Here is a 230686-nt window from a genome sequence, read left to right as displayed (position 1 = left end):
GATGTCGTGGTCGCTTTGCGCCTGCTCCCATGCGTCGTCCAGGTTGGCGTTGTAGAGCCAGTACTGGTTGTTGTTCTCTGCGGGATCGGAGATCTGGGCGAAGGGGTCGTTGACCGAAGAGGCCGCCAGCGTGCTCACGCCGGATCGGGACGTGCCCGCGCTGTTCGCAGCATCCTCCTCGATGATGTCGACAAGGTGGTACACGTAGTTATATTGGACATCCGCCACGCCCTCGATGTCGCGCGCTTGGGCGAGGGCCTCCTCGTCGCTCAGGTCGCCTGTGGTATCCGCGGTGAGCACCACCTGGCCGCCCTGGCTCTCAAACGAGTCGCTGACCTCAAATCCTGCTTGACCCAGCTGGGCGACGACCTCGGATTCGGCAAGCAGGTTCACGTCGTCACCGCCCAGCGAGCGGGCCTGCGCGGAGGCCGCGCTGTCGAGCGTGATGAGGATGCCGTCGGTTGCAGCTGCCGCGTCCGCTGCCGTCGCCCCGGCGATGATGGGGGCGAGGCTCAGCCCGGCCACCAGGGCGCACGAGAGGGCGCACGCGCGCCATGCGCTATGGAAACGCTTCATAGACCGTCCTTTCTGCAAGGGTTGGTTTATTGTACCGCGCCCGTTCGGACGACAAGAACGCTCCCAATATCAATTTGCTTTTTCGTGCGGTGCGCGGGAGCCGCGTACAAGAGCTCCTGCGTCTGGATACAATAGAGGCACGTGTACATCGATCGCATGGGCATCGCGCGGCGGTGCGGCGAAAGGATATTCATGGCTCACGATACCAAGACTTGGCGCTGCGGAAAGTACGAGATCAAGTTCGACCGTCCCCGCATCATGGGGGTGCTGAACGTCACGCCGGATTCATTTAGCGACGGCGACGAGAGCAACCTCGATGTGGATTCCGCCGTGGCACGCGGTGTGGCCATGCTCGACGCCGGAGCCGACATCATCGACGTAGGCGGCGAGTCCACGCGGCCCGGCTTCACGCCGGTGTCGGCCGACGAGGAGGCCAAGCGCGTGCTGCCCGTCATCCGTGCGCTGGCCCAGCGCGGGGCCATCGTGTCCATCGACACCCGCCATGTGGAGGTCGCCAAGGCCGCCGTGCGCGTGGGCGCCTCCATCGTGAACGACGTGACGGGCTTCACCGATCCCAAGATGATCGAGTTCGTGAAGAGCACCAAGTGCGGCGTGGTCATCGCGCATGCGGGTGAGGTCACCGAACCGGCGCGCGCCCACAAGGCGGTGCAGCTGGACACCTCCGCCGCGGCGTTTGTGGCCGAGAAGGCCCGCGCCGCCGCGGCCGCAGCTGCTGCGGGCGCCACCGCGAACAAGAAGCGCGGCCGCGGCATGGGCGGCTCGCGCCTGATCGGCGGCCTGGTGCAGCCCCAGCTTCCGTTTGCCGACATCCCGAACGGCTCGGCTGCGGTTGCCGGCGATACCCCGGCTGCCGAGCCGGCTGCATCTGCGGCCGAGGAGACGGCGCCCGCCGAGGCCGTCGCCGCCCAGCTCACCGGCGCCTCCATCGAGGCCGATGCCGTCAAGACCGCTCCCGACGGCGCTGCCTCCGAGACCACGGAGCCCGAGGACAAGCTTGCCGCCGTCATGGCGCGCGCGAGCCGCCGCGAGGAGGCGTACGTGAGCACCTCGCAGCTGCGCCGCTTCACGCTGCCCGACTCCGCTCCCATCATGCGCCGTGTCATGGGCTTCCTGTCCGACCAGGCCCGTGCGCTCATTCACGCCGGCGTGGCGCGCGAGCGCATCTGCATCGACCCGGGTGCGGGCTTCGGCAAGAACACGAACGAGGACATCATCATCCAGCGCGAGACCGCCAAGATGGCCTCCTTGGGCTATCCGCTGATGTGCGCCGTGTCGCGCAAACGCTTCGTGGGCGCCGTTTCCGGCGTGGTCGAGGCCGCCGACCGCGACGCCGCGACGTTCGGCGTGTGCCTGGGAGCCATCCAGGCCGGCGCCAACGTGGTGCGCGTGCACGATGTCGCCGGCTTCGCGCAGTTCCTGAACGGTTACTGGGCGGTCGCCCGCCCTCAGCCGCGGCGCGCCTTCGTGGCCCTCGGCTCCAACCTGGGCCGGCGCATGGACAACATCCGCGCCGCCAAGGACCTTATCGCCGAGATCCCGCTCACCTGCGTGTCCAACTGCTCGCGCATCTATGAGAGCGAGCCCGCCTACGAGGAGCGCCAGGAGCCCTTCGCGAACGCCGTGATCGAGATCCGCACCGAGCTCGCGCCGCTCATCCTGCTCGACGAGCTCATGAAGGTCGAGGGCAAGCTCGGCCGCAACCGCACCGCGAGCGCCAAACCCAACGGGCCGCGCACGCTCGATTGCGACCTGCTGTGGATGGAGGGCGAGATCCACGGCGGCGACAAGCTGCGCTTGCCGCATCCCAAGCTGGGCGAGCGCGACTTCGTGCTCGTGCCGCTCGAGGACCTGGTCCACGACCCGGCGCGCTTCTTCCGCTACGAGGGCGTCGACGTCAAGGAGCCCGAGGAGCGCGTCGGTCACGTGACGCAGGAGCTGGGGACGCTGTAATGGCAGATGAGATGCTTTCCGGCAACGAGGCGCCGCTGGTGTTCGAGGCGTCCGTGCCCTCCACAAACGATGTCGCCATCGACGCTGCGCTCGGCGGCGCCCCGCACGGCTGGGCCGTGTGCGCCGACGAGCAGACTGCCGGTCGCGGCAGGCGCGGGCACGCGTGGGCGTCGCCTGCGGGCAGCCTCTATATGTCCGTGGTGCTGAGGCCCCAGGTCCCCATGCAGCATTTCATCGCGCTGCCGGCGGTATGCGCCATGGGCGTCATCGACGCGCTGCACGGCTTGGGTCTTGCGGGTAACGTCGGCATCAAATGGCCGAACGACATCGTGGCCCGCGTGGATGCCGACGACCGCACGCCGACCGCGTTCGACAACAAGCTCGCGGGCATCCTTGTCGAGGCCCGCGCCAGCGAGGCCGGTCCCTTTGCCGTGGTGGGCATGGGGGTCAACATGCATCCCGTCGAGATCGAGGTCCCGGCAGAAGGCAACGTGCCGAAGGCGCCGCGCGCCCTGATGCCGGTGTCGCTGGACGAGCTTCTGGGGGAAGCGGCCGGCACGGTTGAGGTGCCCGATGTGGCCCGGCGCCTGCGCGACGCCGTGATCGCGCGCGTCGACACGTGGGCGGCCCTCGTGTATGAGGGCCGGGCGTCGGTCGGCCCGCTGGCCCCGATTCTTTCCGAGTATTTCGACCTGGTGCCAATGCTCGGCCATCAGGTCGCCGTGCTGTCTCCCAACGGGCGCCTCATGAACACCGGCGTGTTCGCGGGGCTCGACGTATGGGGCCGCGCCTGCGTGATGACGCCGGGCGGCGAGCAGACCTATCCTGCCGAGGCGGTCAGCCTGCGCGCGCTGTAGCGTGCTGATGGGTTGATTGGGGACGGGTTCGTTTCAACCCATGCCTGATGTCGTGGCGGTTTCTGCGGGAAGCTCGGACGAAATATGCATATCAATTCTCGCTCAATATAGAAACGCGAGGTAAACAGCCATATCGTTTTGGTCGTTATGCAAGACGATAGGGCTGTTCCCGCAGAATCCGTCGCGACGTTTTCTGCGGGAAGACGCAGCGGCGGCCCAGTAGCTACTCCGTCATCCGCCGGTAGATCTCCTGGATGCCGCGAAGCGTCAGGGTCGGATCCACCGCATCGAACGCGTCGGTCGACCGGGCGACGACGCTCGCGAGGCCGCCGGTTGCGATGACATAGGCGTCGGGCGCCTCGAGTTCGGCTTTGATGCGGGCGACGAGCCCTTCGGCCATGGCGGCCGCTCCCACCACGATGCCGTTCTGCACGGCCTCGATGGTGTTGCTGCCGATGGCGTGCGCGGGCGCTTCGAGCGGCACGCTGGCAAGCTGCGCCGCGCGGGCCACGAGTGCGTCCATGGAGATGCGGATGCCCGGCGCGATGGCGCCTCCGATGTAGCTGCCCGAGGCGTCGACCACATCTATATTAGTAGCGGTGCCGAAATCGACCACGATGGCGGGCGAGCCGTAGAACGCGGCGGCGGCCACGGCGTTGGCGACGCGGTCGGCGCCGACCTCGGCGGGGTTGTCCGCCTTGATGGCGGTGACGCGCGCCGTGTCGCGCCCGACGGCCAAAAACGCCGCGCCGAGCTGACGGGCCACGCCCTCCCATTCGCGCGTGAGCTGAGGCACCACGCCGGCGAACGCGATGGTGCCCACGCAGGACAGATCGAGCCCGTACATGCGGAAATACCCCTGCAGGCGCACGTTGATCTCGTCTTTGGTGAAGGTGCGGTCGGTGGGCATGCGCCAGGAGTAGATGAGCTCCTCGCCGTCGAACAGCCCGAGTGCGGTCTGCGTATTGCCCATATCAACTGCCAGAACCATGATTTTGCTCTTTCAATCGCCCGTTGCATGCCGAACGCGCCCGATCGCGCCATGCGCCCATTGTATACTTGACCGATGGCAAAACACGATATCGTTGCGCACAGATTCCCCGGAGGAATGCTGTGCTTGGAGTGCACATGAACAAGAAAGCAAAGCGCCGCCTGGTGGTCGTGGGCGGCATCGTGATCATCGCCATGCTCGTGATCGTCGCTATCGCAGGCAGCGGCGGGGCGGCCTCGTCGCTGTCCATCGGCGACGTGCTCGGCGGCGGGTACGAGGGCAAGAAAGTCCAGGTATCCGGTTCGGTGGTGGCCGACTCCATCTCAAACGAGGGCTCGACGGCGGTGTTCGAGATCGCGCCCGAGGAGGGCGACGCGTCCGAGGAGCTGCAGGTGAGCTATGACGGCGCCCTTCCCGCGACGTTCGGCGCCGGCGTGGTGGCCATCTGCACGGGCACGGTGCAAGACGGCGTGCTCAACGCGACCGAGATGGTGACCAAGTGCCCCTCCAAGTACGAGAGCGCGGAGGGCTCGCTGACCGTGAAGGGCCTGCTCGACCAGGGCGATGCCATGGTGGGCAAGGACACCAAGATCTGCGGCTACGTGCGCGGAGACATCCAAGCGGTCGATGCCGACTATCGCTTCACGATCGAGTCCCAGGGCGCCACGCTCAACGTGCGCTACGACGGCGGTCTGGACGACGCCATCGTCGACGGCACGGCCGTGGTCGTATCCGGCGCGCTCGGTGAGGACGGCACGTTCACGGCAAGCGAGCAACCGGCCATCGACGAGGCGGTATCCGAATAACGCTTTTTGGCGCGCAGCGCTGCGGGTCTTGTGCCACGTGGCAGGGGCGTGACGCCGCGGCATCGGTGCGTGCCATGACGGGCAAGGGGAACAGGGGGCATCCCATATGATTGCAATGGCTGGCAATGCGCTGCAGGTCCTGGCGCTCGCGGTGGCGCTTGCGGCGGCCGTCTGCCTTATCGGAGGCGTGAAGCTGCGGCGCGAGGGCCTCGTGAACACGGGCTATCTGTTGGTGTTCGCCAACGCGCTCATGCTGACCGGCTGCATCGCCATCATCCTCGCGTGCATGCTGTCCGAAAACTACAGCCTGGCATACGTGGTGTCCAACTATCCGGTGACCGACAGCCCCTTGAAGCCGCTGTACGAGGTGTCGGCGGTCTGGGCCGGCCGCCAAGGCTCGCTGCTTCTGTGGACCTGGCTCATCTCGGTCTACGCTGCGGTAGTCGCCTGGAAGCGCATGCATGCGACCGACGACCTCTCCTCGGTGGCGCTCGGCGTGACCGAGGTCATCGTCGCGCTGTTCACGGCGACGCTCGTGCTGTCCGAATCCAACAACCCCTTCATGCCGACGGCCGCCGAGTACCTGAATGCCGACGGCACGCTGGTGAGCCCGGCGAGTGGCATGAATCCGCTGCTCATGCACTGGGCCATGATCTTGCACCCGCCGGCGACCTTTATCGGGTACGCGGGCGTCACGCTGCCGTTCGCCTACGCGATGGCGGCCCTCATCTGCGGCGACCTGTCCGCGCGCTGGGTCGAGCTGTGCGACAGGCTCGCCGTGTTCGCGTTCATCTTCCTCACCATCGGCATGGCGCTCGGCGCGGTGTGGGCCTACGTGGTCCTCGGTTGGGGAGGCTTTTGGGCGTGGGACGCCGTGGAGAACGCGAGCCTGTTCTCGTGGCTGACGTCGGTGGCGATGATCCACAGCTTCACGATGTATCGCAAGCATGGCTGCTTCAAGAAATGGAGCATGTTCGCGGCGACCATCACGTTCATCTTCGTGGTGCTCGGCACGTTCATCACCCGCTCGGGCCTGGTTCAGTCGGTGCACGCCTTTGCCGAGGACCCCGTGTCCACGTATTTCTTCCTCGGCATCATGGTGCTCGCGGGTCTCGCGTTTCTGATCGGCCTGGTGTATCGCCATGGCACGTATGAGGATGACGACCAGATCGAGTCCATGGTGTCCAAGAACGGGTCGTACTACCTGACGAACATCGTGATGATCGTGGGCGCGGTGCTGTGCGCCTACCTTACGATCTCGAGCTCGCTGCCGAGCTTTCTGCCGCTCGGCGGGCAGGTGATCCCCGCGGGCGTGTACAACGCGGTCGCCCGTCCGGTGGGAACGCTGTTCTGCCTGCTCATGGCGGTGTGTCCCATGCTCGGGTGGCGCAAGACCGACGGCGCGTCGTTCGCGAGGAACATGCGGGTGCCCGCGATTGCCGGCGCGGTGATCTTCTGCGGCTTCATGGTCCTGTTCGTAACGAAGTTCGTGCCCGTCTACAACGAGGTCGTCGCCGCGGGCGGCGACCAGGCGGCCGCATACACCGAGCAGGGTCCCGCCCTGTATTACTTCGCGTGGACGATTCTGGGCTTCTTCACGGCATCGCTGCTGTTCACGAGCTCGCTGTACCTGCTTGGTCGGGGCATGTCGGCCCGCGTTCGCAACAAGGGCGAGGCGGCGCCCCTGGCGCTCGTGAACCTGTTCCGTCATTCGCCGGCGCAGGCGGGCGGCTATCTGGCGCATCTGGGCGTGGCCATCGCCCTGGCGGGCCTTGTGGGTTCGACCATGTACGTGACCGAGCGGACCTTCGATGTGTCCGCGACGCCGAACGAGACCGTCGAGGTGGGCGACTACGTTCTGACGTTCGACGGCGGCACCGAGGATTCGTTCGACGCGACCGACAACATGATCCGCGCGGTCGGGATGACCGTGTACGACCGGTCGGGTCGCGAGCTGGGGCATATCGCCCCGTCCATGGAGGTCTCCGCGGCCACCAGCCAGCAGACGCTCAACGCGGCGGTGATCACGACGCCGCTCGAGGACCTGTTCGTCGCGTTCCAGGGCGTGAATGCCGACGGGTCGCTTTCCATCCACGTGAAGATCAATCCGCTCATCCTTCTCAACTGGATCGGCGCCGGCGTGGCGGTTGCGGGCATCGCACTCGCATGTCTGCCGCGTCGCGCAACGCCGCTGCTTGCCGCCGATGAACGCGCACGCGAGGAGGCTCGTCGTGGGTAGGGGGGAGGCGCCCCTGCCGGGTGCCGGTTTGGCCGTCGAGGCGCATGGCCTGGTCAAGCAGTTCGGCAACCGCCGCGGCCTGGACGGGGTCGATCTCGAGGTGCCCGCCGGCGCGTTCCTGTCGGTGTTCGGCCCCAACGGCGCGGGCAAGACCACGCTGCTGCGTATGCTCGCCCTGCTTTCGCGCCCGACGCGCGGCTCGCTGCGCCTGCTGGGCGTCGACGCCCTGGAGGACGCCGACGCGCTCCGATCGCGTGTGGGGCTCATCTCGCACACCTCGATGCTTTATGGCGACCTGACGGCGCGCGAGAACCTCGAGTTCTTCAGTTCCCTGTACGGGGCGCCCGACCGCGCGCGTATCGACGAGCTGCTGCGCCTGGTGGAGCTCGATCACCGCCGCAACGACTGCGTGCGCACGTTTTCCCGCGGCATGCAGCAGCGCCTGTCGATCGCCCGCGCACTCATCAACGATCCCGAGCTGGTGCTGCTCGATGAGCCCTATTCCGGCCTGGACCCCCACGCCGCCGAGCTCTTCGACGGGCTCATCGCCCGCGTTCGCGTGGGGCGCACGTTCATCATGGTGAGCCATGATTTGGACCGGGGGTTCGAGCTGTGCACCCACGCGCTGATCCTGGCGCGCGGCCAGGTCGTCGTGTTCGCCGAGAAAGAGCAGGTCGACGCCTCTGCGTTCAAGGATCTGTACCGGGCGACCGTCGGGATGGGGGTGGCCTAGATGAAGCGTTCCCATGTATCGCGGCCGCCTTCGGGGTTCTCGCAGTTTCGCGCGCTGCTCATGAAGGACATCCGGCAGGAGCTGCGCACCCGCGAGATGCTGACGTCCATGGTCGTCTACGCGCTGCTCGTGCTGACGATTTACGGTGCGGCGCTTTCGCAGGTGGCGGACGGCCTGCAGGTGGTGTCGTTTGCCGGCGGGCTGCTGTGGGCCCTCATCGTGTTCACGAGCCTTCTGGGCCTCAACCGGAGTTTTTCGCATGAGACCGAGTCGGGGTGCCTCGAGGGCATCCTGCTGGCGCCTGTCGACCGCTCCGTGATCTTTTTGGCCAAGGCGATGTCGAACCTTCTGTTTCTGGCTGTGGTCGAGATCATCGTGATCCCGCTGTTCTTCCTGTTCTTCCTGTCCGGCGCGGATGTGGCGGCGACGACACCCATGATCGCGCTGCCGCTCGCCGTGGGCACCGTCGGCGTGGCGGGCGTGGGCACGCTTCTGTCCACCATTGCCATCGATACGCGCGGGCGCGACGTGCTGCTGGCGATCCTGTTCATTCCCGTGATCTTTCCGCTGCTCTACGCGTGCGTCTCGGCGACCACGACCGCGTTTTTGGGCGTCGAGGGCACGTTCGGCGCCTATTGGACCTCTTGTGCGCTGGCTGCGGCCTACGACGTGATCATGATCGCAGCCGCCTGGGGCCTCTACGAATTCGTCCTAGACGCCTAACAACGCACCAAAGATGCGTCCCCCCTATGCACTTTTGCATATGGGGGACGTACCTGTTATTTGCATATCGAGGACACCCCTTGGGCATGTTCCAGAGGTTGGGAGCGTCAGGATATATCTTTTGCATATATTTCTTGCATGCGAATGACACTTATTCGGTGTGCAAGCGTGCATGCGGAAGGTACGTCCCCAATTTGCATTTTCTAGGGGTTGCCGCAGGGGCCTTCTGCAAAAGCGTGCGATTCGCCGCCGTCACGGGCGGGCGCGCGGGCAAATGGGCTACTATAGGGCGTGCATGTTCATGGCGGATAACTCCAGGTAGGGGGAGGGGCCGTTGAATACAGGAAAGGGGACGACCGGGGCGTTCGGGCGTGCGCTCGAACGTTGGACGCCCGTGCTGCTTGCGGCGGGCGTGCTTCTGACCGTCGTCGACGTCGTGTGGACGTTCACCTTGGCGCCGCTGGTGCAGGGTGCGCAACTGTCCGAACCGGTCATCATTGCGGGGACGCAGGTCACCACCAAGCTGCTGCTGTCGCAGAAGATCTTCTATCTGCACGTGCCGGTGGCCGTCGCGTCGTTTGCCGCCATGGCGTTCGCGGCGTTTTTCGCTATCCGCTTTTTGATGACCAGGGACCGCGCCTTCGACGTGCGCTCCAAGACGGCCATGGAGATCACCCTCGTGTTCATCGTCGCCACGATGATCTCGGGCGATCTGTGGACCTATTTCGAATGGGGCGTCTGGTGGACCTGGGAGCCGCGCCTGACGACGTATTTCATCCTGATGCTGCTGGTCATCGGCTACTTTATCCTGCGCAACGCCTTTGATGATCCAGAGCGTCGTGCGCGGTTCAGCGCGGTGTTCGGCGTGGTGGCATTTATCGATGCGCCGATCTCGTTTTTGATTACGCGTCTGGTCCCCACCTCGATCCACCCGGTGGTGTTTCGCACCGATAGCGGGTTGCCGCCCATGATGCTCATCCCGTTTCTTCTCGGGCTGTTCGGGATGCTGATGGTCGCGTTCGCGCTCTACCGCATCGCGGTGCGCATCAACATGGACGCTTTGGAAGTCGAGGAGCTCAAGCAGCAGCTTGAGGAGCAGGACGCCTGGGCGCAGCGCGCCCGGGCCGATGAGGCGCTCGAGCGCCTGCGCGCGCATGCCGAGGCGGCGGTTCGAACCGATGGACCTGAGGAGGGCTAACGATGGATCCGATTTTGTCTGAAGTCTATTCGACGGTGCTGCCCGCGGCGCCATATGTCATCGGCGCGTACGTGGGTATCTGGCTGGTGCTCGCCGTGTTCGTGTTCGTGCTGTTCCGTCGCGCCAAGCACACGAGCCAAGATGTCGAGGCGCTCAAGGAGGCGCTCGACGCGCGCAAGAACTGATGGGTTCGTCGGGGACGGGTTCGTTCCAACCTATGGGTCCGTTGGAGACGGGTCCCGAAGAGCGCCGACTGGATAACCGCCTGCCGCTACGAGGTGTGATTCTGGCTAAAGTTGCCCGACTCTTTGCAGGTCATGCTCATACCTAACAATTAGTCTGCTACCATGCAGAATAGTCTGAATACTGTGCATGCCGGACGCTGGTGCGCCTGACAGCTGCTTGAAGTCGGAAGGTGTTTGCATGGATGCTCGCCAACGGGGGACGGTCATGGCACTGGGCTTTTGCGGCCTGGTGTCGGCGGCGGACAACTGGTTCGTATCCCCGGCTCTCCCGTCTATCGCCAACACGCTCGGCGTGCTCCCGTCGGTGGCGACGATCATCTTGACGGCGTATCTCATCCCGTATGGCTGCCTGCAGCCTGTGTGCGGCGCGCTGGGCGACAAGGTCGGACGTCTGCGCATGCTGCGCATCATCGTGTGCGGCCTGACGTTCTCGACCGTGCTGTGCTCGATGGCGTCGTCGCTGGAGATGCTGATCGTGGCGCGCGTCATAACCGGCTGTTTTGCCGCGGGGATCATCGCCGTGTCGCAGGTGCTGGCGGGAGATGCGGTTTCCGCTGAGGACCGCCCGCGTGCGATTGCGCTGCTCATGGGGATCACGTACGCGGGGCAGGGTCTGTCCGCGGGACTGGGCGGCGCCATCACGGGGCTTGTCGGGTGGCGTGTGGCATTTATGAGCTTTGCGGTGCTGGGAGTGATCGCGCTGCTGGGACTGAGCAGGCTGCATGAATCCGCCGACGATCGTGCGGCGCGTGCCGCCGGCGCACAGGGCGCCGGTCTTGTCGACATGGTTCGCCTTAGCGGGCATCTGGTGCTCGGTGTCGGTCGCAAGGTGTACGGCACCGCGCTGGCAACCGGCGTGGTTTTCCTGGGCGTCTACGGGTTCTTCGGAACGTTTCTTGCCGAGCGCTGCGGGCTCGATGCGATGCAGGCCGGTCTTCTGATGATGGGCTATGGCTTCGCATGCCTGGTGGGCAGCACGCTGACGGGACGACTGGCCGGGCGCATCGGTGTCGCCCGGACGCTCGCCTTGGGCGAAATCGCGGGCCTCTGCTCGATCGCGCTGCTGCTTGCCGCGCAGGCGACGGCGTCGTGGGTGCCGGCGCTCGTGGCCGCGGTGCTGCTGGGCGCGGGCTACATCATGGTGCAGCCGACGCTCGCCACGCGCGCGCTCGGGCTGGATGCCCAGCATGCGGGCCTGTGCACCGGCTTTACGGGCTTCGGCATGTTCGTGGGCGGCGGCATCGGCAGCACGCTCGGCCGCATGCTGCTCGGAGCAGGGGGCTATGGCTTGCTTTGGATTGCCGCGGCGATCGCGCTCGTTGTGCAGCTGATCGTGAGCCTGCGTCTGTACGCGGGAGAATAGGGCGTGCTGGTATCAAATATGCAGGCCATGTGGAGATACGGGCGGACTGCCACATTCCACTTGCCGAACGGGAGGCGCATTCGTAATATATTTTCTTGCGCTGAGGCGCAACCAGACATTGCGGGGTGGAGCAGTCTGGTAGCTCGCCGGGCTCATAACCCGGAGGTCGTAGGTTCAAATCCTGCCCCCGCGACCAAGAACTTCAAGGTCATCGGTTCAATCCGGTGACCTTTTTTCGTGGTTGGGACAAGCTGTTTTGCCCGTTGGGACAGAATTGGGACATGGGTTCCGGAATCCTGAAAGTTTGGGGCCTGTCCCCAAACTTTCATAGCAAGCCTGGGAATGTGTGGCGAAGGGGTCAGTACCAAAAACACGACTTTTGAGAGGGTTATCAACTAAGCAACGAAGCGTAGCTTATCCGAATGGATAAGCAAGTGGTTCTACCTGCTGCGATGCGGCCCGTAGTGCATAAAAACGGCTCGCCTCAGCTTCCGATAAACCCATCAATATAGTGAGATATCTCAAAAGTCGCGTTTTTGGTCCCGAGGCATCTGCGACGGGAGGGAAAGCCGAAAGCCCTATACATGAAAGCCCGGGACAGGCCCCAAACTTTCATTAGGGGTGGCAGCGCCCGCAGGGATCGTACCCAAGGGCGATGGCTTCGTCTCGGGTGCCGGTGAACTCCTGCTTGTTGTGGTCGGCCATCTGGTCCACCGATGAGCATGACGGCAGGTGGAACTTGCCGGTATTGGTGTTGAGGACGTACGTGGCGCTCGGGCTTTCCGGTCCTGCGGCGCCGGCGTCCTGTGTCGGCGTCTGCTCCTGCACGGGTTCTGCCGGCGCCGCCTTGACGGTCGTCGAGCTGTAGCCGACGGCCGATGCGCCCGTATAGTCAATCTGGTACCCATTCGCCGCATTGAACACGAAAACGCGCTGGTCGATCGACGCGTCATCGGAGCGCATGTCGATCCAAAGACCGCGGCAGATGGGTTCTGACCCCTCGTATGCGGGCGTGACCGCGTAGTACAGCCAGCCGTTCGGATGGCTGTCGAGGTAATCGCGTGCCCGGGACTCGCAGTACGCCATGCCGCCCCGATTATCGCACTGGCCGACGTTCATGCATCGCGTGCCGGCGACGATGTTCTCCCGGGCGGCGTTTCCGCCGAGGGAGTGGGCGAGCAGATGCGAGCGGTTCCACAGGTATCCCTTGTAATCTTGCTCGGTGATGCCGGGAACCACGGCGATCTGATTGTCCTGTGGCCAGCCGACGGGGTCATCGTCCACGGCGTCGTCATCGTCGCGAGTGTCGTCACGGGCGACAGCGCGCTGGGCGCCCGTGATGCAGGCGACAACGCCGGTGGCGCGACCCAAACGATCGAGCGGCAGGTAGGCCACGGTTCCAGGTACGACTGCGGGATCATAGGCGGCCGCACCGGTGACGGTGTAGTAGTCGGGGTACTGCGCTGCATTCCACGTAAGGTATGCGACGCCCTGTGGCTGCGGTTGCTCTTCTTGAGGCTGCTCGGAAGCAGGTTCGGGCAAGGGTTCTTGCGGTTCAGGGCCCGATTCGGAGACCTCGGGCGGTTGCTCGACAGCGTCAGGCTCCTCGACTACCTCCGCGCCGTCAGACTCATCGACAGGCGTTTCCTCAGGCTCAGCTACCTGCGCGCTTTCATACGTAATCTCAGGAGCGGCATCTTTGTCCGAGTCGCCACAGCCGGTAAGCGCAAGCGCCAGGGCAAGCGCAAGCATGGCTATGAGTCGGGCGCGCAACATGGGGCTCTCCTGAGGAGTGACGTCTTACCGAAAGCTTACACCCCAGGTTGTATATCGTGGCGCGCGGGTCCTTTTCGGAACGCGAACGGTCGATCGGCTGCCGGCCAAGGTTCTCGCGCGCTGTGCCGGAGGCAACCTAAAACAGCGGCAACTCGCCGGTCAGCGGATCGACCTGCTCGGGGTAGAGCGGCTCCAGAGCCAGGCAGGTGTAGGTGGGCTCGCCGTGGAACTCGGTGTAGCCGGCGTCGCGCACGAGCGCCGAGATGAAGCCGGCCTCGCGGGCGCGACGGTCGAGATCGAGCAGCTCCTCCTCGGAGTCGACGTACACGCACACCTTCGCGACGCCCGCAGAAAACCACGCCTCGAGCGGCGATATAGCGGCCGCCGGCGCACCGATCTCGCCTGTCGTGGCGTCGAACACGGCATCTTCCATAGCCATGGGCGTCGGCGCGAGCTCGATCCATTCGTCGCCCGCAACGCGGATGTCGTCGAGCCGCCCATCGCGCACGAGCGCCAGCAGCACTGCCTCCACGCAGGCATGACCCGCCTGAGCAGCAATCTTGCCTTTGCGCATCTTGAGGTCGCGGCGCATCACGATCATCTGCTTCGCTTTGTACATAGCGGGTCTCCTCGGGACTCGATCTTGCGCGCGGCGGCTGCCGCGCAGGGTCGCATTCTAGCGCATCTGCTCGACGAGCGCGTCAATTCTGGATAAGTCAGATTGCGCCTCCGGTTCTGCAATCGCTCGAGGCCAGAATATATCCGGCAAGGGATGAAGGGCCCCGCTTCTGCCGGCCGTTCATCCTCCAGGGTGTTCAACCGGCGCGACGCGCATGATACCCTGAGGGATGACCTTATGTTTTATCGTACGAGGGGAGGCAGGCGGACTTTTGGCCCTAAAGGGCTGGGCGACGGTTCCGTCTGAGGGAAATGCGTAGCGCTGCATATCGAATCGCCATGGCTTTCATCACGGTGTGGATGGGTGCGCTCCTATCCGCCCGCGCCCAGAGCGCCCCGCAAGCGGATGGCTCAACTGCTCCCGGCGCGGGTTCCGCGCAGCCATCGCCGACGGCGGCCGCCTCTGCTGTCGCCGACTACGCGCAGTCCGCCAACTGGGCGTATCTCGAGACCGATGCGCCTGCGACCGACGCCAACGTCGACATCTTTTTCGTTTGTCCTTCGGCATACGATGCTCAGGACGGTGCCCTCAACATGCCGCTCGACAAGGAGGAAACCAAGGACCGCTTCCTCGGCGCGGTCAACATGGAGAAGGGCGTCTACGATCAGGACGCCGCCGAGAGCGACAATCGCTTCTTCGCGCCGTACTACCAGCAGATCAGCTTCCAGGTGTACGAGATGCCCGAGGCCGAGCGCGAGCCGTATCTCCAGATCGCCTACGCGGATGTCGAGGCAGCCTTCGAGTACTACCTGGCGCACTACAACGACGGCCGTCCCTTCATCTTGGCAGGCTTCTCGCAGGGTGCCGATATACTCCTGCGCCTTATGAAGGAGCATTTCGACGATCCGGCGCTCCAGGAGCAGCTCGTCGCCTGCTACGCCATCGGCTGGCGCATAACGCAGGACGACATCGACGCATATCCGCAGCTCAAGATGGCGCAGAGCGAGAGCGACACGGGCACGATCATCTCGTTCAACAGCGAGTCGCCCGAAACAACCGGCTCGCTGCTTGTGCCCGAGGGTGTGAAGACATTCGCCATCAACCCGCTCAACTGGAAAACGGACAGCACCCCGGCCGACAGGAGCGAGAACAAGGGAGCGTGCTTCACCGACCGCACCGGGGCGATCACCGAGGAGATTTCCGAGCTCACCGGCGGCTTCATCGACGAAGTCCGCGGCACGCTCAAGGTGACCGACGTCACGTCCGACGAGTACACGCCAGGCCTATCCATCTTCCAGGACGGCGTGTTCCACCGCTTCGACTTCCAGTTCTTCTACCGCAACCTGCAGGAGAACGTGGCAGTGCGCACCGAGGCCTACATGGAGGAGCGAGCCACTCTGGCCGAAGCGGCGTAAATCCTGCGTGCGGCCATCCGCGCTCCAATCTCGCGATTCGTGCCGACGTTTTCGCGCGCGGCGGCATATCCGCTACCCTGTGAAGCGGTTCAGCTGTTGCTGTGTTGTCGCGCGAAAGGAGCGGGGCAGCTGCAGGCCTGCTATCGCGGGGTCCGTGGTCGCCCAAACGGATATGTGCATGAATGTTCGTCGTCTGGCATCGACCCTAATCGTCCTCTGCCTGGGGCTTGCTCTTTGCGGATGCGCGCAGGAGCAAAGCGACCCGCAGGCCTCCGGCTCGGCAACCGCGTCGGCCGTGGGCCCCGCGTCGCCAGAGACGCCCGCAGCCCCCGCCGCTACCGACTACGCGCAAACCGCGAGCTGGGCGTACCTCGAAACGGACGCTCCGGCAACCGACACTAACGCCGACGTCTTCTTCATCTGTCCCTCCGTCTACGGCGGTACAGACGACGCCTGCAACATGTCGCTTGCCGACGAGGAAACCAAGGAGAGCTTCGTCGGGGCCATCAACATGGAGAAAGGCATCTACGACCAGGACGGCACTCCCGAGGACAACCGGTTCTTCGCGCCGTACTACCAGCAGATTGGCCTGAATGTCTACGAGCTGCCCGAGGCCGAGCGCGAGCCGTATCTCAAGATCGCTTACGCCGACGTCAAAGCCGCCTTCGAGCACTACCTGGCGCACTACAACGACGGCCGGCCTATCATCCTGGCCGGTTTCTCGCAGGGCGCCGACCTGTGCATCCGCCTCATGAAAGACCTGTTCGACGACCCGGTGCTGCAGGAGCAGCTCGTCGCCTGCTACGCCATCGGCTGGCGCGTCACGGCCGACGAGGTCGAGCAGCGTCCGCAGCTCAAGATGGCGCAGGGCGAGAGTGACGCCGGCGTGATCGTGTCCTTTAACAGCGAGTCGCCCGACACGGACGATTCCCTGGTCGTGCCCGAGGGCGAAAAGACCCTCGCCATCAACCCGCTCAATTGGAAGACCGACGATACCCCGGCCGACAGCAGCGAAAACGAGGGTGCGTGCTTCACGGATTACAGCGGTAGCATCACGAGCGAAATCCCCGAGCTCACCGGCGCCTACATCGATGACGCCCGCGGCACGCTCAAGGCGCCCGATGTCACGCCCGATGACTACCCGGCCGGCCTCTCCATCTTCGAGGACGGCGTCTACCACCTGTACGACTACCAGTTCTTCTACCGCAACCTGCAGGAGAACGTGCAGGTGCGCCTCGATACCTATCTGGACGAGGCGGCCTAAGACGCCCCGGGGCGAGCCGGACGGACTTACGCCGCCAGCCGCCGACCCCCTATGCGCTCACATCCGGGCACACGGCGCCCACGATATCGAGCGGCGTATCGAGCGTCCACGTGGGGCTGTCGATGCCCTCCGCTGACACGCTGCCCCAGGTCGCATAGGCAAAATCCATGCCCGCATTGCGCGCCGCTTCGTAATCGGAGCGCGCATCGCCAACGTACAGGGCGTCGCCCGGCGCGATGTCCAGCTGGTCTGCGCACATGAGCAGGGGAGCCGGATCGGGCTTGTGGCGGTCGGTGTCATCGGCGAGCACGGCGGCGGCCATGTAGCGGTCGAGGCCTTTCGCCGCCATGTCCAGCTCGTACTGGCGCCGCGTCTTTGCCGACACGACGGCTTGCACCACACCGCGCTCCTGCAGCGCCGCGAACACGCGATCGAAGCCCTCGTAGAGCGTGGCGCCTTCTTCGTATTCGTTGACGTAGTGCACCCAGCGTGCGTAGGTGCCCTGCGGGTCGGCCACGCCGAGCTCCTCCATGACCTTCATGCCCGGATAGGCGGCAAATCGCAGCACCTGCTCGAAGGCCCAGTCCTCGCCGGTCTCCTCCTTGATGATGCGCATCAGGGGATACATATTCATGTTCAGCGTGTTCAGCCCGGTGCCGTCGATATCGTAGATGACGGCGCGGTAGCGGTTCACGGGCGCCTCCGAGTGAAAGTTTGGGACCTGTCCCCTAACTTTCATGGTCTCATGGTGCGTGTGGGGCAGCACGGTGGTTTTACTGTCGGCTGTGTCAATCTCGGGGCTAGGACGTCTTGATGCGTTAACCGATGACATGTCACCGATTGCCAGAAAATGATGTCCTAATATGCCTGCGGAAACATACCTGTCACACAATTTCAGTACGCTTTTATGCACGCGTCGGTCTCGGCGCAAAGGGAAAGGGCCTGCAGCGTGAAACTGCAGGTAAATCGGTATACAAATTGGAGGGATTATGGCTGCAACCGAGAAAGCTGCGGCAGCGGCAACGCCTTCGGGTGGCGCCAAAACCAAGAAGCGCAAATTCAAGGTTCCGCACACCTTCGTGATCATCACCGTCATCATCCTGGCGGTCACGGCGCTGACGTGGATCGTCCCGGCCGGTCAGTACGTGCGCTACGAGGACCCCGTGAGCGGCCAGATGCTGGTCGACCCCGAGCAATTCTCGTATATCGAGCAGACGCCGGTCAACCCGCTGCTCATCCCGCTCTACATCGTCGACGCCATGTGCAGCCGCATCGACCTGATGCTGCTCATCATGTTCTCGGGCGGCGCGTTCATCTTCATCACGAAGTCCGGTGCGCTCCAGTCGCTCGTCGCAAAGGTCGCGAAGGCGTTCCAGAACCGCCTGTTCCTGTTCATTCCCATCATGACCACCGTGTTCGCGCTTATCTGCACAACGCAGGGCGTCAACCAGTTCATCGCGTTCGCGCCGATCGTCGTCATGATCGCGATGGCGATGGGCCTGGACTCCATCACGGGCGTGGCAATCATCCTGCTCGGAGGCTCTGTGGGCTTCTCCACCGGTACGTTCAACCCGTCGACGACCCTCATCGCGCAGGAGATCGCGGGCCTCGCGCCGTACTCCGGCCTGTGGTACCGCGCCATCAACCTCGTGGTGTTCCTGGTCGTCGTCAACGTCTACCTCGTGCACTATGCGAACAAGATCCGCAAGGACCCCACGAAGAGCCCCATGTACGAGCTCGATAAGGACAACGAGTTCAAGCACCTCGACATCGAGTCGTTTGGCTCGATGACGCTCCGCAAGACGCTCATCATCCTCGCGCTCGTGGCTGCGCTCGCCGCCATGGTCGTCGGCAGCGTGAGCTTCGGTTGGGATACCCCCGAGCTCGCCGCGGTGTTCCTCGCGCTCGCTGTCGTCGAGGGCTTCCTTGCGGGCGAGACCCCCTCGTCGCTGTCCTCCGAGTTCCTGACCGGCTGCAAGGGCATGCTCTCCGCCGCCATGGTCATCGGTCTGGCGACGTCCATCTCCTCGATCATGACTGCCGGCAACATCACCGACACGGTCATCCATTTCATGGCCGGCGTCATGGAGGGCACGCCTTCCTTCCTCATCGGTCCGGTCATGTTTATGGCAAACGTGCTCGTCAGCTTCGTCATCGTGTCCGGTTCCGGCATGGCCTCGGCCGTCATCCCGATTACCGCTCCGCTCGGCGACCTGCTCGGTCTCACGCGCCAGTCCACCGTCCTCGCGTTTAACTTCTCCGACGGCTTCTCGAACTACGTGCAGCCGCACTCCACGGCCCTCATGGGCATGCTCGGCGCGGTCAACATTCCGTACGACCGCTGGATGGCCTTCATGTGGAAGCTGTATCTCATCATCCTTGCGGTCAGCTGCGTGATGATGGTGATCGCCCAGGCCATCGGCTACGTGTAATGAAAGTTTGGGGACAGGTCCCAAACTTTCACCGTTGACATCGGAAAGGAGTTTCACATGGCTATCACCAAAGACGAGCTGTTCTCGTATGTGGACGACCAGCGCGATGGCCTTGTTGCCATGGCCGATCATATCTTCGACAACCCCGAGTGCGACGGTAAGGAGTACGAGGCTTCCGCGCTGATTTCCGGCGAGCTCGAGCGCCACGGCTTTACTGTGGAGCGCGGGATCGGCGGGTTCGAGACGGCCTTCCGCGCGGTTTACACCGTGGGCGAGGGCGGGCCTTCGATCGGCCTTCTGTGCGAGTACGACGCGCTGATCGGCCTGGGGCACGGCTGCGGCCACCACATGCAGGGCCCCGCAATCCTAGGCGCCGCGTTTGCGGTCCAGCGCGCGCTGACCGATGCCGCGCAGCCCTATAGGCTCGTGGTGTACGGCACGCCTGCCGAGGAGACGCAGGGCGCCAAGGCGACCATGATCAAGAACGGCTGCTTCCACGACATCGACGTGGCACTCATGATGCACGGCTCGCCCACGACCTGCACCGATGTGCGCTGCCTGGCCGACCAGACCTTCGTGGCGCGCTTCCATGGCCACCGTGCGCATGCCGCGCTGGCCCCCGACCAGGGACGCAGCGCCTTCGACGCGCTGCTCGTGGCCTTCAACGGCATCGAGTTCTTGCGCGAGCACGTGAGCGACGACACGCGCATGCACTACACGGTGAGCAAGCTGCCCGGGCCGTCCAACGTGGTTCCCGCCGAGGCGGAGGGCGTGTTCTCGCTGCGTTCGTTCTCGAAGGAGAACCTCGAGGGCGTCGTCGCGCGCTTCAAGGACATCGTGAAGGGCGCCGCGCTCATTGCGGGCGTCGATTACGACGTCGAGCTCAAGCACGACTTCTATAACAAGATTCCCGTGCTCAAGCTGAACGAGCTGCTGATGGAGAACGCCAAGCTCGCGGGTGCGCCGCGCCTGTCCGCCCCGCGTGAGAAGACCGGCTCGACCGACTTCGGCAACGTCATGTACGAGGTTCCGGGTTCGTGCATCCGCGTGGCGTTCGTGCCGGTGGGCACCTCGTCGCACTCGCAGGAGTTCATCGACGCGGGCAAGACCGAGGATGCGCACAACGCCGTGATCTACGGCGCCAAGGCGATTGCCGGTACCGCCTATGACCTCGTGACCACGCCCGAGCTCATGGACGCCGTGCGCGAGGAGTTCGCCCAGAACAAGAAGACGAACGCATAGGGATCGCCGCTGCATTCGATGCGCGAACCGCCCGGTCTCGGCCCTCCGCCGAGACCGGGCGGTACATATTCTGGGATGCAAATTCGGGGGCGGTGCAGCCCTCCGGGGCGAGGCCCGTGCAAATTCGGGGACAGGTCCCAAACTTTCATTGCCGGTAGGTTCAAGCTTGGAGCAAGGGAGCCTAACAATGAAAGTTTTGGACCTGTCCCCGAATTTGCACCGTCCCCGGAATCGCACCTTACAGCTGGGCGCGGGCCTCTTCTACGTAGAGCTGGGCGTTTGCCAGGTTGTGCTCGCGCTCCTCGGGGGTGACGGCGCGGGCAGTGCGTGCCGGGCTGCCGACGACGAGCGTTCCCGCCGGGATGTGCTTGCCCTGCGTGACGAGGGCACCCGCACCCACGATGCAGCCCTCACCGATGGCGGCGCCGTTCAGGATGATGGCACCATTGATGTTCGAGCCCGCGCGCTTGAGATCCGCATAGGCCTTCTTTAGCTCATCGGCGTCAACGTTGATCGTCAACGCGCCTTTCGGGTCGCTTAGCGCGCGGGAGCGCATATAGGCGGACATGCCGATGCCCGCCTTGCGGGCGCGGGATTTGATGCGCTGATACTCGCGTTGCGTCACGCGGACGTCAATCCTGAGCACCCGTCCGCGTGTGCTGGCTTGGTAGTTGGTTTCGTTGTGCATGGTCGTAGTCCTTGGTCGTTGTGGCAGAGCCTGTGGCAATTTCTGTGGCAACGCATTGGCTACCGCGGATTACCACAGGCTCCCTAGAACTACTTCCCGCTACCATTTTCGCAGGTAGATGCTACCTAGATTTTCCTCTGCTGCCATGGAATTCTACGTTCAAGGGCACTCATAACCCGGAGGTCGTAGGTTCAAATCCTGCCCCCGCGACCAAGAACTTGCAGCTCGGAGGTCATATGACCTCCGAGCTTTTTTCGTTCCAATAGACCTGGATATACATCAGGATGTACGTATACGACTTCGGCAGCCGTCGGGCACGCTACCCGACGGCCGCCGATCGGATCAGCCGCGTAGTCCGACCGTGCATTCAACTTCGCTCACGTCTCAAGTTTCACGAGTCTGCACCGGAACACGTCTTATACGAGCGCCGCAGCGTTGCTGCCGAGGAGCGCCTTCCCAACCTATTCCAGCAGCCAATCAACGAGGTTGCGCTGCTCAATGCCGTTATGGTCCGTCACACCGATGCGGTCCAGGGTGAGCAGCGTCTTGGGGTAGGCGTCCCCCAGCAGCTCGAGTGGACGCAGTTCGCGACGCAGCGTCGCCTCGTCCAGTACGGACAGCGCGACCTGATAGTAATGCGGCTTGCCCTCGCGCTCGGCAACGAAGTCGATCTCCAAATCTCCCACGCGCCCCACGCGCGCCGTGTGGTAGCGCCGCAGCAGCTCTAGGTACACGACGTTTTCCACACGGTGTCCGAGGTCGCTGCCGTCGCGTCCGAGCAGCAGATGCCTGAAGCCCAGGTCGCCGAGGTAGTATTTGCCCCCCTGCTGCAGCAGGCGCCGACCCTTGGCATCATAGGGGTCGGCCTTGAAGACGAGGTAGCACTCCATGAGCGCGTCGAGGTACCCGCCGACGGTGGTCGGGGAGACTTTTGAGCCGTTGGCCGTCAGCGTGTCCGCAATCGTTTTAAGCGAGAAGCGATTTCCCACGTTATCGGCGAGAAAGGCGAGAAGCGCGCGCAGGACTGGCATGCTGATGCGGGGGTGCCGCGTCGCCACGTCTTTGACGAGGATGGTGTTGAGCACGCCGTCAAGGTATTCAGACACGTCCTCGGTGGGCAGGAGGGAGGCGTACGGCATGCCCCCCAGCGAGAGATAGCGGTTGAGCAGCTCGGTATCGTCCGCGCCGTCCGCAAGGGCTGCACGGGCGTCACGATACTCCGCGAACGAGAGCGGCAGGAGCCGGAACTCAACATAACGGCCGGTAAGCAGCGTGGCAAGCTCGCTCGAGAGCAGATCGGAGTTCGAGCCGGTGATGTAAACGTCGCAGTCTTCGCGTGCGTACAGCGCGTCGATTGCTCGCTCGAAGCCCTTGATGCGCTGGGGCTCGTCGATAAACACGTAGCAGCTTGGGGAGCTGATGCGGGCGACGGCGTAATCATAGAGCTCCTGTGGCGTGGTGGGGGCGGCAAAGCCCATGCGCTCAAGATCGATCGAGACGATCGACCCCTCGTTCACGCCGGACTCGACAAGGGCTTGCTGGGCCAGCTTGAGCGCGGTTGACTTACCGCAGCGCCTCAGGCCGGTCACCACTTTGATGACGTCACGGTCCTTCCAGCGGAGGAGCCATTCGGTTGCCTGGGGGCGCGGGACGATAATCGGCTGGTTTGTCATGGGCGAGTCCAATCTGTCCAACCAAATAGATAAACAAAGAAGACATCTTAATTGTATCCATCTATCTAGATGAATATCTGTTTATTGGTAAATCTATCCAATAAACTGGATGTATTGAGGCGTGGAATCAGCCATGCGGCACATCGCACATCGCCTACGTGCATTGCTCTGACATGCTTCCAGGGGAGCAACGCGGAGCTCGCTGAGCTGGCCGGTGGATCTGCTCGATCTAGTCCCGGCGGTGTTGCAATGAACGATAGCGCAGCCATAACGGTCCAACGTGTCCTCCAAGGACGCTCCGGCCGTAACAATCAGAAGTAGAACAGGTCCTCGAACTTCTTGTCCAGAGCGATGCAGATGACCAGGGCGAGTTTTGCCGTCGGGCTGAACTGGCCCGTCTCTATGGAGCTGATCGTGTTGCGGGATACACCTACCATCTCGGCGAGCTGCGTCTGCGAGAGCCCCCGTTCGGCACGCGCCTCCTTCAGGCGGTTCTTCAGAACCAATGACTCTTTCATGGGCGCATCAGTTTCCGGTCGCGTAGAGCCACAACCATCCCAGGGAGACGACGGCGTACAGGATTGCCACCAGCAAGGTTTTCCCCGCCCTGGTGACGCTCCATCTGTACGCATTCGCCGCCGCGAGATAGCCGAAGCCTATCGCGAGCAGGTCATAGGGGTCTCCGCCTGTGTTGGCGGTTCGGATGAAGAAGACGGCGACAAGGACGGTCCCCATGCCGATTGCTCCCCAGACGCTTGCCTGATCCGCGATGCGGCGGTCGCGCTCGTCGAGGAGCAGGTTGTCCTTGCGGCTGTGGGACAGGATCTCTTCCCGGTCCATGCTGTCTCCCATTATTGCCAAGTTTTCTTGTCAGAACTCAGTATGGCATTGCCAAGAAAACTTGGCAACGAGAGGTTTTGGAACGGGCCCGATTTTGCCCATCCCGCGCGCGGGTCCCGCTCAGTACAGCGGCAGCTCCCCGGTGAGCGGATCGACCTGCTCCGGATAGAGCGGTTCGAGCGCGAGGCACGTATAGGTCGGTTCCCCGTGGAACTCCGTGTAGCCGGCATCGCGCACGAGCGCCGAGATGAAGCCGGCTTCTTGCGCGCGGCGGTGCAGGTCGAGAAGCTCTTCCTCCGAATCGACGTACACGCAGACCTTGGCGACTCCCTCGGAGAACCATGCCTCGAGGGGAGATAGGGCAGCATCGGCGCTGATCACGCCGGTTTCGACATCGAACGTGGCGTCTTCCAGGGCGATGGGTGTCGGCGTGAGCGTGATCCAGTCATCCCCCGACACGCGGATATCGTCAAGGCGCTCATCGCGCACGAGGGCCAGCAGCACGGCCTCTACGCAGGCGTGGCCCGCCTGCGCCGCTATCTTGCCCTTGCGCATCTTCAGGTCGCGGCGCATCACGATCATCTGCTTTGCCTTGTACACGGCGCCTCCGTTCGTTGCGATTGTTCGATCGCCCTATTGTACCCGCGTTGCGGTACGGCCTTGCCCAGGTGCATGTCCGCGCGGTCGGGTATAGTTTGTGGGGATCGAACCGGAAGGGGGCGTGCCATGGATGCCGATCGCATTGTCGAGGGTCTGCGTGCGGAGGCCGCGCTGTCGTCGACGTACGGCAGGGGGTTGCAGCTGGCAAAAGGCGGTGCGGTTGGCAAGTTCGAGCTGGTAGCTGGATCGCTTGGGTCGACGGTTTCGCTGACCGGCCGTGTCGAGGGCTCCCATGGGGAGCGCTACCGCACCGATGTCCAGCTCGATGCGGACTCGGGGGATATGCTCGACTACTCCTGCACCTGTCCGGCGGCTGAGAACTATGACGGCATGTGCAAGCATGAGATCGCCCTCGTGCTCGATTATCTTGCCCGCAACGGGGTCGGTCCCGCCTACGCGTCGCGCCTTGGGCGCAAAGCTTCCGCTCCCGCATCCCGTCGAGCGCGACAGGTGCCGACGAGTCCTCAGATCGTCCGTCTGCTGAACGAGCAGTCGACTCGCCTCATGTCCGGGACGCGGCGTGCTCGATCGGAATTCGGACGCGCGCCGCGCGGCGCAACCGCTCCCGTCGAGCTGCTGCCCACCATCCTGCCTGCCCGCGACAGCATCTATTCGTCGAACGAGCAGACCTGGTGCATCAAGCTGCGCGTGCGCAGCGGAAGCGCCACGTATGTCGTCATGAACATCTCTGCGCTCGTGGATGCATGGCGCAGCGGCTCCACGGTGACCTATGGCAAGAACCTGTCGTTCGCGCATACGCCCGAGGCGTTCACGGAGCGCGCCCGGGAGCTGCTGAAGCTCGTATCGCGTGTCGCCGCGAGCCAGCGGGCGCTGTTCCTTTCGCGCTGGAAGTACCAAGAGGCGGGGAGCGGCACCGAGATCAAGGAGCTGCCGATGGCCGCAGCCGACCTGATCGAGATGCTCGACCTGCTCGACGGCGCAACGGTCGTGTTTGAGCCGAACGATGGCCCGTACGGGTCGCGCGGAGCATCGCGCACGCTTCGTGTGCAGCCGGGCGATCCGATGATCCACACGCGTTTGGAGCTTGCGCCCGATGGCGGATGCAGCTTGAAGGCGCCCAAATCGGTCTTTCCGTTCGCGGTGGGCGACAGGATGTACCTGCTGGACGAGGAGCATGCGTGGCGCTGTTCACCAGAGTACGCGGAGCGTGCGGGAGCGTTTCTTACGCAGATCCTGCCGTGTCAGATCGAGCTCCATGTCGCCCAGCACGATCTGCCGGCATTCTGCCGCGACATCCTGCCCGCCCTGCGCGCTGCGACGGATCTGGAGGCGCCGGCCGAGCTGGATGCGCTCGTTCCCCCGGAGCCCATCTTCACGTTCAAGGTGGGCCTGGATGACGGCCGCATCACCTGCGATGCAACCGTCGCCTATGGTGCCTGGGAGGCGTCGCTGTATGGCGAGGCCCAGCGTCAGGCCGCGCATATCCGCTGGGTGCCGCCGGCATCGACCGTGCGCGCGGCCGAGCCCGTTCGCGACCGCGCCGCCGAATACCGCGTCATGGATGCGGTCGAGGCGATCTTCCCGGGCGGCATCATCGAGGCCGGCGACCTGCCCGGATTCGATGAAGACGATGACGAGCTGCTCTATAACCTGCTGACGGAGGGGCTGCATGAGCTCGACGAGCTGGGCGAGGTGCTTCTTTCGGAACGCCTGCGGTCCATCCACGTGCAGGACAGCCCGAATCTGACGGTGCGCGCCACGGTGACAAGCGGGCTGCTCGACGTCGCCGTCAACACGAGCGGGCTGTCGGCTCCCGATCTTGTGGCCTATCTCGCCTCGTACAAGCGAAAGCAGAAGTTCGTGCGCCTCAAAAACGGCGACATCATGCGCCTGGGCGAAGGCGTGGCGGCCGTGGGCGAGCTTGCCGACGGGCTGGGGGTGGACGCAACCGACCTCGCGGCGGGCGTGAGCGACCTGCCCGTCAACCGAGCGCTGTTTGTCGACGGTCTGCTCAGGCGCGCGCCGGGCCTGCGCCTGTCGCGCAACGACGAGTTCCGCGCCCTGATTCGCGACTTCGACACGTTCGCCGACGCCGATTTCGAGGTGCCGGCGAGCCTTTCCGGCGTGCTGCGCCCCTATCAGCAGGACGGTTTCCGCTGGCTCGAGATGCTCGAGCGCTTCGGCTTCGGCGGGATTCTCGCCGACGACATGGGACTCGGCAAGACGCTGCAGGTCATCGCCCATATCCTTGCGCGCAAGGAGGCGGGGGAGAAGGCGGATGTTCCGGCGGATAAGGCCGATAGCGCCACGACGCTCGTGGTGTGCCCCGCATCGCTGGTGTACAACTGGACCAGCGAGCTCGAGCGGTTCGCGCCGGCGCTCGACGTCATCGCGGTGCTGGGCTCCAAGGCGGCGCGCCGCAAGTTTATCGCCGCGGCGCGCGATCACGATGTGTTGGTGACCTCGTACGACCTGATGCGGCGCGATGTCGACCTGTATGAGCAGGAGGCGTTCGCCCGCGTCATCCTCGATGAGGCCCAATACATCAAGAATCCGGCGACGCAGGTCGCTCGTGCCGCCAAGCGCCTGCCGTCCCGTGTGCGCTTTGCGCTGACGGGCACGCCGATCGAGAACCGAACGGCCGAGCTCTGGAGCATCTTCGATTTCCTCATGCCCGGTGTGCTCGGCTCGCGCGATGCGTTTTCCAAGGTGTACGAGGGGCCGGTCGAGGGCGGGGACGAGCGTGCGACGGAGCGCCTGCGCTGCCTGGTCGCTCCGTTCATCCTGCGTCGCCTCAAGACCGACGTGCTGTGCGACCTTCCGCAAAAGACCGAAAACATCCTGGTCGCGCGCATGGCCGGTGAACAGCTCAAGCTCTACCAAGCGAATCAAGACCGTCTGGCGCGGCAGATCTCCCATGAGCTGCCGGCGGAGTTCGGGAGAAAGAAGCTGCAGGTGCTCTCCGAGCTCACGCGCCTGCGCCAGATCTGCTGCGACCCGTCGCTTGCCTACGAGGACTACGCGGGCGGCAGCGCCAAGCTGGACATGTGCCTCGAGCTGGTGTCGAGCGCCATCGACGGCGGGCATCGGGTGCTGCTGTTCTCCCAGTTCACCTCGATGCTCGACATCATCGCCACCCGGTTGGCGCAGGCGAAGGTCCCCTGCTTTGTTCTGACGGGGTCGACCAGCAAGGAAGAGCGCCGCCGTCTGGTCGCGCGGTTCCAAGCGGGCGAGGCGCCGGTCTTTCTCATCTCGCTGCGCGCGGGCGGCGTCGGCCTGAACCTCACGGCTGCGGACGTCGTGATCCACTACGACCCGTGGTGGAACCTGGCGGCGCAAAACCAGGCGACCGACCGCGCGTATCGTATCGGCCAGGAGCGCAACGTGTCGGTCTACAAGCTTATCTGTGCGGACACGATCGAGGAGCGCATCGTCGCCATGCAGGAGTCCAAGCGCGAGCTTGCCGAAGGCCTGCTTTCGGGCGAGGGCGTGCGCTCGACATCGCTCAGCCGCGACGATATCCTGGCGCTGCTGAACGGATAACATGAAACGGTTCGGGACGGGGTCATCTTTGTTCATTCCGGCATGAGGGGGCGGTCCATGAAGGGGATTAGCAGGCGATCATCGAGCCTTCGCTTGAAGCTCCCTGCGGTGTCCATGGCGCTGGTGGGCGCGTGCCTGTTCGCGGCCGGCTGCGGCACGTCCGCGCCCGTCGTGACCGACTACGCGGAGAGCGGCAACTGGGCGTATCTGGAGACCGATGTTGCGGGAAGGGATGCGGACGTCTTTTTCGTCTGCCCGTCGGTCTATGCGGGCGAAGACGACGCGAACAACATGCCGCTTGACGACGAGGAGACCAAGGAGAGCTTCGTCGGCGCCATCAACATGGAAAAGGGCATCTACGACCAGGATGGCACCGAAGAAGACAACCGGTTCTTTGCGCCGTACTATCGGCAAATCGGGCTCAACGTCTACGAATTGCCCGAGGAAGAGCGCGAGCCCTATCTGGAGATCGCCTACCGGGACGTCGAGGCGGCGTTCGAGTATTATCTCGAGCACTACAACGATGGCAGGCCCATCATCTTGGCGGGCTTCTCGCAGGGTGCCGACATGTGCATCCGCCTCATGAAGGACCGCTTTGACGAGAAGGGGCTGCAAGACCAGCTTGTTGCCTGCTACGCCATCGGCTGGCGCGTAACTGCCGATGAGGCGGATGAGTACCCGCAGCTCGAGATGGCGCAGGGCGAGGACGATACCGGCGTGATCGTATCGTTCAACAGCGAATCCCCGGAGACGGACGGTTCGCTGCTGGTTCCCGAGGGGACCAAGACGTTTGCCATCAACCCGTTGAACTGGAAAACGGACGGCACGCCCGCCGACAGGAGCTTGAACGAGGGCGCGTGCTTCACGGACTACAGTGGGGAGATCACGAGCGAGATCGATCAGCTGACCGGCGCCTATATCGACGAGGAGCGCGGCGCGCTCAAGGTGCCCGATGTGTCCGAGGACGAGTATCCTGCCGGCCTCTCGATCTTCGAGGACGGTGTCTACCACCTGTACGACTATCAGTTCTTCTACCGCAACCTGCAGGAAAACGTCGAGGACCGCCTCGACGCCTATCTGGAGGATCAGGCCGAGGTCGATTAGGGGACCGGTGCATATCGGGGGACGTACCTTCCGCATGCAAGGGGCGCGCTTTCGGCGCGCCCCTTGCATGCGGAAGGTACGTCCCCCGATATGCGCTGTGGCGGGCGGATCAGCGCCCTTCGTCATCCCGCAGGAGGCGCGCCTCCTCGGCATAGCGGCGGGCGCCGCGGATATTGGCTTCCTGCTCCTGTTCGGTGAGCTTGCGGACGACGCGCGCCGGGCTTCCGAACGCCAGGAAGCCGTCGGGGATGACGGTGTCCTGCGTGACGAGCGCGCCCGCTCCGATGGTGCATCCCGCCCCGACCTGCGCGCCGTTGAGCACGATGGCACCCATGCCGACGAGCGTGCCGTCACCGATGGTGCAGCCGTGGATGATCGCCCCGTGTCCGACGGTCACGTCGCGCCCGATGACCACGGGCTTGCCGCGATCTTCGTGGACGACGCATCCGTCCTGGATGTTGCTGCCAGCACCGACGACGATGCGGTCGCAGTCGGCGCGCAGCACGGCGTTGTGCCAGATGCTCACATCGCGCTCCAGCGTCACGTCGCCGGTGATGACAGCTCCCTCGGCGACGAATGCGCTAGGATGGATAACAGGGGGTTCGGCAAGATCGGTCATGGTTCCTCCTCGACGGATATGGTACCTCATGGCAGGAGGGGAGCGCGCATGAAGGGGACGCGTGCGATTGCGATCACGTTGGCGTCGCTTGCGCTGCTGACCGGCTGCTCCGGCAGCGACGTCGCCGGGTCTGCAGCAACCGATGCGCCCGCCATCGAACAGCAGAGCTCTGCTGCCGAGAAGGAGGTGCTCGAGGCCCTTCGCTCAGAGGTTCGCGACGCCACCGACGACAAGATGTTCTCAGAACGCGACCGGGATGCCTCCTTTGCGGCGGACGAGGTCGTCGATATCGTGCTGGACGGCGCGGGGGCGACGTGCTCGGACGAGGCGGTCGACACGTCCGGATCGGTCATCACGATTCGGGAGGCGGGGACCTATCGTGTTTCCGGGATGCTGCAGGACGGCTCGATCGTCGTCGACGTGCCCGAGGACGCCAAGGTGCACCTTGTGCTCGACGGCGCACGGGTGACAAGTTCGAGCTCGGCCGCTCTGCTCGTGCTTGAGGCTGACAAGGTGTACGTCACGCTCGAGCAGGGCAGCGAGAGCATGCTTGTGAGCGAGGGCGCCTTCCAGGCCGTCGACGACGTGAACGTGGACGGTGCGGTCTTCTCGCGCCGCGACCTCACGTTCAACGGGTCGGGCGCGCTCACGGTGAGCTCGCCCGCGGGGCACGGCATCGTATGCAACCGCGACCTCGCCTTCTGCGGCGGCAGCTTCGCGGTGACCGCATCCCGGCATGGCGTGAAGGCGCGCAAGAGCGTGCGCGTGGGCGAGGGGACCGAGCTGGCGGTATCTTCCGGCAAGGACGGCATCCATGTGAAGGACGAGGACGATCCCGAGACCGGGTTCGCCTACCTTTCCGGCGGGTCGGTGGTGCTCTCTGCGGGCGATGACGGTATCAGCACCGAATCGAATCTGCTGGTGACGGGCGGTGCGCTTGCCGTCGATGCCGAGCGCGACGCACTGCACACCAATGCGTCGATCGCCGTGACCGGAGGGGAGCTGGAGCTCTCCTCGGAGGGCTTGGCCTTCCATGCCGATATCGCCCTGCTGCTCGAGGGCGGGGATATCGATACCGATGGATGTGCAGGCGAGACGGATGCCCCGCTCGTGGCGCGCGGCTGAGCGAAGGCGGCGCGGGCGGCCGCTTTACAGCTGCCCGCCGCCCAGGAACTCGCCGAAGGCGTACATGGGGCACTCGCTTGCCGGCGTGCCGGGCTTGCGGGCGCCGAAGCAGATGCCGTCGCCCACGTAGAACGCCACGTGACCGGGGAAGAAGACGACGTCGCCGTAGTGCAGGTCGTCCTCGTCGGTCACAAAGCGGGTCGCATGCTCCCTGAAGTAGTCGAGCTGGCTGTTCGAGCCGTGCGGCAGGGTGTAGCCCAGACGGCTGTAGACGTAATAGACCAGGCCGGAGCAGTCGAAACCCTCCTCGGGCGAGTCGCCGCCGTATGCGTACGGGAAGCCCTCGTACTGCAGCGCGAGCTCGACCGCAGCGGTGCCGACCGCGCTGGTATCGTCTCCAACGGAGCCGTCGATGATGTCGTCATCCGCGGGCGCGTTCTCGAAATCGTCCAGAATCCCGTTGAACACGACGAGCATCTTGGCGGCTTCGGCGCGGCTCGCGCTCGCCGTCGGCATCAGCTGCGCGCTGCCGCCCAGGATGCCGGAGTCGACGGCCCATACCATGCTCTGGAGCGCCCAGCTGTTGATCGAGCCGCGGTCGGAATACGCATTCAGGCAGGATGCGTCGCCGCTCAGGGAGGTCCCGGTGACGCTGGTCATGAAGTTGCCGAGCATGCACGCGAGCTCCTCGCGGGAGACGGCGGCCTCGGGGCGCACGTAGCCTCGGGTTCCGCTGATGACGCCGGCCTCGTAGGCCCAGTTGATGGGGGCGGTGTACCACTGTCCGTCGGCGAGGTCGACGAACGGGGTCTCGTTGATATCGGGGAACTCGCCTGCGGACACGCCGGCGATGCGCATGAGCATCGTGGCGACCTCGGCGCGCGTGACCTGGTCGTCAGGGCGCAGGTACCCGTTGTCTCCCTTGATGATGCCCTGCTCGACGGCATCGTCGATCACACCGGAGATTTCGGCCCAATGGCCTGCGGGAACGTCGATAAACGAGCTGGCCCACGCGGGCTGGGCGAAGGCGCCGCCGAGAGCGAGGGCAAAAGCCGCAGATGCCGCGACGGCACCGGCGCGCTGGCACAGAGATGTCACAAGTGCTCCTTTCATTTGGAAGCAACTCTACCACGGACGCGCAAACGCCGCAGCATCTCCGAGCCGATTCCATGGATGGGTGAGGCCCGGCCGCGCCGCCCGCGCCGGTCGCCGCGAAGGCAGCGGCCTAGCGCCAAAGCCCCTTGCGCTTGAAGATGTAGGCCGCGACCAGGCAGGCCGCAACGGCCAGCAGCGTCGGGAACAGCCACGAGTCCACAAAGGGGAGGCCCTCGAACGGCAGGCCCACGTTCATGCCGTAGAAGCCGAAGACGATGTTGGGGATGGCCATCACGATGGTGATGACCGTCAGCACCTTCATGACGATGTTCAGGTTGTTGGAGATCACGCTCGCGTAGGCATCCATGGTGCCCGACAGGATGTTGCTGTAGATGTTGCACATCTCCTGGGCCTGATGGACCTCGATCATGACGTCCTCCATGAGGTCCTGATCCTCCTCATAGAGGGTGATCATGTGGCCGTGCATGATCTTGTTAAGCGTGACCTCGGCGGATTTGAGCGATGTGGAGAAGTAGACGAGCGACTTCTCGAGCGACAGCATCTGCAGCAGCTCCTCGTTGCGCATGGAGCCGTAGAGGTGCTGTTCGGTTTTGGTCGACAGGCGGTCGATGCGGCGCAGGCACACCAGGTAGCTCTGCGAGATGCGCAGCAGCATCTGCAGCAAAAAGCGCGTGCGCATGCGGGTGTTGACCTGACGGACGCGACCGGAGGCCATATCCTGCACGATCGGGCTTTCCTGCAGGCTGACCGTCACGATGATGTTCTGGTTGCGCAGAAAGATGATCGAGATGGGCAGCGTGGTGTACTGCAGCATCGAGGGATCCTGCATGTCCTCGACGTCTTCGGCGCTCGGGTAGTCGACGATGACGAGGGTCTGGTTGACGTCCTCGTCGTAGTCGATGTGCGAGGTCTCCTCCTCGTCGAGGGCGGAGCGCACGAATTCCGGCACGATGCCGACGGTGCTCTCGAGCCATGAAGCCTCGTCGGGTGAGGGATTGACGACGTTGACCCAGCACCCGGGTTCCGGGGAATCGATTTTCGTTGTGATGCCATCAAGTCCGGTCATGAAGCACTCGACCATGGATGCCCCCTTCCGTTGCGGTAACTTGAGGAACTGTTGAGCAATCTCTTTCGTGACAGCCGCTCTTGTGCGAGCGCTTGCGCGTTCGGGCTGCACGGGCGCAGCCTTGCCGCATCGTTGTCCGTATCCGTCTCATCACGGCGCCGCCGGGCGCGAAAGAAATTGGTCAGCGTTTCCCGGCCACGTTTTGGCCGCGCTCACGATACCGCAAGGGCTCTGCCAAATCGCGGTGGAAGTCAAAGTATCAGGAAGGCCTTACGTTTTCTTCACGCCGAGAAGACAACTGCCGACGCGTCCGCCCCGGTGCAAATTGGGGACGTACCTTCCGCATGCACTCTTGCACGCTATGGCGTGCAAGAGTGCATGCGGAAGGTACGTCCCCAATTTGCACCGGGGCGGCCCTGTGGGGCCGCCCGCTCATACGCGCTATGCGACACCGCTTTCCAGGAAGTTCATGACAAACGCGGCGATCTGTGCGCGGCTCACACTCGCCTGCGGCTGCAGGTCGCGCTGGCCGTCCTCGGTCTCGACGCCGTTCATGACGCCGTGCTCGACCGCCCAGGCGACGCCGCTTTCCGCCCAGTCGGAAACCCGGTCGGCCCCGAGCATGCCCTCGATCGCCCCCACATCCCCGGGCTCGGCGGAGAGCGCGTTGGCCAGAATGCAGGCGAACTGCTCGCGGGTGAGCGAGTCGCCCACGCCGAAGGTGCCGTTGCCGTAGCCGTTCATGATCTTGTTCTTGACGGCCCAGTTGACGGCGTCGCTGTAGTACGTGCCCTGCACGACGTCGTCCAGGTCGGCGGCTTCGACCTTGGCGCCGTTGCCGAGCCAGTTGTACATGACGCACGCCGCCTGCTCGCGCGTGACGGTGGCTTCGGGGTCGAACAGGCCCGTATCGTCGTAGCCGTGCATGTAGCCGTGCTCCTTGGCGTACTCGACCGCCTCGAAGTACCACGCGTCGGCGGGGATGTCGGCAAACGGCGGCTCGACTGCGGTGCCATAGGCCTTGTACGGCAGATTGTCGAAGGCCCACAGCGCGAGCTCCTCCTCGGTGAGGAAATCGGCGATCGCATCGTTCCAGTCGAGTACCTCCTCGCTGTCAAAAACAAAGCTCTCCCCCCGGTTGATGACGCTTTGCCCATAGACGGGCGCCATCGCCTCGATCTGCACGGTGACGTAGTCGTCGATCTCGTCCTGGATGGCCTGTGCGTTTTCCTGCGCCCAGGCCTGATAATCCTCATCTGTCGCGCCCTCATGCTCGTCGAAATAGCGCTCGGAGATGCTCTCGGCGGCCTTGTCCGCGAGCGCATGCGTCTCGTTTTCCTGGGCGTAGAGGCTGGCGACCTGTGCGTCGCGCTGCTGCTTGCTGGCTTGAGCCTGCAGGGGGACGTAGTAGGTCGCGTCGTCGTTGCAGTATTCGGTCACGACGACCGAGAAGCGCTCGCCGGTCGCCATGCGCGTTTTGTCGTGGTCCGACTCGGGGATCTCGATGAGGTGGTGGCCGCCGTACTCATAGGTGTCGCTCAGTGTAACCAGCAGCTCGCCGTCGGTGGGGCCGGTCGCCCCCTCGTTCAGGCGATACAGCTGGTAGGTGACCGTGGTGTTGGGCTTGACGGTCTCGCAGGACAGCCGGTCGATGACCTGAGGGGCCTCTGCGGCAAAGATGTTCGCGCCGCTGAGCCTTTCGGTGGCGCTGTATGCGCCCTGCTTGCATGTCGGGAGGTAGTCGTACTGGTTGGTGTAGGACGGCTCGAGCCCGTCGGTACCCAGATGCTCGGCGTCGAGAACGAACGCCTCGGGCATAGTGAGCGTCTGATCGTAATAGGAGAGGTAGAAGTAGCCGTCGTCGCCCCAGCTGGCTTGGTTCGGAAACTCGCTGCTCTCGGCGCCCCAGCTGTTCTTGACGATCCATGCGCCGTCGGCAGGCGGGCGATGCGACGGGTCGACCTCGCCGGTCTCGGGGTCGGGGGTGCCGAAGTTCTCGGCCGCATAGGTGTCATCCCAGCCCACGATGGTGACCGCGTGGTTCGCCGGCGCATATTCGTAGCCGTAGTTGGCCCAGGTCGTGGCGTTCATGAAGCCGTCGGCGGCAAGCTCGTCGCCGGTGTGCGACTGGTCGGCGCAGAGGGCGATCGAGACCGCGTGGCCCTCCGTAAGCTGCTCTTTGATGGCGCGGGTGGCGCGTTCGTCGTACGAATAGGTTCCGTCTTCGTCAAAGGTGGCGGGGCACGGGAGCATGAAGGACTCCTCGAGCTGCGCGCCGGTCTGCAGGCGAAGGCTCTCGTCGAGCGCCCAGGTGCCGGAGGCGGCGTACATCTTCCCCGATGGATGCAGGATGCCCTCGTCGTTTTGATAGGGAGCGAGCGACTCGGAGATAGGGCCGATGCCTGACGAATAGAGCGAGGTGGCATATGCGCTGAGGCCGCCATAGAGGAGGGGAGCGCTTTGCGGCTGGTAACCGAGGATGTCCTCCATGGTTTCGTCATCGGGAAGATCGCCATTTTCGAGCAGCACGTTGTGCATGCCCTCGCCGCCCTGGTCGTTGTAGAGGCGGTCGCCTTCCTCGCCGTCGGGCAGGGCCGTGGTCGAGAAATATGCGAGCTGCCGTTCCGACAGGTCGAGGCCGGTTCGCTCGTACGTGGTGTTGAGATCGGAGAGCAGGCTGGTCTCGGCGGCCGCGACGGCGGCGAATCCCCAGCACGTGCTCCAGACGCCCTGGTTCTTGACGGGCGTCACGACGCCGCGATCGCGCAGGTCGAACGAGGCGGGCAGCTCGTCTGCGGCGAGCAGGTCGACGCCGGTGGTGTCGGATGCGAAGTTGAGCGCGCTGTTGTGGCTGTCCAGCGGGCTCGCCTCGAGGGCGCTTGCGACGGGCGCCGCGGCGAGCGAGAAGCCGACGGTGAGCGAGAGCGCGACGGCGCTGCGGCGAATGAGCGAGGTGCAGCGCTGCTTCCAGAATCCTTCGGGACGCTTCATGGAACATCCTTCCTCGGTTGGGTGGTGCGGTGCGATTGGCTATTCAGAAGCAAGTATGAAGGATGCCGGGGCGTGCCGCCGTGCGTGTGGAAACAGACGGGCGGATTTTGGGAATGAAAGGGGCGCTGCCTCTCCAGATTGCCATCGGACACGGTCGGATGGGCGTGATGCCGCAGCCGGCCGGGCGGCGGGGCGCCTCACCTCGACGAGCGCGTCCCGTTCATTCATGAATGAAGAGGGGTGTCAAACAATCGAATCCTGCGGAAATGCCGAAACGGCCCTCGTTCATTCATGAATGAACGGTCCTTGGGCTTAGGGAACCACTGATCAATTCATTCCGCGCCGTGTCGTCAGCTCTTCTGGGGGTCGAGGCCGCCCGTGACGCGCAGCGCCATCTCGCGGCGCACGATGCTGTAACGGCGCTCGGGGATGGGGATCTGCGTGCCGTCCGAGAGCTCGAGCGTGAACTTGCGGATGCCGCTTACCTGGGCGGCGTTGACGACGAAGCTGCGGTGGACGCGGAAGAACGTACCCGGGAGCTGGGGCTGGATGTCGTTGAGCAGGACGTTCAGCGTGATCGTGTCGCCGTCGGCAAGGTGCAGCGTGCTGCGCTTGCCGTCGGCTTCGATATAGAGGACCTGCGTCGGGTCCACATAGCGGGTCGCCTTGCTCGTTCCGAGCGCGACGCGGGTGGGCAGGTTGCCCGCGCGCTGGCCCGCCTGCAGGATGCCGCGCACGTACGCGTAGGTCTCCATGCTGACCTGCAGCGGGAACACGTCTTCACCCACCAGCTCGTTCCATTCGTTGGAGGAGTGGACGTGGTATGCCTTCCAGATGCCGTCGACCAGCGAGCAGCAGACGGTGATGCGCTGTTTGGCCGCGAGTAGAATGGGCTCGCGCGCCCCGGTGAACAGGCGGTACGTGCCGTATACCGTGGCGTCCGTCGCGTCGGCGCTGGGACGGCCGACGAAGCCGAAGCGCGCGTTGCGCAGGAAGATCGAGGGCGCGGTCTCGACCTCGGGCAGCTGGCGGAGCATGTCGTCTCGGCCGTTGAAGACCATGTTGCCCGCGCCGATGAAGATGCAGTCGCTCGTCGCACGGTCGAGCAGGGGCTGGTAGTCCTTGGCGTAATAGGACGCGATGACGCGCTCGACGATTGCGGGGAGCTGCTCGAGGGGCTCACGCTGGAGCGCGCCTGTGCTGCTTGCGGGCGCAGCGTCGCCAGGCGTGCGATGCGACGCGTCATATGACGACGTATGTGCTGCCATGAGATACCCCCGACGGTCGTCTGGCTCCATGCGGCATCAGGGTATACCCGAGCCGATTGCCATATTATACGCGCGCCGTGTTCCCGCATGGTTAAGCGGAGTGAAAGCTCGCGATGGGAGAGTGAATGCCTCTCACGGCGAGAGAAAGGCCGCATAGGGTCCCTTTCGGACGGGATATTTATTCCCAAAATCGCGCCTTCTGCTCTTTTTGTCGGATGTGCGGGAGCATTTTTACGTATCCTTGTGAAGGAGAACATGGGATACATATCGGGCGCCCGTGCGCCCTATGCAGGAGGGACCGCCATGGATGCAAGCTCGTTGTCGCACGACGCAACGCATGCCGCCGCGGACGCTCCTGCCGACACGTCCCTTGCGCATGATCGCTGCCGCCTGAAAGCGGTGATGGCCAACGAGGAGATCGCGCAGGATGTGCTGGTCGCCGTGCTCGATCGCGTGGACGGTGTCCCGCTCAAGGTCAAAAACGACATCCGCATCGCCGTGGAGGAGCTGTTCGTCAACGTCGCCTCCTATGCGTACGCGTCGGTCGGCGATATCGAGCTGTCCGTGACTGTCGACGGCGATGCGCGCGCGGTCACGGTGACGCTTACCGACTGGGGCGTCCCGTTCGACCCGTTCAGTTATGCGGCGGCGCGGCCCTTGAAGGCGGACAGCGTCGAGGAGGCACCGATCGGAGGCCTTGGCATCGTGATGGTGAAAGGCCTTATGGACGAGTGCTTCTACCGGCGCGTCGATGGCGCGAACGAGGTGCGTATCGTGAAGCACTGGGCGGCGCCCGAGCCCGAGAGGGTGCCTGCGGCGCCCGCATGGAACGGTTCGGGGATCGACGATTTGGACAAGATCCAGGGCGAGCTCGACGATGACGACCTGACGGCCATCGCGGGCGGCATGGTCGTGATGGAGCCTCGCAGCTGGCTGTAGCAGGGTGGATCGAAGCGGCCTTGCGGCTCGCTTCGCGCGGCTCATTCACGCTCGCGCGAGTGGGCAAATGACCCGTCTCATAGAAGTATCAGGCGTTCATGCTGCCGTGGGCGTAGCGGTGCCAGGTGGGGTCGATGCTGACGGCGCCCGCGTCGCGCAGCGAATCGAGGATGCCTCGGGGCAGCGAGGCGCCTTCTGCCGCGCATGCTTCGGCGAGATCCTCGTCAGACGCCTCGATGCGTACCGTGCCGGCCACGAGGCGGACGCGAACCTGCTTCAAGCCGCGGCCGTGCAGCGCGTCCTCGCATGCGCGGACAAGCTCGATCTTGCCCGTATCGAGCGGCTCCCCGCAGGGGATGCGCGTCGCCAGGCAGGCGCCCGCCGGCATGTTCCACACCTCGAACCCCCAGCGTTTGAGCATCTCGCGCTCCTCGGCTTTGTGCCAGCCGGTCTCCATGAGCGGCGAGCGCACGTCGAGCTCTGCCAGCGCGCGCATGCCGGGGCGGAAGTCGCCCGCATCGTCGGCATTGCTGCCGTCGACGACGACATCAAAGCCGCGCTCGCGCGCCGTGGCGACGATTCTCCGGAAGCCGGCGCGCTTGCAGTGATAGCAGCGGTCCTTGGGGTTGGCGGCGACCTCGGGGACGGACAGCGGGTCGATGGCGATCTCAAAGACGGGCAGGCCGAATCGCCGGGCGTCGCGCTCGTAGGCCGCGCGCTCGGGTGTGCCCATGAAGGGGTTCACCAGATGGATGAGCGCGGCGCGATCGGGCAGGTGCCGAGCGCAGACGGCGGCGAGAAACGCGCTGTCGACGCCGCCCGAGTAGCCCACGGAAACGCGGCCGTAGGAGTCGAGCAGGGCGACAAGCTGGTCAAGTTGAGATTCCACGGGTCCTCCTCGTCGTTGTCCGCGGCATGTCATGCCCGTCTTCATGCCGGCCCATGCGCGCCGTGCTACAGGAAGGTGCCGAGGTTCAGGCCGATGGCGTCTGACACCTGGAACGGTGTCGCCCCGACGGTGCTCGCGCGCGTCAGCATGAAGGGCTTCACCAGGGCCTGATGGTTTTCGGCCATCAGCTCGGCGTAGGCCTCGCCTGATTTCGCCGCCTGGATCTGCTCGATCAGGAAATGCACGCCGCGACGTCCCAGCTCGTAGCCCGTGGGCGCGCAGGTGGTGAGCGGGACGCTGCCGCTCCATGCCAGAGGGTTGCCGTCGCAGCCGGCCACCGCGATGTCTTCGGGCACCGCGAGCCCCGCCGCCTCGATGCCCTCGATGGCGCCGCAGGCGAGCACGTCGGACAGGCCGATGATGAAATCGGGGCGCTCGGCGGCCGGCAGCGCGGCGAGCTTCTGCCCCAGCTCGTAGCCATCGAGCGCAAGGTCGACGTTGCCGCTGTCGAGCACGGTGAGGGCGACATCGGGATAGCGCTCCATGATGGAGCAGATGCCGTTGAGGCGGCGCCGGTCCTGCGGCGACTCCGCGCGGCCGAGCACGGCGACGCGTTGCGCGCCCAGGCCGATGGCGTGATCGGCGAGCAGAGCTCCCTGCTCGCGATGGTCGGCGGCGACGAAGAAGCCGGGCTCATCGCTGATGGCGTCGAGGAAGACCACGGGGATTCGCCCCGGCTGGACGGCGGGAAGGGCCGCATCCGAGGAGGGCGCCTGCACGAGCACGCCGGACATCTGCGTGCCCATGAAGTAGCGCGTGTAGCGCGACTCGAGCGCCTCGTCGTTGTCGGCGTTGGCGATAAGCAGGCCGTAGCCCTGCCGGTTCGCCTCGACGCTCGCGCCGCTCGCGATCTGCAGGCTCAGGCCGTGGCTGAGGCGCGGCAGCACCAGCCCGAACGTGGGGTTTCTGCCGCCTGCAAGCAGGCGCGCGCTCTGGTTGGGGGCGTAGCCCAGGTGCCTGATGGCGTCGTTGACCGCTTTGAGCGTTTCGGGCCGCACCTTTTCGGGATGGTTGAGGGCGTTGGATACCGTGCCGAGCGCGACGCCCGCCTCGCGGGCCACATCGCCGATCGTCACCTTTGCCATCTGAGCCTCTTTTCGTTTCATAGTGCCGAGAGCAGTGTATCACGACCGGTATTGAAGCGCTTTAATGGGTTGTTTGGGGACGGGTTCGTTCCAACCCATCGGCAGCCGCGTAGGCGGCCGATGGGTTGGAACGAACCCGTCCCCAAACAACCCATTACGTTACTGGTATGTTACATAAGGTACCAGTTGGCAAGAGACGGGCGCGCGTCCCATACAATGAGCTGTCAGGCGTGATAAACCCCCTCGGGAGGCGTTGGTCGGCTTTTCCACGCGACGCGCGGCGCGCCCCCTCGGGATGAACCGAAAGGATTCGGCTATGTGCGGAATTGTCGGCTACACCGGTCTCGATACGGCGAAAGACGTCCTCATCACCGGCCTGAAGCGATTGGAGTACCGCGGCTACGATTCGGCGGGCGTGGCGCTCGAGCGCGCAGAGGGCGACGGCTGCGTGGTGGACATCGTGCGGCGCGTCGGCAAGGTCGCGGGCCTCGAGTCGGAGCTTGCGCAAAGGGATGACGCATCTACCTGCGGTATCGGCCACACACGGTGGGCCACGCACGGCGTCCCGTCGGTCGCCAACGCGCATCCCCACGCGAGCTGCGACGGGCGCATCGCGGTGGTACACAACGGCATCATCGAGAATTTCGCCGAGCTGCGCGCCGACCTCGAGGCGCGCGGGCACGTGTTCTCGAGCCAGACCGATACGGAGGTGTTCGCGCACCTGATCGAGGAGGCCTACGCAACGACGCACGACCTCGCCGCGGCGGTGCGGGCGGCGTGCGTGCACGTGGTGGGTGCCTATGGCCTGGCGGCGGTGTGCGCCGATGAGCCCGGCGTCATCATGGTGGCGCGAAAGGACAGCCCCATCGTGGTCGGGCGCGGGGAGCGGGGCAGCTACGTGGCGTCCGATGTCATCGCGCTCATCGACGCGACGCGCGACGTGGTGGTGCTCGAGGACGGCCAGTTCGCGCGGCTTGCGCCCGAGGGCATCGAGTACACCGACGCCGAGGGGCGGCGGATCGAGCCTGCGGTCACCCATATCGACTGGGATATCGATATGGCCGAAAAGGGCGGGTATCCCGACTTCATGCTCAAGGAGATCTACGAGCAGCCGCGCGTGGTGCGCGACACCTTGGTGGGCCGCCTCGCACCCAACGGCGAACTGGATATCGACGAGCTGGGCCTGTCGTTCGAGGAGCTCAATGTGATCGACCGCATCTACGTGATCGCGTGCGGTACGAGCTACCACGCGGGCCTCATCGCCAAGAACCTGATCGAGAGCTGGGCGCGCATCCCGTGCGAGGTCGAGGCGGCGAGCGAGTTCCGCTACCGAGACCCCATCATCACGCCGTCGACGCTCGTGGTCGCGGTCTCGCAGTCGGGCGAGACGGCCGACACGCTCGCCGCCATCCGCGACGCGCGCATCAAGGGCGCCAAAGTGTTCGGCATCACGAACGTGATCGGCAGCCCGGTGGCGCGAGAATCCGACGGCGTCATCTACACCAAGGCCAACAAGGAGATCGCGGTCGCCTCGACCAAGAGCTTCATCGGTCAGATCGTGAGCCTGACGCTGCTGGCGCTGCTGCTCGGGCAGGCGAAGGGCCGTCTGACGACCGGGCAGGTCCGCATGCTGTTCCACGAGTTGGGCGACACCTCTGCGCAGATCCAGCGCATCTTCGACACGCAGCTCGACGCCATCCACGAGGCGGCGTGCGCATGCCAGGGCGCGCAGTCCGCGCTGTTCGTCGGGCGCGGCATGGGCGCGGCCATCAGCTACGAGGGCGCGCTCAAGCTCAAAGAGGTGAGCTACCTGCACGCCGAGGCCTATGCGGCGGGCGAGATGAAGCACGGGCCGATCGCCCTGATCGAGCCGGGCTTCCCGGTGATCGCGGTGACGACCAAGAGCCCGACGTACGACAAAGTCGTATCGAATCTGAAGGAATGCGAGGCCCGCGGCGCGCGCATCATCGCGCTGGCGACCGAGGGCGACGAGGACATCAAGCGGATTGCCGACCATGTGATCTACATCCCGCCCGTCCGCGACGCGTTCTCGGCGATCACGGCGAGCGTGCCGCTGCAGCTGCTCGCCCGCGAGGTCGCCCTCATGCGCGGCTGCAACGTCGATCAACCGCGCAACCTCGCCAAGAGCGTCACCGTGGAGTGACGCGGCCAGCAGGCAGTGCAAATCGGGGGCGTACCTTCCGCGTGCATACATGCACGCGGAAGGTACGTCCCCGATTTGCACAGGGGCCCGTGGCCTTATAGCAGGGAGCGGACGCTCTCGCGCTCGATGAAGGTCGTGCTCATGTGGGTGACGCAGGTGTAGGCCTTGGGGTGCTCGACCTGCTCGATGAGCTTGCGCACCGCGATGCGGCCGAGGTCGGTGCGGGGGATGTGCACCGAGGTCAGCCCCGGGTGCACGATGCTGGCGAACTCGACGTCGTCGAAGCCGACCATGGAGATGTCGCCGGGGATGTCGTAGCCGCATTCGGCAAGCGCCTTCATGGCGCCGACGGCCAGCGCGTCGTTCTCGGCGAAAAACGCCGTGGGCAGCTCGGGATCCGTCTTGAGCCAGGCGAGCATGTCGCGGTAGGCGCTTTCCATCTTGTCGGTGCCGAGCGACACGCGGAACTTGTCCTGCGGCACCGCGCCGACCTCGGCGAGCGCGCGCTCGTAGCCGCGCTCGCGCAGCGGGAAGTTGCGGATGCGCAGCTTGCCGGCGAGATAGCCGATCTGGCGGTGCCCCATGCGCACGAGGTAGCGCACGGCGCGGTAGGCCGACCCCTCGTTGGAGAACAGGATCGACTCGATGAAATGGTTGTCGCTCTGGCCGTCGACGAGCACAAGCGGCACGGGGCAGTGGGCGAACAGGTCGTAGTCGTTTTGCGTCATCTCGGTGCCGAGCAGGATGATGCCGGAGGTCGGGTCGCCCATGATCTTGGCGAGCTCGTGCTCGCGCGCCGCGCAGTCGGCGAGCTCGACGGTGGTGTAGGAGACGGTCAGGCCGTGGTTGCGCGCCTCCTCCTCGACGCCGTTGACCACGGCGACGCGAAACGAGCCCTCGTCGAGCATGCGTCCGGAGTTGCGGCCCATGACGAACTGGACCTGGCGGAGCTTCGTGGTGCGGCGGTACCCGAGGTCGGCCGCCACGCGCTTGATCTCCGAGGCGGTCTGGTCGCTCACGCCGCGCTTGTTGTTCAGGGCGTTGGAGACGGTGGCGGGGGAGTAACCCGTCCGGCGGCTGATCTCGCGAACGCTTATCTTCGAGGACGGCATGGGGCCTCCCGAGAACAAAACATTTACTAAACACTTGGCAGTGTACTCCCAAACTAAGCCAAACAGTTCGAAAGCCGTTTAGCTTCCTGTGAACGGTAGGTAAACAGTTTTGCCGGTAATCGGATGGCGCGAGCGGTGCAATCCATCGCTGATGCTTTCGGAGGTGCTCAACAAATGACCTTCTTAAAGTGGCAAATTTCAAATGCCGTTCGCCAACGGATTGCTACCGTTCACAGGTTGGACCACCACAATAAACGGTCATCGTCATATAAATGTTTTGTCGATGTTTGGTGAACTGTTTGGTTAATGTTTATTAAGCGTTCGTTCAGCAAACATCCTCACCGATCGGGCGGAGACGCCCATTAGGCATACAGGCTGCAAGGCCTAAAGTTTTCCGGCGTGCGGGAGAGCGCGCTGGGGTGTATGGAAGGGGTATTCCATGAAAGAGGTTTCGAGGCGCGACTTCGTCAAGTTGAGCGCAGCTACGGCCGGTCTCGGTCTGACTGCGGGCGCGCTTGCGGGCTGCGACAACGGCGCTGCCGGCGGTTCCGGCTCCAGCGCTGGCGGCTCGGGCGAGAACATCAAGATCGGCGTCTCCATCTGGAGCTCCACGGACGCTCTGGGCTCCCTGTCCAAGAACATCCTCGACAAGGCCGCGGGCATCCTCGGCGTCGAGCTGTCCTACGTCGACCAGGGCCATGTCTCCGAGCAGGTCACCGCTTCCATCGAGACCCTCTGCGCCGCCGGCTGCCAGGGCATCATCGTCTGCAACTCCGCTGACTCCGAGATGCAGGCCGCTATCTCCACCTGCGATCAGAACATGGTCTACCTGGCCCAGTTCTACCGCATCATCAGCCAGGATAACAGCCCCGAGGTCTACGCTACCGCTGAGAACTCCCAGTACTACGTCGGCGCTGTCCACGAGGACGAGGTCGGCAACGGCGAGAAGCTCGTCGAGCTGCTGACCATGGACAACCCCGACGCCTACGAGGGCATCCAGAAGGGCGCCCGCAACATCTGCCTCGAGGCCTGGACCGTCGGCGACGCCACCTTCCAGCAGCGCTGGATCGGCTACCAGAACGGTGTCGACAAGTGGAACGAGGAGCATCCCGATGATCCCGTTACCATGACCGAGCCGGTGTACGCCAACACCTCCTCCTCCGAGGGCGCCAAGGTCACGCAGCAGTTCGTGAACAACAACCCTGACATGGACGCCCTGATCGTCGCCGGTGGCGGCGGCGACCCGCTGGTCGGCTCCATCGGCCAGCTCGCCAACATGAACCTCACCGGCACCATCCGCGTCGCCTCCACCGACTTCCTCGAGGACCTCAAGGAGCAGCTCGAGACCGGCGGTATGTACTGCGAGTCCGGCGGCCACTTCTGCGACCCGCTGTACGCGCTGCTGCTCGTCTACAACGCGATCCGCGGCAAGGAGGACTACGTCCCCGTCCAGGGCGAGTTCGGTAAGGACATCCAGTTCCCGTACGTCTTCGTGTCCTCTGTGGCCGAGTACGAGAACTACGAGAAGTACTTCGTCGACGACGACCCGTACAACGACGACGAAATCGCCGAGCTTGCCGATATGAGCTACGACGATCTGGCCAACGCCGCCACGTCGCTGTCCATCGACGACGTTATGGAGCGCCACGGCGCATAGCACCCATTCGTGCCATCTTCCTGAAACGGGGGGCAAGTACCCTTGCCGGGGCTTGTCCCCTGTTTTTCGGGTTGTCAACACCGAGTTCAACACCATTGGAAGGAGAGGTGTATGGACGCAATCAAGAAACTCCAGCAGAGTCAGTGGTTTGGCGTGGGCTTCCTCGTCATCCTCACGCTTCTTTGCTGGGCCATCTTCAAGGTGCTGCGCCCCGAGACGTTCGGCTCGCCCGAGCAGATCATGACCTATCTGCAGAGCGCGCTGATTTACGCCGTCGGCGGTTGCGGTATGTACTTCATCGTCACCCAGGGCCTGTGGGACTTCTCGATCGGCTCCGTCCTCGTGCTGTCCTGCCTGCTGTCCATCGGCTTCAGCCAGATGTTCGGCGTCGTGGGCCTCGTCGTCGCCCCGGTCCTGTGCGGCATCCTGCTGGGCTTCTTCAACGGCCTTGCCTACACGGTCCTGCGCATCCCGTCTCTGATCGTCACCACGGGCCTCTCGCTGATCTACGAGAGCTTCTCCGTGTTCGCCTCCAACTGGGCCGGCACCCGTCTGAGCTCTGAGTTCAACATGTTCGGCTCCTACCCCTACAACGTCATCCTGGCGCTCATCGCGTTTTTGCTGTGCGGCTTCATCCTGAAGTACACGAAGGTCGGCACCTACATCAACGCCATCGGCACCAACGAGCTCACCGCCAAGAACATGGGCGTGGACGTCGACAAGTACAAGTTCATCGCGTTCATCCTGTGCTCTGGCTTCGTGGGCGTCATGGCCGTTCTGTATATCGGCTACGGCACCGCCCAGACGCCCATGACCAACATGCTCTCCCAGTCCCTGAACTTCACGCCGCTCATGGGCGCATTCTTCGGTCTGGCCTTCAAGAAGTACGGCCATCCTGTCGTCGCCATCGTCATCGGCGAGCTCATCATCTCCATGATGTTCGCCGGCTTCGTTGCCCTCGGCATGCCCACGACCATCAACAACGTCGTCACCGGCGCCACGCTGCTGATCGTCGTTACCCTGACCGTCAAGCGCATCAAGGGCGCTGTCGTTAAGTAAAGGAGGGAACCACCATGGCAGAGAGCAAGCTGCTGCTTCACGCAGAGAAGATCGATAAGAAGTTCGGCCCCACGCACGCCGTCAAAGAGGTGTCCCTCGATTTCTACGCGGGCGAGATCCACGCCCTGATCGGCGAGAACGGCTCCGGTAAGTCCACGTTCACCAACATGCTGACGGGCATCCTGCCCATCGGCAGCGGCACGTTCACCCTGGACGGCGAGCAGATCGCCCCGAAGAACCAGGTCGACGGCAACCACCACGGCGTGGCCGTCATCGTCCAGGAGCTCGGCACCCTGAACGGCCTGACCGTGGCCGAGAACCTGTTCCTCGGCGACGAGGGCCGCTTCATGAAGTACGGCATCAAGAACACCGCCGCCATGAACAAGAAGGCCCAGGAGCTGCTCGACGGCTTCGGCCTGTCCAAGGTCCGCGCCACCGCGCCGATCGAGAACTACAACTTCGAGGAGCGCAAGATCATCGAGATCTTGAAGTCCACGTGGTTCGACCCGAAGATCCTGGTCGTTGACGAGACCACCACGGCCCTGTCCCAGGACGGCCGCGAGAAGCTGTTCGAGGTCATGCGCGACGTGCGCGCCAAGGGCCACTGCGTCATCTTCATCTCGCACGACATGGCCGAGGTCCTGGAGATGTCCGACCGCATCTCCATCCTGCGCGACGGTGACTACATCACCACCATCAACGCGTCCGACGTGGACGAGGACCGTCTGAAGACCCTCATGGTCGGCCGCGAGATGGGCGATAACTACTATCGTACCGACTACCCGAACTATGTGACCGAGCCCCAGGGCGAGATCGCGATCATGATGCAGAACGTCTCCGTCCCCGGCTCGCTCGACAACGTGTCGCTCGAGCTGCACAAGGGCGAGATCTTGGGCATCGGCGGTCTGTCCGAGTGCGGCATGCACGAGGTCGGCAAGGCCATGTTCGGTGCGTCGTATGACCGCGAGGGCATCGTCCAGCTGGGCGACGGCACCCCGATCAACGACATCAACGCCGCCATCAACAACTCCATCGCCTACGCCTCCAAGGACCGCGACAACGAGAGCCTGCTCATCAACGACACCATCCAGGACAACATCACGCTGCCCTCGATGCGCGACATGGGCCTCATCCTGAAGCAGAAGGACCTGAAGGCGTTCGCCAAGAAGTACGCGGACATCATGTCCACCAAGATGGTCGGCGTCGACCAGTACGTCTCGGCGCTGTCCGGCGGCAACAAGCAGAAGGTCGTCTTGGCCCGCTGGCTGGGCAAGCAGTCCAACATCCTGCTGCTCGACTCCCCGACCCGCGGCATCGACATCGGCGTCAAGGCCGACATCTACCAGCTGCTGGCCGAGATGCGCAACCAGGGCAAGGCGATCCTCATCATCTCCGAGGAGATCATGGAGCTCATCGGTATGTGCGACCGCATTCTGGTCATGAAGGACGGCAAGATCAACGGGCAGCTGTTCCGCAGCCCCGAGCTTACCGAGCAAGACATCATCGCGAAGATGATTTAAGGAGGCGAAACAGATGGCTTCTACAAATACGAAGGCTGCGGCCGAGGTCCAGGAGAAGAAATTCGACTGGCATCAGATCAAGAGCTACTTGCCCATCATCAGCTTCGTGGCGATCGTTGCGATCTTCGCCATCCTGACGGGCGGTGCGCTGATCACGCCGCGTAACATCACGCTGATTATCTCCGGCGGCTTCACCTTGATGATTGCCACCGTGGGCGTGTACATGATCATGTCCATGGGCTGCCTGGACTTCTCTCAGGGCTCCATGATGGGCCTGTCCTGCGCCGTGGTCTGCTTCCTGTCGCAGTACAACCCGATCCTCGCCATCGTCGGCGGCATGGCCACCGGCGCGCTGATCGGCCTCATCAACGCCCTGTTCCACGTCAAGGGCCAGGTTCAGTCCTTCGTCGTCACGATGTGCATGATGTTCCTGCTTCGCGGCGTCATCGCCTACATCACCACGTCGAGCCCGGTGTACGCCGCCACCTATCTGACGGCGCTCGCCACCAACACGCCGCTTTTGATCGGCATCGTCGTCGCGGTGCTCGTCATCGCCTACCTGGTGCTGCACTTCACCGCCCTCGGCTCCAACCTCAAGGCCATTGGCGCCTCTGAGTCCGGCGCCCGCTTCGCCGGCATCAACGTCCAGCGCACCAAGATCATCATCTACGTGGTCGCTGGCGCCATCACCGGCTTCGCCGCGCTCATCAACGCCATCCGCATCGGTTCGGTCACCTCGCAGGCCGGCAACATGCTCGAGACCCAGATCCTCATCGCTCTGGTTCTGGGCGGCATGCCCATCAACGGCGGCGCCCGCTCCCGCTTCTCCAGCGTGGTCACCGGCGTCCTGTCCTACCTCGTGCTCCAGCGCGGCCTCGTGATGCTGGGCTTCACCACCGAGATCCAGCAGCTGATCCTCGGTATCGTGTTCGTCATCATGGTCGCCGTCTTCTCCGAGCGTGCGGCTAACCAGGTCATCAAATAGCGACTCGCGGGGGCCGGGCGCACCGGTCCCCGCTTACCGCGTTGGATGCGAACCTGGCATCATCCCGTTTTGTCTATAAGGTTCTAGAGCAAGGAGAAAAACGCTATGCTCGAGATCAAGAAGTACAAGTTCTATTTCTGCCCGTGCACCCAGGACCTGTACGGCGACGAGGTGCTCCAGCATGTCGCCGAGCACTCCGCTGAGGTCGTGGCTGCGCTCAACGCTTCCGACAAGGTTCCCTTCGAGGTCGTGCTCAAGCCCAATCTGCTGACCGCCGACGTCATCCAGGCCACCTTCAACGAGGCCAACATGGATCCCGAGTGCGCCGGCATCATCACCTGGGCCCACACCTTCTCGCCCTCCAAGAACTACATCGCCGGTCTGCGCGATCTCCGCAAGCCGCTGTGCCAGTTCGCGACGCAGTACAACGAGGAGATCCCTTACGACACCATCGATATGGACTTCATGAACGAGAATCAGGCCGCCCATGGCGAGCGTGAGCTCGGTCACATCTTTGCCCGTATGCGCTGGAACCACAAGGTCATCTTCGGGTACTGGAAGGACGAGGCCGCCCTGGCCGAGCTGGGCCAGTGGCAGCGCGTCGCGGTCGGCATCAACGAGAGCCGCAACATCCGCGTGTGCCGCTTCGCCGACACCATGCGCAACGTCGCGGTGACCGACGGCGACAAGATCGAGGCCCAGCAGGTCTTCGGCTGGACCGTCGACGCATGGCCCATCAACGACCTGGTGCCCTATGTCGAGGCCGTCACCCCCGACGAGGTCAAGGCTCTCACCGACGAGTACTACGACACCTACGAGCTGGTGCTCGACGGCCGTGACCCGGAGGAGTTCCGTCGTCACGTCGAGGTCCAGGCCCAGCAGGAGATCGGTATCGAGCGCTTCCTGGTCGACCACAACTACAACGCCTTCTCCGATCACTTCGGTGACCTGGGCGGCCTGAAGCAGCTCCCGTCGCTCGCCATCCAGCGCCTCATGCAGAAGGGCTACGGCTTCGGCCCCGAGGGCGACTGGAAGACCCCGGCTATGGTTCGCCTCATGAAGGTCATGACCGCCGGCGACCCCAACGCCAAGGGCTCCGCCCTCATGGAGGACTACACCTACAACCTGGTCCCGGGCAAGGAGGGCATCCTCGAGTCCCACATGTCCGAGGTCGACCCGTCCGTGGCCGAGGGCAAGATCGCGATCCGCGCCACGCCGCTGTCCATGGGCGACCGTGAGGATCCGGCTCGCCTGATCTTCACCGCCAAGACCGGCCCCGCCATCGCCACCTCCCTCATCGACCTGGGCAACCGCTTCCGCCTGATCATCCAGGACGTCGACTGCAAGAAGGTCGAGAAGCCCATGCCGATGCTGCCCACCGGCACCGTGTTCTGGACTCCGCGCCCCAACCTCAAGGTTGGCACCGAGGCCTGGATCTACGCCGGCGGCGCGCATCACACCGCGTTCTCCTATGACCTCACCGCCGACCAGATGGTCGACTGGGCCGACGCCATGGGCATCGAGGCCGTCGTCATCGACGCCAACACCAACATCCGCGACTTCAAGCGCGACCTCAAGCTCGGCGAGGTGTACTACCGCTAATCGCAAGCGCGTACCGCCCGACAACTTGGGACCAGGTACAAACTTGTCAGGTATCACCGGCCGCGTCCCGCCCCGTCGGGGCGCGGCCTTCTTCTTTAAAAGGAGAGGCTCATGGCCATGACGAAAGAACAGATTGTTGCCGATATCGAGTCCGGTGCGACTGCGTTGGGCATCGAGTACGGCTCGACCCGCATCAAGGCGGTGCTTGTGGCGTCCGACAACGAGCCGATCGCCATCGGCGCCTTCGACTGGGAGAATTCCCTGGTCGACGGCTATTGGACCTATAGCGAGGACGAGATCTTCGCGGGTCTGGCCGCCGCCTACGCCGCGTGCAAGGCCAATGTTGCCGAGAAGTACGGCGTGACGCTCAAGAAGGTCGGCGCGCTGGGCATCTCCGCCATGATGCACGGTTATCTGCCGTTCGACGCCGAGGGCAACCTGCTGGTGCCGTTCCGCACCTGGCGCAACACCACCACGACCCAGGCCGCCCACGAGCTGTCCGAGCTCTTCGCGTTCCACACCCCGGAGCGCTGGAGCGTCTCCCACATCTACCAGGCCGTGCTCGGCGGCGAGGAGCATGTGGACAAGATCGACTTCTTCACCACGCTCGCCGGCTTTGCGCACTGGCGCCTCACGGGTGAGAAGGTGCTCTCCATCGGCGATGCGTCCGGCATGTTCCCCATCGACTCCACCACGCACGATTACGACGCCGCCATGCTCGCTAAGTTCGACGAACTCGTGGCATCCAAGGGCGTTGCCTGGAAGGTCGAGGACCTGCTGCCCAAGATCATGGTCGCGGGCGAGTGCGCCGGCCATCTGACCGCCGAGGGCGCCAAGCTGCTCGACGTCGACGGCGACCTGGAGCCCGGCTGCCCCGTCTGCCCGCCCGAGGGCGATGCCGGCACCGGCATGATCGCCACCAACTCCATCGCCCCGCGCACCGGCAACGTGTCGGCCGGCACCTCGGTGTTCTCCATGATCGTGCTCGAGCATGCGCTCAAGGACGCCACGATTCCCGAGATCGACCTCGTGACCACCCCGGTGGGCGACCCCGTCGCCATGGTGCACTGCAACAACTGCACCTCCGACATCAACGGCTGGGTCAACCTGCTGTGCGACTTCGCGTCGCTCATGGGCGCCGACGTGAACAAGGGCGATGCCTTCGTGAAACTCTTCAACGCTGCGCTCGACGGCGACAAGGACGCGGGCGGTCTCGTGTCCATCCCGTTCATCTCCGGCGAAACCGTCATGGGCGTCCAGACCGGCTACCCGATGGTCCTGCGCGGCCAGAACTCCAAGTTCAGCATCGCCAACTTCATGCGCATGAACATCATGGCCGCCTTCGGCGCGCTTGCCGCGGGCAACGAGGTGCTGCGTGCCGAGGGCGTCAAGATCGACAAGCTCTACGGTCACGGCGGCATCTTCAAGACCCCGAAGGTCGCCCAGAGCCTGCTCGCCGCGGCCCTTGAGGCGCCGGTGACCGTCATGGCCACCGCCGGCGAGGGCGGCGCCTGGGGCCAGGCCGTCGCCGCCGCCTACATGGCGTGGCATGAGGAGGGCGAGTCGCTCGCCGACTACCTCAACAACAAGGTCTTCGCCGACATGGAGGGCACGACGCTCGAGCCCGATCCTGCCGACGTCGAGGGCTACCGCGCGTTCCTCGCCACCTTCAAGAAGGCCAACGAGGCCGAGAAGGCTGCTGAGCGCGCCTTCGCGTAACCGTTTTTCGCCACCCCTTCTAGCGGTCGCCGGGCGGGACGCACCGAGCGCCCGGCGACCGTCCTTCCGGGATGCGGAACGATCCGCATCCTTTGCGAGAAAGGATATTCGCTCATGATGCTCAAGGAGCTTCGCGAGAAGGTCTATGAGGCCAACATGGACCTTCCCAAGCATGGTCTGGTCGTCTTCACCTGGGGCAACGCCTCCGAGTTCGACCGCGAGAGCGGCCTGTTCGTGATCAAGCCCTCCGGCGTTGACTACGACAAGCTTTCGCCCGAGTCCATGGTCGTGTGCGATCTGGACGGCAAGGTCGTCGAGGGCGACCTCAACCCGTCTTCCGACACGCCCACCCACGCGTACCTGTATCGCGAGTGGGGCGACAAGATCGGCGGCGTCGTGCACACGCACTCCGCGTGGGCGGTGTCGTGGGCGCAGGCCGGCCGTGACATCCCGGCGTACGGCACGACCCACGCCGACTACTTCTACGGTCCCATCCCCTGCATGCGCGGTCTGACCGAAGAGGAGATCGAGGAGGCCTACGAGCTCAACACCGGCAAGGTGATCGTCGAGGGCTTCGCCGAGCGCGATATCGACCCGATCGCCGTGCCCGCGGTGCTCGTGCGCAACCACGGCCCCTTCACCTGGGGCAAGGACGCCGATGCAGCCGTGTACCACGCGGTCGTGCTCGACGAGGTTGCCAAGATGGCCGCCCGCACCGAGATGCTGCAGGACGGCGTGGCTCCCGCCCCGCAGTATCTGCAGGACAAGCACTACCTGCGCAAGCACGGCCCCAACGCCTACTACGGCCAGGGCGGCGCTCACTAACACATACGCTAGATATGAGGGCCCCGCACGGGGCCCTCGGCATGTCGGTGGGGTGGGCCTCGCGCGCGGCGCTCTCCACGACACCCGCGCGCCGATGACACAGAACGGACCGTTTGGCACGCTAAAGGGGGTTCATAAAACCAGTTAGCGTGCCAAACGGTCCGCTCTGTGTCATCGGGGCCTACTTATGCACTTCGCCGGGTCGCACGCATCTCCATCGCCTCCGGTCTGGGCAGACCGGCAAGATACCGCAGCTCGCGGGCGTGCCGGGTTTCCTGCTGCACTTCACGCCAAGAGGTAGACCGTTTGGTTGCTTGCCCCCTCGGTGCGGATCAAGCCCTCGGCGACCATCGCGCTCAGCAGACGCTTCGCCTTCGTGCTGCCGACCCCGAGAGCCTCCTGTATCTCGATACGCTTGGATGGGCCGTGCATTTCGATGTAGCGCAGCACCCGCTGACGCTCTCCTGAAGGGGTTGCAAGGGTAGCGGGGCCGCTCGCTGTGGCCGAATCGGCAAAGGCGGATGCGGTCCCAAGCGGCACGACCAGCTTCGTGCAGTCAGGGTCGTACGAGACGTGCATGGTCGGCGGTTCCGCCTGCGCTTGGCGGCAGGCGCGCTGTATGGCATCAAGGCCGCTGCCTGCGCGCTCGCATGCTGCCAGAAGGCTGAACATCTTCATGAGCGTCGGGTTGCGCGTGTCGGAGATGCCTCCCTGCAGGGCGACTTCGACGGGCACGCGCATGTCGCCCGGGTTGGAGAATTCCACGCGGTTACGGTACTTCTGAACAACGATCGGCCTTCGACCCAGGTAGTCGGCGTGAATGAGCGTATTGACGAGCCCTTCGCGCAGGGCGTCGTGCATGGGCGTGCTCTCGATGCGCAGCTGGTTGCCATCGAGTCCGAATGGCTTTTTGAGGTCTGCCGTGAGGCGGTTCGAAACCTTGAGCCAAAACTCGAAGACGTTCCCGCTCCAATCTCCGCTGTTGCTTACGAGGCGATCACTCCACCGCGCGGCGCCTTCTTCGTATACCTCCCGCATGTGGGGAGCCCGGACGCGTCCGGACGCGTCCGGACGCGTCCGGACGCGCTGCGGGAGCATGTCTACCTGTGCTGTTCGCTACGCTTCAAGTCGGACGCCGAGCTCGCGGCAGAGGATGCGGGCGGTCTCGGTTGCCGCGAGGGCGCAGTGCGCTTGGCATTGGGCGATGCGCTCCGGGCTCGTCCACTCCATGCCGCGCGTGAGGATGCGGCAGCAGGGCGTATGCTTGCCGGTTCCTGCGCAAAACGCGTCGTGCAGCTCGGCGGCAACCGGTTTGGTGCGCTCCTTGGTTTCCAGCATGAGGCCCAGAAACGCCACGCCGCCGGCGAGCGCGCCGCAGATGCAGCCGGAGCCTCCGACGCCTTTGCCCATGCCGGCGCCCATAGAGACCACGGAACGCGGGAAGTCCGGCTCAAAGGCATCCCACAGCGCGGCGATGACCGATTCGCCGCAGTTCATGTGGTTCGGCCCGGGACGATTGTTTGCTTTCGCCGCCGACTCGACGGCGCTGATGCTCACGCAGTCGCGCATGGGGTTCTCCTATCTCGATGGATGGCAGGGCAGTGATAATGCTGCCACAACAATACTCCATCTGCCGCCGGGGACCTGTCACGCGGCGGGGTGGTGCTCAAGCCGTCGTCGAAGCATGGGCCTGCCAGGTGCGGGCTAAGGCGCGGTAGCGAGCCGCGAACAGGCTGCCGCGCTGCCAGATGAGCTCGAAGTGGTGCTCGATAGACACGTCGGCAGGCGTGACGTCGGCAAGCTCGCGGTGAGCAAGCTCGCTCTCCACGGCGGCGCGGTATAAAAACGAGATGCCCGCTCCGGCTCGAACGCACGCCTTGATGGCGGGGATGCTCGCCAGCTCGATGATGCCGGCAAAGTCGCGTACGGACAGGTTGCGCACGGCGAGATACCGCTCGAGGATCTCTCGCGTGCCCGATCCGGGCTCACGCAGGATGATCCGTTGCCCCAGCAGGTCCTCAAGGCGCGTGGCGTCGAGTGCGTGCCGGGCGATCGCGACATAGGGCTCGCATGAAAAGACGACATGGTCAAAGCGCGCGCGATCGAACGAGCCTTCCACCAGCGCGAAGTCGATGGCGCCGGCTTCGATCTGGTTCAGTAGCTCCGCGGTGTTCTCCACCTGCATAAGTATCTGGTCGTCGGGGCGACAGGCCAGATGTTTTGCCAGGATGCGCGGCGCCACGTAGTCTGCGACGGTGCGCGTGCATCCGAAGCGCAAGGGTGCGCGCACGGCGGCGTTTTCGTTAAGCGAGCTGAGTTCGCGCTGCAGCCGCTCCTCGTCGTTGGCCATGGCGCCAAGCGCACAGAACAGCTCGTCGCCGGCAGGCGTCGGCTCGATGCCTCGCCCGGCTTTTGCAAAGAGCGCACATCCGTATTGCTGTTCGAGCTGGCGGATGTGTTGGGACACGGCGGGCTGCGAGATATGCAGCTCCTCGGCGGCGCGGGTGTAGCTGCGCTGCCGGCAGACTTCCAAAAACGTGTAGGCGCGGTAGTCGAGCATCGAGGCCTCCGGTTCGCTCCATCGGGTTCTCAACTCATCAGAAAATCAAATAGATAGATAAGCAACCAGCTAGAAATAATTATAGCTCCAGGGCGTAGCATGTCATCGAAGCAACGATGCAGATGAAAGGATGCGGCATGGAGCTGGTGAAAGACCTTAAGGGGACGTGGAAGGGCGTGCTGTTCTGCTTGGCGATCGCGCTGCCCGCGTGGCTGCTCGGCAAACAGTTCGAGGTGATCGGCGGCCCGGTGTTCGCCATCCTGATCGGCATGGTGCTGGCGCTCGTGGTGCCTGCGCGTGCCGGTGAGCCGCTGCAGAAGGGCGTCAAGTTTACGTCGAAAAAGGTGCTCCAGTATGCCGTCATCCTGCTCGGTTTCGGCCTGAACCTCGCACAGATCGCGCAGGTGGGCGCCACGTCGCTGCCGATCATCGTCTCCACGATCGCCACGTCGCTCATCGTGTCCTTCGTGCTCTGCCGTGCGCTGAACATCCCCGGCAAGATCTCCACGCTGGTCGGCGTGGGCTCGTCTATCTGCGGAGGGTCGGCCATCGCCGCCACCGCGCCGGTCATCGATGCCGATGACGAGGAGATCGCCCAGGCCATCAGCGTCATTTTCCTGTTCAACGTCATCGCGGCGCTCGTGTTCCCCACGCTCGGCGGGATGCTCGGTCTCACCAACGAGGGCTTCGGCCTGTTCGCGGGAACGGCGGTCAACGACACCTCCTCGGTGACGGCGGCTGCGGCAGCATGGGACGGCATGCACCCCGGCGCCAACACGCTCGACGCGGCGACGATCGTCAAGCTGACCCGTACGCTGGCCATCATCCCCATCACGCTTGCGCTTGCGTTCTGGCAGGTGCGCCGCGCCAAGCGCGCTGCAGCCGCAGGCGAGGGGGACGGCCAGGCCGCGGGCACGTTCGACCTCAAGAAGATCTTCCCGTTCTTCATCGTCTTTTTCGTGCTGGCGAGCGTTATCACCACGGTGTTCGCATTGCCTGCGACGGTGACCGCGCCCATCAAGGAGCTCTCGAAGTTCTTCATCATCATGGCGATGGCGGCGATTGGCTTCAACACGAACATCGTCAAGCTCGTGCGTACGGGCGGGAAACCGATTCTGATGGGTCTTGTCTGCTGGATCGCCATCGCGTGCGTGTCGCTCGGCATGCAGCACGTTCTGGGCATCTGGTAGCTGAAGAGCTCGCAGGGGCGCATGTCCCGCACGACAACAAAGCCTATTTTGCGCGGGGGTGGTCTCAGGGCCACCCCCGTTTCCTCGTGTGGACCGAATCCAGCCCAACCGGTGTTCCGAGCCTCCTGCCGACCCCCGCACTTTTTCATGAATAAGTGTAGGTTCGGTTTGGCGTTTCCCCAGGAAAGGGCTGTTCGACCACGAGGTTTTTCATGAATTAGGGGAGCCCTTTCGATGAGGGGCGGCGGGGCGGGAGCGGGTGCGGACGGCTCGACGGCACCGGGCGACGATACCGCCTCCTCACAAGACGTCGGGAGAGGTATCGAGAGGGCGCGGCACGGATCGGTCAGTGTCTCCAGAAAGCTCTATGCCGTGGAGTGCGGCATAATCTAGGCAAAAGCTTTTGAGCACAGGGAAGTCGGCAACCACCGTGTTCCAGATGGCTGCGCGATCGAGCTTGCCATAGTCGTGGGCGAAGATATTACGCATGCCGTGAATGGCACGCCATGGAATAGTCGGGTGCTCGCGCCTCGTTTCGTCAGACATGTTGCCAGCCTCCTCAGTGGCGCGGAATACGCACATGAAGATCGCGTCGACATTGATGCGCCCTTGTAGCGATTCATCTGATACGAAGCGCTCTTTGGTGAGTTTGAGTGCAGCGACACGTTCCTCCGTTTCGTTTAGGACGTGCCAAAGCTCAGCAACACGGCTGTCATCCGTGTTACGTGCGCTCATAGATTGTCACCCCGTCTCGTTCGATTGCGCGGGCAAAGTCATCGTTTCCCAGGTCGTGTCGAGAAACGATGTCAACAGATTTCCCTGTGGCCTCTTGTACGTCTTGGAGGAATTCGGAAAGGTCGAATAGCGTCAGCGCTCCTTCGTCGTAAGCAATGCGCAGGTCGATGTCGCTGTCGGGTCGCGCTTCCCCGCGCGCATACGAGCCAAAAAGCACAACGTCGGAAATGCCTGGCACGCGCATGGCGGCTTGGGCGACAGCGACGGCTATCTCGTTGCGCGAGAGAACGCGCTGTGCGGGTTGCGCCGCCACGCGGGTGCGCAGGGGATCGGTGCTGATTTCGAACGGGATGCGCCGCTCACGAAGGGTTTGCCTAGCGAACAGATTGATGGCGGTGGAGACGCTCATGCCAACCTCTTCGCAAAATGCTGCAAAGGCGGCTTTGGTATCGCTGTCCATGCGTACACTGAGAACTGATTGCGACATATGATCACCTCTGTATGACATTGTATAGCAAATCGAATACATATACGATGATCAATCCGAAACGATGCATTGGGTGGGGTCAGCGCAAAGGGTGCGGTTGCACATGAGGAGGGCGGGTCTGCGTTGGGCTCTGCCATCAGGCTCTGCACGTCGAATGCCGCATGCGAACGGGAGATAGCCACCGTGAGGGGGATGCTCGAGGAGGCCCTCAAGTAGCGCCCGCGGCCCCGGATCCCTTCGGGCGGATGGCGGGTTGGCCGCGTTGCTGCCGCGCGGGCGCAATCGTGCTCCATGGTGGCCGAAGATTCCCGAACATGCCCTCTGAGCTGGGCATGGCAACCGCAGGGCGCCTTATGGTTGCCATGCTGGAGGCCAAAATGCAGCCCTCCGGTTGGTAGAATGGGGCCGATGGCGCCCGCATACTGGAGGTGCCGGCAAGACATAACGGCATCAACCAGAAAGGCCCCGCCATGAGCTTTCGCGACAACCTCCAGCACCTGCGCGCCTCGCGCAACATGACCCAAGAGCAGCTCGCCATGCTGCTCGGGGTGTCCCGCCAGTCGGTCACCAAGTGGGAAGCCGAGAAAAGCTATCCCGAGATGGACAAGCTTCTCAAGATGTGCCAGATCTTCGACTGCACGCTCGACGATCTGGTGCAAGGCGACCTCACTTCGCGCGCTCCCGAGCCCGAGGTGACCGTGCCCGCCGGTCCGCCGACCGACGTGTGCGGCTACGACGAGCATCAGCGCATGATGGCCTGGAAGGTCCCTACGGGTATCGCGGCGATTCTTCTGGGCATCGCGATCGGGCTGTTCTTCGAAGGCGCGGTCGAGCTGGCTTCGGTCGGGGCACGCGACGGGCTGTTCGTCATCATCGTGCTCGCCGGCGTCCTGGCAGGCCTCGCGTTCCTTATTCCCGCCGGTATGGAGCACGCCGCATTCCAGCGTGCGCACCCGTACGTGGAGGACTTCTATACCGAAGACGACCGTTTGGCTGCTCGGAAGGCGTTCTCGGGCGGTCTGATTGCGGGTATCGCCTTCATCTTTGCGGGCATCGGCTGCCTCATCATGCTCGAGAAGACGGCGGAGAACATCGCGCTGTTCTTCCTCATGTTCTTTATCGCCCTGGGCGTCTGGAACATCACGCACTACGGAATGCTGCTCGGCCGCATCGACGTGGCGGAGTACAACCGGTCCGTGGGCGAAGAGCTTGAGGTCGAGGAGATCGTCGCCGTTGAGCTCGACGATGCGCGCCGCGAGGCGTTGCTTGCCACCAAGCGCGCCGACCGCAAGATCGGTGCGATCTGCGGTGCCATCATGATCGTGGCCACCATCGTCGGCCTGGGCCTGCTGTTCGCACCGGTGCTCACGTCGGCGAATCCGGACGAATTCGAGCCGCTGGGCACCTCGGCTGCGTGGTTTTGGGTCACCTGGCCCGTCGGCGGCATGATCTGCGGCATCGTCACCCTGCTCATGCGCGCGTTCGGGAAGGACGAGTAGGGTTCGGGCAGGCGGGTGATCGGGGTCGCTCGCGCCGTCTCCCCTACGTTCCCAAAAGGTGGCGAACCGCGGCGATGGGATGGTGCAGCAGCATGCGTGGGCTTGCGAAGCGCATCACCGCGCGGATCTGCTCGCGCATGGCGGGCGGGTAGCAGTGCGTGGCGCACCGGTTGCACGAAGTCTTGGTTGCCATGTGGGGGCACAGCTCGGTACGGCGCGCGGCGAAGGCGTCGAGCTTTGCGCAGGCGGGGCAGACCGGCTCGCCGCAGTATGCGGTCTCGGTGCGCGCGGCGTCTTGGTGGTGTGCACGGCAGGAAAGGGCGATCATCTGCGAAACGACGCGCTTCTCTCGCTCGCGGCGGCGCGCGACGGCGGGGCTATCAGGTGCTTTGGGCATGCGGGCTCCTCATGCGGTCGGGTGCTATGCTTGCGCGGTCTCGTCCCACTGGGCGCGCAGCAGCGCGTCCTCCTCGGGCGAGATGGTGCGGATCTTGGTGAGAAGCGCGATGCCCATGCCGCACACCACGCAGATGAGAACGAGGCGGGCGGGCAGGGCGTCCACCAGCGCGAAGCTGATCAGGCAGGTCGCGGACGTGACGGCAAACATCGACACCTTCTTGCGTGCCGTCATCCCGCCGGACTCGCGAAACGGGACCACGTAGCTGCGGTAGAGGCGCGTGGTGCGCAGCCACGCCTCGAAGCGCGGACTGCTTTTGGCGAACAGCGCCGAGGCGAGCAGCACGAGCGGCGTGGTGGGCAGCAGAGGAATCACGACGCCGATGGCGCCGAGGCCGAGGACCAGCCAGGCGAGGCAGAACAGAATCTTGTTGATCATGGGAGTCCAATCTTTACGGTTGGGGTCAGACGGGGTGTCGGGATGTGCCCGTGTATCAGCTCACACGGCCGCGCTCGAGCGACACGACGCTATCGGCGATCGCCATGGTGCTTTCCCGATGGCTGACGACAACGACGGTGCGCTCGCCGTGCTGCTCGCGAAGGACGCGCAGGATGGCGGCCTCATTCAGGCTGTCAAGATTGGAGGTCGGCTCATCGAGCAGCAGGATCGGTGCGCGCCGTAGCAGCGCGCGGGCAAGACCGATGCGCTGCCTCTCGCCTGCGGACAGTCGGTCGCCCAGCTCGCCGGCGCGTGTGGCGTAGCCCTCGGGCAGCTGGGCGATGGTGTCGTGGATGCATGCGGCACGCGCGGCCGCCATGACCTCCTCGTCGGTCGCGTCGAGCCGTCCGATGCGGATGTTGTCGGCCAGGCTCTCGTTGAACAGATGGGTCTGCTGCTCCACAAGGGCCTCGGTTTCGCGCAGCGCATGCGTCGAGGCGTCGCGCACGTCGACGCCGCCGATTTTGACGGCGCCCGTATCGACGTCGTAAAAACGCATCATGAGGGAGAGCAGGGTCGATTTGCCCGAGCCGCTTTTTCCGGAAATGCCCACGATGGAGCCGGGTTCGACGGCAAGGGAGACGTCGGCGAGCACCGGGTCGCCAGCGTGGGCGAACGACACCCGGTCGATCTCGGCGCTTGCGTCGGAGGGCGCCGCGCCGTGTGCGATTGCCTCGACGACCGGCTGCTCGTCCAGAAGCTCCAGCACGCGTTCGCCGGCGGCGAAGGTCTGCTGGAGCCCGGTGCCCAGGCTCGCGAGCGCCAGCACCGGGCCGAATGAGCTCATAAGGCGCACGACGCCGATCATCAGTTGGTCGAGAGTAATCTGGCCCATCTGGTGCAGGTATACGCCCGCGCCGACCAGGGCGAGGTCGAAAGCCCACACGATGATGGCCATGACCGCCTGGTTGGCGCCGGCGCGATCCTTGAGGCGGGACTCGTGGTCGGCAAGCGAGCTGCTGCGGCGGAAGAACTCCTCGCCTCGCGCCCGGGCGACGCGGTACTGCATGGCTTCGCCCAGGCCGCGCAGGGTGTCGAGCAGATAGGCGTCAAGGTCGCCCAGCTCGTGGCGAAACGCGCGCCCGGCTTGCCCGGATGCTCGGTTGGCCGCCAGGGGCACCGCGATGCCCACGAAGGCGAAGGCGACGGCCGCGAGCAGGCCGAACAGGGGATGGATGGCGGCCTCGACCGCCACGACGGCGCAGCTCACGCCCAGCGCGATGGCGATTGGCGAGATGGTGTGCGCGTAGAAGACCTCGAGCAGCTCGATGTCGCCCGTGATAAGGGAGATGAGGTCGCCCCGGTTGCGGCCCGAGAGCTTCGCGGGCGCCAGACGGCGCAGTGCGGCGAACACGCGGTGGCGGATGCGTGCGAGCAGCTTGAAGGCGATGTAATGGTTCGCCATCTGCTCCAGGTAATGCAGGATGCCGCGTGCGACGGCGCAGACGACAAGGACCCCGAGCAGCTGCGCTGCGTTCGGAAGGCCGTCCAAACCCGCCGCGGACAGGGCGGCGGTCGTGCCGAGGGTGGGAACGGCGATAGCGGCGAGGTGCCCGGCAACGCCCGCTCCGACGGCAAGCGCCATGATGCCCCAAAGGGGGCCGACCAGGCCGATCAGGCGTCTCATAACGGTCAGACGGCTCATGCGACGTTCCTTTCCAGCTCATGCTGGGCGCGCCAGAACGCGGCGTAGGCGCCATGCGCGGCCACGAGCTCCGAGTGTGTGCCCTGTTCGGCCACGCTCCCGCCGTCGAGCAGATAGATCATGTCGGCGTGAACGAGGTTCGCCAGACGATGGCTGACCACCACGACGGTGCGCTCCCCTGCGATCTCGCGTATGACCTCGGCGATGGCCGCTTCGGAGTCCGCGTCGATATTGGAGCTCGCCTCGTCGAAGATGAGGGTCTCGGCGCTCGTCAGCAGCGCGCGGGCAATGCACAGCCGCTGGCGCTGTCCGCCGGAGAGGTTGCGCGCGCCCTCGGTGATCGGCATGTCGAGCCCGCCGTTTTCGCGCACGAACGCGTCGATGCGCGCCTGGGCGAGTGCGCGCTCGAGCTGCTCGTCGGTGGCATGCGGGTTGCCCATAAGGAGGTTTTCGCGCAGGGTGCCGCTAAACAGGTAGCCGGAGGTGGGGACCACGACCACGTGGCGTGCCAGGCTCTCACGCTCGATATCGCGCACGTCGACCCCGCCGATCCTCGCGGTGCCCGTATAGCCGGTGAGCCTGCCGGAAATGATGGAGGCGAGCGTTGACTTACCCGATCCCGAGGTGCCGGCGACGCCCACCAGCGAGCCGGGTTCGATGGCGAGCGCGACGTCGTGGAGGACCTCGCGCTCTGGCGTGTAGGCGAAGCTGAGCCCTTGGATCTCGATGCGGTTGCGCCGTTCGGGGAGCTCGCGCGCGCCCGGGGACGGTTCGGGCGCGTCGAGGATCGCGAAGATGCGGTCCGCTGCCGCCGAGCCGTTCATGGCGGTGTGGAAGTAGCTGCCGAGCGTGCGCATGGGGATGAAGAACTCGCTCGACAGGATGATGATGGCAAGGCAGGCGGGCAGGCCGATGCGTCCGTCGGCGAGTGCCGAGACGGCGAGCGCGATGCCGAGGGCTGCACCGCCGTATGCGACGAGGTCCATGACGATGATCGAGTTGAGCTGCATGGTGAGCACGCGCATGGTCACGCGGCGAAACGTCTCGGCCTCCGCATCCATCTGCTCGGCCTTGTGCGCGTCGGCCTCGTAGACCTTGAGGGTGGTGAGGCCCTGGAGATTTTCCAAAAAGCTGTCGCCCAACTCGGCATACTGGTCCCAGTACGAGGCGAGCAGGCGCTTGGCGATGGTCTGGACCGCCGCGATGGCGAGCGGGATGAGCGGGACGCAGGCGATGAGGCCCACGGCGACCGGAAGCGAGATGGGTGCGATAACGGCGAACAGCGTAAGCGGTGCAAGCAGCGCATACAGCAACTGCGGCAGGTAGAGGCCGAAGTAGGTTTCAATCTGCTCGACGCCCTCGCCCGCCACCTGCACGACCTCGGAGGTGGACGTCTGCTGCGCGTATGCGGGACCGAGCGCGAGCATCTTGTCGAACAGCGCGCGGCGCAACGTGTCCTTCACGCTGCGTGCGGACAGGTGGCTCATATGGGCCGCGGCGCGCGTGGCAGCGAATCGGATGGTGAGACATACGAGCGCGGCGCATGCGCCGATGGCCATATGGTGAGCGGCGAGGCTCTTCGCGATGACGAGGTGAAAGAGGTAGGCGATGCCGCCGATGAGCGCGATGTTCGCCACGAGGGCGATCCATTGGAATGCAACCTGCGCGAGCATATAGCGCATCGCACGGTTGCCGAGCCGAACGAGGCGGCCGTTGACCATGGCAGTCCCTTCCGGTGTTCGTGAGTCAAGTTAGCTAAGAATAACATAGCCTCAGTTATCTTTTGTGAGTTCATTTGTGACTCTGGCGGTCCGCGCGCCAGGGTTTGGGGCTGGACTCCAGGGGAAACGAGTGGTCGGCGTGGACGGGGTGTCCGGATGCGATCTGCCGGCTGAGTCCGGGCCGGCAGGTGACCGGGGTCGCCTGCGTGAGCGTGCCGCCGCCATCGCGGCAGGGGGTCGTCCCGTTTCGCCTTGCGCGGGGTGCCGGCGAAGCGCCCAAAACGGCCGCTGCTCCAAAGTTATGCACCGCCTACCTATTTCATCGCATAGATATGGACAACTACGGGTTTACTAGGTACCAGTAAGGCAAATCGCGCCGCATGAGGCGCCCGACAGCTAGGAGGCCATGATGGGACTGAAAGCTGACGAGACGATATCCCTGAGCTTCGAGGAGCTCCTCGGCTACCTGCGTTCGAAGACTCGCGTGTTTATGGACGTTGACGACGGACAGTACTACATCACGCACACCGACGGCTATTGGCGCGTGCAGGACTGCTCGCAGCTGAACGACAAGGGCCGCTTCACCGATTGTTCTGAGCTGGTCACAACGCTTTCCGAGCTCGCCGAGCTTCCGTGGCACGATGGCAAGAGCCTGCACGACCTGTGCGATTCCGCGGCGTTCCACGAGTCGATTCAAGAGGGCTGGGAACAGTAGAGCCCCTCGAAGCCTTTCCCCGAACACCCGCCTGCGCCTGCGCGCAAGCGGGTGTTTTTTATGGCTGTCCGGCGGCTGGTCCAGATGGGTCTGCAAGAAATGTCCAGAGCTTCTCCTGTTGACGTTTATCCGAAATCGGACTAGTATGGCTTGCCGATTTGAGGACGGAGGGATGACGTGGAACAGGATCGTCCATGCGCGGAGGAGCCGAACGACCCGCGCGAACTCGATTGCATGTACAAGGAGGCGGACCGCGTCTACTATCTGTTCGCCCGGGACTGCGGCCTGTCGACATGCGCGTACTGGATGCTGTACGACGTGGAGCGCGCGGGCGGCACGGTCGAGATGCGCGTGCTGTCCGACTCCTGGGCCTACAGCAAGCAGACCATCAACTCCGCGATTAAGGCCATGGAGGCGAAGGGCCTGATCGAGCTGGGCTTCGTCGAGGGAAGCCGGCGCAACAAGACCGTCTCGCTGACCGAGGCGGGCGAGGCGTTCGCGGACCGGTATATCCGGCCCGCCCAGCAGGCGGAGCGCCGTGCGTTCTGCTCGCTCACGCCGCAGGAGCGCCGGGCGCTGCTCGATCATGCGCGCGCCTACACGAACGCATTGGTAGCAGAGATGAACCGTATCAGGGCCACGGCCGCTGAGCGCAACGGGAAGGGAGAGGATGCATGAGGCTGCTGCTCAGGTTCTTACGACCGCACAAGAAGCTCGTGGCGATCACGCTGCTGGTCGTGCTGCTCGACAACACGGGCACGCTGCTCGTTCCCACCATGCTGGCGAATATGGTGAACACGGGCATCGCGACTGGCGATTTCAACCACATCGTGCAGGGCGGTGCGCTCATGCTCGGCGCGTCGATGCTGGCGAGCGGCGGCGCGATCACCGGCACGTATCTTGCGGCGCGCCTGGCGTCAAACGTCGCCCGCGATATCAGGGACGCCATCTACGAGCGCTCGCTGGCGTTTTCGAACAGCGACTTCGAGCACTTCGGCACCGGTTCCATGATCACACGCTCGCTGAACGACATGAATGTGGTCCAGCAGTCGATCATCGCCACGATCCAGATGGTGCTCCCGCTGCCGTTTTTGTGCATCGTCGGCATCTTCATGGCATGCCTGATCGATTGGCAGATGGGCATGCTGCTCGCCGCCGTGACGGCCGTCGTCATGGTCATCGCCGTGGTGACCATCGTGAACGCGGCGCCGATCTTCATGCGCCTGCAGAAGCTGATCGACCGGATGAACGTGGTGCTGCGCGAGAGCATCATCGGCGTGCGCGTCATCCGCGCCTTCACCAAGGAGCGCCACGAGGAGCGCCGCCTGGACGAGGTGTTCTCCGACTACGCGAGCTCAGCCATCAAGGTGAACATGATGTTCGCGGGCGTGGACGCGGCGAGCTTCTTTCTGATGAACATCGCCGAGGTCGCCGTGCTGTGGCTGGGCGGTAACCGCGTGGGCGCGCATGCGATGGAGATCGCGAGCATCTCGGCGGTGCTCGAGTACGCCATGCTCATCCTGTTCTACATCATGGCGGCGCAGATGGTGGCCCTTACGCTGCCGCGCGCCAAGGCGTGCCTGGATCGCGCCTCGGAGGTCATCGACCTCGTGCCGGAGATCCGAGACGGCACGGACGCCGCGGGCGCCGTCAAGGGCGCTGCCGCGGACGCGCGCGGAAACGAGGCGGTGGCGGCGTTCGACCACGCGACGTTCAAGTTCTCGGATGCCGACGAGGACACGCTGCACGACCTCACTTTCACGTGCCGCCGCGGGCAGACCACGGCGATCATCGGTTCGACCGGCTCGGGAAAGTCGACGGTGGCTAAGCTGCTGCTGCGCTTCCATGACGTGACGGACGGCTCGGTGAGCTTCTGCGGTGCCGACGTGCGCGCCATGACGCAGGAATCCCTGCGCGACCGCATCGCGTACGTACCGCAAAAGGCGTGGCTGTTCTCGGGAACCGTGGCGAGCAGCCTGCGGTTCGGCAACGAGGGCGCCACCGAGGACGAGATGCGCCATGCGCTCGAGGTCGCCCAGGCGGGCTTCGTGGACGAGCTGCCCGACGGGCTCCAAGCGCGCGTGGCGCAGGGCGGCACGAACTTCTCGGGAGGCCAGCGCCAGCGCCTTTCGATCGCGCGTGCGCTCATGAAGCACGCCGACCTGTACATTTTCGACGACAGCTTCTCGGCGCTCGACTTCAAGACCGACGCGGCGCTGCGCCGGGCGCTCGTCGACGAGACGCGTGACGCGGCGGTGCTCATCATCGCGCAGCGCATCTCGACCATCTTGCACGCCGACCAGATCGTCGTGCTCAAAGACGGCGTCGTCGTGGGTCTTGGGGCCCATGAGGAGCTCATGCGCGATTGCGCGGTGTACCGGGCGATCGCGGATTCTCAGATGAAGGGAGGTGCGGGCGATGACCAGCGCTAAGCATAGGGATGACGAACGCGAGCGTACGGAGCGCGACGTCGAGCTCGAGGAACGCGCCCTCGACGGCGCCGACGACGAGCCGCAGGCGCCGCGCGACACCTGGGGCACCATCCGCCGCCTGTGGAGCGAGTCGCGCGGGCAGCAGTGGCGCTTTGCGATCGTGATCGTGTGCGTCGTGCTCTACACGGTGTTCAGCGTCGCCGCGCCCGCGTTTTCGGCCGATGTCATCGACACGCTGTGGACCGAGATCCAGGCGTCGTTCGCCCAGGGTCGCGACTTCGTGGTGACCTGGGACCGCGGTGGCCGGCAGATTGCCGTCTACCTGGGCGTATGGACCATCGCGTTCGTGGTCTACTCGATCCAGACGTTCACCATGGCCGGCTTTGCCGAGCGCCTGAACCTGATGCTGCGCAACCGTATCGCGCGCAAGCTGAACCGTCTGCCGCTCTCGTTCTACGACAGCCGCAAGCCCGGCGAGGTCGTGAGCCGCGCCACCAACGACCTGGACAAGATGTCCGAGGTCCTGCAAACCGGTCTGTTGCGCCTGCTGATGGCGATCGGCAGCGTGATCGGCGCCGTGACCATGATGTTCGTCTACAGCCCGATGCTCGCCTGCGTGTTCCTGGTGTTCTCGGCGCTGTCCATCGTGCTGACCCGCCTCGCGGCGCGTCGCACGCTGCTTCTTGCCGCCGAGCGCCAGAAGTGGGTGGGGCATCTCACCGCGGCGGTCGAGGAGGCCTACAGCGGCCGCGTCATCATCCGCGCGTTCAACCGCGAGGGCGCGAGCTCTGCCGACATGCGCGCGCTGACGCAGAAGCTCGCCGACGCGAGCCGACGGGCCGACTTCCTCACCAATGCGGCGGCGCCCGCCATTCGCTTCGTGGGACGCGTGTCGCAGGTGGTCATCGCGGTGCTCGGCTGCGGCATGCTCGTGGCAGGAAGGCTCACGCTCGGCACGTTCCAGGCGTTTTTCCAGTACATCATGCAGGCATCCGAGCCGCTCACGCAGATGTCCATGACCGTCAACACGCTGCAGAGCGCGCTGGCGAGCGTGGAGCGCGTGTTCGACATCCTGGATGAGCAGGAGGTCGAGCCCGACCCGACGCCGGAGCTCGCGGCCCACGTCGAGCAGCCCGTGTGCGGCCGCGTGGCCTTCGAGCACGTGCGCTTCGGCTACGATCCCGAGCGCCCGCTCATGCGCGACGTGTCGTTCTCGGTCGAGCCGGGCCAGAAGATCGCCATCGTGGGCGCGACGGGCGCGGGCAAGACGACCCTCATCAACCTGCTCATGCGGTTCTACGAGGTCGATGGCGGGCGCATCACGCTCGACGGCGTCGACACGCACGCCATGACGCGCGAGGAGCTGCGCCAGAACTTCGGCATGGTGCTGCAGGACGCGTGGCTGTTCGACGGGACCATCGAGGAGAACATCGCCTACGGCAAGCCCGGCGCCACCCATGAGGAGGTCGTGGCGGCGGCGCGCATGGCGCACGTGGACTTCTTTGTGCGCACGATGCCGCGCGGCTACGAGACGCGCGTCGCCAACGACGCCGAGAACATCAGCCAGGGGCAGCGGCAGCTGCTCACCATCGCCCGCGCGATCCTGGCGGATCCGAAGATCCTCATCCTGGACGAGGCGACATCGAGCGTGGACACGCGCACCGAGCACGCGATCGTGCATGCCATGGAGGCGCTCATGCACGGGCGCACGAGCTTTGTGATCGCGCACCGCCTGTCCACCATCGTGGACGCGGACCTCATCTTGGTCATGGAGCACGGAACCATCATCGAGCAGGGGACGCACGCCGAGCTGCTGGCGGCGGACGGCGCCTACGCGGCGCTGTACAACTCCCAGTTCATGTAGGGCGGAAGAACCGAAGCAAAAGAGCACCACCCTTTTGGGTGGTGCTCTTTTTGGATGGGATCATGTGGGGGCGCGGGCCTGCCTACCCGCGCGGGAGCCCGCGCAGCCACGACACGTAGGCCGCGGCACTCCTCTCAAGCTCCTCGTCGGTCAGGCCGTTCTCGGTGCCGAACAGGGTGAACGGCTCGGGCTCGCACGTGGCGCCCACATAGTTCGCGGTGGCGCGGAAGGGGACGATGACCTCTGAGGGCGTGAAGCCGACGGTGCCCTCGGCGCAGTAGTTGGCCTCGATGTCGCCTGCGGACATGGCGACGGCGAAATGCTTGCCGGCCAAGGCGCGTCCCGGCTCGCCCGGTGCCGCGGTCTCGCCGCCATATGCCCAGCCGAAGCCGTAGACCTCATCGGTCCAGGTGCGCAGAAGGGCCGGCGCGCTGTACCAGTACACGGGGAACTGGAACACGACGGTGCCATGTTCCTCCAGGGCGGCCCGCTCGGTGGCGACGGCAACCTCGTCCAGGGTGCCGCCCGGGTAGAGCGCGTACAGGTCGCGCACCTCGAATTCGTCCGCGTGCCGTGCGAGCTCTTCGACCCAGCGCTTGTGCACGCGGCTTGCCCCCGCGAGATCGGGGTGCGCGACGATGACGAGTATGGGTGCGGCCATGGCGGCTCCTTCGGGCTAGTCGTTGTCCTTGAGCACGAACTTGCCCTCATCGGGCGGGCGCAGGTTGGTGATGCCGGAGTAGTCGACGTTGGCCGACGACGGCTTCATCTCGCCGGGGGCGAACCAGTCGAGCGCGCAGTCGATCCATGCGTTCCAAAACGGCCACTCGTGGCTGCCGATCTCGGGCTCCCAGTACGTGACGTCGAAGTCGGCGTCCTGCAGAAGCTCCACGACCTCGCGGTTGTTCTCGCACAGGTTGTCGTGCTCGCCGCATGCGCCGTAGAACTTGGGCTTGGGCAGGTCGGGGTCGTTCTTGAAGCGGTCGATCATGGCGACGTAGTCCTTCTCGCTGCCGATGACCGTGTCGAGGTCGCCGAACCAGCGCTCGTAGTACCTGCGCTTGCGCGGCGAGTGGGATTCGACCGCCTCGATGATGCGGTCGCGCATGAAGGCGCCGGACAGTGCGATGATGCTGCCGAAGCGATCGGGTCGCTGCAGGCCGTTGATCAGGGCGGTGTAGGCACCGATGGAGATGCCAGCGAGCGCGGTGTCCTCGCGTTTGCGCGACAGCGGGAACAGGCGGCGGGTCACATCGACGAGCTCCTCGCTGATGAACTTGCCGTGCCATTCGTTGATCTCGGGTTTGTTCAGGTACAGGCCGTCTTCGCCCGACGGCATGATGACGACTACGTCGCGGGCCTCGGCGGTCTCGACGACATGCGTCTTGTCGATCCAGTCGTAATCGCGACCGAACAGGCCGTGCAGCAGATAGACCGTGCGGTACGGGCCCTGGCGGCGTTTGGCGAGCTTGGGGCCGTCCATCTTGTCGACGGGTATGACGGCGGTCAGGATGACGTTGCGCTGAAGGTAGTTGGAATAAAAATCGACTTTGAGCAATGCCATTGCAGATCTCTCCTTCACGTGCAGCTCGTGGAGCCGAACTTATTCTGTTATACCCGACGCGCCTTTTGCAGGGCGCGTCGATTCGGTAAAACTAGTCCCTCGGCAGCCAATCGAGCGCCTGGGGAAGTGCCTGGTTCCAGAAGTCCCAGTCGTGGCCGCCGGCGAACTCGCGCTGCTCGACCTCGATGCCCGTGCCGCGCAGGCGGGCCGCCAGCACGCGGTTGGGCTGCGCGAGCGGATCGGAGGATCCCCAGGCCATGAAGACGCGCGGGCGCGGGCGATCGCAGTAGACCACGTCGGCGGCGAGGCGCGCGGGATCCTTGTCGGAGTCGATGACGCGGTTGAGGTCGCCGAACGTCGACTCGAGGAAGGGGCGGGACAGGAAGAACGGCTCGTCGCGGATGAGCGCGTCGAAGTTGTCGATGATCATGGCGCTGGACAGGGCGATGATGGCGCCGAAGTTCTCGGCGTACTTGAAGCCGTTGCGCAGCGCGCCGTACGCGCCCATGGAGATGCCGCCGATGAACATGTCCTCGCGGCGCTCGGATAGCGGGAACATGCGGCGGACGACGTGCGGCAGCTCGAGGCCCACGAAGCGCCCGAAGTAGTTGTGCGTCTCGGGGTTGTCGACGTAGAACGCGTTGTAGCCCGAGGGCATGACGACGGCGAGCTGGTGGTCGGCCGCCCACTTGGTGATACGGGTCTCCGAGATGATGTCGGTATGGTTTCCATTGATGCCGTGCAGCAGGATGAGCGTGCGGAACGGCGCCTTGTGCGGCGGGTAGGGAGCGGCGTCCCAGTTGTGCGGGTCGCGGCGCAGGCTGGCGTCGACCGCCCACGCGTCGTTTGGGTTATCAAACGGCAAGATCACGTTCAGCGTGGTCGTGCGCATGAGCGAAGAGGAATAGTAATCGACACTGATGCTCGCCATGGGGCCTCCTTTGCGCGTCGGGCGGGCCGACGGAGATTGCATGATACCTCTGCGAAGTATACGCCAACGCGCCGGTCGCCCGTGGCGAGCGGCCCCTCGGCACGGGCGCTGATGGGTTGTAATGAACCCGTCCCCAATCAACCCATCCCCGAGCGCTCAAAAAACGTGTATATCGAGTTTGGTGCGATTTTTCGGTGCCCTCTGCCCACATGCGCTACACCCCTCGGCATTTGCCCAGTTGTTTCCTGCGAAAATGCTGAGGGGTGTAGCGATGGTGGGGAATTGGGCCTCAAAAATCGCACCAAACTCAGCCTACCGTCTCTGTGGGTTTTGCCCGAAACGGATTTTTATGCAGTATCGGCACGGGAATATGCACGTTGCTCCCGTCCTGTCGATTTCAGCGCGCGGAGACCGGGGATGCCAGCTGCCAGTTCTGTCCCAGCGGGACCTTGTGCCAGCTGCCGTCGGCGCGCGGGACGTCGAACGTGCGGTAGCCGCACTCGTGCGCAAACGCCTGGGCCTCGAGTATGCCCCAGCACACATGGCTCTGGCGGTGCGCATCGGATCCGAAGGTGATGGGCACCTCGGCGCGGCAGAACTTCTCGAGCAGCCGGCGGGTGGGGTAGTAGTCGAGCACGCGCTTGCGCTTACCGCCTGTGGAGACCTCGATGCGCCGGCCGGTGTCGTGGGCGCACTCGACCATGCGGTCCCACAGCGGGGTCAGGTCCATCGTGGGCGCGTAGCCCTCGTTGGCAAAGCGCATGGCAAGGTCGGGATGGGCCATGACGTCGAACTCGAGCGGGCTTTCGCACGCGTGGCACCAGTCGTCCACGTAGCGGCGCCACACCTCGTCGGGTCCGAGCTCATCCCACAGGTGGAGATCGTCTTTGTTGTCGATCCAGCCGCAGCCGGTGCCGGGGGTTCCCGCCGGCTCGACGCTGCCCTCGGGCACCATGCCGGTCGATCCCGCGCCGATGTCGCCGGGGTCTCCGATCCAGTGCACGCTGCCCAGGCGGATCACCGCCCCTTCGCTCCAGCGCCGCACGTTGTCCTCACAGCCGCGGTACCAATCGCATTCGAAGCCGTAGACCAGCTCCATGTTCGGGGCGATCTGCGCGGCGAGCTCGCGCGTCTCCTCAAAGGCGCGGCGGCGTGCGGGCAGGTCGGCCTCGCTCACCATGGCGTCGCCCTCCGGGTCCATGGATGCGGGAAGGGTGAGGTGGTCGGTGAAGGCGAGCACGCGGCAGTCGTTCGCCGCGGCGGCGGTCATCACCTCCGTGAACGTCGACTCCCCGTCGGAGAAGTGGGTGTGCGTGTGGCAATCGACGATCGGGATACGCGACATGGCGCCTTCGGCTCCTTTCCGCAGCGGACGCGCCCGGACGGACAGGGGGCGGGCAGCATCCGCATTGTATGGCTTTCGATGGGGGCGTGGGGCTCTAGTCACAGACGGGTAACCGAAACCTGACAGATTTCTTACAACCCGTGGGCGATGTGCCCGTACCCTATGCCACATCGCTCTGTTCGTCAACAGTGCACGCCTGTGACCTGCTGGTTTTCCGTTTACGGGCGATTTTCGTCCGTTCGCGGAGGGTGGATTTGACCTTTGTGCTGCACAAGCATCGAAGCTTTGGTTAGCGCGGAAGGGGCTCCGCGCTGCAGAAGCGATCGGCCGCGCGCAGACACAGCGGCGTCTCGGGGTCCGCGCCCCGCGACACCGGTGCACGCAGCGGATCGAGACCGACGAGCGCACACGCGCTCACGAGTACTGAAAAGAGTGATTGTCGTGTCCAAGCATTACAAGCCTAAGAACTCTCTCATGTCTCCGCGCTTCTCCGGCGTCAAGACCTTCATGCGCATGGAGCTCGTCGAGGACGAGTCCGTGCTCGACGATGTCGACTTCGCCGTCCTCGGTATCCCCTTCGACACCTGCGCGACCTTCCGCGTCGGCTGCCGCCAGGGACCGGCTTCCATCCGTGAGATGTCCGCTCTTGCCGCCAAGCCGTACAGCGGCCCGCTGGGCGTCGACATCTTCGAGGAGTGCTCCGGTGTCGATTACGGCGATCTGGGCTCCGTCCCCGGTTACGTCGAGGACTCCTTCGACGTCATCAAGAAGGGCATGCTGCCCATCTTCCAGAAGGGCGTCATCCCCGTCGCCATGGGTGGCGACCACTCCGTGACCCTGCCCGAGCTGCGCGCTTGCGCTGAGGTCAACGGCCCTGTCGCCCTCATCCACTTCGATGCTCACTATGACACCATCGACAAGTACTTCGGCAAGGACTACACCCACGGCACCCCGTTCTATCACGCCGCCAAGGAGGGCCTGGTCGACACCTCCAAGTCCATCCAGGTCGGCATCCGCGAGGGCCTGTACGGCCCCGAGGACCTCACCCGTTCCTCCGATCTGGGCTATGCCGCCATCAAGGCCGACGAGCACCACAAGATCGGTAACGAGGCCGTCATCGAGCGCATCATCGAGCGCGTGGGCGACGCCAAGGCCTTCCTGACCTTCGACATCGACTACCTCGATCCCGCTTGCGCCCCCGGCACCGGCACCCCGGTCCCCGGCGGCTTCACCACCGCGGACGCCCTCGAGATCATCCGTGGCCTCAAGGACCTGAACATCATCGGCTACGACATCGTCGAGGTCGCCCCGATGTTCGATCCCTCCGGCATCACTTCCATCGCCGCGGCCGGCATCATGCAGGAGTTCCTCTCCCACATCGCCTACCGCAAGAAGAAGGCCCGCGCCTAAATCACGAGCAGCATACGATCCCTCGTATCCAATCTGCCCTCTCCTTTCTAAAGAGAACCTCCCAGCGCAACCGGGAGGTTCTTTTCTTATATATACAGGGGGTCGCTCGCGCTTGCCGCCGGGGGCGGGTGCATCTACGAGGAAGATGCGTCTTCGTCGGGCTTCTTGGCGAGCTTGATGGGCACCTGGATCTCCAGCAGGGTCTCCTCCGGATCGTCGGTCACGGTCTTGTCGATCTTGTAGATCTGGAAGATGTTGCCTGCGATGTCGAGGTTGTACAGGTCGAGGTAGCGCTTGAGCAGCTCAAACGACTCGTTGTACTCCTCCAGCCCGGTCCCGCGGTAGAACATGCACAGGTACTCGTTGGCGGGCACCGTGACCATGTGGTCTTTCTCGATGCTGTCGGGCTGCACGAACAGCATGGGCACGCAGGGGATGTAGCTTTCGCTGGGATACAGGATGCGCTGGTCGCAGTACACGCCGATGCAGTCGCTCGCCAGCACGGGTGCGACGTCGGTGAGGTACTGCTCGAGCTTGGTGAAGGCGAAGGCGTGCTCGCGCGGGCCGCCCGCGGGCTCGCCGAACGTGATGAGGTAGCGCTTGGGGATGTGGCACTTGAAGGGCACCCCGATGGCCGGCAGGTGGCGCACGTCGTCGAGGAAGTGCAGCTTGCGCGCGAGCACCTGCGACAGCAGCATCTTCTCCTCGATCTCGCGGATGAGCAGGCGCTGGCGCTCCTTGAGGATGCGCAGCGATTTCTCGAGGTTGCGGCCGTCGAAGTACTCCTTGATCTCGTCGACGGAAAGGCCCAGGGAGCGGAGCTCCTTGATGGTGCCCAGGCGCTCGTACTGGCGGATGGAGTAGTAGCGGTAGCGGGTCTGCGGGTCGACGTAATCGGGTTTGATCAGGCCGACGCGGTCGTAGTGGCGCAGCGTCTCGCTCGTCACTTTGCGCAGGCGGGCGAGCTCGGTGATGGAGAGCAGGTCGTTTTTCATGGGTGACCTCTTTCGCGGCAGCAGGGTGCGTCGCTTACGCGACACGAGGAATGAACCGCGCCCGAAGGCGTGGCGCCAGGTGCCGTCCGTGCCTGCGGCTCTGAAATGGTCCTCAGTATACCCAAAAACGAGCAAAAAAAGTTGACAAATGTCGTTGACCTTGGTGCAGCACAAAGGGACAGAATAAGGTCACGCACACGGGCCTTAGCGGTCCGGTGCAGGCGATTCACTCGTCTTTACGTGTTCAAGGCCCCTCTTGAACAGGTATGAGATCCGGCGACGCGGAAAACGCCGGGTCCTTTGAAACCACCGTGTCAACATGGCGCGGGCCTGGCCGATCACGGGCCTGCGCCGCCATTCCAAGAGGGGGACCTGATGTCCGAAATCACCGCTCGCAACAAGTCCGTGTTCGGCGACGTCATCGCCAACGACGAAATCAACGACTTCCTGCGTCTTGTGAACATCACCCGCGACATCTTCAAGCAGGGGCTGGCCGTGCTCGAGATCATGCCCGGCGGCCTGACCAACAAGAATTTCCGCGCCGTGCTCGAGGACGGTACCCAGATCGCCATCCGTCTCGCCGGCAAGGGTACCGCCAACTACATCAACCGCCCGGGCGAGAAGCAGAACGCCGGCCAGATGGCCTTCCAGGGCATCGCTCCCGAGATCTTCTACTATGACGAGAAGACCGGCTCCCAGATCGTCGAGTACATCGATGCTCCCACCATGCACCCCGCCGACTTCCAGACCCGCACCGAGGTCATGGAGAAGGCCGGCCGCGTCATGAACCGCTATCACAACTCCGGTTCCACCTTCGCCTCCACCTTCGACCCGATCGCCAAGGTCAAGGAGTACGTCTCCATCCTCGAGGAGCACAACTACGACAAGCGCTATGAGGGCTGGGACCGCATGTCCGACGCCCTGCGCCGCATCGGCGAGGCCTACGCCAAGCATCCCGCGCCGCAGGCTCCCTGCCACTGCGACACCCTCGCCGAGAACTTCATGCTCCAGGAGGACGGCACCATGCGCGTCATCGACTGGGAGTACTCCGGCATGACCGACCCCTACTATGACTGCGCCTGCGTCTGCGTCGAGAACCCGCTGAACGAGGAGTGCGAGAAGATCTACTTCGGCGCCTACTGCGGCGGCGAGCCCACCGAGGAGCAGAAGGCCCGTCTGCTGATCAACAAGTTCCTGGTCACCACCCACTGGTCCACCTGGTCGCTCGTCCAGATCTGCTACGGCAAGGACGCCGACTTCTACTGGGAGTACGGTCGCGTCCGCGCCGTCCAGGCCTGCAGCTTCCTCGACGACCCCAAGTTCGAGGACTACCTCAAGCTCATCTCCGAGTAACCGCTCGCAGGGAAGAGAAAGAGGTTACCTCGCATGGAAATCATCGGAACCATCGTCACGTGGATCATGATGATCTGCTGCGTGATCGGCGGCATCTCCTACGCCATCGACGACCAGTCCGAGCTCGGCCAGGCCTTCCTCGGCGGTCTCAACATCATGGCCAGCATGTTCATCCCTATCTGCGGCCTCATGGCGGCGGTGCCCTTCGTCTCTCAGTTCGTCTTGAACGTGATCGGGCCCGTGTTCGGCCTCATCGGCGCCGACCCGGTCGTGGCCTCCGCCTTCGTGTTCCCGCCTGACTGCGGCTCCTTCGCCCTCGCGACGGAGATCGGCCAGACTCCGGATCTGTATCCGCTGGTCATCGCCACCGGCTTCATGTGCGCCTCCACCGTGGCGTTCAACATCCCCATTGGCCTGCAGTCCCTTGAGAAGCGCGATCACAAGTTCCTCGCGCTCGGCACCCTGTCTGGCTTCCTGTCCGTTCCGTTCGGCATCCTGATCTCCTGCCTGATCGTGTGCTTCACGCATCCGTCCATCGCCACGGTGTTCGCCTCCGGCGCCGCGACGGACTACGTGGTCAACCTCACGCTCGGCATGATCGCCGTGAACATGATCCCGCTGGTCATCATCTGCGTGCTCATGGCCATCGGCCTGAAGCTCGCCCCCGAGGGCATGATGAAGGGCTTCGCCATCTTCGGCAAGGTACTCACCGGCGCCCTGACCGCCGTGGTGGTCTGCGTGATCGTGGAGCACTACACCGGCATCTTCTCGAGCACCATCGGCTGGGGCTTCGACCCGATCCTCGCCGACGAGGAGAACACGAGCCGCGCCGTCGAGATTCTGGGCACCATCGCGATGATGCTCACCGGCGCCCTGCCCATGGTCACCCTCATCCAGAAGTACCTGGGCAAGCCGCTCGCCAAGCTCGGCCGTCTGGCCGGTCTGGACGCCAACGGCTCTGTGGGCCTCGTGGCCTGCCTGCCCAACGGCCTCGCCCTGTTCCCCTTCATCGCCAAGATGCGCGATGAGGACAAGGTCGTGGTGTTCGCGTTCCTCGCCTGCGCCGGCTACTGCCTGGGCGACTTTTTGGCCTTCAACGTGAACTTCCAGCCCAACCTGCTGATCCCGATCTTGGTTGGACAGGTCTGCGGCGGCATCATCGGCATCATCTTCGCCCGGCTGCTCGCGGTCCCCGAGGTCAAGCGCATGCGCGAGCGCGGCGAGCTCGACGAGCCTGCGGTCGCCGAGGCCTAAACCATCTGCGGAAATGGGCGACAGGCGCCGCGCCGGCCGCCCTTCCCGCATCACCCATCTGTTACCGGAATCGATAAGAGGAAGGAGGCTGCCATGGACGCGAGCACGATCACGAGCGTGGGCATCGACATCGGTACGTCCACCACGAGCATGGTCGTGAGCCGTCTCGCCGTGGCCAACACGGCGTCGGGCTTCACGGCTCCGCACGTCGCCATCACGGGCGCCGAGATCGTCTACCGCTCCGAGATCTACCCCACGCCGCAGGCGTCGGGCAACCGGATCGACGTGGCGGCCGTCGCCTCGCTGATCGAGCGGGAATACGAGCGCGCCGGCATCACGCCGGCCGACGTGCAGACCGGTGCGGTCATCATCACGGGCGAGTCCTCCCGCAAGGAGAACGCCGAGCTCGTGACCGAGAGCATGTCCGAGCTCGCCGGCGAGTTCGTGGTGGCCTCCGCCGGTCCCGACCTGGAGTCCATCATCGCCGCCAAGGGCGCCGGCGCCCAGGACTACTCGCGTGAGTTCGCCTGCACCGTCGCCAACGTCGATGTGGGGGGCGGCACCTCCAACATCGCGGTGTTCCACTGCGGAGACCTGGTCTCCAAGGCGTGCTGGGACATCGGCGGGCGCCTGGTGCGCGTGGACGCCGACGGTCGCATGACCTACGTGAGCCCGCGCATCGCCGCGGTCGCGCGGAGCCTGGGCATCGAGCTCGTCGTCGGCGAGCGCGCCGACGCGGGCACCATCCGCCGCGTGACCGACCGCATGGCCGGCCTGCTGGCCGAAGCGCTCGGCCTCGGCCCGCGCACGCCCCTGTGCGACGAGATCCGCACGCCCGAGGGAAGCGACCTCGCCGCGGGCGAGCCCATCGACTGCGTGTCGTTTTCCGGCGGCGTGTCCGAGGCGATCTACCGGCCGCACACGGACTGGTTCCGCTACGGCGACATCGGTCCCATCCTGGCGGCGAGCCTGCGCGAGGGGCTGATTCCGCGCGCGGCGAAGCTCATCGAGCCGCGCGAGACGATCCGCGCGACCGTGGTGGGCGCCGGCTCCTACACCACGACGGTGAGCGGCTCGACCATCGAGTTCACCGACGAGGGCCTGTTCCCCATGAAGAATCTCCCGGCGTTTTTCGCCACGGAGGATGCCGAGCGCGCCGCGCTCGAGGGGGATGGCGATAAGCTCGCGCGCCAGGCGGCCTGGTATCTCGGCGAGTCCGCGGCGAGCAACCTCGTGTTCTGCATCAACCGCGTGAAGCGTCCCGGATACGCGACTGTCTGCCGCCTGGCCGACGCCCTCGTGCGCGCAAGCTCCGCGATCCCCGAGGGCGAGCCGCTGCTCGTGCTCGTGGAGGACGACTTCGCCAAGGTGCTCGGACAGGCGCTCCGCAGGCGCCTGCCGGACCGCCGCCTGATCTGCATCGACAGCATCCAGGCGATTCCCGGCGACTATCTGGACCTGGGGCGCCCGCTTATGGGCGGCCTGGCGATCCCGGTCGTCGTCAAGACGTTGATTTTCGGATAAGGAAGGAGAAAGTCAGTGATCCTCAAGACTACCCTGGCGGGGCGCACCTACGCGTTCAAGGACGTGAAGGACGTCATGGCCAAGGCAAACGAGCAGAAGAGCGGCGACGTGCTTGCCGGCTTGGCGGCCGAGACCGACTCCGAGCGCATCGCGGCCAAAGAAGTGCTCGCCAACATGCTCATGAGCGATCTGCGCGAGCACCCCGCCGTCGACTACGACATCGACGACGTGACGCGCATGGATCAGGACGGTGTGGACACCGCCCAGTACAATCGCATCAAGAACATGACGGTGGGCGAGTTCCGCGAGTGGCTGCTCAGCTACGACACCACCGAGGCGGACATCAAGGGCGCCACGCGTGGCATGACCGCCGAGATGGTGGCCGGCGTCGCCAAGATCATGAGCAACCTCGATCTGGTGTACGCCGCCCACAAGATCCACGTCGAGAGCGAGTGCAACACGGTCGCCGGCCGTCGCGGCACGTTCTCGACCCGTCTGCAGCCCAACCACCCCACCGACGACGTGGAGGGCATCACGGCCTCGCTGTACGAGGGCCTGTCCTACGGCTGCGGCGACATGCTGATCGGCCTGAACCCGGTCAACGACACCTCCGCCTCCTGCAAGGCGATCCTCGAGCGCTTCGATGACGTCAAGCGCCGCTGGCAGATCCCGACGCAGATCTGCGTGCTCGCCCACATCACCGCCCAGATGGAGGCCGTGCGCCAGGGTGCGCCGACCGACCTCATCTTCCAGTCCATCGCCGGCTCCCAGAAGGGCAACGAGTCCTTCGGCTTCACCACCGAGACCATCCGCGAGGCCCAGGCGCTGCTGCGCGAGAAGGGCACGGCCAAGGGCCCGAACGTGATGTACTTCGAGACCGGCCAGGGCTCCGAGCTCTCGTCGGACTCCCACTTTGGCGCCGACCAGGTGACCATGGAGGCCCGCTGCTACGCCTACGCCAAGCAGTTCCAGCCGTTCATGGTCAACACCGTCGTCGGCTTCATCGGACCGGAGTACCTCTACGACTCCAAGCAGGTCATGCGCGCGGGCCTGGAGGACCACTTCATGGCCAAGCTGTCCGGCATCCCCATGGGCTGCGACTGCTGCTACACCAACCACATGATGGCCGACCAGAACGACCTCGAGACGCTGACCCTGTCGCTGGCCGCCGCCGGCTGCAACTACGTCATCGGCGTTCCCGCGACCGACGACGTCATGCTCAACTACCAGTCCAACGCCTACCACGACGCCGCCGCGGTCCGCGAGGTGCTCGGCCTGCATCCCATCGCCGAGTTCGAGCGCTGGTGCGAGCGGGTCGGGATCATGGAGAACGGCCGCCTGACCGACCGCGCCGGCGACCCGTCGATCTTCACGGAGAGGAGTGGTCTGTAATGGTGGACGAGAAGCTGGTCGCCTCGATTACGCGCGCCGTCCTGGAGCAGATCGGCTCCGCCGGCGTCACGGGCGCCTGCTGCGCCCCGGTCGCTCACCGCGGCGACGCCGGCTCGCTCGTGCAGAACGGCGAGCTCATCGACCTGCGCACGCAGGAGAACAAGACCGCCATCACGCTCGAGCACGCCCAGAACATGGACATGGTCGAGCAGATGCGCAAGACGACGCCCGCCCGCATCGGCGTGGGCAGCGCCGGCCCGCGCCTGCGCACCCGCACCTACCTCACGCTGCGCGCCGATCATGCCGGCGCCCGTGACGCGGTCTTCCGCGACGTCGACGAGGACCTGCTCGCCCGCATGGGCCTGTTCACGGTCCAGACGCTGTGCTCCGACCGCAACGAACACCTGACCCGTCCCGACCTGGGCCGTCAGCTGTCCGAGGAGACCAAGCGCGAGCTGCGCTCCAAGTGCCAGATGTCCCCGCAGGTCCAGGTGTACGTGGCCGACGGCCTGTCCAGCCAGGCCATCGACGCCAACATCGAGGACTTTCTGCCCGCCCTCATGGACGGCCTGCAGGATCTGGGCATCCAGACCGGAACCCCGTTCTTCATGCGCTACGGTCGCGTGCCGGCTATGGACGTGGTGTCCGAGACGCTCGACGCCGAGGTCACCATGGTGCTCGTGGGCGAGCGCCCCGGCCTGGTCACGGCCAACTCCATGAGCGCCTACATCGCCTACCGCGCCAAGGTGGGCATGCCCGAGGGCCGTCGCACCGTGGTGTCCAACATCCACTCCGGCGGCATCCCGGCTCCCGAGGCCGGCGCCCACGTGGCCCAGCTCATCAAGACCATTCTCGAGGCCCGCACGAGCGGCGTCGATCTGCAGCGGTAGGGGAGGCATCATGCGCGGAGACAAGATTCCCGTTTCCATCCTGAGCGTTCAGTACATCCCCAACGCCGACCCGGCCCTGCTCAAGAAGCTGCGCGTCGCCCGCGCCTACTCGAGTCTGGGCATCATCACGACCGACTGCGACGACGTGTCCTACTGCGCGCTTGACGAGGCCACCAAGAAGGCCGACGTGCGCGTGGCGTACGCCCGCAGCATGTACGCCGGCGCCGGCAACGCGTCCACCAAGCTGGCGGGCGAGTTCATCGGCATCCTGGCGGGCGTCAACCCCGAGGAGGTCCGTTCGGGCATGGAGGCGGCCATCGCCTACATCGAGGACGGCGTGGCGTTCAACAGCGCCAACGACGACGACTCCATCGTCTACTTCGCCCAGACCATCTCGTCTGTGGGCAGTTACCTGGCCAAGCAGGCGACCGTCGACCAGGGCACGGCGCTGGCCTACCTGATCGCCCCGCCGTGCGAGGGCGTGCGCGCCCTCGACGACGCGCTCAAGGCCGCCGACGTGACCCTCAAGAGCTTCTACGGGCCCCCGACCGAGACCAATTTCGCCGGCGGCCTGCTCGCGGGCGACCAGGCGGCATGCAAGGCCGCCTGCGACGCCTTCGCCGATGCGGTCTGCCGTATCGCCGACAACCCGCGCGAGGCGTAAGAGCACCGCGCACGGGCACCCACCCATTTGTTGAAAGGAGCTGACACACGACATGGCACTCGATCGCGATCTGCAGTCCATCCAGGAGGTCCGCGACCTGATCCGCGCCGCGAAGAAGGCGCAGGAGGAGTTCGCTACCTGGAGCCAGGAGCGTGTTGACGCGCTGCTGAAGGTCATCTGCGACGCCTGTGTCGACGCGGCCGAGCCTCTGGCCAAGATGGCCGTCGAGGAGACCGGCTTCGGCATCTGGCAGGACAAGGTGGTCAAGAACCTCCTCGGTTCCAAGATCACCTACGAGTACATCAAGGACATGAAGACGATTGGCGTCATCAACGAGGACCGCGAGAACAAGATCCTCGAGATCGCCGTTCCCATGGGCATCGTCGCCGCGATCATCCCGTCGACGAACCCCACCTCCACGGTGATGTACAAGTCGCTCATCTCGCTCAAGGCGGGCAACGCCATCATCGTGAGCCCCCATCCGGGCGCCAAGAAGTGCACGACCGCCGCGGTGCGCATCGTGCAGGAGGCCGCCGCGAAGGCCGGCGCGCCCGCAGGCCTCATCGGGGTCATCGAGACCACGACCATGCAGGCCACCAACGAGCTCATGTCCAACAAGGACACGGGCATCATCCTGGCCACCGGCGGCTCGGCCATGGTGCACGCCGCGTACAGCTCGGGCAACCCCGCGCTGGGCGTGGGCCCGGGCAACGGTCCCTCGTTCATCGAGCGCTCCGCCGACATCCCGCTGGCCGTCAAGCGCATCATGGACTCCAAGACCTTCGATAACGGCACGATCTGCGCGTCCGAGCAGTCCATCGTGACCGAGGAGTGCATCGCCGACAAGGTCCGCGCCGAGGTGAAGCGCCAGGGCGGCTACTTCATGGACGAGGAGCAGTCCAAGCGCGTCGAGAAGTTCATCATGCGCGCCAACAACACCATGAACCCGGCGATCGTGGGCAAGAGCGCCCAGGTCATCGCGCGCATGGCGGGCATCACCATCCCCGAGGGCACCCGCGTGCTCGTCTCCGAGCAGACCGAGGTGGGCAAGACCCATCCGTACTCCCGCGAGAAGCTCTGCCCGATCCTCGCGTTCTTCGTCGAGAAGGACTGGGAGGGCGCGTGCAAGAAGAGCATCGAGATCCTCCAGAACGAGGGCGCCGGCCACACCATGACGATCCACTCCCAGAACGAGGACGTCATCCGCGAGTTCGCGCTCAAGAAGCCGGTCAGCCGCCTGCTCGTCAACACCCCCGGTTCGCTGGGCGGCGTCGGCGCGAGCACCGGCCTGGCTCCGGCCCTCACCCTCGGCTGCGGCGCGGTGGGCGGATCTGCCACCTCCGACAACATCTCGCCGAGGAATCTCTACAACATCCGCCGCGTGGCCTGGGGCTTGAAGGAGCTCGAGCAGCTGCGCGCCGAGGTCGGGCAGCCCTGCGCTCCCGCGGCCGGCGCCTCCTGCGCAGCCACCTGCTCCACGGTGTCCACCGCGGACGTCGAGCGGATCACCCGCGAGGTTCTGGCCGCCGTTCTGAAGGCCAACTAGCGCATCGCGCGTCCGGGCGCCTGACGGGCGCCTGGGCAAGCGCCCGAAACCGGGGCGCACGCACATTCGGTTCTCATCCCGCCGGGTAGGCCGACGGGTTAGAAACAGGAGGTAGAACAATGGCTAACATGCAGGCACTGGGCATGGTCGAGACGAAGGGCCTCGTGGGCTCCATCGAGGCCGCGGACGCGATGGTCAAGGCGGCCAACGTCACGCTGGTCGGCAAGGAGCACGTGGGCGGCGGTCTGGTGACCGTCATGGTCCGCGGCGACGTGGGGGCCGTCAAGGCCGCCACCGACGCGGGCGCCGCTGCCGCCACCAAGGTCGGCGAGCTCGTCTCCGTGCACGTCATCCCGCGTCCCCACACCGAGGTCGAGGGCATCCTTCCGCACGTCGAAAGCGCCGCTACCGAGTAGCAACCGCTCACCTTTTCCCGGACGCCCGCCTGCGCGGGTGCGCGCGGGCGCCCGGACGTCACCGTAACGCACACTTCGCCTCCCCGTAGGGAGGATCACACCGAAAGGAAACATCATGGCTAACATGCAGGCACTGGGCATGGTCGAGACGAAGGGCCTCGTGGGCTCCATCGAGGCCGCGGACGCGATGGTCAAGGCGGCCAACGTCACGCTGGTCGGCAAGGAGCACGTGGGCGGCGGTCTGGTGACCGTCATGGTCCGCGGCGACGTGGGGGCCGTCAAGGCCGCCACCGACGCGGGCGCCGCTGCCGCCACCAAGGTCGGCGAGCTCGTCTCCGTGCACGTCATCCCGCGCCCCCACACCGAGGTCGAGGGCATCCTTCCGCACGTCGGCTAGGCGAGCGGTCGCTATCAGGTAAGCGAGGCGGGAAATGGTCAGGGAAGTCATACAGGAGGATACGGTGCGCCAACTGTTCCTCAGGCGCGGCGAAACCGAGATCCACGTCTCCCGTGACGCATACGTGACCGATCAGGCGCGCAGCTACATCCGCGAGAACGGCATCCGCCTCATCGTCGACGGAGTTCCGCCGGCATCGACGGGCACCACCCGTCCGGCCGGCGGCGCGCTGCCGGAAAACGACGCCATCCGTCCTGCCAAGGAGATGGCCCAGGGTCGCTTCGTGACCCTGGACGGCCGCAGGCTTTCCGAGAAGCCCGAGCACATGACGCATCTTCACGCCAACGTGCTCGTGCCCAAGACCCACCCCCGCATCGCGCTTCGCGGCAGGTTGGACGACCTTGAGGCCGACATCCTGAACCTGCAGCTGCGCGCGCTGGAGGAGGGCAACGGGAAGCTCGTGGACGCCCTGCAGCAGACCTTGGACTTCGCCCGGAAGATCCTCGGTGCCGAGGTGGCCGAAAAGCCGCTCGAGGACACGGAGCTTCTGGGCATGGACGAGGCCGCGCAGCGGCGCGTGTCGCACAACCCCAAGAAGTACTTGGGTATCGGTCACCTCATGCCCGACGTGCACATGGGGGCTCTCGCCCTGGGCCTCAACAAGCTGCGCACCGAGACGCGCGAGGTCGAGCTCGCGTGCGTGGCCGCGTTCGAGCGACCCGACGGTTCTTCGGAGCGCACGGACCTCGTGCGCGCCCTCAACCGTCTGAGCAGCACGTTCTACATCATGATGCTCGGCGTCATCGCCGAGCGGACCGCGAAGGAAAGCTGAGTCATGAACGAGCAAGAACTCTACCGCATCGTCGCCGGCGTGGTGAACGGCATGCTTGCCGCCTCGCCCGCGCCTGCGGCCGCGGCCGGCGACCGCATCCCGGTCGAGATCTCGGCCAAGCACGTGCACCTGTCGCAGGAGCACGTCGAGGCCCTGTTCGGCCCGGGCTACACGCTGACGCCCAAGCGCGACCTGTCGCAGCCGGGGCAGTTCCTCTGCGAAGAGCGCGTGACCGTCATCGGCCCCAAGGGCACGTTCAAGAACGTGGCCGTACTGGGCCCGGTGCGTTCCCGCACCCAGGTTGAGCTCTCCGCGACCGACGCCCGCACGCTCGGCGTCAAGGCGCCCCTGCGCCTGTCGGGCGACCTGGCGGGCTGTCCGGGCGTGTTCATCCAGGCCGGCGACGCCATGGTGCGCGCCGACGAGTCGGTGATGGTCGCCCAGAATCACATCCACATGACGCCCGCTGACGCGCAGCGCCTGGGCGTCCACGACGGCGAGGTCGTCTCGGTCCGCATGGACACCGAGCGCCCGCTGACGTTCGACCACGTGCTCGTGCGCGCGACCGACACCTCGGCGCTCGCCATGCACATCGATTTCGACGAGGCGAACGCCTGCCAGCTGGCGGGCAGCGGCTTCGGCACCATCGTGCGCCATGGCGCCGGCGCCCCGTGCGCTCCCGTCGCACCGGCGAGCGCGCCCCAGGCACCGCGCCCGTCCGGCCTGATGGCCGCGGTTGCGGCACCGGCGCCCGCGACGGCCTGCGTGCCCGTTTCGGGTCTTCTGACCGCCGCCGAGGCCCAGTCCATCGCCTCCTCCGGGGCGACCGAGATCAGCCTCGAGCCCGGCGCCGTGGTGACCCCTCTCGCCCGCGACGTGCTGCGCGACAAGCGCATCGCCATTCGTTCGGCGGCTAAGGAGTAGCCATGCTTATCGGCAACGTGATCGGCAACGTTTGGGCCACTAAGAAAGAAAGCACCCTCTCCGGTGCCAAGCTCATGATCGTCCGCGAGATCGACGCGGCGGGCAACGGGACGAACAACACCTTCGTCGCCGCCGACGTCGTGGGCGCGGGCATCGGCGAGACGGTCCTGACCGTCTCGGGTTCCACGGCGCGGCGCGCCTTCGGCGGGGACGACGTGGCGGTCGACGCCACCATCGTCGGCATCGTCGACAGCCTCGACGTGGAGTAAGGAGGAACCGTGTCCGCATCCGTCACGATCGGCATACTCGAGACGCGCTCCATCGCCCGTGGAGCCGAGGCGACCGACGCCATGCTCAAGGCGGCGGAGGTCGAGCTCATTCGCGCCGGGGTCATCTGCCCCGGCAAGTATCTGACGATCGTGTCGGGTGAGGTCGCGGCCGTCACGGCCTCCGTCGAGGCGGGGGCCGATCGCGCCGGCCGTGCGTGCGCGGGCACCTGCGTGCTCGCGCGCCTTGACGAGCGCGTCGCGCGCGCCATTCGCGGCACGCGCTTTACGACCGAGGTCAACGCGGCGGGCATCGTCGAGTGCAGCACCGTCGAGACGTGCGTGCACGCTGCGGACACGGCGGTCAAGGCCGCCGACGTCGAGCTCGTTCGCCTGCGTCTGGGCGACGGCATCGGCGGCAAGGGCTACCTCGTGCTCACCGGCGACGTGGCGGCGGTGTCCGCCTCCGTCGAGGCGGCGTCGGCCGTCGCCGCAGACGCCTCGCGCCTTATCGACGCCGTGGTGATCCCGCGGCCCGACGAGGCGCTGTTCCAAAGCTTGTAACCAAGATGCGCGGGCGCGCCCGCGAGCAGGATAGATCGGATATGCACATGGAAGACAAGCAGCGCATCATTCAAGAGTTCGTCCCGGGCAAGCAGGTCACGCTTGCGCACGTGATCGCCAACCCCGTGGCCGACCTCGCCAAGAAGCTCGGCATCGTCGGAGGCATCCAGGGCGCCATCGGCATTCTGACCATCACCCCGTCCGAGGCCGCCATCATCGCCGGCGACGTCGCCAGCAAGGCGTCCGGCGTCGAGCTTGCCTTCGTGGACCGCTTCAGCGGCTCGGTCGTCATCACCGGCGACGTCGAGAGCGTACAGGCGGCGCTCGAGGCCGTCATTCACATGCTGTGCGACACGCTGCGGTTCTCTTCGGCTCCGATCACGCGTTCGTAAAGATAGGGAGGGTCGATCGTGAAGACCATCATGCTCGTCGGCAAGACCGGCGCAGGCAAGACGAGTTTCACCCAGGCGATGCAGGGCGAGGATCTCGTTTACAAAAAGACTCAGGCCGTGAACATCGTCAACAACGCGATCGACACGCCGGGCGAGTTCGTCGAGAACCGCGCCTTGTACCGCGCCCTCATCACGAGCGGCGCCGACGCCGAGGTCATCGTGCTCGTGCAGGACTGCACGGACGACACGTGCATGTTCGCCCCGGGCTTCGCCACGATGTTCGGCAAGCCGACCGTGGGCCTGGTGAGCAAGGTCGATATCGCGGAGAACGACGAGGCCATCGAGCAGGCGCGCGAGAAGCTCGAGCTGGCCGGATGCGACCGGATCTTCTATATCAGCAACAAAGATCGCCGCGGCGTCGACGACGTCAAGGCGTATATCGGTCTTTCGGAGGAGTAGACGATGGACACGTTCGTTTTGGGGGCGCAGATCGCAAGCGGTGCGGGCGCGCTGGACAAGCTGCTCGAGCTGTCGTGCGACCGCGCAGCGGTCGTGTGCGACCCGTTCATGGCCAAGTCCGGTGCATCGCATCAGGTGACCGACCGCCTGGATAAGATCGGTTGTGCCTGGGAGCTGTTCGACCGCGTGGTGCCCGATCCCACGGTCGACGTGGTGAGCGCCTGCGTGTCGCTGTTCATGGAGGTGCGCCCTACCTGCGTGGTCGCGCTCGGCGGCGGTTCGGCCATCGATACCGCCAAGGCGGCGAGCTACATCTACACGCGCACGGCGAAGGTCGACCGCCCGCTGTTCGTGGCCGTGCCCACCACCAGCGGCACCGGCTCCGAGGTGACGAGCTTCTCGGTCATCTCCGATCCCGAGGCGGGCGTCAAGTACCCGATCGTCTCCGACGAGCTGCTTCCCGACCATGCGATCCTGGATCCCGAGCTCACGCGCACCGTGCCGCCCGTGGTGACGGCGGATACCGGACTTGACGTGCTGACCCATGCGCTCGAGGCCTACGTCGCGACCGACGCGACCGATATGTCCGACGCGCTCGCCGAGAAGGCTGCCGCGGTGGTGTTCGAGTGCCTGGAGCACGTCGTGGAGCACGGGGACGATATCGTGGCGCGCGAGCGCATGCACAACGCCTCGTGCATGGCGGGCGTGGCCTTCAACAACGCCGGCCTCGGCCTGTGCCATGCCATGGCGCACGCGCTGGGCGCCCAGGTCCACCTGCCGCACGGCCGCTGCAACGCGCTGCTGCTGCCGCATATCATCCGCTTCAACGCGAAGGATCCCGCGGTGTGCGCCCGCTATGCCCGCGTCGCCGCGCGCGTGGGATGCTGCTGCCATACCGACGTCGTGGCGGTCGAGGGGCTCGTTCGCAAGATCGAGCAGCTCATGCGCGCCGTGCATGTCGCGCCGGTCATCGAGGACGAGGAGCGCCGCGCGCTCGCTCGCGAGAAGATCGACGTCATGGTCGCCAACGCGCAGAAGGACCGCTGCATGCCCACCAACCCGGTGACGGCCACCCCCGAGCAGATCGCGGAGCTGTACCGCTCCATCTGCTAGCCCGTCGCGGTCGGGCGCCGCATCTGCTGTGGGAGACGGGTACGCTTGGCGTGCCACCGGTATGAGGTGTCTCTGTGCGACGTGCTTTGGCATGCCAAACGCACCCGTTCCCCACAGCAGATGCGGCGTTATTCGGCACGAAGGCGCTCGATCGGCCTCCCTTAGATCAGCCGGCTCGCGGATGCCGCCAGCATGGCGCGAAGTCCCCGCGGCGGCGCGGGCCAACAGGATAGAAAGGTGATTTCCATGGACATGAGCCAGGACGTTTTGCAGTCGCTCGTCGAGAACGTCGTCCGCGCGACGCTCGAGGCGTGCGCATCGAATACGGGCTACAAGCACGTCGATCCGAGCGGCATCATCGGCATCAAGACCTCGCAGGTCGCTCTCGAGCCGTTCGAGGGCCGCTCCGACGTGCTGCTCGCCGACGTGACCACGCTGGAAGAGGCGCCCCGTATGGGCTGCGGCATCATGGAGCTCAAGGACGGCGCCTCGTTCGAGTGGACGCTTACCTACGATGAGTACGACATCGTGCTCGAGGGCACGCTGGAGATCGAGATCGACGGCCGCATCGTGTCCGCCGCCCCCGGCGAGATCATCTACATCCCCAAGGGCAGCCACATCCACTTCCAGACGCCCGATCACGCCAAGTACGTGTACACCGTCTTCCCTGCCGACTGGCAGTAGGGCGCTGCCGCCGCGGGCATGCTGCGCGCTCGCGGCGGACGCCGTCCAAAGGCTTTGCTCGAGGCCCCCTGCCGGGGTCGAGTCGCTTGCGTGCCCAAGCGGCTCGGCTCCGGCAGGGGGCCTTGCCATGCGCCTGCGGTTTTCCCGCCGGCTTGCAGCGTCACGTATCCGCGCCGCCGCAACGTCGTGGTTTCCTGTAGTTTCTGTCGGCGGTATTCGCTTTTCGGTGGATGGACCTGCGCGCGGACGGCGCTTTGAGTACCATCAGCCGGGTTCTATGTATTTCCAGCCGAATCCGGCTCGACCGGGTTTCCACGGCGCAGCATGACGAAAGAGGCCCCTATGCAAGAGGCGTTTTTTTCCTTTATCAGCAGCTTCGGATACCTCGCGGTGTTCGGGCTCATCTTCCTGGAGAACATCTTTCCTCCCATTCCGAGCGAGCTCATCTTGCCCCTGTCGGGCTTTCTGGTCATCCAGACGAGCATGGAGCTTCCGCTGGTGATTGTCGCCGCGACGGTCGGTTCGGTGACGGGCGCGTTCGTGCTCTATGGAATCGGACGGCTGCTGTCCCAGGACCGCCTCGAATCGTTCTTCGACACCCGGCCCATGCGCCTGCTCGGCTTCAAGTCCGATGACGTGTCCAAGGCGATCGGCTGGTTCGACCGGCGCGGACAGATCACGGTGCTGCTGTGCCGCTGCATTCCCGTGGTGCGCAGCCTGATCTCGATCCCAGCGGGCACCGCCAAGATGAACATGGTGCGCTTTTCGCTATACACGCTGCTGGGCTCCGCCGTGTGGAACACCGTTCTGTGCAGCCTGGGCTACGCTGCCGGCGGCGCATGGGAGACCGTGACCGCCCAGGTCGAGGGCTTCTCCGACATCGTCAAGGTCGTGTTGATCGTCATCATCGTTGTCGTGGTGGCGTTCTGGATCGTCAAGCGCGTCATCCCGAACCTGCGCGAGAACAAGAACCAGTAGGGCGGATGCTCCGTTCTGTGCGCCCGGCGCCCCTTGGACCCCCGCTTATTCATGAATGAGCGGGGGTCTTTTCAGCATTTGCCCAGGATTCGCTGTTTGACGTTCCTACTTTTTCATGAATGAGCGGGGTGGGGACCCCTTTGTACCGCGCCCCTCTCTCAGGGCAGACGAGCCGATCAGCGCTTCCCTAGGCGGTGAGCTTGCGGACCAGATCAGTGAGCTCGGCTACCTGCTGCTCGAGCTCGCAGATGCGACGCGCGTTTTCCGCGATGCCCTCGCGGTTCATGATCGACGCCTCCTGAACCGGGTCGGGCAGGCTTTCGCGATGCTTCTTGGCATCGAAGTTCTCCGCCATGACGCGGCAGCCGTTGCGCCGCACCACGCGGCCGGGCACGCCGACCACCGTCGAGTCGGAGGGTACGTCCTTGACGACGACGGAGTTCCCCCCGATGCGCACGTTGTCTCCGATGGTGATGTTGCCGAGCACCTTCGCGCCGCTGCCCACGGTGACGTTGTTGCCGAGGGTGGGGTGGCGCTTGCCGTTCTCGTTGCCGGTGCCGCCGAGCGTGACCCCCTGGTAGAGCGTGCAGTCGTCGCCCACGATGGTCGTCTCGCCGATCACGACGCCCATGGCGTGGTCGATGAACAGACGCCGCCCCAGCTGCGCTGCGGGATGAATCTCCACGCCCGTGAAGAAGCGCGTGATCTGCGACAGGATGCGCGCGATGCTGCGCAGGCCGTGGGTCCACAGCCAGTGCTCAGGCGTGTGCATCCACTTGGCGTGCAGGCCGGGGTACGACAGGAAGATGACCAGTCCGTTTTGCGCGGCGGGATCGTTGTTCTTGACGCTTGCGATATCCTCTTTGATGGTCGTGATGAAGCCCACGTCGGCTCCCCTCTGTTGGCGAATGGGTTAAGTATAGCGAATCGCTAGGAATAAACTGCCAAGCTGAGCGGATTTCATGGCGTGCGGGCTGCGAGCTGTCGCGGAATCGGCGTTTGGGCGCGGCCGTCAAAACGGAAAAGGGACCTTTGGGTACAAAAGTTCCGGGTCGTTGAGTAGAGCCTCTAGATAGCAAAATAAAAGATATAGAAATACAACTAAAGTAACGTATCTCTGTGAGGCTACTCGGGCAGTCGGGTTTCATGTACCCAAAAGTCCCTACTTTGTTTTTGGGAACATATAAAAGATATAGTGATACTAATAATGTATAAAATATAGCCTATAATGCCACGATTTCCGGCATAACACCAGCGCACATGCGGTTTTCCGCAGCCTGAGCCTGCCAAAGGCCGCTTTGCGCGCGAATCTTCGGCAGCGACGTTTACAGCTTGGAAACTTTACGCCACACTCCACCGCAGGGGAGTAGAATCGTGCAAATACATTTCGCGCACTGCGTGCAAATAGAAAACCAGTAAAGGAGACCGCCATGGCAGTGGAGAAGAAGGATATCGATTGGGGCAACCTCGGTTTCGCCTATCGTCCCACGGATTACAGCTATGTCTGCAACTACAAGGACGGCGCCTGGGAGGAGGGCGGTCTCACGACTGACCACAGCCTGACGCTCTCCGAGTGCGCGGGCATTTTCCATTACTGCCAGGAGGTCTTTGAGGGCCTGAAGGCCTACACCACCAAGGACGGGAAGATCGTCTGCTTCCGTCCCGACCTCAACGCCTCGCGCATGGCGGACTCCGCGCGCCGTATCGTGATGCCGCCGTTCCCCGAGGACAAGTTCCTCGAGGCCGTGAAGATGGTCGTCAAGGCCAACGAGGCCTGGGTACCGCCGTTCGGCTCGGGCGCGACCCTCTACATCCGTCCGTTCATGGTGGCGACCGGTGAGGTCATCGGCGTGAAGCCGGCCGACGAGTACCAGTTCCGCATCCTTGTGACCCCGGTGGGCCCGTACTACTCGGGCGGCGTCAAGCCGGTGGCAGTCAAGGTCCCCGAGTACGACCGCGCCGCACCGCACGGCACCGGCGCCATCAAGGCGGGCCTGAACTACGCCATGTCCCTGTATCCGAGCGTCCAGGCGCACGCCGAGGGATTCGCCGACAACATGTTCCTCGATCCTCAGACCCACACCTACGTCGAGGAGTCCGGTGGCGCCAACTTCCTGTTCGTGGACAAGGACGGCACGCTGGTGGTGCCCCAGTCCGCGACGAACTCCATCCTGCCGTCGATCACCCGCCGCTCGCTGGTCTATGTGGCCGAGAACATGCTGGGCATGAAGGTCGTCGAGCGTCCGGTCGAGTTCGCCGAGGTCCAGGCCGGCGCGTTTGTCGAGTGCGGCATGTGCGGCACCGCTGCCGTCATCAGCCCGGTGGGCAAGGTCGTCAACGGTGACGAGGAGATCGTGTTCGCGAGCGGCATGGAGGAGGTCGGCCCCGTGATGAAGAAGCTGCGCGAGACGCTGACCAGCATCCAGGACGGCGAGATCGAGGGCCCCGAGGGCTGGGTCGTGGAGATCTGCTAGGGAAACACCGATTGATGCATTCCGTGTCGCCTGCGAGGGGCGACCGGTGCGTGTCTAGTCGACTGAGGACCCGCCTGCGCAAAACGCGCGGGCGGGTCTTTTTCTCCAGCGGCGCGCCCCGGCGGCAGGGTGGAAAACCTTGCAACTTTCTTGTCGCTTGCCCGGGGGAATCTTGGAGGCTGCTTCGTATCGTGTATGTCAAGATGGGAGCACGATGAAGGGAGCGCCATGTTTGCCATCGAGACAGCCGGTCTTGGTAAGAGCTTTCGGCACAAACGGGTGCTCGACGGCCTTAACGTTCACGTGGGCCAAGGGGAGATCTACGGGTTCATCGGTAAAAACGGTGCGGGCAAGTCGACGACCATGAAGCTGATCGCCGGGCTCATGCCGGCAGATGCCGGCGAGATCCGCGTGCTGGGAGACCTGCTTGTCCCCTGCGAGCCCCATCCCCGCGTCGGCGCGCTCATCGAGCAGCCCGGCATGTACGCCAACCTTTCGGCGCTCGACAACCTCATGGCCAAGGCGCTCGTGCTCGGTCTTGTCGACGCGCGCCGTACATGCGAGGAGCTTCTCGAGGTCGTGGGGCTTGCCGATGCGGGCAACGAGAAGACCAAGCGGTTTTCGCTCGGCATGAGGCAGCGCCTGGGCATCGCGCTCGCCTTGCTGGGAAGTCCCGACGTGCTGCTGCTCGACGAGCCACTCAACGGCCTCGATCCCGAGATCGCACGCGACATCCGCAGCCTCATCGTCCGCATGAACCGCGAGCGCGGCGTCACGGTGTTCATCAGCTCGCACGCGCTCGATCAGCTCGAGCGGATCTGCACGGTCTACGGCGTGCTGCGTGACGGCGGCCTTGCGGCCGAATTGACGGCGGACGAGGTCGATCAGGCGTGCGCACGCTGCCTGATCGTGCGCACGGGCGAGGCCCCTCGCGCCCTGGCGGCGCTCACCGAGCGCTTCCCCCGGGCCCATCTGGTCGCGTTGCCGGACGATGAGCTCCGCATCGACGGGGACATCGATGCGGAGGAGGTCGGTCGCGCGCTTGCGGAGGAGGGCATCGCGATCCGCGAGCTGCGGCGCTCCGAGGGCGACCGCGAGGCGTTCTTCGTCGGTCTCATGGGCGGGCACGACGGCCCGGCGTCCGAATGACGACGCGGCGCGATGCTGCTCCATCCATGTGGTTTCACGCGAAAAAGGGGTGATCGGGATGCTCAACATGCTACGCGCGATCCTGTTTCGTCTTCGGAAAAGCGGGGCGCTGATAGCGGCGCCGCTTGCCGCGGTCGCGGTGTTCGCCATCTTTGGCGCCGCGGAGCTCGAGATGGGCTTTTGGAACGGCAGGTGGGCGTCGGGCGAGACCTACGACCCCACGTTTTTGGGGCTCGCGGGTCGGGTCGCATTCGGAAGCGTGCCGTTGCTGCCCTGCATGGCCGGCATCTGGTGCGTGCAGCTTTTCACGGATGACATCGCGGGCCTGCCGTCGGGCGCCGCGATGAAAAACGTGGTCGTCAGGCCGCGCGCGCGGCTCCACTACCTTGGCGCGCAGCTGCTCACCATGCTGACAAGCTGCGTCGTGTCGACCGTGCTGCTGCTCGCCGTGTGCGCCTGGCTGCCCGGCGCATGGGGCGTCGAGACACCTCCGGTGGACGCCGCGTCCGTGGCGGCATGGGCGGCGCTTGCCGCGCTAACGGGCTTCTGCTTCTGCTCGATCTCGCTGTGCGCCTGCATGTTCGCGCGAAGCTCGCGCATCGCCTGGGTGCTCGCGTTCGCCATCTGCTACGGTATCGTCGGGAAATTGCTGATGCTTCCGCTCGCGCTCTTCACGATGGGTGGCGGCGCTTCTGCTGCGTTGGAGATGAGCTCGATGCTGCCCTCGACGCACGCGTACGTGCTGGGCGAGGGCCTCGGGTACTTCTCCTACCCGGGCGCCATGCTCAAGATCGTGTTCTACCCGCTGCTCTGGTCGGTGATCGCCGTGCTGGTCGCCTACGCGCGCCTGCGGCGCCGTTCGTTCTAGGGAAGGTGGTGCCCGTCTGTTCACCCGCTTGCGGGCTCGGTGCCGAGGAGGCCGGCGGCATTCCCGGGGTCCTTCATTCATGAACGAAGGAGACCGTTTACGGCGTTTGCGCAGGATTTTTATATCTAACCCACCGCTTCATTCATGAACGAAGCGACAGAACGAGACGGCAAGACGGGCGAGGTGGCAGCGCGGGTGCAGGGGAACGAATCGATCGTCGTTATAAGGAGGTGGGCTCATGACAGCCGATGTGGGATCGCTGGCGCTGATCGCCGGGCTCGTCGCGGCCCTGCTCATCGCCCTGGTGGTGATGGTCCGCCGGGATCGCGAGCTTGTGCGCATCGCGGAGGAGCTTGACCTGCGGGCGCCGGACAGCAACGCGCGCATCGCGCTCGAGGTGCGCAGCGCGGGGCTCGAGGGGCTTGTGCGCGCTCTCAACAGGGAGCTCGACCGTGAGCGGGACCGCCGCATCGCCGACCGCGCCGCGCAAGCGTCGTTTCAGCAGGACCTCGCCTCGCTGTCGCACGATATCCGCACGCCGCTGGCGGGGGCGCAAGGCTACCTGCAGCTGGCGCAGCGCACGGCGGAGCAGGCCGAGCGCGAGCGCTACACCGAAGCCGCGGTCGAACGCCTGTCTTCCATGCGCACGCTGGTAGACGGGCTGTTCGAGTACGCGAAGGCGGCGGATCCCGCGTTGGCGCTGAACGTGGAGCCCGTGGCGCTTCTGCCGGTCCTGTCCGATGTCCTCGTCTCGTTCTACCCGCAGTTCACCGCGCGCGGATGGGAGCCGTCGATCGTCTGCGAAGACGAGGACGTCCAGGTACTCGCGGAGACGTCGTCGTTGACGCGCGTGCTGACGAACCTCGTCAACAACGCGCTGCGCTACGGAGCGGGCGCGCCCTCGATCGAGATCGCGTCGATGGGAGGACGGGTGAGCCTGAGCATCTCCAACCCCGTGGAACAGCTGGATGCGATCGATGCCGGGCGTCTGTTCGACCGGTTCTACAAAAGCGATGCCGCGCGGACGGGCGAGGGGAGCGGTCTTGGACTTGCCATCGTCGCGCGCTTGCTGGATGCTATGGGCGGTGAGGCGCACGGCGAGGTCGCGGACGGCGGCCTGACCGTGCGCATCAGCCTACCTCGTGCCTGATCGCCGAGGCATCCTGGGCGCATGCGTCCGCATGCGCCGGAGCAGTCGTGGAGGATGAGATGAAAGCCCTGGTCATCGAGGACGACGCCGCGCTCAACGAGATCGTCTGCGCGTGTCTTGCCGGCGCGGGCCACACCTGCGTGCCCGCGTTCTCGGGCAGCGAGGCGCGCATGCTGCTCGAAGGGCCGTCGTGTCAGACGTTCGACCTGGTCATCACCGACCTCATGCTTCCGGGGTGCCCGGGCGAGGATCTGGTGCCGCTCGTTCGACAGCGCTTGGGCAACGTGCCGGTGATCGTCATCTCGGCAAAAAGCGCCGTGGACGACCGCATCGCGCTTCTACGGTGCGGGGCCGATGACTATCTCGTCAAACCGTTCGATCTCGACGAGCTGCTCGCCCGCATCGATGCGCAGTTCCGCGTACGGGGGATCGCCGCCTCCGGATCGCCGGGTGCGCCCGCCGCGTGCGAGGTCGGGGAGGCGGCGCTCGCGTTCGGGGCCTGGCGTCTCGATCCCGCGACGCGTCGCTTCTATGCGGCGGATACGCCTGTGCGCCTCACGCGGACCGAGTTCGACCTGCTCGCCCTGCTGATGGCACATCCCGACCGCGTGTTCACCAAGCGCGATCTGTACCTCGCCACCTGCCACGACGAGCGGCTGCTCGACGACATCGCCGCGGGCTCCGCGCGCGTGAGCTCTTCCGACGAGAAGACCGTCGCCACCCACATGGGCAACCTGCGGGCCAAGCTCAAATCGAGCGGAACCGACGGGTACCTCGAAACGGTATGGGGTATCGGTTTCAAGCTGCGCCGGCCATGATGAAATGATGGGCCTGGCTGCATTAATTCATTGACCCCGTTGATGTGGGGATTGTTCCCGGGAATAATAAAGGTACCTCTGTTGCGCTCTGACGCAAACGTACCCTAATCACGCTCTCCCCGCCGGGAGCGCACAAGCAAGGAGGAACCATGGAGTCACGGCACCGCGCCGTTGCTGCCGGCCTGACGCTCACGCTTGCGCTGGGCGCCTGGACCATGCCCGCCAGCGCATTTGCGGACACGACGATCCCGCAGGGCGCTTCCGAGACCGCCTCGTCTTCCGGTGGCGACACGGGAAAGGCCGGTCCGCTGCCCGAGCCGGGCGATTACGATCGCGCACTCGATTACGAAGAGGATCCCCAGGAAAGCGGCTCGGTCTCGCTGCTGTCGACCGAGGAGGGCCTTGCGCGCCTGACCCCGCTGACGCTTTCCAGCGAGATGAAGTATTTTGCCGAAAACGAGAGCGGCAGCAACTACAATCAGGGATTCAGCTATGGCGACGGCTATAACGCCATGGGGTTCTACCAATTCGACCGCCGCTACTCGCTGCTTCCGTTCATCAAAGCGTGCTACGAGTACAACCCGACGAAATACGCGATGTTCGCACCGGTGATCGAGCGGGGCGACGAGCTGACGGGCGGGGCCATCTACGACCGTGAGACCAAGCAGCTCACCGAGATCGGCCAGCTTGCCGAGAACGCCTGGCACGCTGCGTACCGTGCGGATTCGACCGAGTTCTCCGCGCTGCAGGATGCCTATGCCTACCAGGAGTATTACCTGCCGGTGCAGCGGATTCTTAAGAACAACTTCGGCGTCGACATCTCGGGGCGCGCGGATTGCGTCAAAGGCCTGGCCTGGGGCCTGTGCAACCTGTTCGGCTCGGGCGGCTGCCAGCGCTTCTTCAGGCTCGCCAACCTTTCGGACGACATGACCGACCGGGAGTTCGTGAACGCCCTGTGCGACGCCGTGGTCAACAACGTGGACGACTACGCGTACGGCGCGAGCTACAAGGCGCGCTACGAGCGCGAGCGGGCGACCTGTCTCGAATACATCGCCGAGGACGAGGCCCTGTCGGGCGATACGGGCTCCGACGAATCCGACGAGCTGCCGTTTTTCGACGTCGACCGCGCATGGTACTACGACGACATCGTCTATGTATATAAGAACGGGTACATGAGCGGCCTCGCGGACCCCGTGCTGCGCTTCGCTCCCAACGAGGCCATCGTGCGCCAGGACGTGGCATGCGTGCTCTACAACATCTTCGGGAACGGGGAAAAGGCCCCTGCCTGCAGTTTTGCCGATGTCGATCAGAGCAAGTACTATGCCGACGCCATTAACTGGGCGGTGTACCACGGCTACATGAACGGCATCGGGGACCCTGCGACCGGCACGTACGTGCGCTTCGGCGTGAACGAGCCCCTGCCGCGCGAGCAGCTTGCAAGCGTTGCCGCGAACATCGCGCGCAAGACGGGCGATTCGCTGGATACAAGCAAGTACCACAGTATGCTCGATTGGGCGACGACGAGCCCGTGGGCGACGGAAAACGTGATCTGGGCGCTCAACAAGGGCGTCATCGACGGCGTGTCGCTTGTCGAGGGCCGCTACGTGGCGCCGCACAACAATACGACGCGCGCCGAGATGGCCGCCATCGTGAGGCGTTGCATCGAGAAGGGAATCATTCCGACGGCATCGTAGCGCGCGGCAGGCGTCGATGCCTGCCGCCGCCGAGTCGGCGGAAATAAATCTGACACACGGGGAAATAATCCTTGCCGAGAATACTCCACCATAGTAAAGTGAACAGCGTTGCGAGATACTTGAGGGAAGGTTGCACCATGAAGAGATCCCGTCTGTTCACCATGCTTGCCGCGACCATGGCGCTCGTGTGCGCGTTCGCGCTCGCCGCGTGCGGCGGCAGCCCTGCTTCCGACGAGCCGGCCGACTCCGGTTCGGCTGCGGCATCGGGCGCCGACAACTCCGCTGACATCACTGAGCTCATCGTCGGCTTCGACCAGGCCTATCCGCCCTACGGCTTCGTGGGCGATGACGGCGAGTTCACCGGCTTCGACCTCGACCTTGCTGCCGAGGTCTCCCAGCGCTGCGGCTGGGAGGTCACCTACGAGCCCATCGACTGGGACGCCAAGGACACGCTGCTTGATTCCGGCGCCATCTCCTGCATCTGGAACGGCTTCACCATGGAGGGACGCGAGGACGACTACACCTTCTCCGAGCCCTACATGCTCAACGGCCAGGTTGTGGTCGTGAAGGCTGACAGCGGCATCGAGAGCTTCGATGACCTTGCGGGCAAGACGGTCATCACCCAGGTCGACTCCGCCGCGCTCGACGTGCTCGAGGGCGACCAGGCCGACCTTGCCGCGACGTTCGCCTCGCTCGAGCAGATCGGCGAGTACAACACGGCCTTCATGCAGCTCGAGTCCGGCGCCGTCGACGCGGTGGCGTGCGACCTGTCCATCGCCGAGTACCAGATGGCCGCCAACCCCGACGCCTACGCGCAGCTGCCCGACATGCTGTCCGAGGAGCACTACGCCGTCGGCTTCAAGAAGGGTAACCAGCAGCTCGCCGACAAGGTGACCGAGACCCTGCGCGAGATGGACGTGGACGGCACCATCGAGGAGCTGTGCAACAAGTACGCCGAGTACGGCATCAGCTACGATAACTGGGTGCTCGAGTAGCGCAGGACCGTGAAATTTTAGGGACTGTCCCTAAAATTTCGAATGCGGTGGGAAAACGGGGCTTCCTCGTTTTCCCACCATTTTGCTTGAAGGGATGCAGATGGATATTGCAACCATGGTCGGGATGCTGCTGGAGGGTTTCGGCACGACCATCCAGATCTTCGTGCTCACCTTGGTGGGGTCTATTCCGCTGGCGGTTCCCATCGCGCTGGCACGCATGAGCCGCTTCGCCCCGCTGCGGGCGCTGGCGCGCGTCTACATCTCCGTGCTGCGCGGCACGCCGCTCATGCTGCAGATGTTCGCCATCTACTTCGCCCCGTACTACGTGTTCGGCATCGAGCTGACCACCGATTCCAAATGGCAGGCGTGCATCGTGGCGTTCATCGTCAACTACGCGGCCTATTTCGCCGAGATCTACCGCAGCGGCATCCAGTCCATCCCGCGCGGCCAGTACGAGGCGGCCGAGGTGCTGGGATATTCGCGGATGCAGACGTTCGTGCGCATCGTGCTGCCGCAGGTCGTCAAGCGCATCCTTCCCGCCATGGGCAACGAGATCATCACGCTCGTGAAGGACACGTCGCTCGCGTTCGCGATCGGCGTGGCGGAGATGTTCTCCACGGCCAAGGCGCTGGTGGCCTCGCAGGTGAGCATGGTTCCCTTCGCCATCTCTGCTGCGTTCTACTGGGTGTTCAACTTCCTCGTCGAGATCGTGATCGGGTTCGTCGAGAAGAAGCTGAACTACTACCACGACTAGGAAATCCGTTCCGCTCCGCTTGGCCATGGAGGACGGGTGTGCATGGCAGGGCGGCGCGAGCCGATAGCAGGGAAAGGAGCGTACCGTGGCTGATGCGGTGTTCTCGATGGAGCATGTGAGCAAGGCGTTCGGCGACAACGTCGTGTTGCGCGACATCTCGCTGGCGGTCGAGCCGGGCGAGGTGGTGGCGATCATCGGCCCGTCGGGCGGCGGCAAGTCGACGATGCTGCGCTGCGCGACGACGCTTGAGCAGATCGACGCGGGCACGCTGTCCTATGGCGACCTCGTCGTGGCGTCGACCGACGCGGACGGGCAGGTGAGCTACGTGCGCGGCGACACGATGCGTCGCGCCAAGAGCCGCTTCGGACTGGTCTTCCAGAGCTATAACCTGTTTCCACACATGACGGTGCTGCGCAATATCATGGACGCGCCGATCGTGGTGCAAAAGCGCGACCGCTCCGAGGTGGAGCAACAGGCGCGCTCCCTGATCGCCAAAATGGGCCTCACCGGCTGCGAGGACAAGGTTCCCTGCCAGCTGTCGGGAGGCCAGCAGCAGCGCGCGAGCATCGCGCGCGCTCTGGCGCTCAACCCCGACATCCTGTTTTTCGACGAGCCGACCAGCGCGCTCGATCCCGAGCTCACCGGAGAGGTGCTCAAGGTCATCAGGCAGCTGGCGGCGGAAGACATCACCATGATCATCGTGACGCACGAGATGGCGTTCGCGCGCGATGTGGCCGACCGCGTCGTCTTCATGGATGGCGGCATGATCGTCGAGGAGGGAGCCCCCGCAGAGGTGTTCGGCAACCCCCGGCAGGAGCGCACGCGCGCATTCTTGGCCCGCTACAGCGGCTAGCAAGCACGACTAGGGGTCGTTTGGGGACGGGTTCGTTCCAACCCATCTATGATCACGGCGTGCAAACGAAAATGGGTTGGAACGAACCCGTCCCCAAACGACCCATCGGCGCGCTTCGCTAATCGTCCACTTTGGTCAGGTTGATGGCCTCGCGTATCTTGCGCAGCGATTCGGCCGTTCCCTGCACGCGGAACATGAGCGCCGTGTAGAGCGTGTCGATGATGGCGAGCTGCGCGAAACGGCACGAAAGCGACTCGGGGCGGTATCCCGTTTCGTCCGAGGTCGAGACGAAGGTGACGTCGGCATATTCGGAGATGTGCTGCGAGGGGTAGCTCGTGATGAGGATGACGCGCGCGCGGGCCTCGTGGGCGATGCGGGCGATCTCGATCATCTCGCGCGTGGCGCCCGTGTGCGAGATGACGATGGCGCAGTCGTCGGGCGTCAGCTGCGCGGCCTGCATGAGCTGCATGTGCGTGTCGGTGACGAAATGGCAGGGGATGGGCGAGCGCAGGAACTTCTGGTAGGCGTCGAGCGCGATGATGCCCGATTCGCCGCAGCCGTACAGGGAGATACGCGAGGCGCCCAGCATAAAATCGATCGCTTGCTCCAGGTCGTGCTCGTTGAGCAGCGACAAGGTGTCGTGAAGGGATTTCGCGCTGGAATGGAAGATCTTCTGCGCCACGACGATCGGGGCGTCCTCGGGCGTCACGTTCTCGTGGATGGAGATCTGCGGATCGAACTCCTCGGCGAGCAGATCGGTGCGGAAATCGCGAAAGCCCCGATAGCCGAGCTTCTTGGTGAACTTGAACACCGTGGAGTCGGCCACGCCGAGCTGTGCCGCCATCTCGTTGATGGTCATGCGGGAGGCGAATCGGGGGTCCTCGAGCACGAAGTTCGCGATGCTCTGCTCCTTGGTCGAGAGCGAGGGCATGAGGGACTTGATCTTGAGGAGAACAGTGTTGCGTGCCATTGATGGTCCAGACTGGTCAGCGGTTCATATTGCTATATCAATATGAGCTTATGCCACAAGTGTACTCAAATATTCTTGCGACCAGAGGGCTCTCGAAGAAAAAAATTATTTTTCAGCCTATATAACAAAAGGTCAACCGGCTGAACGGTGGTAAACGGTCTGTATACGGCAAAAATCACTTTGTCCGTTTTGGAAACGTCACAAGAGCATCACATCAACAGGTAAATGACATAACAAGCCTAGCAATTAAAAAATAGCCTATTACCTGCATAAAGTATGCCACGATTAAGAAAAGACCCCGCGCAATGAGCGTGTAGCACAAAACACTTCGTAAAAACGTCTAAATTCGGCAGGCGATAAGGCAAAGACCGTTCGCCAAAAAGAAAAATAATTTCTTCAAGTACAACAGAAAAACACATAGACTTTTGGTCAAAGGGGCGAAAAGCCCAAGGTTTGTCTTAACGAGGGGCCTCGTTGGGGCAACGGGGAGGGATGGAGAAGACGCACTCCACCATCTTCCGGAAAAGAGGAGAGAAAGGAAAGGCATTATGACAATTGTGCAAGCATTGCTGATTGCCCTCTTCGTGGCGGCAGTCGAATCTCGCGCGCTTGGTTATGCTACCCTCACCATGCGTTTCTCGCCGTTGATGGCGGGCTTCTGGGTCGGTCTGATCTTGGGCGACATGACCCAGGCCATGATCGTCACCGCTACGATCCAGCTCATCTACATGGGCGTTGTCGCCCCTGGCGGCGCTATGCCCTCCGAGCCGGCCGTGGCGTCCGCAATCGCGGTTTCGGTCGCCGTCATCGGTGACCTGGACGCCGAGGCAGCTGTCGCCATCGCCGTGCCTGTCGGCCTCATGGGCAGCTACCTGTACCAGCTCCGCTTCTTCCTGAACACCATCGCCGTGAACAAGATGGACCAGTGCGCCGTGCGCGCCGATTCCCGTGGCCTTGCCATCTGGATCGCCGTCGTGCCGACCATCTTCTCCTTCCTGCTGTTCGTCCCGACGATCACCATCGCCCTGTACCTGGGCGCCCCGGTCATCTCTGACGTCATGAACGCCATCAGCAACGGCCCCGTGCTGCACGCGCTCGACGTCGTCTCCGGCGGTCTCGCCGCCCTCGGTATCGCCATCACCATGCACGTCATCGGCAGCCGCAAGCTGCTCGTGTTCTTCTTCCTGGCGTACTTCCTGGTTGTCATCACCACCCAGGCCGGCCTGAGCATCACCATGATCACCTGGGCCATCTTCGGCGTCATCATCGCCTTCTGCTACAACATGTTCACCGCGAAGGCCGAAGCGTAAATCCGCTCGCGCCCTATAGATATCAGAAAGGAAGGGAACATACTCATGAGCGAAGTCGAGAAGCTTTCCCAGGATTATCACGATTACCTCGATGAGGACGGCATGATCCATGCCGATCCCCGTTTGATGCTCGGCGAGGCCAACAAGCCCGATGAGATCACCAAGGGCGATGTCATGAAGGTTTGGTTCCGCTGGTGGTGGTGCAACGAGGTGCCCCACACCTTCGACCGCATGATTGCCCCTTCGCTGTGCTTCGGCCTCATGCCCGTTTTGAAGAAGCTCTACAAGAACCCGGTGTTTCTGGGCGAGGCCTACCAGCGTCACCTGCAGTTCTTCAACACCCAGGCTGTCTGGGGCGGCGGCATCATCTCCGGTATCACCATGTCGCTCGAGGAGGAGCGCGCCAAGGCGCTCAACGCCGGTGAGGACGCCCTCGACGCCTCGATGATCCAGAACACCAAGATCGGCCTGATGGGCCCGCTGGCTGGCGTCGGCGACTCCATCGACTCCGGTACCGTTCAGTACATCTTCATCTCCCTGTTCCTGGGTCTGGCCCAGGAGGGCAATCCGTTGGGCGCCGTGCTGCCGTTCATCTGCTTCGCCACCGCGACGTTCATCTACGGCTACCTGTTCACCCGCATGGGCTACACCATGGGCCGTCGCGCCGCGCTCGAGGTCATGAAGGGCGGCCGCATCAAGTCCATCATCGACGCGCTCGGCGTGCTCGGTCTGTTCATGATGGGCTGCATGGCTGCAAGCTACGTCAAGCTGACCACCCCGATCGCGGCCGACCTGTCCGGTAAGCCGTTCGTCCTTCAGGACACCCTCGACGGCATCCTTCCCGGCATCCTGCCGCTGTGCGCCGTTATGGCCCTGTTCTTCTTCTTCCAGAAGAAGGGCATGAAGGTCACGCAGGCCATGCTCGGCTTCACCGCGATCCTGATCGTCCTCGCGGTCATCGGCATTCTCTAATCGGATTTAGAGCAGTAAGGAGAGCAAGCGCATGAACAAGGTTCTCATCATCACGCACGGCCTGTTTGGCATCGAGCTCAAGAAGAGCGCCGAGATGATCATGGGCGAGCAGGAGAACGTGGACGCCCTGGGGCTCGTTCCCGGCCAGTCCGTCGATGACCTGCGCGAGCAGGCGTTCGCGATCGTCGAGAAGAACGACGAGGCAGGCGCGCACACCATCATCATGTGCGACCTCATGGGCGGCAGCCCCTCCAACGTGGCGCTGGCGTGCGTGGGCAAGGTCGATTGCGACGTCATCCTCGGCGTGAACATGCCGATGCTCATCGAGACCATCCAGCAGCTCGATATGGTCGAGGACGGCCACGAGCTCGCCGGCATCGCCCTGGAGGCCGGCAAGATGGGCGCTCGCCTCATCAACCGTTCCAACCTCAAGGGCTAATCGTCCCAATTGGGGTACATACCTTGTAATGGGGCGTGTACCCCTCCTGTTCATCCACTAGGGATTGGAGAAACTACCATGTCCGAGATCACCCTCGCGCGCATCGACGATCGTCTGGTTCACGGCCAGGTCATGCAGGTCTGGACCAAGGGCAAGGGAACCAACTCTGCCTACGTCATCGATGACGCCACCGCCAACGACGAGTTCATGAAGGAGATCTACGAGTCCACCCAGTCCACCGGCGGCCTCAAGATCAAGGTGTTCTCCGCCCAGGGTCTTGTTGACCAGTGGAACGCCAACCAGTTCGGTGACGACAAGGTCGCCCTGATCTTCAAGTCCCTCGCATACGCCAAGGTCGCTGTCGACGGCGGCGTGCCCATCAAGGAGCTCAACGTCGGCGGCATCGCCATCAAGCCGGGTTCCACCAAGGTCATCGAGTCCGTCGGCCTGACCGATGCCGACGCCGACATCGCCAAGGCCATCGGCGACGCGGGCGTGACGGTCTACTTCCAGAAGATCCCGTCTTCTGAGAACGTCTCCCTCGCCTCCGCTCTCGCCAAGTGCGGCAAGTAGCCCCACCCGTTGTACACCTGCGATTAGATAGGATGCGCGACTTAGATGGATTATCGCATCGCAATCGTTAACTCCTCGTCGTTCGGCAGGCGTTTCCCCGATCAGATGGAGCGCCTCGAGAAGATCGGCACCGTCGAGCGCGTCCGCGTTGCGGGCGATGCCCACGGCGCGGAGCTCGCCGAGGCCCTCAAGGACTTCAACATCATCATCTCCTCGGTGACGCCGTTTTTCGACGCTGAGTTCTTCGAGCACAAGACCGACCTGCTGCTGCTTTCCCGCCACGGCATCGGCTACAACAACGTCGATGTGGCGGCCTGCAACGCAACGGGCTGCATCCTGACCACCGTGCCGCCACTCGTCGAGCGCGACGCCGTGGCCGAGGGCGCCGTCGCCCTGCTGCTCGACTGCATGCGTCATGTGAGCGATTCTCATGTGGCCGCCAACGAGGGCCGTTGGGCGGAGCGCGCCTCCTTTGTGGGCAACGGCGTGTCCGGCAAGACGCTCGGCATCATCGGCTGCGGCAACATCGGCACTCGCGTCGTGGAGATCCTGGCCCGCGGCTATGACCTCAAGGTTCTGGCCTGCGACCCGGTTCAGCGCGACGAGTGGGCGGACGGCCTGCGCGCCCAGGGCGTCGACTTCGAGTACACCGACCTGGATACCGTGGTCTCCAACTGCGACATCCTGACGCTCAACGCCGACCTCAACCCCACGTCGTTCCACATCCTGGACGCCGATGCCCTCTCCAAGATGAAGAAGGGCGTCTACGTGGTGGACAACGCCCGCGCTGACCTCATCGACCAGCCCGCCATGCTGGCTGCGCTCGAGGACGGCACGGTCAAGGGCCTCGCGATGGACGTCATGCACGACGAGCCGCCTCGTCCGGACGACCCGTACTTCAACCATCCCAAGGTTCTCGTATGCCCGCACATCTCCGCGTATACGGAGGAGTGCCTGCGCGGCATGGGCGAGAAGTGCGTCGGCGATGTCGAGCGCTTCGTCGCCGGTGAGGAACCGGTTAACGAGATTCGAGCCTAGCGCTCGCGTCCGATCCCAGGCCTGCACCTCTCCGCGCACCCGCAGGAGGGTGCAGGCCTACTTTTTTGTCGATTTCACCTCTTTCGATGCAAAGGAGCCGGGGCTGTGGGTCCGTTTCAGGCAGTACTTTTCGACATGGACGGTCTCATCTTCGATAGCGAGCGCTTGTGCTACAAGGCGTACCTGCGCGCGGCGCGCGCCTTCGGCTTCCAGATGAATCCCGCCCTCTACATGAGTCTTTGCGGCAGGATCGAGCATGAGGTCGTCGCCGGGCTGCGCCACGCCTTCGGCGAGGACAAGGACGTCGCCACGTGGCGCGAATACATCAAAAAGCAGAAGACGGCCGTGCGCATGGAGCAAAACGGCCGCGTGGGAAAGAAGAAGGGCCTGCTGGAGCTGTTGAGCTACCTGCAGGAGCGCCAGATCCCCTATGCGCTCGCAAGCTCTTCGGTCCGTCCGCTGATTGACGAGTACATGAAGGCCGAGTATCTCACGCACGCCTTCCCCTACATCATGGACGGCACGCAGGTTGAAAACGGCAAGCCCGACCCCGAGATCTTCCTCAAGGCGGCCGCGCTCATCGACGCCGACCCTGCGCACACGCTCGTGCTCGAGGACAGCCATGCGGGCGTGCTCGCTGCCAACGCTGGCGGCTTCACGTCGGGCTTCGTCTTCGACGACCTGACGAATATGGATTCGGTCACCGAGGGCTACCCGATTCTCGATCAGCCCGAAGGCAACCGCGAGACCATCCGCCGCGACGCGGTGCTCTCGTTCGACAGCCTGGCCGACGTCGTGGGATTCCTTGAAGTCCTGCGCTAAGTATGGAAACAAAGCGAGGTTACCCCTATGGACAAGCTCGTTGTATATAACGACCTGCGCAGGCTGTTCGCCATCAGCCTGTCGTATGTGGTCATCGCCGTGTGCATCCTGTGGCTCGGGTTCACGCAGGGCAGCGGCGCCGTCGTGTGGCCGATCGTCTCGGTGCTGGTGGCGGCGTGCTTTCTGGCCGGCGTGGCGTTCAACGTCCGCAAGATGACCAACCGCAATCCGCTGTTCGAGTACACCCTCGACGGCGTGACGGACATGACCAAGCCCGACGACATCATCTACCTGCCGTGGTCGCAGGTGCTCAACGTCAATCTCAAGGCCGCGAGCAACAACGACCTGATGCTCGAGGTCATGGGCTACAAGACCGCCGATCAGTTCGAGACGGTGACGCCCGAGATGAAGCAGCAGATGGAGGCCAACCACTCCGACCGCGTCTACTTCGTGCTGCAGCTGTCCGGCCTGTGGGTTCGTCAGTCGCGCATGAAGGGCGCCTACGAATGGATCTGCGACCATGTGGCCGAGGCGTATCCCGCCATCGCGTTCTCGCGGTTCGAGGATCCGCTGTCCAAGCTTGGCAAGAAATCCGACCAGTAGGCCAATAGGAAAACGGGAGCTCTGTGATCTATGGATAAGCGCGCGCTGCGCATGGCGGCATCGGACGACGTCGCCACGGTTATCGACGCGGTGAGCGCGGGCGAGAAGGTCTGCGTGCGCACCAAGAGCGGCGAGGTCGCCTGCATGCTGACCGCGCGCGAGGACATCCCGCGCTTCCACAAGATCTGCCTTATCGAGCGCGACGCGGGCGACACGGTCACCAAGTACGGCCAGATCATCGGGCGCGTGACGTCGCCGATCGGTCGCGGCTCGTATGTGCATATCCATAACATCGAAAGCATCAAGACGGGGGTGGGCGCATGAGGGGGTACCGAAGACCCGATGGCAGCATTGGCATCCGCAACCATGTGATGGTGCTCTCGACATGCGGCTGCGCCAACATGGTCGCGCGGCGCATCGCCGATGCGGTGCCCGGGGCCGTGGCGGTCGAGAATTCCAAGGGCTGCGGTCAGGTGGGCAGCGGCATCGAGATCATGCGCCGCTGCCTTGCGAACCTCGCGCTCAACCCGAACGTGTTCGGCACGCTCATCGTCGGTCTGGGGTGCGAGTCGACCAAGCCCTACGAGCTTGCCGAGGTCGTGCGCTCGCGCTCGGATAAGCCGCTCGAGGTCATGACAATCCAGGACTGCGGCGGCTCCGCTGCCGCGATCGAGCACGGCGTCGAGTTGGCGCGCGGCCTTACGGAGCGCGCGGCGGGTGCCGAGCGCTGCGAGATGGGCCTGGGCGACCTGGTGCTCGGCACCAACTGCGGAGGCTCCGATGCCACGAGCGGCCTTGCGGCGAATCCCGTGGCGGGCGTGGTGAGCGACGCGGTCGTCGCTGCCGGGGGCACCGTGATGCTCGGCGAGACGACCGAGCTCATCGGCACCGAGGACCTGCTCGCCGCGCGCGCCGCGAGCCCGGACGTGGCGGATGATATCTACCGGATCGTCTGCGGGCTGGAACGCAGCTTTGCCGAGGCGGGCGTCGACGTGCGCGGCGCGAACCCCTCTCCCGGGAACATGGCCGGCGGGCTCTCGACGCTCGAGGAGAAGGCGCTGGGCGGCATCTCCAAGGGCGGAACCTCCCCGATCATGGAGGTCGTCCCGTACGGTGCGCGACCCGGCAGGCGCGGCCTGGTGATCATGGACACGCCAGGCTACGACATCGAGTCGGTGTCGGGCATGACGGCGGGCGGCGCCCAGGTGCTGATCTTCACCACCGGGCGCGGCACGCCGATCGGCAACCCGCTCATACCGATCATCAAGGTGACGGGCAACGTCGAGTGCGCGGCGCGCATGGCGGACAACATCGACTTCGACGCGTCGGGCGCCGTGGAGGGCGCATCGACGATCGACGAGCTGGGTTCTTCGCTGCTCGAGCTGCTCGAGCGCGTCTGCGACGGCGAGCAGCCCGCAGCGGAGCGCTTCGGGTTCAACGATTTCTCGATCTTCCATAACCAGGAGGTCTGGTGCACCTGCCTGCCGTGAGGCGCGCGGTGCCGCATGCGGCCCCTGTTTGCATAGATGAATCAGGCAGATCGACAAGAGAAGGGAAGCAAGATGTCGACTGAGTACATGAAGCAGAACGGATTCTACGAGCAGGTCGAGAAGACGGGTGTCGTGCCCGTCGTGGTGCTTGAGAAGGTCGAGGACGCCGTTCCCATGGCCAACGCGCTGGTCGCCGGCGGCCTTCCCGCCGCTGAGGTCACCTTCCGCACCGCCGCTGCCGCCGACTGCATCCGCGAGATGGCCGAGAAGTGCCCCGACATCCTGGTCGGTGCCGGCACCGTGGTGAACCTCGACCAGTGCAAGCGCGCGGTCGACGCCGGCGCCAAGTTCATCGTGTCCCCCGGCTACGACATGGCCACCGTCGATTGGTGCATCGAGCACGAGGTGAACATCATCCCGGCTGCCGTCACCCCGACCGAGATCATGGCCATGATCAACCGCGATCTCGACGTGACGAAGTTCTTCCCGGCGAATCTGTACGGCGGCCTGGCTGGTATCAAGGCTCTGGCCAGCGTGTTCGTCGGCCATCGTTTCATGCCCACGGGCGGCGTGAACACCGACAACGTGCGCGACTTCTTGAGCTGCGACGCCATCATCGCCGCCGGCGGCACCTGGATGGTCAAGCCCAACCTGTTCGCTGACGGCGACTTCTCCCGCGTCGAGGCCATCGCCGCCGAGGCCGCCGCTGCCGTGCGCGAGCTGCGCGGCTAATGTGAGTCGGCACCTACGGTGCGGGCGAAGTGCAGGGGCTTCGCCCGCACCGTGTGCATAGAAATTGCCAACTTCGGGGAAAGGAAGCATCATGGCAGTTGAATTGGATACCGCAATCAAGTTCGGCGCCGGTCGCGTTCGCTGCGAGCAGGGTCTGCTCGAGCAGCTCGGCGAGGAGTTCAAGCGCTTTGGCAACAAGATGCTGATCGTCGCCGGCCCGCGCTCCTGGGACGCCGTCAAGGACCGCCTGGTCCCCAGTATGGAGGCCGCCGGTGTCTCCTGGCAGCTCGAGATCTGGACGGGCTGGTGCTGCTACGAGGGCGCTGAGGAGCTCGCCGCCAAGGCCCATGAGGCCGGCTGCGACGAGATCGTGGGCGTCGGCGGCGGCAAGATCACCGACCTGGCAAAGGCGGTGGGCGAGGTGGCCCACCTGGGCGCTATCAACGTCCCGACCTCTGCCTCCACCTGCGCGCCGTTCACCTGCATGAGCGTCATGTACACCGCTGAGGGCGGCAAGCTGCGCTCTTGGCGCTTCGACCACGAGATCGATGCCGTCTACATGGACCTCGACGTCATCGCCGCCTGCCCGCACCGCTACAACGCCGCGGGCGTCATGGACGCGATGGCCAAGAAGATCGAGATGCTGAACGGCAAGCCCGAGATGCACCTCGAGGATACGCCGATCGACGTCTTCACCGCCTTCAACATGGCCGCCTACGTGTACGACGTGCTCGACAAGATCGCGCTCGACGCCATCGAGGACAACCGTGCCGGCAAGGTCACCAAGAACCTCTCCGACATGGCGTTTTTGAACGTCATCACCACGGGCGTCATCGCCAACACCACCAAGAGCTTCCGTCAGTCCGAGCTCGCGCACGTCATCTACGACGGCGTCCGCACGCACTTCACCCATGAGGCGGCCGACGCCATCCACGGCGAGATCGTCGCCGTGGGCCTGTTCTGCCAGCTCTACTTCAACGGCCTGAAGGACAAGGAGGAGGAGCTGCGCGAGTTCATGCGCAAGATGGACCTGCCGCTGACGCTGGGCGAGCTGGGCATCGAGCCGACCGAGGAGAACCTCAACACCATCGAGGAGTACATCGTGAACTCCCGTCACTACAACAGCGACGATCCGGCTGACCGTCAGCGCCTGCATGAGGCCGTTCGTGAGATGGTGTAGCGCGTGACGTTGCTGTTACGTGGTAGAGTAAGGGGTAGGTTATAGTCCGGGCCGCAGGGGTGTCCGGCGCAGATGAGCTTGCGCTCAATATAGAAAAGGAGAGATTCCCATGTACTCTGAGGAGACCACCATCGTCAACGCGACCGGCCTGCACGCTCGTCCGGCTTCCATGTTCACCAAGACCGCTTCCGGCTTCAAGTCCAACGTCACGGTCAAGAAGGCCGGCGCCGAGGGCGACGGCGTGAACGCCAAGAGCATGCTGGCCCTCATGACCCAGGGCCTCGCCTGCGGCACCACCATCGTCATCACCGCCGACGGCGAGGACGAGCAGGAGGCCGTGAAGGCGCTCGTCGAGCTCATCGAGAGCGGCTGCGGCGAGTAGGCTTTCGCGCCATCGCATGGTTGCGCCCCGATCGGCATCCTCGCCGATCGGGGCTTTTTGGTGCGCTTTGGGGCAGGCGGCGCCATGCAAATCGGGGACGTACCTGTTGCGTGCATGCATGCACGCAACAGGTACGTCCCCGATTTGCACAACCAAAAAGCCCTGGTTGGCTGGGCCAACCAGGGCTTGAGTCGCCGATTATTGGCAGACATTACGCGCCGAGCAGGGCGCCGTCCTTGGCGGGGCCGACCTCCTTGAGGTAGCGGGCGAGCACCTTGCCCTTGAAGTCGTGGACGACGGGCGTCCAGTTCTTGCGGCGCTCCTCGAGCTCCTCGTCGGAGACGTCGAAGGAGATCGCGTTGTCGGCAAGGTTGATGTGGACCATGTCGCCATCCTGGACCAGGGCGATCGGACCGCCCTCAGCGGCCTCGGGGCACAGGTAGCCGACGGACAGGCCGCCGGACGCGCCGGAGAAGCGGCCGTCGGTGATGACCGCGGAGCCCGGGATACCCTTCATGATCTCGGTGACGCGGTGCAGCTCCTTCATGCCCGGGCCGCCCTTGGGGCCCTCGTAGCGGATGATGACCGCGGTGCCCGCGGGGATCTTGTGCGCGTTGTAGGCGGCGAAGCACTCCTCCTCGCTGTTGAAGCACATGGCCGGGCCGTCGAAGGTGTGCTGGTCGTCGGGGACCGCGGAGGTCTTGACGAGCGTGCCCTCGGGGGCCAGGTTGCCGTAGAGCACCTGGATGCCGTTGGCGACGGACTCGGGGTCGTCCTGCGTGCGGATGATGGAGCGGTCGATCTCGATGTCGCCCTCGAGGTTCTCGCCCATGGTCTTGCCGTTGATGGTCATGACCGACAGGTCGAGATCCTTCTCGATCGTCTTGAGGACGGCGGGGATGCCGCCGGCCTTGTACAGGTTGATGCAGGAGCGATCGCCGTTGGGCGTGATGTTGGTGACCAGCGGCACGCGGCTCGTGGTCTCGGCGACCTGCGCCCAGGTGACCTCGAGGCCGAGTTCAGCGGCGATGGCGGGCAGGTGCAGCAGGGCGTTCAGGGAGCCGCCGATGGAGGCGAGCAGGGTCACGGCGTTCTGGAACGCGGCCTCGGTCATGATGTCGCTCGGCTTGATGCCCTTGCGGACCAGATCGACGACGGCGGCGCCGGTGCGGCGGGCGAGGAAGCGGCGCATGGCGGTGGGGGCGGGCTGCAGCGCGCCACCCGGGACCATCATGCCCAGGCCCTCGGCCAGGCAGCACATGGTGTTGGCGGTACCCAGGAACGGGCAGATGCCGGGGCCGGTGTAGTACTTGAGCGTGCCCTCGATGACGTCGAGCTCGGTGGCCTCGCCGCGCAGGAAGGACGCGCGCAGGGCCTTGGAGTCGCTCGGCTTGATCTCATCCCAGCAGGGGCCTGCGGAGACGAGGGCTGCGGGCAGGTTGATGCGGCCGGCGGCCATGAGCATGGCGGGGACGATCTTGTCGCAGCTGGCCATGTACACGACGCCGTCGAAGACGTTCAGGCCGAGGATCTGGGCCTCGCAGGAGTCAGCGATGATCTCGCGGTGCGGAAGGCTGTAGTGCATACCGGCGTGGCCCTGGGCGATACCGTCGCAGATGGCGATGGTGTTGAACTCGATGGGCTCGCCGCCCGCCTCGAGGATGCCCTTCTTGACCTCGGATGCGAGCTGGCGCAGGGGCTCGTGGCCGGGGCACATCTCGTTCCAGCTGTTGGCGATCGCGATCAGCGGCTTGTCGGGGTTCTCCAGAGAATCGATGGCGACACCGGTGGAGGCAAGGTGCGCCTTGGTGATCGCCCTCTGGAAGGGCTCGAGCTTGTCGATTGCGCGTGTCACGGTATCTCTCCTTTCCTTGTGGCTCCCCTCTTCGGAGCCGTACCGCCATTGCTGACGATGTGTTAAAAGGATGCGCACCACGGGGTGCGTACTACCACTATAGTGGCGTAACAACACGGCGATTTGCAAGCATTTTTCGCTAGCCGTAGAAAATTTTTTTCCAGAAGGAAAACCGCTGTTAAAGGCAGGTGAGATTGGACTTTACACGACGCTTACGGGAACGTGTTGGCACCCTGCGGTGCGAAATAATTTTTTCCTGTTCGGGCGCGCGGGCAACTTTGTTCGACACGCCCGCCGCCGGTTGGGCACAAGTCCACGGGCACGCCTGGAAGTGCATAGAGTGTATATTCCCATCACAAAAGTGCATAAAATTCCGTTTTAGTTAAAACCTATAAAGAAAGTAGGCTGAGTTTGGTGCGATTTTTGAGGCACATCTCTCCACCACCGCTACACCCCTCAGCATTTCCGCAGGAAACAACTGGGAAAATGCCGAGGGGTGCGGCGCATGTGGGCAGAAGGCACCGAAAAATCGCACCAAACTCGATATACACGTTTTTTAGGGGCTTGGGGATGGGTTGATTGGGGACGGCTTCGTTTCAACCCATCGCAGCAGCGCGAGTACGGCGGGCCGGTACCCGAGGCGAGGAGCCCATACATCGCGCACGGTTGCGGCGGCGCTGGTATGATGGGGCATGAAGTTCATGTCCGCCGTCGCGCGGCGTCAGATGTCCGGGAGGATTGCCATGGAGGCCTACAAGCAAGAGTTCATCGAGTTTATGGTGGAGTCCGACGTGCTCAAGTTCGGTGAGTTCACGTTGAAGAGCGGCCGCCAGTCCCCGTTTTTCATGAACGCGGGCGCCTATGTGACCGGTGAGCAGCTCAAGCGCCTCGGCGAGTACTACGCGCGCGCCATCCACGACAACTTCGGCCTCGATTTCGATGTCGTCTTCGGGCCGGCATACAAGGGCATCCCGCTGTCGGTAGTCACCTCCATCGCGCTGCACGAGCTGTACGGCAAGGAGGTCAAGTACTGCTCCGACCGCAAGGAGGTCAAGGACCACGGCGCGGACAAGGGCGGCATGCTCGGCTACGAGCTCAAGGATGGCGACCGCGTCATCATGGTCGAGGACGTCACCACGTCCGGCAAGTCCATCGACGAAACCTATCCCAAGCTCAAGGCCGCGGCCGATGTCGAGGTCAAGGGCCTGATCGTGAGCCTGAACCGCATGGAGGTCGGCAAGGGCGGCGTGCACACCGCGCAGCGCGAGATCCAGGAGAAGTACGGGTTCCCCGTGGCGAGCATCGTGTCCATGGCCGAGGTCGTCGAGCACCTCTACAACCGCGAGGTTGCGGGCCGCGTGGTGATCGACGATACCCTCAAGCAGGCCATCGACACCTATTACGAGCAGTACGGCGCCAAGGAGTAGCGCGGACGGTGTGACACGGGGTCGTCGGAGGATGCACATGAGGATGAACAGGCCCGTCGCGCACGCGGCGGGGATAGGTGCGCTTGCCTGCGCGCTTGCGCTGGGAGGATGCGGGCTGTTCGGTCCGTCGCCTGAGCAGATCGTGCGCGACGGACTCGCGTCCGATTTCGATATGCTGCTCGATGAGGAATCCCAGGCGCGCCAGACCATGGTCTCCAACCTGGAGTCGACGGGTGCGCTTTCTGGCCTGGGCGTCGATACGCAGGGGTTCCTGAACGCGCTGCTCGAGGGAATGGAATACGAGATCGCGTCCGTCGAGGTCGACGACGAGGCCAAGACCGCGACGGCAACGGTCGAGCTGACCTGCAAGTCGCTGACCGATGTCGCGACGCGCGCGCAGGAGCTTTTGAACCAGCGCGCCGCCGATGCCGGGGAGACCGCGATATCGCCCGAGGAGACGCTTGCCTGGATGGGGGAGTGCCTGATGCAGGCAGCGCAGGAGGATGCACCCGAGAGCGTGGAGCTCGAGCTGGATTGCTCCTCCGACGACGAGGGCACCTGGTCGGCAGACGACAGCGTCGCCGCAGCGGTGGCCGGCGCCCTGCTCGGGTAGCGCGCGCTCTCGGTCTTTTGCAGGCCATGTTCGCGAATGTGGCTAGATTTTTCTGTTTTGCTGTCGGCCGGATCGGGTGAAGGTGCCCGATCCGGCCGCTCTGTCTTGTATGGCCGTTTGTATTGCTCAGGTTAACGATCAGGGCAGCCCGATTCGACCCCTGCAAGGGAGATTTTGACGCCAGTGGAGGGCGTCGGCCGCGTTTCCCGGGCGTTCGATACAGCAGAACAGAACTTTTTAGCCACTTGGGGCGACTCCGAGTGCCGTGCGCCTTTCCGAGCGCGGCCGATCTCAAGGAGAAACAAAGCCGTAACATCAAACCGGATGATTTGACTTTCGTTTGCTAAAGCGTAGACTAGGCCTTGCTTCGTTAGGGAATGCAGGCGGCAACCGTCTGCAACACGATGTAAGAAGGCTATCGAACATATGCGCACCATCACCACGCTATCGATTATTTCCGAGATTATCTGATACGGGTTGGTACGTTGCAGGCCGGCCCGGTGATTCGGGCGGTCTTGGGGCAAGGGGGGCCGTCGACTGGTTCGACGGCCCCCCTTTTGGTTTCGATGGGCTTCGGGGAAAGGACTTTGGTATGAACGGAATCGTCGTAGTGGTGGTGGCAGCAGTCGTGCTGGCTGCGGGCTACCTGGGATACGGCAGGTGGCTTGCGGCGAAATGGGGTGTCGATCGCGACGCAATCACGCCCGCTCGCCGTATGGAGGACGGCAAGAACTTCTCGCCGGCCTCGTGCTTCACCGCGTTCTCGCATCAGTTCAGCTCGATCTGCGGTGCGGGCCCGGTGACCGGCACGATCGCGGCCATGATGTTCGGCTGGCTCCCCGTGCTGCTGTGGGTTCTGGTCGGCGGCATCTTCTTCGGCGCCGTGCATGATTTCGGCGCCCTCTACGCGAGCGTCAAGAACAACGGCAAGTCGCTCGCCCAGCTTATCGAGAAGTACATCGGCCGGACCGGTCGTCGCCTGTTCCTGCTGTTCAGCTGGCTGTTCACCATCATCGTGATCGCCGCGTTCGTCGATATGGTCGCTGGAACCTTCCAGGCAACCTTCGACGCCTCCGGCGCCGTCGACACCGCTGCGTCGTATGCTGGCGGCACGGCGGGCACGATCTCCATCCTGTTCACCTTCGTCGCCATCGCGTTCGGTTGGCTCAACCGCCGCTTCCAGCTCTCCGGCGTGCGCGAGCTCGCCCTGGCCGTCGTGCTGTTCGTTGCCATGTTCGCGATCGGCATGCAGTTCCCTGTCTATCTGTCCAAGTTCGGTTGGTTCGCCGTTATCGCCGTCTACCTGCTGTTCGCGGCCGCCATGCCCATCCAGACGCTCAAGCAGCCGCGCGACTACCTCACGAGCATCATGATGATCGTCATGATCGTGTGTGCTGTGGTGGGCATCTTCGTGCTCGGGGCAAACGGCCAGGCCACGATGACCGCGCCGATGGTCGCTGACATCTCGGCGCTCGCTGACAACGGCAGCTTCATCTTCCCGCTGCTGTTCGTGTCGGTCGCCTGCGGCGCCCTGTCCGGCTTCCACAGCCTGGTCTCCACGAACACCTCTTCCAAGCAGATCGAGAAAGAGCAGGACATGCTGCCGGTCGGCTATGGCGCCATGGTCGTCGAGTCCTTCGTGGGCGTGCTCGCCATCGTCGTTGCCGCCATCATGTTCTCCGATCTGAACACCGCGGGCACCGGCGCCCTCAACAACGGCGTCGCGGCAACCCCGTTCTCCATCTTCTCGCAGGGCATCGCCCGCGGCATGACCGCGTTCGGTGTCGACCAGACGCTGGCGACCGTGTTCATGACCATGTGCGTCTCCGCCCTGGCGCTGACCTCGGTTGATGCCGTCGCGCGCATCGGCCGCCTGTCCTTCCAGGAGTTCTTTGCCAAGAGCAACGATGCGCTCGAGGACGAGCAGGCCGAGGTCACCGGTGCGGCCAAGGTCGTCACCAACACCTGGGTCGCCACGGTGCTCACGCTCGTGCTCGGCTTTGCGCTGGCCTTCGGCGGCTACACCAACATCTGGCCGCTGTTCGGTGCCTCCAACCAGCTGCTGGGCGGCATGACGATGATCACGCTCGCCGTCTTTTGCAAGTGCACGGGTCGTCGCGGCTGGATGCTGTATGTGCCCGTCGCCTTCCTGCTGGTCTGCACGTTCACCTCGCTGGTGCAGAGCACGCTCGGCTGCATCAACGCGCTGGCCGCCTCCGGCACCGCGGTGATCGCGACGTCCGGTCTGCAGCTGGTGTTCGCCATCCTGCTCATGGTGCTCGGTGTCATCGTGGCGTACAACTGCCTGAAGGAGCTGTTCGGCAAGCAGGCCGGCTCGCTGCCCGATGAGGAGCCCGAGTGGACCGAGATGGGCCGCGCCAACGTTGCCGCCGAGGCGACGGAGGCGCCCGCCGACGGAGCGCGCGCCCAGGCGTAGGTTCTCGCGTCGCGCCCATGTGGATAGAGGTGCACCGAAGCGCGCCCGCCGCGATCATGCGGCGGGCGCGCTCTTTTGAGTTGGTTGGGGACGGGTTCATTTCAACCCATATCGGACAAAGCGACGGTTTCTGCGGGAAGTTCGGACGAAATATGCGCATCGGTTCGAGCGTAATACAGAACCATGAGTTAAACGGCTATATCGTTTTGGCCGTTATGCAAAACGTCATCGTTGTTCCCGCAGAAACCGTCACTTCGTTTTCTGCGGGAAGGCGCCGCAGCAGCCCGGGCGCGTCCGCGGCAGTGCACGTCAGGGACGTACCTTCCGCATGCATGTTTGCATACAGGGGACACCCCTTCGGCGCGCGCTTGCACGAACCGCCGTATCCACGGTGGTCTAGCAGGGGCTTTTGAGATGCCCAGCAGAATCTGGGCTGCTTGCGATTGTTGGGTGCAGGGGCGGCGGGGGCGCGATGGCTGTGCTAGCCTACAAGACTGTTGCCATATGAGGAAGGGAATCGGTCTATGGAGCCCGTGCTGATGTCTGACAATGCGGAGGTCGTCGACGCGCTCGCGTCGTGGCTTGAGGGCGCCGTGCCGCTCGAGGCGCGTCCGTGCGCGGTGCTCGCGCATGCCCTGCTGTGCCGCAAAGAACTCAAGATCAAGCGCGGGGCCATCAACCAGCTGCTGAAGTCGCTCAACCTGGGCGACCAGTTCGGGCAGGTGCGCGAGAGCCTGGTGACCTGCGGCCTGCTACGCAAGATCTCGGGGCAAAACGGCTCCACGGTCTATGCGATCGACCTGGATGTCGCGGGCATAACGCTGCCGGAGCCGGTGCAGATGGAGGTGCCCGCGGTATCGGATAGCGAACCGGAAGGGCCTTCCGATGCGGCAGAGGAGACGACGGATGTTGAGGTCATCTCCGTCGAGCCGGTGGCCGAGCCCGAGAGCGAGACCCCCGATACCGCGACGCCCGCGAAGGAGCGCACGGTGAGCGCGAAGCCGGCCAAGAGCGCTCGTGCCGCGCAGGAGGGCTCGATGGCATCCGATTCCAAGAAGAAGGAAGCTGCCGCCCCTGCGGGCAAGAAAAAGCAGAAGAAGGCGCGCAGGCAGGAGGGGCCGAAGGCGCCGCGCGCGGTCGAGGTGCGCGAGAAGCCTGTTGCCGAGAAGCGCGGCGTGCTCGGTCTGCTGAGCGCCGGGCGCACCATCGGGGCCTCGCTGCTGCGTCGCGATCAAGGTGCTCCCGCGACGCCGAAATCGGTCGAGAAACAGGGTAAGAACGGCGACCGCCGGCCGTCTCAGCAGGACGACTTCGAGCGGCTGCGCGCGTGGATCGCCGAGCACGACGGGGAGCAGCTGCCGTATGTGACGCGCCGCCAGCGCGCCTATCAGATCTTCGATGACGAGAAGGCGCTCGAGGGTAAACGCGGCGACCGGTTGATGCGCCGCATGGCGGCCAAGGGCATCAACCCCGGCGCGCTGAGGATCTCTTCGAACCAGACGCCTCCGTTGCAGGGATTCTACGCGATCGGTGCCAACCAGCCGTTCATCGTGGTCGAGAACATCGATGCGTATGAGGAGATCGTGGCTCTGCTCAAGACCAAGCGCAACGCGAAGCTGTTCGGCGAGAAAGTCGGCGGTGTCATCTTCGGTGCCGGTCACAACATCTGCCAGGCCCATGCGCTCGACGACTACCTGCACGACATCGGCTACGGTTTTGACTACGTGTACTACGCGGGAGACGTCGACCGCGAGGGCGCGCGCCTGGTTGAGAAGGCCCGCGAGGTGAACGTGATCGAGATCAGGCTGCACGCCGGCGTGTACCGCGCGATGTTCGAGGCGCACAAGGCGCACGTGCAGGGCGGTAGCTCGTCTGAGAGCGCGGCGAAAAACCAGGACATCCCGCGCAACCTGGTGGAGATCTTGAAGGGCCTTCCTTGGTCGCTTCGCGTTCCGTTCAAGCGGGCGCTGCGCGACAACATCCGCATCCCGCAAGAAGTGCTCACCAGCGAGGACTTCCGTCGCGGCAGTCTCGGCAGCGTCGACAAGCTGCTGGACCGCTAAGAAAGAGCTGGCCTGCATATCGGTCCAAATCCAAGCAGATTTCATGACTATTTCATGACCCGCTTCATGACTGAGAGTGCAAAAGAAAGCAGGTCAGACCGCATACCTTGTCTGACCTGCTGTTTTCTCTGGCTGGGGCGGAGGGATTCCGCGTGCGGCTGCCGTCGCCCGCTTCCGCTGCGGAGGCCTGGCGGCCTCCTTGCGCGCTTCGCTGGCAAAGCGCTTGCGCGCTTTGGCTCAGCTTCGCGCCCTTGCGGGTTCGAATCCCTGATACGGGCACGAAAAAGCCCGGCCACCATGAGATGGTCGGGCTAACATACAATGGCTGGGGCAGAGGGATTCGAACCCCCGTAACCGGCACCAAAAAACTGCAACAGTAAGCACTAGGCACTCTACCTGCATGTATGCGGACTCTTTACCTGCGAATATAAAGCCTATAGAGACTAAAAAACCCACGTGGTACAATGCGGACAACGCAATTTGGTGGCGATTTGGTGGCGCATTTGGTGGCGCATTTGGTGGCGCAAAAAGTCCGGTATAGCTGGGGTGATGCGAGATGTTTTACGAGTCCTCGTTTCTTAGGGGCAGCAACAAGGCCGGATGGAAAGGGGTCTTGAAGTACAAAGACGATCAGGGTGTTTGGAGGCAACGGCAAAAGAGCCTTAAGGCGACTAGAAAACGTGAAGCACAAGACGAACTTGACGAATGGCGCGATGAGATGGAGGCCAGGGCGCAAGCCGAGGCCGGGCGCAAGCCGGACGTGACCGTTGCGGAGTACGTGGCGCGCTACATCGAGGAGAACGCGGGCAGCGTCGAGGCAACGACGGTGAGCGGCTACCGCACGCTGTTGTCGCGCTCCATAGCCCCCTACATCGGCGGCACAGAGCTGCGGGCGCTGGACCCCGATGCCGTCGCGGCGTGGGTGGCGGACCTGAGCAGGGCCAAGAGCAAGGCCACGGCGACGAAGGCGTTCGTGCTGCTGCGCGGGGCGCTCATGGTGGCGGTCCGGCGCGGCCTCATACCGTCGAACCCCACCGACACGGTGAAGAAGCCAAAGGCGGAGAAGGGGGAGCCGAACGCGCTGGGCGAGGCCGAGCGGGGCCGGGTGGCGGCATACGTCGACATACAGCCCGACGATCCCGTTTCCCTCGCCATACGCCTCGCGCTCTACACGGGGATGCGAGAGGCCGAGATATGCGGGCTGAGGTGGCGCAACGTCGACCTTGAGAGGAAAACGCTGCGGGTGGTGGAGTCGCTGGGCAAGGCCCGCAAGGACGATATAAAGCGGTTCGGCGAGGTCACGGAGGTGTTTTCCGGCGTGTACCTCAAGCGCCCCAAGAACAGCGGCAGCGTGCGCACCGTCTCGTACCCCGAGGGCGTCGCGCGCGCCCTCAAGGCGCGCCGCGCGTCCATGATGGCGGAGTGCATGGCGGCGGGCGTCCCGTTCGGCGAGTCCATGTTCGTGTGCGGGACCGTCGAGGGCAAGCCGATGCACCCGCACAACCTGTGGCGGCGCTGGAACGGCCTCGTTACCGCCATGGGCCTTGTCGGGACTCAGGGCAAGACCCCGACGTTTCACGACCTGCGCCACACCTACGCGACGGCGGCGATAGCCAACGGCATCGACGTCAAGACCGTGAGCAACCAGATGGGGCACAGCAACGCGGCCATGACGCTCAACACCTACGCGAGCGTGGACCCCGACGCGGCGCGGCGCGCCGCCGACAGGATGGGCGAGGCGCTGGAGGCCGACGCCATGCGCGCGGTGTCTATGGGCGGCGTCGTGGAGCTGGGCAGGACGGGAACAGATATCTAGAAGGAACAAGAGTACTTATAGGATTAGACGATCGGGGGCGAAATGGCTGAGGAGCAAGTCAACAACGAGCGCGACTGTCGGTACGCTGATTGTGAAACGCGGCAGATAGCCGGGAGGAAATACGAAAGCATGCTCCCGGTGAATATCGAAGATGAGGAAAGAGCAAGAGCGGCGATAGACAACTACATGATGCATAACCCGCTATCCCCAATGTGCTTTGATTACGGAAGGGATTTGCATTTCCAAGTGGTAATGACGGAGCTGGGGCTACCGCTGGAGCGCGAAAAGCCGTTCGAGGGGATGCAGGATGCTGCTGGGATGGGGGAAGCCCTAAAGCTCTTGCTCAAAGACTCCGGTAAGTCGCTTTCAGACGTCGCTGAGCTAATGGGTGTAAGCAAGTCAACTGTCAGCAGATGGATTAATAATATAGGCACCCTGTCAGCGCACAAGACGTACAACCTCCTCATGGCCATCGCATGCGTTACATGGACAGGGCGCGAGGTAATCGAAGAAGCGTTCATGAGGGTTGGGCGCATTGTGAGGAGCTACCTGCCCGGCAGGTTGCCCGAGGTTGAGCGCGATAGGTTGAAAATGCTCTATGAAATAGAGCGTCTGGTTGGCGTTCTCGATACCGAGGCTTTGGAAATCCTCGTGTCTACGGCAAGGGCGTTCATCGGCCCGCATGTGAGCCAGAACATGGTGGAAGAGCTCGAAAGCGCCGAAAGAGCCATAGATGCATACGCGGCATACGTAGAGCGCGAGCTGTAGGGTAAATGTATGCATTATGTGATGTTGCAGATGCGCAATGTACCGCACTGTTGCGTTTCGTCTCGATATCGGCGCGGCAATATGCAACAAGACTTAAGATCGAGCGACAAAGCGTTGCAGAAACATGTTGCAGCAGAGCGGGATTATTGCAACAAGAGGCACTATTTCCGCAGGTAGACGTCATAATTTCGTTTCCGTATAGTCATAACCGACCCGGGGATACACGTTAGGGCGGAAAGCCGGACGCGGCGGACCGCACGTAATCCAAAAGGAGGTCGGCCATGACCAAAGAAACAAGGGCGAACGATCCTATCGCCGAGGCCGAGGCGGAGTCGGCGCGGTACCGCGACGTTATCCAAGCGGAGCTACAGCAGGCCGCTGCGCAGATTTCCGCGTCCGTGGGCGAGCCGGTGCGCTACCGCGACTTGCCGAACATGGTCAACCCTAAGTTTACTGGCCGCATGCTGGGCGTCAACGAGCGCACCGTGACGCGCATGTGCGTCGCCGGCAAGCTCAAGGCCGTGAAGGTCATGAGCCTGTGGCGGATCAACCGCGACGCGCTGCTGGAGTTCGCGGGCATCGACCCGAACGACGAAGTCCCCCGCGCGCTGTTGGTCTAGGGGGCGGCGCGTATGTACGGATACGAACTCAATTTCGAGGACATGGACCCAACGACGCTGGATAACTTGCAGAATAGCGCCCTTCGGATGCTCGAAGACGCAAATAAAGCCGAGAGGGAGAACCCCGCAAGTCACAACCACCACTATGACGAGTACATGCGCGCGGTCATGGACATTGACCGCGAGAAGAAAAGGCGCAGGCTGGGGAGACGATAGATGGCGCGCGGCGGTTCAAGGGCTTTCGAGCCGGGGGAGATTCAAACCCCGTTCGCCCGCGTGCCCTTGCGACTCCTTGCGCGTGCGCGCGGCGTGGGAATGCCCAACAAATGGGCGGTCCTCGTTGCGCTGTTCACGTGGTGCCGCAAGGACGGGGACGGGTGCGCGCTCGTAAGCTGCTCAAGATCGGAGGTCGCGCGCCTGCTGGGCATGAGCGCCGGGCAGGTGAGGAACGCCGTGGAGGCCCTGAAGCGGGACGGCATTATACAGGTAGCCGAAAGCGGCCACAGGGGGCGGGCGTCGGTGTACCGTGTCCGTATTGGGTCGGACATAGAAGCCGACCCTATCGCGAATGGGGCAGGCTTAGAAGCCGACCCTAACGTAATTGGGTCGGACCCTGAAGCCGACCCAATGGACGCAAACGGGACCGATGCGAGCGAAAGGGCATGCCCTAGAAACATGCCCTACGGCCCCATAGCGTCGGACCCTGAAGCCGACCCCATAAGAAACCTTAAGAAGGTTTCTTTTAGCAACCCTTCTTACGGTGGCGGGCGGGCCCCTCAAGGGCCCGCCGCGCCCGAGTGGGCGGAGCAACCTGTCCTGAGGCCCGTTGAGCACAAGTCGGGAGCTGGGCTCATGGATATGTTTGGAGGCGATGAGTGATGGCGCATGGTACCAGCGTGCCGAGAAGCTGGAAAGAGCTGAGGGACGTCTACGGCGGACCCGTGCGCTTTTTGAACGACGGCTATATCAACGCGGAACCGCCCGTACCGACGAACGTGCCGGAACTGGACGAGCACCTGTGCGGCGGTCTCAGGTCCGGGTTGAACGTGCTGGGCGGCGAGCCGGGGGGAGGAAAGTCGGCATTGGCCCTGTTCCTCAGCATGTCCGCCGCGCTGTCGGGGGCGAACGTGCTTTTCGTGAGCTTGGAAATGAGCGCGGACCAGTGCTGGAGCAGGTGCGCGTCGTGCATGTCGCTGGAGATAGCCAAGGAGCGCGACTCCGAGGAGTTCAGGTTCAGGTGGGGCGACGTTTGGGAGCTTGGGCAGAAGGCCAAAGCGCGCGAGGATGCCGCCAAGCGGACCGGAAAGGCGGAGGAGTTCGTCCGTGAGCTCATGGCGAGCGACCCTGTCGGGATCGCCGTGGACAGGCTCGCGAGCAAGTGCCCGGGGCTCGCCATAGCGGACGATCCCGCGCTGCATGATATCGGCGGCATCGAGGAGGCGGCGCGGGGCGCGCGGGAGCTTGGAATGTCCATGCTCGTGGTCGACTACCTGCAATACGTCGACGTGGAGGGAGCGACGGACGAGTACGGGCGCGTGTCCGCCGTATCCAAGCGCCTCAACAGGGTGGGGGTCGAGTGCGGCGTCCCCGTGCTCGCCCTCGCGAGCCTGAGCAGGACCACGGCGGCGCGCAAGCCCGGTGCCATCCCGGACATGCACGCGTTCAAGGGGTCCGGCGATATCGAGTCCAACGCGCTCAGCGCATGGATCATCGACCGCGACCCCGACGAGCCGGGCGTTAGGCGGTTGCATGTCGTGAAGAACAGGAACGGGTCGGTTACCGACGATGAGCCCGTGCGGCTGAGGTTCGACGGGGCGCACAACTCATTCGAGCGCGTGTAGGGGCGGGCCAAAATGCCCGCCCCGCCGCCCCGTCCCCGGCTCAGGGCGGGGCCGTGCGGTCGGTGTTCAGCGTGCATCCCCTACATGTAGTGCCCCCGTTTTCACTTTACATTACGGTTTTCACGGAAAACGGGAGGGGGGAACAGGGGGAGACGGTGGGAAAGAAACTGCAGGTAGATGGGCCGTTATACATTTCAATCCCCGCTTTATGCAGAAAACAGGCACTCACGACTTCTGATAATACACATTATGTCAAGTAGTGGCAAATATATACACACAACATAGTGTGCCCAAACTATACTAGACACATAAGACACAGTAGCGTACACTAGCAATGACATGACGGAGCGACGGCGAAGAGAGGAGGGTGTGAGGAATGCCGGAGACCAAGAAGGCCGCGCCCAAGAAGATGAACGTGGCGATAGACGCGGACCTGCTGGCATGGGTGAGCTACGCGGCGAGCGTCCGGAACAAGTCCGTCACGGGCTACATCAACGACGCCATACGGCGCGACATGGACGGCGGGGCCCCGCTGGGCACCGACGCGACGGTGAAGGAGGGCTTCGACGTGTTCATGCGGGCGCGCGACAGGCACGGCGAAGCGGAGGACTAGAGGAGCGGCGCGGCCCGAGGGCTACCACACACGCGGGACCGCGCCAAAGGATCGTGTGCCGAGACGGCACGGAAAGAAGGATACCATGGCGAAAGGAACGGAGGCGGCGGGCCTGCGGGCGGCGTCCCGGGCGGTCGCCCGCGCCTCGTGGAGGATCGACGCGCTTGCTCAGCTGCTCGTGTTCTCCAGCGACAGCGCTGCGAGGATGGAGGACGGCAGGGCGCGTCTGGACGCTAGCGGAATATCGGAGGTCGGCGAGATGCTGCGCGAGCTGGTGGACCCGCTCTGCGACGCGTGCCTGCTGATCGACCGCGCCGCGAGCGCCGAGGAAGGGGGCGAGGAGGAATGACCGGGAACAGGCTTATTGACGCCGACGATATCCTCACCACGTGCGCGGCGTCCCTGAACGGGCTCCACGCGCTGCTGTGCGACGCGAACACGGGTGCCCCGCCCGAGATGGGCGAGGGGATATGGGCGGTTATAGACATGGTCGAGACGAACGCGAAGCGGGTCGAGAGGGCTAGCGACCTCATAGATTCGGAGCTCGCCGAGAGGCGCAAGGCCTCGCAGGCGGCGCGCTAGGCACCCGAGAGGGGGCGAGGCGGCGGGGGCCGTGGGCCGTTTGGCCTGCGGCCCCTACTTGTGCCCCTGCGGCCCCGTTCGGCCCGTCTCCCGGGCCATGCTGCGCGCTGTCGCGGTCGGCGGCCGGGCGCTCCACGGCGGCGGGGCCTGGGCACCATGACGTGTAACGGGTCCTGTGACAGGTCGAAACGGATGCGGGCTCTGCGACCGCAAAAAAACGCTATTCGTCAAGAGAAAAAAACAGCCGATTCAATTCACGCATATTCGGACAGCATGCCTGAGGTGCGGGAAAGGCCGGAATACCGACCGCGCAGGCCGTCGGCCCTGTCGCGGTATTCCGCTTTCGGCATGGTCCGTGATGCTTATTAGCGAACTGGAGTTCGCTTTTTTCCATCTGCAAGGCGGGCGGCGAACGGGGCGGTTATGATTGGAGCGTTTCAAGCTAAACGGCCATTCCGGGAAAGATACGCACACCAGTTCGATAAAAAGGCGTCTGGTGTTCGAGACGATGAAACTAAAATGACGCTTACCAACACGTATGAGAATTGATAAACCCAGGGGGCACCGAGCGCGCAGGGAGCCGCCGCGCTCGCAGAACCTATCCGCCGCCTCACGGGGCGCGGCGGTTGCATCGGGGGCGCTCACATCGGTTCGGCAGAGGGGTCGGGTGTTCGCATGGACGCACGCGAGTATTTCGAGGACGTGAGGGCGGCGGCGCGGATGCTGGAGCGCTGCATCAGGCGTATCGAGGCCATGCGGGCGGCTGAGGGGCTGCGGGGCGCGTCCCTGTCCCCGGCCCCCTCGCGAACGGGCGTCTCCGATCCCATGCGGCGCACCGATGCGCGCATGGATGCCGAGAAGCAGGCCGTGTGCGAGGCCGAGGCCTACCGCGCCGAGATACGGGCCGGGCGGGAGGTGTGCGCAGGGCTGCGCCGTGCATGTCCGCACACCCGATGGGGGGACGTGCTGGAGGCCCGCTATTGCGACGCGATGGAGTGGAACCCCGTGGCGACGATCGCGGGCGTCACGCGCAAGACGTGCCAGACGGATGCGAACGCCGCTTTCGACTGGCTCGACGCGCACGGGATCGCGGCGGCGCGCGAGATGGCGCGCACGCGCTAGGCACCCGACAACCCCAATAGCGCTGGGGTTGCGGCGGTGCGTGGCATGCGCCGATGGGCGGTCGCAAGGCGGCAGGCGGGCTAGCCGATGCGCAAAGTATCCACATTGCGCGGGGCCGCGCGGATGGCGTTTCACGGGAGCTTTCCCAGCTGATTTGGTGGCGATTTAGTGGCGCTGCTTGGTGGCGCTCACGCAAAAAGAAAGCAGGCCAGACCGTTTATCGTGTCTGACCTGCTGTTTTCTCTGGCTGGGGCAGAGGGATTCGAACCCCCGTAACCGGCACCAAAAACCGGGGTCCTGCCGCTGGACGATGCCCCAATGCGAATCCGCGCGGTGCGTTCCGCATCGGCTTCAGAGCACTTAGTGTACCTAATCGTTCAGCGCGGCGCAAACGCCGTCGAGGAGGCGGACGGCAAGCGTCTGGGCATCACTCGAGGTGAACATGCCGTCATATCCGGTGATCCCCGTCAGCTCGATGCGGATGAGCGCGGGTTTGCTCTTTGCGGCGGCGAACGCCGTGCTCAGGCGCTGGGTGAGGTTCGAGCATTCCGCGAGCACGATCGTCGGGCGCGGCGCTGCATCTTCGGGAAGATCGCTGCTCGAAAGCTCGAGAACCAGATCCATGCCCTCGGGAATGGACCTGTCGCACAGAACCATGCCGCTCGTCTCGGTGGTCGCCGAAGCGATGTTCCACATTCGCGAAGCGACGGCGCGGGCGATGGGGTCCTCGCCGATAACGGCGATGTGGTAGCGCTCGAGCACCTCGGAGGCGCGGGCAAATCCGATGCGCTCCTCCGCCTCGACGACCGACGGCTTGCCCTCCCATACGTGGCGCAGACGCGCGATATAGGCGAACGTGTCCTGGAACGCCATGCCGTCGGCGAACAGCCCCACGTTTTCCTGGAACTGCTGCAGGGCCGCTTCGGTGTGCGGGCCGAAATAGCCGTCATCGACGCCGCAGGCGAAGCCGAGGACGTTCAAAGCCTGCTGGAGTGCGCGCACGTCGGCGCCATGGAAATTGGGAAGACGCAGGTAGAGCGTGCGGTCACCAAGGCGATACGACGCGTCGACCAGTGCCGACCAGCATGCCATATCGACCTCGTCGCCCAAGGTGAGCTCGTTGTCGTTCCTGAACGTGCTGACGGCCTGAGCAGTGCTGTCACCGAAAAGCTTCTGCTCGCGCTCGTTGGCGTCAATCTCAAAACCGAGGATGGCGAGCCTGGACTGGACATCCTCAACTGCGGGTCCCTGCATGCCTTTGACAATCGGCTCCATGAGAACCCCTTTCCACCTATAGGGAGTCCCGCCCATGTCGAAGCGGCGGGAGTTAACAATCGACTGTAGCGTATAACAGTTTAACAAGTAATGCGGGCATATACAGCAGAGGGCGTTGTGGCCGCGACACCCTCAACAAAGTTGGTACTTTTGGGACGGGGTCATTTTGCCAACACGCGAGCCTACACTGGACATCGACTCGGGATGAACAGGGCTCACCATGGTGCCCCTTGCCCGCATCCACACGTGGTCTTCTCCACCGGCGTGCTCCCGGAGTGCGTCGCGAGCGTCTGCCTGCGTTCCTTTTATGCTGCCCAGGCGGGTTCGTTATTCACATTTCGATGTAGGAATATTTTTGACAGGGGCCTGCCATTATAGAGATGGGAACGATGAAGAAAACAGGCGCGATGAGTGGAGGTTGCCATGACCGAGGGAGCGCACCTGCTGATAGTCGATGATGAACGAGCGATCGCCGCGATGCTCGACCAGTATTTTTCCATGGAGGGCTACAAAACGACCGTCGCCTCGGACGGGCGCGACGCGCTGTCTGCCGTCGATGCCGCCGCTCGCGGAGCCCTGTCTCCCATAGATCTCGTCCTGCTGGACGTCAACATGCCGGATATGGACGGGTTTGCGACATGCAAGCTCATCCGCGAGCGCCTCGCATGCCCCATCATTTTCTTGACGGCGCGCGTGGAGGACGCCGACCAGCTCGACGGGTTCGCTGCGGGCGGCGATGACTACGTGCTCAAGCCGTTCTCGCTGCAGGTGCTCGGCAGTCGCGTGCGCGCCCATCTGGCGCGCGAATCGCGGCGTGAGGACCCATCGGCACGCGTGTGGTTCGGCGGAAACCTGTCGATCGATTACGCTCAGCGCAGCGTGCAGATTTCGCGCGGAGACGGAGCGGAGGTGCAGCGCCTCGATCTCACGCGCACCGAGTTCGACATCGTAGCGCTGCTCAGCAAGAAGCCCGGTCGCGTGTATGACCGCACCTTCATCTACGAGCAGGTTTGGGGTTGGAATGCGGACGGCGACGCGTCGATCGTGCGCGAGCATGTCCGCCGCATCCGCAAGAAATTCGCCGAGGTCGGGCTTGAGGATGACCCCATCGAGACGGTGTGGGGCGTCGGGTACCGTTGGGGGCTGCAATGAGAAAGCGGCACGCAGGGCTCGGTGACCGGGTGCGCGCATGGTGGGACACCATGCCGCTCATGCGTTCGTTCTTTTTGTATGCGGCAGCGTGCGTGCTGGTATCCATCGTGGCATCGCTCTTGCTGATGGCGACGTTTATGTCGGCATATGATGTGCTTCAGCGCAAAGCGTGGGAGGGCCATGTCGATGTGGAAGGCGGCCCGTATATATATGACGCGCAGGAAGACGAGCTTGTGCCCGCATTCACCATCGACCTGTCGACGACTGATCGCATCGTGTTCTTGGGGCTGCGAAGTGAGACGCCCTACGAGCAGAAGCCGGTCGACTATTACGGCGGGAGCCTGTACAACGCCGAAACCGGGGCGCCCATCGGGTACGCGACGCTCGAGATGGTGCGCGACGACCCGTCGCTGACGATCTTCGACTGGGGCGGGAACTATACCGAGCAGGACTATCTGGAGACGAACGGCCATCCATACGTCTCGACCACGATCGACGCCGCCGATCTCGCCGATTACGATGCGCGCGAGCGGGCGGAGCGCGTGGCGGTGGACGGAGAGTTCCTGTCTTTGGAGCAGGCGAACTCCGATTTTATCGTCTCCAATGTCGGATACTACGTGAGCCAGTACGACTCCATGCTCGAGACGCCGTTGATGTTCGCGTTGCGCGTGGCCACGGGTCTGACGCCGTTCGTGATGCTCGTCGTGCTCTCCATCATGTTCTTCCGTCGGTTCTACCGCAGGAGGATCGGCGTGCCCTTGGCGATCTTTTGCGACGTGGCCGGTCGAGTCGCCCATCAGGATCTGGACTTTGTGACGCCAAAGGTGCCGGGACGCGAGTTCTCGCAGTTGGGCACGGCGTTCGAGAAGATGCGCGCCTCGCTCGAGGAGTCGCAGCGCGAGCTGTGGCGCACCGCCGAGGAGCGACGGCGGCTCAACGCTGCGTTTGCGCACGATCTACGCACGCCGGTGACCGTTCTCAAGGGAACGATCGAGATGGCGCAGATGAGGGCTGCGCGCGGGGAGGCCGTCGAGGAGGAGACGCTGCGGACGCTGGGCGGACAGATCGAGCGGCTGGAGTCGTATGCGCAGGCCATGAGCGGTATCGCGAAGCTCGAGGACCGGACCGTGGAGCGCGCGCCGGTCGCGGCGGGCGCATGGGGCGCCGAATTGCGCCGGCAGGCCCAAGATTACGTTTCCGCCGCCCGTCCCGAGCTGGGATTCGGGGTCGATATGCAGGGCGTGCCCCCGCAAGCCGAGCTCAGCGTCGACCGTTCGCTGGTCGAGGAGGTGCTGGGCAACCTGCTGAGCAACGCTTGCGTCCATGCGCGCGGCCGGGTCGCGATCGCCATGCGGCTCGATGACGAACGGGGCCTGCTCATGCTGCGCGTGTCGGACGACGGCGACGGGTTCAGTCCCGAGGCCCTGCGTTGCGGGTGCGAGCCGTTTTTCGGAGAGGCGAAGGATGCCGAGCATTTCGGGCTGGGGCTGAATATCGTGCAGACTTTGACGCGGCTTCATGGCGGCACGGTCGAGCTCGCGAACGCCGATGCGGGCGGCGGCGTGGTGACCGTGACGTTTGACGTGGGGAAGGCCGCATGATCCGAAGCGGTTTCAAGAAACACTTATCCGAGCGTTTACACGGCGTTTTCAATTGGCTCGTATGATGAAGAAGGAAAGAGGAGGGAGTGCACATGATGAAACATCTCGGCGAGGTTCTTGTGTTGGAGGACGGTAGCGAAGCGCCGATCGTTCCGCTCAAAGACGATCGCGGGGCACTCGGCTCCCTCGTTCTGTCGACTGCCGTCGCATGCGCGCTTATCGCCTATACGGTGCTGTTCGGCTAACGTGACTTCCATACCTTGCTGCAAGCGGGCCCGATGCACGGTTTGTGCATCGGGCCCGCTCGTTTGCCTGCATGTTCGATGTTCTTGCGTGCCTTGGGCGCCGCCTCGACACGGGGCGGAAACGCCCGGCGCGCATGCGCTTCCTAGTTCAGGCGCTCGACGAAGAAGTCGGCCATGGCGAGGAGCAGCTTCTCGGCGTGCGCATCGAGCTCGACGTCCTCGAGCGTGCGCTTGGCGCGCGCGGTGAGCTCAAGCGCGTAGTTGCGCGCATAGTCGATGGATCCCGCGTCCTCAAACAGCTCGACGGCGCGCGCGAGGCGGGTGGGATCCTCGGTTTCGGATGTCAGGATGTCGACCAGCTCATCATGATGGCCGGAGCTGCGCAGCGCGTGCACGGCGACGAGCGTGCGCTTGCCCTCGGTGATGTCGCTGCGGAAATCCTTGTTGCGGGACTCCTTCTCGCCGATCAGGTTGAGCAGGTCGTCTTGGATCTGAAACGCCAGGCCCGTGTCCATGCCGAACGAGCGCAGCGCCTCGATCTGCTCAGTCGTTCCGCCGCCGATGATCGCGCCGCAGGCCAGCGGAATCGCACCGCTGTAGTAGGCGGTCTTGTGCGTCGCCATGGCGAGGTAGTCTGCAACCGTGATGTCAAAGCGCCCGTCGCGCACCCAGCCGAGGTCGAGCGCCTGTCCCTCCACCGTGCGCTGCATCATGTCGACCAGCTCGCGCAGGACGGCGAGCTTGCATGCGTCGTCGAGCCCCTCATCGCGCAGGATGGCATCGGTGACGAGGGTGAGGGCGTAGTCGCCGCAGTTGATGGCGATGCCGACGCCCTCGGTGATATGCAGGCACGGCTTGCCGCGGCGCAGATGCCCGTTGTCGGCGATGTCGTCGTGGATGAGCGCGGCGGACTGGAAGTGCTCGATGGCCGATGCCGCCGACAGCGCCCGGTGGAAATCTCCCCCGACGGCGGCGCAGGCGAGCATGCAGATGAGCGGCCGATGCCGCTTGCCGGCGTTGTCCGAAAACGCGCTCAGGGGCGCATAGAGATACGCCTCGATGTCGGTGCTGTCGGTCTTGTCGGCAAAAAACGCCCGCAGGTACTCGTTGACCTCATCGACGTGACGGTTGAGAAAATCGGTAAAGAGGCTCGGCAACGCACTCACTCCCTGTACTCAAGAAAAACGGTGCCCCGCCTTTTCGCGAGGCACCGTCCATTGTACGCGTGCTGGCAGCTCGGTCGGCTACTCAGCGTTAAAGCCGTTGGGATTGTGGGACTGCCAGTTCCAGGAATCGCGGCACATGTCGTCGATATCGTACTCGGCGACCCAGCCCATCTCCTCCTTGGCTTTCGTGGCGTCGCACCAGTTGGCGGCGATATCGCCGTCGCGGCGCGGGCAGATCTTGTAGGGCAGCTCGTGGCCGCACGCCTTCTCGAACGCATGGATGACGTCGAGGACGCTCGAGCCCGTGCCGGTGCCGAGGTTGAAGATGCCGACCTCGGAGCGGCCGTTCATCCATTCAAGCGCAGACACGTGCCCGCGGGCGAGGTCGACCACGTGGATGTAGTCGCGCACGCCGGTGCCGTCGGGGGTGGGGTAGTCGTCGCCGAAGACGTTGATGCACTCGCGCTTGCCCACGGCCACCTGCGCCACGTACGGCACGAGGTTGTTGGGGATGCCCTTGGGATCCTCGCCGATCAGGCCGCTGGGATGCGCGCCGATGGGGTTGAAGTAGCGCAGCAGCACGACGTTCCATGCAGGGTCGGCCGTGTGCAGGTCCATCAGCATCTGCTCGATCATCCACTTGGTCCAGCCGTACGGGTTCGTGGCGGGCTTCTTGGGGTCCTTCTCGGTCACGGGCGGATTGTCGGGGTCGCCGTAGACGGTCGAGGAGCTGGAGAAGATGATGGACGTGCAGCCGTGCTCGCGCATGACGTCGCACAGCGTCAGCGTACTGCCGATGTTGTTGTGATAGTACTCGAGCGGCTTGTGCACCGACTCGCCGACAGCCTTGAAGCCGGCGAAGTGGATGACGCGGTCGATGCGATGCGCGTCGAAGATGCGGTTGAGGGCGTCGCGGTCGAGCACATTGGCCTCATAGAACGTGAGGTTGGCGGCCGCGTCGTCGCCCACGATCTGCTTGATGCGGTCGATGGCGACCGGGCTCGAGTTGGAAAGGTCGTCGACCACGACGACCTGGTAGCCGCGCTCAAGCAGCTCGACGACGGTGTGCGAGCCGATGAAGCCGGCACCGCCGGTCACGAGCACGCAGGTATCTTGGGGGGTGAGCGTTTGCGACATTGCATGTCTCCTTTCGGCGCGCCGCGCTGGGACGCGCGTGTCTGCCCTGAGTATAGCGCAGGCGACTTGGGGGTCGTATTTCCGTACGCGAACTAAAGCTGTCTTGCTGGTGGGAACGTGCGCACATGCGCGATCCTGCCCGAGGGGATTACCCGGCAACGGTACCCAGAAGTGCGGCTGAGATCGTTCTCAACGGGGTCTCACCCTTAGTTCTGGGTACGATATCTGGGCCCTGTTAGCGGGTGCCCTGGTAGAGGGCTCGCGGGCCGGCGGGCAACAAGCTGCGACGGGGGTCTTTCTTACCCCTCGAGGTTGATGCCGTTCGCCCAGCCCCAGCGCGGCGTGGAGGTCGGTCCGTAATAGGAGATCCACTGGTCGACATCGATGCTGCGGATGTAGCCCACGTTGTCGCGCACGGTGTTGTCTCCCACGTAGACGCCCACGTGGCCGTAGATGCGGCCCGCGGAGGTGTGGGGGTGCGAGGGCACGGCGATGATCATGCCCACCTTGAGGTTCGACTTGCTGGAACTCGTGCACCAGTTGGCGTACTGGTCGTCGGCGTTGCCGGGAACCGAGCCGAAACCGGCGTTGGCGAACACCATGGACACCCAGCCGGCGCACAGGCCCGCGCCGGGACTCGGCGTGCTGTAGGCGGAATCGACCACGCGCTGCTGGGCGGTGCCGGCGGCGATAGCGCTCTGCCCGTCGCCGGGGATGGAGGTGGCGCCTTGCCTTGCCGCCTCCTCGGCAGCCCTGCGAGCCTCCTCTTCGGCCTGGGCGGCGGCGAGGATCTCGGCGTCGCGCTGGGCGATCAGGTCCTTGACGTCCTGGCTCAGGCTGTCGAGCAGCTGCTGGACCTCGTCTTTTTTGGCCTTCATGTCATCGAGCTGCTGGGTCTGCTGCGACTTCAGCTGCTCGAGCTCGGCCATCTGCTGCTCAAGCTCGGCCATCTGCTGCTCGAGCTCTTCTTTTTGCTGCTCAAGCAGGGCCTTCTGCTGCTCGAGCGCATCCTGGATGGCGTGGATCTCCTCGATGGCCTCTTGATCGCTCGCGTTGATCTTGTCGACGTAGTGCAGCTTGGAGACGAGCTCGTCAAAGCTGTCGGAGGACAGCAGCAGCGACAGGATGCCCGTCTTGCCGGTCTTGTAGCTCGACGTGACGCGGGTGGCGAGGACCTCCTGCTTGCGATCGAGCTGCGCCTGCTTGAGGTCGATATCGTCCTGCGTGTCGGAGATATCCTGCTCAATCTGGTCGATGTTCGCCTGCGTGGTGTCGATCTGTCCCTGGAGCGCCTCGATCTGCCCGAGGGTGTCGTCCAGCTGACGGGAGAGGTCCTCGAACTGGCTCGAGATCTCATCGAGCTGCTCTTGGGCGTCTTCGAGCTGGGCCTGCGCGTTGTTCAGCTTGTCGGTGGTCTCCTGGCTCGCCTTGGGCTCTGCGCCGGCGAGGCGGGGCAGGCCGAACAGGACCGCGGCGCCGGCGGCTGCAAAAGCGGCCTGGATGGCGGCGCGGCGCGAGACCGCGGTATCGCAAGACGGGCTATCGATAGCGTGATGCTGAGGGTTGCGTCTGATCTGTTGTGACATACATGCTCCGGTTAGTCTGTGTTTATATGTCGAGCAACGAATGTATGTCCAAGGATACCGCATGACCGCCCGGTATCTGTGTGCAAATTGGGGACGTCGCGGATATGGGTTGTTTGGGGACGGGTTCGTTTCAACCCATTCCGGCGCCTTGTTTCTGTTGGATCGCCGTGGATACGGAGGCTTGTGCAAGCATGCACGCGGAAGGTACATCCCCGATTTGCACGGCGGGGGTTAGAGGATGAGGAGGGCGATCAGGAAAGCCGCGGCATAGAGCAGGCAGAGGGCGCAGGCGGTGCCGTCTTTTTGCGGGTCCAGGCGCATGACGTGCAGGTGCGTGCGGCCGGATCCGGTGTAGCAGCGCGCGTCCATGGCGCAGCCGAGCGATTCGGCGTGGCGAAGGGCCCCGGAGAACAGCGGCACGACTAGGGGGATGCAGGCTCGCGCGTAGCCCAACAGGCCCGCTTTCTCCAGCTGGGCCCCGCGCGCCTTTTGCGCTTTGACGATGGTCTCGGCGTCGCGGGAGAGCGTGGGCACGAACTGCAGCGCCACCGAGAGCACGACCATCGCATGGTCGACGGGCACGCCGAGCCGTGCCAGAGGGGAGAGCAGCCTGCCGAGTGCATCGGTGATGGAAAGCGGCGTCGTGGTCTGGAGCAGCAAGGATCCGCCGAGCAGCAACAGCAGGAAGCGCACGACATACAGCGCGGCAAGGCGGATGCCGTCATGATGGATCTGCAGAGGTCCCGCCTCGAGCACCACGGGCCCGGCCTGCGTCGCAATCAGGTTGATGAGCGAGGTGACGACGAGGAACACGGCGAGGTTGCGCGCCTGCCTGCCCAGACGGCGGAGGGGCGTGCGCGCCGCGGCGGCCGCAAGGCCGAGTGCCGCTGTGGCCGTGAGGGCCGTGGGCAGATCGCACACGAACAGGCAGCTCGCCATGTAACCAATGGTTGCAACGACTTTCAGGCGCGGATCGAGCGCGTGCACGACGGTGCGGTCGCGCGTGCTCTGCCCAAGGCTTATATGGAGGGCCACGTGCTCGCCTCCCTTGTCGTGATCGCTTCCGCGCTCCATTGTCACACGCGGCAGCGCCCGTGGCAAAGGCTCACGTCGCGCTTGTACTTTTGCCGTGCGCGGGCGGTGTCGGCGCATCGGTCGGGTATAGTCATCTCAGCAAAACCAAGAGCAAGGCGGTTCACTATGCATGAATACGATCGTATCACCGACGAGGTCCTGTGCGTTCTCGGCGAGGCCGTGGGCGAGGACAACGTGGTGCTGTTCGAGCCCATGAGCGCGCACACCACCTTCAAGATCGGCGGTCCCGCCGACGTGCTGCTGACGCCCGCGTCGCGCGAGGCCGTCGTGCGCGCGCTCGACACGTGCGCGCTGGCGGGCGTGCCGGTCACCGTGGTGGGCAACGGGTCCGACCTGCTCGTGGGCGACCGGGGCATCCGCGGTGCCGTCGTGCTGCTGCGCGAGAACTACGCGGCCATCTCGGCCGAGGGCACCCGTGTCCGCGCCGAGGCGGGCGCCCTCCTGCGCGATGTGGCGCTTGCTGCCGCGGACGCCGAGCTGTCCGGCTTGGAGCCGCTCTGGGGCATCCCGGCGACCGTGGGCGGCGCCTGCCATATGAACGCGGGCGCCTACGACGCCTGCACCGCCGACGTCCTGGAGTCGGTCGAGGTGTACGAGCCCGGACCGCAGCTGGCCGACGGTACCCATGGCCGCGGCATGGTGCGCACCTATCCGGTGGCCGATCTCGCCATGGGGTATCGCAAGAGCCGCATCCACGACGAGGGGCTCGTGGTGCTGTCCGCGACGTTCGCGCTCGCCCCGGGCAACGAGCGCATGATCCGCGCCGACATGGACGGCTACCAGAAGCGTCGCGAGGAGAAGCAGCCGCTGGAGATGCCGAGCGCCGGCTCGACGTTCAAGCGTCCCGTGGGGCATTTTGCCGGCAAGCTCATCATGGATGCCGGTCTGGCGGGGGCGCGCGTGGGCGGTGCCGAGGTGTCGTCGAAGCACTGCGGCTTTGTGGTCAACGTCGACCACGCCACCGCGTCCGACGTGTGCGGCCTGATCGAATATATCCAAGAAGAGGTCAAACGCCAATTCAACGTGGAGCTCGAGCCCGAGGTCAAGCGCGTCGGCGAGTTCTAGTTTGCCTGCCTCGAGGGGGTCGGTGAAATTCCAGGGACTGTCCCTAAAATTTCATGCAGATGAAATTTTAGGGACAGTCCCTGGAATTTCACATTCATAAAGAAAAGGCGCCGAGGCGATGCGATTCGCCTCGGCGCCTTTGATTACCAAGCGACGACCACGGATACCGTGCTGCCGCTGACCGTCCAGCTGATCACGTGGTCGGGATCGACGCCCACCTGCGTGCCGTCGGCATAGGAGAAGCTTGCCGTGAGCCCGGCGGCGCCGATGGCCCGCTCCGCTTCCGCCTTGGTCATGCCCGTGAGGTCGATGTCGCTGGAGCCCTCGCCCGTGCTCGGAGTCTCTGGCGAGTCGGGTGTATTGGGCGTCGTGGGCGTTTCGGGCTCAGACTCCTCGGGTCCCAGCGAGATGACGACGGTGATCTCGGTGCCGGACTCTTGGCTGCCGCTGGGGTTCCAGCTGACCACATAGCCTTCGTCAACGGTATCGCTGTACGCCTCGTCGCGGCTCATGCCGAAGCCGGCGTCGGTCAGCGCATTGCGAGCCTGGCTTTCGGTCATGCCCGTCAGGTCGGGAACCGGCGTGGTGTCGGGGCCGAGTGAGATCACGAAGTCGACCTTGGAGCCCTCCTCCACCTCTTCGTTGGCATCGGGGCTCTGGCTGATGATCTTGCCCTCTTCCACGGTGTCGCTGCCCTCTTGGGTGACGCTGCCGGCCTCAAGGCCTGCGGCGATGAGCATGTTGCGCGCATCTTCCTCGTTCTCGGCCTGAGACAGGTCGGGCACCTTGGTGGTCGCCGCCTCTTCGGGGCCGCTCGAGACCACGATGTCGATCTCGGAGCCCTTGGCGGCCGTCTGCACGCCGTCGGCGGTGGGGTGCTGCTCGATGACGGTGCCCTCGGGATACTCGTCGCTCGCGCCGGGCGTCACGTCGCCCACCTCGAAGCCGTTCTGGCGGATCGTCGCCTCGGCGACCTCCTGCTCCATGCCCACGACCGCGGGGATAATGACCTGCTCCGCCGGGGCGAACAGGCCCGAGACGGCGAAGATGGCGATGGCGACCACGGCGACGACGGCCACGACCGCGGCGACGATCTTGCCCTTGCCCGAGCCCTCGGGCTTGGTGTTGTAGGAGCTCGTATCGAACTGGCGCGCCTGCGTGTTGACCGCGGCGGCGCCGCCCACCGGGCGCGACGTGGTGTTGACCGGGCGCGCCATGGCCTGCGTCGAATCGGACATCACGCGGGTCGTGGTGGCACCGGCGCCGGCGGCGCCGATGACGCGGGTCGGCTCGGGCACGTCGACCGTGCGGCCGGCGAGGTAGCTGTTGAGCACGCGGCGCAGCTCGTCGGCGGTCTGGAAACGGTTGGCGGGATCCTTCTCCATGCAGCGCAGGATGATGCGCTCAAGGTCGCCGTCGACGTTGGGGTTGACCTGCGAAGGCGGAACGGGCAACTCGTTGACCTGCTTCAGGGCGACGGAGATGGCGTCGTCGCCGTCGAAGGGGACCTTGCCCGTGGCGCATTCGTACATGACCACGCCGAGCGAATAGATGTCGGATGTCGGGCCGAGCTCCTGGCCGCGCGTCTGCTCGGGGGAGACGTAGTGCGCGGTGCCCAGCACGTTGTTGTCCTGCGTGAGGTGGCTGTTCTTGGCGCGCGCGATGCCGAAGTCCATCACCTTGATGTTGCCGTCGGGCAGCACCATGATGTTTTGCGGCTTGATGTCGCGGTGGATGATCTCGTGCTTGTGGGCGACGGAAAGCGCGCCGCAGATCTGGCTCCCGATCTGCGCGACCTTCTTGGGATCGAGCGCGCCGTGGCTGCGGATGCCGCTTTTGAGGTCGGTGCCGCGCAGGTACTCCATCACGATGTAATAGGTGTCCCCGTCTTTGCCCCAGTCGTAGACACCCACGATATAGGGGCTCGAAAGGCCCGCTGCCGCCTGCGCCTCCTGCTTGAAGCGCGCCGCGAACGTGGCGTCGCTGGCGTACTGCGGCAGCATGATCTTGACGGCCACCGTGCGGTCGAGCACCTGGTCCACCGCACGGTAGACCGATGCCATGCCGCCGGCACCCACCTTGTCCTTGAGGAGGTATCTGCCTCCGAGCAGGTTCTGTTGCTGCGCCATCTCTTTACTCCTCACACACATCAAGCATCAAAGTTTGCTGCATTCCACATCTGACATGGCGCATCGCTATGCGCCCTGGGCGGCGAGCGCGACCGCAAGCACCTGGCCTGCGATGGCGGCTGCGGACTCGCTCGTGTCGCCGTCGTAGTTCTCGATCATGACCGAAATCGCAACCGTCGGCGTGTCGTAGGGCGCGAAGCCCACGAACGCGGTGTTGACCAGATCTGAGGTCGCCTCGGCCGTGCCGGTCTTGCCCGCGACCTGGACGCCGGCGATCGCGGCGGCAGAGCCGCTGCCCTCGTCGACGACCTCGAGCATTGCCTCCTTCACCTGCGCGGCGGTCTCGGCGCTGATGGCCTGGCCCAGCGAACGGGGCTGCGTGGTCTTGACCACGGTGCCCGTGGGCGACAGGGTCTGCGCGACCACGTAGGGGTTCATGGCCAGGCCGTTGTTGGCGATGGCGGCGACCATGACGGCGTTCTCCATGACCGTGGACTGCGGGCCGGGGGTGTGGCCCTGGCCGACCGGCTGGCCGGCGCCCGCCCATGCGAGCTCCCATTCGGTCATCTGAGAGGGGTCGGGCATGATGGATTCGGCCGTGGAGAAGTCCTGGCCGAGCGACTGGCCGTAGCCGAAGGCCCGCGCGTACTGCACGAGGCGGTCGGCGCCGACCTCGTTGGCGACCTGGCCGAAGACCACGTTGGACGAGTAGGCGAACGCGCGCTCCAGGCTGATGGTGCCCAGGTCGTAGTTGCCGTTGTTGACCACGTCGGCGTTGCCGATCTGCATGGTCGCCGGCGCGTTGTAGTAGTCGTCCAAAGTCGCGGTGCCCGAGTCGAGGGCGGCGGCCAGCGTGATGACCTTGAAGGTGGAGCCGGGCGTGTAGAGCGCCTGGGTGGTGCGGTCGAACATGGACGAGTCGTCGCCGGTCTCGCCCGAGAGGATGGAGGCGACGTTGGCGTTGTCGTAGGTGGGGGCGCTCGCCTTGGCGAGCACGGCGCCGGTGCGCGGGTCGAGCACCACGATAGCGCCCGTCTTGCCGTCCAGCGCGAGCTCGGCGGCTGCCTGGATACGCGAGTTGATGGTCAGCTGCACCGAGTTGCCGGGCTGGGAGATGCCGGCGAGGGAGTTGATGGCGTTTTGCCATGTCGAGTAATCCTGCGAGCCGGTGAGCGTCTCGTTCTGGGAGGCCTCGATGCCCGTCAGGCCGTACTGGTCGGAGTAGTAGCCCACGGTGTGCGCGGCCATGTTGCCGTTGGGGTAGGAGCGCGCGTAGGTGCCGTCCTCCTGCTGCAGGGACTCGGCGAGCGTCACGCCGTCGGACGTGATGATCGAGCCGCGCTTGATGTAGGCGCCCTTGGCGATGGTGTGGTTGTTGCCGGGCATGTCCTGGTATTCCTTGGCCTTGAAGACCTGGATGTAGGTGAGGTTGCCGATCAGGATGGCGAACAGGCCCGTGAACAGCACGACCTCGCGGGTCAGGCGCTTGGCGAGAGCGACGCGGCCGAGCACGCCGGACTCGGGCGTGTCGAGCACGCGGCGGCGCACGCGGGAGCCGGGGTGCGCATGGGCGGGCGCGGCGGTGTTCGCGGTGCTGCCGAAGATGCGGGTGCCGATACGGCTCGCGCCGACGGCGCCGGCGGCCGGGGTGGCGCCCTCGCCCGTGCCGGAGCCGGCGAGCTCGACGTTTCTGCCCGTCGCCTCGTCACCGGCGCGCATGAGGATGGCGACGATGATGAAGCTCGCGAGCAGCGAGGAGCCGCCCTGGCTCATGAAGGGCAGGGTCACGCCGGTCAGCGGCACCAGGCGGGTGACGCCGCCCACGATGAGGAACGCCTGGAACGAGATGGAGGCGGTCAGGCCGCTTGCGATGAAGGCAGCCAGATCGGACTTCGCGCGCGCGGCGACCGTGAGGCCGCGCACGGCGAACAGCATGAACAGCAGCAGGACCGCGGAGCCTCCGAGCAGACCCATCTCCTCGCCGATGGCGGAGAAGATGAAGTCGGACTCCACGACGGGGATGATCGTGGCCATGCCGCGGCCGATGCCGACGCCCGTCAGACCGCCGTCGGCCAGCGAGTAGAGCGACTGCACGAGCTGGTAGCCGCCGCCCTGCGCGTCGGCGAACGGGTCGATCCAGATCTGGAAACGGGTCTGGACGTGCGCCATCACGTGATAGGCGCCGAACGCGCCCACGGCGAGCAGCAGCAGGCCGATGATCACGTACGACACACGGCCGGTGGCCACGTACAGCATCATGAGGAAGACGGTGTAGAACAGAAGCGCGCTGCCCAGGTCGGTCTCGAAGGCGACGATGGCCAGGCAGATGCCCCAGACCACGAACAGCGGCAGCAGCAGGCGGAAGCGCGGGATCTTGAGGCCCAGAAAGCTGTGGTTGGAGATCGAGAGCAGCTCGCGGTTCTCGGACAGGTAGCCCGCCAGGAACAGCACGAGGAAGATCTTGGCGAACTCGCCGGGCTGGAAGCGGCCGATGCCGGGGACGTCGACCCACAGCTTGGAGCCGTAGACCTCGGTGCCCACGAACATGGGCAGGATCAGCAGCAGGATGCCGATGATGCCGAAGGTGTACTTGTAGCGCTTGACCATGTCGAGGTTGCGCACCACGGCCAGGGTGACCACCATGAGCGCGATGGCGCCGAACAGGATCATGAGCTGGTTCATGGCCAGATCGGGTGCCAGGCGCGTGACGAACGTGATGCCGATGCCCGACAGCACGAAGACCACCGGCAGGATGGCGGGGTCGGCGCCCGGCGCCAGGAAGCGCGTTGCGATATGCGCCGCCGCGAAGGCGGCGAACAGGCCGAGCGGTACGGCAAGCGTCTCGAAGCTGAGCTGGGTGCCCGTTGTGACCACGTACAGCGCGTACAGCATGATCACGGGGAATGCGGCAGCGACGAGCAGGAAGAGCTCGGTGTTGCGGCGACTGCCCATCATGCGCCTCCTTCTGGGTTCTCGGTGGCGGGGGTCAAGGCGTCAGCGGGGGGAGCGAGCTGCCCGCCGTCTTGGGGCTGCTGCTGGTCTTGCTGCGGTACCTTGCCCGCCTCGTCGGTTTGGTCCTGCTGCGCCTGCGCCGCTTCGGCGGCCTGCGCGCTCTCGCGGATGGCCTCGGCGTTCTGCTGCTGCTGGACCTGCTGCTCCTCGATCTGGCGACGGTAGTCGGACAGGGTGTCCCACGCCTCGTCGAGGCTCTGCTGGGAGATGCCCTCGCGCAGGCGGTTCTGCGTGTCCTCAGGCAGGTCGGAAAGCTTGATGGTCGTGTTCTCCTCGACGCGGTTGAGCTCGATGCCCAGCACGCTTGCGGGAATGCCGCGGTACAGCGCCACGTACTCCCCGTCGACGCCGAGGTAGATGGCATTGGAGATCGAGAAGAACATGATGGCCGCGCACAGCACGAGCGCCGTGACGAGCAGGCCGACGGCGATGAACACGTTGCGGCGGTGGGTGCGGATGACCTGCTTCAGGCGCCCGTCGTCCACCACGTCGACCACGACGACCGAGACGTTGTCCGCGCCGCCCGCGGCGAGCGCGGCGTCGACGAGGTTGTCGGTGCACATCTGCGCGGTCGAGGACTTGGCGGCGATGTTTTCGATCTCGCTGTCGGGGATCATACTCGACAGGCCGTCGGAGCACAGGATCAGGCGGTCGCCCTCGTCGATGTTGAGCTGGAAGTGGTCGGCGTACATGGCCGGATCCGAGCCGAGCGCCCGGGTGATGACCGAGCGGTTGGGATGGATGCGCGCCTCGTCGGCGGTGATCTCGCCGGCGTCGACGAGCTCCTCGACATAGGAGTGGTCGCGTGTGATGCGCGTGAGCACGCCGTCGTGCACAAGGTAGGCGCGCGAGTCGCCCACGTGCGCGATGGCGATCGTGTTCCCCTCGATGTAAGCGACCGTGGCGGTGCAGCCCATGCCGGGCCGGCCGATGCCGCTCGCAGCGGCCTGGATGATGGCCGCGTTGGCGGCCTCGACGGCGGCGGCGAGCTGTGCGGCGTCGGCGGTCTTGGGCGCGGTGTTGGCGATGGTCTCGACGGCTAGCGAGCTCGCTACCTCGCCGGCCGCGTGGCCGCCCATGCCGTCGCATACGGCGAACAGCGGCGAGGCCACGAGATAGGAATCCTCGTTATGGGAGCGCACGCAGCCCACGTCGGAGCGGGCGCCCCACATGAGCGACATGGTCGTGCCCGCGTCGTAGGTGGAATCGGTGGCGATGCGCTCCTCGGGAAGGGGCGTGAAGCTCTGCGTGGTGCCCGGGTCCTTGAGTTTCGCCTCGATCGCGTCGACGTCGATCTCGGCGGTGTCCTCCGGCGAGCGCTGCTCGGCCGCGGCGACGGCGGCCTCGATCGCGTCGATAGGAGGAAGCTCCCCGGTGTCCTGATCGCCCAGGTAGTCGCCCGCGCCCTCGATCGCGGCGCCCTCGCGTGCGATGTCGGGCCCGTGGTCGGTGAGGTCGCTAAACAGCGGGTCCGCCGCGGCGGGAGCGACCTCGTTGGAGGCGGGGGCGTCGTCGGCGAAGTGGGCCGCCCCGATATGCGCGGGGGCCTCGTCGGCCGCCTGCGCCCCGCTCAGCTCGAACGCGTCCGCGGCCGCGTCGGCCACGGGCTCGGCGAAGTGGGCGGGCTCGGCAAAATGCGCGGCGGGGGCGCCGGCATCCCCGTCATGCGCGGATGCGGCGGGCTCCACGACCTCGAGTGGCGCCTCGACGGCCTCCAGGTCCATGACGGGCTGGGGTTCGAGTGCCGATATGGAGGGCTCGTCCGAGCTGTAGGGGGTGTCGGGCGTATGTGAGAAGGTGCGCTTCTCGTCGGTCATCGACGGTTCACTTTCATGACGACGTCACCGATCTGCACTTCGTCGCCTTCGCGCAGCGTGGCGGGCTCGGCGAGCGGGCGCCCGTTCACGAGCGTGCCGTTCAGGGAGTTCAGGTCCTCGATCACCAGCGCCGGCCCCTGCAGCGAGAAGCGCGCATGGGAGGCGGAGACGAAGGGCTCGTTAATGCAGATATCCGAGCTGGGGGAGCGGCCGACGATGACGGGGCCCAGCATGTCCACGTGGATGCCGCGGATGCCGCGCGGGCCCTTGTCGACGTCGATGGTCCAGATGGCGGAGTCGCGGCGCTGGCCGCGCACCAGGCCCACGCCGGTCTTCATGACGGCGAACAGGAAGATATACAGAAGAAGGACGAGAACGATGCGTCCTGCGAACAGGATGATGTCGATCATGGTGCATCAGCCCCTGAACTCGAACGTAGTCAGGCCGAAGGTCAAAAGGTCGCCGTTGCGCAGCGGGCAGCGGGTGATGCGGCGGTTGTTGACCAGGGTACCGTTGGTGGAGTTGAGGTCCTCGATGGACCAGTCGGATCCGGTGTAGAGCAGCTCGGCGTGGCGGCGGCTCACGTTGGGGTCGCGCAGGACCACGTCGGCTGCGGCGCGCTCGCGGCCGACGGTGCAGCTGCGGCGGGTGATGGGCAGGACCTCGCCGGTGACCACGTCGACGAGCTCGGCCAAGGGGGCCGCCGGCTGCGGACGGGACGCGCGGGCGCCCGCCATGCCGGAGGCCGCGACCGCAGCCGCGCCGCCCGCGGCGGCGTTCATGCTCGCCATGGTCTCGCGCGAGATGGTGGCGGGAACGGGGATGGGGGCGGCAGCCGGATCGGGGACGCTCGGGGCGAACGGGTCGGGCGCCACGTCCTGAATGCCGGCGGGCGAGGGCGCCTGCGCGGGGCGCACGGCCGCCGGCCTCGGCGCCGACTCGCGGGCGGGCGCCGGACGCGGGTTCACGATGTTCATCTGGCCCGACAGGCCCTTCTGGTAGGCGCGCTCCTCCTCATAGAGGCGGCCGAGGGTGGGGGCGTCGACGTTCTCGGCGAACACCGAGAAGCGGCCGCTTTTGAGCGACGGGTCGATCATGAAGCGGACCAGCGGCTCGCCCACGAACGCATAGCCCTTTTTCTCGGCGCTCGCCTTGACGAAGTCGCTGACCTCGCGGGTGAGCTGCGGATAATAGGGGGCCATGAGGGGGTCGTCCTCGTTGGCGATCAGGATGGTATAAAGAGCGGGCGCCGTGTTGACGCCGTTGATCACAAGCGTCTGATCTTCCATCTCATGAGCCGCCTGGCGGGCGAGCTTCTTGAAGGAGAACGGCGCGCGGGCGGCACCGAAGATGCCGGCGACATGGTCCTCGAAGGTGCTCAGGAAGTTCACGAACAATCACACTCCGGTCGGTTCTTTGCGGTAACCGAATAGATAGACATAGATGCAAGCGATTATAGTGGAAAGGACGCCGCCGCCCACAAGGGTTGCCGCGCCCAGCGCGGTCGCGCCGCCAATTTCCATACGGTTTGCAAGACAAAGCAGCAGAATCGACACAGCTGCGGGCACGGCGTATGCGGCGATGTAGCCGGCGTTCCTGCCGTCCTCGTCGTAGCGTGACCATGCGCGGCCCATGAGCGCCGCCATGATGGCAGAGCCGGCTGCCGCAAGCGCGGTCGAGGCGATGAGCAGGGGATTCGCGCATGCGCTCGCCGCCTGCGCGATATCGAGCGCGCCGGCCTGTCCAAGGGCGGCGACGAGCGCGCCGAGCACCATGCCGAGCGCCGCCGACGACGCCGCGGCGGCGCCTGACGCCATGCACCCACAGGCAGCGATGGCGATAGGGCAGGCGAGCAGGGGATCTCCCGTGGCGCAGACGAGCGCCCCGCCGCAGACGAGCGCCGCCGACGGCCCGGGGTTCTCGCGTCCCCATACGAGCCACCAGCCGCAGGCCAGCGCGCAGGCGATGGCGACGACGGGCAGGGCGGGCACGAGCGGGGTGCCGGCGAGGACGGCCGCCACGAACCCGGCGAACACGAGGGCCGAGCCCAGCTGCGGGGCGATGCCCGCCGCGACGCCGATGGCCGCGGCCGAGGCCAGGCGCGGCAGCGTCTCCACCAGGCCCACGGTGCCAAGCAGGCTCCAGCTGACGACGGCCACCGACGCGCCGGCGACCACGCCCGCGGCGATGCGCCGCGCATGGGCGGTCTGGCTTCCGAGGTAGCCCTCCTTGGGATCGAGCTCCCAGGTGCGCTCGGGGCGCTCGTCGGCCTCGGCGTCGGGATCCTGCTCGTCGGAGGTCAACCGCGCGATGAGGGTGGCGAAGCTGCGCCGCCCGTCGCGCGCGTGCCCCAGCCCGCGGCAGAAGCGGTCGCCGAACTCCTCCACGCTGTCCATGCGCATCTGGGGCGCCGGGGAGAGGGCGCTCATCAGCGCCTCCTCCGACGCGGGCGGAATGTCGGGCAAAAGCTCGCTCGGACGGGTGACGCCCTGGTCGATCAGCTCCTCCGATTCGGCGGGCGTCTGGGCGCGAAACGGTGCGTAGCCGCAGAGGGCCTCGAAGAGCACGGATGCGAGCGCGAAGATGTCGGTGCGCTCGTCGACGGCGTCTCCGCGCAGCTGCTCGGGCGACATGTAGCCGATGGTGCCGCCGCGCGCGCCGCCGAACCCCGCGGCGGTGGCGAGCGTCGCCATGCCGAAATCGGCGAGCTTGACGTTGCCGTTGCGGTCGATTAGCACGTTGGCGGGCTTGATGTCCAGATGGAGCACGCGGTTCTCGTGGGCATAGCTGAGCGCCTGGACCAGCGCGTCGGCGACGTTGGCCGCCTCGTCATAGGTCAGGGAATGCCCGTCGACCTGGGCGAGGAACTCCTCGAGGCTCATGCCGTCGACGTACTCCATGACCAGGTAGGCGTATGCCGAGTCGTACGTGAAGTCGATCACCGAGACGATGTTGGGGTGCGGCAGCATGCTCGCGGTGCGCGCTTCCATGAGGGCGGCGGCGACGTTGTCGGATGCCGTACGGACGCCTTGCGAGGTCAGCGGGATGCGCTTGATGGCGACGCGACGCTGCAGGCGGGTGTCGAGGCAAATCTCCACGCTGCCGAAGCCGCCGGTCGCGCGTGTCCTGAGCGGACGGTAGCGGCGCAAAAGCCCGGTGCCCGTGGCTCCGGGCTCAGGTATGCTGTTCGGTTGCGCTGCGCGCGGTGTAGGAAAAAGCGGCATGTGCGGTCCTGCGTTTATGGTGCGATTAGTGCCTGTGGGGAGATGGTACCACGCCCCCTCGGGAAACACTGATTAATTCATTCCGCACCGGGCGCCTTGTGGAATGATGCTGTGTTGGAAACAAAGATCGCAAGCCACGATACCGAGGGAGGCCTGCCATGAACGATGCGGAGCGCCTGGACGCCTACGACGCCTTTGCCGCCGATGTCCGCTCCGAGCTCGCCGACGTGTCGGCTCGAATGGAGGAGCTGCGGGGCGCGAACAAGGTGAAGACCGCAACCTATCGCCAGCTGTTCGCGACGCGCGTCACGCTCAAGGACGTCGTGCGCCGTCTTGAGGAGCGCGGGCTATAGGTCGTCTTTTCGGCGTTGCAGCTCGATGGGTTGAAATGAACCCGTCCCCAATCAACCCGTCCCCGAGCACCCAAAAAACGTGTATATCGAGTTTGGTGCGATTTTTCGGTACCCTTTGCCCACATGCGCCGCACCCCTCGGCATTTGCCCAGTTGTTTCCTGCGAAAATGCTGAGGGGTGTAGCGATGGTGGGGAGATGTGCCTCAAAAATCGCACCAAACTCAGCCTACTGTTACTGTAGGTATTTCCCAAAACGGATTTTTAAGCAGTTTCGTGATGGAAATATACGGTTTGCGGCCATTCGGTCGGTGCGGACCGATTGTCGGGCATTCGTGGCGGCGCGATGGCGGGCGGTCCGCGCCAGCGGGTATGATAGGGTGCAACCGTTTCGCGTGAAAAGAGAGGTTCCATGGAGTCGCTCTATAGAAAATACCGTCCGCTGACCTTTGAAAGCGTCGTGGGGCAGCAGCATATCGTGTCCACGCTGAAGCACGCGGTGACCGAGGGGCGCCTGTCGCACGCCTACCTGTTCTGCGGGCCGCGCGGCACGGGCAAGACGACCATGGCGCGCATCTTGGCCAAGGCGCTGCTGTGCCAGCATGCGGACGCGGCGCGCGCGGAGGGCGCGAGCGGGTGCATGCCCGACGGGACGTGCCCTGAATGCGAGGCGATCGCGGAGGGCACCCATCCGGACGTCTACGAGCTCGACGCGGCGTCCCGCACCGGCGTGGACAGCGTGCGCGAGGAGATCATCAGCTCGGTGAACTTCGCGCCCGTGCGCGGAGCGTACAAGGTCTACATCATCGACGAGGTCCACATGCTCACGGCGGCGGCGTTCAACGCGCTGCTCAAGACGCTTGAGGAGCCCCCGAGCCACGTCGTCTTCATCCTGTGCACGACCGATCCGCAAAAGATTCTCGAAACCATCCTGTCGCGCTGCCAGCGCTTCGATTTCCACCGCATCTCGAACGAGGATATCGTCGGGCGCCTGCGCTACATCTGCGAGCAGGAGGGCTTCGACGCCGACGACGAGGCGCTCGAGATCGTGGCGCGCCACGCGCGCGGCGGCATGCGCGACGCCCTGTCGACGCTCGAGCAGCTCTCGGTGTTCGGCGACGGCGCGGTGCGCGTGGCCGATGCCCGCGCGCTGCTCGGCGAGGTGTCGGGCACGGTGCTCGCTCAGTTCGCGCGCGGTATCGCCGCCCGTGACGTCGTGGGGCTGTTCGGCATGATTCGCGCCCAGGTTGACGAGGGCAACGACCTGCTCGAATTCACCCGCGACGCCGTGGCGCACATGCGCGACGTGTATACCGCGCGCGTTGCCGGGGGCAGATCCGAGCTGTTCGACGGCACGCCCGACGAGGTTGCCGCGCTGGTGGAGGAGGCTTCCCTCTTTGAGAGTGCCGACCGCCTGGCGCGCGTGCTGACCGTGCTGGACGACGCGGCTATCGAGATGCGCAACGCGTCCGATGCGAGACTGGTGCTCGAGATCGCGTGCACCAGGTTGGCGCGGCCCGAATCGGATCTGACGCTCGAGGCGCTGGCGGAGCGTCTCGACCGCATCGAGGCCCAGCTTGCGGCCGGCGTGCCGAGCGCGCCCGTTGGGGCGGCGGGCGTGGCGGCGCTGACGGGATCGGCGGCGCCGCGTCGCGCGGCGGAGCGGGAGCAGACGGCGCCTGCCGGGGCGGGGGCCCCGCGGGCACCGCGACCCAAGGCAGCGTCCGGTGCCGCCGCCCCGTCGACGTCGGGCGACGTGCCCTGGAACGCTCCGTCGCCGCGTGCCCAGGCGGAGCCGCCAGCTCCTGCTCGCGAGACGCAGGCTCAATCGACACCCGCCCCCGCACCGGCGGCTTCCCGCCCAGCGCACGAGGTTCCCGCCCACGACGCGCCCGAGGCTTCGCGTCCTGAGCCTGCGGTGACCGCCGCTCGGGCTCAGGTGCCGTCGTCTGGCCAGAAGCCGTCTGCCGTCGCACCCGCGACGCGCGAGGTGGCGGACAAAGCCGCTCCCAGTGAGCCGACGGTTTCCGCCAGCGCGCCCGCGGTCGCTGCGGGCGATCCGGGGGATCTGCAGCGCAAGTGGAGCGAGGTCGTCAAACGCGTCACGGCGGCGCAGGCGTCGCGCGGCGCGCTGCTTCAGTCTGCGCGCGCCCAATCCGATGACGGTTCGCGTTTGGTCGTCGGGTTCCCCAAGGGGTCGGGCTTTGCCATCAAGATGCTCGGCCGCGCCGACTCGCACGATTTGATCATGCCCATCGTTCAGCAGGTCTTCGGGGCACGTTCCGTCGACTACGTCATGGAGGGCGCCTCGGCGCAGCCCGCCGCGCAGCCCGCGGCGGCGCAACCCGCTGCGCACCAGGAAAAGTCTCGCGAGGTTGCATCCCCCTCGCAGCCGCAGCCGCAGCCGCAGGGCGGTCCCGCGCCCGTATCGGAGACGCCGGCGGCCCGCCAGGCCGCGCCCGTCACCTCGCCCGCCCCCGCCGCGCCACGGCCCCAGGCCGCGCAGCCCGAGGCGCCCGCCCCGCAGCCCGATCAGGTCAGCGGACCCACCATTGTGCGCGAGCCGGATATCGACGCCGACCGTCGCGCGTGGGAAGAGGAGCAGGTGCCCTACGACGACGCTATGATCGCGGCGTATGACGATGAAGAAGTGCCGCCGTTCGACGTGCCCGCCGACATGCCGCCCGTGTCCGCGGCGGCTCCGGCCGCGCCATCGGCGCCCACGCCGGCCACTCCGGCTGCCACTGCCGCCCCTGCGCCGGCATCGCCTGCCGGCGCCCTGCCCTGGACGGGTGCCAACACCCCCGCCGCAGGTGCCGAGGAGGCCCAGACCCCGCAGTCGGAGGAAGAGGCCAAGGCCATGCTCAACAGCATCTTCGGCAACGTCGTCTACAAGTGACGCGGCGCGCGACGGCAAGACGGGGCAATTGTCGCGACGTATGGTGAGACGAGAGCGGGGTCTTTATTTTCTTGTAGAAAAGGGGCATGGCCGCGATCGTATGGGGTATGCTTCGTTCAACGGCAAAGCCCGTAGTCTGGTTACGGGCGGCGCAGTTTTTTGGTTGAGGGGCTAGTGGCCGCTAGCCCCTTCCCCATTTTCCGCTCCACCCGCCAACGCTTATACCTTTGCCTCAGCTCCAAGATTGCCCTGTCTTGCTGTCATGCACCGCGTGCCATGGTACGATGCCGTGAGGCAATCGGGCCGCTCACGCAATAACGTAAGGATAGGAGCTCACATGGCCGGAATGAACATGCAGCAGATGATGAAGCAGGCGCGCAAGATGCAGGAGCAGCTCGCCGTCGCGCAGGAGAATCTCGCCCAGACCACCGTCGACGCCAGCGCGGGCGGCGGTATGGTCAAGGTCAAGGTGAACGGCGGCATGCAGCTCGAGTCCATCACCATCGATCCCGACGCGGTCGATCCCGAGGACGTCGAGATGCTGCAGGACATGATCGTCGCGGCCGTCAACGAGGGCATCCGTCAGGTGACGGAGCTCGCCAACAAGCAGATGGGCGCCATCACCGGTGGCCTCAACATCCCGGGCATGCCGTTCTAGGCATCGCATGCGGGGCAGGCGGACTCGGGTTTCCGTCGTGCTTTTATGAGTTGACTATCGGGTGGGTCATGAGCGCTGATCGCAGTTTGCAGATACTTCTTGATGAGCTGGGAAGGCTTCCGGGCATCGGTCCTAAGTCTGCCCAGCGCATCGCCTATTACCTTCTGGAGGCCGACGCCGAGGAGGCGCGCCGGCTTGCCGACGCGATTCTTGCCGTCAAGGCGCAGGTTCATTTCTGCAGCCGCTGCTTCAACTATGCGACCGATGACGAGTGCGCCATCTGCCAGGATTCATCGCGCGACCGCACCCGCATCTGCGTGGTCTCCGAGCCGCGCGACGTCACGGCTATCGAGCGGACGGGCAACTACCGAGGGCTGTACCACGTGCTGGGCGGCGTGATCAGCCCGATCGACAAGATCGGTCCGGAGCAGCTGCATATCCGCGAGCTGCTCGCGCGCCTGGGGTCCGAGGACATCCAGGAGGTCATCATCGCCACGAACCCCAACATCGAGGGCGAGACGACGGCGAGCTATCTGGCGCGCATCATCAAGCCGATGGATATCGCCGTGAGCCGTCTGGCGAGCGGCCTGCCCGTGGGCGGCGACCTCGAGTACGCCGACGAGCTGACCCTCGGCCGCGCCATCGAGGCCCGTCGCATTCTTTAGGGAAACACCGATCAATCCATTCCGCGCCGGGCGCGGGGTCCCAGTGGAGGCTCGACGCGCACGTTTTGCTGAATAATCGACGTTGTAGATGGATGGAATCCGGACCCGCATGAAACGGCACTTTCAGGGCCGGCGTTTCCGCAGGCAACGGCTCCGTCGCAGGTGCGTTGTTCCGCGCGTTCCGAATCGAGCCGTCTACAACGTCGATTTTTCGGCAACTTCTCGCCGTGCAGCCTCCACTCGGCATCCGGCGCCGTCTCGGGACGGCGGCGCGGCGCCCTCGAACGGCATGCGCACGGGACGCCCATGCGAAAAATGGGGGCATTCGTTCCCCTCGCTCCCTTCACCGGTTCTTCTTTGCACGGATGGCGGCTAAGATACAGTCGTTATGCTGTGCGCCGTCGGGCGCAGGTTCGAAGGGGTGGCAGGACATGGCACGAGGCGACGAGGAGCTCGACCGCACCCAGAAAAGCGACGCCCGCTCGGGACGCCTGACGCGCCGGATCATCGCCGCGTTCGCCATCTTCGCCCTGATCGCCGTGACCCTGTCGGCGATCTTCATCCACACGAGCGTCCGCACGACCTACCTCGACACGCAGGCGAATCGCCTGGCCCAGCTCGCCGATTATGCGGGCGCGTCGGCCTCCCAGAACGGCTATGACGCCGGCGAGGACTACGACAGCTGGGTCGAGATGGGCGACATCATCAACCGCGAGACGGACTACGAGGAGTTCATCGCCCGACTTGACGAGGTGTTGGCCACCTACAACGGGCTGTTCGAGCAGTACGACCAGATGCGCGCCTCGCAGGGCGAGGAGGCGGCCGCGGGCCTCTACGCCCAGGCCAACGCGGCGCTCGACGAGTACAACCGGTATCTCGTGGCGCAGTATTTCTACTCGCTGCAGGATATGCTGAGCCGCATGAAGGAAGCCTACCAGCTTTCCGACTTCGCCTTCATCATGCCGAACGACGACGGCCAGACGGTCACCTGCGTGGCGGCCGGCGCATCGGGGGACGAGAGCGTCGAGGCGGGGGACCAGCCGTTTTTGGGCGATGTCCTCGAGCGCCCGCGCGACCAGTATCCCGGGCTCTGGCAGGCATTCGAGAGCGGGAAGACCCTAGCCTCGCTCGATATCTCGCCGGACGGCTCCACCTACTATATGTATGTACCGATCTCCTCGGTTCACGCGAAGTCGTGGCTGTGCGTGGCGTCCATCCCCGCGGGCGACCTCAACGAAGCGGTCATGGCTCAGATGGTGCCGACGCTCGCCATCACCGTGGCGGTCTACGTGGTCTGTCTGGCGGCGCTGCTCGTGCTGTTCCGCTCCACCCTCGTGAACCCGCTGCTCGGCCTGACCCGGCTCATGACCGAGTACGCGCTCACCCACGACGTGGCGACCGCGACGGCGATCCGCTCCGAGGCCTGGCCGCGCGATGAGGTGGGCATCCTTGCCGACCGGACCGCCGAGATGATCGATGAGACCGAGGCGCATGTCGAGAACATCGCCGGCCTCGAGCGCGAGCGGGAGCGCGTGCGCTCCGAGCTCGAGGTCGCCTCGCGCATCCAGGCATCCGCGCTGCCCGAGGTCGTGCCGCCGTTCACAGGCGGTCGCGGATTCGCGCTCGCCGCGTCCATGAGCCCCGCCAAGGAGGTCGGCGGCGACTTCTTCGATTTCTTCATGGTCGACGATGCGCGCCTGGCGGTCGTGATCGCCGACGTGTCCGACAAGGGCGTGCCCGCCGCGCTGTTCATGATGCGCGCCAAGGCGATCTTGAAGCAGCTCCTCATGGAGGGGCTGGAGCCCGCCGAGGCCATGAGCCGCGCGAACGCGGACTTGTGCCACGACAACGAGCAGGGCATGTTCGTCACCGTGTGGCTGTGCGTGCTCGACCTCGGCACGCGCGAGCTCGCCTTCGCGTGCGGCGGCCACAACCCGCCGGCGTATCTCGCCGCGGACGGCGGCGTCTGCTGGATCCGCGACCGTTCGGGCATGGTCCTCGGCGCCTTCGACGGGCTGCCGTACCGCCAGTTCTCGCGCACCATGGCTCCGGGCGACATGTTGGTGCTCTACACCGACGGCGTGACCGAGGCCATGGACGAGCAGGGCACCTGCTTTGGCGAGGAGCGCCTGGAACGCCTGCTTGCGGATTGCGGCCGCGAGCAGCCTTGCGAGCTTGTGGACGAGGTGCTCGCGGGCGTGCACGCCTTCGCCGGCGCCGCGCCGCAGGCAGACGACATCACCGTGCTCGCGCTTCGCTGCGAGGCCTGGCCCGCAGCGGACCAGGCGGGTCCCGCGGCAGATCCCGCGGATGTCGCCGATCGAGGCGACGACCACTGATTCCATAGGCTGCGGCTCCGCTTTTCGCTCCGGCTTCCCGCAAGGGGGCGCGGGGCAGCGGCTTTGGGATAGCATTATGAGATTGCCGGCGCTCCCGCGCGTCGGCCTGAAGCTAAGGAGGGCGAAATGGACAACAAGCGTATCAAGGCGTCGCAGGACCTTCGCGAGCGCTCGGACGAGAAGCTTGCCGAAACCCGTCCTGTGAAGCATCGGGGCGCTCAGCCCCTCGAGGACGCGCTGCTTGACGGCGTGGTGGGTGGCCTCGGCTACATCTCCCGCCCCAAGCCCGGCATGCGCTAATCGACGTATATGGCGAGCCTGTTTCGGGACAAGAGCCTGGCGCACATGCGGTCACCGGAGCACCTGGACGACTACATCCAGGTATCGAACCCGGGCGCCTGGATGATCGTTTTAGCGGTTATCCTGGTGCTTGCCGCCGGTGTCGTGTGGGGGGTGTTCGGAAGACTCGAGGACACCCAGGATGCCGTGATCGTGGTGGGCCGCAACGGGGCGACGTGCTACATGGACTCCGAGAAGGCATCCGACCTGTCACGCGGGGACACCGTGCGGGTCGGTGACGTCTCCGGGACGATCGGATCGGTGGGCGGAACCCCCGTGCTTGCGTCCATGGTGACGGTTCCCGATGCGACGGCTCCCGAAAGCGGCTGGTACGACGTCGGCACGGCATTCATAGAGCTGCCCGTGGGCACCTACGACTGCACGGTCGTCGTCAAGAGCTACTCGCCGTTCGAGCTGTTGTCGGGGGCGTAGATGACCGGCAGGCTCGCCAGGCGGCGCGCCTGTGCCCCCATGCGGGGGCTGGCGCGCCGCATTCCCCAGATCATGCAGATGGAGGCCCTCGAATGCGGGGCCGCCTGCCTTGCCATGGTGTGCGCCTATTACGGAAAATGGCTGCCGCTCGAGGAGGTGCGCCGCGACTGCGGCGTCTCGCGCGACGGCCAGTCGGCCGCGAACATGCTGCGTGCGGCGCGTGCATACGGGTTCGATGCGCAGGGGTTCCGCTATGAGATGGACGCCCTGATCGAAGAGGGCGAGTTCCCCTGCATCGTGCACTGGGGGTTCAACCATTTCGTGGTGCTGCGCGGCTTCAATGGCGCCTTCGCCTATCTGAACGATCCCGCCCGCGGAGAGGTCCGCGTCCCCCTCGAGGAGTTCGACCGGGAGTTCACCGGCATCGTGCTGGCGCTCGAGCCGGGGCCGGAATTCATGCCGGGCGGCGCGCCCGCATCCATCGCCGCCTTTGCCGGCCGTCGCCTCCACGGCACGCGTTCCCTGGTGCTGTTCGTGACCTTGACCTGCGCTATCGTGTCGCTGCTGGGGCTTGTCGCCCCCGCCGTCTCCCAGGTTTTCACCGATCGCATCATCACGGGGACGAATCCCGACTGGCTCGTCCCGTTCGTGGGCGCGCTGGCGATCGCCTACCTGCTGCAGGTGGTCACCTCTGCCCTCAACGCGGTGTACCTGCTGCGCCTGGAGGGCAAGATGGCCGTATCGTCGGCGGCCTCGTTTTTCTGGCATGTGCTGCACCTGCCGATGGAGTTCTTCTCGCAGCGCGCCGCGGGCGACATCATGGCCCGTGCGCAGACGAACGCCGGCATCGCCAAGACCATCGTGGGCATCCTGACCCCGCTTCTGGTGAACGCGGCCATGGTCGTGGCGTATCTCGTGCTCATGGTCGCCTATTCGCCGCTGCTGTCCGCCGTCGGCATCGCGGCGGTTGCCGTCAACGTCGCGATGGCGCTCGTCATCTCGGCGCGCCGCGTCAACATCGCGCGCGTGCAGATGCGCGACGAGGCCAACCTGGCCGCCGCGACCATGGCGGGCATCTCGATGGTCGAGACCCTGAAGGCCTCCGGCGTGGAGACGGGCTTTTTCCGCAGGTGGGCGGGCTTTCAGGCGAACGCCAACGCGCAGACGGTGCGCTATGCGCGCATCGACCAGTATCTCGGCCTGGTTCCGCAGCTCGTGACCTGCACGGCGAACATCGCCGTGCTCGTGTTCGGCGCCTGGCTCATCATCGCGGGCGACTTGTCGGTCGGCATGCTGCTGGCCTTCCAGGGGTTCGCCGCGCAGTTCGCCGCCCCCGTCCAGGGGCTCATCGAGAGCCTGCAGGCCTTTCAGGAGATGCGCACGGACATGGAGCGGCTGAAGGACGTGATGGACTATCCGACCGATCCGCTGTGCGCCGAGGACGAGCCGCAGCGCGACGACGATGCCGCGGGTGAGCGCACGGCCGCGGCGGAGCGCACACCCTCGGCAGAGCGCCCGCCCGCGGCCGGCCTGTTCATGGGGAAGCTGCGCGGCGGCGTGCGGCTCGACCACGTGACCTTCGGCTACTCGCCGCTCGCCGAGCCCCTGCTCGAGGATTTTTCCCTGGACGTGGAGCCGGGCCGAAGCATCGCGCTCGTGGGCCCGTCGGGCTGCGGCAAGTCGACGATCTCCAAGCTCATCTCAGGCCTGTACCGCCCCTGGTCGGGATCGGTGCTGCTCGACGGCACGCCGCTCGAGGAGGTGCCGCGCTCGGCGCGCTGCGCCTCGATCGGGGTGATCGACCAGGACATCACGCTGTTCAACGACACGATCTCGAACAACATCCGCCTGTGGGACGAGTCGATCGAGGATTTCGAGGTCCTGCTCGCCGCCCGCGACGCGCAGGTCCACGACGACATCATGCGGCGCGTCGGCGGCTACGACGGCGTGCTCGCCGAGGGCGGGCGCGACCTGTCGGGCGGCCAGCGGCAGCGCCTGGAGATCGCCCGCGCGCTGGCCGCGGATCCGGTCATCCTCATCATGGACGAGGCGACCAGCTCCTTGGACGCCCAGACGGAGGCGGAGGTCATGCGCGCCATCCGCCGCCGCGGCATCACGCTGATCGTCATCGCGCACCGCCTGTCGGCCATTCGGGACTGCGACGAGATCGTGGTGCTCGATCGCGGCCGGGTGGTCGAGCGGGGAACCCATGATGGGCTCATGGGCGCGGGCGGTCTGTACGAGCGGCTGGTCACGGCGGAGTAGGGGGTGCGCATGGATCTCTTCGAGAGTCAGGTCGAGGCGCGCCGCCGCTTCGACGATGAGCGCCTCGAGCAGGCGCTGCACCGCCTGTCCGACGCGGTGACGGGCGCGCGGACCGCCGAGGGCGCCTCCCGTCTCGTGCAGGCGGGCAGCGCGCTCGATCACGTGCTCGCCTACTACGGGGTCGAGGGCGGCGAGACGCCGCGCGGCGTGAAGAGCATGGACGAGCTCATCCAGCAGCGCCTGCGTTCGACGGGCATCATGTGCCGCCCGGTCCGCCTGTCCGGCGCATGGTACCGCGATGCCATGGGGGCCATGCTCGGCTTTGCCGACGACGGGCTGCCCGTGGCGCTGATCCCGCTGGCGCGCGGCGGCTACCAGTTCATCGACGGCATGGGGCCCGTGCGCGTCAACGAGCGCAGCGCCAAGCGCCTGGCGGACGAGGCCTGGTGCTTCTACCGGCCGCTGCCCCAGCGCGAGCTGGGCGTGCGCGACATCCTGCTGTTCATGGCGCGCTCCCTCGACCGCGGCGACATCATCGCGCTCATCTGCGCGGCCGCCGCCTCGACGGCGCTCGGCATGGTCGCACCGCTCGTGAACCGCATCGTGTTCGGTCCGGTCGTCGAGGCGGGAACGGCGAGCATCATCGCGCCGCTCGCGGTGCTGCTCGTCGGCGTGCTCGTGGCGCAGGTCATCGTGGGCGGGATCAGGCAGATCGTGCTCGCGCGCATCTCGACCAAGCTCAGCGTGCCGCTCGACGCGGCGATGATGATGCGCGCCCTGTCGCTGCCGGCATCGTTTTTCTCGCGCTATCAGACGGGCGATCTGTCCGAGCGCCTGGCCATCGTGGGCGAAGTCGGGCGCCTCATCCAGGATGTCGTGCTGACCGCGCTCCTCAACGCGCTGTTCGCGATGGCCTACGTGGGCCAGATCGCCGCCATCGCGCCGGCCATGGCGGCACCGACCGTCGGGGTGGCGCTGCTCACCACGGCGGTGACCGCGCTGGTCGCCGCCGCGCAGATGCGCGTGACCGCGCGGCGCCTCGACCTCGGGGCCCGCCTGTCGGGTTGGCAGTACGCCCTGATCGAGGGCCTGCAGAAGATCAAGCTCGTCGGTGCCGAGAAGCGCGCGTTCGCCACCTGGGCGAACCTCTACCACCGGCAGGCGCGCCTCACCTACAACGGGCCGGTGCTCACGCGCCTTTCCTCGACGATCCAGATGGCCGTCGCCTCGCTGGGCACGATCGTGTTCTACCTGAGCGCCGCGGCGGGCGGTCTTTCGGTTGCCGAGTACATGGCGTTCACCTCCGCCTACGGCGCGGTCTCCGCCGCGCTTGCGGCGCTCGGCGCGGCGGCGGTCAACATGGCGTGCATCCGTCCGTACCTGTCGATGGCGGATCCGCTGCTCAAGACGGTGCCGGAGACCTCGGAGTCCAAGCGCGCCCTCGAGCGCATGTCCGGCGGGTTCGAGCTCAACCACGTCACGTTCGCCTACGGCGACGACCGGCCGGTGCTGGAGGACCTGACGCTCAAGGTCCGTCCTGGGGAGTACGTCGCGGTCGTGGGCAAGACCGGCTGCGGCAAGTCGACGCTCATGCGCCTGCTGCTCGGGTTCGAGCGGCCCCAGCGTGGCGCGGTCTATTACGACGGGCGCGACCTGGCGAGCGTGGACGCGGGAAGCGTGCGCAAGCGCATCGGCGTGGTGCTGCAGGACGGCAGGCTGTTCGCCGGGAGCATCTACGACAACATCGCCATATCGGCGCCCGGCCTCACCCTCGAGCAGGCCTGGGAGGCCGCCGAGCTCGCGGGCCTCTCCGACGATATCGATGCGATGCCGATGGGCATGAACACGATGGTCACCGAGGGCGGTGGCGGCATGTCGGGCGGGCAGCGCCAGCGCATCATGATCGCGCGCGCCATCGCCGCCAAACCCAAGATCCTCATGTTCGACGAGGCGACGAGCGCACTCGACAACGTGACGCAGAAGATCGTGTCGGACTCGCTCGAGTCGCTGAAGTGCACCAGGCTCGTCATCGCGCACCGCCTGTCGACGATTCGCGCCTGCAGCCGCATCGTCGTGCTCGACGGCGGGCGCATCGTCGAGGACGGCACCTACGACGAGCTCGTCGAGCGCGGCGGGCTGTTCGCCGACCTGGTCGCCCGCCAGCAGGTGTGAATGGGTCATTTGGGGACGGGTTCGTTCCAACCCATCGGTGATCTGCACAGCCGCCGATGGGCTGGAACGAACCCGTCCCCAAATGACCCATCTCCCGGCGGGGTCAAACGAGCCGGACGGGCAACGGAACGAATGCGGTGCCGTTGGGATTGAAAACAGATATTGCGCGCAGTGTGCCGCGGCTGTTCTTTTTCGCTCCTGCTGAAGGTCACGCGGTCAGCCGAAGGCAACCAAACCGCTGGTACCGATAACAATTCCGCAGGACAAAAACTGCCCCAGATCTCGTATGTCTATTCCGGTGTTCGGAGTACAATAATCCTGCATGCGGATTTTTGTCCACTGATGCCATCCAGATCGCCGGAAGGTATCCATGCATGGTAATCACCGGGGGCGGACGCTTCCGGAACATGTACACCCAACTTGAGAGGAGAGGGGTATATGGCGCGTAAGTTCAAGTCTATGGACGGCAACGAGGCGGCCGCATACGTATCGTATGCGTTCACCGAGGTTGCGGGTATCTACCCGATTACGCCGTCCAGCCCTATGGCCGACCATGTCGACCAGTGGGCCGCGCAGGGCAAGAAGAACATCTTCGGTACGCCCGTTAACGTCATCGAGATGGAGTCCGAGGCCGGTGCTGCCGGTACCGTCCACGGTTCGCTCGGTGCCGGTGCTCTGACCACGACCTACACGGCGTCTCAGGGTCTGCTGCTCATGATCCCGAACATGTACAAGATCGCGGGCGAGGGCCTGCCGGGCGTCTTCCACGTGTCCGCCCGCTGCGTCGCCTCCCATGCGCTCAACATCTTCGGCGATCACTCCGACGTCATGGCCTGCCGTCAGACCGGCTTCGCCATGCTCGCCGAGGGCAACGTCCAGGAGGTCATGGACCTCGCTCCCGTGGCGCACCTCGCCGCCATCGAGGGCAAGGTTCCGTTCCTGAACTTCTTCGACGGCTTCCGCACCTCTCACGAGATTCAGAAGGTCGCCGTCTGGGATTACGCCGACCTGGCCGAGATGTGCGACATGGACGCCGTCCAGGCGTTCCGCGATCACGCGCTGAATCCTGAGCACCCCTCCGCGCGCGGCTCTCACGAGGACGGCGACGTCTTCTTCCAGCACCGTGAGGCCTGCAACAAGGCCTACGACGCGCTGCCCGCCGTTGTCGAGGACTACATGGGCAAGATCAATGCCAAGCTCGGCACTGATTACGGCCTGTTCAACTACTACGGCGCTCCCGACGCGGACCGCGTCGTCGTCTGCATGGGCTCCTTCTGCGACACGCTCGAGGAGGTCATCGACTACCTGAACGCCCAGGGCGAGAAGGTCGGCCTGGTCAAGGTCCGTCTGTTCCGTCCGTTCTCCATCAAGCACTTCGTCGACGTGCTCCCCGAGACCGTCAAGAAGATCGCCGTCATGGACCGCACCAAGGAGCCGGGCTCCATCGGTGAGCCCCTGTACCAGGATGTCGTCTCCGCCCTCTACGAGGCTGGCAAGACCGGCATCACCGTCATCGGCGGCCGCTACGGCCTGGGTTCCAAGGACACCACGCCCGCTTCCGCGTTCGCCATCTACGAGGAGCTCAAGTCCGACGCTCCGCGCCGCGAGTTCACCGTCGGCATCGTGGACGACGTCACCAACCTCAGCCTGCCCGAGATGGAGGATGCTCCCAACACGGCGGCCGAGGGCACGATCGAGTGCAAGTTCTGGGGTCTCGGCGGCGACGGTACCGTCGGTGCCAACAAGAACTCCATCAAGATCATCGGCGACCACACCGACAAGTACGTCCAGGCCTACTTCCAGTACGACTCCAAGAAGACCGGCGGCGTCACCATCTCGCACCTGCGCTTCGGTGACTCCCCGATCCGCTCCCCGTACTACATCTCCAAGGCCGACTTCGTGGCGTGCCACAACCCCTCCTACATCGTCAAGGGCTTCAAGATGGTCCGCGACGTCAAGCCCGGCGGCACCTTCCTGGTGAACTGCCAGTGGAATGACGAGGAGTTCTCCGCGCACATGCCCGCCGAGGCCAAGCGCTTCATCGCCAAGAACAACATCAACGTCTACCTGATCGACGCCATCGACCTGGCCGAGAAGGTCGGCATGGGCAAGCGCACCAACACGGTGCTGCAGTCCGCGTTCTTCGCGCTCGCGCAGGTTCTGCCCGCGGCCGACGCCATCGAGTACATGAAGGCCGCCGCCGAGAAGTCCTACGCCAAGAAGGGCCAGGCCATCGTCGAGGCCAACTGGAAGGCCATCGACGCCGGCGCCACCGCGTTCCGCAAGTTCGAGGTGCCCGCCGACTGGGCCGACGCCACCGACGAGGTCGCCGAGCTCTCCGATGCCGAGTGCTCCGCCATCGCCAAGCAGGTCAAGTCCATCATGGAGCCGATCTCCCGCATGCAGGGCGACGAGCTGCCCGTTTCCGCCTTCGCTGGCCACGAGGACGGTCAGTTCCTCACCGGCGCCTCCGCCTTCGAGAAGCGCGGCGTCGCCGTCATGGTTCCGCACTGGGACGAGACCAAGTGCATCCAGTGCAACCAGTGCGCCTACGTCTGCCCGCACGCGACCATCCGTCCGTTCGGTCTGACCGAGGCCGAGATCGAGGCCGCGCCCGAGAACCTGCGCACCCTCGACATCAAGATGCCGAAGGACACCGGCCTCAAGTTCACCATGGCCGTGTCCCCGCTCGACTGCATGGGCTGCACCAACTGCGTCAAGGTCTGCCCCAAGGGCGCCCTCACCATGGTCCCGCAGGAGCAGGAGGCTGCCGAGCAGGCCGTCTTCGATTACTGCGTCGCCGAGGTTTCCGAGAAGCCCGTCCTGCAGGCCAACAACGTCAAGGGCTCCCAGTTCAAGCAGCCTCTGCTTGAGTTCTCCGGTTCCTGCGCCGGCTGCGCCGAGACCGCATACGCTCGCCTCGTGACCCAGGTCTGCGGCGATCGCATGTTCATCTCCAACGCCACCGGCTGCTCCTCCATCTGGGGCAACCCCGCGGCCCGCTGCCCGTACACCACCAACAAGGACGGTCACGGCCCCGCGTGGAACAACTCCCTGTTCGAGGACAACGCCGAGCACGGTCTGGGCCTGGCTCTCGGCTATGAGGCCGTCCAGAACAAGCTCGTGGCCGACACCGAGGCGCTCATCGCTGCCGACGGCACGCCCGAGGACGTGAAGACCACCGGTCAGGCTTGGCTCGACGCCCGCAACGACGCCGAGGCCTCCAAGACCGCCGCTGCGGCCTACGTCGCTGCCCTCGAGGCCTGCGGCTGCGATGCCGCCAAGGCGATCCTGGCCGACAAGTCCTACCTCACCAAGAAGTCCTTCTGGATCTTCGGCGGCGACGGCTGGGCGTACGACATCGGCTTCGGCGGCCTGGACCACGTCCTGGCTTCCGGCCACAACATCAACGTCTTCGTCTTCGACACCGAGGTCTACTCCAACACCGGTGGCCAGGCTTCCAAGGCTTCGAACCTCGGCCAGGTTGCTCAGTTCGCCGCTGCTGGTAAGGCCATCAAGAAGAAGAGCCTCGCCGAGATCGCTATGAGCTACGGCTACGTCTACGTGGCGCAGGTCGCCATGGGCGCCAACCCGGCTCAGACCCTCAAGGCCATCCAGGAGGCCGAGGCCTACGACGGTCCGTCGATCGTCATCGGCTACAGCCCCTGCGAGATGCACTCCATCAAGAAGGGCGGCATGCAGAACTGCCAGATGGAGATGAAGAAGGCTGTCGACTGCGGTTACTGGAACCTCTTCCGCTTCAACCCCGCTGCGGACAAGAAGTTCACCCTCGACTCCAAGGAGCCGAAGGGCGGTTATCAGGAGTTCCTGATGAACGAGGCCCGCTATGCTTCCCTGACCCGCTCCTTCCCGGAGCGCGCCGAGGAGCTGTTCGCCGAGAACGAGCAGGCCGCTATGGACCGCTATCAGCACCTGCTGAAGCTCAACGCTCTGTACAACGAGTAAGAGCGCACCTCGCGTCTGACCGATCGTCAACGTGATGCAAGGGCCCCGGAGCATCTGCTCCGGGGCCCTTTTTGCGCTGCGTGACCAACAAGCAGGATCGTGTCTTGGTTCATTCATGAACGAAGACGGCCCAAAACGGCATTTTCGCAGGAAAGCAATTACTAACCCATCTCTTCATTCATGAATGAACAGGGCAAGGGTTCATGCCAGTGAGTGCAGAAGGAATCGACATAAGCGGCAACGAGGCTATAACCTGCGCTGTTGGAATCCGGTAAGATTCCACTGGTATAAAATCAATCTCTTTAGCAATAACCAACTTCATATTAAAGTTGAACTAGTATGATGCATATGGAACATTACGCGCAAAGGAGATGCAGCGGGGCTACCTAAGAGGAGCTGGTGAGGCAATGGTGAAAGGGACGATCGGGGACTCGAATCTGGTTCTTTGCGATGCGCACGGTCTGGCCTACTGGTTTGGCGCGCAGGAGGTGACGCGCACGATAAGCCCGAATGCGTACGTGTCCACGGTGGAAAACATGGTGGCCCCGTCGAAGCTTCCAGTAGACGTCCTGGAACGCCTGGGAGTTCGCTCGACCCCCATTCACGTACTTGTTGACGAGCATAAACGACAGCGGTTCTCAAATCAGGTTCTTGCGCATCTCTGGAGACCTCCGTATCCGGAGAAGACGTTTGTACGGATCGCACCGAACGTCTATGTGCTCTCTCCCATCGCGTGCCTTATGAAAGCATCGCTTTCTATGAGCGACGTCTCGATTCTCAAATGCCTATATCAGTTAACAGGAACTTATAGATACAGCAAAGACGGCCTTCGTGAGCGCCCGCCTCTCATGACGGTTGAAGAGGCAAAGGAGTATCTCGATGCGGCACAGGGAATTCGCGGGGCAAGGAAAGTGCGAACACTCCTCAATTTCGTCGTCGATGGGGCTGCCTCTCCTGAGGAAGCGAACGTTGTGATCGTGTTGGTGCTGCCGGGGCATATGGGGGGATACGGGTTACCGCTTCCCACCATGAACGAGCCTGTGGTCGCCTGTAAAGCCGGTGAACAGGAGGAACGCCGTCCAGATATCCTCTGGAAGGAATTCATGCTCATTGTCGAATATCTGGGCGATGAGTTTCACAACCGAAGCGACCGCTTCGGTCTTGATGCAGCGCGGAAGGCCCATCTGCTGGAAGCAGGATATACCGTACTTGACCTTACACGGTATCAAACGCTCAGAAAAAACGAGTTGGAATCGGTTGTGGCAACGATTAGTAAGCATATGGGCCTGAAGCCGATGCGCCAGACCAAGGAATTTCAAAGCAAGAATGCCGAGCTTAGACAAGAGCTCTTCGGGACGAAAACGGTGTAGGGGCCTTTGAGGTGCCATCCGCGAATCGGCGGCGTTGTTCATTCATGAACGAAGACGGCCCAAAACGGCGTTTCCGCAAGAAAGCAATGACTAACCCACCTCTTCATTCATGAATGAAGAGGTGGGTTAGTAAAAGAAGGCTCTAAACGGCGCAAGGTCTGCCGTGCTACAGCGTGCAGACGTTGCGCGGCGTGCCGTTGAGGTAGGCGAGCACGTTGTCGAACTCGATGACGGCGCGGCGCTCCATGGCCTCTTCGGTCAGGAAGCCCACGTGCGGCGTGAGCACGACGTTATTGGCCGAGAGCAGCTTGTAGGAGGGGTCGAGCGGCGGCTCGGTGTCGAAGACGTCGATGCCCGCACCCGCCAGATGGCCGGAGTTGAGCGCGTCGGCCAGCGCGTCGTTGTCGACGATGGCGCCGCGTGCGCAGTTGATGAACACCGCACCGTCCTTCATCTGCGCGAACTGGTCGGCGCCGAAGGTCTTGCGGGTCGTGTCGTTCAGCGGTAGATGCAGGCTCACGATATCGCTGCGCGAGAGTAGCTCGTCGAGGCCGACGAACGTGATACCGGCCTCCTGTGCGGCGTAGCTCTTGTGGCGCGCGTAGCCGAGCACGTCGGCTCCGAACGCGCGGAAGAGCTTGGCAGCCTGGATGCCGATATGACCCGTGCCCACGATGCCGACGGTCCTGCCGTGGATCTCCCGGCCGACGAGGCCTGCGGAGGTGCCGCCGTTGCGTGCGGCCGCGTCGCCTTCCGCCACACGGCGGAGCACGTCGATAGTCAGGCCGATGGTGAGCTCTGCGACCGAGACGTCGGAGTAGCCGGCGCAGTTGCAGACGGCGATATTGCGCTCGCGGCAGGCATCGAGCCCCACGTGATCGATGCCGGTGAAGGCGACGGCGATCATCTTGAGGTTGTCCGCGCCCTCGATCACGCGCGCGGGGTAGGGGTTGTTGGCGATCATGACCACATCGGCGTCAGCGGAGCGGCGCGCAAGCTCGTCGGCATCGGTCGTCTTGGTGTCGTAGTACGTAAACGTATGGCCCGCCTCCTCCAACGGACGGGCCAGCTCGGCGATGCGATCGGCGGAGACACCGAGCGGTTCAAGCAATGCGATCTTCATGGATAGCTCCAATCGAAAAAGGGGTGGATAGGACAAGGAACCGAACCGTTACGCGTCTGCTGCCGTCTGCGCGTCCAGGAAGGCGAGGGCCGCCGCGTAAGCCTGGGCTCCGGCGGGGTTGGACGTGTCGCGGTTGAAATCATGCTCGAGGTAGTAGGCAGTCATCATGCGCGCGTTCGGGGCCGCCCGCGAGAGCGTCTTCGACGTCTTGAAGGGAACGTCCTGATCATCGGTGCTCGCCGCGATGAAGGTCGGCGGCAGGGCGGCGATGTCGTCAGAGGAGAGCGAGAGGGCAGGCTCGTCGTCAGGGGCGACGCCGAGCATCTCCATCCAGGTGCCCTGCTGGCGCGCGTAGACATACAGCGAGAAACGCGTCACCTTGGGTCCCGACGTCACAAGCGCGCCGGGCTTTCCGCCGTCAAGCCCGGCCCCGGCTCCGACAAGGTGTACTACCCCGGCGAGCGCGCCCTCATCCGCAAGGCCAAGTGCGACGCCGCCGGCGGGATCGAGATCGTCGACGACATCTACGAGTACCTCACGTCCGACAAGCTCTACATCCACAGCTGGGATCACAAGAACCGCTTCGCCGAGTAGCGTTTCTCGTCCCGTAGGGTTTCCCTCTCTGCCCGTATTCGATTTGCCTCTCCTTTCATCAAAAGCCCTGCCCTGCGTCATATGCCCGGGCAGGGCTTTTTGCGTGCGTTCGCGGGGCGCGGCGGCACGACATGGAAATCGTTCAGCGATTCTTAAGCATGGTCGTCGTACTTAAGAAAACCTATCTAGTGTGTGGGAAATATGGTGGGTCAAGCATTTTCGCTTCCTCTGAAATATGGGTCAGGTTCGGGTAGAAGAAGGTCACCAGGGGGCTCTCGGAACTTCGATTCACGAAGAAGGGCCCTGTTTGTTGAGGTGATATGTATGCAGATGTTCGACTCCGATTTTGACTACAAGGGCGATTTCATAGACCGGTGGAACAGCCGTATCAAGCAGGCCAAGGCGGCGATGGGCGTTTTGGGAGCCCTGCTCGTCGTCGCGGGCGTCTTCAGCGCGGTGGCCCCGTACAGCCTGTACTCGTTCATCCAGGTGCTCGCTGGCGTGGCCCTGTTCGTCCACGGCGGCGTCCAGGTGATCTCCTACTTCGGCACGCCTGAGTTCTTCCGCAGCTCGGCGCTGATCGTCTCCGGCATCCTGAACGCGCTGCTCGGCATCATGTTCCTGCTGCTGCCCGTCTACCTGACCGCTAGCACGCTGGTGTTCCTGCTCGCGTTCCTCTTCATCCTGACGGGCTTCGAGCGCATCTCCTTTGCGCGCCAGATGAAGTACTTCGGCCTGCCCAACTCCACGGCGGGCACGGTGACCGGCGTCATCAACGTCATCTTGGGCGCCATGTTCATCGCCATGCCGCTGTACTCGAGCCTCGTGCTCGGATACGTGCTTGCCGCATACCTGGTCATCGCCGGCATCACGCTGCTGGTCGAGGCGGTGTCCATGAAGCGCATCGACCGCTGAAGGCACCGCTCGACAGCACGGTAAACATTGCTTTCCCCTTCCTCACGGTCCCGCATTCCCGCATGCGGGGCCGTGTCATTTTGAGGGGCGCTCCAAGATTCCTGCCGCACTCCCATCGACCCGTTCATTCATGAATGAGTACGGGGGTCAATCAAGCGAATCCTGGGCAAACGTCGAAAAGGACCCCGTTCATTCATGAATGAGCAGGGTCCGAATCCGGGGAAGCATCGGCTCATTCGCGGCGTCTCGTTTTCAAAAACCGACGCACGGGGTACAAGTGGACCAACCTTCGACTCCGGAAAGGACGGTTGTACCCATGAAATGCCCAGTATGCAAGGACGTGACGTTGCTGATGTCCGAGAAGAACGGCGTTGAGATCGACTACTGCCCTGAGTGTCGCGGCATCTGGCTCGATCGCGGCGAGCTCGACAAGATCGTCGAGCGGGCGCGCAGCGCGCAGCGCGAGTACGCGGCCTACGAGGAGGATCGTCGAGACGACCGCCGCTACGATGACCGCCGTTACGATGACAAACGCTACGATGACCGCCGCGAGCGCGAGTACCGCGAGTACAAGAAAAAGAAGAAGAGCAGTCCCATGTCGGCATTCGGTGACATCATGGAGATCTTCGGCGGCGGGGACGATTAGCCTCCCGATCGCCGCGCGAACGCAATGGGCGCCCGCGGGACATCTTTTGGAGATGCCCCGCGGGCGCCTTTTTGTGCGATTCGCACGACGCCGCATGCATGTCGACACGTCGGCGTCGGGCGCGCTATGCGTCGACGGAGCCCGTCATGCCGTCGCCCATGCGCCAGGCGCGCGCCGAGGCGCAGGTGCCCTCGATCGTCACGCTCAGCGCATCTGCAACGGGGAACCAGCGCGTCGACATCACGGCGCGGCCGCCCTCGGCAAAGATCTCGACAGCGGAGCCGTCGACGAGAACGCGCAGGTCGCCCATGCGGTCGAGCGGAAGCGCCCTGCGCGTGCGGCCGGCTCCGAGAGCGTCGGCCCCCTCCGTGAACGTGCAGGACAGCTCGTGCCCGTCGAAGGCGATCTCAAGCCCGCCGTCGAGGGTGAGGCGCAGCGGGCCTTCGATCCCGGTCAGCTCGATGTCTGCGCGCTGTCCGGAAAACACCATGGTTCCCGGGGCGATGAGGAGCTCCTCGGCCTCGCGCAGGCGCTCAAGCTCCGGGACGGGTGTCTGCGCGATGGCGCCGTCGTCCAGACGCGTGAGCACGCGCGGGACGGTGAGGCAGTGGCACCACGGCAGGCCGTCGGGCGCGCTTTCGAACGGGGCCTCGGGCATGCCCATCCACCCGATGAGCACGGTGCGCCCGGATTCATCGACGAAGGTCTGCGGGGCGTAGAAGTCGAACCCGGCGTCCCAACGGCGAAACGCGCCGGTGTCGATGGATACCCCGGGGGTGCTGAGGTCGGAGCCTTCGGGCAGCGGCGCATATCCGGACTGGTCGCGCATCCCGTTTGCCCAGGGAAGCCCCTCCATGCCCTGGGGGCAGAAGGAGAGATAGGTGCGGCCGTCGAGGACGATGCGGTCGGGGCATTCCCACATGTAGCCGAACGGCTCGGAAGAGCGAAGCTCGTTCGCCACCGTCCAGGCGACGCCGTCCTCGGAGCTCATGAGCAGGATGATGCCGCGATCGGAGGTGTCGCGTGCGCCGAGGATCATCCACCAGCGCCCCTCGCCTCGCCAGACTTTCGGGTCGCGCACGTGGCAGGTGCAGTTGGAGGGGTAGTCCTCGTTGCGCAGGATGACGCGCTTCGATCCCAAGCTCATCGCGTCGTCGCTTTCGATGAGGATCTGGGTGGCGCGCCTGCCGGTGCGGATGTAGTCGAAGTCCCCCGGCTCCTTGACGTTGCCCGTGTAGTACAGCCGCAGCCGGTCGCCGCCGTCTGAGGCGGCGCCGGGCATCACCACGGCGCAGCCGGAGTACGATCCGGTGGCCTCCTCCGGCGTGTCCGGCGCGATGGCCATGCCGTGATGGCGCCAGTGCACGAGGTCTTCGCTGGTGAAATGGCCCCAGCCGCGCGGCGCGTTCGGCGCCGGCCAATCGGGGCTGTACTGATGGAAGACGTGGTAGGTGCCGCGGAATTGGCACAGTCCGTTGGGATCGTTGAGCCAGCCGACGGGCGGCATGAGGTGAAATCCCATCCTCCAGCGCGTGCGTGCCATGTGAATCCTTTCAAGCGCGGGCATCGGATGACCGCATGGGGTATCCGGTGCCCGCAGGGAGGGGTTTTACTTGACGGTGATGATCGGGTCGCCCACGGCAACCGTGTCATGCGCAACGGGCGCGACGCTCTCATAGCTGGCCGTGTTGGTGATGATCACGGGCGTGACCGTGTCGAGGCCCTGCGCCTTGATGTAGTCGAGATCGATATCCATCAGCAGCTGGCCCGCCTCGACGTGGTCGCCCACCTTCACATGGGCGGTAAAGGGCTTGCCCTCGAGCGTGACGGTGTCGATGCCGATGTGCATGAGGACCTCGGTGCCGGCGTCGGTGTTCATGCCCACCGCATGCCCGGTCTCAGCGAGCACGATGATGGTGCCGGATGCGGGGGCGTACAGCTTGCCCTCGGACGGGACGATGGCGATGCCGCCGCCCATGGCCTCGCTGGCGAACACGGGGTCGGAGACCTCGGACATGGCGATGGCCTGGCCGGACATGGGCGCCGCGAGCGTTGCGGCCTGGGCCGAGGAGGGCTGCGCCTGGTCGATGGCGGCGACGGCGGCGTTCGCGGCGGCAGACGAGAGGGCTGCGGCCTCCGCCTCGTCGCGAGCGGGCGCGGTGACGGCCGCCTGGACCGTGGCGCCTCCGGCGGTCTCAGGCTCGGGATCCTTGTAGAGCATGAAGGAGAGGCCGAAACTGACGAGCGCCGCGATGGCGAGCATGATGATGTACTGGACCGGCTGGTTGAGGCACAGCAGGATGCCGAAGATGCCGGTTACGCCGGTGCCGTTGGCTGCGAGGCCCGAGATGGAGGCGAACATGGCGCCCAGGCCGCCGCCGATGCAGCCGGCCACGAAGGGCTTGAAGAAGCGCAAGTTCACGCCGAAGATCGCGGGCTCGGTGATGCCCATGAAGGCGGACAGCGAAGAGGGGAGCGCAAGCGAGCGCGTCTTGACGTTGCGGGTCTTGAGGGCGACGGCGAGCGCGGCTCCGGCCTGGCCGATGTTGGCGGCGCTGGCGAGCGGCAGCCAGTAGGTCACGCCGTAGCTTGCGATCTGGCCGAGGTCGATGGTGGTGTACATCTGATGGATGCCGGTGACGACGGTCGGCGCGTAGAGGGCGCCCATGATGAGCGAGCCGAGGCCGAGCGGCAGGGTGAGCAGCAGCTGGATGGCTCCGAGGATGGCGTTTTCCGCCCACACGAAGACGGGGCCGACGGCGAGCATGACGATGTAGGCCGTGGCGGCGACGGAGACGAGCGGGGTCACGAACAGATCGAAGGCTTCGGGCACGACCTTGTGCAGGCGCTTCTCGATGAACGCGAGGATGCCGGCCGCGATGACGATGGGGATGACGTGCCCCTGGTAGCCGGTCCAGTCGATGCTGTAGAGTCCGGGGATGACCGTGTAGGTCTGCAGCACGCCGTCGGTGGCGACGGTGTTGGCGTTCTGCAGGCCGGGGTTGATGAGCAGCATGCCCATGACCGCGCCCAGGTAGGGGTTGGCGCCGAACGCCTTGGCGGCGGAGAAGCCGATCAGGATCTGCAGGAACGTGAACGCGGTGTTCGACACGAGGTTCAGGATCTGATACCAGGCGTTGTTGGTGTCGAGCGTGATGAAGCCGTTGGAGTCCATGAAGGACAGGGCGCTCAGGATGCCGAGCAGCAGGCCGGAGGCGACGATGGCCGGGATGATGGGGACGAAGACGTCGCCCAGCAGCTTGATGGCGCGCATGAACGGGTTTTTCTGCTGTTCGGCCGCGGCGGCCTTTGCCTCCGCCTTGGTGGCGGCGGTGATGTTGCCGAGCTTGATGAACTCGTCGTAGACCTTGTTGACGGTGCCCGTGCCGTAGATGACCTGCAGCTGGCCGGAAGCCTGGAAATTGCCCTTGGCGCCTTCCGCGTTGTCGACGGCCTGCTGGTTGATCTTCGAGTCGTCGGCAATGACGAGACGCAGGCGCGTCGCGCAGTGCGCTGCGGAGACGACGTTGCCCGGGCCACCGATGGCGTCCAAGATTTCTTGGGCGGCCTTGGTGTAATCGAGTGCCATGGAAACCCCTTTCGCTGACTGAATATGGGAACGCTCTCATATGTAATCGTTCTCACAATTTCAGTAATACTTCATTGCTGCGGGATTTGCCTATGTGAAATCGATTCCAGTTTTGAACGGTCGCTATGCGTCGGTGAACGGTATCCGGCGCATGCCGTCAGCGCGTGGACGCGCGCCTGACGATCTCGTAGGCCATCTTGACCGTGCGCGCGACGGTGTCATCGCCCGACATGGTGCCGAGCAGCATCTTCGCAGCCTCCTGCCCGGAGGTCTTGTAATGGTGGTGCACCGTGGTGAGCCGCGGGGTGACGACCTGCGCGAGCTCGCTGTCGCCCACGCCGGTCACCTGGACATCCTCGGGGACGCGCAGACCGTGCTCGTGCAGGTAGGTCAAGGCGCCGAATGCGATGGAGTCGGTCGCGCACACGATCGCATCGGTATGGGGGCGGGCCTGCATGATGGCCTCGGCGCAGGAATAACCGGAGTCCACGGTGAACTCGGCGAGCTCCTGGGCATCCTCGGGCACCTCGACGCCGCACTCGCGGCAGGCGTCCAAAAAGCCACGATGGCGCATCTCGCCTGCGGAAACGTCCTCCTCGAGCACGCCGATGTATGCCGGTGCCTTTGCGGTGGCGAGGACCTGGCCGGTCAGTTCGCGCACCGCCTCGTAGTCGTCCTGGTACACGCACGAATAGCCCGAAAGGCTCTGGTCGAGCACGACGAGCGGCGTGTTCAGCTCCTTCAGGGCCGCCAGGTGGGCGGGAGTGAAGATGGTGGCGACCAGGATGACGCCGTCGACCTGCCGGCGCTCGGAGAACAGGCGCATGAACTCGACCTCGCGTGCCGCATCGTTGTCGGTGTTCGCCAAAAGCACCTGGTAGCCGGCATCGTTGAGCACCGGCGTGATGCCGGAAACCATGCGGGAGACGGACGCGGAGTTGATCTTGGGGATGATGACGCCCACGATATCGGTCTTGCCCGTGCGCAGCACCTTCGCCTGGCGGGAGGGAACGTAGCCGGTCTTGTCGATGACGCGCTTGATGGCCGCGCGCTTCTCCTGGGAGACATAGCCGTCGTTGAAGTAGCGCGAGACCGTGGCGCGCGAGACGCCTGCCATCTGGGCGATCTGATTGATATCCATGCTCGTTCCTTCCGTCGTGCGCTTGCATTGTACCGCAGGGGCTGAGAAGGATTTCACAGCAGAGCGGGCGTTTCGGAACGCACAGCCGCCCGCGCCGCCCAGCCCGTCGCGATGGCCGCTTGCGTGCGCGTGGTTCTATACTGGGGAAGACGAAAAAGGGGGAGCGGATGAAGCGCAGCGATCACTATCTGCAGCCAACGCATATCCAGGTGCGCGGGGCGCGCGTGCACAACCTCAAGAACATCGACGTGGATATCCCGCTCGGACAGCTCGTGGGGATCGCGGGCGTGTCGGGATCGGGCAAAAGCTCGCTCGCGCTTGGCACGCTGTACGCGGAGGGCAGCCGCCGCTACCTGAATGCGCTGTCCACCTATACGCGCCGGCGCATCTCCCAGACGGGGCGCGCCACCGTGGACGAGGTGCTTCACGTTCCCGCGGCGCTCGCCTTGCGCCAGAGGCCCGGCATCCCCGGCGTGCACTCCACGTTCGGCACATCCACCGAGCTGCTCAACTACCTGAGGCTCATGTTCTCGCGGCTCGGCAGCCATGCGTGCCCGCACTGCGGCGCGCACGCGGAGCCCTCCATGAACGTGGCGCTCATGCTGCCCATCACCTGCCCTTCGTGCGGGCGGGAGTTCTTTGGGCCCGGTGCGGAGGACCTTGCGTTCAACAGCGGCGGGGCATGTCCCACCTGCGGCGGAACCGGTGTGGTGCGCCGCGTGGACGAGTCGTCTTTGGTGCCCGACGAGTCGCTGAGCATCGACGAGGGCGCGGTCGCCCCGTGGAACACCCTCATGTGGGACCTCATGAAGCAGGTGGCGCGCGAGATGGGCGTCCGCACCGACGTGCCGTTCTCCCAGCTCACGCCCGAGGAGCGTGACATCGTGTTCCACGGGCCGGCGGAAAAGAAGCACATCCTGTACAAGGCCAAGAAAGGAGACAACTTCGCGGAGCTCGACTTCACGTACTTCAACGCGGTGTACACGGTCGAAAACGCACTGGCGAAGGCGAAGGACGAGAAGGGCCTCGCGCGCGTGGCGAGGTTTCTCAAGGAGGAGGTCTGCCCCGACTGCCGCGGAACGCGCCTGTCCGAGCGGGCGCGCGGCCCGGTGATCGACGGCATGACGCTTGCCGACGCCACGGCGCTGACGCTCGATGAGCTCGCGACGTGGGTGCCGGGCGTGCCCGCGCTCATGCCGGAAGCCATGCGCCCTATGGCCCAGACGATCTGCGACGAGATGGCCGAGCCCATGTGCCGCCTGCAGCAGCTCGGGTTGGGCTACCTGTCGCTCGACCGCGCAAGCTCGACGCTCTCGACGGGCGAGCGCCAGCGCGTGCAGCTGGCGCGTGCCGTGCGCAATCGCACCTGCGGGGTGCTCTACGTGCTCGATGAGCCGTCGATCGGCCTGCACCCCTCGAATGTGGAGGGCCTGCTCGGCGTGGTGGACGACCTGCTCGCCGACGGCAACTCGGTCGTGCTCGTCGACCATGACGTGCGCGTCTTGCGCCATGCGGACCATATCGTCGAGATCGGCCCGGGGTCGGGTGCCGCGGGCGGTCGGGTGATCGCCCAGGGGGCCGTCGACGACATCGTCGCATCGCCGGCGACGCGTATCGGGCCGTATCTGTCCGGTGCGCGGCGGGTGAGCGTGCGCGAGCGCGCGGAGGGGTCGAACCTGTTCGCGTACGGTCGCATCCACCTCGACACGGATGCGATCCATACGGTCAAACCGCTCTCGGTCGATATCCCGCGCGGGCGGCTGACCGCCGTGACGGGGGTTTCCGGCTCCGGCAAGACCACGCTGGTGCTGGAGAGCCTCATTCCGGCCCTGCGCGCCGCCATCGCGGGCGAGACGCTCCCGGCGCACGTGCACGGCGTCGAGGTGGACGGCATCGCGCGGGCGAACCTCATCGACGCGACGCCCATCGGCGCCAACGTGCGCTCGACCGTGGGGACCTACTCCGGTGTCCTGGACGACCTGCGCCGTGCGTACGCCAAGACCGCGGATGCGCGCGAGCGCGGCCTCAAGGCGGGCGCGTTTTCGTACAACACGGGATCGCTGCGCTGTCCCACGTGCGACGGCACGGGTCAGATCTCGCTTGATGTGCAGTTCCTGCCCGACGTGGACATCCCTTGTCCCGACTGCGGCGGCGCGCGTTATGGGCGCGAGGCGTACGACATCAAGCTCGCGGGTGACATCTCGTTGCCGGAGCTTTTGTCCTACACGGTCGACCAGGCGTCCGAGGTCCTCGCGGAGACCACGTTGCGCACGGTCAAGTCCAAGCTGAGGATTCTGCACGATCTGGGTCTTGGGTATCTCACGCTTGGGGAGGCGACGCCTGCGCTCTCGGGCGGCGAGGCCCAGCGTCTGAAGCTCGCCAGCGAGCTCACGCGCAAGCAGAACGACGCCCTGTTCGTGTTCGACGAGCCCACCATCGGCCTGCACCCCCTCGACGTCGAGGTGCTGCTCGGCGTGCTGCAGCGGCTGATCGACAACGGCGCCACGGTGGTCGTGATCGAGCACGATCTGGATATGATCGCCAACGCGGACTATATCGTCGACATGGGCCCGGGCGGTGGAGAGGGCGGCGGGCGCATCGTGTGCGCCGGCACGCCGGAAGAGGTCGCCGCCTGCCCGGGAAGCATAACCGGGCGCTATATCGCAGAGGAGCTAGCGCGGTGACCGGGCGAGATGGGAGGCGGGACGTAGCGTCGCGCAACGGCTTGGTGTCCGCGGCCTCGAGTGGAGGTCCCAGGGCGAGCTCTCGCTGAAACCCCCTGTTAGACCTCCGTGGGCACGGCGGCCCGGGCGGGGTTGTTCATGAAAAAGTGTGGGGTGGTTCAGGGGCGACGGTATGTCCCGGCTGCCGCCCCGCCGTGGTCGCAGGGGCCATCGTATCCACGGTGGCCTGGCAGGGACTTGCTAAAAAATCTGAGCAACGTGTACCGGAGTGTTGCCCGCGATGCTATCAGCGACCGAGTCGTTCTTTCCGAATGGGGCGGCGCAGCCGTTTAATATGCCGACCGCGCAGCAGGATCGTTGAGCCCAGGGAGACAGGCGGTTTCTTGTTGCCACAATAAGGAAGATAATGAATAGTACATCTATTTTAGTGTATTGGGTATATTCATTATTGCCAGCGAAGTCCGCGCGCGGGCGACGCCACCGATAGGGAGGCGACGCCTATGGATATGATCATCAATCTCCTGAAAGCCCTCGCGACCATCGTGAGCACCGTGAAGACGCTCTTCGAGTTGTACGACCGGTGGAAGGAGAGACAGCGCGATAACGGATGACGAAGGGAGATGAGAAGAGCCCGGCGGCAACCGGGCTCTCGAATAAATAACCCGCGCCGCCCGCGCCTAGCTTAACTCCAAGCGGGCTTCGCTGGCATATCCAGTATACCACCTTGCGTCTCGTTTCATTCAGCGACAGGGAGCCGGTCTATCTCGGGGTCAGCCTATTGACGTGTTGTTTTCAAATGCGGTATCTCATTGGATGGAACGCCGTGAACGTGCTCCGAGAGAGGCTAACCGTATATCCTCGTTGCGCATGCGTCCATGCTGAAGGGAGGACATGCCATGAACATCACATGGGATGCCAACGACTATGAGCAGGGCTTTTCATTCGTGCACGAATACGGGTCAGCTGTGCTTGACCTTATCGACGCGAAGCCGGGGGCTTGGGTGGTCGATCTGGGATGCGGTACGGGCGCGCTGACTGCCGAGCTCGCGCGGCGCGGCTTCGAGGTCACGGGCATCGACGCCTCGCCCGACATGATCGAGTCGGCGCGTCGGGACCATCCGGGGTTGCGCTTTGAGCAGGCGGACGCCCTGACGTTTACGCTCGATCGGCCGGCTGACGTGGTGTTTTCCAACGCGGTCTTCCATTGGATCGAGGGCGAGCGCCAAGATGAGCTGCTCGCTAACATAGCCGCCAACCTGGTGGAGGGCGGGCAGCTGGTCTGCGAGTTCGGCGGAAATGGCTGCGCGGCGCAGGTTCATGCGGCGCTTGCCGACGCGTTCGCGCGCCATGGGCTGACGTATCGGCATCCGCATTATTTCCCGACGATCGGCGAGTACGCGCCGCGGATGGAAGCGGCGGGCCTGCGCGTGACCTTTGCCACGCTGTTCGACCGCCCCACGCCGCAAGAGGGCGCCGACGGCATGGCCAACTGGATCCGCATGTTCCTCAAGAAGCCGTTCGAGGGTGTCGATGACGAGCTCGCCCAACGCATCGTCGACGAGGCGGTTGAGGCGGTCCGTCCCTCTCTGTGGCAGGACGGACGGTGGATCGTCGATTACGTGCGCATCCGCCTGCGTGCTCAGAAGGTTGCCGCATAGCACGCCTGCCAAGCGTCCCTTGAGCATCCGTTGAGGGGATGTGTTGTTTACCGAGAGGTCCGTCCCGACCGGGTGCGCGTCTGCTCAAGATACAGGGTCTCCTCGAGCTGGGAAGCTTCGGGCTGTTCTGCGGGTTTATCATTTGGAAACACAACATGTAGTGATACCGTTCACAGAAGAAAACAAGATATTGAGAAACATTCAAGTTCTCCTTGATAGAATCGATATCGCTGGCCGCTGAGTTCTCCTCGCCTTCGAATATGAGGTTTTCTGTCCACGCGAGGGGAGATACTCAGGCTGCCGAGAGAAAGCGAGGTTGCTCATGGCCAAGACTATCGATGAGCTTATCACCCGTCGTTTCACCGCGGCGCTCGACGATGCCGCATATGCGGGCAAGACCGTCTACGACCTGTTCGATTGGGAGAGGCGCGATGTCCATCTCACCGACTACAAGACCGGCAAGGTCTTGTGCGACATGCACGATCTGGAGTTTCCGGCGCGCTATTCGCAAAATGCGGTCGACATCATAGCGTCCAAGTACTTCCGGCGCGCCGGCGTCCCGGACACGGGGCACGAGACCTCGATGCGGCAGGTCGCGCATCGCATGGTCGACTTCTGGGTCGCGGCGCTCGTCGACGAGGGCCTGGTGGAGGAGGGCGAGCAGGCGCGCATCCTGTACGACGAGCTCGTCTACATGATCCTCGATCAGCGCTTCGCGCCGAATTCGCCGCAATGGTTCAACACCGGCCTGGAGCGCGCCTACGGCATCCACGGTGAGCCGCAGGGCATGTTCTACGTCGACCCGGCCACCGGCGAGGTCGTGGAGTCGGCCGATCAGTACACGCGCACGCAGGCATCGGCCTGCTTCATCGTGTCCGTTGAGGACAAGCTGCTGGGGGACCACTCCATCTCCGACGAGTTCGTGACCGAGACCAAGCTGTTCAAGGGCGGTTCCGGAACGGGCTCCAACTTCTCCGCGCTGCGCGCGGAGGGCGAGAAGCTGTCGGGCGGCGGCGTCTCGAGCGGCGTCATGAGCTTCTTGCGCGGCCTCGACCGCAACGCCGACGCCATCAAAAGCGGCGGCACCACGCGCCGCGCCGCCAAGATGGTGAGCCTGGACATCAACCATCCCGATATCGAGAAGTTCATCACGTGGAAGGCGGCCGAGGAGGACAAGGCGCTCGCCCTCATGAAGATGGGCTATGACGGGGACCTCAACGGCGAGGCGTACTCGACCGTTTCGGGCCAGAACTCCAACAACTCCCTGCGCATCGACAACGAGTTCATGAAGAAGGTCGACAACCTGGATGCCGATCCGGACGCGACCTATCGTCTGCGCGGGCGCGTGGACCCCTCCAAGGACAGCGACGTCTCGGTCGCCCATATCTGGGACGTGTTCAACGAGAGCTCCTGGCGGTGCGCCGATCCCGCGCCGCAGTTCTCTGATACGTTCAACGAGTGGCACACCTGCCCGGCGGGCGAGGACGGCCAGGTGGGGGCGCCCTACAACCGCCTGAATTCCACGAATCCGTGCGGCGAGTACGCGTTTTTGGACGATTCGAGCTGCAACCTCGGTTCCATCAACATCTACCGGTTCTATGACCCGGCAACCGATGCGTTCGATATCGAGGGCTACGAGCACGCGATCGACATCGCCCAGCTTGCGCTCGAGGCGTCCATCGCATGGGGCCAGTTCCCCACGCGCGACATCGCGCGCAGGACGTATCGGTTCCGCGCGACGGGCCTGGGCATCTCCAACCTCGCGAGCCTGCTCATGGCCAAGGGCGTTCCCTACGACTCGCCGGAGGCCCGCGCGCTCGCGGCGGCGATCGTCGGCACGCTCACGGGGCGCAGCTATGCCGCCTCCGCGCTCATGGCGGCAAAGATCGGCCCGTTCGACTGCTTCGAGCTCAACCGCCGCTACATGATGCGCGTCATCCGCAACCACGCCCGCGTGGCCGGTGCGCGCGACGACGCGTTCGAGCAGCTGACGGTGCAACCGCCCGCGGTCGACCTCTCCCTGCTCGAGCAGGTGGGGGAGCGCCCGCTCGCCGATGCGCTCGTGGCGTCCTGGCGTGCCGCCGAGGAGCTGGGCGAGGAGCACGGGTACCGCAACGCGCAGATGACCGTCATGGCGCCCACGGGCACCATCTCGTTCGCCATGGATTGCGCCGCGACCTCCATCGAGCCGTTCTTCAGCCACATGATTTACAAGAAGCTGTCGGGCGGCGGTTTCATGACCATCGCGAACCCGGTGATCGGCGACGCGCTGCGCAGGCTGGGCTACGCGGAGGACGAGATCGCCGACATCCTCGACTACGTGCAGGCGACCGACGAGAACGGCATGGTCGTCGACGGCAAGATCGAGGGTGCGCCGCATCTGCGCGACGAGCACCTGCCCGTCTTCGATACCGCGAACACGTGCGGCACGGGCGAGCGCTATATCGACCCGCGCGGGCACGTGCTCATGGTCGCCGCGATGACGCCGCTGATCTCGGGGGCGATCTCCAAGACCGTCAACCTGCCGAACTCAGCCACCGTCCAGGATTTCAAGGACGTGGTGATGCTCGCATGGAAGACGGGCTGCAAGGGCATCACGCTGTATCGCGACGGGTCCAAGAACGCACAGCCGCTCAACACCAAGCTGACCGACGACGGCGCCGTCAAGGACCTGGGCGACCTCAGCTACGCCGCGCTGCTCGACTATGCGCGCGACGCGCAGGCCAAGCTCGCGAGCGAGCACAAGCCCGCCGAGCGTCGGCGCATCATGGGCATCCGCAGCGGCCACACGCATCTGGCGCAGATCGACGGCGTCAAGATCTACACGACGGTGAACCGCAACGAGGACGGTGACATCTCGGAGCTGTTCGTGACGACCGACCGCGAGGGCACCACGATCATGGGCCTGCTCAACTCGCTGTCCAAGACGATCTCGGTCATGCTGCAGTACGGCATTCCCGCGGAGCGGATCTCCAAGATGCTGCGCGGGCAGATGTACGAGCCGTACGGATTCGTCCAGAGCCATCCGTACATCAAGTACGTCAACTCCATCTCGGATCTGATCTCCAAGGTCATCGACATCGAGCTGGGGGACTACACGCGCGTCCAGGTCAAGCCGGAGGGTTGGTCGCAGGTGGCAGGCGCCGTCCCCGCGCCCGCGGCGGCAGCGCCCGCTGCGCCGGATCCGCTGTTCGACGACGAGCCGGCGGTAAGCGACGAGGAGCTGACGCGCCTGACGGCCGCCAAGCAGGATGAGCTGCTCGAGGAGACGGGGACGTTCGATAGCAAGGACCGCTATACCGCGGCCTTCGTGAACGAGGCGGTGCACGACACGGCGATCCATGGCGAGCGCCTGTACGACGGCAGCACCTGCCCGAACTGCGGCAGCTCGCGCATGGTGCAAAACGGCACGTGCAAGGTCTGCATGGATTGCGGCACGACCACCGGCTGCAGCTGATGCAAAAAGCGCCCGCCCGGCACATCAGACGGAGTCTGCGTGCCGGGCGGGCGCCTGTTTGTGCCATCGGCCCCTGCTTCGGATTGCCGAGGGGCGTCGGGGCGTACCGGGCGGGTCGTGCCTAGCGCTCGAGCTTGAGGACGACCTCCACGCGTCGATCGACCTCGTCGGCAAAGGCCTGGGCGTCGTCCATGGTGCCCACGATGCTGCCGTAGTGCGTCGGGATGGCGACGCGCGGCATGATCCGGTTGATGAAGGCCGCGGCCTGATGCGGGTCCATGGTGTAGGTGCCGCCGATGGGGATGAGGGCGATATCGCAGCTGACCTGCAGGGTATCGGGGTTCTGGTCGGTGTCTCCCGCCACGTAGACGCGCGTTCCGTCGATCGTCACGATATAGCCGATCCACGCGTTCTCGCGCGGATGGAACCCGAGGCGCCCGGGCTCGACGTTGTAGGCGGGCACGGCGTTCACGACCATGTCGGCCAGCTCGATGTGCTCGCCCGCCTGCATCGTGTGCACGCGTGCCGCCTTCGCCTGCGTCGCCCCGCCGGCCATGGACGCGGGTACCACGAGCTCGGTGGTGTCTTTCGCCACGCGTTCTATATCCTCCGGTGAGAAGTGATCGTAGTGCGCGTGCGTCACCAGGACGAAATCGGCGTCGTGCGGGGCCTCGGTCAGCTGATACGGGTCGAAATAGATGACGGTTCCCGCGGCGCTCTGGATGCGGATGCAGCTATGGGTCAGGACGTGGATGTTGTCGAGATCAAGATGAGCCATGACGGTAGTCCTTTCTGGACGGGTGCATGAGGCGCGGTGCGCCATCAGGAGTTGTACCCATGGGATTTGCCAGACCGGCTCGCATCTGCGCAGGAAACACAATCGACATGACGAGCGGCGGGACGGCACCGCCCCGCCGCTCGCTGTGCAGCCCGATTCCCTAGACCGTCATGCCGCCGTCGACGTGCAGCACGTCGCCGGTTACGTAGGAGGCCAGATCGCTCGCCAGGTAGACGAACGCGTTGGCGACGTCCTCGGGCTGGCCGACGCGCTTCAGCGGAATGGCGTCGGCGATGGGCTTGATCATCTCCTCGGGCAGGGCGGCGACCATGTCGGTGGCGGTCACGCCGGGAGCGACGGCGTTCACGCGAATGCCGCGCGGGCCGAGCTCGCGCGCGAGCGAGACGGTGATGCCGTTGACGGCGAACTTGGACATGGGGTAGCCCACGCCGGACGGCTGGCCGTTCTTGCTCACCATGGAGCTCGTGTTGAGGATGACGCCGCCGGCCTCCAGCAGGCGCGATGCGGCCTGGCAGCCGTTGAGCACGCTTTTGATGTTGACGTCGACGACGCGGTCGAAGTCCTCGGGCGCGTAGTCGCCCAGCGCGGTCGATTGGGAGATGCCGGCGTTGTTCACGACGATGTCGAGCCCGCCGAAATGCTCCTTGGTCTCGCGCATGGCCTGCTCGACGGCCGCCTCGTCGGTCAGGTCGGGGGACAGGCCGATGACGCGGGCGTCCGCGTTCTCGGCGACGATGGTCTCAACGGCCTTGTCGGCGGTCTCTTGGCGGCTGCCGCACAGGGCGACGTTCGCGCCCTCCTCGAGGAAGCGCTTGACGATGGCGAGGCCGATGCCGCGCGAGCCTCCGGTGATGAACGCGGTCTTTCCAGAAAGCAGCATATCTGGTCCTTTCATGTTGAGGCACCGCTCGATGCGGGCGCCCATGGGTTGGATGTCGCTCGGGAAATACCCGCTCTGCCGTGCGATATACCAGCATGCGCACCGCATTCGGCTGCCGGAGGGGACCGAATCGGCAAAGCGTTCCGCATGAAAACGACCCGCGTCGCGCATCGGTGCGGCTACAATGGGGCGGTTGTGTCGACAGGGGGAGGCGACGGTGGACATTCTGGTCATCATGTGCGCGGGCGCGGTCGTGGGAAGGCTGCTCGTTCCCGCGTCGGTCAAGCGCGTCAACGAGCTGTTCCAGACCTGCTGCACGGCGCTGCTGATCTTCGCGATGGGCATCTCGCTTGGGGCGCAAGACGACTTCCTCTCGAACCTCGGCGTCTTCGGTGCGCAGAGCCTCGTGTTCTGCCTGCTGCCGACCGTCTGCTCGGTGATCCTCGTCTACCTGCTCACGAATTGGCTCATGGGAGACGGGAGGCCCGATCCATCCGCTGGTGCCCATCCTGGTGCGACGGGCGGCATCGCGCGCCGCATCCGTGCCGTGGTGCACGAGGAGGGCTTCGCCATCATGGCTTTCATCGCGCTCGCGCTCGGCATCTTGAGCGGCCTGGCCGCGCCCTCCTTTGCGCCGTTCGCGCTCCTGTCGGATCACAGCACGCTCGTGCTGTGGCTCTTGATGTTCTCGGTGGGCATCAGCGTGGGCCTTCGTCGCGGGCTGATCTCGAGCATCCGCGAGCATCACGTCAAGACGCTGGTGATTCCGTTCGGCGTGGTCGTGGGTTCGATAGTCGGAGGAGCGCTCGCCGCGGTGGCGCTCGGCTACGGCCTGCGCGAGGGCATGGGCGTGGCGAGCGGTCTGGGCTGGTACAGCCTGGCGGGCGTCACGATCGAGGGGATGGCCGGCGCCCAGCTCGGGGCGATCGCGTTTCTCAGCAGCCTGATGCGCGAGCTCATCTCGTTTTTCTGCATCCCGTGGATCGCGCGCCATCTCAACTACTACGCCTGCATCGCCGCGGCCGCTGCCACGAGCGAGGACACGACCCTTCCCATGATGATCCGCTACACCGACGAGCGGACAGTGGTGTTCTCGCTGGTCAACGGCATCATCTGCTCGACGTGCGTCCCCTTTTTGCTCGCGTTGTTCTTCGGCTGAGTTTTCGCGTGCCGCGCCTTTGGGCGTCTATGCGGGCTTTGATGCAACGATTGACCCCCGCCTTCATTCATGAACGAAGGCGGGGGTCAGTAATAACTTTCCTGCGGAAATGCCGAAAGGAGCCTCGTTCATTCATGAATGAACGAGAGCCTCTGGGGGTTAAGCGGACAGCTTGCGCCACGCGAGGTAGGAGTACACGCCGGCGAACGCGGTGGCGCCGAGGACGGTGACGAGCATCACGCCGATGGCGATGGCAGGTGCGATCGATGCAAAGAGCGCGGCGATAAACGTCGCAATCCCGGCGATGATGAACGCAGGGCCTGAGGCGCGGTGCGTCCGGCGCCACACTTCCTCGCTTGCAAGCGTCCAGGGTGTGCGGATGCCGAAGGTGAAGTTGGGTTTGACGCGGGGCAGATAGTTGCCCAGCACGATGAACAGCAGTCCAAAGAAGCCGATGAGCAGCGTGTTCAGGACAGCACCGTCGGTGGAGAGGTATCCCCAGACGGTGAGGGGGCCTGCCCAGCTGATGGCCATCATGAACAGCGTGAGCACGGTCACAAAGGTGCGGTAGATACCGGAAAAGCGCTCGAAGTTGCGTCCCTTGGGGTCGATGCGCGGCACGATGAACAGCACGGCGAGTATGATGGCCGGTAAAGCAGCCATCGCGAGGGAGGCTTCCTTGCTGTTCCAATCATCGACTCCGTCGACACCCCAATGGCTGGGCAGCTGATCGGGCATAGCCGGCAGCAGTGCGATGTAGGTGGCGAAGTTCACAAGCACGGCGAGCGCCAGCACGATCCAGAATGCGAGCTCGCCTTTCGAAAGACTACGCTTCATGGTTATTGCTCCTTATCGGTAATGTTGTAGAACCACGCGATGATGTCCTGGAGCACGGTGGTCTCCAGACTGTAGACGATATGCCTGCCGTGGCGCTCCGAGCTGACGAGCCCCGCTTCCCTCAGCACGTCGAGGTGATGGGAGAGCGTCGCCTTGCTCATGTCGAAGTGAGTGCCGATCTCCCCGGCCGTGAGGTCGCCGTCGCCGAGCAGCTCGAGGATCTTTCTGCGGGTCGGGTCGGAGAGTGCCTTGAATCCGTCTCCTGCCATAGGGCATCCCTCCTTCGGTGCGGAGTATACCCCAACAATTCGATAGATATCAAATTAATACGAGCGGTCGAACGGGAACGGGTCCCGGAGCCTTTTGATGCAGATGGCGCCTTCCGTCCGGATGCCTCTCTCCTCTGTGTCCGCGCAACCTGCTACGCTGTTGCCATCAGACATCACGTCAGGGGAGGACGCATGCAGTATCGTGAACTGGGCCGTACCGGACTCAAGGTCAGCGAGATCGGATTTGGCGGCGAATGGATGGACGGCACCCCGGAGGAGACGCTCGAGGTCGTCGCGCGCGCCCATGCGGCCGGCATCAACATCCTGGACGTATGGATGCCCGATCCCACGCGTCGCTCCAATCTTGGTGACGCCCTGCACAAGCTGGGGATTCGCGACCAGTGGGTCATCCAAGGGCATCTGGGTTCGACGTGGCAGGGCGAACAGTACGTCCGCACGCGCGATCTCGACCAGGTGAGGCCTGCGTTCGAGGACCTGCTCGCGCGCTTCCATACCGACTATATGGATCTCGGCATGATCCACTATGTGGACAAGGTCGACGAGTACGACGAGATCATCGCCGGCCCGTTCATGGACTACGTGCGCGACCTGCACGAGGCGGGTACCATCCGGCATATCGGCCTGTCGACGCACAATCCGCAGGTGGCGAAGCGTGCTGCCGAGAATCCCGAGATCGAGATGATCCTGTTTTCCGTGAACCCGGCGTTCGACATGATGCCCGCGACCGAGAACCTCGACGACCTGTTCGGCGAGGCGGGCGAGCAGAGCGCGACCGACGGCATGACGCCGGAGCGCGCCGAGCTCTACGGGCTGTGCGACCAGACGGGCACGGGCATCACCGTCATGAAGGGCTATATGGGCGGCCGCTTGTTTGACGCCAAGACCTCGCCGTTCGGCGTGGCGCTCGCGCCCGTCCAGTGCCTGCATTACGCGCTGACGCGCCCGGCGGTCGCGAGCGTGATGGTCGGCTTCACCACGCCCGAGCACGTGGACGGGGCGGTCGCCTACGAGACGGCATCCGATGCCGAGCGCGACTACGCATCCGTGCTGGCGGGCGCCCCGCGCCACGCCTACGTGGGCCAGTGCGCGTATTGCGGCCACTGCGCGCCCTGCCCGCGCGGCATCGATATCGCGACGGTCAACAAGTTCTACGACCTCGCCACCATGTACGACGAGGTGCCCGACTCTCTGCGCGAGTACTACCGCGCGCTCGACGCAACGGCCGCGGACTGCGTCGCCTGCCGTGCGTGCGAGAGCCGCTGCCCGTTCGGCGTGAAGATCGCCGACAAGATGGCCAGGGCCGCCGAGCTGTTCGGCTGCTAGGGGAACGCTGGTCGATTCTTCCGCGGCGGCTGGCCCCATGCCGGCGTCGCGAAAGCAATCAATCGACGTTTTCCAGGGCGCCCTGTTGTCTACCTCGTTTCCGGAGCATGGGGGCGCACCCCTGTACCAGGGCGTCGACAGATTGTAGACACCTGTGAATTGCCCATGGCATGCCCTCCGACCCGCTAGGATGGTCAGCAAATGACCGAGATCGGAGGTGCATCATGGCGCAGACCGTGCTGATAGCCGAGGACGACGCGGACATCGTCGAGCTGTTGAGCCTCTATCTTGCGGCGGCTGGGTTCCAGGTGCTTACGGCTGCGGACGGGAAGCAGGCGCTCGCGACGGTGCGCGAGCATCCGGTGGATGTGGCGCTTGTGGACATCATGATGCCGTGCATGAACGGCTTCGACTTCATACGCGCAGCGCGTGCGTTCAGCGACGTGCCGATCATCATCGTGTCCGCCCGCACGATGCCCGCCGACAAGATCGTAGGGCTAGACGCTGGGGCGGACGGTTACATCTCGAAGCCGTTCGACCCGTTGGAGGTGACCGCCTACGTTCGCGCGGTGCTGCGCCGCGCATCGATGCGGGGGACCGACGCCGAGGGCGGCGACGCCCCGCAGGCCGCTTCGGGCACGGGTGCCGAGATGGGCGAGCAGGGATCACCGTCTCCCTCTTCTTCGGTTTTGACCTGCGGCGACCTTTCGTTCGACACGGAGCGACTGGTGCTCAGCCGCCTGGGCCGCGCCGTCCCGCTTACCGCGGCGGAGCTGAAGATCATGGCCGCCTTCATGGCCTCGCCGGGCCGCGTGTTCTCCAAGGACCAGCTGTACACCTGCGTGAACGGGGAGCCTGCGGTGGGCGGAGCCGGCAGCGTCATGGTGCATATCTCGAACATCCGCGCCAAGCTGGAAGACGACCCGCTGCGCCCCCGCTATATCAGGACCGTGCGCGGCTTGGGGTACCGGCTCGATGCGTAAGGAAAGCGGGCGCGTCCGGGGTGGATCCGGGCGACGCGGGATGAGGAGCAGATCGCTTGCCGGCGCGCTGCGCGTCGCGACGCGCAGCCTGACCGCCCGCTGCCTGGCCGTGCTCGCGGCCTACGCGTTCGTGCTGGGTGCTATCGCCTTCGCGGTGGGGGCGGCCGGCGAGTTCTTGCTGGCGACCGCCTTTCCGTCCATGGAGACGGTTCTTGCGCACGAGGGGGATCTCGAGCACGACCGGTTCGGCGCGCTGCGGGATCCCGAGCTCTCCTCGTGCCGCATCGCGGTGTTCGACGGCGACGGGGCGCGGCTGTACGCCTCCGACGACGTCGCTGCCAAAAAGATCAGGGCGAGCTACCTGCCGCTCATCAACGATTATCGGGAGGGCCTGTTCTACGAGGTGTTTTCCGAGCAGGTCGACGGAGAGCCGTGCTATCGCATCATGATGTGCTCGGCCACCGAGTACGATGTGCTCGTAGAGGCCGGCGATGCGGACGGAGGCGCCGACGTGCTCGTGGACGCCGCCTACAAGCGCATCGACGCTCAGGCGCTGCTCGATGCCGACCTGAACGTTCTGGACGGCGACCTGTTCTCGGGCAGGACCTCGCTCAGCCGTCGCGAATTCAACTTCATCAAGGGCATGTACGACGCGCGGATGTCCGTCGAGCGGCTCGATTACCAGACAGCTGACGGCGACCTGCGCACGCTGGTGCTGGCCGCCCCGCTGGTGAACGATGCCGCCTATCAGCGCGTGGTGGACGATGCGGGGCGTATCGCCTTGCTGGCGATTCCTGCCGGGTTGATCGCCACGGTCGTGGCTGCCTGGGGGCTCGCGCGCCTGATGCGGCGTGCGGCGCGTCCGCTGGACCGTGCGATCGAGACGTATCGGAACGGAGGCGAGGTCACCCCCGCCGAGCAGGTCCCTCGCGAGCTCATGGCCACCTATGACAACTTTACCGACCTCATGGATCGTCTGCGCACGGCGCGACTGGAGCGCCAGCAGCTCATCGCCGACGTCTCCCATGACCTCAAGACGCCGCTCACAGTCATCGGCGGGTACGCCCAGGCGCTTGCCGACGGCGTGGTTCCCCCTGACAAGGCGCCCGGCTACCTGCGCTCCATGCGGGATCGGGCGCAGGCGGCAGGCGAGCTCATCGACTTGCTGTTCAGTTTCTCCAAGATGGAGCATCCCGCGTACGAGCCTCATCTGCTGGAGATCGACGTGGCGTGCGAGGTGCGCCGTGCCGCCGACGAGGCGCGCGGGCAGGTCGAGAGCACCGGGTGCACGCTCGAGGTGTGCGCGGAAGGTCCGGCGCGCGCCCTGGTCGATGTGCAGCTGCTGCGCCGCTCGGTGCTGAATCTGATAGACAACGCCTGCGTTCATAATGAGCCCGGCGTCCGAATCCGCGTGGCGTGCTCGCGTGACGAGGGGTCAGGGTTTGTGGCGGTCTCGGTGTCCGATACGGGAAAGGGCGTTGACCCTGCGATAGCCGAGCGGATCTTCGAGCCGTTCGCGACTTCGGATGAGGCTCGCGCCGCAGGGTGCGGGACGGGTCTGGGGCTTTCGATCGTGCGCCGCGCCGCCGAAGTCATGGGCGGCAGGGCCTATCTCGACACTGCCGTGGACGCTCCATGGTCGACCCGCTTCGTGCTGGAACTGCCCTGCGCAGAAGAGGCGGACCGCTAGGAAAACACGCCCCGCACCCGCCCGCGTGCAAATCGGGGACGTACCTTCCGCATGCACTTTTGCACGCTGGGGACGTACCTTCGGCGTGCACAAGCGCATGCGGAAGGTACGTCCCCGATTTGCAGTCGCGGCTCTGCCAAGCCCTGCCAGACCGGGCAGAGCTCACTCGATGCGCCGGCCTCTCCACGCGATGACCAGCGCTGTTATGGAGTTGCCGAGCGCCTTGTGGCGCTGCGCGTCCTGGGCGAGCCCCCGGTGCTCGTCGCAGCCGGGAGGCGGGGCGGGTCGCGCTCCCGGCTGTTCGGAAGTGCATGCGGAAGGTACGTCCCCAATTTGCATGCACGCAGAAGGTACGTCCCCAATTTGCACAGCGACCAGATGAAAAATCATGCATACCGAGTTTGTCATTGTTTTTCGGTGCCGATTCTCAACATGCGCCGCACCTCTCGGCATTTCCCCAGTTGAATCCTGCGGAAATGTCGAAGCTCTCGCGACGGTGGGAAAACGGGACCCAAAAACAATGGCAAACTCGACCCTGCCCAATCCGCCTTCCCGCGAAATGCACAAACTACCAATTAATCTGCATAATAACCATAGAATTATGCAAATTCTCGTATGCAAACAAATCTGGACAAATCGGCTCCGTCCAACAGCCTCACTCTTAGCGAACCTTTAGGTTCCCTTCAGGGGTCCTGAAGGGAACCTCCGTAAGCTTGATAGTCGAAATCGAGCGACCCGGCAGACACCGGGAATCGAGAGGAGGTCGACACGATGTACGAGGTGCTTGTGAAGAGCGCTCCCGCTGCCGTCGAGGCGGGGGCCTCTGCGTACCGCCATACCGCACTCGTGTTTCTCGAGCGCGGGGCGGTCCGTCATCCGGGCAGGGTGGCGGTTGTGGACGAGCGCTCGTCGTATACCTACGGACAGCTGTTTTTCCGTGCGCGCCGTGCAGGGTCCGGGCTGATCGCGGGCGGGTATGCGGGTGCGCCCGTCGTGCTGTTCATGGAGAAGGGCTCGCTGATGCTCGCGGCCATGTTCGGGGTCCTTGCGGCCGGGGGCTGCTACGTGCCCGTGGACATGGCGGCGCCCGTCGAGCGCTCCCGTGCGGTGCTGAACGCGTCGGGCGCCAGGGTCGTCATCGCCGCCGCCTCTGACCGGGAGGCCGCGCGCGAGCGCTTTCCCGAGGCGGACGTGCTGGCTGCCGAGGAGCTGGTCGAGTGCCCCGTAGACGTTGCTGGGCTCGCGCGCATCGCGCGCGGCATCGTGGACAGCGACGCCGCGTACGTGCTGTTCACGTCGGGCTCGACGGGGACGCCGAAAGGGGTCGTTGTGAGCCATCGCGCCATCGTCGACTTCGTGGGCACGTTCGTCGAGACGTTCGGGCTGCGTCCAGGCGACATCTTGGGCAACCAGGCGCCGTTCGACTTCGATGTCTCGGTCAAGGACATCTACGGGTCTTTGGCCGCCGGCGCGCGGCTGGTCATCCTGCCGCGCCGCCTGTTCTCGGCGCCCTCGGAGCTGATGGACGCGCTGCGCGCCCATCGCGTGACCGTCATGGTGTGGGCGGTGGCCGCGCTGTGCCTGCTGTCCGCCCTGCGCGGCTTGGAGCGGGCGGATCTGCCGCGGGTGCGCTTCGTCATGTTCAGCGGCGAGGTCATGCCCCCGCATCACCTGCGGCTCTGGATGGAGCGCTTGCCCCAAGCGCGCTTCGTGAACCTGTACGGCCCCACCGAGGTCACGTGCAACTGCCTGTTCCACGAGGTCGATCGCGAATGGGCGTATGGGGACGGCCTGCCTTTGGGAGAACCGTTTTCCAACCGGCGCGTCTTGGTGCTGGACGGCGCGGGGCATGAGGTCCGCGGGTCCGGTGAGGTGGGCGAGCTGTACGTGGGCGGCTCGGCGCTCGCCTCGGGGTATGCGGGCGACGACGAGCGCACCGCGCGGGCCTTCGTGCGCAATCCGCTGCAGCCGCTCGTGCGCGAGACCCTGTACCGCACCGGCGACCTGGTGCGTCTGGGGGACGGCGGGGAGCTCTTCTTCTGCGGGCGGGCGGACAACCAGATCAAGCATCTGGGGCATCGCATCGAGCTCGAGGAGGTCGACGCCGCGTTCGAGCGGCAACCGGGCGTGCTGCGCTGCCGATGCGCGTACGACGCTCGCCGACAGCGGATCTGCGCCTTCGTGGAAGGGGCGGACCTCGACGTGCGCGCCCTGCGCCACGCCGCGGCTCGGGTGCTGCCCGGACCGTTCGTGCCGGCAGCGGTGGTGCCGGTGGAGACCATGCCGCTCACCAAGAACGGCAAGGTGGACCGCGCCGAGCTCCTCCGCCTGCATGCGGACCGACGGGCGGTGTCTCCGAACTGAGCACCTTGCCGGGCGCGCTTCGGCCGGCTGCTTTCCCTTCTTCGATATCGCAACAGTCATACGTCTCATCCCATGCGGGAGAGCAGGCGGCCAAAGCGCGCCCGGATCGAAGCGGTCGCGGGCGCGGCCTTATCCGGACGCGAACGGAAAACGAAAGGACTTCTCATGAACGTAACGGCTCCTGCGGGCCTCGGAATGGACGACGCGGGCCTGCTTCGGCTTGCGCGGGACTTCGGCACGCCATCCTATGTGTTCGACGCGCGCGTTCTCGCCGATCGCGTCGCGTACCTGCGTGAGATGCTCCCGGAGGGCGTGGGGCTGTGCTTCGCCATGAAGGCGAACACCTTCGTGCTGCCCGAGCTCGTCTCGCTCGTGGACCGTATCGAGGCCTGCTCGCCGGGCGAGCTGCGCATCTGCGAGCGCATGCAAGTGCCTGCCGGTGCCGTCGTGGTGTCCGGCGTGCACAAGGATGCGCAGACGGTGGACGCGGCGCTCCGGTGGCCCGAGATGCCCGCCGCGGTGACGGTGGAGTCGCGTGCCCAGATGGACCTGGTGCTGGATCGGGCGCGCGCCCACAGGGCTTGCGTTTCGCTGCTGCTCCGCCTAACGAGCGGCAACCAGTTCGGCGTTGACGCAGGCGAGCTCAAGCAGCTTGCCCGTCGGGCGCTCGACGACCCGCATGCGGATCTGCGCGGCGTGCAGTTCTTCTCCGGAACGCAGAAGACCTCGCTGAAGCGCATCGGCCGCGAGCTTTCCCGCGTCGACCGGCTGCTGTCCGAGATGGCAGACGAGCTCGGATGGGAGGCGCCGGAGCTCGAGTACGGACCCGGCCTGCCGGTCGCGTACTTCGCGGGCGACGCGTTCGACGAGACCGCGTTTCTCGCCGAGCTCGCCGGCCTGCTCGAGGGCATGGCGTGGCGCGGTCACGTCACGCTTGAGGTGGGCCGAAGCATGGTCGCAAGCTGCGGCACCTATCTGACGCGCGTCGAGGACGCCAAGGAGAACGCGGGCGCGCGCTACGCAATCGTGGACGGCGGCATGCACCATCTGGCCTACTACGGGCAGTCGATGGCCATGCGCCAGCCCCCGTGCCGGCTGTTGTCGCAAGCCGGCGGCGCGCCTGCGGACGAGGCGCCCGCGGCAGGTTCGGACCTGGCATCCGAGGCCTGGAACATCTGCGGGTCGCTCTGCACGGCGAACGACCTGCTCGCCAAGCAGATGCCGCTTGCGGGCCTGCGGACCGGAGACGTGCTGGCGTTCGGCACGGCGGGAGCCTACTGCGCCACCGAGGGCATCTCCTTGTTCTTGAGCCGCGACCTGCCGCGCGTGCTGGTCGTGGACCGATCGGGCGATGCCCGCCTGGTGCGCGACACGCTTCCCACCGATCCGCTCAACTCCCCGACGCCGTAACCGGCTCAAGGGCAGCCGCGAGGAACGGGCGCGGACGGCAGACCGCCGTACCCGCCATCCTTCCGAATCCAAAGTGGCGGCCTGCCGCCTGCGCCCGTCCCCCGCGGCTGGGGTGCAACCCGCCCCTCGGTCATTCTCGGCGCGCGTTCGCGCCGTCTCGCATCAATCGATTGGAAAGGACTACCCATGGACGCCATTCTCGACATTCTCGAAGACCTCAAGCCCGGCGAGGACTATCGCACCCGCACCGATCTGGTGGATGCGCGCGTGCTCGATTCGCTCACGATCCTCGCGCTCGTCTCGGAGCTGGAGGACGCCTTCGACATCATCATCCCGGCAGTGGAGATCGTTCCCGCGAACTTCAACACCCTCTCCGGGATCTGGGATATGGTCAGCCGCCTGCGCGCGGCCGATCTGTAGGACCTGTCGGCTTCGGGGACGATCGCTATGGAATCGTATTTCTCGGTGGCGATGCTCGGGGTCATCCTGCCTCTCACCGTGCTGCTCTACCAGCTGGTGCCCCCGCGCGTGCGCCCCTACGTGCTGCTGGCCGCGAGCTGCGTGTTCTACGCGAGCGTCAGCGGGGTGCTCATCGCGTTCGTGCTGCTCTCCGCCGTATCCATCTGGTTGGTGGGCCTGGCGCTTTCCTCGTTGGATCGGCAGCAGGCGGCGGCGCGCGCGGCGGCTGCGGACGCGGATGCCCGACGCGCGGTGAAGCGTCGCTATCGCCGCTATCGTCGCGGCGCCGTGACGGTGGGCGTGGCGGTCAACATCGGCCTGTTGGCGGTGCTGCGCTATCTGCCCCACTTCGTGCCCGCAGGCGGAGTGCTGGACATCTCGGGTATCGGCGTGCCCATGGGCATCTCGTTCTACTCGCTGCAGGCGGTCTCGTACGTGGTCGACGTGTACCGAGGCGGGGTGCAGGCGGAGCGCAACCCGTTGAGGCTCGCCTTGTTCCTGTCGTTTTTCCCGCAGGTCATGGAGGGTCCGATCTCCCGGTACGGCCAGGTGGGCACGAGCCTTTCGGCGGGCAGGCCCATTACGGTCGACGGCCTGTGGAGCGGGTCGGTGCGCATCATGTGGGGTCTGGTCAAGAAGATGGTCGTGGCCGATCGCGTGAACGTTCTGGTCAAGACGGTGTTTTCCGACCATGCCGCCTACGACGGGGGTGTCATCGCCCTGGCGGCCGCCCTCTACACCCTGCAACTGTACTGCGATTTCTCGGGCACGATGGATTTCGCCGTCGGCGCGGGGCGCATCTTCGGCGTGACGGTGCCTGAGAACTTCCGCCAGCCCTTCGCGTCGCGCACGGCGGCGGAGTTCTGGCAGCGCTGGCACATCTCTTTGGGCGCATGGTTTCGCGACTACGTGTTCTACCCGGTGTCGTTGAGCGCTCCCGTCAAGCGCGTGACCGGCGCCGCCCGCCGCGTGCTCGGCAACCGCGTGGGGCCGCTTGCCGCGAGCGGCATCGCCCTCGGCTGCGTGTGGCTCGGCAACGGGATATGGCACGGCGCGGGCAGCCAGTACCTGCTGTTCGGACTCTACTACTTCGTGCTCATCTGGCTCGGAGGGTTCGCGGGCCTGGCGGGGGACGCGATCTGCGGCCGCATGGGCGTGTCGCGCTCAGGTGCCGCTTGGCGCGCGTGGCAGCGCGTGCGCACGCTCGCGGTGATCGTGGTGGGCGAGCTCATCTTCCGAGCCTCGAGCGCCGGCGACGCGCTGGCCATGCTCGGCCGCCTCGTGGGCGGGTTCACGTTCGCATCGGCTGCGGACGGCACCGTCCTCGGCTTGGGCATGGACGCCGCGGACTTCGCCCTGGTTGCCGTGGCGATCCTGGTTCTGGCTGCGGTGGGGCGCGCGCGGGAGAGCGGCGTCCATCCTCTCGCCCGGCTGTGCCCGGCGCCTTATGCGGGGCGCGCAGCCGTGGTCATGACGCTGTTTCTGGTCGCCATCGTGTTCGGGGCGTACGGCGAGAACTACCAGCCGGTTGACCCCATGTACGCACAGTTCTGATAGGGGGCGGCGGGTGCCGGACGCGATGCTTCCGTGCCCGCCGCCCGTTGGATGGGAGATGACATGATTCAGAGAAACAAGGGGCTGCCCCTGCCCCTGCGGTACGCCTTGCGCACCGTGGCGGCGGTGGCGGTGTTTCTGGTGGTGCTGGCCGTGCTGTCGCATGTGGTGATGCCCAAGAACAACCAGCGGGAGTTCGGGCAGATCGACGCGCGCGCCAACGGCGTGATGGGCGAGCGCGAGGGCAGCGTCGACGTGCTGTTCCTCGGTGATTCCGAGGCGTTCAGCTCGTTTTCCCCGCTGCAGCTGTGGGGCGATCGGGGCATCACGTCGTACGTGAGCGCCACCGCGGCGCAGCGGCTGTGCTACACGCGCACCCTGCTCGCCCGCGCGCTGAAGCGGCAGACGCCGCGCGTCGTGGTGCTGGAGACCAATTGCACCTTCGCGCGGTTCTCCATGGCCGATGCGGCGCGGCGCCTGCTCAAAGACGTGTTCCCCGTTTTCGAGTACCACGATCGCTGGAAGATCCTCACCGCAGAGGACTTCCTGAGCCCGGTCCGCTACACCTGGACCGATGAGCTCAAGGGATTCCGCCTGCGCCGTGCGCTCGAGGCGAAGCCGGCGGACACGCAGGGCTATATGGAACCGACCGACGAGTCGGCCCCGATGGCGGACCTCAACCGCGCGTACCTCGAGCAGATCTCTCAGATGTGCAAGAATGCAGGCGCGCGCCTTGTGCTCGTGAGCACGCCGAGCACCAAGAACTGGAATATGGCGCGGCACAACCGCATCGCCCAGGTCGCCGACGAGCTGGACGCGGACTACATCGACCTCAACACCGGGTCCGACAAGGTGGAGATCGACTGGCAGCAGGACACCTATGATGCCGGCGACCACCTCAACCTGCGAGGTGCCCAGAAGGTCACCCGCGCCATAGGCTCGATACTCGCGGGCCGCTATGGGGTCGGCGACCATCGCGGAGACGAGGCATTCTCCGATTGGGACGAGGCGCACGGACGCTACGTCAAGCGCCTCTCCGAGCTTTAGGGAGCCGCCGATTACTTGCTTTCGCGCCAGGCGCCTCGTCACGGGGCGCCTGGCGCGAAATGAATCGATCGATGGTTCCTCAAGCGGTATCACGCGATGCGATACACGTAATCCTCCTTGCGCGGCTTCGGCTCTGGTTCGGCGCCGTCGGCATAGCCCAGGATGCAGTGGCCGATGCCCTCGTAGGCGTCCGCGTCGATGCCGAGGCCCTGGAGCAGCGCGCGGCCCTCGGGCAGCTCGAACTCTTCCTTGGCGCGGTGGATCCAGCAGCTCGCGATTCCTAGCTCGTGCGCGGCGTTCATGAGGTTTCCCATAACCAGGCTGCCGTCGTACACATGCGTGGGCACGTCCTTGCGGGCGAGCACGACGAGCACGGCGGGCGCCCCGTAAAACGGGTCGCCGTCTGAGCCCATGATCTTCGCGTTGAGGGCGGAGAGCTCGTTGCGCACCTTCTGGTCGGTGATGGCGATGATGATGGGAGACTGCCTGCCCATGCCGGTGGGGGCGTAGGTGCCCGCCTCGATGATGCGGTCGAGCGCGTCTTTAGGCACGGGATCGCTCCGATAGCTGCGGACGCTGCGGCGCGTGGTGAGGGCATCGAGCGTGTTCATAGATACCTCCTTGCGATGTTGGCTGACATCGTGGTTCGTACCCGTTCGGGGCGACCCGGAAACGATGCATATCGTTTCCGGGTCGCCCCGCTTTTGAACAGACCTCTGGACGGGTTGAAACGAACCCGTCCCCAACCAACCCACAGAGGTTTGAATAATGGGTGTGCATCGGGCGATGTACCTTGCCGGCGAGGCCCGGCGACTAAAATGAACATCGTTCATTTTGAAGGAGGGCGCATGAACACCGTCGTCACATCGAGGGAGGAGATCCTCGAGGCAAGCCGTGAGCTGATCCGTCGTGAGGGTCTGCCTGCCCTCAGCATCCGCTCCGTCGCCTCCGCATGCGGGGTGTCGGTGGGGTCCATCTACAACTATTTCGACTCCAAGGCAGACCTCGTGGGGGCCGCGGTGGAAAGCGTCTGGCACGAGATCTTCCACAGGCAGAAGGACGCCGCCCCCTGTTCGGACACCTTGGCCTGCATCGCCTGGATGTACGGGCGCATGGAGGAGGGGGCGGGCCGCTATCCCGGGTTTTTCACCCTGCACGCAGTCGGCTTCATGGAAGACGACCGACCGGGCGGGAGGCGGCGGATGGAGCTGGCGTTCCGCCATATCCGAGATGGCCTGTGCCTGGTGATGCGGCACGACGCCCGGGTCCGTCCGGACGCGTGCACAGATCGCCTCACGGCGGAAGGTCTCGCCGACGCGATCATCTCCCTCATGGTCTCCGCCTTGCTGCGCGAAGACTACGATCCGAGCACGGTCACTGAGATCGTCCGCAAGGTCCTGTATTGATCGTTCGCCCTGCGTGCCGGCATGCCCGCCAGCCTCGGCAGGACGCGTGCTCACAAGTATGAAAGGAGAGCAATCATGAACGTGCAGCGCAACACGCTGCTGCTGATAGCCTGCCTGGTATGGAGCGTGGCGGGCATCAACATCCTGCGCATCGGGCTCATGGCCTATCCGGCGTACCTTTCGATGGTCAACGTGGTGTTATCCTTTGCGGTCTTCGGCGTCTTCCAGGCGTTCGTGTTCGGAAGGCTGGTGCGCAAACACACCGACCGGATCGGATCCTATCTCGAGGAGCGGCAGTTCTTCCTCAGGTTCTTCGATGCCAAGTCGTTCGCCATCATGGCGGTGATGATGACCGGGGGCGTCGCGCTGCGGTCGAGCGGGCTTGCCCCCGAGCGCTTCATCGCGGTCTTCTATACCGGCCTGGGCGCCTCGCTGCTGCTGGCCGGCCTGCTGTTCGGCCGAAACTTCGGCAGGGCGAGGACGGGCCGCACCGCATAGTAGCGGACACGTTCGGCGTTCCCTACACCGTCACGACGATCTTGCCGTCGGCGGTGCCCGCATCCTGCAGGGCGCAGGCGTCCGCGATGCGGTCGAAGGGGAAGCTGGCCCCGATAACGGGCCTGGTGCCGCGCTCTGCCACAAGGCGGAAGATGCGGTCCATGACGGCTTGCGACGGATAGCTGCTGTAGAAGCCGGTGAGATAGGCGCCGTTGGGAATGGCCGTGATGGGGTCGAACCCGTCGAGGACCTCCGTACCGCCCAAGATTCCCGTGTTGCACACGATGCCGCCGGGTGCGGTGCACCGGAGCGAGTCGAGCAGGGTGGCCGGGCCGACGAGCTCGAGGATGCGATCGTAGCGGTCGGGGCGCGCGGCAAGCGATCTGTCGTCGAGTATCGCCTCGTCGGCGCCCACCTCGCAGCCGCCGTCCGCCACCTCGCCCACGCATTCGATGCCCGGCACGACGGGTCGTCGGATCCACGGCTGGTCGATTTCGCCCTCGCGGAGCACCTGCTCGGAGTGGTTGAGCCCGAACCCGCGGACGCAGACGCCGCAGATGCCCTGCGGGTCATCGGAGCCGCAGGTGCCGGAGCGCCCGCCCCATGCGACCACGCGCATCAAGGTCTCGTTGCGCATGAGATTTCTCCTCTCGGTCGTCTCGTCCCGCTTCCGTGCGGGCTATACTGAGTTTCGATTTGATGCTCTACCTGCGGAAGTACGCACAAAATCGTGGGATGGGCACCAAAGGGTGACCTTTGGGCGCACGCTGCGCGAACGGTGCGGATTTCGATTCGCACGATGTTGGGCGCGTGTGCACGCGTCGGATGGAAGAGGGGATGTCCGCATGTTGAGCAAAGACGAGCTGCCGCCCTGTCCGGTTGCCACGACGCTCCGTCTGATCGGCAACAAGTAGAAGATCTTCATCCTCCAGCGGCTGCTCGACCGCCCCTACCGCTTCAACGAGCTGCAGCATTCCATTGAGGGCATCAGCCAAAAATCACTCACCGAGAACCTGCACCAGCTCGAGGCCGATGAGATCGTCACGCGCACGGTGTATCCCGAGGTCCCGCCGCATGTGGAGTATCGTCTGTCTGCGGTGGGGGAGTCCATGCGGCCCATCATCGAGAGCATGGAGTCGTGGGGGACCCGCTACCAGAAGATGGTTCGCAGGGAGTAGCGGGAACCTGTCCCCAGTAGCTCCAAGACGCATGCGGCCATAGGCACTTTTTTGTGCCTACTTCCCTTTGCGTCCGGCACGCCCTAGGGTGGCGGTTGACGATGCGCCGCACCGCGGCCGACGAAGGGAGAGGTATCGTGAACGGAACGCTGCGCCTGGTGGGCGCCCCGAAGGCGGGCAAGACTCCCGCTCAGATCGAGCGGCTGCGCGAGGCGCTCGACGCCGCGGACGCGGTGGTGATCGGCGCGGGCGCCGGCCTGTCCACCGCCGCCGGCCTCACCTATACGGGCGAGTGCCTGACCAGGTGGTTCTCGGATTTTGTGGACCGCTACGGCTTTGCCGACATGTATTCGGGAGGGTTCTACCCGTTCGCGTCGTTCGGGGAGCACCGGGCGTACTGGAGCCGCTACATCTACTGCAACCGCTACATGCGCGCGCCGGGCAGCGTCTACGCCGACCTGCTGGACCTCGTGCGCGACCGCGACTACTTTGTGCTCACCACCAACGTGGACCATCAGTTCCAGCTTGCCGGCTTCGACAAGCGCCGACTGTTCTACACCCAGGGCGACTACGGCCTGCTTCAGTGCAGCGAGCCGTGCCATGCGGGCACCTGCGACAACCGCGCGCAGGTGTTCGTGCAGGGCGAGGACGGCCTGTATGCGCTTCCCGCCGGCATGCGCCCGCGCATGGAGGTCCCGAGCGAGCTGGTGCCGCACTGCCCGGTGTGCGGCAGGCCCATGAGCATGAACCTGCGCTCGGACGGCACCTTCGTCGAGGACGAAGGGTGGCACCGCGCCGCGGAGCGCTGGGCGGACTTTCAGCGCCGTCACGAGCGAGCACGCACGCTGTACCTGGAGCTCGGCGTGGGCTACAACACTCCGGTCATCATCAAGTTCCCGTTCTGGCGCGCCGTGGCCTCCAACCGGCGCGCCACGTACGCCTGCGTGAACATGGGCGAGGCGGTGGCGCCCATCGATATCGAGCGCCGCTCGATCCTCATCGACGCCGACATCGCCCGCGTGCTGTCCGCGTTGGCGTAAGGTTCCGTCTGCGATAGTGCATATCGGGGGACGTACCTTCTGCGTGCATTTTTGCAAGCATGCACTTTTGCACGTCGGGGACGCCCCTTTGACGCGCAGCTTTATGGCCGGATGGCGAGCGGCAGATCGGCTGCTCCCGTTGCCTGCGTTTACTGCTGCTCGGCGACCAGGGTGTCGATGCGGGCGAGCAGATCCGCGATGGACGTCTGCGCCAGACGGTCCTCGAGCGCCTTCTGGGCGTCATCGAGCTCGCTGTCGAGCACGGCATGGATGTTGCGGCCGACCGGGCACTCGGCGTTCGGATTCTCGTGGAAGTTGAACAGATGGTCCTCGGTGCTTTCCACGGCGCGGTACACGTCGAGCAGCGTGATCTGCTCTGCGGGGCGCGCGAACGCGGCGCCGCCCGGTCCCATCTCCACGGTGATGATGCCGGCGTCTTTGAGCTGGCCCAACGCGCGCCGGATGACGACCGGGTTGGCGTTGACGCTCTTTGAAAGGAACGTCGACGTGGTGCGCGTGGCGGGGGAGAACTCGCCGATGGCGAGCAGGATGTGCACGGCCATGGTGAAGCGCGTCGAGATCTGCATGGGGCTTCCCTTTCTTCCGTGTGAATAGTGGTGTCATGACATGAGGTGTACGTGTTTATAGTACACCATGGAGGAAGTGTGGAGAAGTCGCCCGCTATGGTGTAACTGTTGACATTACATCTCACGCGAGGTGTAGAGGGCTAAACTCGTGGGACGATGGGCGGATCCGGTGCCCGCATTTGCTAAGCACGCCCGTCCTGTGGCAGATGCGAACACCGGGCAAGAACATGCATCACTCGGTGTTTCCCGAGCAAGAGGTGAGGAGCGATGGTGGACGACAGGCGTCGCGACGCGTTGGCGCGCAGGGGGCGCCCACCGCGCGGCATCGGCGCGAGCTCGCGCGGTGCTATGCGGCGTGCCTGGACGCCGCGGCGGCGGAGGGCCTCACAAGCGTCGCGTTTTGCTGCATCAGCACCGGCGTGTTCGGCTTTCCTCAAGCCGAGGCCGCGCAGATCGCGGTCGAAGCCGTTCGCGCGTGGCTCGACGCGAATCCCGATGCCGGTCTTCGCGTCGTGTTCGACGTCTTCCTCGACGAGGATCTCGCCATCTACCGGCGCCTGCTCGGCTAGCCGCTCCGTTCGTCGCGCGGGTTTCGGGGCCGACGTGAGATAATGCGGCCGATCGGTTCTCGTCGGAAAGTGGGGCCATATGGCGCAGTTCGCATCGGATACGTCTGCCAGGAGCGCACAGGATTGGGCAAAGGCCCTGGTCATTTTGCTTATCGGGCTCACGGTGGCGCATCTTGGCGTCACGCTGTTTTTGCAGTCGTCGCTCGGGACCGATACGTTCACCGTGTTCATCCAGGGCCTCTCGCGCGTGTTCGGGCTGACGGTCGGTACGGTCCACGTGATCGTCTTGTGCATCTTGATGGCGGTCATGCTGCTCACCACGAAAGGCTACGTCAAGCCCGGAACGGTGGTCTGCGCGTTTTGCGGCGGCCCCATCATCGACGCGTTCACCTGGCTGCTCCAGGGTGCCATCAACGAGATGTCTCCCATGGCGCTGCGCATCGCAAGCATGCTCGTCGGGTGCGTGGTGCTGTCGCTCGGCATGTCGATCGTCATCAACAGCAACGCCGGAACCGGTCCGAACGACCTGGTGGCGATCATCTTGTCCGACAAGCTTCCGAATATCGAGTTCCGCTGGGTTCGCGTCGCCTGCGACCTGTTCTTCGTGGCCGCCGGCTTTGCGCTCGGCGGCACGGTGGGCGCGGGGACGATCGTCGCCGTGCTGCTCACCGGCCCCCTGGTCCAGTTCTGGCTGCCCAAGACCGCGGCGCCCATCCGCGCAATCCTGAAGGACCGCTGATCGATGCAAATCGGGGGACGTACCTGCTGCGTGCATTTATGCAAATCTGGGGACGTACCTTTCGCGTGCATTCTTTTGGTGCGGCGGGTACGCTTCCGATATGCGATATACATATAAATGTATGCAAAATGTATGTCTCCGCTATACATAGGCACCCTAAGAATGCACGCGGCAGGTACGTCCCCCGATTTGCACCCGCTCATCCTTCTGAAGGCCCCGCTTGCCGACGTGTGGGCGAGCGCCTTGCAACGTTGCCACCGAGCGCTATGATTGCTCAATCCTTTCGGATTGATGGGATGTGCGACCTTGAGGAGGCTCGTCATGGACGAACAGATGGGCGGCTTCATCACCTGCATGCTCTGCGGTCTTATCGTGGGCGCAACGGGCGTCTACATGCTGGTTTCCGGCAATCCGCGCATCTTACACGGCTACCATTACGCGTCGGTGCCGCCTGCCAAGATGGTTCCGCTGGCGCGCTGGTCGGGCGCGGGGCTGCTTGTCGCGGGCGTCGGGTGCGCCCTGCTGATGCCGCCCGCCGACATGCCCGACTGGATGAGCGTCATAGGGATCGCGCTGCTCATCGCCGGCATCGGGATCTCGTTGGGTGCCATCGTGCACTTCAACGGCTCCTTGGTCACGATGGGAGGTAGCATGCAGGGGACATCGCGCGCCTTCATGATCGGCCTCGGCGCTCTGGCCGCAGTCGTCGTGTGCGCCGCGACTGTGGTGCCGGGTGCGCTCATGATCGCATCCGGCGACCCGTCGATGTTGCACGGGTACCATCTCGTCAACGTCGATCCCGATGATCTCCCGGCACTTGCCGCATGGGTCGGCGCCGGTACCATCGTGTTCGGTGTCGGCTTGGCGTCCTCCATCGGGCTGGCCATGTGCTGCACACGTCGACCGATGCCTCGAATCGTCAAGATCCTGCTGGTGGCGGCACTTGTGCTGTGCGGTATCGGCCTTGTCGTGATGCTGGGAGGCATCATCCATTTCAACGGTTCTTTGATGGGCTGATTCTCGCCGCGACCCCTGCCGCATCAGCCGCACCCGCCTCCGCATCCGCCGCGGACGGTTCGCCTGCGCCGCGACGGGTATACTACTTGCTTGTGGGCATCAGGCGGCAAAGGAGGAGCTGTCATGTGGGCATTCGAGAGCACGTTCTATCAGATCTATCCCATCGGGTTCTGCGGTGCGCCACTCCATAACGACGGCATCCAAGAGCATCGCATCAAGCGCGTGGCGGAATGGGCGGACTACCTGGAGGAGCTGGGCTTCGGCGCCGTGCTGCTCAACCCCGTGTTCGAGTCGAGCACGCACGGCTACGACACGCGCGACTTCACCAAGATCGATTGCCGCCTGGGCACCAACGATGATTTTGTCGAGGTCGTCCGCGAGCTCCACGACCACGGTATCCGCGTGGTGCTCGATGCGGTGTTCAACCATGTCGGGCGCGAGTTCTGGGCGTTCCAGGATGTACGCGAGAAGCGCTGGGACTCACCCTACCGTGACTGGTTCTTCATCAATTTCGAGGGCGATTCGGCGTTCGGCGACGGCTTTTGGTACGAGGGCTGGGAAGGGTGCTTCGACCTGGTGAAGCTCAACCTGCGCAATCCTGCGGTCGTCGAGTACCTGCTCGACATCGTGCGCGCCTGGCGCTACGAGTTCGATATCGACGGCCTGCGCCTGGATGTCGCCTATTCGCTCGACCATGATTTCATCCGCCGGTTGCGCCAGGTCGCAAACGACATCACTGCGGCGAGCGAGCCGGGGCGCGACTTCGTCCTCATCGGCGAGACGCTCCACGGCGATTACAGCCAGATCGTCAACGACGGGATGCTGCATTCGTGCACGAACTACGAGTGCTACAAGGGACTGTACTCGAGCTTCAACTCCCAAAACATGTTCGAGATCGCCCACTCGCTGCATCGCCAGTTCGGCGGCGACCCGTGGTGCATCTATCGCGGGCTGCACCTGCTCTCGTTCGCCGATAACCACGACGTCACGCGCCTGGCGAGCATCCTGACCGAGCCGCGCGCCATCCGTCCGGCCTATGGCCTGCTGTTCGGCATGCCGGGCATTCCGTGCCTGTACTACGGCAGCGAATGGGGACAGGCCGGCGTGAAGGGCGCGCATGACGACTACGACCTGCGTCCCGAGTTCGTCGAGCCCGAGCCGAACGAGCTGACAGAGTACCTGAAGGGGCTCATAGCAGCGCGCGCCGACAGCCGCGCCCTCAATTATGGGTCCTACCGCAACGTGGTCATCACCAACAAGCAGCTGCTGTTCGAGCGCGCGGCGGATATGGATGGCGAGCATCCTGCCGAGCGCGTGCTGGTGGCGGTGAACGCCGTGGACGAGCCCTTTACCCTGCAGGCCGACGAGCTGCGCGGGTCGTTTGCCGACCTGCTCGATCGCGGAGCCGCGCCGGTTGAGCTGGACGGGTCGCTCGGGCTCGCCCCGTTCGAGGTGCGCTGGCTGCGCTCCCTCTAGAGGGCGCGTTTCAGGACGGGGTCGATTCCTCCCATGCGTGCGTGAGAGGCGGATGCCCGGGCAGATCGTCGCCCGGGCACGCTTATGCATGGGGCGAGACCCGTCCGTCGCGGACAACCCAGACGCTCGAGGTGCAGGCTCGCAAGAACGTTCGGTCATGGCTCACCAGCAGCAGCGCTCCCGGATATCCGGCAAGCGCCCGCTCCAACGCCTCGGTGGAATGCAGGTCCAGGTGGTTGGTGGGCTCGTCCATGATGATGAGGACCGGGTGGCGCAGCAGCCCCTCGGCGAGCATGAGCTTGCGCAGCTCCCCGGGGCTCGTGCGACCGCCTTCCAGGATGCGATCGGGATCTGAGTTGAGCTGCGCGACGGTCGAGAGCACCTGCCCGCGCTCGGCGGGGGAGAGCGCGACGATGCGCGCAACGAGGCGCTCCCGCTCGCTCGGTTCGACTTCCTGCGGGATATCGAGCACAGGTAGATCGGATGCCACCAGGCCGCGTACGTGCGCGAGCAGCGTTGACTTGCCGGCGCCGTTTGGCCCGACGATGCCCACGTGGTCGGTGTTCCCCACGAACAGCTCGGGGATGACGAGCTCTCCTGCTCCGCAGGGGATGCAAGATGCCGGTACGTGCAGCACCGTCTTGCGGCGGCTCGGCTGCGCGTCAACCCACAGGTCGCCGTCGTAGCGCTTGTGCACGAACGCTGCTGCGACCCGCTTGCGGGCGGCTTCGACCTGCGCGTTCATCTGCACGGCTGATTTTCCCGCCGCCCCGTCCTGACCGGTGTAGATGGCGAGATCGATTTTTGCCTTTGCGGCCTTGTCCTTGGGGTCGATCCTGCGCTTGCTGCGGCGTGCGTCGGCGCGTGCGGCTTCGTGCGCGCGACGCTCCTGCTCGGCGGTGAGCCTCGCCAGGTGCTCCTTGGCGGCGGCGCGCTCGTGCAGGGCGGAGGTTCGCTCCAGCTCGGCTTGGCCGTGTGCCGCCGTGTATCCGCCCGGCCGCACGACGAGCGCACCGCCCGCCTCGAACGATACGCAGCGGTCCACCAGGTCGTCCAGCAGGTCGCGGTCGTGCGACACGAGGATTCCGATGCCGCGGAACCGCTGCAACGCGTGCGTGAGCTGGGATCGAGCGTCGGCGTCCAGATGGTTGGTGGGCTCGTCGGCGACGAGCACGTCGGGGCGCTGCCATAGGGCCACGGCAATCTGCAGCTTCTTGCGCTCGCCGAAAGAGAGTTCGTCGAAGCGCCAGGGCATGTCGTCCTCGATGCGGAAGATGCGGCGCAGCTCGCGCGCATCGCGACCGTAGTCCGCCGCGAAGTCGTACAGCCCCTCGGGCGCCTCGTCGACTTCCTGAGCGCACATGACGCACAGAAGGCCGCGCGTGACCGAGCCGGCATCGGGCTTCAGCTGTCCGCAGGCGATGCGCGCGAGGGTGGATTTGCCGCACCCGTTGTCGCCGAGAAGACCGGTCCAGCCGACGGGGAATGCGACGGTGATGTTGTTGAGAATGGGATTTTGGGCAGAAGGGTAGGCGAAGGTAACGCCGGTGAGCGAAAGCTGCATAGACATACTCCTTGGATGAGCGACGATACGCGTGCGTTCAGATGAGTGTGTCTCGGGAACCACTGATCAATTCATTCCGCGCCGGTCGGCCCCGTGCCGGGCGCCTGCGCGCTCAGGCTGCGTCGGCGCAGCGCAACTGCGCCTTCCTCGTCTTCGCCCGCATCCGCCTCGCCACGGAACCGACCGCCGCGAAAGCAATTAATCAGCGTTTCCCTAGCGAATCCGCAATGTTCAGCCTTCTTCCTGTCGAGCCGATGGCGCCGCCACACGCACTGCAAACCCCATGTTTCACTCGGCTGACGGTCAGAGTATAGCAAACGACACGGTGTCGACGATTTGGGTACGGGTTCCTTTTCATCGACACGGTGTCGATGAAAAGCTGCTCTATCTTGCCGCCTTACGCGTAGCGGCGGGCGACGGCGATGGTCTCGCCGATATAGCCGCCTCCGAAGAGCACGCAGTGCAGCAGCAGGGGCGCCAGCTGGTGCACGCCCACGCGCTCTTGCCAGCCGTCGGTCAACGGTGAGGCCTCGTCGTAGCCGGCGATCACGTCATCGAGGTACGGATAGCCGAACAGCTGGAGCATCGCCAGGTCGGTCTCGGCGTGTCCCCCGTATGCCATGGGGTCGATCAGCGCGCCGCCGCTCGGCTCGGTCTGATCGGCCAGGTACAAGACGTTGCCTGCCCACAGGTCCCCGTGCAGCCGCGCGCAGACCGCGCCCGACTCCCGCACGAGCGCGGGCTGCTCGGCGTCGAAATCTCCGCGCTCCACGCGGGACGCCACGCGTTCGAGGAGGTCCGTCTCGCGCGGGCCGAAGGACCCGTCGTCACGGAGCATCCGTACGTAGTAGCGGATGCGGTAGGTTGCGAAAAACGCGCCCCATGAGGACGGCGCCTCATCGCGCGGGACGTAGGGCGTCGCCGCGCGGCCGATGCCCGCAGCGCCCTCGGGGCATCCCGCAGGCGGGCAGCCCCACCACGGGGCGCCGACGGCATGCGTGCGGGCGAGCGCGGCGCCGATGCTCCGGGCGGCCGCGCGCGAAGGGGTGCCGGTGCGGATGCGCTCCTCCACCAGCTGGCGGCGCGATGCCGAGAGGACCCGGGCGCACCGCATGCCGCCGTGCGCCCCGGCCTCGGCGAGCCAGCGCAGCCCGGCGGCCTCGCACAGCAGCTCGTCGCTGGTCGCCGCTCCGGTTTTGATCACGGTGTCCTCTGTGAATGTCGGCATGTTCTCTCCAGGAAAGGTCGTGGTGGGGTTTGGGGCAAGCGTGGCCTCTCGGCGCTGATCACGCGGATGGTCTGCCGGTGCCTCCCTTGCTCAGCGCGAAGGCGTGCGCTTCCCGCATCCAGGCCATGAGCTCGTCGTCGATCTCGTCCGGGCGCTCCACGATCACATGGTGCGTCCACCGGTTGGGGTAGGGCTCCGTCGCCACTGCGATGCGCGGCGCGTCCACGCGGTGCGCGAGCCCGAAGGTCACCATGAGGCAGTGGCGGGGCCAGTCGCGCTTGCGCCGGATGGGAAGCGATGCACAGCCGAAGACGCGACGGTCCGAGAAGGTGATCTGCGTCTTCTGCACGCGTATGAGCACGTCGGCGCCGATCTCTGCCCAAATGCGGTCCTCGAGGACGCGGTAGATTGGCAGCATGAGCTGGTCGCGCGCAAAGAAGCGTTCCAGCTCGTCGTCACGGCGCTCCATGGCTCCTCCTTCTTACGTCGTCTCTCGGCGCGAAAAAGCGGCTATTCCGCGCACCCGTCGGGCATCCGGTGCGCGTACATGCGTCCGAGCTCTCCGTCATCGTCGCGCACCATGTCTACGAACTGCCAGCCCAGGCGCTCGTAGAAGCCATCGTGGTCGGTGAACAGGTACAGGTGCGGCACGCCTTGGCGCGCCATGTCATGGCAGACGGCATCGAGCAGCCGCCTTGCCACGCCCAGACGGCGATATTCGGGCTGCACGTAGACCGCGCAGACGTTGGGGGCGAGGTCGCGGCGTTCGTGGAAGTCGTTGTCGATCACGCCCGCGCCCGCCGCGATCCGCCCGTTGTCGCACACGATGTACCACTGGGGAATCGCAGCCTGTCCCTGCACGCATGCGCGCATGCTTGTGCGGTAATCCTCTGTCGCGACGCCCCATATCGACGAGAACCACTCGGCGGCGCACTCAATCAGATCCGGCCGATCGCGCAGGGCGATGACGGGAAGCGACTGGACGCGTCCGGCCATCCAGGCGACGGCGTCATGCTGCAGATGCTGCACGAAGTCGTCCTTCCCGTCGCAGTAGGCGTCGATGTCCTCGGGGAAACGCCGTGCGAGCCGTCCCTTGAGCGCGCCGTACGCGCGGGCGGCGTCCGCATGGGTGCGGAGGTAGTCGCGCACCGCCAGATGGCGTCGGATGTCGTCGACGCTGTCTTGCGAGAAGACGTGCAGTTGGAACAGGCGGAGGTCTGGGTTGGAGGGAGATGATCTGCGCAGGTAGCGCCTGCCGGGGATGCCGAACTCCCCGCACCACTCGTAGCCGAGGGCCTCCAGGCTTTCGCGCCGCGCGTCAGCCGAGGCGAGGTCGCGCACGACGGGCATCATGTCGATGACGGGCTTGGCGGCAAGCCCCGGCACCGAGGTGCTGCCGATGTGATGGACCTCGAGGAGGGCGTCGCCCAGCGCACGGGCGACGCGGGCCGCCTCGGCCTTGAACTGCGCTGCCCAGGCGGGGGAATATGGTTCGACGCGAACGTGCACGGGGTTCCTTTGGATAGCGGGTGCGGTCGATACGATTATCCCGCCGCAAACCGCATGGGGCAAACGCCGGTCGAAGCGCCCTGCCCCCGATCGCTCCGTGCCGCGCATCCCGGGGCCCGTCCGGATCGACGGTACGCATATGGCACGTCGACCCATCCACGGTACGCTATGGGCACGCTTTCGGGCGAAAAACGTGCCCATAGCGTACTTTCGACGGGGCGGCGTGCCTATAGCGTATCGTCTCGCCCGTCCGCGGCGCTCCGTGGGGCTCGAAGCCCTTCGATCAGCGTTTCCCTAGTGCGCAGATCGCCCCCAGGGATCGCGGAGATCCTCGACGGGGTTCCATACGCGCTGATAGAGCAGCCACCAGCGGTATATGCTGGACGCACAGACCGTGAGCGCCAGGGCGATGATGCCGCAGACGGCGAGTACCGTCGGAGCTCCCCCGAGCGCATGCGGCACGATGGAGACCATCAGGATGGCGGCGAGGTCGAACAGGATGATTCGTTTCGGGCCGCCGCGCTTCGTGTAGCGAAGGCTGCAGACGGACAGGCCGATGGCGCAAAGCAGGATGAAGACGAGGTAGGCGCATGCGAGCGGCCCCGCGTCCTGCCGCGGCGAGGGGTCGTGGGCGAGCTGCATGAGGGCGAGCCCGAGCCCTATGAGCGCTCCGCGCCCCAGGGTGGCGCCCGCGATGAAGCGGCGGTCGGATGCGATGCGCTCGGACTCGGCGGGCGTCTGCATGGCGGGGGCCTGCTGGTGCGCCGGGTGGCGGTCGCCGGGCCCATCGCCGGAAACGGCGCCTCCCAGCAGCTCATCGACGGTGCAGCCGAACAGGTCGGCCAGGCGGGCAAGGTTGTCCAGGTCCGGGGCGGACTGCCCGTGCTCCCACTTGGAGACCGCCTGCCTGCTTATCCCGAGGCGGACGGCGACCTGGCCCTGGGTGAGTCCGCGCTCGCGCCTGCGTGCGCCCAGGCGCTCGGCCAGCCCACAGGCGATGGACGGCGTGCGATCGTTGCGCGTGTCTGCCTTCATAGGTGCCTCCCTTGGCCGGGGTCATCCCGATTGTACCGGGCTGCAGGGAGTTTCGGCCGGCTCGGCCCTCAAGAGATGTCAACCGGTGGTTGCGCGCAGCGTGGCGCAGGCGTGAGGCGGATGGGTTCGAGCTCCAGCCTGCCGGAATGCGAAAGATCCGTCGCGGCGCCCTATCCCATCAGATGGTCCACAAGCGCCGCGCCGCCGTATCCAAAGAACGCCCCGATAGCGGCTGCGAGCAGCGTGAGGCCCACGGTGCGGACGATCTTCATCCAGCCCGGGATCATGCGCTCGCGCCGGCCGCGCTCCGTGCTGCGGTCGACCGTGCGGCCCGCCAGGAAGTCCTTGATCTCCCGATAGGTGATGAGGTCTCGGTCCTTCTTGATCCGCTCCGTCCAGACGGCGAAGAACATGGCGATGCCCCACATGGAAAGCGCGAGCAGGGCGGTGGGCATCGTCTGCGCAAAGGTCCAGTCCCACGCGATCATCTGCACGCTCAGCCAGATAAGGCATGCGAGCATCAGCAGCAAGAAGCCGAGGATGGCGATGCTCAAGCGCTTCATCAAGATGATGTCGGAGTCGATAGCCTTGTTCATGGTTTCCAGGTCTCCCTTCACGAGGTCGTCGACGGTCACGCCGAAGAGCTCGGAGAGCATGAGGAGGCTTTGCACATCGGGATAGGTCTTGCCCGTCTCCCATGACGAGATCGTCTGGCGCGAGACGTAGACCTTGGCGGCAAGGCCGTCTTGCGACAGGCCGAGCTCGCCGCGGTGTCGCTTGATCTGCGCCCCGATCTGCATCGTGTCCATCATGTCCCTCCTTTCGGGTCCTCGCGTGCCCGTCCTTCACCTCGCAGGGTGGCATGGCGCGTCCCACTTTACCATCAAAGGTTCCCGACAGGCGCCCGGCTGATGGCAGAACCCCTGACAAGAGTTCTTGTCAGGGGTTCTGAGCTGGTGTTTTGTTGAGGACTTGAGGCGCGTGCCCCATGCGCCCCAAGCTGTCCTTTGCGGCGGGGACGGGCATGGCGAGAGGCTCACCAAAGCTGAGTGCGCAAAACGGTCCGGCGCTATGATGGGATAAAGAGCACGAGCGTGCATGTGTCGGCTAAGGGAGATGTGGATGAATGCGCCCGCCTTGGAGACCAGGCGTCTGGTATTGCGCGCATTTACGGAACGGGATCTCGACGCATTGTTCCTGATCCTTCGGGATAAGGAGGCCAACCGGTTCTTGCCGTGGTACCCCGTTGAGAGCCTCGAGGAAACGAAGGCGTTCTATGAGGGTCGGTACGCCCCCTTGTATGCGCTGCCGCAGGCGTATGCCTATGCGATATGCCTGAAGGAAGAAGGATGCCCCATCGGTTACATAAACGTCTCCATGGAGGAGCACCATGACCTTGGCTACGGGCTCCGCAAGGAGTTCTGGCATCGGGGAATTGCGACGGAGGCCGCGCGGGCCGTCATCGAGCGGGTGAAACGAGACGGCATGCCGTTTGTGACGGCGACGCATGATAGGAACAATCCCAGAAGCGGCGGGGTCATGCGCAACGTGGGGATGAGGTACCGATATTCCTATGAGGAGCAATGGCAGCCGAAAGACATCCCCGTCGTGTTCAGGATGTACCAGCTCAACCTCGATGGGGTCGAGAGCAGGGTCTACCGTGGGTACTGGGATAATTCGACGGTGCGTTTTGTCGAAAAAGGCGTGTACGCCGCGCACCGCCCTGGCACCTCGATGGCAAAGCTGACGGCACGCTAGGCGTCCTCGGCGACCTCGTGGCGGTAGCCCGCTTTGACGTACAGCTTCACCGCGAGCAGGGCGAGCGAGAGGAACACGAGCGTCGCGGCGACGGCGGCCATGGCCTCGAGGCCCACGAGCGCACCGGCGAAGATGGCGACCACGGCCAGGGCGGGCATGATCTGGATGAACGTCCGGGCGATCTCCCGCTCCATGTGCGCTTGCAGCTCATCATGCTCCTTGGCATGGAGCCGGCGCAGCGCGGCATCGTCTCGCAGCGCGCGGCGCATGTCGACGATCCGACGGATGGTGATGACGCCGGCCACGGCGAACAGGCCCGTCAGAAAGCCGGCGAGAAACCCCGAGACGCGCATGTCGTCGTGCAGGGCGGGGAGGCTGTCGCTGGCGCTGAGCACGCCGAGGGCGATCAGGGAGCCGCAGATGACGGCTGCGGAGGCGGTCTCGCGGCGCAGACGGCGGCGGACATCGGCGCGCACGGTCTCGAGAGTGCGTTTCATGGGTACCCCTTCCGGTTCATCGAACAACGATAGACTTCGGCGAAGCGTTTCGAACGGATTCATGGGTGCTGCTCCTTACAGTTCCTCGTCGATCTCGGAGAAATCGAAGACCTCTTCGATGGAAAGGCCGAAATGCCGGGCGATCTTGTACGCCAGGGGAAGCGAGGCGGTGTACTTTCCGACCTCGATGGATGTGATCGTCTGGCGCGTAGTCCCGACCGCGTCGGCGAGTTCCGCCTGGCTGAGCTTGGCTGCGCGGCGCAGCTCCTTGATGCGCGTGCGCATGCTAGCGTCGGGTGCCGGGGGCACGACGGCGCCCGTCTCGGATTCGGGCGAGCGCCCCGCATGTGCACAGGAGGATGGCTGCGAGTGCGGCGACGGTGTTCATGTCCATGGCGACCTCTTTCAAATGTCAAGTTTGCTTTGCAAGAAAAGCATAGTCTACTTTGCAAAAAAAGACAAGCAGACTTTGCAAAAACTGAGATCGCCGTCAGGTCCCTCATAAAGCTCATGCCGTTCGTCCGTAAAAACCGACCGCTCGCCGGCGGCGGTCTTGGCAGCCCGCGTCCGCACGGCACAATGGCATCGAATCGCATAACGAGGCGTGTAACTGGCAAGCAGGCACTAACCTTCGGCTCATGGGCGGCGCATGGCGTCGTTGCGGATATGTCGCAGGTCGGTGCTTTTTTCATGCCGAGAACCAGCCGGGCATCGGGCCCGCGACACGCCGCAGCATCCGCGCACTCCCTGAGCCGGCGACGAACCTTCCGGGCGCCCGCCCGGAAAAGCCCGCGCCCGCAAGGGCGCACGACCTCAAGGAGGCGCACATGAAGGACAAGATCTTCGGAATCCTTCAGCGCGTGGGGCGCTCGTTCATGCTCCCCATCGCGGTCCTACCCGTTGCCGGCCTGCTTATGGGCCTCGGCAGCTCGTTCACCAACGAGACGACGCTTGCGACCTACAACCTGCTGGGCATCATGGGCCCGGGCACCATCGCATGGGATGTCTTCACGGTGCTGTCGGCCTGCGGCGGCGTCATCTTCGACAACCTGCCGCTCATCTTCGCCGTGGGCGTGGCCATCGGCATGGCCCGCGCCGAGAAGGAGGTCGCTGCGCTCTCGGCCGCCGTGGCGTTCCTCGTCATGCATTCGGCCATCTCGGCCATGATCGACCTCACCGGCGGGGTCGAGCAGTTCATCGACGGCGCCACCGCGAGCGTGCTCGGCATCACCTCGCTGCAGATGGGCGCCTTCGGCGGCATCATCGTGGGCCTCGGCACCTCTGCTCTGCACAACAAGTTCTATAAGATTCAGCTGCCCCAGGCGCTGTCGTTCTTCGGCGGCTCGCGCTTCGTGCCCATCATCTCCACGGTGGTGTTCACGTTCGTGGGCATCGCGATGTTCTTCGTCTGGCAGCCCGTGCAGGAGGGCATCAACGCGCTCGGCTACGCGGTGGCGAGCGCCGGCCCGGTGGGCGTGTTCCTGTTCGGCATGATCAAGCGCCTGCTCATTCCCTTCGGCCTGCATCACGTGTTCTACCTGCCGTTCTGGCAGACGGCCGTGGGCGGCTCCATGGAGGTCGCCGGCCAGATGGTCTACGGCGCCCAGAACATCTTCTTCGCCCAGCTCGCCGACCCCACCGTCACCCACTTCTCCACCGCTGGCACCTGGTGCTTCACCGGTGAGTTCGTCCTGTACATCTTCGCCTTCCCCGGTGCCGCCCTGGCCATGTACCAGGCGGCCAAGCCCGAGCGCAAGAAGGCCGTCGGCGGCCTGCTGCTTTCCGCTGCCCTGACCTCCATGCTCACCGGTATCACCGAGCCGCTCGAGTTCTCGTTCCTGTTCGTGGCGCCCGTGCTCTTCGGTATCTCCACGGTGTTCGCGGGCCTCGCCTACATGCTGTGCTACCTGCTCAACATCACCGTCGGCCTCACCTTCTCCGGCGGTTTCCTCGACCTGTTCATGTTCGGTATCCTGCAGGGCAACGACAAGACGAGCTGGCTGCTCATCATCCCGCTGGGCATCGCGTTCTTTGCCGTGTACTACCTGCTGTTCACCTTCCTCATCAAGAAGTTCGACTTCAAGACCCCCGGTCGCGAGGAGGGCGACGCCGAGACCAAGCTCTACACCAAGGCCGACTACAACGCCCGCAAGGAGGGCAACGCCGCCGACGGCGCCCCTGCCGCCTCGTCCGATGATGAGCGCTCCGCGCAGATCGCCGCGGGCCTGGGCGGTGTCGCCAACATCCGCGACGTCGACTGCTGCGCCACGCGCCTGCGCGTGACGGTGCACGACGGAACCAAGGTCCAGGAAGGCGTGCTCAAGGGCACCGGCGCCGCCGGCGTCATCCGTCGCGGCGAGGGCGTGCAGGTCGTGTACGGCCCGCAGGTGAACGTCATCAAGACGAACCTCGAGGCCTACCTGGCCGCACATCCCGCAAGCTCCGCATCCGATGCCTCGGCCGCCGCTGAGCAGGATGCCCCCGCCGAGCCCGAGACCCCGCGCGAGCCGGTTGCCACCATCACCCTGGGCAGCCCGCTGACCGGCGAGGCCCTGGCGCTCACCGCCTGCCCCGACGCGGTGTTCGCCGAGAAGATGATGGGCGACGGCGCCTGCGTGGTGCCCGCGGTCGGCGAGCTCGTGGCCCCCTGCGACGCCAAGGTCGCCTTCGTGTTCGAGACCAAGCACGCCGTCGGCTTGGAGCTCCCGGACGGCACGGGCGTGCTGTGCCATGTGGGCATCGACACCGTCAAGCTCGGCGGCAAGCCGTTCACGGCGCACGTGGCGCAGGGCGATGAGGTCAAGCGCGGTGATACACTGTTGACGTTCGATCTCGACTACATCCGCGAGAACGCCCCCAGCATCTCCACGCCGGTGCTCATCACCGACATGGACGATCGCCACAAGGTCCGTCAGCTTGCGTTCGGTCACGTGAACCAGGGAGACGACCTGCTCGCCGTCGATATCTACGAGGCGTAACAGGGGGCGTGGCTCTTCGGCATCCCGGTGCGCTGCGCGGCCGGGATGCCGCCGCCTGAGGATGACGGCGGGGTCGGCGCATCGCGCGCGACAACGAATTGACCAGCGCTTCGCCTAAGGAGACGGCCGTATGTACCGCATCACCAAACCGCTCAACCACAACGCATTGCTCGCGTTCAATATGGACGATGCGCGCGAGTACCTGGTGGTCGGACGCGGCGTCGGCTTCGGGCGCAAGCCGGGCGAGCGCGTGGAGGATTTCGGAGGGGCCGTGGAGCCGCAGCGCTACCTGCTGTCGCAGGCTGCCGGCGGTCGCGGCGACGCGCACGACCTGCTCGCCCGGATAGACCCGGTCGTGCTCGACGTGGCCGAGGGGATCTACGAGGACGTGCGCGACACCTTCGGCAAGGCGGATCCCAAGATGCTGCTGCCGCTTGCCGACCACCTTGCCTTCGCCGTGGCGCGCGTGCGCGAGGGCGGAGGGCTCAGCAACCCGCTCACCGAGGATATCCGCGCGCTGTTCCCGCGCGAGTTCGAGGTGGCGCGGCGAGGCGTGGCCGAGCTGGCAGACCGGATGGGCGTGGAGCTGGGTGACGACGAGGTGGGGCTTATCGCCCTGCACGTGCACTCGTCGCTCGATGACGGCCATGTGGAGCAGGCTATACAGGTCGCACAGCTCACGCGCGCGTGCATCGGCGCGGTGGAACGGCTCACCGGCAGCGCCATCGATGTGTCGTCTTACGACTACAACCGCCTCATGACGCATGTGAAGTACATGGTCACGCGCATCATCCGCGGGGAGCGGCTGAGCATCGACGTGAACGAGACCATCAAGCTGAGCGCGCCCAGCAGCTATCGGGCCGCAGAGGCCGTGTGCGCTGAGATGGAGCGGCTCATGGGCACGCCGGTGAGCGAGCTCGAGGTGGGCTATCTCGCCATGCACATCGCCCGCGTCGCCGGCGAGGAGTCGCGGGCCGCCTCGCACAGGTAACGCTTGCCCTCATCCCCGCGGATGCAAATTGGGGGACGTACCTTCGGCTTGCACTTATGCAAATGGGGGACGTACCTTCGGCGTGCAGAAGTGCATGCGGAAGGTACGTCCCCCAATTTGCATCGGTTAGAGCTTCTTCAGGCGTTCGACGAACGGCTTCAGATAGCGCCGATCGCACCCGTCGAAACCCTCGCGCATGCTCTGCAGCGCGGTGACCTGCCGCGTCTCGCCCTGCTTGATCTGGCTTTCGAGCATGCGGAAGTAGATGCGCATGGCGATCTTGTCGAGTGCGCCGAGCTTTTCAAAGTGAAAATTCCCCTGGCAGTAGCACCAAGGGAGATCGGGATATTCCGCGGCGGGGAAGGAGCGGCGGAACGCCTCCTCGATCTCGCTTTCGGGCCATTCGTCGCACGGCATGGGCGTGGCACCCACGCCCACCACGCCGTAGCGCTTTTCGGGATGGGCGGCCATATACGCCTTGAACTGCTTGGAGCCCTTCATCGAGGCGGCGTGGAACCAGGTGCACAGCACGATCAGGTCGGCATCGGCTCCGTCACGGTCAAGCCGGTCGAGCTGCACGCACGGGCAGCCAAGGTCCTCGGCGAGCCAATCGGCGTAGGTCTGTGCCGAACCTGTTTGAGAGCAGTACACAACAAGCGCGCGCATACAATCCTCCTTTTGGGACGAGTGCCCGCTCGATGCTCAAGGATGCCGTCGTCGTTGGGTCGATGACGAGCTGCGCCATAGCATCGACGGGCGGCTTCATCGCGACGGATCTGATGCTTTCACGGTATATGGAATCCAGGCCTGCAGCCCGGAGATGGCGCAACCCTTACACGTTCCTGATATGCGGATTCCCTCGCGCAGCGCGTCGTTAAGCGTTACGAATACAGGTAGAACAGGTATCTTGCGGTATCCGTGTAGCTCTCGTCGGTCACCTGCCATGTATCGCCTTCGCGCGTGAACTCGAGCATGGCGACCTCTGTTTCGGTGCGCCCCTGCTCGTGGCTGGCGAGCGTTTCGTTGAATAACCGTTGGACCTCGGCGCGCTGCTGGTCGTTGGGCATGACAACCGTGCTGTCGGTCAGGCCCTGTTCTTGCAGGTAGTCGAATACGCGCATATAGAACTCGTCGGTAAAGCCGCGCGCGTCGCGCGTCGTGGCGTCAAAGAACACCGAGCCGTCCGCTTCATCGCCGCTGTCATCGAAAGCGTAGACGTCCGTGATCGTATAGCTGAAGTCGGTGAGAGCCCAGTCGGCATAGCTACCGGGATCGATGCCGAAGTCATAGGGAGTGTAGCCCAGGGTTTGCTGGAACATCTGGGCGAAGTCCTCCATGATGAGAGTGCGGGCGCGGCTGTCCGGGGCGGCGATGGTCTCGAGCAGGGCGCGTGCCTGCTCTTCGACGGCGACTTCGTCATCGGTGGGGTCATCGGGATCTGCGGCATCGGTGGACAGGAACTCGGAATCCCATGCCACCGGCGCATCATCGCCCATCAGCTCCGAAAGGGCCCCGCTGGTGCACATAGGGATGGAGCCGATGCCGAAAAAGACGAGGTCGATGATGAGGAAGATGAGGATGACGGTGCCGCATCCGCATCCGCGCTTCTTGCGAGGGGATCGGGGCTCCTCGGGACGCGGGCTCCGGTTGGTCCAGGGCTTCTGTGGACGCCTCTTGGCAGGTCTGGTTCGGGTTTTTGCGGATGATTCGGATTTATCGGGCGCATCGTAGGCATCGGGCTGCTTAACGGGGCTCTGATATCCGTCCACGCTCTGCGGACCCGTGTCGAGCTGGTCTGCGGGCACCTCATCGGGTGCCTCCCACGGGAGTTCGGGCTCGCCGGCGTTGAACGGGTCGATATGGGAATCATGACGGCTCATGGGCGCCTCGCTTTCCCGTTGGGTTCAATGCTGATGCAAGTATATACCGGCTGCGCGCGCGAGCATGGTAAGCGCTTGGTCAGTGCGAATGGCGGGTGGATTGCTTGGGGACGGGTTCGCTCCAACCCATCGCGGTGAGCTGCTTGGGGACGGGTTCGTTTTAACCCATCCGGCGGCACCTGCGGCCCCTGCGAGCCGGAACGGAAGCGCCCCGTATCCACGGTGGTCTAACAGAGATTTTCGAGAACGCCGTCCCGCGCACGGAGTGTTCGGGTGCGCCCATCGATTGGCTCTGGCGCATAGACGCCCCTCGGCGTAGGGTGAAAACATTGCTCTGCATCCCGCGTCTCCTGACGCGATGGCACAAGGAGGTACGCATGGCACTCGAGCATCTGAAGGCAACCGATCCCGAACTCGCGGCCCTGATGGACGCCGAGCTCGGACGGCAGCGCACCTCCATCGAGCTCATCGCATCGGAGAACTTCTGCAGCCCTGCCGTCATGGAAGCGGTCGGCAGCGTGCTGACCAACAAGTACGCGGAGGGTTATCCGGGGCGCCGGTATTACGGCGGCTGCGAGCAGGTCGATCGCGTGGAGAACCTTGCGCGCTCGCGGGCATGCGAGCTGTTCGGCTGTCGCTTCGCCAACGTCCAGCCGCATTCGGGCGCGAACGCCAACATGGCGGCGTACACGGCGCTCATCAAGCCGGGCGACACCGTGCTCGGCATGAGCCTCGATCAGGGCGGCCACCTCACTCATGGAAGCCCGGTCAACTTCTCGGGCAGCCTGTATCGGTTCATCCCCTACGGGCTCAACCTCGAGACGGAGACGATCGATTACGACGAGCTCGAGCGCCTAGCGCATGCCGAGCGCCCTGCGCTGATCGTCGGCGGGGCGAGCGCCTATCCGCGCACGATCGACTTCGAGCGCATGGCCGCGATCGCGAAAAGCGTCGGCGCGCGCCTCATGATCGACATGGCGCACATCGCCGGCCTCGTCGCGACCGGCGCGCATCCGTCGCCGGTGCCGTACGCGGATGTCGTGACCTCGACGAGCCACAAGACGCTGCGCGGGCCGCGCGGAGGGTTTATCCTCACGAATGACGAGGAGCTTGCGCGCGCCATCGATAAGGCGGTGTTCCCCGGCACGCAGGGCGGACCGCTCATGCACGTGGTTGCGGGCAAGGCCGTGGCGTTCGGGGAGGCGCTGCGCCCGGAGTTCGCCGTCTACATCGACCGCGTGGTCGCCAACTGCGCCGCCATGGGAGAGGGACTCACCGAGGGCGGGCTGCGCCTGGTGTCCGGCGGCACCGACAACCATCTGTGCCTGGTGGACCTGACGCCGGCGGACGTGACGGGAAAAGACGCGGAGCGCGTGCTGGAACGGGCGGGGCTGACGGTCAACAAGAACGCGATCCCCGGGGAGCCGCGCTCTCCGTTCGTGACCAGCGGTATCCGCGTGGGGTCCGCGGCCGCCACGACGCGCGGTTTCACCGAGGCGGAGTTCCACGAGATCGGCGCTCTGATTGCGCGCACGGTGTTCCATGCGCAAGACGACGAGGTCGTGCGCGCCGTCCGCGCCCGCGTGGACGAGCTGCTCGCCGCGCATGCGCTGTACCCCGGGTTATAGGCCGGTAGCGGGTCGAAAACGACGAGGCAGCGTCCTCGTGCCGGTGCTGCCGGCGCGAGGACGCTGCCTCGTTACCCATCGGTTTCGTTCGAGCGGTTTCCTATCCCCAGAAATCGTCGTCGCCGTCTTCTTTGGGCCCGCGGTCGACATAGAGCTTATGCGTGCGCTTCTCGAGCACGAAGGCCACGATGCCGAAAATGAGGATACCTGCCACGAACAGCACGGCTACGCCTTCGCGCGTGCCGAACAAAAAGGAAAAAAACGCGTCCATCTGATGCCTTCTCGCCTTCTTACTTCGGAAAAAACTCACACAAGTATATACTTGCCTGTGCACAGTCATGACGCCAACCTGAATTGCACATCGGTGCAGTATTCGGGCGGGCGCGTTCCAACTGGAGGCATCATGCTTGACATCAAATATGTCCGCGAGAACCCTGACGCGATCGATACCGCCATGGCGCATCGCCAGACCTCGTGGGACCGTGAGAAGTTTTTCGAGCTCGACGACGAGCGCCGCTCGGTGATCGCCGAGGTGGAGGAGCTGCAGGCCACGCGCAACGCTGAGTCCAAGAAGATCGGCGTGCTCATGCGCGAGGGCAAGCGCGACGAGGCCGAGGCGGCCAAGGAGGCCGTGCGCGAGGTCAACGAGAAGATCGAGGGCCTTGCCGCCCGCCGCTCCGAGCTCGAGGCGCAGCTCACCGATTTCATGGCGCACCTGCCCAACCTGCCGTATGAGGCGACCCCGGTGGGCAAGGACGAGACCGAGAACCCCGAGCGCCGTCGTTGGGGCACGCCGCGCGACTTCGCTGCCGAGGGCTTCGAGGCCAAGCCGCACTGGGATCTGGGCACGGATCTCGGCATCCTCGACTTTGAGCGCGGCGCCAAGCTTTCCGGCGGTCGCTTCACGGTGCTGTCCGGCGACGGCGCCACGCTCGACCGCGCTCTCGAGAGCTTCTTCTTGAACACGCACCTGGCTGCCGGCTTCCGCGAGTTCATCCCGCCGGTGGTCGTCAACCGCGAGATCATGTACGGCACGGGCCAGCTGCCCAAGTTCGAGGACGACGCCTACCACGTGGGCGACGACCAGTTCCTGATTCCCACCGCCGAGGTTGTGCTCACCAACCTGCACGCCGGCGAGGTGCTCGACGCCGCCGACCTGCCGCTGTGGTACACCGCGGGCACCCCGTGCTTCCGCGAGGAGGCTGGTTCCGCCGGCCGCGATACGCGCGGCATCATCCGCCAGCACCAGTTCACCAAGGTCGAGATGGTCAAGTTCGCCACGCCCGAGACGTCGGACGACGAGCTCGAGTCCATGGTCGCCGAGGCCGAGCACATCCTGCAGCTGCTCGAGCTGCCCTATCGCGTGATCAGCCTGTGCACCGGCGACCTGGGCTTCTCCGCGCGCCAGACCTACGACATCGAGGTGTGGCTGCCGAGCTACAACAGCTACAAGGAGATCTCCTCCTGCTCGAACTGCGGTGACTTCCAGGCTCGCCGCGCCAACATCAAGTACCGCGATCCCGAGCACTTCAAGGGCACGCGCTTCGTGCACACGCTGAATGGTTCCGGTCTGCCCACGGGCCGCACCATGGCCGCCATCATGGAGAACTACCAGAACCCCGACGGATCCATCACGATTCCTGAGGTCCTGCGCCCCTACATGGGAGGCCGCGAGCGCATCGAGCCGCGCGCGTAGGTGAGGCGAGTACCATACGCAAGCAAAACGGCGACGAACCGATGGGGTTCGTCGCCGTTTTTGTGGAAGAGCCCCGCGGCGCTCCCGATGGCGGGGGCGCCGCGGGGTTATCGGGCTTCTGCTACCGTCCCCAGCGCTCGAAGAACGACAGGGCGTTCTCGTAGCACAGCTTGCGCGTGATCTCCTCGCCGAAGCGTTCGGCAAAGACCGCTTGGAGCTCGGGCGCCTTGGCGGCAGACGAGATGCAGGACGGCAAGTCCGTCCCGTCGAAGTCGCTGCCGAGGGCGACCGAGTTCTCTCCGTCCAGATCGAGCCAGTGCTCAACGTGACGGCACAGGTCGTCGAACGTGGGCTCGACGGACGAGGCGTCGTCGCGCAGGAAGTCGGGACAGTAGTTGAGGCCCACCACGCCGCCGCGGTCGCGGATCTCAGCGAACTGGGCGTCGGTGAGGTTGCGCGGATGCCCGCAGACGGCGCGGCTGTTCGAATGGCTGGCGACAAAGGGGCGCTTCGTCAGGCGTAGCACGTCTGCAAAGCAGGTGTCGTTGAGGTGCGACACGTCGAGAACCATGCGCGCGTCTTCCATACGGCGGATGATCTCGGCTCCCAGCTCGGTGATGCCCGCTTCGGGCGCGTCGTTGCCGCTTGCGAGCGGACCGCGCGCATTCCAGCTCAAGGAGGCCATGAGCACGCCTTCGTCTGCAAGCGCGCCGACGAGGTCCGGATCGTCGGCGAACAGGCGCGCGTTCTCGATGGTGCGCACGGCCACGTGCCCGCTCGATTCCAGGCGAGGGCGGATGTCCGCCGCGGTGCGCGCCTGCGCGATGCGGTCGGCGTGCGCACGGATCTCATCGTCGAGATGGCCCATGACGTGACGGTAGAACGCGATCGACTCCTCGGGGGAAAACTCGTCGTAGATAAAGCAGGCGAAGCACTGCGCCCACGGGATATCCCCCATCTTGTTGAGCGAGAGGTGGCAGCCGTTATCGTCGAGCGCGGTGTCCTCGGCGGCGGCAGGGTCATCGGGATTGAACTGCGCATGGCCCGCACGCTGGTAAAACAGCGGGTCGAGTGAGGGCCAGGCGATGCGGTCGGCGGTGTCGCAGTGCATATCTAACACGGGAAATGCCATGAAAGCTTCCAATCGTCCAGGGTACGGGTGCCCAAAGCATCCTAGCACCTCTGCGCTGAGAAAGATTGCAATCTTTCAAAAACACGAACACATGTTCTTATTCTATGGTACAGTAATAGCGTACACATGTTCGATAGAGGAGGAGCGATGGACGAACGGCACGAGACGAGGGTTCTGCTCTATGAAAGCGGTCCGGATGAGGAGCGGCTGCGCATCGAGGGCATCATCGATCATGTGGGGTCGCTGCGCGTGCGGCAGACGAGTGCCGGACCGCTTACGCGGTGGTGCTTTGAGGAGACGCCCCATGATGTGGAGATGAGCATCGATGCCGAAGGGGTTCGGGCGCTCGCAGCGCTGCTGGAGCTTGACGCCGCGGAGCAGCTTCCCGCTGCGCTTCAGATTCGGTTTGCCGGCTACGACGGGGCGATGCGGCTGCGGGAGTGCCTGAAGGAGGGCGGAGTGCCCTATGCCGTGAGCGAATCGCGGATCGTCCGATAGGGAGGTGCCGGATACGCGCTTTCGTGCGTCTCGGGATCGCGGTGCGCGGAAGCGATTGATCGGTGCTTCCCTAGAATTTGACGCAATTGTGAAGAACGCCACAGACGAGATGTATCTTGTTTTCGCAGGTAGTTGAGCATGGCAAAAAATATTTTCAGAAAAGTGGGATTCGCGCTTGACTCATGGGCCCTCTGAGAGCATTATATACCTCGCGTTGCGGCGTTACCTCAGCTGGATAGAGGGTCTGACTACGAATCAGAACGTCACAGGTTCGAATCCTGTACGCCGCACCAGTTGAGATTGAAAGGTGCTCTTCGGAGCACCTTTTTTGTTATGTATGCCTTGCGAAACCCGAGTTCGGAGCTGCGGGTATAAAGAGTCGCGTGACTCCCATCGAGATCTTTCGCCAGACGGGACATCTTGCGCTTGCGGGGCCCTCATGCCTCGCCTGTCGCCGAAAAGGTCGATGCAGCGTGTAAAAATGCGCTCACAATGGGATACAAGGCGTTAAACGGGCGTGTGCGAGAAGCGTGGAAGAGGCTGTGGCTATGGAGACGGGGACAACGATCAGGCTTTCGTTCTTGGCGCGTCGCAAGCGCCTTCCCGTGCTTCCCGAGCAGCCGTCGGGCACGGTGTTCGGCATCGTGTGGGATGCATGCCCTATCCCTCAGGGCTTTGTGTGCTACATCGTTCAATTCATCGAGCGCTCCCGCGCCAAGATCATGGGCCTGGTGAGCGGCGACGGGCGCGTGTACCGGGCGCTTGCGCCCTCCGACGATGTCCCCGCCGACGAAGACGCGTGCCTTATATTGGTGCGCGAGCGGGGAAACCGTGTCGGCGACGTCTACGTCAAGTCCGACAACGGGCGTCTGGTCCATACGAGCGCGTTTCGGGGGTCCACGGCGGGCACCATGCGCGAGGTCGCGGAAGAGGCGACGTGGAATACCGAGCACAGCCTGGTCTATCGCGAGTTCATGGCAACGATGTTCCTGCGCCACTGCGTCTTCCACGCACCGGCGGTCCATGTGTCCGCAACGGATGATGCGGGTGAGGCAACGGTGCCGCGAACCGAGCAGCTGGCGGCGCCGGTCGAGATCTTCAAGGGCTTTCGCGAGGCGCTTCTCACCGACGCGATCTCAGCGCTCCTGTTTCGTATCGAGCGCAACGAGCACCCCTCGGGAATCGAGAAGTTTGCCCACAGCCTGTTCTCGGAAATCGACCTGGCTCGTCTGCGCACGCTGGTGACGGTGGGCGAGGTGAGCCTCGCCCATATCGAGAACATGGACGGGTTCTACATCAACCTCAACCGCGAGGCGATGTCGCCCGAAGACGTGGTGTTCCTCTACGGGGTCGAGTCTCGTCTCAACCGCGTGCTGGCGGTGCTCAAGAGAATCGGCGTGGGGCTGTCGCCTGCCAGTACCTCGCCATCCGAGGAGGCGTGCTCGCTGCTCGACCGCATGGGGTTCGAAGAGGTGACTTCCCACGTCGGGCGGCTGATCCGGGAGGGCGACCACGCGCCGCGCTGCTCCTGGAATGCGCCCGGCACGGTCGCGTGCCAGCCTGGCGGCGAATGGGATGTCCGGATGCATGTGGCGGAGCTCTGCGAGGGGCTCAACCTGCTGGTGCGCCTGGAGTACCGCTTTGACTACTGCGAGGAGTCCCACCGCATCGCCCTGCAGTTCACCAAGATCTCCGCGACGTCGATGCCGAGCTCGCTGTACGACGAGGCATCCTCCTCGTGGACTGATGTCGATGACGGGGCGAGGGAGCGCGCGGCCGCCGAGTATGGATGCCGCATCGTGATGGTGCTTGCCGCCGCGGCCTTTGCGGCGAGCCCCACGATCTCGAACTGCTTGGTGGAGAAGCATGATCCTATTGGGCAGACCTATAGGTCGTTTGCGTTCAATAGGACTGCCTTTATGGTCGATCTGCTGCCCAAGGCGCTTGAGCTGGTGGGCGTTCCGCTGGCGACGGGAGGTGCTGCGAGCGCGCTTCGCGCCTCGGAGACCTCTGAGCGCTTTCGCCGCATCGCCGCGCCGGAGCGGACCGCCGCGCCCCGTGATGATGCGCGTAGGCTGCCCGAGGCGCTTCGCGATCTTCTGCACGCGGATTTCGCGCGAGAGCTCGAGGTCGTTGAGGACAAGGACGATGAGTTCGTCATGCGCTTCGCGCAGCTCCAAGGGGAGGGTCCTCTCGATCCGGCGCAGGCGGAGGCGAAGCTCGGAGCCTTTATCGATGAGATGCAGACGGCGTGCGCCGTCTCGGAGCTGGAAGAGGACCGGCCGGTTCGAACGCAGTTCTGCGAGAACCATCTGGGGCGCATCCTTTTGCCCCTGTTCATCGACGATCCATCGGTTCGCGTGCTGCGTGCACCCGACGCGCTCTTCTTCGCGCAGTACGAGCTCTGTTCGATGTACCTCAATTGCGGGGCGGTCGAGCAGGCGATTCTCGAGGCCCGGCGGCTGCTGGACATGGCGACGACGTCGATGCAGGCGCATTTCACGCTCATCAGCGCGCTGGCGCGCCAGAAGATGTTCGATGAGGTCATCGATGTCGCCAAGCACGGGCTGCGGGCTGCGTACGACCGCGACGCCATAGCGTATCTGTTCTATCGGCTGGCCTTTGCCTATTGGAACGAGGGCGACAAGCTGACGGCGCTCGCGTGCTATCGACTGGTGCCTGCGGGGGAGCAGATCGCCGCGGTGGCGCAAGAGGAGGCGCGCGAGCTCATGAACCGGATGGGGCTGGCTGAGCCCCTCGGGTTCGCGGAGGCCGTGACGATCGCCAAGGCGGCGGGCGTGCCGATTCCGCCGACCGACGAGCTGTACAACCAGGTGGCGGATGCGGCGGTCCAGCTGATGGATGCCGGCTTTCTGTACCTCGCCGCGCGTTGCGTCTACGCGATGTGGCGGATGTACGGCAAAGATGAGCTTGGTGTGATCAGCAGGTCGTTGCTCTTTGAGTAGCGTCACGCGCTGGATGCTTGCTTCGGCGCTCCAGGATTCCTGCCGCACTTCCGTTGGCCCTGCAGATTCATGAAAAAGTAGGAGGGCAATCAGTTCTTTCCTGGGGAAATGTCGAAGCCGGGTTAGGTTTTTCATGAATTGCCGAGCCTCTTTGGGGGCACGTCGGGGATGAAGGCTTCTGTGCGCGTTTGGGCGAAAACGTCCGTCGTCCTCGCGGCGGCGAGCCCGCGGCTCTAGCTGGAAGAGCTGGGGATTCGGCCGCCGCTTCGCTGCGGCCTTCCGCTGCGGAGGCCCTGCGGGCCTCCTTGCGACCCATGCTGGCAAAGGCGCTTTCGCGCTTTGCTCACCATGGGGCCCTCCCGGGTTCGAATCCCCAGCGCCCTCGACAGCAAAAAGCCCGCCACCACGAGGGTGACGGGCTTGTGCATTCAACTGGCGGAGAGCTGGGGATTCGAACCCCAGATTCCCTTGTGGGGAATACTCGCTTAGCAGGCGAGCACCTTCGGCCTCTCGGTCAGCTCTCCGGAACAGTGACGCTAATATTAGCGCACAGATGCGTACCTATGCAAGAAGAATTTGCACACGCGTCGAGCCTGCACAACATGCCCGCCTTCCCGACTGTCCAAGCCCCGGCGCGCTTCTGCGATTACTCGAAGAACGTACCGTCGATGACGATGTCGGCATGATGGGCGGCGATGGCGTCCCATGAGAAGATATCGATAAGCTGCTCGGCCGAGCGCGGGGCTGAGTCAGGGGCGATGCCCGCGGCGCCGGCGAGCCGCCCCAGCAGGCGCTCCGGCGTATCGAATGCGCGCTTGAGCTCGCCCATATCGCAGTCGTGCTCGCGCTTGGAGAGCCTGCGCCCGTCGGGGGCGATCAGCATGGGCACATGGGCGTAGGCAGGCTGCGCGAAGCCGAGCAGCCGTTGCAGGTACATCTGGCGCGGCACGGACGAGAGCAGATCGCGGCCGCGCGCGACCTCGGTAACGCTCATCTCCGCATCGTCTACCACGACGACCAGCTGGTAGGCATACACGCCATCGCTGCGCTGGATGAGAAAGTCGCCGCAGTCGCGGGCGAGCGTTTCCGTTTGGGTGCCGTAGACGCGATCGACAAACGAGATGGTTCCCGCGGGGTCGTCCGCATCGGGCACACGCAGGCGCAGCGCCGCCGGGCGGACCCGCTGCCGCTCTTCGATCTGCTGTGCGGTCAGGTTGCGGCACGTACCTGCATACACGGGCGTGCCGTCGCTTGCGTGCGGTGCGCTGGCGGCATGGAGCTCCGCGCGCGTGCAGAAGCAGGGGTAGGTGAGGCCGTCCGTGTGAAGCTCGGCGGTCGCCTCCCGGTACAGGTCGAGGCGATCATGCTGGTAGATGGGGCCTTCGTCCCAATCGAGCCCGAGCCATCGGAGGTCGTCTATAATCTGCTGCGCGCGTTTGGGGTCGCAGCATCGAGGATCGAGGTCTTCGATGCGCAGGACCATACGACCGTTTTGGGAACGCACGGAAAGCCAGGCTGCCAGCGCCGAGAAGATATTACCCAGATGCATGCGGCCCGAAGGGGAGGGGGCGAAGCGTCCGACAGGCGTGTGATACATTAACGTGTTGTTAGATGGTACAAGTTCCATTGCGTGTACTTTCGCTGGGTCGTATTGTCGTCTGCTAATGCGTCGGGAAGTGCGATACGGCACAATGATACCCACATCGGGTTGGGAGGTAAGAGCGTGAGCGAGTCGACAACTGGTCGGGAGAGCATAGAGAAGGCTATTCGGGCGATTGGATCCGGCCTTTTGAGTGACGAGGATGTCACTGCCCTCGCCGCTGCTTCGCGCATTCAACATTTTGGGAAGGGCGATCAGCTCGTTTCGGTCGGCGAGGTTCCGACGGCGGTGACGCTTCTGATATCCGGCGTGGCGCGTGGGTACTACATCGATGCTGCGGGCAAGGACGCCACGGACTGCATCGCGTGGCGCCCCGGCGAGGTGCTTACCCCCGCGGCGGGTCTCCAGACCCCCTCGCCCGTGTTTCTCGAAGCGGTGAGCGCCATCGACGTCCTCATGATCGACATGAAGTGCATCATCGATCTGCTTGAAACGAGTCTCGGCCTTAACAGGCTCTACAATCTCCTGCTGCTGCGCTCGTGGGATTATCACTGGGCGATCAAGCGCGTGGTCAGCCAATGCAAGGCCAAGGACCGCTACCTGTGGTTCCTGAAGGAGTTCCCCGGTGTGGTCGACATCGTTCCCGGACGTCACATCGCAACGTTTTTGGGCATGACCCCGGTGACCCTCTCGAGGCTGCGCTCGGCATTGCGCGCCGAGGAGGACTGACGGCGGACTGACGGCGGACTGGGCTGCAGTATTGATTGTTTGACGCCTCTACGAAGTGGGGGCGTTTTCTTTTATGTATTAGTGCGTGATGGTGAGCTCGCGGTCGGCCGTTAACAATAATCAACGATGGTATTATCCAGTTATTTTTTGATAATAGTCGGAGGATATGCGACCGATTTATTCGACCGTCCGGAGAAAAACAAGCTCCCTTTTAGCTATTTATAATGCAACCCCCTAAATCGGGATTCTACAATCCGCGCAACCGCCGTTTCGCGCATTGCGCGTCGCTGTTGTGTTGCTGCAGTTCCTCGGGAAGAGGTTCTTGATAGGGGGTTACAACATGAATAGGAAGCATCTGCATATCGCCGTCACCGCCGGTCTGATGGCCGCGTTGTCGCTGGGCGCGGCGCCCGCATTTGCGGAAGAGACCGTGCCGAGCACTGTCGAAGAGACGACTGGTGAGAGTGCCGGCTACAACGCGTCCGCGATGGCGACGGAGGCTCAGGATTCCATATCGCGGAGCTCTAGTATTCCTGGCTTGCCCGATCACGCTGACCCGGGGGATATCGTTTACCAAACTCAGCCGTCAATGATATATGAAGCGGTTGCCGACGAGGACGGGGTTACCCACTATTCCGTCAACGCCGTGGAGGGATATCTCGAGTTTCCCACTTTACGGGTATTCAAATACGAATGGCACCAGTGGGCTGACGAGCAGGGCAATCCGACCGGAGAAGGGGACTGGATCGTTCAGAACGCTTACGGCACGGAGTGCGAAACAACGTGGACTGTATCCGGATATGATGGGGAGCTCGCTGATCTTCCGGCGGGAACGTATACGGCTGTCGGGACGACCGTGAGCGATGAGGAGGAATTTTCTGGCCAAGCCCTCGAGGTGACCGTCAACATCGTCGAAGCCGATCAGGTGGCTGCGGCGAACTGGAATCCAGGGCCCTACACGTACTTCACGACTGATGATGGGAGCTGGACAGATCTTTATCCGACAATGTGGTGCACACTCTACGATGGCAGGAGCTTGGATCTGGCGGTTGAGTGGGATCCCATCGACATGTCGGATTTTGAGCAACCGGGAACCGTGGTACAAAACGGGAAGATTAAGGGCACGGATATCCCCGTGTATGTGACGTACAACGTCTATAAACCCCTTGGGGTTGGTTCGGTATCGGATATGTGGACTTTTGCAGGTTATCCAGATATATACGATACGCCAGAAGTCTTCGTGCTTGCTGAGGGTCCAAGCGGCACAGAGGAGGTTTCGCTGTCGCCCGGTGCGTGGACGGAATGGGATGACGCGCAGGTTGACTATGATACGCCGGGGGAATATAAGATTACCGGAAACTTGGTCTGCGGAGATACGTCCTATCCGATCTCGTCTACGGTCATGGTGTACGAGATGCCGGATGAGTTCTCCGATTTCATGTTCTCGGATTCCGGAAAGAGAGCTATGAGCGTGTGGACCGAACCTGGTGAGGCACCTCTTCTTCCGGCGTATATCTGGGCCGCAAACCCTGCCGGCAACGGGTCGGACATCTACGATTCCGAGGAGTTCGATATCATCTGGGACGAGGTCAATCCCGCCCTGTACGCCGAGGACCGGCTGAACACGTCCTTCACGGTCAAGGGGAAGATATCGACCCCCGCTCGCTTTGCAGACGAGGAGCCGATCGTTCTGCCCGGTATCGAAGTCGAGTGCACGGTGTACGTCGCCGACCTGGCGCAGGAGTTCGTGCCCGAGATTGTAGCCATGCCCGGTGTCGCCCCCGAAATCCCGAGGCAGATGACGGTAAAGTCGTCCGATGGACGCGAGTATACGTTCACAAACCTCTATTCTCCGGTACCAGAGGAGCTGTACAGCACGCCGGGCAACACGTTTACAGTCGACGTGCAGATGCGCGAAAACACGTTCGGTGCGTACAGTTACGGCACGATCATAAACCGAACGATAACGGTGCATGTCGCCGATGCCGCTGGGGTGGTCGCGGATGACGCCGCGGCAGACAGCCTGCTCACGCTTACATGCAAGCAGGGTACCGTTCCGGAGCTCCCCCAGATGTTCCCCGTGGAGCTCGAGAACGGTAGCGTCGTGCCGGCGGCAGTCGAGTGGGAGGAGCTTTCCGCCGACCGGTTCAGTGAGCCCGGTGCCACGGTCGACGTACATGGAACGGTTCAGAACGCAGAGTCGCTTCCAGAGGAAGCGCAGATCGCGCTGGCGGCAACCGGCGGGCAGGTCGTCGCCAAAGTGACGGTTGCCTCCTCTGAGATCAAGCCGATGTGCAGCTTTATCGAGCCCGAATATGCGTACATCGAGGTCGGATCGAGTGTCGATGTGAACGATGTGGCATTCGGTCACTCCGAGGTCACGGCCGTCTTGTCCGATGGTAGTTCGTACGCATCGAGTGTTGTTTGGGACGTCGATGGCTTGGATTTGAGCAAACCCGGGTCATACCTCTTGGAGGGCGAGCTGCGGCTCGACAAGACGGAGTTCGCGATGTTCCCGGATGGGGATATCGCGTACATGTACGTGAA

Annotated in this window: 202 protein-coding genes and 4 tRNA genes (1 of these 206 cut by a window edge); 133 read left to right on the top strand and 73 right to left on the bottom strand. The window is 64.8% G+C overall.

Annotated elements, in window-relative coordinates:
• On the bottom strand, positions 1–576 hold the 5' portion of the coding sequence (locus QVN30_RS04865) for a S8 family peptidase (protein ID WP_289835653.1). Its footprint begins 1479 nt before the window's first position; only the first 576 of its 2055 coding nucleotides appear in the window; the start codon lies at positions 574–576; the stop codon falls past the left edge of the window.
• A gap of 192 nt (positions 577–768) precedes the next feature.
• Here QVN30_RS04865 and folK point away from each other — a divergent pair, with 192 nt between their 5' ends.
• Positions 769–2547, top strand: a complete 1779-nt coding sequence (gene folK, locus QVN30_RS04860) for a 2-amino-4-hydroxy-6-hydroxymethyldihydropteridine diphosphokinase (protein ID WP_289835652.1) — start codon at positions 769–771, stop codon at positions 2545–2547.
• Positions 2547–3404 (top strand): biotin--[acetyl-CoA-carboxylase] ligase, encoded by an 858-nt coding sequence (locus QVN30_RS04855; protein ID WP_289835651.1) that lies wholly within the window; start codon positions 2547–2549, stop codon positions 3402–3404. The genes folK and QVN30_RS04855 overlap by 1 nt, the downstream gene beginning before the upstream one ends.
• A gap of 223 nt (positions 3405–3627) precedes the next feature.
• On the opposite strand, the gene QVN30_RS04850 is transcribed toward QVN30_RS04855, so the two are convergent.
• Positions 3628–4395 (bottom strand): type III pantothenate kinase, encoded by a 768-nt coding sequence (locus tag QVN30_RS04850; protein ID WP_066831268.1) that lies wholly within the window; start codon positions 4393–4395, stop codon positions 3628–3630.
• Positions 4396–4532: 137 nt separating this feature from the next.
• Here QVN30_RS04850 and QVN30_RS04845 point away from each other — a divergent pair, with 137 nt between their 5' ends.
• The 8 genes from QVN30_RS04845 to QVN30_RS04810 all read left to right on the top strand — a co-directional run bounded on the left by QVN30_RS04845 (position 4533) and on the right by QVN30_RS04810 (position 11898).
• Positions 4533–5201 (top strand): cytochrome c maturation protein CcmE domain-containing protein, encoded by a 669-nt coding sequence (locus tag QVN30_RS04845; protein WP_066831271.1) that lies wholly within the window; start codon positions 4533–4535, stop codon positions 5199–5201.
• A 115-nt stretch (positions 5202–5316) separates the two neighbouring features.
• Complete coding sequence (locus QVN30_RS04840; protein WP_289835650.1) at positions 5317–7440, top strand: heme lyase CcmF/NrfE family subunit; 2124 nt, start codon at positions 5317–5319, stop codon at positions 7438–7440.
• Positions 7433–8173 carry an ABC transporter ATP-binding protein gene (locus QVN30_RS04835; protein ID WP_289835649.1) on the top strand — a complete coding sequence of 247 codons (741 nt, stop codon included), beginning with the start codon at positions 7433–7435 and terminating at the stop codon, positions 8171–8173. Before QVN30_RS04840 ends, QVN30_RS04835 begins: the two co-directional genes overlap by 8 nt.
• On the top strand, positions 8174–8896 hold the full coding sequence (locus QVN30_RS04830) for a heme exporter protein CcmB (protein WP_289835648.1): 723 nt from the start codon (positions 8174–8176) through the stop codon (positions 8894–8896).
• 334 nt (positions 8897–9230) lie between these two features.
• Positions 9231–10094, top strand: coding sequence for a cytochrome c biogenesis protein CcsA (ccsA, locus tag QVN30_RS04825; RefSeq protein WP_289835647.1), 864 nt, complete (start codon positions 9231–9233; stop codon positions 10092–10094).
• A gap of 2 nt (positions 10095–10096) precedes the next feature.
• Positions 10097–10279, top strand: coding sequence for a hypothetical protein (locus tag QVN30_RS04820; RefSeq protein ID WP_066831280.1), 183 nt, complete (start codon positions 10097–10099; stop codon positions 10277–10279).
• A 238-nt stretch (positions 10280–10517) separates the two neighbouring features.
• Entirely contained in the window at positions 10518–11702 is a 1185-nt protein-coding gene (locus QVN30_RS04815) for an MFS transporter (protein WP_289835646.1), read from the top strand.
• A gap of 119 nt (positions 11703–11821) precedes the next feature.
• Positions 11822–11898, top strand: a tRNA-Met gene (locus QVN30_RS04810).
• 419 nt (positions 11899–12317) lie between these two features.
• On the opposite strand, the gene QVN30_RS04805 is transcribed toward QVN30_RS04810, so the two are convergent.
• Entirely contained in the window at positions 12318–13478 is a 1161-nt protein-coding gene (locus QVN30_RS04805; protein WP_289835645.1) for a DNA/RNA non-specific endonuclease, read from the bottom strand.
• Positions 13479–13614: 136 nt separating this feature from the next.
• Positions 13615–14097, bottom strand: coding sequence for an aminoacyl-tRNA hydrolase (locus QVN30_RS04800; protein WP_289835644.1), 483 nt, complete (start codon positions 14095–14097; stop codon positions 13615–13617).
• Between the two features lie 338 nt (positions 14098–14435).
• Between QVN30_RS04800 and QVN30_RS04795 the strand changes: the two genes are divergently transcribed.
• A complete protein-coding gene (locus QVN30_RS04795) occupies positions 14436–15512 on the top strand; it encodes a DUF3089 domain-containing protein (RefSeq protein ID WP_289835643.1) in 1077 nt (358 codons plus the stop codon).
• A gap of 178 nt (positions 15513–15690) precedes the next feature.
• Positions 15691–16776, top strand: coding sequence for a DUF3089 domain-containing protein (locus QVN30_RS04790; RefSeq protein ID WP_289835642.1), 1086 nt, complete (start codon positions 15691–15693; stop codon positions 16774–16776).
• A gap of 49 nt (positions 16777–16825) precedes the next feature.
• Here QVN30_RS04790 and QVN30_RS04785 read toward each other — a convergent pair whose 3' ends face one another.
• Complete coding sequence (locus QVN30_RS04785) at positions 16826–17470, bottom strand: HAD family hydrolase (RefSeq protein ID WP_289835641.1); 645 nt, start codon at positions 17468–17470, stop codon at positions 16826–16828.
• A 295-nt stretch (positions 17471–17765) separates the two neighbouring features.
• Here QVN30_RS04785 and QVN30_RS04780 point away from each other — a divergent pair, with 295 nt between their 5' ends.
• Both QVN30_RS04780 and QVN30_RS04775 read left to right on the top strand, forming a co-directional pair.
• A complete protein-coding gene (locus QVN30_RS04780; protein ID WP_289835640.1) occupies positions 17766–19208 on the top strand; it encodes a YfcC family protein in 1443 nt (480 codons plus the stop codon).
• A 57-nt stretch (positions 19209–19265) separates the two neighbouring features.
• Positions 19266–20450, top strand: coding sequence for a M20 family metallopeptidase (locus QVN30_RS04775; RefSeq protein ID WP_289835639.1), 1185 nt, complete (start codon positions 19266–19268; stop codon positions 20448–20450).
• Positions 20451–20688: 238 nt separating this feature from the next.
• Here QVN30_RS04775 and QVN30_RS04770 read toward each other — a convergent pair whose 3' ends face one another.
• From QVN30_RS04770 to QVN30_RS04750, 5 genes are all read right to left on the bottom strand, one after another.
• Positions 20689–21138, bottom strand: a complete 450-nt coding sequence (locus QVN30_RS04770; RefSeq protein WP_289835638.1) for a gamma carbonic anhydrase family protein — start codon at positions 21136–21138, stop codon at positions 20689–20691.
• Between the two features lie 461 nt (positions 21139–21599).
• Positions 21600–22811 (bottom strand): ATP-binding protein, encoded by a 1212-nt coding sequence (locus QVN30_RS04765; protein ID WP_289835637.1) that lies wholly within the window; start codon positions 22809–22811, stop codon positions 21600–21602.
• A gap of 311 nt (positions 22812–23122) precedes the next feature.
• Entirely contained in the window at positions 23123–23329 is a 207-nt protein-coding gene (locus tag QVN30_RS04760; protein ID WP_204541386.1) for a helix-turn-helix transcriptional regulator, read from the bottom strand.
• 7 nt (positions 23330–23336) lie between these two features.
• Entirely contained in the window at positions 23337–23651 is a 315-nt protein-coding gene (locus QVN30_RS04755; protein WP_289835636.1) for a DUF6442 family protein, read from the bottom strand.
• A gap of 120 nt (positions 23652–23771) precedes the next feature.
• Positions 23772–24233, bottom strand: coding sequence for an aminoacyl-tRNA hydrolase (locus tag QVN30_RS04750; RefSeq protein ID WP_289835655.1), 462 nt, complete (start codon positions 24231–24233; stop codon positions 23772–23774).
• A 144-nt stretch (positions 24234–24377) separates the two neighbouring features.
• Here QVN30_RS04750 and QVN30_RS04745 point away from each other — a divergent pair, with 144 nt between their 5' ends.
• Together QVN30_RS04745 and QVN30_RS04740 are read left to right on the top strand one after the other, a co-directional pair.
• Positions 24378–27815, top strand: a complete 3438-nt coding sequence (locus tag QVN30_RS04745) for a DEAD/DEAH box helicase (RefSeq protein ID WP_289835635.1) — start codon at positions 24378–24380, stop codon at positions 27813–27815.
• Positions 27816–27872: 57 nt separating this feature from the next.
• The gene (locus tag QVN30_RS04740; protein WP_289835634.1) at positions 27873–28919 is read left to right on the top strand and encodes a DUF3089 domain-containing protein; all 1047 of its coding nucleotides are present in this window, start codon (positions 27873–27875) and stop codon (positions 28917–28919) included.
• Positions 28920–29028: 109 nt separating this feature from the next.
• Here QVN30_RS04740 and QVN30_RS04735 read toward each other — a convergent pair whose 3' ends face one another.
• Positions 29029–29538: a gamma carbonic anhydrase family protein gene (locus QVN30_RS04735; protein ID WP_289835633.1), complete on the bottom strand. Its 510-nt coding sequence runs from the start codon at positions 29536–29538 to the stop codon at positions 29029–29031.
• Positions 29539–29586: 48 nt separating this feature from the next.
• On the opposite strand from QVN30_RS04735, the gene QVN30_RS04730 reads away from it, so the two are divergent.
• Complete coding sequence (locus QVN30_RS04730; RefSeq protein ID WP_289835632.1) at positions 29587–30663, top strand: carbohydrate-binding domain-containing protein; 1077 nt, start codon at positions 29587–29589, stop codon at positions 30661–30663.
• A gap of 24 nt (positions 30664–30687) precedes the next feature.
• Here the strand turns inward: QVN30_RS04730 and QVN30_RS04725 are convergent, their stop codons facing one another.
• From QVN30_RS04725 to QVN30_RS04710, 4 genes are all read right to left on the bottom strand, one after another.
• Positions 30688–31761 carry an S-layer homology domain-containing protein gene (locus QVN30_RS04725; protein ID WP_289835631.1) on the bottom strand — a complete coding sequence of 358 codons (1074 nt, stop codon included), beginning with the start codon at positions 31759–31761 and terminating at the stop codon, positions 30688–30690.
• 127 nt (positions 31762–31888) lie between these two features.
• Complete coding sequence (locus QVN30_RS04720; protein WP_087199996.1) at positions 31889–32860, bottom strand: magnesium transporter CorA family protein; 972 nt, start codon at positions 32858–32860, stop codon at positions 31889–31891.
• A gap of 426 nt (positions 32861–33286) precedes the next feature.
• The gene (locus tag QVN30_RS04715) at positions 33287–35836 is read right to left on the bottom strand and encodes an S-layer homology domain-containing protein (protein ID WP_289835630.1); all 2550 of its coding nucleotides are present in this window, start codon (positions 35834–35836) and stop codon (positions 33287–33289) included.
• A 350-nt stretch (positions 35837–36186) separates the two neighbouring features.
• Entirely contained in the window at positions 36187–37104 is a 918-nt protein-coding gene (locus QVN30_RS04710) for a LytR/AlgR family response regulator transcription factor (protein WP_289820286.1), read from the bottom strand.
• A gap of 255 nt (positions 37105–37359) precedes the next feature.
• Between QVN30_RS04710 and QVN30_RS04705 the strand changes: the two genes are divergently transcribed.
• A complete protein-coding gene (locus tag QVN30_RS04705) occupies positions 37360–38043 on the top strand; it encodes an ATP-binding protein (RefSeq protein WP_289835629.1) in 684 nt (227 codons plus the stop codon).
• A gap of 88 nt (positions 38044–38131) precedes the next feature.
• Here the strand turns inward: QVN30_RS04705 and larE are convergent, their stop codons facing one another.
• Together larE and QVN30_RS04695 are read right to left on the bottom strand one after the other, a co-directional pair.
• Positions 38132–38932: an ATP-dependent sacrificial sulfur transferase LarE gene (gene larE / locus QVN30_RS04700; RefSeq protein ID WP_289835628.1), complete on the bottom strand. Its 801-nt coding sequence runs from the start codon at positions 38930–38932 to the stop codon at positions 38132–38134.
• Positions 38933–38997: 65 nt separating this feature from the next.
• Positions 38998–40077, bottom strand: coding sequence for a LacI family DNA-binding transcriptional regulator (locus QVN30_RS04695; protein ID WP_289835627.1), 1080 nt, complete (start codon positions 40075–40077; stop codon positions 38998–39000).
• A gap of 316 nt (positions 40078–40393) precedes the next feature.
• Between QVN30_RS04695 and glmS the strand changes: the two genes are divergently transcribed.
• Positions 40394–42241 carry a glutamine--fructose-6-phosphate transaminase (isomerizing) gene (gene glmS / locus QVN30_RS04690; RefSeq protein ID WP_204541423.1) on the top strand — a complete coding sequence of 616 codons (1848 nt, stop codon included), beginning with the start codon at positions 40394–40396 and terminating at the stop codon, positions 42239–42241.
• Positions 42242–42336: 95 nt separating this feature from the next.
• On the opposite strand, the gene QVN30_RS04685 is transcribed toward glmS, so the two are convergent.
• Positions 42337–43353 carry a LacI family DNA-binding transcriptional regulator gene (locus tag QVN30_RS04685; protein ID WP_204571589.1) on the bottom strand — a complete coding sequence of 339 codons (1017 nt, stop codon included), beginning with the start codon at positions 43351–43353 and terminating at the stop codon, positions 42337–42339.
• Between the two features lie 439 nt (positions 43354–43792).
• On the opposite strand from QVN30_RS04685, the gene QVN30_RS04680 reads away from it, so the two are divergent.
• The 7 genes from QVN30_RS04680 (at position 43793) to QVN30_RS04650 (ending at position 52720) form a co-directional block, all read left to right on the top strand.
• A complete protein-coding gene (locus QVN30_RS04680) occupies positions 43793–45010 on the top strand; it encodes a sugar ABC transporter substrate-binding protein (RefSeq protein WP_204563250.1) in 1218 nt (405 codons plus the stop codon).
• A gap of 111 nt (positions 45011–45121) precedes the next feature.
• A complete protein-coding gene (locus QVN30_RS04675) occupies positions 45122–46069 on the top strand; it encodes an ABC transporter permease (protein WP_204563249.1) in 948 nt (315 codons plus the stop codon).
• Positions 46070–46083: 14 nt separating this feature from the next.
• The gene (locus QVN30_RS04670) at positions 46084–47589 is read left to right on the top strand and encodes a sugar ABC transporter ATP-binding protein (protein ID WP_204563248.1); all 1506 of its coding nucleotides are present in this window, start codon (positions 46084–46086) and stop codon (positions 47587–47589) included.
• A gap of 13 nt (positions 47590–47602) precedes the next feature.
• Positions 47603–48574: an ABC transporter permease gene (locus tag QVN30_RS04665; protein ID WP_204563247.1), complete on the top strand. Its 972-nt coding sequence runs from the start codon at positions 47603–47605 to the stop codon at positions 48572–48574.
• A 105-nt stretch (positions 48575–48679) separates the two neighbouring features.
• Positions 48680–50176, top strand: coding sequence for an L-arabinose isomerase (araA, locus tag QVN30_RS04660; RefSeq protein WP_289835626.1), 1497 nt, complete (start codon positions 48680–48682; stop codon positions 50174–50176).
• Positions 50177–50287: 111 nt separating this feature from the next.
• Positions 50288–51895: a xylulokinase gene (locus QVN30_RS04655; RefSeq protein WP_289835625.1), complete on the top strand. Its 1608-nt coding sequence runs from the start codon at positions 50288–50290 to the stop codon at positions 51893–51895.
• A 114-nt stretch (positions 51896–52009) separates the two neighbouring features.
• A complete protein-coding gene (locus tag QVN30_RS04650) occupies positions 52010–52720 on the top strand; it encodes an L-ribulose-5-phosphate 4-epimerase (RefSeq protein WP_289835624.1) in 711 nt (236 codons plus the stop codon).
• Positions 52721–53005: 285 nt separating this feature from the next.
• Here QVN30_RS04650 and QVN30_RS04645 read toward each other — a convergent pair whose 3' ends face one another.
• From QVN30_RS04645 to QVN30_RS04635, 3 genes are all read right to left on the bottom strand, one after another.
• On the bottom strand, positions 53006–53758 hold the full coding sequence (locus QVN30_RS04645; protein WP_289835623.1) for an ATP-binding protein: 753 nt from the start codon (positions 53756–53758) through the stop codon (positions 53006–53008).
• A gap of 78 nt (positions 53759–53836) precedes the next feature.
• Positions 53837–54217, bottom strand: a complete 381-nt coding sequence (locus tag QVN30_RS04640) for a C-GCAxxG-C-C family (seleno)protein (protein ID WP_289835622.1) — start codon at positions 54215–54217, stop codon at positions 53837–53839.
• A gap of 169 nt (positions 54218–54386) precedes the next feature.
• On the bottom strand, positions 54387–55280 hold the full coding sequence (locus QVN30_RS04635) for a LysR family transcriptional regulator (RefSeq protein ID WP_289835621.1): 894 nt from the start codon (positions 55278–55280) through the stop codon (positions 54387–54389).
• A 137-nt stretch (positions 55281–55417) separates the two neighbouring features.
• Between QVN30_RS04635 and QVN30_RS04630 the strand changes: the two genes are divergently transcribed.
• Positions 55418–56470, top strand: coding sequence for a YeiH family protein (locus QVN30_RS04630; RefSeq protein WP_289835620.1), 1053 nt, complete (start codon positions 55418–55420; stop codon positions 56468–56470).
• A gap of 300 nt (positions 56471–56770) precedes the next feature.
• On the opposite strand, the gene QVN30_RS04625 is transcribed toward QVN30_RS04630, so the two are convergent.
• Together QVN30_RS04625 and QVN30_RS04620 are read right to left on the bottom strand one after the other, a co-directional pair.
• Entirely contained in the window at positions 56771–57205 is a 435-nt protein-coding gene (locus QVN30_RS04625; protein ID WP_289835619.1) for a HepT-like ribonuclease domain-containing protein, read from the bottom strand.
• The gene (locus tag QVN30_RS04620; protein ID WP_289835618.1) at positions 57192–57692 is read right to left on the bottom strand and encodes a type II toxin-antitoxin system RelB/DinJ family antitoxin; all 501 of its coding nucleotides are present in this window, start codon (positions 57690–57692) and stop codon (positions 57192–57194) included. The genes QVN30_RS04625 and QVN30_RS04620 overlap by 14 nt, the downstream gene beginning before the upstream one ends.
• Before the next feature lie 470 nt (positions 57693–58162).
• Between QVN30_RS04620 and QVN30_RS04615 the strand changes: the two genes are divergently transcribed.
• Positions 58163–59191, top strand: a complete 1029-nt coding sequence (locus QVN30_RS04615) for a helix-turn-helix transcriptional regulator (protein WP_087200023.1) — start codon at positions 58163–58165, stop codon at positions 59189–59191.
• Between the two features lie 43 nt (positions 59192–59234).
• Here the strand turns inward: QVN30_RS04615 and QVN30_RS04610 are convergent, their stop codons facing one another.
• Genes QVN30_RS04610 through QVN30_RS04595 form a run of 4 tightly spaced genes read right to left on the bottom strand, consistent with a single transcriptional unit; the run spans position 59235 to position 63452 of the window.
• Positions 59235–59588, bottom strand: coding sequence for a nitrous oxide-stimulated promoter family protein (locus tag QVN30_RS04610; protein ID WP_289835617.1), 354 nt, complete (start codon positions 59586–59588; stop codon positions 59235–59237).
• A 24-nt stretch (positions 59589–59612) separates the two neighbouring features.
• On the bottom strand, positions 59613–60026 hold the full coding sequence (locus tag QVN30_RS04605) for a YbaN family protein (protein ID WP_289835616.1): 414 nt from the start codon (positions 60024–60026) through the stop codon (positions 59613–59615).
• A gap of 55 nt (positions 60027–60081) precedes the next feature.
• Positions 60082–61731, bottom strand: a complete 1650-nt coding sequence (locus tag QVN30_RS04600) for an amino acid ABC transporter ATP-binding/permease protein (protein WP_289835615.1) — start codon at positions 61729–61731, stop codon at positions 60082–60084.
• Positions 61728–63452 carry an ABC transporter ATP-binding protein/permease gene (locus tag QVN30_RS04595; RefSeq protein WP_289835614.1) on the bottom strand — a complete coding sequence of 575 codons (1725 nt, stop codon included), beginning with the start codon at positions 63450–63452 and terminating at the stop codon, positions 61728–61730. Before QVN30_RS04595 ends, QVN30_RS04600 begins: the two co-directional genes overlap by 4 nt.
• Before the next feature lie 409 nt (positions 63453–63861).
• On the opposite strand from QVN30_RS04595, the gene QVN30_RS04590 reads away from it, so the two are divergent.
• The 4 genes from QVN30_RS04590 to QVN30_RS04575 all read left to right on the top strand — a co-directional run bounded on the left by QVN30_RS04590 (position 63862) and on the right by QVN30_RS04575 (position 68463).
• Positions 63862–64167, top strand: a complete 306-nt coding sequence (locus QVN30_RS04590; protein ID WP_066829096.1) for a CDP-alcohol phosphatidyltransferase — start codon at positions 63862–63864, stop codon at positions 64165–64167.
• A 177-nt stretch (positions 64168–64344) separates the two neighbouring features.
• Positions 64345–64845: a MarR family winged helix-turn-helix transcriptional regulator gene (locus tag QVN30_RS04585; protein ID WP_143753760.1), complete on the top strand. Its 501-nt coding sequence runs from the start codon at positions 64345–64347 to the stop codon at positions 64843–64845.
• Positions 64842–66599 (top strand): ABC transporter ATP-binding protein, encoded by a 1758-nt coding sequence (locus tag QVN30_RS04580; protein WP_289835613.1) that lies wholly within the window; start codon positions 64842–64844, stop codon positions 66597–66599. The genes QVN30_RS04585 and QVN30_RS04580 overlap by 4 nt, the downstream gene beginning before the upstream one ends.
• On the top strand, positions 66586–68463 hold the full coding sequence (locus QVN30_RS04575) for an ABC transporter ATP-binding protein (RefSeq protein ID WP_289835612.1): 1878 nt from the start codon (positions 66586–66588) through the stop codon (positions 68461–68463). The genes QVN30_RS04580 and QVN30_RS04575 overlap by 14 nt, the downstream gene beginning before the upstream one ends.
• Positions 68464–68545: 82 nt before the next feature.
• Here QVN30_RS04575 and QVN30_RS04570 read toward each other — a convergent pair whose 3' ends face one another.
• The 4 genes from QVN30_RS04570 to QVN30_RS04555 all read right to left on the bottom strand — a co-directional run bounded on the left by QVN30_RS04570 (position 68546) and on the right by QVN30_RS04555 (position 72303).
• Positions 68546–69124 (bottom strand): NAD(P)H-dependent oxidoreductase, encoded by a 579-nt coding sequence (locus QVN30_RS04570; protein ID WP_289835611.1) that lies wholly within the window; start codon positions 69122–69124, stop codon positions 68546–68548.
• Between the two features lie 15 nt (positions 69125–69139).
• Positions 69140–70027, bottom strand: a complete 888-nt coding sequence (locus QVN30_RS04565; RefSeq protein WP_066829085.1) for an alpha/beta hydrolase — start codon at positions 70025–70027, stop codon at positions 69140–69142.
• Positions 70028–70118: 91 nt separating this feature from the next.
• Positions 70119–70958 carry an alpha/beta hydrolase gene (locus QVN30_RS04560; protein ID WP_066829083.1) on the bottom strand — a complete coding sequence of 280 codons (840 nt, stop codon included), beginning with the start codon at positions 70956–70958 and terminating at the stop codon, positions 70119–70121.
• Between the two features lie 397 nt (positions 70959–71355).
• A complete protein-coding gene (locus QVN30_RS04555) occupies positions 71356–72303 on the bottom strand; it encodes a PHP domain-containing protein (RefSeq protein WP_066829081.1) in 948 nt (315 codons plus the stop codon).
• 441 nt (positions 72304–72744) lie between these two features.
• Here QVN30_RS04555 and speB point away from each other — a divergent pair, with 441 nt between their 5' ends.
• Positions 72745–73713: an agmatinase gene (gene speB / locus QVN30_RS04550; protein WP_289835610.1), complete on the top strand. Its 969-nt coding sequence runs from the start codon at positions 72745–72747 to the stop codon at positions 73711–73713.
• Between the two features lie 134 nt (positions 73714–73847).
• On the opposite strand, the gene QVN30_RS04545 is transcribed toward speB, so the two are convergent.
• On the bottom strand, positions 73848–74708 hold the full coding sequence (locus tag QVN30_RS04545) for a MerR family transcriptional regulator (RefSeq protein WP_204571603.1): 861 nt from the start codon (positions 74706–74708) through the stop codon (positions 73848–73850).
• A gap of 375 nt (positions 74709–75083) precedes the next feature.
• Here QVN30_RS04545 and QVN30_RS04540 point away from each other — a divergent pair, with 375 nt between their 5' ends.
• From QVN30_RS04540 to QVN30_RS04455, 18 genes are all read left to right on the top strand, one after another.
• The gene (locus QVN30_RS04540) at positions 75084–76061 is read left to right on the top strand and encodes a phosphotransferase (protein ID WP_204563231.1); all 978 of its coding nucleotides are present in this window, start codon (positions 75084–75086) and stop codon (positions 76059–76061) included.
• Positions 76062–76094: 33 nt separating this feature from the next.
• Positions 76095–77315, top strand: coding sequence for an ethanolamine utilization protein EutH (locus QVN30_RS04535; RefSeq protein ID WP_204563230.1), 1221 nt, complete (start codon positions 76095–76097; stop codon positions 77313–77315).
• A gap of 93 nt (positions 77316–77408) precedes the next feature.
• Positions 77409–78839 carry an ethanolamine ammonia-lyase reactivating factor EutA gene (locus QVN30_RS04530; RefSeq protein ID WP_289835609.1) on the top strand — a complete coding sequence of 477 codons (1431 nt, stop codon included), beginning with the start codon at positions 77409–77411 and terminating at the stop codon, positions 78837–78839.
• A gap of 15 nt (positions 78840–78854) precedes the next feature.
• Complete coding sequence (locus tag QVN30_RS04525; protein WP_289835608.1) at positions 78855–80231, top strand: ethanolamine ammonia-lyase subunit EutB; 1377 nt, start codon at positions 78855–78857, stop codon at positions 80229–80231.
• Positions 80231–81121: an ethanolamine ammonia-lyase subunit EutC gene (eutC, locus tag QVN30_RS04520; protein ID WP_289835607.1), complete on the top strand. Its 891-nt coding sequence runs from the start codon at positions 80231–80233 to the stop codon at positions 81119–81121. The genes QVN30_RS04525 and eutC overlap by 1 nt, the downstream gene beginning before the upstream one ends.
• A gap of 10 nt (positions 81122–81131) precedes the next feature.
• Positions 81132–81785 carry an ethanolamine utilization microcompartment protein EutL gene (gene eutL, locus QVN30_RS04515; RefSeq protein WP_066829064.1) on the top strand — a complete coding sequence of 218 codons (654 nt, stop codon included), beginning with the start codon at positions 81132–81134 and terminating at the stop codon, positions 81783–81785.
• A gap of 52 nt (positions 81786–81837) precedes the next feature.
• Positions 81838–83331, top strand: a complete 1494-nt coding sequence (locus QVN30_RS04510) for an acetaldehyde dehydrogenase (acetylating) (protein ID WP_066829062.1) — start codon at positions 81838–81840, stop codon at positions 83329–83331.
• Positions 83332–83450: 119 nt separating this feature from the next.
• Positions 83451–83747 carry a BMC domain-containing protein gene (locus tag QVN30_RS04505; protein WP_204563225.1) on the top strand — a complete coding sequence of 99 codons (297 nt, stop codon included), beginning with the start codon at positions 83451–83453 and terminating at the stop codon, positions 83745–83747.
• 115 nt (positions 83748–83862) lie between these two features.
• Complete coding sequence (locus tag QVN30_RS04500) at positions 83863–84144, top strand: BMC domain-containing protein (RefSeq protein ID WP_066829061.1); 282 nt, start codon at positions 83863–83865, stop codon at positions 84142–84144.
• A 64-nt stretch (positions 84145–84208) separates the two neighbouring features.
• Entirely contained in the window at positions 84209–84976 is a 768-nt protein-coding gene (locus QVN30_RS04495) for a hypothetical protein (RefSeq protein ID WP_289835606.1), read from the top strand.
• Positions 84977–84979: 3 nt separating this feature from the next.
• Positions 84980–85900, top strand: a complete 921-nt coding sequence (locus QVN30_RS04490; protein WP_204564791.1) for a phosphate propanoyltransferase — start codon at positions 84980–84982, stop codon at positions 85898–85900.
• 2 nt (positions 85901–85902) lie between these two features.
• On the top strand, positions 85903–86169 hold the full coding sequence (locus QVN30_RS04485) for a EutN/CcmL family microcompartment protein (protein ID WP_204564790.1): 267 nt from the start codon (positions 85903–85905) through the stop codon (positions 86167–86169).
• Positions 86170–86178: 9 nt separating this feature from the next.
• Positions 86179–86730 carry a BMC domain-containing protein gene (locus tag QVN30_RS04480; protein WP_289835605.1) on the top strand — a complete coding sequence of 184 codons (552 nt, stop codon included), beginning with the start codon at positions 86179–86181 and terminating at the stop codon, positions 86728–86730.
• Between the two features lie 47 nt (positions 86731–86777).
• Positions 86778–87122 (top strand): BMC domain-containing protein, encoded by a 345-nt coding sequence (locus QVN30_RS04475; RefSeq protein ID WP_147569489.1) that lies wholly within the window; start codon positions 86778–86780, stop codon positions 87120–87122.
• Between the two features lie 18 nt (positions 87123–87140).
• The gene (locus QVN30_RS04470; protein ID WP_204564788.1) at positions 87141–87581 is read left to right on the top strand and encodes a EutP/PduV family microcompartment system protein; all 441 of its coding nucleotides are present in this window, start codon (positions 87141–87143) and stop codon (positions 87579–87581) included.
• A 3-nt stretch (positions 87582–87584) separates the two neighbouring features.
• Positions 87585–88694: a 1-propanol dehydrogenase PduQ gene (locus QVN30_RS04465; protein WP_289835604.1), complete on the top strand. Its 1110-nt coding sequence runs from the start codon at positions 87585–87587 to the stop codon at positions 88692–88694.
• 246 nt (positions 88695–88940) lie between these two features.
• Positions 88941–89378, top strand: coding sequence for a cupin domain-containing protein (locus QVN30_RS04460; RefSeq protein ID WP_204564786.1), 438 nt, complete (start codon positions 88941–88943; stop codon positions 89376–89378).
• 342 nt (positions 89379–89720) lie between these two features.
• Positions 89721–90356, top strand: a complete 636-nt coding sequence (locus QVN30_RS04455; protein WP_204541486.1) for a DedA family protein — start codon at positions 89721–89723, stop codon at positions 90354–90356.
• A gap of 187 nt (positions 90357–90543) precedes the next feature.
• Here QVN30_RS04455 and cysE read toward each other — a convergent pair whose 3' ends face one another.
• A complete protein-coding gene (gene cysE, locus QVN30_RS04450) occupies positions 90544–91242 on the bottom strand; it encodes a serine O-acetyltransferase (RefSeq protein WP_204564784.1) in 699 nt (232 codons plus the stop codon).
• 544 nt (positions 91243–91786) lie between these two features.
• On the opposite strand from cysE, the gene QVN30_RS04445 reads away from it, so the two are divergent.
• From QVN30_RS04445 to QVN30_RS04405, 9 genes are all read left to right on the top strand, one after another.
• The gene (locus QVN30_RS04445; protein ID WP_204540171.1) at positions 91787–92830 is read left to right on the top strand and encodes a branched-chain amino acid aminotransferase; all 1044 of its coding nucleotides are present in this window, start codon (positions 91787–91789) and stop codon (positions 92828–92830) included.
• 228 nt (positions 92831–93058) lie between these two features.
• Positions 93059–93979 (top strand): ATP-binding cassette domain-containing protein, encoded by a 921-nt coding sequence (locus QVN30_RS04440; protein ID WP_087200043.1) that lies wholly within the window; start codon positions 93059–93061, stop codon positions 93977–93979.
• 58 nt (positions 93980–94037) lie between these two features.
• Positions 94038–94847: an ABC transporter permease gene (locus tag QVN30_RS04435; RefSeq protein ID WP_289835603.1), complete on the top strand. Its 810-nt coding sequence runs from the start codon at positions 94038–94040 to the stop codon at positions 94845–94847.
• Between the two features lie 238 nt (positions 94848–95085).
• Positions 95086–95997: a sensor histidine kinase gene (locus QVN30_RS04430; protein WP_289835602.1), complete on the top strand. Its 912-nt coding sequence runs from the start codon at positions 95086–95088 to the stop codon at positions 95995–95997.
• 59 nt (positions 95998–96056) lie between these two features.
• Entirely contained in the window at positions 96057–96815 is a 759-nt protein-coding gene (locus tag QVN30_RS04425; protein WP_289835601.1) for a response regulator transcription factor, read from the top strand.
• Positions 96816–96964: 149 nt separating this feature from the next.
• On the top strand, positions 96965–98509 hold the full coding sequence (locus tag QVN30_RS04420; protein WP_289835600.1) for an S-layer homology domain-containing protein: 1545 nt from the start codon (positions 96965–96967) through the stop codon (positions 98507–98509).
• 137 nt (positions 98510–98646) lie between these two features.
• Positions 98647–99504, top strand: coding sequence for a transporter substrate-binding domain-containing protein (locus QVN30_RS04415; protein ID WP_289835599.1), 858 nt, complete (start codon positions 98647–98649; stop codon positions 99502–99504).
• Positions 99505–99604: 100 nt separating this feature from the next.
• Positions 99605–100258: an amino acid ABC transporter permease gene (locus QVN30_RS04410; protein WP_087200054.1), complete on the top strand. Its 654-nt coding sequence runs from the start codon at positions 99605–99607 to the stop codon at positions 100256–100258.
• An 85-nt stretch (positions 100259–100343) separates the two neighbouring features.
• Positions 100344–101111, top strand: coding sequence for an amino acid ABC transporter ATP-binding protein (locus tag QVN30_RS04405; protein ID WP_275531972.1), 768 nt, complete (start codon positions 100344–100346; stop codon positions 101109–101111).
• A 118-nt stretch (positions 101112–101229) separates the two neighbouring features.
• Here the strand turns inward: QVN30_RS04405 and QVN30_RS04400 are convergent, their stop codons facing one another.
• Positions 101230–102081 (bottom strand): MurR/RpiR family transcriptional regulator, encoded by an 852-nt coding sequence (locus QVN30_RS04400; RefSeq protein WP_087200056.1) that lies wholly within the window; start codon positions 102079–102081, stop codon positions 101230–101232.
• 548 nt (positions 102082–102629) lie between these two features.
• Here QVN30_RS04400 and QVN30_RS04395 point away from each other — a divergent pair.
• The 12 genes from QVN30_RS04395 to QVN30_RS04340 all read left to right on the top strand — a co-directional run bounded on the left by QVN30_RS04395 (position 102630) and on the right by QVN30_RS04340 (position 111622).
• Positions 102630–103391 (top strand): PTS mannose/fructose/sorbose/N-acetylgalactosamine transporter subunit IIC, encoded by a 762-nt coding sequence (locus QVN30_RS04395; protein WP_204564763.1) that lies wholly within the window; start codon positions 102630–102632, stop codon positions 103389–103391.
• A 45-nt stretch (positions 103392–103436) separates the two neighbouring features.
• Positions 103437–104363, top strand: coding sequence for a PTS system mannose/fructose/sorbose family transporter subunit IID (locus QVN30_RS04390; RefSeq protein ID WP_204564762.1), 927 nt, complete (start codon positions 103437–103439; stop codon positions 104361–104363).
• 31 nt (positions 104364–104394) lie between these two features.
• Entirely contained in the window at positions 104395–104802 is a 408-nt protein-coding gene (locus QVN30_RS04385) for a PTS sugar transporter subunit IIA (protein ID WP_087200062.1), read from the top strand.
• A gap of 78 nt (positions 104803–104880) precedes the next feature.
• Positions 104881–105375 carry a PTS sugar transporter subunit IIB gene (locus QVN30_RS04380; RefSeq protein WP_087200064.1) on the top strand — a complete coding sequence of 165 codons (495 nt, stop codon included), beginning with the start codon at positions 104881–104883 and terminating at the stop codon, positions 105373–105375.
• A 45-nt stretch (positions 105376–105420) separates the two neighbouring features.
• Positions 105421–106413, top strand: coding sequence for a D-isomer specific 2-hydroxyacid dehydrogenase family protein (locus QVN30_RS04375; RefSeq protein WP_204588013.1), 993 nt, complete (start codon positions 105421–105423; stop codon positions 106411–106413).
• 105 nt (positions 106414–106518) lie between these two features.
• On the top strand, positions 106519–107235 hold the full coding sequence (locus tag QVN30_RS04370; protein ID WP_087200067.1) for an HAD family hydrolase: 717 nt from the start codon (positions 106519–106521) through the stop codon (positions 107233–107235).
• Between the two features lie 27 nt (positions 107236–107262).
• On the top strand, positions 107263–107838 hold the full coding sequence (locus QVN30_RS04365) for a hypothetical protein (RefSeq protein WP_204571155.1): 576 nt from the start codon (positions 107263–107265) through the stop codon (positions 107836–107838).
• Positions 107839–107868: 30 nt separating this feature from the next.
• Positions 107869–108162, top strand: coding sequence for a UxaA family hydrolase (locus QVN30_RS04360; RefSeq protein WP_087200071.1), 294 nt, complete (start codon positions 107869–107871; stop codon positions 108160–108162).
• Positions 108159–109328: a UxaA family hydrolase gene (locus QVN30_RS04355; protein ID WP_289835598.1), complete on the top strand. Its 1170-nt coding sequence runs from the start codon at positions 108159–108161 to the stop codon at positions 109326–109328. The genes QVN30_RS04360 and QVN30_RS04355 overlap by 4 nt, the downstream gene beginning before the upstream one ends.
• An 87-nt stretch (positions 109329–109415) precedes the next feature.
• Complete coding sequence (gene eda / locus QVN30_RS04350) at positions 109416–110060, top strand: bifunctional 4-hydroxy-2-oxoglutarate aldolase/2-dehydro-3-deoxy-phosphogluconate aldolase (protein ID WP_289835597.1); 645 nt, start codon at positions 109416–109418, stop codon at positions 110058–110060.
• 91 nt (positions 110061–110151) lie between these two features.
• On the top strand, positions 110152–111240 hold the full coding sequence (locus tag QVN30_RS04345; RefSeq protein WP_066829016.1) for an iron-containing alcohol dehydrogenase family protein: 1089 nt from the start codon (positions 110152–110154) through the stop codon (positions 111238–111240).
• 109 nt (positions 111241–111349) lie between these two features.
• Complete coding sequence (locus QVN30_RS04340; RefSeq protein WP_066829014.1) at positions 111350–111622, top strand: HPr family phosphocarrier protein; 273 nt, start codon at positions 111350–111352, stop codon at positions 111620–111622.
• A gap of 211 nt (positions 111623–111833) precedes the next feature.
• On the opposite strand, the gene ilvD is transcribed toward QVN30_RS04340, so the two are convergent.
• Complete coding sequence (gene ilvD, locus QVN30_RS04335; RefSeq protein WP_066829012.1) at positions 111834–113477, bottom strand: dihydroxy-acid dehydratase; 1644 nt, start codon at positions 113475–113477, stop codon at positions 111834–111836.
• A gap of 743 nt (positions 113478–114220) precedes the next feature.
• Between ilvD and pyrE the strand changes: the two genes are divergently transcribed.
• From pyrE to QVN30_RS04270, 13 genes are all read left to right on the top strand, one after another.
• The gene (pyrE, locus tag QVN30_RS04330) at positions 114221–114904 is read left to right on the top strand and encodes an orotate phosphoribosyltransferase (protein ID WP_289835596.1); all 684 of its coding nucleotides are present in this window, start codon (positions 114221–114223) and stop codon (positions 114902–114904) included.
• Between the two features lie 37 nt (positions 114905–114941).
• A complete protein-coding gene (locus tag QVN30_RS04325; RefSeq protein WP_289835595.1) occupies positions 114942–115517 on the top strand; it encodes a hypothetical protein in 576 nt (191 codons plus the stop codon).
• A 592-nt stretch (positions 115518–116109) separates the two neighbouring features.
• On the top strand, positions 116110–117954 hold the full coding sequence (locus QVN30_RS04320) for a carbon starvation CstA family protein (RefSeq protein WP_289835594.1): 1845 nt from the start codon (positions 116110–116112) through the stop codon (positions 117952–117954).
• Between the two features lie 539 nt (positions 117955–118493).
• Positions 118494–120017, top strand: coding sequence for a hypothetical protein (locus QVN30_RS04315; RefSeq protein WP_289835593.1), 1524 nt, complete (start codon positions 118494–118496; stop codon positions 120015–120017).
• A 718-nt stretch (positions 120018–120735) separates the two neighbouring features.
• Positions 120736–121833 carry a tyrosine-type recombinase/integrase gene (locus tag QVN30_RS04310; RefSeq protein ID WP_289835592.1) on the top strand — a complete coding sequence of 366 codons (1098 nt, stop codon included), beginning with the start codon at positions 120736–120738 and terminating at the stop codon, positions 121831–121833.
• A gap of 42 nt (positions 121834–121875) precedes the next feature.
• On the top strand, positions 121876–122601 hold the full coding sequence (locus QVN30_RS04305; protein ID WP_289835591.1) for a helix-turn-helix domain-containing protein: 726 nt from the start codon (positions 121876–121878) through the stop codon (positions 122599–122601).
• A 281-nt stretch (positions 122602–122882) separates the two neighbouring features.
• Positions 122883–123221, top strand: a complete 339-nt coding sequence (locus QVN30_RS04300; protein ID WP_289835590.1) for a helix-turn-helix domain-containing protein — start codon at positions 122883–122885, stop codon at positions 123219–123221.
• Between the two features lie 12 nt (positions 123222–123233).
• Positions 123234–123437: a hypothetical protein gene (locus QVN30_RS04295; protein ID WP_289835589.1), complete on the top strand. Its 204-nt coding sequence runs from the start codon at positions 123234–123236 to the stop codon at positions 123435–123437.
• A 662-nt stretch (positions 123438–124099) separates the two neighbouring features.
• Positions 124100–125062 (top strand): DnaB-like helicase C-terminal domain-containing protein, encoded by a 963-nt coding sequence (locus QVN30_RS04290; RefSeq protein WP_289835588.1) that lies wholly within the window; start codon positions 124100–124102, stop codon positions 125060–125062.
• Between the two features lie 376 nt (positions 125063–125438).
• Positions 125439–125675 carry a hypothetical protein gene (locus tag QVN30_RS04285; RefSeq protein WP_289835587.1) on the top strand — a complete coding sequence of 79 codons (237 nt, stop codon included), beginning with the start codon at positions 125439–125441 and terminating at the stop codon, positions 125673–125675.
• An 85-nt stretch (positions 125676–125760) separates the two neighbouring features.
• Positions 125761–126024: a hypothetical protein gene (locus tag QVN30_RS04280; RefSeq protein ID WP_289835586.1), complete on the top strand. Its 264-nt coding sequence runs from the start codon at positions 125761–125763 to the stop codon at positions 126022–126024.
• Positions 126021–126257, top strand: a complete 237-nt coding sequence (locus QVN30_RS04275) for a hypothetical protein (RefSeq protein ID WP_289835585.1) — start codon at positions 126021–126023, stop codon at positions 126255–126257. Before QVN30_RS04280 ends, QVN30_RS04275 begins: the two co-directional genes overlap by 4 nt.
• A gap of 675 nt (positions 126258–126932) precedes the next feature.
• The gene (locus tag QVN30_RS04270; RefSeq protein WP_289835584.1) at positions 126933–127379 is read left to right on the top strand and encodes a hypothetical protein; all 447 of its coding nucleotides are present in this window, start codon (positions 126933–126935) and stop codon (positions 127377–127379) included.
• 244 nt (positions 127380–127623) lie between these two features.
• Here QVN30_RS04270 and QVN30_RS04265 read toward each other — a convergent pair.
• Both QVN30_RS04265 and QVN30_RS04260 read right to left on the bottom strand, forming a co-directional pair.
• Positions 127624–127697 (bottom strand) — tRNA-Gln (locus QVN30_RS04265).
• Positions 127698–127748: 51 nt separating this feature from the next.
• Positions 127749–128654 carry a peptidoglycan-binding domain-containing protein gene (locus QVN30_RS04260; protein ID WP_204212426.1) on the bottom strand — a complete coding sequence of 302 codons (906 nt, stop codon included), beginning with the start codon at positions 128652–128654 and terminating at the stop codon, positions 127749–127751.
• Positions 128655–129077: 423 nt separating this feature from the next.
• On the opposite strand from QVN30_RS04260, the gene QVN30_RS04255 reads away from it, so the two are divergent.
• The 3 genes from QVN30_RS04255 (at position 129078) to QVN30_RS04245 (ending at position 131652) form a co-directional block, all read left to right on the top strand.
• Positions 129078–129806 carry a response regulator transcription factor gene (locus QVN30_RS04255; RefSeq protein WP_289835583.1) on the top strand — a complete coding sequence of 243 codons (729 nt, stop codon included), beginning with the start codon at positions 129078–129080 and terminating at the stop codon, positions 129804–129806.
• Positions 129803–131407: a sensor histidine kinase gene (locus tag QVN30_RS04250; protein WP_289835582.1), complete on the top strand. Its 1605-nt coding sequence runs from the start codon at positions 129803–129805 to the stop codon at positions 131405–131407. The genes QVN30_RS04255 and QVN30_RS04250 overlap by 4 nt, the downstream gene beginning before the upstream one ends.
• Before the next feature lie 92 nt (positions 131408–131499).
• Positions 131500–131652: a hypothetical protein gene (locus tag QVN30_RS04245; RefSeq protein ID WP_154018715.1), complete on the top strand. Its 153-nt coding sequence runs from the start codon at positions 131500–131502 to the stop codon at positions 131650–131652.
• A 143-nt stretch (positions 131653–131795) separates the two neighbouring features.
• Here QVN30_RS04245 and QVN30_RS04240 read toward each other — a convergent pair whose 3' ends face one another.
• The 4 genes from QVN30_RS04240 to QVN30_RS04225 all read right to left on the bottom strand — a co-directional run bounded on the left by QVN30_RS04240 (position 131796) and on the right by QVN30_RS04225 (position 136576).
• Entirely contained in the window at positions 131796–132818 is a 1023-nt protein-coding gene (locus QVN30_RS04240) for a polyprenyl synthetase family protein (protein ID WP_289835581.1), read from the bottom strand.
• 78 nt (positions 132819–132896) lie between these two features.
• Positions 132897–133955: a UDP-glucose 4-epimerase GalE gene (gene galE, locus QVN30_RS04235; protein WP_066828998.1), complete on the bottom strand. Its 1059-nt coding sequence runs from the start codon at positions 133953–133955 to the stop codon at positions 132897–132899.
• Between the two features lie 299 nt (positions 133956–134254).
• A complete protein-coding gene (locus tag QVN30_RS04230; protein ID WP_289835580.1) occupies positions 134255–135541 on the bottom strand; it encodes a PcsB-like coiled-coil domain-containing protein in 1287 nt (428 codons plus the stop codon).
• A 231-nt stretch (positions 135542–135772) separates the two neighbouring features.
• Positions 135773–136576, bottom strand: a complete 804-nt coding sequence (locus QVN30_RS04225) for an energy-coupling factor transporter transmembrane component T family protein (RefSeq protein WP_289835579.1) — start codon at positions 136574–136576, stop codon at positions 135773–135775.
• 165 nt (positions 136577–136741) lie between these two features.
• Between QVN30_RS04225 and murB the strand changes: the two genes are divergently transcribed.
• Positions 136742–137701: a UDP-N-acetylmuramate dehydrogenase gene (gene murB / locus QVN30_RS04220; protein WP_289835578.1), complete on the top strand. Its 960-nt coding sequence runs from the start codon at positions 136742–136744 to the stop codon at positions 137699–137701.
• Between the two features lie 143 nt (positions 137702–137844).
• On the opposite strand, the gene pknB is transcribed toward murB, so the two are convergent.
• The 6 genes from pknB to QVN30_RS04190 form a co-directional block, all read right to left on the bottom strand.
• Positions 137845–139830, bottom strand: coding sequence for a Stk1 family PASTA domain-containing Ser/Thr kinase (gene pknB, locus QVN30_RS04215; protein ID WP_289835577.1), 1986 nt, complete (start codon positions 139828–139830; stop codon positions 137845–137847).
• A gap of 66 nt (positions 139831–139896) precedes the next feature.
• Complete coding sequence (locus QVN30_RS04210; protein WP_087200101.1) at positions 139897–142782, bottom strand: FtsW/RodA/SpoVE family cell cycle protein; 2886 nt, start codon at positions 142780–142782, stop codon at positions 139897–139899.
• The gene (locus QVN30_RS04205) at positions 142782–144659 is read right to left on the bottom strand and encodes a Stp1/IreP family PP2C-type Ser/Thr phosphatase (RefSeq protein WP_289835576.1); all 1878 of its coding nucleotides are present in this window, start codon (positions 144657–144659) and stop codon (positions 142782–142784) included. Before QVN30_RS04205 ends, QVN30_RS04210 begins: the two co-directional genes overlap by 1 nt.
• Positions 144656–145069, bottom strand: coding sequence for an FHA domain-containing protein (locus QVN30_RS04200; RefSeq protein ID WP_066828962.1), 414 nt, complete (start codon positions 145067–145069; stop codon positions 144656–144658). Before QVN30_RS04200 ends, QVN30_RS04205 begins: the two co-directional genes overlap by 4 nt.
• Positions 145070–145075: 6 nt before the next feature.
• Positions 145076–146050 carry an FHA domain-containing protein gene (locus QVN30_RS04195; RefSeq protein WP_289835575.1) on the bottom strand — a complete coding sequence of 325 codons (975 nt, stop codon included), beginning with the start codon at positions 146048–146050 and terminating at the stop codon, positions 145076–145078.
• A gap of 6 nt (positions 146051–146056) precedes the next feature.
• Entirely contained in the window at positions 146057–147883 is a 1827-nt protein-coding gene (locus tag QVN30_RS04190; protein ID WP_289835574.1) for a serine/threonine-protein kinase, read from the bottom strand.
• Positions 147884–148041: 158 nt separating this feature from the next.
• Between QVN30_RS04190 and QVN30_RS04185 the strand changes: the two genes are divergently transcribed.
• From QVN30_RS04185 to QVN30_RS04135, 11 genes are all read left to right on the top strand, one after another.
• Positions 148042–148236, top strand: coding sequence for a hypothetical protein (locus tag QVN30_RS04185; RefSeq protein ID WP_066828952.1), 195 nt, complete (start codon positions 148042–148044; stop codon positions 148234–148236).
• 409 nt (positions 148237–148645) lie between these two features.
• Positions 148646–151132, top strand: coding sequence for a DNA polymerase III subunit gamma/tau (dnaX, locus tag QVN30_RS04180; RefSeq protein ID WP_289835573.1), 2487 nt, complete (start codon positions 148646–148648; stop codon positions 151130–151132).
• 337 nt (positions 151133–151469) lie between these two features.
• Positions 151470–151790, top strand: a complete 321-nt coding sequence (locus QVN30_RS04175; protein ID WP_066828946.1) for a YbaB/EbfC family nucleoid-associated protein — start codon at positions 151470–151472, stop codon at positions 151788–151790.
• A gap of 68 nt (positions 151791–151858) precedes the next feature.
• Complete coding sequence (recR, locus tag QVN30_RS04170; RefSeq protein WP_289835572.1) at positions 151859–152455, top strand: recombination mediator RecR; 597 nt, start codon at positions 151859–151861, stop codon at positions 152453–152455.
• A gap of 431 nt (positions 152456–152886) precedes the next feature.
• A complete protein-coding gene (locus QVN30_RS04165; RefSeq protein ID WP_289835571.1) occupies positions 152887–154794 on the top strand; it encodes a PP2C family protein-serine/threonine phosphatase in 1908 nt (635 codons plus the stop codon).
• A gap of 126 nt (positions 154795–154920) precedes the next feature.
• Complete coding sequence (locus tag QVN30_RS04160) at positions 154921–155094, top strand: hypothetical protein (protein WP_154018713.1); 174 nt, start codon at positions 154921–154923, stop codon at positions 155092–155094.
• A gap of 9 nt (positions 155095–155103) precedes the next feature.
• Positions 155104–155565 carry a hypothetical protein gene (locus QVN30_RS04155; protein WP_066828940.1) on the top strand — a complete coding sequence of 154 codons (462 nt, stop codon included), beginning with the start codon at positions 155104–155106 and terminating at the stop codon, positions 155563–155565.
• The gene (locus QVN30_RS04150; RefSeq protein ID WP_289835570.1) at positions 155566–157830 is read left to right on the top strand and encodes an NHLP family bacteriocin export ABC transporter peptidase/permease/ATPase subunit; all 2265 of its coding nucleotides are present in this window, start codon (positions 155566–155568) and stop codon (positions 157828–157830) included. It begins immediately after the preceding gene.
• A gap of 9 nt (positions 157831–157839) precedes the next feature.
• Positions 157840–160002, top strand: a complete 2163-nt coding sequence (locus QVN30_RS04145; RefSeq protein WP_204540070.1) for an ATP-binding cassette domain-containing protein — start codon at positions 157840–157842, stop codon at positions 160000–160002.
• A gap of 438 nt (positions 160003–160440) precedes the next feature.
• Entirely contained in the window at positions 160441–163968 is a 3528-nt protein-coding gene (gene nifJ, locus QVN30_RS04140; protein ID WP_204540068.1) for a pyruvate:ferredoxin (flavodoxin) oxidoreductase, read from the top strand.
• Between the two features lie 371 nt (positions 163969–164339).
• Positions 164340–165338 carry a putative endonuclease domain-containing protein gene (locus QVN30_RS04135; RefSeq protein WP_204540066.1) on the top strand — a complete coding sequence of 333 codons (999 nt, stop codon included), beginning with the start codon at positions 164340–164342 and terminating at the stop codon, positions 165336–165338.
• Between the two features lie 166 nt (positions 165339–165504).
• Here QVN30_RS04135 and QVN30_RS04130 read toward each other — a convergent pair whose 3' ends face one another.
• Positions 165505–166461, bottom strand: a complete 957-nt coding sequence (locus QVN30_RS04130) for a 2-hydroxyacid dehydrogenase (protein WP_289835569.1) — start codon at positions 166459–166461, stop codon at positions 165505–165507.
• A gap of 48 nt (positions 166462–166509) precedes the next feature.
• On the bottom strand, positions 166510–166839 hold the full coding sequence (locus QVN30_RS04125) for a hypothetical protein (RefSeq protein ID WP_289835568.1): 330 nt from the start codon (positions 166837–166839) through the stop codon (positions 166510–166512).
• A gap of 66 nt (positions 166840–166905) precedes the next feature.
• Here QVN30_RS04125 and QVN30_RS04120 point away from each other — a divergent pair, with 66 nt between their 5' ends.
• From QVN30_RS04120 to QVN30_RS04110, 3 genes are all read left to right on the top strand, one after another.
• Positions 166906–167055 (top strand): hypothetical protein, encoded by a 150-nt coding sequence (locus tag QVN30_RS04120; RefSeq protein WP_229254107.1) that lies wholly within the window; start codon positions 166906–166908, stop codon positions 167053–167055.
• 324 nt (positions 167056–167379) lie between these two features.
• Positions 167380–167970, top strand: a complete 591-nt coding sequence (locus tag QVN30_RS04115; RefSeq protein WP_289835567.1) for an HdeD family acid-resistance protein — start codon at positions 167380–167382, stop codon at positions 167968–167970.
• A gap of 316 nt (positions 167971–168286) precedes the next feature.
• The gene (locus tag QVN30_RS04110; RefSeq protein WP_273343530.1) at positions 168287–168616 is read left to right on the top strand and encodes a TFIIB-type zinc ribbon-containing protein; all 330 of its coding nucleotides are present in this window, start codon (positions 168287–168289) and stop codon (positions 168614–168616) included.
• A gap of 124 nt (positions 168617–168740) precedes the next feature.
• Here the strand turns inward: QVN30_RS04110 and QVN30_RS04105 are convergent, their stop codons facing one another.
• The 3 genes from QVN30_RS04105 to QVN30_RS04095 all read right to left on the bottom strand — a co-directional run bounded on the left by QVN30_RS04105 (position 168741) and on the right by QVN30_RS04095 (position 173346).
• Positions 168741–170159, bottom strand: a complete 1419-nt coding sequence (locus tag QVN30_RS04105; RefSeq protein ID WP_289835566.1) for a glycoside hydrolase family 32 protein — start codon at positions 170157–170159, stop codon at positions 168741–168743.
• Positions 170160–170225: 66 nt separating this feature from the next.
• Entirely contained in the window at positions 170226–172205 is a 1980-nt protein-coding gene (locus QVN30_RS04100) for a PTS sucrose transporter subunit IIABC (protein ID WP_289835565.1), read from the bottom strand.
• Positions 172206–172362: 157 nt separating this feature from the next.
• Positions 172363–173346, bottom strand: a complete 984-nt coding sequence (locus tag QVN30_RS04095) for a LacI family DNA-binding transcriptional regulator (protein WP_204588325.1) — start codon at positions 173344–173346, stop codon at positions 172363–172365.
• 167 nt (positions 173347–173513) lie between these two features.
• Here QVN30_RS04095 and QVN30_RS04090 point away from each other — a divergent pair, with 167 nt between their 5' ends.
• The 3 genes from QVN30_RS04090 to QVN30_RS04080 all read left to right on the top strand — a co-directional run bounded on the left by QVN30_RS04090 (position 173514) and on the right by QVN30_RS04080 (position 181145).
• Positions 173514–176030, top strand: a complete 2517-nt coding sequence (locus QVN30_RS04090) for an excinuclease ABC subunit UvrA (protein WP_289835564.1) — start codon at positions 173514–173516, stop codon at positions 176028–176030.
• Positions 176031–176926: 896 nt separating this feature from the next.
• On the top strand, positions 176927–177688 hold the full coding sequence (locus QVN30_RS04085; protein WP_289835563.1) for a class I SAM-dependent methyltransferase: 762 nt from the start codon (positions 176927–176929) through the stop codon (positions 177686–177688).
• Positions 177689–178010: 322 nt separating this feature from the next.
• Complete coding sequence (locus QVN30_RS04080) at positions 178011–181145, top strand: vitamin B12-dependent ribonucleotide reductase (RefSeq protein WP_289835562.1); 3135 nt, start codon at positions 178011–178013, stop codon at positions 181143–181145.
• A 121-nt stretch (positions 181146–181266) separates the two neighbouring features.
• Here the strand turns inward: QVN30_RS04080 and QVN30_RS04075 are convergent, their stop codons facing one another.
• Both QVN30_RS04075 and QVN30_RS04070 read right to left on the bottom strand, forming a co-directional pair.
• Complete coding sequence (locus QVN30_RS04075) at positions 181267–181923, bottom strand: MBL fold metallo-hydrolase (protein WP_289835561.1); 657 nt, start codon at positions 181921–181923, stop codon at positions 181267–181269.
• A gap of 160 nt (positions 181924–182083) precedes the next feature.
• On the bottom strand, positions 182084–182824 hold the full coding sequence (locus tag QVN30_RS04070; RefSeq protein WP_289835560.1) for an SDR family NAD(P)-dependent oxidoreductase: 741 nt from the start codon (positions 182822–182824) through the stop codon (positions 182084–182086).
• A gap of 217 nt (positions 182825–183041) precedes the next feature.
• Here QVN30_RS04070 and QVN30_RS04065 point away from each other — a divergent pair, with 217 nt between their 5' ends.
• On the top strand, positions 183042–183983 hold the full coding sequence (locus QVN30_RS04065; RefSeq protein ID WP_204571188.1) for a LysO family transporter: 942 nt from the start codon (positions 183042–183044) through the stop codon (positions 183981–183983).
• 159 nt (positions 183984–184142) lie between these two features.
• Here the strand turns inward: QVN30_RS04065 and QVN30_RS04060 are convergent, their stop codons facing one another.
• Positions 184143–184820, bottom strand: a complete 678-nt coding sequence (locus QVN30_RS04060) for an SdpI family protein (RefSeq protein WP_289835559.1) — start codon at positions 184818–184820, stop codon at positions 184143–184145.
• A gap of 2 nt (positions 184821–184822) precedes the next feature.
• Positions 184823–185089, bottom strand: coding sequence for an autorepressor SdpR family transcription factor (locus QVN30_RS04055; protein WP_204540032.1), 267 nt, complete (start codon positions 185087–185089; stop codon positions 184823–184825).
• 192 nt (positions 185090–185281) lie between these two features.
• Here QVN30_RS04055 and QVN30_RS04050 point away from each other — a divergent pair, with 192 nt between their 5' ends.
• From QVN30_RS04050 to QVN30_RS04015, 8 genes are all read left to right on the top strand, one after another.
• Positions 185282–186433 carry an aldo/keto reductase gene (locus QVN30_RS04050; protein WP_289835558.1) on the top strand — a complete coding sequence of 384 codons (1152 nt, stop codon included), beginning with the start codon at positions 185282–185284 and terminating at the stop codon, positions 186431–186433.
• Positions 186434–186657: 224 nt separating this feature from the next.
• The gene (locus QVN30_RS04045) at positions 186658–187416 is read left to right on the top strand and encodes a response regulator transcription factor (RefSeq protein ID WP_289835557.1); all 759 of its coding nucleotides are present in this window, start codon (positions 186658–186660) and stop codon (positions 187414–187416) included.
• A 40-nt stretch (positions 187417–187456) separates the two neighbouring features.
• Entirely contained in the window at positions 187457–189106 is a 1650-nt protein-coding gene (locus QVN30_RS04040) for a sensor histidine kinase (protein ID WP_289835556.1), read from the top strand.
• Between the two features lie 771 nt (positions 189107–189877).
• The gene (locus QVN30_RS04035) at positions 189878–191470 is read left to right on the top strand and encodes an amino acid adenylation domain-containing protein (RefSeq protein WP_289835555.1); all 1593 of its coding nucleotides are present in this window, start codon (positions 189878–189880) and stop codon (positions 191468–191470) included.
• Between the two features lie 165 nt (positions 191471–191635).
• On the top strand, positions 191636–192880 hold the full coding sequence (locus QVN30_RS04030; protein ID WP_289835554.1) for a diaminopimelate decarboxylase family protein: 1245 nt from the start codon (positions 191636–191638) through the stop codon (positions 192878–192880).
• A 186-nt stretch (positions 192881–193066) separates the two neighbouring features.
• Entirely contained in the window at positions 193067–193300 is a 234-nt protein-coding gene (locus tag QVN30_RS04025; RefSeq protein WP_066828890.1) for a phosphopantetheine-binding protein, read from the top strand.
• A gap of 27 nt (positions 193301–193327) precedes the next feature.
• A complete protein-coding gene (locus QVN30_RS04020) occupies positions 193328–194893 on the top strand; it encodes an MBOAT family O-acyltransferase (protein WP_289835553.1) in 1566 nt (521 codons plus the stop codon).
• Positions 194894–194956: 63 nt separating this feature from the next.
• Entirely contained in the window at positions 194957–195940 is a 984-nt protein-coding gene (locus QVN30_RS04015; protein WP_289835552.1) for an SGNH/GDSL hydrolase family protein, read from the top strand.
• A gap of 89 nt (positions 195941–196029) precedes the next feature.
• Here the strand turns inward: QVN30_RS04015 and QVN30_RS04010 are convergent, their stop codons facing one another.
• Positions 196030–196551 (bottom strand): nitroreductase, encoded by a 522-nt coding sequence (locus tag QVN30_RS04010; RefSeq protein WP_066828884.1) that lies wholly within the window; start codon positions 196549–196551, stop codon positions 196030–196032.
• 237 nt (positions 196552–196788) lie between these two features.
• On the opposite strand from QVN30_RS04010, the gene QVN30_RS04005 reads away from it, so the two are divergent.
• A complete protein-coding gene (locus QVN30_RS04005) occupies positions 196789–197346 on the top strand; it encodes a TetR/AcrR family transcriptional regulator (RefSeq protein ID WP_289835551.1) in 558 nt (185 codons plus the stop codon).
• 75 nt (positions 197347–197421) lie between these two features.
• Positions 197422–197844: a hypothetical protein gene (locus QVN30_RS04000; RefSeq protein ID WP_289835550.1), complete on the top strand. Its 423-nt coding sequence runs from the start codon at positions 197422–197424 to the stop codon at positions 197842–197844.
• A gap of 22 nt (positions 197845–197866) precedes the next feature.
• Here the strand turns inward: QVN30_RS04000 and QVN30_RS03995 are convergent, their stop codons facing one another.
• Positions 197867–198481: a zinc-binding dehydrogenase gene (locus QVN30_RS03995; protein WP_289835549.1), complete on the bottom strand. Its 615-nt coding sequence runs from the start codon at positions 198479–198481 to the stop codon at positions 197867–197869.
• A 280-nt stretch (positions 198482–198761) separates the two neighbouring features.
• Here QVN30_RS03995 and QVN30_RS03990 point away from each other — a divergent pair, with 280 nt between their 5' ends.
• Together QVN30_RS03990 and QVN30_RS03985 are read left to right on the top strand one after the other, a co-directional pair.
• Entirely contained in the window at positions 198762–199022 is a 261-nt protein-coding gene (locus tag QVN30_RS03990) for a winged helix-turn-helix transcriptional regulator (protein ID WP_204564796.1), read from the top strand.
• Positions 199023–199159: 137 nt separating this feature from the next.
• A complete protein-coding gene (locus QVN30_RS03985) occupies positions 199160–200062 on the top strand; it encodes an SIR2 family NAD-dependent protein deacylase (RefSeq protein ID WP_289835548.1) in 903 nt (300 codons plus the stop codon).
• Positions 200063–200211: 149 nt separating this feature from the next.
• Here the strand turns inward: QVN30_RS03985 and QVN30_RS03980 are convergent, their stop codons facing one another.
• Complete coding sequence (locus QVN30_RS03980) at positions 200212–200649, bottom strand: Rrf2 family transcriptional regulator (protein ID WP_066828882.1); 438 nt, start codon at positions 200647–200649, stop codon at positions 200212–200214.
• A gap of 257 nt (positions 200650–200906) precedes the next feature.
• Here QVN30_RS03980 and QVN30_RS03975 point away from each other — a divergent pair, with 257 nt between their 5' ends.
• The 4 genes from QVN30_RS03975 to QVN30_RS03960 all read left to right on the top strand — a co-directional run bounded on the left by QVN30_RS03975 (position 200907) and on the right by QVN30_RS03960 (position 204450).
• A complete protein-coding gene (locus QVN30_RS03975; RefSeq protein WP_289835547.1) occupies positions 200907–201218 on the top strand; it encodes a macro domain-containing protein in 312 nt (103 codons plus the stop codon).
• Positions 201219–201297: 79 nt separating this feature from the next.
• Positions 201298–201957 (top strand): YczE/YyaS/YitT family protein, encoded by a 660-nt coding sequence (locus QVN30_RS03970; protein WP_273355187.1) that lies wholly within the window; start codon positions 201298–201300, stop codon positions 201955–201957.
• Between the two features lie 321 nt (positions 201958–202278).
• Positions 202279–202974, top strand: coding sequence for a hypothetical protein (locus tag QVN30_RS03965; protein ID WP_289835546.1), 696 nt, complete (start codon positions 202279–202281; stop codon positions 202972–202974).
• A 123-nt stretch (positions 202975–203097) separates the two neighbouring features.
• Positions 203098–204450 carry an alpha-amylase family glycosyl hydrolase gene (locus tag QVN30_RS03960; protein WP_289835545.1) on the top strand — a complete coding sequence of 451 codons (1353 nt, stop codon included), beginning with the start codon at positions 203098–203100 and terminating at the stop codon, positions 204448–204450.
• 82 nt (positions 204451–204532) lie between these two features.
• Here QVN30_RS03960 and QVN30_RS03955 read toward each other — a convergent pair whose 3' ends face one another.
• The 6 genes from QVN30_RS03955 to QVN30_RS03930 form a co-directional block, all read right to left on the bottom strand.
• A complete protein-coding gene (locus tag QVN30_RS03955) occupies positions 204533–206014 on the bottom strand; it encodes an ATP-binding cassette domain-containing protein (RefSeq protein WP_289835544.1) in 1482 nt (493 codons plus the stop codon).
• A 397-nt stretch (positions 206015–206411) separates the two neighbouring features.
• The gene (locus QVN30_RS03950; RefSeq protein ID WP_289835543.1) at positions 206412–207242 is read right to left on the bottom strand and encodes a fructosamine kinase family protein; all 831 of its coding nucleotides are present in this window, start codon (positions 207240–207242) and stop codon (positions 206412–206414) included.
• Between the two features lie 58 nt (positions 207243–207300).
• Positions 207301–207711, bottom strand: coding sequence for a DUF5655 domain-containing protein (locus tag QVN30_RS03945; RefSeq protein ID WP_289835542.1), 411 nt, complete (start codon positions 207709–207711; stop codon positions 207301–207303).
• Positions 207712–207752: 41 nt separating this feature from the next.
• The gene (locus tag QVN30_RS03940; RefSeq protein ID WP_289835541.1) at positions 207753–208751 is read right to left on the bottom strand and encodes a GNAT family N-acetyltransferase; all 999 of its coding nucleotides are present in this window, start codon (positions 208749–208751) and stop codon (positions 207753–207755) included.
• 294 nt (positions 208752–209045) lie between these two features.
• On the bottom strand, positions 209046–209786 hold the full coding sequence (locus QVN30_RS03935; protein ID WP_289835540.1) for a helix-turn-helix domain-containing protein: 741 nt from the start codon (positions 209784–209786) through the stop codon (positions 209046–209048).
• 170 nt (positions 209787–209956) lie between these two features.
• On the bottom strand, positions 209957–210598 hold the full coding sequence (locus QVN30_RS03930; RefSeq protein ID WP_239461647.1) for a helix-turn-helix domain-containing protein: 642 nt from the start codon (positions 210596–210598) through the stop codon (positions 209957–209959).
• 310 nt (positions 210599–210908) lie between these two features.
• Between QVN30_RS03930 and QVN30_RS03925 the strand changes: the two genes are divergently transcribed.
• A complete protein-coding gene (locus tag QVN30_RS03925) occupies positions 210909–211544 on the top strand; it encodes a GNAT family N-acetyltransferase (RefSeq protein WP_289835539.1) in 636 nt (211 codons plus the stop codon).
• Here the strand turns inward: QVN30_RS03925 and QVN30_RS03920 are convergent.
• Entirely contained in the window at positions 211541–212041 is a 501-nt protein-coding gene (locus tag QVN30_RS03920) for a hypothetical protein (protein ID WP_289835538.1), read from the bottom strand. The genes QVN30_RS03925 and QVN30_RS03920 overlap by 4 nt on opposite strands.
• 75 nt (positions 212042–212116) lie before the next feature.
• Complete coding sequence (locus QVN30_RS03915; protein WP_066828856.1) at positions 212117–212326, bottom strand: helix-turn-helix transcriptional regulator; 210 nt, start codon at positions 212324–212326, stop codon at positions 212117–212119.
• 542 nt (positions 212327–212868) lie between these two features.
• Between QVN30_RS03915 and QVN30_RS03910 the strand changes: the two genes are divergently transcribed.
• Positions 212869–215019: a PTS sugar transporter subunit IIABC gene (locus QVN30_RS03910; RefSeq protein WP_204539966.1), complete on the top strand. Its 2151-nt coding sequence runs from the start codon at positions 212869–212871 to the stop codon at positions 215017–215019.
• Positions 215020–215149: 130 nt separating this feature from the next.
• Positions 215150–216010 carry a PRD domain-containing protein gene (locus tag QVN30_RS03905; protein WP_289835537.1) on the top strand — a complete coding sequence of 287 codons (861 nt, stop codon included), beginning with the start codon at positions 215150–215152 and terminating at the stop codon, positions 216008–216010.
• A 126-nt stretch (positions 216011–216136) separates the two neighbouring features.
• On the opposite strand, the gene QVN30_RS03900 is transcribed toward QVN30_RS03905, so the two are convergent.
• Positions 216137–216676, bottom strand: a complete 540-nt coding sequence (locus tag QVN30_RS03900; protein WP_066828851.1) for a hypothetical protein — start codon at positions 216674–216676, stop codon at positions 216137–216139.
• A 215-nt stretch (positions 216677–216891) separates the two neighbouring features.
• Positions 216892–217890 (bottom strand): hypothetical protein, encoded by a 999-nt coding sequence (locus QVN30_RS03895; RefSeq protein WP_289835536.1) that lies wholly within the window; start codon positions 217888–217890, stop codon positions 216892–216894.
• 377 nt (positions 217891–218267) lie between these two features.
• On the opposite strand from QVN30_RS03895, the gene glyA reads away from it, so the two are divergent.
• Complete coding sequence (gene glyA, locus QVN30_RS03890) at positions 218268–219518, top strand: serine hydroxymethyltransferase (RefSeq protein WP_289835535.1); 1251 nt, start codon at positions 218268–218270, stop codon at positions 219516–219518.
• Positions 219519–219618: 100 nt separating this feature from the next.
• On the opposite strand, the gene QVN30_RS03885 is transcribed toward glyA, so the two are convergent.
• Complete coding sequence (locus QVN30_RS03885; protein WP_187119094.1) at positions 219619–219789, bottom strand: DUF6724 family protein; 171 nt, start codon at positions 219787–219789, stop codon at positions 219619–219621.
• Positions 219790–219921: 132 nt separating this feature from the next.
• On the opposite strand from QVN30_RS03885, the gene serS reads away from it, so the two are divergent.
• Complete coding sequence (gene serS, locus QVN30_RS03880) at positions 219922–221214, top strand: serine--tRNA ligase (RefSeq protein ID WP_066828844.1); 1293 nt, start codon at positions 219922–219924, stop codon at positions 221212–221214.
• A gap of 121 nt (positions 221215–221335) precedes the next feature.
• Here the strand turns inward: serS and QVN30_RS03875 are convergent, their stop codons facing one another.
• Entirely contained in the window at positions 221336–222325 is a 990-nt protein-coding gene (locus tag QVN30_RS03875) for a dipeptidase (protein ID WP_289835534.1), read from the bottom strand.
• Between the two features lie 168 nt (positions 222326–222493).
• Between QVN30_RS03875 and QVN30_RS03870 the strand changes: the two genes are divergently transcribed.
• The 3 genes from QVN30_RS03870 (at position 222494) to QVN30_RS03860 (ending at position 225810) form a co-directional block, all read left to right on the top strand.
• Positions 222494–222844, top strand: coding sequence for a hypothetical protein (locus QVN30_RS03870; protein ID WP_289826701.1), 351 nt, complete (start codon positions 222494–222496; stop codon positions 222842–222844).
• A 216-nt stretch (positions 222845–223060) separates the two neighbouring features.
• A tRNA-Arg gene (locus tag QVN30_RS03865) sits at positions 223061–223137 on the top strand.
• A 255-nt stretch (positions 223138–223392) separates the two neighbouring features.
• Complete coding sequence (locus QVN30_RS03860; protein WP_289835533.1) at positions 223393–225810, top strand: tetratricopeptide repeat protein; 2418 nt, start codon at positions 223393–223395, stop codon at positions 225808–225810.
• Positions 225811–226243: 433 nt separating this feature from the next.
• Here QVN30_RS03860 and QVN30_RS03855 read toward each other — a convergent pair.
• Together QVN30_RS03855 and gluQRS are read right to left on the bottom strand one after the other, a co-directional pair.
• Positions 226244–226334: transfer RNA gene (locus QVN30_RS03855), tRNA-Ser, on the bottom strand.
• Positions 226335–226456: 122 nt separating this feature from the next.
• Positions 226457–227407, bottom strand: a complete 951-nt coding sequence (gene gluQRS / locus QVN30_RS03850) for a tRNA glutamyl-Q(34) synthetase GluQRS (RefSeq protein WP_289835532.1) — start codon at positions 227405–227407, stop codon at positions 226457–226459.
• 192 nt (positions 227408–227599) lie between these two features.
• On the opposite strand from gluQRS, the gene QVN30_RS03845 reads away from it, so the two are divergent.
• On the top strand, positions 227600–228139 hold the full coding sequence (locus QVN30_RS03845) for a Crp/Fnr family transcriptional regulator (RefSeq protein ID WP_087200188.1): 540 nt from the start codon (positions 227600–227602) through the stop codon (positions 228137–228139).
• 340 nt (positions 228140–228479) lie between these two features.
• Positions 228480–230686, top strand: a 2207-nt coding sequence (locus QVN30_RS03840) for an Ig-like domain-containing protein (protein ID WP_289835531.1), incomplete at its 3' end; no start/stop codon positions are given.

It is taken from the genome of Collinsella ihumii (assembly GCF_030385545.1).
GTDB classification, from domain to species: domain Bacteria; phylum Actinomycetota; class Coriobacteriia; order Coriobacteriales; family Coriobacteriaceae; genus Collinsella; species Collinsella ihumii.
Note: the sequence above shows the minus strand (reverse complement) of the source record. Positions and strands in the feature narration are given on the sequence as shown.

Coding starts and splice junctions, on each gene's coding strand:
- folK (WP_289835652.1), top strand. CDS start 769: ATGGCTCACGATACCAAGACTTGGCGCTGCGGAAAGTACGAGATCAAG.
- QVN30_RS04855 (WP_289835651.1), top strand. CDS start 2,547: ATGGCAGATGAGATGCTTTCCGGCAACGAGGCGCCGCTGGTGTTCGAG.
- QVN30_RS04850 (WP_066831268.1), bottom strand. CDS start 4,395: ATGGTTCTGGCAGTTGATATGGGCAATACGCAGACCGCACTCGGGCTG.
- QVN30_RS04845 (WP_066831271.1), top strand. CDS start 4,533: ATGAACAAGAAAGCAAAGCGCCGCCTGGTGGTCGTGGGCGGCATCGTG.
- QVN30_RS04840 (WP_289835650.1), top strand. CDS start 5,317: ATGGCTGGCAATGCGCTGCAGGTCCTGGCGCTCGCGGTGGCGCTTGCG.
- QVN30_RS04830 (WP_289835648.1), top strand. CDS start 8,174: ATGAAGCGTTCCCATGTATCGCGGCCGCCTTCGGGGTTCTCGCAGTTT.
- QVN30_RS04820 (WP_066831280.1), top strand. CDS start 10,097: ATGGATCCGATTTTGTCTGAAGTCTATTCGACGGTGCTGCCCGCGGCG.
- QVN30_RS04815 (WP_289835646.1), top strand. CDS start 10,518: ATGGATGCTCGCCAACGGGGGACGGTCATGGCACTGGGCTTTTGCGGC.
- QVN30_RS04805 (WP_289835645.1), bottom strand. CDS start 13,478: ATGTTGCGCGCCCGACTCATAGCCATGCTTGCGCTTGCCCTGGCGCTT.
- QVN30_RS04800 (WP_289835644.1), bottom strand. CDS start 14,097: ATGTACAAAGCGAAGCAGATGATCGTGATGCGCCGCGACCTCAAGATG.
- QVN30_RS04795 (WP_289835643.1), top strand. CDS start 14,436: ATGGCTTTCATCACGGTGTGGATGGGTGCGCTCCTATCCGCCCGCGCC.
- QVN30_RS04790 (WP_289835642.1), top strand. CDS start 15,691: ATGAATGTTCGTCGTCTGGCATCGACCCTAATCGTCCTCTGCCTGGGG.
- QVN30_RS04780 (WP_289835640.1), top strand. CDS start 17,766: ATGGCTGCAACCGAGAAAGCTGCGGCAGCGGCAACGCCTTCGGGTGGC.
- QVN30_RS04775 (WP_289835639.1), top strand. CDS start 19,266: ATGGCTATCACCAAAGACGAGCTGTTCTCGTATGTGGACGACCAGCGC.
- QVN30_RS04770 (WP_289835638.1), bottom strand. CDS start 21,138: ATGCACAACGAAACCAACTACCAAGCCAGCACACGCGGACGGGTGCTC.
- QVN30_RS04765 (WP_289835637.1), bottom strand. CDS start 22,811: ATGACAAACCAGCCGATTATCGTCCCGCGCCCCCAGGCAACCGAATGG.
- QVN30_RS04760 (WP_204541386.1), bottom strand. CDS start 23,329: ATGAAAGAGTCATTGGTTCTGAAGAACCGCCTGAAGGAGGCGCGTGCC.
- QVN30_RS04755 (WP_289835636.1), bottom strand. CDS start 23,651: ATGGACCGGGAAGAGATCCTGTCCCACAGCCGCAAGGACAACCTGCTC.
- QVN30_RS04750 (WP_289835655.1), bottom strand. CDS start 24,233: ATGATCGTGATGCGCCGCGACCTGAAGATGCGCAAGGGCAAGATAGCG.
- QVN30_RS04745 (WP_289835635.1), top strand. CDS start 24,378: ATGGATGCCGATCGCATTGTCGAGGGTCTGCGTGCGGAGGCCGCGCTG.
- QVN30_RS04740 (WP_289835634.1), top strand. CDS start 27,873: ATGAAGGGGATTAGCAGGCGATCATCGAGCCTTCGCTTGAAGCTCCCT.
- QVN30_RS04735 (WP_289835633.1), bottom strand. CDS start 29,538: ATGACCGATCTTGCCGAACCCCCTGTTATCCATCCTAGCGCATTCGTC.
- QVN30_RS04730 (WP_289835632.1), top strand. CDS start 29,587: ATGAAGGGGACGCGTGCGATTGCGATCACGTTGGCGTCGCTTGCGCTG.
- QVN30_RS04720 (WP_087199996.1), bottom strand. CDS start 32,860: ATGGTCGAGTGCTTCATGACCGGACTTGATGGCATCACAACGAAAATC.
- QVN30_RS04715 (WP_289835630.1), bottom strand. CDS start 35,836: ATGAAGCGTCCCGAAGGATTCTGGAAGCAGCGCTGCACCTCGCTCATT.
- QVN30_RS04710 (WP_289820286.1), bottom strand. CDS start 37,104: ATGGCAGCACATACGTCGTCATATGACGCGTCGCATCGCACGCCTGGC.
- QVN30_RS04705 (WP_289835629.1), top strand. CDS start 37,360: ATGGGATACATATCGGGCGCCCGTGCGCCCTATGCAGGAGGGACCGCC.
- QVN30_RS04695 (WP_289835627.1), bottom strand. CDS start 40,077: ATGGCAAAGGTGACGATCGGCGATGTGGCCCGCGAGGCGGGCGTCGCG.
- glmS (WP_204541423.1), top strand. CDS start 40,394: ATGTGCGGAATTGTCGGCTACACCGGTCTCGATACGGCGAAAGACGTC.
- QVN30_RS04685 (WP_204571589.1), bottom strand. CDS start 43,353: ATGCCGTCCTCGAAGATAAGCGTTCGCGAGATCAGCCGCCGGACGGGT.
- QVN30_RS04680 (WP_204563250.1), top strand. CDS start 43,793: ATGAAAGAGGTTTCGAGGCGCGACTTCGTCAAGTTGAGCGCAGCTACG.
- QVN30_RS04675 (WP_204563249.1), top strand. CDS start 45,122: ATGGACGCAATCAAGAAACTCCAGCAGAGTCAGTGGTTTGGCGTGGGC.
- QVN30_RS04670 (WP_204563248.1), top strand. CDS start 46,084: ATGGCAGAGAGCAAGCTGCTGCTTCACGCAGAGAAGATCGATAAGAAG.
- QVN30_RS04665 (WP_204563247.1), top strand. CDS start 47,603: ATGGCTTCTACAAATACGAAGGCTGCGGCCGAGGTCCAGGAGAAGAAA.
- araA (WP_289835626.1), top strand. CDS start 48,680: ATGCTCGAGATCAAGAAGTACAAGTTCTATTTCTGCCCGTGCACCCAG.
- QVN30_RS04655 (WP_289835625.1), top strand. CDS start 50,288: ATGGCCATGACGAAAGAACAGATTGTTGCCGATATCGAGTCCGGTGCG.
- QVN30_RS04650 (WP_289835624.1), top strand. CDS start 52,010: ATGATGCTCAAGGAGCTTCGCGAGAAGGTCTATGAGGCCAACATGGAC.
- QVN30_RS04645 (WP_289835623.1), bottom strand. CDS start 53,758: ATGCGGGAGGTATACGAAGAAGGCGCCGCGCGGTGGAGTGATCGCCTC.
- QVN30_RS04640 (WP_289835622.1), bottom strand. CDS start 54,217: ATGAACTGCGGCGAATCGGTCATCGCCGCGCTGTGGGATGCCTTTGAG.
- QVN30_RS04635 (WP_289835621.1), bottom strand. CDS start 55,280: ATGCTCGACTACCGCGCCTACACGTTTTTGGAAGTCTGCCGGCAGCGC.
- QVN30_RS04630 (WP_289835620.1), top strand. CDS start 55,418: ATGGAGCTGGTGAAAGACCTTAAGGGGACGTGGAAGGGCGTGCTGTTC.
- QVN30_RS04625 (WP_289835619.1), bottom strand. CDS start 57,205: ATGAGCGCACGTAACACGGATGACAGCCGTGTTGCTGAGCTTTGGCAC.
- QVN30_RS04620 (WP_289835618.1), bottom strand. CDS start 57,692: ATGTCGCAATCAGTTCTCAGTGTACGCATGGACAGCGATACCAAAGCC.
- QVN30_RS04615 (WP_087200023.1), top strand. CDS start 58,163: ATGAGCTTTCGCGACAACCTCCAGCACCTGCGCGCCTCGCGCAACATG.
- QVN30_RS04610 (WP_289835617.1), bottom strand. CDS start 59,588: ATGCCCAAAGCACCTGATAGCCCCGCCGTCGCGCGCCGCCGCGAGCGA.
- QVN30_RS04605 (WP_289835616.1), bottom strand. CDS start 60,026: ATGATCAACAAGATTCTGTTCTGCCTCGCCTGGCTGGTCCTCGGCCTC.
- QVN30_RS04600 (WP_289835615.1), bottom strand. CDS start 61,731: ATGAGCCGTCTGACCGTTATGAGACGCCTGATCGGCCTGGTCGGCCCC.
- QVN30_RS04595 (WP_289835614.1), bottom strand. CDS start 63,452: ATGGTCAACGGCCGCCTCGTTCGGCTCGGCAACCGTGCGATGCGCTAT.
- QVN30_RS04590 (WP_066829096.1), top strand. CDS start 63,862: ATGGGACTGAAAGCTGACGAGACGATATCCCTGAGCTTCGAGGAGCTC.
- QVN30_RS04580 (WP_289835613.1), top strand. CDS start 64,842: ATGAGGCTGCTGCTCAGGTTCTTACGACCGCACAAGAAGCTCGTGGCG.
- QVN30_RS04575 (WP_289835612.1), top strand. CDS start 66,586: ATGACCAGCGCTAAGCATAGGGATGACGAACGCGAGCGTACGGAGCGC.
- QVN30_RS04570 (WP_289835611.1), bottom strand. CDS start 69,124: ATGGCCGCACCCATACTCGTCATCGTCGCGCACCCCGATCTCGCGGGG.
- QVN30_RS04565 (WP_066829085.1), bottom strand. CDS start 70,027: ATGGCATTGCTCAAAGTCGATTTTTATTCCAACTACCTTCAGCGCAAC.
- QVN30_RS04560 (WP_066829083.1), bottom strand. CDS start 70,958: ATGGCGAGCATCAGTGTCGATTACTATTCCTCTTCGCTCATGCGCACG.
- QVN30_RS04555 (WP_066829081.1), bottom strand. CDS start 72,303: ATGTCGCGTATCCCGATCGTCGATTGCCACACGCACACCCACTTCTCC.
- QVN30_RS04545 (WP_204571603.1), bottom strand. CDS start 74,708: ATGAAAAACGACCTGCTCTCCATCACCGAGCTCGCCCGCCTGCGCAAA.
- QVN30_RS04540 (WP_204563231.1), top strand. CDS start 75,084: ATGTCCGAAATCACCGCTCGCAACAAGTCCGTGTTCGGCGACGTCATC.
- QVN30_RS04535 (WP_204563230.1), top strand. CDS start 76,095: ATGGAAATCATCGGAACCATCGTCACGTGGATCATGATGATCTGCTGC.
- QVN30_RS04530 (WP_289835609.1), top strand. CDS start 77,409: ATGGACGCGAGCACGATCACGAGCGTGGGCATCGACATCGGTACGTCC.
- eutC (WP_289835607.1), top strand. CDS start 80,231: ATGGTGGACGAGAAGCTGGTCGCCTCGATTACGCGCGCCGTCCTGGAG.
- eutL (WP_066829064.1), top strand. CDS start 81,132: ATGCGCGGAGACAAGATTCCCGTTTCCATCCTGAGCGTTCAGTACATC.
- QVN30_RS04510 (WP_066829062.1), top strand. CDS start 81,838: ATGGCACTCGATCGCGATCTGCAGTCCATCCAGGAGGTCCGCGACCTG.
- QVN30_RS04505 (WP_204563225.1), top strand. CDS start 83,451: ATGGCTAACATGCAGGCACTGGGCATGGTCGAGACGAAGGGCCTCGTG.
- QVN30_RS04500 (WP_066829061.1), top strand. CDS start 83,863: ATGGCTAACATGCAGGCACTGGGCATGGTCGAGACGAAGGGCCTCGTG.
- QVN30_RS04490 (WP_204564791.1), top strand. CDS start 84,980: ATGAACGAGCAAGAACTCTACCGCATCGTCGCCGGCGTGGTGAACGGC.
- QVN30_RS04485 (WP_204564790.1), top strand. CDS start 85,903: ATGCTTATCGGCAACGTGATCGGCAACGTTTGGGCCACTAAGAAAGAA.
- QVN30_RS04475 (WP_147569489.1), top strand. CDS start 86,778: ATGGAAGACAAGCAGCGCATCATTCAAGAGTTCGTCCCGGGCAAGCAG.
- QVN30_RS04465 (WP_289835604.1), top strand. CDS start 87,585: ATGGACACGTTCGTTTTGGGGGCGCAGATCGCAAGCGGTGCGGGCGCG.
- QVN30_RS04460 (WP_204564786.1), top strand. CDS start 88,941: ATGGACATGAGCCAGGACGTTTTGCAGTCGCTCGTCGAGAACGTCGTC.
- QVN30_RS04455 (WP_204541486.1), top strand. CDS start 89,721: ATGCAAGAGGCGTTTTTTTCCTTTATCAGCAGCTTCGGATACCTCGCG.
- QVN30_RS04445 (WP_204540171.1), top strand. CDS start 91,787: ATGGCAGTGGAGAAGAAGGATATCGATTGGGGCAACCTCGGTTTCGCC.
- QVN30_RS04440 (WP_087200043.1), top strand. CDS start 93,059: ATGTTTGCCATCGAGACAGCCGGTCTTGGTAAGAGCTTTCGGCACAAA.
- QVN30_RS04435 (WP_289835603.1), top strand. CDS start 94,038: ATGCTCAACATGCTACGCGCGATCCTGTTTCGTCTTCGGAAAAGCGGG.
- QVN30_RS04430 (WP_289835602.1), top strand. CDS start 95,086: ATGACAGCCGATGTGGGATCGCTGGCGCTGATCGCCGGGCTCGTCGCG.
- QVN30_RS04425 (WP_289835601.1), top strand. CDS start 96,057: ATGAAAGCCCTGGTCATCGAGGACGACGCCGCGCTCAACGAGATCGTC.
- QVN30_RS04420 (WP_289835600.1), top strand. CDS start 96,965: ATGGAGTCACGGCACCGCGCCGTTGCTGCCGGCCTGACGCTCACGCTT.
- QVN30_RS04415 (WP_289835599.1), top strand. CDS start 98,647: ATGAAGAGATCCCGTCTGTTCACCATGCTTGCCGCGACCATGGCGCTC.
- QVN30_RS04410 (WP_087200054.1), top strand. CDS start 99,605: ATGGATATTGCAACCATGGTCGGGATGCTGCTGGAGGGTTTCGGCACG.
- QVN30_RS04400 (WP_087200056.1), bottom strand. CDS start 102,081: ATGGCACGCAACACTGTTCTCCTCAAGATCAAGTCCCTCATGCCCTCG.
- QVN30_RS04395 (WP_204564763.1), top strand. CDS start 102,630: ATGACAATTGTGCAAGCATTGCTGATTGCCCTCTTCGTGGCGGCAGTC.
- QVN30_RS04390 (WP_204564762.1), top strand. CDS start 103,437: ATGAGCGAAGTCGAGAAGCTTTCCCAGGATTATCACGATTACCTCGAT.
- QVN30_RS04385 (WP_087200062.1), top strand. CDS start 104,395: ATGAACAAGGTTCTCATCATCACGCACGGCCTGTTTGGCATCGAGCTC.
- QVN30_RS04380 (WP_087200064.1), top strand. CDS start 104,881: ATGTCCGAGATCACCCTCGCGCGCATCGACGATCGTCTGGTTCACGGC.
- QVN30_RS04375 (WP_204588013.1), top strand. CDS start 105,421: ATGGATTATCGCATCGCAATCGTTAACTCCTCGTCGTTCGGCAGGCGT.
- QVN30_RS04365 (WP_204571155.1), top strand. CDS start 107,263: ATGGACAAGCTCGTTGTATATAACGACCTGCGCAGGCTGTTCGCCATC.
- QVN30_RS04360 (WP_087200071.1), top strand. CDS start 107,869: ATGGATAAGCGCGCGCTGCGCATGGCGGCATCGGACGACGTCGCCACG.
- QVN30_RS04355 (WP_289835598.1), top strand. CDS start 108,159: ATGAGGGGGTACCGAAGACCCGATGGCAGCATTGGCATCCGCAACCAT.
- eda (WP_289835597.1), top strand. CDS start 109,416: ATGAAGCAGAACGGATTCTACGAGCAGGTCGAGAAGACGGGTGTCGTG.
- QVN30_RS04345 (WP_066829016.1), top strand. CDS start 110,152: ATGGCAGTTGAATTGGATACCGCAATCAAGTTCGGCGCCGGTCGCGTT.
- QVN30_RS04340 (WP_066829014.1), top strand. CDS start 111,350: ATGTACTCTGAGGAGACCACCATCGTCAACGCGACCGGCCTGCACGCT.
- pyrE (WP_289835596.1), top strand. CDS start 114,221: ATGGAGGCCTACAAGCAAGAGTTCATCGAGTTTATGGTGGAGTCCGAC.
- QVN30_RS04325 (WP_289835595.1), top strand. CDS start 114,942: ATGAGGATGAACAGGCCCGTCGCGCACGCGGCGGGGATAGGTGCGCTT.
- QVN30_RS04320 (WP_289835594.1), top strand. CDS start 116,110: ATGAACGGAATCGTCGTAGTGGTGGTGGCAGCAGTCGTGCTGGCTGCG.
- QVN30_RS04315 (WP_289835593.1), top strand. CDS start 118,494: ATGTCTGACAATGCGGAGGTCGTCGACGCGCTCGCGTCGTGGCTTGAG.
- QVN30_RS04310 (WP_289835592.1), top strand. CDS start 120,736: ATGGAGGCCAGGGCGCAAGCCGAGGCCGGGCGCAAGCCGGACGTGACC.
- QVN30_RS04305 (WP_289835591.1), top strand. CDS start 121,876: ATGGCTGAGGAGCAAGTCAACAACGAGCGCGACTGTCGGTACGCTGAT.
- QVN30_RS04300 (WP_289835590.1), top strand. CDS start 122,883: ATGACCAAAGAAACAAGGGCGAACGATCCTATCGCCGAGGCCGAGGCG.
- QVN30_RS04295 (WP_289835589.1), top strand. CDS start 123,234: ATGTACGGATACGAACTCAATTTCGAGGACATGGACCCAACGACGCTG.
- QVN30_RS04290 (WP_289835588.1), top strand. CDS start 124,100: ATGGCGCATGGTACCAGCGTGCCGAGAAGCTGGAAAGAGCTGAGGGAC.
- QVN30_RS04285 (WP_289835587.1), top strand. CDS start 125,439: ATGCCGGAGACCAAGAAGGCCGCGCCCAAGAAGATGAACGTGGCGATA.
- QVN30_RS04280 (WP_289835586.1), top strand. CDS start 125,761: ATGGCGAAAGGAACGGAGGCGGCGGGCCTGCGGGCGGCGTCCCGGGCG.
- QVN30_RS04275 (WP_289835585.1), top strand. CDS start 126,021: ATGACCGGGAACAGGCTTATTGACGCCGACGATATCCTCACCACGTGC.
- QVN30_RS04270 (WP_289835584.1), top strand. CDS start 126,933: ATGGACGCACGCGAGTATTTCGAGGACGTGAGGGCGGCGGCGCGGATG.
- QVN30_RS04260 (WP_204212426.1), bottom strand. CDS start 128,654: ATGGAGCCGATTGTCAAAGGCATGCAGGGACCCGCAGTTGAGGATGTC.
- QVN30_RS04255 (WP_289835583.1), top strand. CDS start 129,078: ATGACCGAGGGAGCGCACCTGCTGATAGTCGATGATGAACGAGCGATC.
- QVN30_RS04250 (WP_289835582.1), top strand. CDS start 129,803: ATGAGAAAGCGGCACGCAGGGCTCGGTGACCGGGTGCGCGCATGGTGG.
- QVN30_RS04245 (WP_154018715.1), top strand. CDS start 131,500: ATGATGAAACATCTCGGCGAGGTTCTTGTGTTGGAGGACGGTAGCGAA.
- galE (WP_066828998.1), bottom strand. CDS start 133,955: ATGTCGCAAACGCTCACCCCCCAAGATACCTGCGTGCTCGTGACCGGC.
- QVN30_RS04230 (WP_289835580.1), bottom strand. CDS start 135,541: ATGTCACAACAGATCAGACGCAACCCTCAGCATCACGCTATCGATAGC.
- murB (WP_289835578.1), top strand. CDS start 136,742: ATGCATGAATACGATCGTATCACCGACGAGGTCCTGTGCGTTCTCGGC.
- pknB (WP_289835577.1), bottom strand. CDS start 139,830: ATGGCGCAGCAACAGAACCTGCTCGGAGGCAGATACCTCCTCAAGGAC.
- QVN30_RS04210 (WP_087200101.1), bottom strand. CDS start 142,782: ATGGGCAGTCGCCGCAACACCGAGCTCTTCCTGCTCGTCGCTGCCGCA.
- QVN30_RS04205 (WP_289835576.1), bottom strand. CDS start 144,659: ATGACCGACGAGAAGCGCACCTTCTCACATACGCCCGACACCCCCTAC.
- QVN30_RS04200 (WP_066828962.1), bottom strand. CDS start 145,069: ATGATCGACATCATCCTGTTCGCAGGACGCATCGTTCTCGTCCTTCTT.
- QVN30_RS04190 (WP_289835574.1), bottom strand. CDS start 147,883: ATGCCGCTTTTTCCTACACCGCGCGCAGCGCAACCGAACAGCATACCT.
- QVN30_RS04185 (WP_066828952.1), top strand. CDS start 148,042: ATGAACGATGCGGAGCGCCTGGACGCCTACGACGCCTTTGCCGCCGAT.
- dnaX (WP_289835573.1), top strand. CDS start 148,646: ATGGAGTCGCTCTATAGAAAATACCGTCCGCTGACCTTTGAAAGCGTC.
- QVN30_RS04175 (WP_066828946.1), top strand. CDS start 151,470: ATGGCCGGAATGAACATGCAGCAGATGATGAAGCAGGCGCGCAAGATG.
- recR (WP_289835572.1), top strand. CDS start 151,859: ATGAGCGCTGATCGCAGTTTGCAGATACTTCTTGATGAGCTGGGAAGG.
- QVN30_RS04165 (WP_289835571.1), top strand. CDS start 152,887: ATGGCACGAGGCGACGAGGAGCTCGACCGCACCCAGAAAAGCGACGCC.
- QVN30_RS04160 (WP_154018713.1), top strand. CDS start 154,921: ATGGACAACAAGCGTATCAAGGCGTCGCAGGACCTTCGCGAGCGCTCG.
- QVN30_RS04155 (WP_066828940.1), top strand. CDS start 155,104: ATGGCGAGCCTGTTTCGGGACAAGAGCCTGGCGCACATGCGGTCACCG.
- QVN30_RS04150 (WP_289835570.1), top strand. CDS start 155,566: ATGACCGGCAGGCTCGCCAGGCGGCGCGCCTGTGCCCCCATGCGGGGG.
- QVN30_RS04145 (WP_204540070.1), top strand. CDS start 157,840: ATGGATCTCTTCGAGAGTCAGGTCGAGGCGCGCCGCCGCTTCGACGAT.
- nifJ (WP_204540068.1), top strand. CDS start 160,441: ATGGCGCGTAAGTTCAAGTCTATGGACGGCAACGAGGCGGCCGCATAC.
- QVN30_RS04135 (WP_204540066.1), top strand. CDS start 164,340: ATGCAGCGGGGCTACCTAAGAGGAGCTGGTGAGGCAATGGTGAAAGGG.
- QVN30_RS04130 (WP_289835569.1), bottom strand. CDS start 166,461: ATGAAGATCGCATTGCTTGAACCGCTCGGTGTCTCCGCCGATCGCATC.
- QVN30_RS04115 (WP_289835567.1), top strand. CDS start 167,380: ATGCAGATGTTCGACTCCGATTTTGACTACAAGGGCGATTTCATAGAC.
- QVN30_RS04110 (WP_273343530.1), top strand. CDS start 168,287: ATGAAATGCCCAGTATGCAAGGACGTGACGTTGCTGATGTCCGAGAAG.
- QVN30_RS04105 (WP_289835566.1), bottom strand. CDS start 170,159: ATGGCACGCACGCGCTGGAGGATGGGATTTCACCTCATGCCGCCCGTC.
- QVN30_RS04100 (WP_289835565.1), bottom strand. CDS start 172,205: ATGGCACTCGATTACACCAAGGCCGCCCAAGAAATCTTGGACGCCATC.
- QVN30_RS04095 (WP_204588325.1), bottom strand. CDS start 173,346: ATGGATATCAATCAGATCGCCCAGATGGCAGGCGTCTCGCGCGCCACG.
- QVN30_RS04090 (WP_289835564.1), top strand. CDS start 173,514: ATGAAGCGCAGCGATCACTATCTGCAGCCAACGCATATCCAGGTGCGC.
- QVN30_RS04085 (WP_289835563.1), top strand. CDS start 176,927: ATGAACATCACATGGGATGCCAACGACTATGAGCAGGGCTTTTCATTC.
- QVN30_RS04080 (WP_289835562.1), top strand. CDS start 178,011: ATGGCCAAGACTATCGATGAGCTTATCACCCGTCGTTTCACCGCGGCG.
- QVN30_RS04075 (WP_289835561.1), bottom strand. CDS start 181,923: ATGGCTCATCTTGATCTCGACAACATCCACGTCCTGACCCATAGCTGC.
- QVN30_RS04070 (WP_289835560.1), bottom strand. CDS start 182,824: ATGCTGCTTTCTGGAAAGACCGCGTTCATCACCGGAGGCTCGCGCGGC.
- QVN30_RS04060 (WP_289835559.1), bottom strand. CDS start 184,820: ATGAAGCGTAGTCTTTCGAAAGGCGAGCTCGCATTCTGGATCGTGCTG.
- QVN30_RS04055 (WP_204540032.1), bottom strand. CDS start 185,089: ATGGCAGGAGACGGATTCAAGGCACTCTCCGACCCGACCCGCAGAAAG.
- QVN30_RS04050 (WP_289835558.1), top strand. CDS start 185,282: ATGCAGTATCGTGAACTGGGCCGTACCGGACTCAAGGTCAGCGAGATC.
- QVN30_RS04045 (WP_289835557.1), top strand. CDS start 186,658: ATGGCGCAGACCGTGCTGATAGCCGAGGACGACGCGGACATCGTCGAG.
- QVN30_RS04040 (WP_289835556.1), top strand. CDS start 187,457: ATGAGGAGCAGATCGCTTGCCGGCGCGCTGCGCGTCGCGACGCGCAGC.
- QVN30_RS04035 (WP_289835555.1), top strand. CDS start 189,878: ATGTACGAGGTGCTTGTGAAGAGCGCTCCCGCTGCCGTCGAGGCGGGG.
- QVN30_RS04030 (WP_289835554.1), top strand. CDS start 191,636: ATGAACGTAACGGCTCCTGCGGGCCTCGGAATGGACGACGCGGGCCTG.
- QVN30_RS04025 (WP_066828890.1), top strand. CDS start 193,067: ATGGACGCCATTCTCGACATTCTCGAAGACCTCAAGCCCGGCGAGGAC.
- QVN30_RS04020 (WP_289835553.1), top strand. CDS start 193,328: ATGGAATCGTATTTCTCGGTGGCGATGCTCGGGGTCATCCTGCCTCTC.
- QVN30_RS04015 (WP_289835552.1), top strand. CDS start 194,957: ATGATTCAGAGAAACAAGGGGCTGCCCCTGCCCCTGCGGTACGCCTTG.
- QVN30_RS04010 (WP_066828884.1), bottom strand. CDS start 196,551: ATGAACACGCTCGATGCCCTCACCACGCGCCGCAGCGTCCGCAGCTAT.
- QVN30_RS04005 (WP_289835551.1), top strand. CDS start 196,789: ATGAACACCGTCGTCACATCGAGGGAGGAGATCCTCGAGGCAAGCCGT.
- QVN30_RS04000 (WP_289835550.1), top strand. CDS start 197,422: ATGAACGTGCAGCGCAACACGCTGCTGCTGATAGCCTGCCTGGTATGG.
- QVN30_RS03995 (WP_289835549.1), bottom strand. CDS start 198,481: ATGCGCAACGAGACCTTGATGCGCGTGGTCGCATGGGGCGGGCGCTCC.
- QVN30_RS03980 (WP_066828882.1), bottom strand. CDS start 200,649: ATGCAGATCTCGACGCGCTTCACCATGGCCGTGCACATCCTGCTCGCC.
- QVN30_RS03970 (WP_273355187.1), top strand. CDS start 201,298: ATGGCGCAGTTCGCATCGGATACGTCTGCCAGGAGCGCACAGGATTGG.
- QVN30_RS03965 (WP_289835546.1), top strand. CDS start 202,279: ATGGACGAACAGATGGGCGGCTTCATCACCTGCATGCTCTGCGGTCTT.
- QVN30_RS03960 (WP_289835545.1), top strand. CDS start 203,098: ATGTGGGCATTCGAGAGCACGTTCTATCAGATCTATCCCATCGGGTTC.
- QVN30_RS03955 (WP_289835544.1), bottom strand. CDS start 206,014: ATGCAGCTTTCGCTCACCGGCGTTACCTTCGCCTACCCTTCTGCCCAA.
- QVN30_RS03950 (WP_289835543.1), bottom strand. CDS start 207,242: ATGCCGACATTCACAGAGGACACCGTGATCAAAACCGGAGCGGCGACC.
- QVN30_RS03945 (WP_289835542.1), bottom strand. CDS start 207,711: ATGGAGCGCCGTGACGACGAGCTGGAACGCTTCTTTGCGCGCGACCAG.
- QVN30_RS03935 (WP_289835540.1), bottom strand. CDS start 209,786: ATGAAGGCAGACACGCGCAACGATCGCACGCCGTCCATCGCCTGTGGG.
- QVN30_RS03930 (WP_239461647.1), bottom strand. CDS start 210,598: ATGATGGACACGATGCAGATCGGGGCGCAGATCAAGCGACACCGCGGC.
- QVN30_RS03925 (WP_289835539.1), top strand. CDS start 210,909: ATGAATGCGCCCGCCTTGGAGACCAGGCGTCTGGTATTGCGCGCATTT.
- QVN30_RS03920 (WP_289835538.1), bottom strand. CDS start 212,041: ATGAAACGCACTCTCGAGACCGTGCGCGCCGATGTCCGCCGCCGTCTG.
- QVN30_RS03915 (WP_066828856.1), bottom strand. CDS start 212,326: ATGCGCACGCGCATCAAGGAGCTGCGCCGCGCAGCCAAGCTCAGCCAG.
- QVN30_RS03910 (WP_204539966.1), top strand. CDS start 212,869: ATGAAGGACAAGATCTTCGGAATCCTTCAGCGCGTGGGGCGCTCGTTC.
- QVN30_RS03905 (WP_289835537.1), top strand. CDS start 215,150: ATGTACCGCATCACCAAACCGCTCAACCACAACGCATTGCTCGCGTTC.
- QVN30_RS03900 (WP_066828851.1), bottom strand. CDS start 216,676: ATGCGCGCGCTTGTTGTGTACTGCTCTCAAACAGGTTCGGCACAGACC.
- QVN30_RS03895 (WP_289835536.1), bottom strand. CDS start 217,890: ATGAGCCGTCATGATTCCCATATCGACCCGTTCAACGCCGGCGAGCCC.
- glyA (WP_289835535.1), top strand. CDS start 218,268: ATGGCACTCGAGCATCTGAAGGCAACCGATCCCGAACTCGCGGCCCTG.
- QVN30_RS03885 (WP_187119094.1), bottom strand. CDS start 219,789: ATGGACGCGTTTTTTTCCTTTTTGTTCGGCACGCGCGAAGGCGTAGCC.
- serS (WP_066828844.1), top strand. CDS start 219,922: ATGCTTGACATCAAATATGTCCGCGAGAACCCTGACGCGATCGATACC.
- QVN30_RS03875 (WP_289835534.1), bottom strand. CDS start 222,325: ATGCACTGCGACACCGCCGACCGCATCGCCTGGCCCTCACTCGACCCG.
- QVN30_RS03870 (WP_289826701.1), top strand. CDS start 222,494: ATGGACGAACGGCACGAGACGAGGGTTCTGCTCTATGAAAGCGGTCCG.
- QVN30_RS03860 (WP_289835533.1), top strand. CDS start 223,393: ATGGAGACGGGGACAACGATCAGGCTTTCGTTCTTGGCGCGTCGCAAG.
- gluQRS (WP_289835532.1), bottom strand. CDS start 227,407: ATGTATCACACGCCTGTCGGACGCTTCGCCCCCTCCCCTTCGGGCCGC.